Annotated in this window: 207 protein-coding genes, 6 tRNA genes, 2 pseudogenes and 4 riboswitches (1 of these 219 cut by a window edge); of the genes and pseudogenes, 138 read left to right on the top strand and 77 right to left on the bottom strand. The window is 63.8% G+C overall.

All coding sequences use genetic code 11. The features are described 5' to 3' along the window. From ACH2A7_RS01305 to ACH2A7_RS01275, 7 genes are all read right to left on the bottom strand, one after another. On the bottom strand, positions 1 to 1,311 hold the 5' portion of the coding sequence (locus ACH2A7_RS01305; protein WP_394959273.1) for an AraC family transcriptional regulator. Its footprint begins 9 nt before the window's first position; only the first 1,311 of its 1,320 coding nucleotides appear in the window; the start codon lies at positions 1,309 to 1,311; the stop codon falls past the left edge of the window. 117 nt (positions 1,312 to 1,428) lie between these two features. Further along, on the bottom strand, positions 1,429 to 2,895 hold the full coding sequence (locus ACH2A7_RS01300; RefSeq protein ID WP_394959271.1) for a YfcC family protein: 1,467 nt from the start codon (positions 2,893 to 2,895) through the stop codon (positions 1,429 to 1,431). A gap of 46 nt (positions 2,896 to 2,941) precedes the next feature. Further along, positions 2,942 to 3,880, bottom strand: a complete 939-nt coding sequence (gene arcC, locus ACH2A7_RS01295; protein WP_394959269.1) for a carbamate kinase — start codon at positions 3,878 to 3,880, stop codon at positions 2,942 to 2,944. A 4-nt stretch (positions 3,881 to 3,884) separates the two neighbouring features. Then, positions 3,885 to 4,877 carry an ornithine carbamoyltransferase gene (gene argF / locus ACH2A7_RS01290; protein ID WP_394959267.1) on the bottom strand — a complete coding sequence of 331 codons (993 nt, stop codon included), beginning with the start codon at positions 4,875 to 4,877 and terminating at the stop codon, positions 3,885 to 3,887. Positions 4,878 to 4,935: 58 nt separating this feature from the next. After that, the gene (locus ACH2A7_RS01285; RefSeq protein ID WP_394959265.1) at positions 4,936 to 6,165 is read right to left on the bottom strand and encodes an arginine deiminase; all 1,230 of its coding nucleotides are present in this window, start codon (positions 6,163 to 6,165) and stop codon (positions 4,936 to 4,938) included. Between the two features lie 611 nt (positions 6,166 to 6,776). Then, positions 6,777 to 8,159: an MATE family efflux transporter gene (locus ACH2A7_RS01280; RefSeq protein ID WP_394959263.1), complete on the bottom strand. Its 1,383-nt coding sequence runs from the start codon at positions 8,157 to 8,159 to the stop codon at positions 6,777 to 6,779. 169 nt (positions 8,160 to 8,328) lie between these two features. After that, on the bottom strand, positions 8,329 to 8,991 hold the full coding sequence (locus ACH2A7_RS01275) for a Crp/Fnr family transcriptional regulator (protein WP_394959261.1): 663 nt from the start codon (positions 8,989 to 8,991) through the stop codon (positions 8,329 to 8,331). Between the two features lie 86 nt (positions 8,992 to 9,077). Here ACH2A7_RS01275 and ACH2A7_RS01270 point away from each other — a divergent pair, with 86 nt between their 5' ends. Next, a complete protein-coding gene (locus ACH2A7_RS01270) occupies positions 9,078 to 9,770 on the top strand; it encodes an ATP-binding protein (protein WP_394959259.1) in 693 nt (230 codons plus the stop codon). Positions 9,771 to 9,808: 38 nt separating this feature from the next. Next, positions 9,809 to 10,135 carry a cupin domain-containing protein gene (locus ACH2A7_RS01265; protein WP_394959257.1) on the top strand — a complete coding sequence of 109 codons (327 nt, stop codon included), beginning with the start codon at positions 9,809 to 9,811 and terminating at the stop codon, positions 10,133 to 10,135. 154 nt (positions 10,136 to 10,289) lie between these two features. Here ACH2A7_RS01265 and ACH2A7_RS01260 read toward each other — a convergent pair whose 3' ends face one another. After that, entirely contained in the window at positions 10,290 to 11,171 is an 882-nt protein-coding gene (locus ACH2A7_RS01260) for a LysR family transcriptional regulator (protein WP_394959255.1), read from the bottom strand. A gap of 146 nt (positions 11,172 to 11,317) precedes the next feature. On the opposite strand from ACH2A7_RS01260, the gene ACH2A7_RS01255 reads away from it, so the two are divergent. The 6 genes from ACH2A7_RS01255 to ACH2A7_RS01230 all read left to right on the top strand — a co-directional run bounded on the left by ACH2A7_RS01255 (position 11,318) and on the right by ACH2A7_RS01230 (position 15,302). Then, the gene (locus ACH2A7_RS01255) at positions 11,318 to 11,599 is read left to right on the top strand and encodes a hypothetical protein (RefSeq protein WP_394959254.1); all 282 of its coding nucleotides are present in this window, start codon (positions 11,318 to 11,320) and stop codon (positions 11,597 to 11,599) included. A 2-nt stretch (positions 11,600 to 11,601) separates the two neighbouring features. Further along, positions 11,602 to 12,768, top strand: a complete 1,167-nt coding sequence (locus ACH2A7_RS01250; RefSeq protein WP_394959252.1) for an iron-containing alcohol dehydrogenase — start codon at positions 11,602 to 11,604, stop codon at positions 12,766 to 12,768. Positions 12,769 to 12,784: 16 nt separating this feature from the next. After that, complete coding sequence (locus ACH2A7_RS01245) at positions 12,785 to 13,537, top strand: carboxymuconolactone decarboxylase family protein (RefSeq protein ID WP_394959250.1); 753 nt, start codon at positions 12,785 to 12,787, stop codon at positions 13,535 to 13,537. A 14-nt stretch (positions 13,538 to 13,551) separates the two neighbouring features. Next, complete coding sequence (locus tag ACH2A7_RS01240; protein WP_394959248.1) at positions 13,552 to 14,094, top strand: flavodoxin family protein; 543 nt, start codon at positions 13,552 to 13,554, stop codon at positions 14,092 to 14,094. A gap of 32 nt (positions 14,095 to 14,126) precedes the next feature. Beyond that, on the top strand, positions 14,127 to 14,720 hold the full coding sequence (locus tag ACH2A7_RS01235; RefSeq protein ID WP_394959246.1) for a cyclophilin-like fold protein: 594 nt from the start codon (positions 14,127 to 14,129) through the stop codon (positions 14,718 to 14,720). Positions 14,721 to 14,822: 102 nt separating this feature from the next. After that, positions 14,823 to 15,302: a TspO/MBR family protein gene (locus ACH2A7_RS01230; RefSeq protein WP_394959244.1), complete on the top strand. Its 480-nt coding sequence runs from the start codon at positions 14,823 to 14,825 to the stop codon at positions 15,300 to 15,302. Positions 15,303 to 15,338: 36 nt separating this feature from the next. Here ACH2A7_RS01230 and ACH2A7_RS01225 read toward each other — a convergent pair whose 3' ends face one another. The 9 genes from ACH2A7_RS01225 to ACH2A7_RS01185 all read right to left on the bottom strand — a co-directional run bounded on the left by ACH2A7_RS01225 (position 15,339) and on the right by ACH2A7_RS01185 (position 22,380). Then, positions 15,339 to 15,869, bottom strand: a complete 531-nt coding sequence (locus ACH2A7_RS01225) for a cob(I)yrinic acid a,c-diamide adenosyltransferase (RefSeq protein ID WP_394959242.1) — start codon at positions 15,867 to 15,869, stop codon at positions 15,339 to 15,341. Positions 15,870 to 16,059: 190 nt separating this feature from the next. Further along, the gene (locus tag ACH2A7_RS01220; RefSeq protein WP_394959240.1) at positions 16,060 to 17,142 is read right to left on the bottom strand and encodes a two-component system response regulator; all 1,083 of its coding nucleotides are present in this window, start codon (positions 17,140 to 17,142) and stop codon (positions 16,060 to 16,062) included. Between the two features lie 171 nt (positions 17,143 to 17,313). After that, the gene (gene csrA, locus ACH2A7_RS01215; protein WP_394959238.1) at positions 17,314 to 17,583 is read right to left on the bottom strand and encodes a carbon storage regulator CsrA; all 270 of its coding nucleotides are present in this window, start codon (positions 17,581 to 17,583) and stop codon (positions 17,314 to 17,316) included. Then, positions 17,584 to 18,030: a flagellar assembly protein FliW gene (gene fliW / locus ACH2A7_RS01210; RefSeq protein WP_394959236.1), complete on the bottom strand. Its 447-nt coding sequence runs from the start codon at positions 18,028 to 18,030 to the stop codon at positions 17,584 to 17,586. It lies immediately after the preceding gene. Positions 18,031 to 18,061: 31 nt separating this feature from the next. Continuing rightward, positions 18,062 to 18,667 (bottom strand): DUF6470 family protein, encoded by a 606-nt coding sequence (locus ACH2A7_RS01205; protein WP_394959234.1) that lies wholly within the window; start codon positions 18,665 to 18,667, stop codon positions 18,062 to 18,064. Between the two features lie 57 nt (positions 18,668 to 18,724). Further along, on the bottom strand, positions 18,725 to 19,840 hold the full coding sequence (locus ACH2A7_RS01200) for a hypothetical protein (protein WP_394959232.1): 1,116 nt from the start codon (positions 19,838 to 19,840) through the stop codon (positions 18,725 to 18,727). 35 nt (positions 19,841 to 19,875) lie between these two features. Continuing rightward, a complete protein-coding gene (locus tag ACH2A7_RS01195; RefSeq protein WP_394959230.1) occupies positions 19,876 to 21,609 on the bottom strand; it encodes a flagellar hook-associated protein FlgK in 1,734 nt (577 codons plus the stop codon). A 12-nt stretch (positions 21,610 to 21,621) separates the two neighbouring features. After that, positions 21,622 to 22,065, bottom strand: a complete 444-nt coding sequence (flgN, locus tag ACH2A7_RS01190; RefSeq protein ID WP_394959228.1) for a flagellar export chaperone FlgN — start codon at positions 22,063 to 22,065, stop codon at positions 21,622 to 21,624. Between the two features lie 6 nt (positions 22,066 to 22,071). Beyond that, positions 22,072 to 22,380 (bottom strand): flagellar biosynthesis anti-sigma factor FlgM, encoded by a 309-nt coding sequence (locus tag ACH2A7_RS01185; protein ID WP_394959226.1) that lies wholly within the window; start codon positions 22,378 to 22,380, stop codon positions 22,072 to 22,074. A 277-nt stretch (positions 22,381 to 22,657) separates the two neighbouring features. Between ACH2A7_RS01185 and ACH2A7_RS01180 the strand changes: the two genes are divergently transcribed. After that, entirely contained in the window at positions 22,658 to 23,062 is a 405-nt protein-coding gene (locus tag ACH2A7_RS01180; RefSeq protein ID WP_394959224.1) for a bacteriohemerythrin, read from the top strand. 75 nt (positions 23,063 to 23,137) lie between these two features. Here the strand turns inward: ACH2A7_RS01180 and ACH2A7_RS01175 are convergent, their stop codons facing one another. From ACH2A7_RS01175 to fliD, 8 genes are all read right to left on the bottom strand, one after another. After that, positions 23,138 to 25,147 carry a methyl-accepting chemotaxis protein gene (locus ACH2A7_RS01175; protein WP_394959223.1) on the bottom strand — a complete coding sequence of 670 codons (2,010 nt, stop codon included), beginning with the start codon at positions 25,145 to 25,147 and terminating at the stop codon, positions 23,138 to 23,140. A gap of 122 nt (positions 25,148 to 25,269) precedes the next feature. Beyond that, the gene (locus ACH2A7_RS01170) at positions 25,270 to 25,986 is read right to left on the bottom strand and encodes a hypothetical protein (RefSeq protein ID WP_394959221.1); all 717 of its coding nucleotides are present in this window, start codon (positions 25,984 to 25,986) and stop codon (positions 25,270 to 25,272) included. Beyond that, on the bottom strand, positions 25,983 to 28,166 hold the full coding sequence (locus ACH2A7_RS01165; RefSeq protein ID WP_394959219.1) for a cell division protein FtsA: 2,184 nt from the start codon (positions 28,164 to 28,166) through the stop codon (positions 25,983 to 25,985). The genes ACH2A7_RS01170 and ACH2A7_RS01165 overlap by 4 nt, the downstream gene beginning before the upstream one ends. Positions 28,167 to 28,220: 54 nt before the next feature. Next, the gene (locus ACH2A7_RS01160; protein ID WP_394959217.1) at positions 28,221 to 30,011 is read right to left on the bottom strand and encodes a methyl-accepting chemotaxis protein; all 1,791 of its coding nucleotides are present in this window, start codon (positions 30,009 to 30,011) and stop codon (positions 28,221 to 28,223) included. A gap of 57 nt (positions 30,012 to 30,068) precedes the next feature. Continuing rightward, a complete protein-coding gene (locus ACH2A7_RS01155) occupies positions 30,069 to 30,812 on the bottom strand; it encodes a cell division ATP-binding protein FtsE (protein WP_394959215.1) in 744 nt (247 codons plus the stop codon). A 78-nt stretch (positions 30,813 to 30,890) separates the two neighbouring features. Further along, positions 30,891 to 31,298, bottom strand: coding sequence for a hypothetical protein (locus ACH2A7_RS01150; RefSeq protein WP_394959213.1), 408 nt, complete (start codon positions 31,296 to 31,298; stop codon positions 30,891 to 30,893). 12 nt (positions 31,299 to 31,310) lie between these two features. Continuing rightward, positions 31,311 to 31,685, bottom strand: coding sequence for a flagellar export chaperone FliS (gene fliS / locus ACH2A7_RS01145; protein ID WP_394959211.1), 375 nt, complete (start codon positions 31,683 to 31,685; stop codon positions 31,311 to 31,313). A 28-nt stretch (positions 31,686 to 31,713) separates the two neighbouring features. Beyond that, a complete protein-coding gene (fliD, locus tag ACH2A7_RS01140; RefSeq protein ID WP_394959210.1) occupies positions 31,714 to 34,254 on the bottom strand; it encodes a flagellar filament capping protein FliD in 2,541 nt (846 codons plus the stop codon). Between the two features lie 257 nt (positions 34,255 to 34,511). Between fliD and ACH2A7_RS01135 the strand changes: the two genes are divergently transcribed. From ACH2A7_RS01135 to ACH2A7_RS01115, 5 genes are all read left to right on the top strand, one after another. After that, the gene (locus ACH2A7_RS01135; protein WP_394959208.1) at positions 34,512 to 35,303 is read left to right on the top strand and encodes a ParA family protein; all 792 of its coding nucleotides are present in this window, start codon (positions 34,512 to 34,514) and stop codon (positions 35,301 to 35,303) included. Then, positions 35,303 to 36,481: a late competence development ComFB family protein gene (locus tag ACH2A7_RS01130; protein WP_394959206.1), complete on the top strand. Its 1,179-nt coding sequence runs from the start codon at positions 35,303 to 35,305 to the stop codon at positions 36,479 to 36,481. Before ACH2A7_RS01135 ends, ACH2A7_RS01130 begins: the two co-directional genes overlap by 1 nt. A 256-nt stretch (positions 36,482 to 36,737) precedes the next feature. After that, positions 36,738 to 38,228 carry a flagellin gene (locus ACH2A7_RS01125; RefSeq protein WP_394959204.1) on the top strand — a complete coding sequence of 497 codons (1,491 nt, stop codon included), beginning with the start codon at positions 36,738 to 36,740 and terminating at the stop codon, positions 38,226 to 38,228. 186 nt (positions 38,229 to 38,414) lie between these two features. Then, positions 38,415 to 41,489, top strand: a complete 3,075-nt coding sequence (locus tag ACH2A7_RS01120; RefSeq protein ID WP_394959202.1) for an FkbM family methyltransferase — start codon at positions 38,415 to 38,417, stop codon at positions 41,487 to 41,489. Next, positions 41,486 to 42,820: a class I SAM-dependent methyltransferase gene (locus ACH2A7_RS01115; RefSeq protein ID WP_394959200.1), complete on the top strand. Its 1,335-nt coding sequence runs from the start codon at positions 41,486 to 41,488 to the stop codon at positions 42,818 to 42,820. Before ACH2A7_RS01120 ends, ACH2A7_RS01115 begins: the two co-directional genes overlap by 4 nt. 53 nt (positions 42,821 to 42,873) lie before the next feature. On the opposite strand, the gene cheB is transcribed toward ACH2A7_RS01115, so the two are convergent. Genes cheB through ACH2A7_RS01095 form a run of 4 tightly spaced genes read right to left on the bottom strand, consistent with a single transcriptional unit; the run spans position 42,874 to position 47,502 of the window. Continuing rightward, a complete protein-coding gene (gene cheB / locus ACH2A7_RS01110) occupies positions 42,874 to 43,974 on the bottom strand; it encodes a chemotaxis-specific protein-glutamate methyltransferase CheB (RefSeq protein WP_394959198.1) in 1,101 nt (366 codons plus the stop codon). Continuing rightward, positions 43,974 to 44,840: a CheR family methyltransferase gene (locus ACH2A7_RS01105; protein ID WP_394959196.1), complete on the bottom strand. Its 867-nt coding sequence runs from the start codon at positions 44,838 to 44,840 to the stop codon at positions 43,974 to 43,976. Before ACH2A7_RS01105 ends, cheB begins: the two co-directional genes overlap by 1 nt. 14 nt (positions 44,841 to 44,854) lie before the next feature. Then, positions 44,855 to 45,343 (bottom strand): chemotaxis protein CheW, encoded by a 489-nt coding sequence (locus ACH2A7_RS01100; RefSeq protein ID WP_394959194.1) that lies wholly within the window; start codon positions 45,341 to 45,343, stop codon positions 44,855 to 44,857. Positions 45,344 to 45,357: 14 nt separating this feature from the next. Further along, complete coding sequence (locus ACH2A7_RS01095) at positions 45,358 to 47,502, bottom strand: chemotaxis protein CheW (RefSeq protein WP_394959192.1); 2,145 nt, start codon at positions 47,500 to 47,502, stop codon at positions 45,358 to 45,360. 153 nt (positions 47,503 to 47,655) lie between these two features. On the opposite strand from ACH2A7_RS01095, the gene ACH2A7_RS01090 reads away from it, so the two are divergent. The 38 genes from ACH2A7_RS01090 to ACH2A7_RS00905 all read left to right on the top strand — a co-directional run bounded on the left by ACH2A7_RS01090 (position 47,656) and on the right by ACH2A7_RS00905 (position 86,211). Then, the gene (locus ACH2A7_RS01090) at positions 47,656 to 49,092 is read left to right on the top strand and encodes a hypothetical protein (protein ID WP_394959190.1); all 1,437 of its coding nucleotides are present in this window, start codon (positions 47,656 to 47,658) and stop codon (positions 49,090 to 49,092) included. Further along, positions 49,079 to 49,393, top strand: a complete 315-nt coding sequence (locus ACH2A7_RS01085; RefSeq protein WP_394959188.1) for an EscU/YscU/HrcU family type III secretion system export apparatus switch protein — start codon at positions 49,079 to 49,081, stop codon at positions 49,391 to 49,393. Before ACH2A7_RS01090 ends, ACH2A7_RS01085 begins: the two co-directional genes overlap by 14 nt. A gap of 18 nt (positions 49,394 to 49,411) precedes the next feature. Then, positions 49,412 to 49,987, top strand: a complete 576-nt coding sequence (locus ACH2A7_RS01080) for a PilZ domain-containing protein (RefSeq protein ID WP_394959186.1) — start codon at positions 49,412 to 49,414, stop codon at positions 49,985 to 49,987. Between the two features lie 471 nt (positions 49,988 to 50,458). Continuing rightward, complete coding sequence (gene flgB, locus ACH2A7_RS01075; RefSeq protein ID WP_394959184.1) at positions 50,459 to 50,842, top strand: flagellar basal body rod protein FlgB; 384 nt, start codon at positions 50,459 to 50,461, stop codon at positions 50,840 to 50,842. Between the two features lie 13 nt (positions 50,843 to 50,855). Further along, positions 50,856 to 51,299: a flagellar basal body rod protein FlgC gene (gene flgC / locus ACH2A7_RS01070; RefSeq protein WP_394959182.1), complete on the top strand. Its 444-nt coding sequence runs from the start codon at positions 50,856 to 50,858 to the stop codon at positions 51,297 to 51,299. Between the two features lie 41 nt (positions 51,300 to 51,340). After that, a complete protein-coding gene (locus ACH2A7_RS01065; protein WP_394959180.1) occupies positions 51,341 to 51,658 on the top strand; it encodes a flagellar hook-basal body complex protein FliE in 318 nt (105 codons plus the stop codon). Between the two features lie 33 nt (positions 51,659 to 51,691). Then, positions 51,692 to 53,278, top strand: a complete 1,587-nt coding sequence (locus tag ACH2A7_RS01060; RefSeq protein ID WP_394959178.1) for a flagellar M-ring protein FliF C-terminal domain-containing protein — start codon at positions 51,692 to 51,694, stop codon at positions 53,276 to 53,278. Beyond that, positions 53,275 to 54,339 carry a flagellar motor switch protein FliG gene (fliG, locus tag ACH2A7_RS01055; RefSeq protein WP_394959176.1) on the top strand — a complete coding sequence of 355 codons (1,065 nt, stop codon included), beginning with the start codon at positions 53,275 to 53,277 and terminating at the stop codon, positions 54,337 to 54,339. The genes ACH2A7_RS01060 and fliG overlap by 4 nt, the downstream gene beginning before the upstream one ends. Then, complete coding sequence (locus ACH2A7_RS01050) at positions 54,332 to 55,159, top strand: FliH/SctL family protein (protein ID WP_394959174.1); 828 nt, start codon at positions 54,332 to 54,334, stop codon at positions 55,157 to 55,159. The genes fliG and ACH2A7_RS01050 overlap by 8 nt, the downstream gene beginning before the upstream one ends. A 15-nt stretch (positions 55,160 to 55,174) precedes the next feature. Next, a complete protein-coding gene (locus ACH2A7_RS01045; protein WP_394959172.1) occupies positions 55,175 to 56,476 on the top strand; it encodes a FliI/YscN family ATPase in 1,302 nt (433 codons plus the stop codon). A 15-nt stretch (positions 56,477 to 56,491) separates the two neighbouring features. Further along, a complete protein-coding gene (gene fliJ / locus ACH2A7_RS01040; RefSeq protein ID WP_394959170.1) occupies positions 56,492 to 56,941 on the top strand; it encodes a flagellar export protein FliJ in 450 nt (149 codons plus the stop codon). Between the two features lie 34 nt (positions 56,942 to 56,975). After that, positions 56,976 to 58,112, top strand: coding sequence for a flagellar hook-length control protein FliK (locus ACH2A7_RS01035; RefSeq protein ID WP_394959168.1), 1,137 nt, complete (start codon positions 56,976 to 56,978; stop codon positions 58,110 to 58,112). Positions 58,113 to 58,136: 24 nt separating this feature from the next. Beyond that, positions 58,137 to 58,859, top strand: coding sequence for a flagellar hook capping FlgD N-terminal domain-containing protein (locus ACH2A7_RS01030; protein ID WP_394959166.1), 723 nt, complete (start codon positions 58,137 to 58,139; stop codon positions 58,857 to 58,859). A gap of 30 nt (positions 58,860 to 58,889) precedes the next feature. Beyond that, positions 58,890 to 59,273, top strand: a complete 384-nt coding sequence (locus ACH2A7_RS01025) for a TIGR02530 family flagellar biosynthesis protein (protein ID WP_394959164.1) — start codon at positions 58,890 to 58,892, stop codon at positions 59,271 to 59,273. Positions 59,274 to 59,366: 93 nt separating this feature from the next. Next, entirely contained in the window at positions 59,367 to 60,428 is a 1,062-nt protein-coding gene (locus ACH2A7_RS01020) for a flagellar hook-basal body complex protein (protein WP_394959162.1), read from the top strand. A gap of 77 nt (positions 60,429 to 60,505) precedes the next feature. Continuing rightward, positions 60,506 to 60,721: a flagellar FlbD family protein gene (locus ACH2A7_RS01015; protein WP_394959160.1), complete on the top strand. Its 216-nt coding sequence runs from the start codon at positions 60,506 to 60,508 to the stop codon at positions 60,719 to 60,721. A gap of 50 nt (positions 60,722 to 60,771) precedes the next feature. After that, the gene (locus tag ACH2A7_RS01010; RefSeq protein ID WP_394959158.1) at positions 60,772 to 61,638 is read left to right on the top strand and encodes a motility protein A; all 867 of its coding nucleotides are present in this window, start codon (positions 60,772 to 60,774) and stop codon (positions 61,636 to 61,638) included. Between the two features lie 31 nt (positions 61,639 to 61,669). Then, on the top strand, positions 61,670 to 62,509 hold the full coding sequence (locus ACH2A7_RS01005) for a flagellar motor protein MotB (protein ID WP_394959156.1): 840 nt from the start codon (positions 61,670 to 61,672) through the stop codon (positions 62,507 to 62,509). 2 nt (positions 62,510 to 62,511) lie between these two features. Continuing rightward, positions 62,512 to 63,522 (top strand): flagellar motor switch protein FliM, encoded by a 1,011-nt coding sequence (locus ACH2A7_RS01000; protein WP_394959154.1) that lies wholly within the window; start codon positions 62,512 to 62,514, stop codon positions 63,520 to 63,522. Between the two features lie 5 nt (positions 63,523 to 63,527). Then, on the top strand, positions 63,528 to 64,727 hold the full coding sequence (fliY, locus tag ACH2A7_RS00995; protein WP_394959152.1) for a flagellar motor switch phosphatase FliY: 1,200 nt from the start codon (positions 63,528 to 63,530) through the stop codon (positions 64,725 to 64,727). 63 nt (positions 64,728 to 64,790) lie between these two features. Continuing rightward, on the top strand, positions 64,791 to 65,156 hold the full coding sequence (locus ACH2A7_RS00990; RefSeq protein WP_394959150.1) for a response regulator: 366 nt from the start codon (positions 64,791 to 64,793) through the stop codon (positions 65,154 to 65,156). 5 nt (positions 65,157 to 65,161) lie between these two features. After that, entirely contained in the window at positions 65,162 to 65,521 is a 360-nt protein-coding gene (gene fliO / locus ACH2A7_RS00985) for a flagellar biosynthetic protein FliO (RefSeq protein ID WP_394959148.1), read from the top strand. Between the two features lie 22 nt (positions 65,522 to 65,543). Beyond that, on the top strand, positions 65,544 to 66,197 hold the full coding sequence (fliP, locus tag ACH2A7_RS00980) for a flagellar type III secretion system pore protein FliP (RefSeq protein WP_394959316.1): 654 nt from the start codon (positions 65,544 to 65,546) through the stop codon (positions 66,195 to 66,197). A 22-nt stretch (positions 66,198 to 66,219) separates the two neighbouring features. Continuing rightward, a complete protein-coding gene (locus ACH2A7_RS00975) occupies positions 66,220 to 66,465 on the top strand; it encodes a flagellar biosynthetic protein FliQ (RefSeq protein ID WP_394959146.1) in 246 nt (81 codons plus the stop codon). A gap of 10 nt (positions 66,466 to 66,475) precedes the next feature. After that, positions 66,476 to 67,246 (top strand): flagellar biosynthetic protein FliR, encoded by a 771-nt coding sequence (locus ACH2A7_RS00970; protein ID WP_394959144.1) that lies wholly within the window; start codon positions 66,476 to 66,478, stop codon positions 67,244 to 67,246. A 20-nt stretch (positions 67,247 to 67,266) separates the two neighbouring features. Then, on the top strand, positions 67,267 to 68,340 hold the full coding sequence (gene flhB / locus ACH2A7_RS00965; protein WP_394959142.1) for a flagellar biosynthesis protein FlhB: 1,074 nt from the start codon (positions 67,267 to 67,269) through the stop codon (positions 68,338 to 68,340). Between the two features lie 25 nt (positions 68,341 to 68,365). After that, on the top strand, positions 68,366 to 70,453 hold the full coding sequence (flhA, locus tag ACH2A7_RS00960; RefSeq protein WP_394959140.1) for a flagellar biosynthesis protein FlhA: 2,088 nt from the start codon (positions 68,366 to 68,368) through the stop codon (positions 70,451 to 70,453). An 18-nt stretch (positions 70,454 to 70,471) separates the two neighbouring features. Next, positions 70,472 to 71,296, top strand: coding sequence for a sigma-70 family RNA polymerase sigma factor (locus ACH2A7_RS00955; RefSeq protein WP_394959138.1), 825 nt, complete (start codon positions 70,472 to 70,474; stop codon positions 71,294 to 71,296). A gap of 24 nt (positions 71,297 to 71,320) precedes the next feature. After that, a complete protein-coding gene (locus ACH2A7_RS00950; RefSeq protein WP_394959136.1) occupies positions 71,321 to 72,076 on the top strand; it encodes a flagellar hook-basal body protein in 756 nt (251 codons plus the stop codon). An 18-nt stretch (positions 72,077 to 72,094) separates the two neighbouring features. Next, entirely contained in the window at positions 72,095 to 72,811 is a 717-nt protein-coding gene (locus ACH2A7_RS00945; RefSeq protein ID WP_394959133.1) for a flagellar hook-basal body protein, read from the top strand. A gap of 15 nt (positions 72,812 to 72,826) precedes the next feature. Beyond that, positions 72,827 to 73,456 (top strand): chemotaxis protein CheC, encoded by a 630-nt coding sequence (locus ACH2A7_RS00940; RefSeq protein WP_394959131.1) that lies wholly within the window; start codon positions 72,827 to 72,829, stop codon positions 73,454 to 73,456. Between the two features lie 25 nt (positions 73,457 to 73,481). Next, on the top strand, positions 73,482 to 73,931 hold the full coding sequence (locus tag ACH2A7_RS00935) for a chemotaxis protein CheD (protein WP_394959129.1): 450 nt from the start codon (positions 73,482 to 73,484) through the stop codon (positions 73,929 to 73,931). A gap of 38 nt (positions 73,932 to 73,969) precedes the next feature. Continuing rightward, positions 73,970 to 74,917: a chemotaxis protein gene (locus ACH2A7_RS00930; RefSeq protein ID WP_394959127.1), complete on the top strand. Its 948-nt coding sequence runs from the start codon at positions 73,970 to 73,972 to the stop codon at positions 74,915 to 74,917. Further along, positions 74,914 to 76,233: an EAL and HDOD domain-containing protein gene (locus tag ACH2A7_RS00925; protein ID WP_394959124.1), complete on the top strand. Its 1,320-nt coding sequence runs from the start codon at positions 74,914 to 74,916 to the stop codon at positions 76,231 to 76,233. The genes ACH2A7_RS00930 and ACH2A7_RS00925 overlap by 4 nt, the downstream gene beginning before the upstream one ends. 162 nt (positions 76,234 to 76,395) lie before the next feature. Next, a complete protein-coding gene (locus ACH2A7_RS00920; protein ID WP_394959314.1) occupies positions 76,396 to 80,637 on the top strand; it encodes an EAL domain-containing protein in 4,242 nt (1,413 codons plus the stop codon). Positions 80,638 to 80,766: 129 nt separating this feature from the next. Continuing rightward, positions 80,767 to 83,847, top strand: a complete 3,081-nt coding sequence (locus ACH2A7_RS00915) for a GGDEF and EAL domain-containing protein (RefSeq protein ID WP_394959122.1) — start codon at positions 80,767 to 80,769, stop codon at positions 83,845 to 83,847. Positions 83,848 to 84,086: 239 nt separating this feature from the next. Beyond that, positions 84,087 to 85,352, top strand: a complete 1,266-nt coding sequence (locus tag ACH2A7_RS00910) for an amidohydrolase family protein (protein ID WP_394959120.1) — start codon at positions 84,087 to 84,089, stop codon at positions 85,350 to 85,352. A 190-nt stretch (positions 85,353 to 85,542) separates the two neighbouring features. Next, positions 85,543 to 86,211, top strand: a complete 669-nt coding sequence (locus tag ACH2A7_RS00905; RefSeq protein ID WP_394959118.1) for a lysoplasmalogenase family protein — start codon at positions 85,543 to 85,545, stop codon at positions 86,209 to 86,211. A 98-nt stretch (positions 86,212 to 86,309) separates the two neighbouring features. Here ACH2A7_RS00905 and ACH2A7_RS00900 read toward each other — a convergent pair whose 3' ends face one another. Further along, a complete protein-coding gene (locus tag ACH2A7_RS00900; protein WP_394959116.1) occupies positions 86,310 to 86,918 on the bottom strand; it encodes a DUF6553 family protein in 609 nt (202 codons plus the stop codon). Positions 86,919 to 87,204: 286 nt separating this feature from the next. Between ACH2A7_RS00900 and ACH2A7_RS00895 the strand changes: the two genes are divergently transcribed. The 12 genes and pseudogenes from ACH2A7_RS00895 (at position 87,205) to ACH2A7_RS00840 (ending at position 100,663) form a co-directional block, all read left to right on the top strand. Further along, positions 87,205 to 88,938: an ABC transporter ATP-binding protein/permease gene (locus tag ACH2A7_RS00895; protein ID WP_394959114.1), complete on the top strand. Its 1,734-nt coding sequence runs from the start codon at positions 87,205 to 87,207 to the stop codon at positions 88,936 to 88,938. After that, on the top strand, positions 88,935 to 90,596 hold the full coding sequence (locus ACH2A7_RS00890) for an amino acid ABC transporter ATP-binding/permease protein (protein WP_394959112.1): 1,662 nt from the start codon (positions 88,935 to 88,937) through the stop codon (positions 90,594 to 90,596). Before ACH2A7_RS00895 ends, ACH2A7_RS00890 begins: the two co-directional genes overlap by 4 nt. Beyond that, a pseudogene (locus ACH2A7_RS00885) lies at positions 90,596 to 90,906 on the top strand (nitrous oxide-stimulated promoter family protein); the annotation flags it as partial. The gene ACH2A7_RS00890 and the pseudogene ACH2A7_RS00885, both read left to right, overlap by 1 nt. A 23-nt stretch (positions 90,907 to 90,929) precedes the next feature. Continuing rightward, positions 90,930 to 91,322: a DUF454 family protein gene (locus ACH2A7_RS00880; RefSeq protein WP_394959110.1), complete on the top strand. Its 393-nt coding sequence runs from the start codon at positions 90,930 to 90,932 to the stop codon at positions 91,320 to 91,322. Between the two features lie 71 nt (positions 91,323 to 91,393). After that, a complete protein-coding gene (locus ACH2A7_RS00875) occupies positions 91,394 to 92,326 on the top strand; it encodes a type I phosphomannose isomerase catalytic subunit (protein WP_394959108.1) in 933 nt (310 codons plus the stop codon). A 427-nt stretch (positions 92,327 to 92,753) separates the two neighbouring features. Continuing rightward, entirely contained in the window at positions 92,754 to 93,656 is a 903-nt protein-coding gene (locus ACH2A7_RS00870) for a sugar phosphate isomerase/epimerase family protein (protein WP_394959106.1), read from the top strand. 40 nt (positions 93,657 to 93,696) lie between these two features. Further along, the gene (locus ACH2A7_RS00865) at positions 93,697 to 94,647 is read left to right on the top strand and encodes an ROK family protein (RefSeq protein ID WP_394959105.1); all 951 of its coding nucleotides are present in this window, start codon (positions 93,697 to 93,699) and stop codon (positions 94,645 to 94,647) included. Positions 94,648 to 94,728: 81 nt separating this feature from the next. Beyond that, positions 94,729 to 95,733: a Gfo/Idh/MocA family protein gene (locus ACH2A7_RS00860; RefSeq protein WP_394959312.1), complete on the top strand. Its 1,005-nt coding sequence runs from the start codon at positions 94,729 to 94,731 to the stop codon at positions 95,731 to 95,733. Continuing rightward, the gene (locus ACH2A7_RS00855; RefSeq protein ID WP_394959103.1) at positions 95,730 to 96,491 is read left to right on the top strand and encodes a DeoR/GlpR family DNA-binding transcription regulator; all 762 of its coding nucleotides are present in this window, start codon (positions 95,730 to 95,732) and stop codon (positions 96,489 to 96,491) included. Before ACH2A7_RS00860 ends, ACH2A7_RS00855 begins: the two co-directional genes overlap by 4 nt. A 186-nt stretch (positions 96,492 to 96,677) precedes the next feature. Then, positions 96,678 to 97,436, top strand: coding sequence for an N-acetylmannosamine-6-phosphate 2-epimerase (locus tag ACH2A7_RS00850; RefSeq protein ID WP_394959101.1), 759 nt, complete (start codon positions 96,678 to 96,680; stop codon positions 97,434 to 97,436). Between the two features lie 28 nt (positions 97,437 to 97,464). Continuing rightward, a complete protein-coding gene (locus ACH2A7_RS00845; protein WP_394959099.1) occupies positions 97,465 to 99,744 on the top strand; it encodes a pyruvate formate lyase family protein in 2,280 nt (759 codons plus the stop codon). Between the two features lie 10 nt (positions 99,745 to 99,754). Continuing rightward, on the top strand, positions 99,755 to 100,663 hold the full coding sequence (locus ACH2A7_RS00840; protein WP_394959096.1) for a glycyl-radical enzyme activating protein: 909 nt from the start codon (positions 99,755 to 99,757) through the stop codon (positions 100,661 to 100,663). Positions 100,664 to 100,729: 66 nt separating this feature from the next. Here the strand turns inward: ACH2A7_RS00840 and deoC are convergent, their stop codons facing one another. Further along, positions 100,730 to 101,473, bottom strand: coding sequence for a deoxyribose-phosphate aldolase (gene deoC / locus ACH2A7_RS00835; protein WP_394959094.1), 744 nt, complete (start codon positions 101,471 to 101,473; stop codon positions 100,730 to 100,732). A 187-nt stretch (positions 101,474 to 101,660) separates the two neighbouring features. Between deoC and ACH2A7_RS00830 the strand changes: the two genes are divergently transcribed. The 6 genes and pseudogenes from ACH2A7_RS00830 to ACH2A7_RS00805 all read left to right on the top strand — a co-directional run bounded on the left by ACH2A7_RS00830 (position 101,661) and on the right by ACH2A7_RS00805 (position 105,546). Then, positions 101,661 to 102,530 (top strand): MurR/RpiR family transcriptional regulator, encoded by an 870-nt coding sequence (locus ACH2A7_RS00830; RefSeq protein WP_394959092.1) that lies wholly within the window; start codon positions 101,661 to 101,663, stop codon positions 102,528 to 102,530. Beyond that, complete coding sequence (locus ACH2A7_RS00825; RefSeq protein ID WP_394959090.1) at positions 102,527 to 103,327, top strand: YdcF family protein; 801 nt, start codon at positions 102,527 to 102,529, stop codon at positions 103,325 to 103,327. The genes ACH2A7_RS00830 and ACH2A7_RS00825 overlap by 4 nt, the downstream gene beginning before the upstream one ends. 65 nt (positions 103,328 to 103,392) lie before the next feature. Beyond that, positions 103,393 to 103,719: an ArsR/SmtB family transcription factor gene (locus ACH2A7_RS00820; protein ID WP_394959088.1), complete on the top strand. Its 327-nt coding sequence runs from the start codon at positions 103,393 to 103,395 to the stop codon at positions 103,717 to 103,719. 104 nt (positions 103,720 to 103,823) lie between these two features. Then, a pseudogene (locus tag ACH2A7_RS00815) lies at positions 103,824 to 104,785 on the top strand (permease). Positions 104,786 to 104,803: 18 nt separating this feature from the next. Then, positions 104,804 to 105,133, top strand: coding sequence for a thioredoxin family protein (locus ACH2A7_RS00810; protein WP_394959086.1), 330 nt, complete (start codon positions 104,804 to 104,806; stop codon positions 105,131 to 105,133). Then, the gene (locus tag ACH2A7_RS00805; protein WP_394959084.1) at positions 105,130 to 105,546 is read left to right on the top strand and encodes an arsenate reductase ArsC; all 417 of its coding nucleotides are present in this window, start codon (positions 105,130 to 105,132) and stop codon (positions 105,544 to 105,546) included. Before ACH2A7_RS00810 ends, ACH2A7_RS00805 begins: the two co-directional genes overlap by 4 nt. Before the next feature lie 131 nt (positions 105,547 to 105,677). Here ACH2A7_RS00805 and ACH2A7_RS00800 read toward each other — a convergent pair whose 3' ends face one another. From ACH2A7_RS00800 to ACH2A7_RS00775, 6 genes are all read right to left on the bottom strand, one after another. Further along, on the bottom strand, positions 105,678 to 106,667 hold the full coding sequence (locus ACH2A7_RS00800) for a Gfo/Idh/MocA family protein (RefSeq protein ID WP_394959310.1): 990 nt from the start codon (positions 106,665 to 106,667) through the stop codon (positions 105,678 to 105,680). Between the two features lie 106 nt (positions 106,668 to 106,773). Next, a complete protein-coding gene (locus ACH2A7_RS00795) occupies positions 106,774 to 107,589 on the bottom strand; it encodes a sugar phosphate isomerase/epimerase family protein (protein ID WP_394959082.1) in 816 nt (271 codons plus the stop codon). Between the two features lie 46 nt (positions 107,590 to 107,635). Beyond that, on the bottom strand, positions 107,636 to 108,829 hold the full coding sequence (locus ACH2A7_RS00790) for an ROK family transcriptional regulator (protein ID WP_394959080.1): 1,194 nt from the start codon (positions 108,827 to 108,829) through the stop codon (positions 107,636 to 107,638). A gap of 220 nt (positions 108,830 to 109,049) precedes the next feature. Then, entirely contained in the window at positions 109,050 to 110,039 is a 990-nt protein-coding gene (locus ACH2A7_RS00785; RefSeq protein ID WP_394959078.1) for a PLP-dependent cysteine synthase family protein, read from the bottom strand. Positions 110,040 to 110,412: 373 nt separating this feature from the next. Next, positions 110,413 to 115,227 (bottom strand): hypothetical protein, encoded by a 4,815-nt coding sequence (locus ACH2A7_RS00780; protein ID WP_394959076.1) that lies wholly within the window; start codon positions 115,225 to 115,227, stop codon positions 110,413 to 110,415. Positions 115,228 to 115,264: 37 nt separating this feature from the next. Beyond that, on the bottom strand, positions 115,265 to 117,019 hold the full coding sequence (locus ACH2A7_RS00775; protein WP_394959074.1) for a M56 family metallopeptidase: 1,755 nt from the start codon (positions 117,017 to 117,019) through the stop codon (positions 115,265 to 115,267). A gap of 267 nt (positions 117,020 to 117,286) precedes the next feature. On the opposite strand from ACH2A7_RS00775, the gene ACH2A7_RS00770 reads away from it, so the two are divergent. Beyond that, positions 117,287 to 118,678 (top strand): WG repeat-containing protein, encoded by a 1,392-nt coding sequence (locus ACH2A7_RS00770; RefSeq protein ID WP_394959072.1) that lies wholly within the window; start codon positions 117,287 to 117,289, stop codon positions 118,676 to 118,678. A 44-nt stretch (positions 118,679 to 118,722) separates the two neighbouring features. On the opposite strand, the gene ACH2A7_RS00765 is transcribed toward ACH2A7_RS00770, so the two are convergent. From ACH2A7_RS00765 to ACH2A7_RS00725, 9 genes are all read right to left on the bottom strand, one after another. After that, positions 118,723 to 120,300, bottom strand: a complete 1,578-nt coding sequence (locus tag ACH2A7_RS00765; protein WP_394959071.1) for a phosphatidylserine/phosphatidylglycerophosphate/cardiolipin synthase family protein — start codon at positions 120,298 to 120,300, stop codon at positions 118,723 to 118,725. A gap of 38 nt (positions 120,301 to 120,338) precedes the next feature. After that, positions 120,339 to 122,684: an alpha-galactosidase gene (locus tag ACH2A7_RS00760; protein WP_394959069.1), complete on the bottom strand. Its 2,346-nt coding sequence runs from the start codon at positions 122,682 to 122,684 to the stop codon at positions 120,339 to 120,341. Continuing rightward, a complete protein-coding gene (locus ACH2A7_RS00755; protein ID WP_394959067.1) occupies positions 122,681 to 124,033 on the bottom strand; it encodes a glycoside-pentoside-hexuronide (GPH):cation symporter in 1,353 nt (450 codons plus the stop codon). The genes ACH2A7_RS00760 and ACH2A7_RS00755 overlap by 4 nt, the downstream gene beginning before the upstream one ends. Continuing rightward, entirely contained in the window at positions 124,030 to 126,408 is a 2,379-nt protein-coding gene (locus tag ACH2A7_RS00750) for a glycoside hydrolase family 2 TIM barrel-domain containing protein (RefSeq protein WP_394959065.1), read from the bottom strand. The genes ACH2A7_RS00755 and ACH2A7_RS00750 overlap by 4 nt, the downstream gene beginning before the upstream one ends. Continuing rightward, entirely contained in the window at positions 126,405 to 126,983 is a 579-nt protein-coding gene (locus ACH2A7_RS00745; protein WP_394959063.1) for a TetR/AcrR family transcriptional regulator, read from the bottom strand. Before ACH2A7_RS00745 ends, ACH2A7_RS00750 begins: the two co-directional genes overlap by 4 nt. Positions 126,984 to 127,191: 208 nt before the next feature. Continuing rightward, positions 127,192 to 128,313, bottom strand: a complete 1,122-nt coding sequence (locus ACH2A7_RS00740) for an ROK family protein (RefSeq protein WP_394959061.1) — start codon at positions 128,311 to 128,313, stop codon at positions 127,192 to 127,194. A gap of 120 nt (positions 128,314 to 128,433) precedes the next feature. Next, the gene (locus ACH2A7_RS00735; protein WP_394959059.1) at positions 128,434 to 129,804 is read right to left on the bottom strand and encodes an SLC13 family permease; all 1,371 of its coding nucleotides are present in this window, start codon (positions 129,802 to 129,804) and stop codon (positions 128,434 to 128,436) included. A gap of 22 nt (positions 129,805 to 129,826) precedes the next feature. Beyond that, complete coding sequence (locus ACH2A7_RS00730; RefSeq protein ID WP_394959057.1) at positions 129,827 to 130,621, bottom strand: TSUP family transporter; 795 nt, start codon at positions 130,619 to 130,621, stop codon at positions 129,827 to 129,829. A 30-nt stretch (positions 130,622 to 130,651) separates the two neighbouring features. After that, positions 130,652 to 131,452, bottom strand: a complete 801-nt coding sequence (locus ACH2A7_RS00725; RefSeq protein ID WP_394959055.1) for an SDR family oxidoreductase — start codon at positions 131,450 to 131,452, stop codon at positions 130,652 to 130,654. A 215-nt stretch (positions 131,453 to 131,667) separates the two neighbouring features. Continuing rightward, positions 131,668 to 131,740, top strand: a riboswitch (Fluoride riboswitch). Positions 131,741 to 131,792: 52 nt separating this feature from the next. Between ACH2A7_RS00725 and ACH2A7_RS00720 the strand changes: the two genes are divergently transcribed. From ACH2A7_RS00720 to ACH2A7_RS00685, 8 genes are all read left to right on the top strand, one after another. Next, positions 131,793 to 132,998: a cation:proton antiporter gene (locus ACH2A7_RS00720; protein ID WP_394959053.1), complete on the top strand. Its 1,206-nt coding sequence runs from the start codon at positions 131,793 to 131,795 to the stop codon at positions 132,996 to 132,998. 231 nt (positions 132,999 to 133,229) lie between these two features. After that, positions 133,230 to 135,068: a glutamine--fructose-6-phosphate transaminase (isomerizing) gene (gene glmS / locus ACH2A7_RS00715; RefSeq protein ID WP_394959051.1), complete on the top strand. Its 1,839-nt coding sequence runs from the start codon at positions 133,230 to 133,232 to the stop codon at positions 135,066 to 135,068. Between the two features lie 228 nt (positions 135,069 to 135,296). Further along, positions 135,297 to 136,154 (top strand): DUF3737 family protein, encoded by an 858-nt coding sequence (locus ACH2A7_RS00710; protein ID WP_394959049.1) that lies wholly within the window; start codon positions 135,297 to 135,299, stop codon positions 136,152 to 136,154. Between the two features lie 6 nt (positions 136,155 to 136,160). After that, positions 136,161 to 136,727, top strand: coding sequence for an acyltransferase family protein (locus ACH2A7_RS00705; protein ID WP_394959309.1), 567 nt, complete (start codon positions 136,161 to 136,163; stop codon positions 136,725 to 136,727). 193 nt (positions 136,728 to 136,920) lie between these two features. Beyond that, the gene (locus tag ACH2A7_RS00700; RefSeq protein WP_394959047.1) at positions 136,921 to 137,685 is read left to right on the top strand and encodes an MBL fold metallo-hydrolase; all 765 of its coding nucleotides are present in this window, start codon (positions 136,921 to 136,923) and stop codon (positions 137,683 to 137,685) included. 29 nt (positions 137,686 to 137,714) lie between these two features. Further along, positions 137,715 to 139,181: a UbiD family decarboxylase gene (locus tag ACH2A7_RS00695; protein WP_394959045.1), complete on the top strand. Its 1,467-nt coding sequence runs from the start codon at positions 137,715 to 137,717 to the stop codon at positions 139,179 to 139,181. 4 nt (positions 139,182 to 139,185) lie between these two features. Then, on the top strand, positions 139,186 to 139,755 hold the full coding sequence (locus ACH2A7_RS00690) for a UbiX family flavin prenyltransferase (protein ID WP_394959043.1): 570 nt from the start codon (positions 139,186 to 139,188) through the stop codon (positions 139,753 to 139,755). After that, positions 139,740 to 140,126 (top strand): hypothetical protein, encoded by a 387-nt coding sequence (locus tag ACH2A7_RS00685; RefSeq protein ID WP_394959041.1) that lies wholly within the window; start codon positions 139,740 to 139,742, stop codon positions 140,124 to 140,126. Before ACH2A7_RS00690 ends, ACH2A7_RS00685 begins: the two co-directional genes overlap by 16 nt. 47 nt (positions 140,127 to 140,173) lie before the next feature. Here the strand turns inward: ACH2A7_RS00685 and ACH2A7_RS00680 are convergent, their stop codons facing one another. After that, positions 140,174 to 140,860 carry a TIGR00266 family protein gene (locus ACH2A7_RS00680; protein WP_394959040.1) on the bottom strand — a complete coding sequence of 229 codons (687 nt, stop codon included), beginning with the start codon at positions 140,858 to 140,860 and terminating at the stop codon, positions 140,174 to 140,176. A gap of 110 nt (positions 140,861 to 140,970) precedes the next feature. Further along, the gene (locus tag ACH2A7_RS00675) at positions 140,971 to 141,228 is read right to left on the bottom strand and encodes a permease of phosphate ABC transporter (RefSeq protein WP_394959038.1); all 258 of its coding nucleotides are present in this window, start codon (positions 141,226 to 141,228) and stop codon (positions 140,971 to 140,973) included. A gap of 106 nt (positions 141,229 to 141,334) precedes the next feature. On the opposite strand from ACH2A7_RS00675, the gene ACH2A7_RS00670 reads away from it, so the two are divergent. After that, a complete protein-coding gene (locus ACH2A7_RS00670; protein WP_394959036.1) occupies positions 141,335 to 142,069 on the top strand; it encodes a TraX family protein in 735 nt (244 codons plus the stop codon). Positions 142,070 to 142,093: 24 nt separating this feature from the next. After that, a complete protein-coding gene (locus ACH2A7_RS00665) occupies positions 142,094 to 142,516 on the top strand; it encodes a DUF2871 family protein (protein ID WP_394959307.1) in 423 nt (140 codons plus the stop codon). Positions 142,517 to 142,669: 153 nt separating this feature from the next. Here the strand turns inward: ACH2A7_RS00665 and ACH2A7_RS00660 are convergent. Next, a tRNA-Leu gene (locus ACH2A7_RS00660) sits at positions 142,670 to 142,756 on the bottom strand. Between the two features lie 101 nt (positions 142,757 to 142,857). Next, positions 142,858 to 143,238, bottom strand: a complete 381-nt coding sequence (locus ACH2A7_RS00655) for a metal-dependent transcriptional regulator (protein WP_394959034.1) — start codon at positions 143,236 to 143,238, stop codon at positions 142,858 to 142,860. 359 nt (positions 143,239 to 143,597) lie between these two features. On the opposite strand from ACH2A7_RS00655, the gene galE reads away from it, so the two are divergent. The 4 genes from galE to ACH2A7_RS00635 all read left to right on the top strand — a co-directional run bounded on the left by galE (position 143,598) and on the right by ACH2A7_RS00635 (position 147,749). Continuing rightward, positions 143,598 to 144,617, top strand: coding sequence for a UDP-glucose 4-epimerase GalE (galE, locus tag ACH2A7_RS00650; protein ID WP_394959032.1), 1,020 nt, complete (start codon positions 143,598 to 143,600; stop codon positions 144,615 to 144,617). 62 nt (positions 144,618 to 144,679) lie between these two features. Next, entirely contained in the window at positions 144,680 to 145,603 is a 924-nt protein-coding gene (locus ACH2A7_RS00645; protein WP_394959030.1) for an NDP-sugar synthase, read from the top strand. A gap of 95 nt (positions 145,604 to 145,698) precedes the next feature. Next, positions 145,699 to 146,358 (top strand): pentapeptide repeat-containing protein, encoded by a 660-nt coding sequence (locus ACH2A7_RS00640; protein WP_394959028.1) that lies wholly within the window; start codon positions 145,699 to 145,701, stop codon positions 146,356 to 146,358. Positions 146,359 to 146,387: 29 nt separating this feature from the next. Further along, positions 146,388 to 147,749, top strand: a complete 1,362-nt coding sequence (locus tag ACH2A7_RS00635; protein ID WP_394959026.1) for an MATE family efflux transporter — start codon at positions 146,388 to 146,390, stop codon at positions 147,747 to 147,749. Between the two features lie 37 nt (positions 147,750 to 147,786). Here ACH2A7_RS00635 and ACH2A7_RS00630 read toward each other — a convergent pair whose 3' ends face one another. The 5 genes from ACH2A7_RS00630 to ACH2A7_RS00610 form a co-directional block, all read right to left on the bottom strand. Then, positions 147,787 to 148,968, bottom strand: coding sequence for an MFS transporter (locus tag ACH2A7_RS00630; protein WP_394959024.1), 1,182 nt, complete (start codon positions 148,966 to 148,968; stop codon positions 147,787 to 147,789). Next, positions 148,958 to 149,533 (bottom strand): helix-turn-helix domain-containing protein, encoded by a 576-nt coding sequence (locus tag ACH2A7_RS00625; RefSeq protein WP_394959022.1) that lies wholly within the window; start codon positions 149,531 to 149,533, stop codon positions 148,958 to 148,960. The genes ACH2A7_RS00630 and ACH2A7_RS00625 overlap by 11 nt, the downstream gene beginning before the upstream one ends. A gap of 147 nt (positions 149,534 to 149,680) precedes the next feature. Then, positions 149,681 to 149,755 (bottom strand) — tRNA-Gln (locus tag ACH2A7_RS00620). A gap of 44 nt (positions 149,756 to 149,799) precedes the next feature. Next, positions 149,800 to 149,876, bottom strand: a tRNA-His gene (locus ACH2A7_RS00615). 8 nt (positions 149,877 to 149,884) lie between these two features. Continuing rightward, positions 149,885 to 149,961: transfer RNA gene (locus ACH2A7_RS00610), tRNA-Arg, on the bottom strand. Positions 149,962 to 150,163: 202 nt separating this feature from the next. Here ACH2A7_RS00610 and ACH2A7_RS00605 point away from each other — a divergent pair. After that, positions 150,164 to 150,697, top strand: a complete 534-nt coding sequence (locus tag ACH2A7_RS00605; RefSeq protein WP_394959020.1) for an inorganic diphosphatase — start codon at positions 150,164 to 150,166, stop codon at positions 150,695 to 150,697. Between the two features lie 136 nt (positions 150,698 to 150,833). On the opposite strand, the gene ACH2A7_RS00600 is transcribed toward ACH2A7_RS00605, so the two are convergent. After that, a tRNA-Gly gene (locus tag ACH2A7_RS00600) sits at positions 150,834 to 150,907 on the bottom strand. Positions 150,908 to 151,034: 127 nt separating this feature from the next. On the opposite strand from ACH2A7_RS00600, the gene ACH2A7_RS00595 reads away from it, so the two are divergent. The 5 genes from ACH2A7_RS00595 to ACH2A7_RS00575 all read left to right on the top strand — a co-directional run bounded on the left by ACH2A7_RS00595 (position 151,035) and on the right by ACH2A7_RS00575 (position 155,244). Further along, positions 151,035 to 151,211 carry a hypothetical protein gene (locus tag ACH2A7_RS00595; RefSeq protein WP_394959018.1) on the top strand — a complete coding sequence of 59 codons (177 nt, stop codon included), beginning with the start codon at positions 151,035 to 151,037 and terminating at the stop codon, positions 151,209 to 151,211. A gap of 17 nt (positions 151,212 to 151,228) precedes the next feature. Next, positions 151,229 to 151,720, top strand: a complete 492-nt coding sequence (locus ACH2A7_RS00590; RefSeq protein ID WP_394959017.1) for a DUF2284 domain-containing protein — start codon at positions 151,229 to 151,231, stop codon at positions 151,718 to 151,720. 91 nt (positions 151,721 to 151,811) lie between these two features. Further along, the gene (locus ACH2A7_RS00585) at positions 151,812 to 154,085 is read left to right on the top strand and encodes a hydratase (protein WP_394959015.1); all 2,274 of its coding nucleotides are present in this window, start codon (positions 151,812 to 151,814) and stop codon (positions 154,083 to 154,085) included. Positions 154,086 to 154,108: 23 nt separating this feature from the next. Beyond that, positions 154,109 to 154,960, top strand: coding sequence for a PHP domain-containing protein (locus tag ACH2A7_RS00580; RefSeq protein WP_394959013.1), 852 nt, complete (start codon positions 154,109 to 154,111; stop codon positions 154,958 to 154,960). A 17-nt stretch (positions 154,961 to 154,977) separates the two neighbouring features. Then, positions 154,978 to 155,244, top strand: coding sequence for a TIGR03905 family TSCPD domain-containing protein (locus tag ACH2A7_RS00575; protein ID WP_394959011.1), 267 nt, complete (start codon positions 154,978 to 154,980; stop codon positions 155,242 to 155,244). Between the two features lie 75 nt (positions 155,245 to 155,319). Here ACH2A7_RS00575 and ACH2A7_RS00570 read toward each other — a convergent pair whose 3' ends face one another. The 3 genes from ACH2A7_RS00570 to ACH2A7_RS00560 are packed head-to-tail and all read right to left on the bottom strand — an operon-like array spanning position 155,320 to position 158,593. Then, positions 155,320 to 156,681, bottom strand: a complete 1,362-nt coding sequence (locus tag ACH2A7_RS00570; RefSeq protein WP_394959009.1) for an MATE family efflux transporter — start codon at positions 156,679 to 156,681, stop codon at positions 155,320 to 155,322. Positions 156,682 to 156,705: 24 nt separating this feature from the next. Next, positions 156,706 to 157,680: an ATP-binding protein gene (locus ACH2A7_RS00565; protein WP_394959007.1), complete on the bottom strand. Its 975-nt coding sequence runs from the start codon at positions 157,678 to 157,680 to the stop codon at positions 156,706 to 156,708. A gap of 4 nt (positions 157,681 to 157,684) precedes the next feature. After that, positions 157,685 to 158,593 carry a DnaD domain protein gene (locus ACH2A7_RS00560; protein WP_394959005.1) on the bottom strand — a complete coding sequence of 303 codons (909 nt, stop codon included), beginning with the start codon at positions 158,591 to 158,593 and terminating at the stop codon, positions 157,685 to 157,687. 194 nt (positions 158,594 to 158,787) lie between these two features. On the opposite strand from ACH2A7_RS00560, the gene ACH2A7_RS00555 reads away from it, so the two are divergent. The 4 genes from ACH2A7_RS00555 (at position 158,788) to ACH2A7_RS00540 (ending at position 162,940) form a co-directional block, all read left to right on the top strand. Further along, positions 158,788 to 159,639 carry a DegV family protein gene (locus ACH2A7_RS00555; RefSeq protein ID WP_394959003.1) on the top strand — a complete coding sequence of 284 codons (852 nt, stop codon included), beginning with the start codon at positions 158,788 to 158,790 and terminating at the stop codon, positions 159,637 to 159,639. 346 nt (positions 159,640 to 159,985) lie between these two features. Next, a complete protein-coding gene (gene scfA, locus ACH2A7_RS00550) occupies positions 159,986 to 160,132 on the top strand; it encodes a six-cysteine ranthipeptide SCIFF (protein ID WP_177521411.1) in 147 nt (48 codons plus the stop codon). 106 nt (positions 160,133 to 160,238) lie between these two features. Next, positions 160,239 to 161,618, top strand: coding sequence for a thioether cross-link-forming SCIFF peptide maturase (gene scfB / locus ACH2A7_RS00545; protein ID WP_394959000.1), 1,380 nt, complete (start codon positions 160,239 to 160,241; stop codon positions 161,616 to 161,618). Continuing rightward, positions 161,615 to 162,940: an amino acid decarboxylase gene (locus tag ACH2A7_RS00540; protein ID WP_394958999.1), complete on the top strand. Its 1,326-nt coding sequence runs from the start codon at positions 161,615 to 161,617 to the stop codon at positions 162,938 to 162,940. The genes scfB and ACH2A7_RS00540 overlap by 4 nt, the downstream gene beginning before the upstream one ends. Before the next feature lie 65 nt (positions 162,941 to 163,005). Here the strand turns inward: ACH2A7_RS00540 and ACH2A7_RS00535 are convergent, their stop codons facing one another. The 3 genes from ACH2A7_RS00535 to ACH2A7_RS00525 are packed head-to-tail and all read right to left on the bottom strand — an operon-like array spanning position 163,006 to position 164,673. Continuing rightward, positions 163,006 to 163,524, bottom strand: a complete 519-nt coding sequence (locus ACH2A7_RS00535) for a hypothetical protein (RefSeq protein WP_394958997.1) — start codon at positions 163,522 to 163,524, stop codon at positions 163,006 to 163,008. A gap of 13 nt (positions 163,525 to 163,537) precedes the next feature. Continuing rightward, positions 163,538 to 164,101: a chromate transporter gene (locus ACH2A7_RS00530; protein ID WP_394958995.1), complete on the bottom strand. Its 564-nt coding sequence runs from the start codon at positions 164,099 to 164,101 to the stop codon at positions 163,538 to 163,540. Then, positions 164,098 to 164,673, bottom strand: coding sequence for a chromate transporter (locus tag ACH2A7_RS00525; protein WP_394958993.1), 576 nt, complete (start codon positions 164,671 to 164,673; stop codon positions 164,098 to 164,100). Before ACH2A7_RS00525 ends, ACH2A7_RS00530 begins: the two co-directional genes overlap by 4 nt. A 103-nt stretch (positions 164,674 to 164,776) precedes the next feature. On the opposite strand from ACH2A7_RS00525, the gene ACH2A7_RS00520 reads away from it, so the two are divergent. From ACH2A7_RS00520 to ACH2A7_RS00505, 4 genes are all read left to right on the top strand, one after another. Next, complete coding sequence (locus tag ACH2A7_RS00520) at positions 164,777 to 165,691, top strand: LysR family transcriptional regulator (RefSeq protein WP_394958991.1); 915 nt, start codon at positions 164,777 to 164,779, stop codon at positions 165,689 to 165,691. 76 nt (positions 165,692 to 165,767) lie between these two features. Further along, positions 165,768 to 166,145, top strand: coding sequence for a BlaI/MecI/CopY family transcriptional regulator (locus ACH2A7_RS00515; RefSeq protein WP_394958989.1), 378 nt, complete (start codon positions 165,768 to 165,770; stop codon positions 166,143 to 166,145). Continuing rightward, complete coding sequence (locus tag ACH2A7_RS00510; protein WP_394958987.1) at positions 166,142 to 167,962, top strand: M56 family metallopeptidase; 1,821 nt, start codon at positions 166,142 to 166,144, stop codon at positions 167,960 to 167,962. Before ACH2A7_RS00515 ends, ACH2A7_RS00510 begins: the two co-directional genes overlap by 4 nt. Before the next feature lie 316 nt (positions 167,963 to 168,278). Then, positions 168,279 to 170,114, top strand: coding sequence for an alpha/beta hydrolase family protein (locus tag ACH2A7_RS00505; RefSeq protein WP_394958985.1), 1,836 nt, complete (start codon positions 168,279 to 168,281; stop codon positions 170,112 to 170,114). 98 nt (positions 170,115 to 170,212) lie between these two features. Here the strand turns inward: ACH2A7_RS00505 and mgtA are convergent, their stop codons facing one another. Both mgtA and ACH2A7_RS00495 read right to left on the bottom strand, forming a co-directional pair. Next, positions 170,213 to 172,915, bottom strand: a complete 2,703-nt coding sequence (gene mgtA / locus ACH2A7_RS00500) for a magnesium-translocating P-type ATPase (protein WP_394958983.1) — start codon at positions 172,913 to 172,915, stop codon at positions 170,213 to 170,215. 467 nt (positions 172,916 to 173,382) lie between these two features. After that, a riboswitch (M-box (ykoK) riboswitch) is annotated at positions 173,383 to 173,541 on the bottom strand. 193 nt (positions 173,542 to 173,734) lie between these two features. Then, the gene (locus ACH2A7_RS00495; RefSeq protein ID WP_394958981.1) at positions 173,735 to 174,163 is read right to left on the bottom strand and encodes a sigma-70 family RNA polymerase sigma factor; all 429 of its coding nucleotides are present in this window, start codon (positions 174,161 to 174,163) and stop codon (positions 173,735 to 173,737) included. Between the two features lie 354 nt (positions 174,164 to 174,517). On the opposite strand from ACH2A7_RS00495, the gene ACH2A7_RS00490 reads away from it, so the two are divergent. Beyond that, positions 174,518 to 175,243 carry a Type 1 glutamine amidotransferase-like domain-containing protein gene (locus tag ACH2A7_RS00490; protein ID WP_394958979.1) on the top strand — a complete coding sequence of 242 codons (726 nt, stop codon included), beginning with the start codon at positions 174,518 to 174,520 and terminating at the stop codon, positions 175,241 to 175,243. A gap of 123 nt (positions 175,244 to 175,366) precedes the next feature. Here the strand turns inward: ACH2A7_RS00490 and ACH2A7_RS00485 are convergent, their stop codons facing one another. From ACH2A7_RS00485 to ACH2A7_RS00450, 8 genes are all read right to left on the bottom strand, one after another. After that, entirely contained in the window at positions 175,367 to 176,452 is a 1,086-nt protein-coding gene (locus ACH2A7_RS00485; protein ID WP_394958977.1) for an MFS transporter, read from the bottom strand. Positions 176,453 to 176,713: 261 nt separating this feature from the next. Continuing rightward, positions 176,714 to 177,634, bottom strand: coding sequence for a sensor histidine kinase (locus tag ACH2A7_RS00480; protein ID WP_394958975.1), 921 nt, complete (start codon positions 177,632 to 177,634; stop codon positions 176,714 to 176,716). 9 nt (positions 177,635 to 177,643) lie between these two features. Then, entirely contained in the window at positions 177,644 to 178,477 is an 834-nt protein-coding gene (locus ACH2A7_RS00475; protein ID WP_394958973.1) for an ABC transporter permease subunit, read from the bottom strand. Further along, complete coding sequence (locus ACH2A7_RS00470) at positions 178,470 to 179,384, bottom strand: ABC transporter ATP-binding protein (RefSeq protein ID WP_394958971.1); 915 nt, start codon at positions 179,382 to 179,384, stop codon at positions 178,470 to 178,472. The genes ACH2A7_RS00475 and ACH2A7_RS00470 overlap by 8 nt, the downstream gene beginning before the upstream one ends. An 83-nt stretch (positions 179,385 to 179,467) precedes the next feature. After that, positions 179,468 to 180,133: a response regulator transcription factor gene (locus ACH2A7_RS00465; protein ID WP_394958969.1), complete on the bottom strand. Its 666-nt coding sequence runs from the start codon at positions 180,131 to 180,133 to the stop codon at positions 179,468 to 179,470. Between the two features lie 95 nt (positions 180,134 to 180,228). Then, complete coding sequence (locus ACH2A7_RS00460; RefSeq protein ID WP_394958967.1) at positions 180,229 to 180,738, bottom strand: helix-turn-helix domain-containing protein; 510 nt, start codon at positions 180,736 to 180,738, stop codon at positions 180,229 to 180,231. A 228-nt stretch (positions 180,739 to 180,966) separates the two neighbouring features. Next, positions 180,967 to 182,508: a glutamine-hydrolyzing GMP synthase gene (gene guaA / locus ACH2A7_RS00455; RefSeq protein ID WP_394958965.1), complete on the bottom strand. Its 1,542-nt coding sequence runs from the start codon at positions 182,506 to 182,508 to the stop codon at positions 180,967 to 180,969. Between the two features lie 150 nt (positions 182,509 to 182,658). After that, positions 182,659 to 183,735 carry a mechanosensitive ion channel family protein gene (locus ACH2A7_RS00450; protein ID WP_394958963.1) on the bottom strand — a complete coding sequence of 359 codons (1,077 nt, stop codon included), beginning with the start codon at positions 183,733 to 183,735 and terminating at the stop codon, positions 182,659 to 182,661. A gap of 181 nt (positions 183,736 to 183,916) precedes the next feature. Then, positions 183,917 to 184,036: riboswitch (FMN riboswitch) on the top strand. A gap of 155 nt (positions 184,037 to 184,191) precedes the next feature. On the opposite strand from ACH2A7_RS00450, the gene ACH2A7_RS00445 reads away from it, so the two are divergent. Together ACH2A7_RS00445 and metK are read left to right on the top strand one after the other, a co-directional pair. Continuing rightward, on the top strand, positions 184,192 to 184,803 hold the full coding sequence (locus ACH2A7_RS00445; RefSeq protein ID WP_394958962.1) for an ECF transporter S component: 612 nt from the start codon (positions 184,192 to 184,194) through the stop codon (positions 184,801 to 184,803). 57 nt (positions 184,804 to 184,860) lie between these two features. After that, positions 184,861 to 184,957: riboswitch (SAM riboswitch) on the top strand. Positions 184,958 to 185,054: 97 nt separating this feature from the next. Then, complete coding sequence (gene metK / locus ACH2A7_RS00440) at positions 185,055 to 186,200, top strand: methionine adenosyltransferase (protein ID WP_394958960.1); 1,146 nt, start codon at positions 185,055 to 185,057, stop codon at positions 186,198 to 186,200. Positions 186,201 to 186,306: 106 nt separating this feature from the next. Here metK and rpmB read toward each other — a convergent pair whose 3' ends face one another. Beyond that, entirely contained in the window at positions 186,307 to 186,495 is a 189-nt protein-coding gene (gene rpmB / locus ACH2A7_RS00435; RefSeq protein WP_177521756.1) for a 50S ribosomal protein L28, read from the bottom strand. A gap of 215 nt (positions 186,496 to 186,710) precedes the next feature. On the opposite strand from rpmB, the gene ACH2A7_RS00430 reads away from it, so the two are divergent. The 29 genes from ACH2A7_RS00430 (at position 186,711) to ACH2A7_RS00290 (ending at position 215,608) form a co-directional block, all read left to right on the top strand. Beyond that, complete coding sequence (locus ACH2A7_RS00430) at positions 186,711 to 187,385, top strand: site-2 protease family protein (RefSeq protein WP_394958958.1); 675 nt, start codon at positions 186,711 to 186,713, stop codon at positions 187,383 to 187,385. Between the two features lie 21 nt (positions 187,386 to 187,406). Continuing rightward, positions 187,407 to 188,123 (top strand): segregation and condensation protein A, encoded by a 717-nt coding sequence (locus ACH2A7_RS00425; protein WP_394958956.1) that lies wholly within the window; start codon positions 187,407 to 187,409, stop codon positions 188,121 to 188,123. Positions 188,124 to 188,126: 3 nt separating this feature from the next. Continuing rightward, entirely contained in the window at positions 188,127 to 188,717 is a 591-nt protein-coding gene (gene scpB, locus ACH2A7_RS00420) for an SMC-Scp complex subunit ScpB (RefSeq protein ID WP_394958954.1), read from the top strand. Further along, complete coding sequence (locus ACH2A7_RS00415; RefSeq protein WP_394958953.1) at positions 188,718 to 189,509, top strand: DUF2953 domain-containing protein; 792 nt, start codon at positions 188,718 to 188,720, stop codon at positions 189,507 to 189,509. Positions 189,510 to 189,549: 40 nt separating this feature from the next. Continuing rightward, on the top strand, positions 189,550 to 189,951 hold the full coding sequence (gene ytfJ / locus ACH2A7_RS00410; protein WP_394958951.1) for a GerW family sporulation protein: 402 nt from the start codon (positions 189,550 to 189,552) through the stop codon (positions 189,949 to 189,951). 106 nt (positions 189,952 to 190,057) lie between these two features. Beyond that, a complete protein-coding gene (locus ACH2A7_RS00405) occupies positions 190,058 to 190,912 on the top strand; it encodes a pseudouridine synthase (protein WP_394958949.1) in 855 nt (284 codons plus the stop codon). A 154-nt stretch (positions 190,913 to 191,066) separates the two neighbouring features. Then, positions 191,067 to 192,395: a carboxyl transferase domain-containing protein gene (locus ACH2A7_RS00400; protein ID WP_394958947.1), complete on the top strand. Its 1,329-nt coding sequence runs from the start codon at positions 191,067 to 191,069 to the stop codon at positions 192,393 to 192,395. Positions 192,396 to 192,439: 44 nt separating this feature from the next. Then, entirely contained in the window at positions 192,440 to 192,805 is a 366-nt protein-coding gene (locus ACH2A7_RS00395; RefSeq protein ID WP_394958945.1) for a biotin/lipoyl-containing protein, read from the top strand. Positions 192,806 to 192,824: 19 nt separating this feature from the next. Next, positions 192,825 to 194,225 (top strand): oxaloacetate decarboxylase subunit alpha, encoded by a 1,401-nt coding sequence (locus tag ACH2A7_RS00390; protein ID WP_394958943.1) that lies wholly within the window; start codon positions 192,825 to 192,827, stop codon positions 194,223 to 194,225. Between the two features lie 238 nt (positions 194,226 to 194,463). Next, positions 194,464 to 195,342: a YicC/YloC family endoribonuclease gene (locus tag ACH2A7_RS00385; RefSeq protein ID WP_394958941.1), complete on the top strand. Its 879-nt coding sequence runs from the start codon at positions 194,464 to 194,466 to the stop codon at positions 195,340 to 195,342. 19 nt (positions 195,343 to 195,361) lie between these two features. Continuing rightward, positions 195,362 to 195,631: an extracellular matrix/biofilm regulator RemA gene (remA, locus tag ACH2A7_RS00380; RefSeq protein WP_394958939.1), complete on the top strand. Its 270-nt coding sequence runs from the start codon at positions 195,362 to 195,364 to the stop codon at positions 195,629 to 195,631. Beyond that, positions 195,624 to 196,190 (top strand): guanylate kinase, encoded by a 567-nt coding sequence (gene gmk / locus ACH2A7_RS00375; protein ID WP_394958937.1) that lies wholly within the window; start codon positions 195,624 to 195,626, stop codon positions 196,188 to 196,190. The genes remA and gmk overlap by 8 nt, the downstream gene beginning before the upstream one ends. Positions 196,191 to 196,208: 18 nt before the next feature. After that, positions 196,209 to 198,467, top strand: coding sequence for a primosomal protein N' (priA, locus tag ACH2A7_RS00370; protein WP_394958935.1), 2,259 nt, complete (start codon positions 196,209 to 196,211; stop codon positions 198,465 to 198,467). 34 nt (positions 198,468 to 198,501) lie between these two features. Continuing rightward, entirely contained in the window at positions 198,502 to 199,026 is a 525-nt protein-coding gene (gene def, locus ACH2A7_RS00365) for a peptide deformylase (RefSeq protein WP_394958933.1), read from the top strand. Then, positions 199,026 to 199,940, top strand: a complete 915-nt coding sequence (gene fmt / locus ACH2A7_RS00360; protein ID WP_394958931.1) for a methionyl-tRNA formyltransferase — start codon at positions 199,026 to 199,028, stop codon at positions 199,938 to 199,940. Before def ends, fmt begins: the two co-directional genes overlap by 1 nt. A 17-nt stretch (positions 199,941 to 199,957) precedes the next feature. Next, positions 199,958 to 201,262, top strand: a complete 1,305-nt coding sequence (rsmB, locus tag ACH2A7_RS00355; RefSeq protein WP_394958929.1) for a 16S rRNA (cytosine(967)-C(5))-methyltransferase RsmB — start codon at positions 199,958 to 199,960, stop codon at positions 201,260 to 201,262. 38 nt (positions 201,263 to 201,300) lie between these two features. Next, a complete protein-coding gene (gene rlmN / locus ACH2A7_RS00350) occupies positions 201,301 to 202,344 on the top strand; it encodes a 23S rRNA (adenine(2503)-C(2))-methyltransferase RlmN (RefSeq protein ID WP_394958927.1) in 1,044 nt (347 codons plus the stop codon). Then, positions 202,341 to 203,081 carry a Stp1/IreP family PP2C-type Ser/Thr phosphatase gene (locus tag ACH2A7_RS00345; RefSeq protein ID WP_394958925.1) on the top strand — a complete coding sequence of 247 codons (741 nt, stop codon included), beginning with the start codon at positions 202,341 to 202,343 and terminating at the stop codon, positions 203,079 to 203,081. Before rlmN ends, ACH2A7_RS00345 begins: the two co-directional genes overlap by 4 nt. Before the next feature lies 1 nt (position 203,082). Further along, on the top strand, positions 203,083 to 205,038 hold the full coding sequence (gene pknB, locus ACH2A7_RS00340) for a Stk1 family PASTA domain-containing Ser/Thr kinase (RefSeq protein ID WP_394958923.1): 1,956 nt from the start codon (positions 203,083 to 203,085) through the stop codon (positions 205,036 to 205,038). Between the two features lie 28 nt (positions 205,039 to 205,066). Continuing rightward, entirely contained in the window at positions 205,067 to 205,942 is an 876-nt protein-coding gene (gene rsgA, locus ACH2A7_RS00335; RefSeq protein ID WP_394958921.1) for a ribosome small subunit-dependent GTPase A, read from the top strand. Positions 205,943 to 206,002: 60 nt separating this feature from the next. Further along, positions 206,003 to 206,623, top strand: a complete 621-nt coding sequence (locus ACH2A7_RS00330) for a thiamine diphosphokinase (protein ID WP_394958919.1) — start codon at positions 206,003 to 206,005, stop codon at positions 206,621 to 206,623. Positions 206,624 to 206,722: 99 nt separating this feature from the next. Next, a complete protein-coding gene (gene spoVM / locus ACH2A7_RS00325; protein ID WP_394959305.1) occupies positions 206,723 to 206,803 on the top strand; it encodes a stage V sporulation protein SpoVM in 81 nt (26 codons plus the stop codon). A gap of 135 nt (positions 206,804 to 206,938) precedes the next feature. Beyond that, positions 206,939 to 208,459: an SPOCS domain-containing protein gene (locus ACH2A7_RS00320; protein ID WP_394958917.1), complete on the top strand. Its 1,521-nt coding sequence runs from the start codon at positions 206,939 to 206,941 to the stop codon at positions 208,457 to 208,459. A 14-nt stretch (positions 208,460 to 208,473) separates the two neighbouring features. Beyond that, complete coding sequence (gene spoIVA, locus ACH2A7_RS00315) at positions 208,474 to 209,949, top strand: stage IV sporulation protein A (protein WP_394958915.1); 1,476 nt, start codon at positions 208,474 to 208,476, stop codon at positions 209,947 to 209,949. Positions 209,950 to 210,090: 141 nt separating this feature from the next. Continuing rightward, the gene (locus ACH2A7_RS00310; RefSeq protein ID WP_394958913.1) at positions 210,091 to 210,594 is read left to right on the top strand and encodes an AraC family transcriptional regulator; all 504 of its coding nucleotides are present in this window, start codon (positions 210,091 to 210,093) and stop codon (positions 210,592 to 210,594) included. Positions 210,595 to 210,706: 112 nt separating this feature from the next. Then, on the top strand, positions 210,707 to 212,587 hold the full coding sequence (locus ACH2A7_RS00305) for an FAD-dependent oxidoreductase (protein WP_394958911.1): 1,881 nt from the start codon (positions 210,707 to 210,709) through the stop codon (positions 212,585 to 212,587). Then, on the top strand, positions 212,544 to 212,819 hold the full coding sequence (locus ACH2A7_RS00300) for a hypothetical protein (protein WP_394958909.1): 276 nt from the start codon (positions 212,544 to 212,546) through the stop codon (positions 212,817 to 212,819). Before ACH2A7_RS00305 ends, ACH2A7_RS00300 begins: the two co-directional genes overlap by 44 nt. Before the next feature lie 289 nt (positions 212,820 to 213,108). Next, positions 213,109 to 214,995, top strand: a complete 1,887-nt coding sequence (locus ACH2A7_RS00295; protein ID WP_394958907.1) for a polysaccharide biosynthesis protein — start codon at positions 213,109 to 213,111, stop codon at positions 214,993 to 214,995. Between the two features lie 4 nt (positions 214,996 to 214,999). Continuing rightward, positions 215,000 to 215,608: a sugar transferase gene (locus tag ACH2A7_RS00290; RefSeq protein WP_394958906.1), complete on the top strand. Its 609-nt coding sequence runs from the start codon at positions 215,000 to 215,002 to the stop codon at positions 215,606 to 215,608. An 81-nt stretch (positions 215,609 to 215,689) separates the two neighbouring features. On the opposite strand, the gene ACH2A7_RS00285 is transcribed toward ACH2A7_RS00290, so the two are convergent. Both ACH2A7_RS00285 and ACH2A7_RS00280 read right to left on the bottom strand, forming a co-directional pair. Beyond that, complete coding sequence (locus tag ACH2A7_RS00285; RefSeq protein WP_394958904.1) at positions 215,690 to 216,262, bottom strand: DUF4364 family protein; 573 nt, start codon at positions 216,260 to 216,262, stop codon at positions 215,690 to 215,692. 57 nt (positions 216,263 to 216,319) lie between these two features. Continuing rightward, positions 216,320 to 217,237: a S1 RNA-binding domain-containing protein gene (locus ACH2A7_RS00280; RefSeq protein WP_394958902.1), complete on the bottom strand. Its 918-nt coding sequence runs from the start codon at positions 217,235 to 217,237 to the stop codon at positions 216,320 to 216,322. Positions 217,238 to 217,426: 189 nt separating this feature from the next. Between ACH2A7_RS00280 and ACH2A7_RS00275 the strand changes: the two genes are divergently transcribed. The 7 genes from ACH2A7_RS00275 to ACH2A7_RS00245 all read left to right on the top strand — a co-directional run bounded on the left by ACH2A7_RS00275 (position 217,427) and on the right by ACH2A7_RS00245 (position 222,536). Next, on the top strand, positions 217,427 to 217,615 hold the full coding sequence (locus tag ACH2A7_RS00275; RefSeq protein ID WP_394958900.1) for a DUF951 domain-containing protein: 189 nt from the start codon (positions 217,427 to 217,429) through the stop codon (positions 217,613 to 217,615). Positions 217,616 to 217,663: 48 nt separating this feature from the next. Next, positions 217,664 to 218,752: a peptide chain release factor 1 gene (prfA, locus tag ACH2A7_RS00270; protein ID WP_394958898.1), complete on the top strand. Its 1,089-nt coding sequence runs from the start codon at positions 217,664 to 217,666 to the stop codon at positions 218,750 to 218,752. Continuing rightward, the gene (locus ACH2A7_RS00265; RefSeq protein WP_394958896.1) at positions 218,749 to 219,768 is read left to right on the top strand and encodes an L-threonylcarbamoyladenylate synthase; all 1,020 of its coding nucleotides are present in this window, start codon (positions 218,749 to 218,751) and stop codon (positions 219,766 to 219,768) included. Before prfA ends, ACH2A7_RS00265 begins: the two co-directional genes overlap by 4 nt. Then, the gene (coaE, locus tag ACH2A7_RS00260; protein WP_394958894.1) at positions 219,765 to 220,364 is read left to right on the top strand and encodes a dephospho-CoA kinase; all 600 of its coding nucleotides are present in this window, start codon (positions 219,765 to 219,767) and stop codon (positions 220,362 to 220,364) included. The genes ACH2A7_RS00265 and coaE overlap by 4 nt, the downstream gene beginning before the upstream one ends. Continuing rightward, positions 220,365 to 220,943, top strand: a complete 579-nt coding sequence (locus ACH2A7_RS00255) for a lytic transglycosylase domain-containing protein (protein ID WP_394958892.1) — start codon at positions 220,365 to 220,367, stop codon at positions 220,941 to 220,943. 18 nt (positions 220,944 to 220,961) lie between these two features. Beyond that, positions 220,962 to 222,368: an aminopeptidase gene (locus ACH2A7_RS00250; protein ID WP_394958890.1), complete on the top strand. Its 1,407-nt coding sequence runs from the start codon at positions 220,962 to 220,964 to the stop codon at positions 222,366 to 222,368. A 92-nt stretch (positions 222,369 to 222,460) separates the two neighbouring features. After that, positions 222,461 to 222,536, top strand: a tRNA-Ala gene (locus ACH2A7_RS00245). Between the two features lie 219 nt (positions 222,537 to 222,755). Here ACH2A7_RS00245 and ACH2A7_RS00240 read toward each other — a convergent pair. Then, complete coding sequence (locus ACH2A7_RS00240; RefSeq protein ID WP_394958888.1) at positions 222,756 to 224,045, bottom strand: sensor histidine kinase; 1,290 nt, start codon at positions 224,043 to 224,045, stop codon at positions 222,756 to 222,758. Beyond that, positions 224,042 to 224,779 (bottom strand): LytR/AlgR family response regulator transcription factor, encoded by a 738-nt coding sequence (locus ACH2A7_RS00235; RefSeq protein ID WP_394958886.1) that lies wholly within the window; start codon positions 224,777 to 224,779, stop codon positions 224,042 to 224,044. The genes ACH2A7_RS00240 and ACH2A7_RS00235 overlap by 4 nt, the downstream gene beginning before the upstream one ends. Positions 224,780 to 224,982: the final 203 nt, after the last annotated feature.

Below are 224,982 nucleotides of genomic sequence, written 5' to 3'. Positions count from 1 at the left end.
GGGAGGGGTTTTCTTGCCGCCGCTCCGGCGGGCACCCTTGGATATCTTGCTCGTTTCGCTTCCGTCTGCCTTTTGAAGGGTGATGCGGTTGCGAAAATCCGAGGGGGTCATGCCCTTGAATTTGAAGAAATTGATGTTGAAGGTCTTGATGTTGTTATAGCCCACTTCAAAGGCAACGTCGATCACATAATAGTCGGTGGAAGCGAGCAGTTCGCAGGCGCGATTGATCCGCACAAAGTTCAGCAGCGCCTCAAAGTTCATGTTTGCGTAATACAGCATCAGGCGGTTCATCTCGGCCACCGAGATCCCAAAGTTGGATGCCACCTGGCTGGCGCTCAATTTTTCCAGCGAATAGTTTCTGTAGATGTAGTCGCTGATGGAAAACGCGACGCTTTTATTGGTGCGATTGAATTTTGTGGTGGATTTTCCGTAGATCTGACGGAACTTGATGGGGGTGACGCCAACCTTGGCGTTGAAATGCTTGGACAGATGTGAGGCGTCCACAAAGCCGGTGAGCGCGGCGATCTCGTCCAGTGTCAGGTCGGTGTATACGAGGAAATCCGACACCTTTTCAATGCGGATGCTGGTGAGCAGCTTGGTGAAGGTGGTGCCGGTGATCTCGGTGATCTTTTTGGAGAGGGTGGATTCCGAAATGAAGAACGCGCCGGCCACGCTGCTGAGCGAGAGTTTGTCGGTGGCGTGGGCGTAGATGTAGCCGAGAATGGAATTTTCCAGGGAAATATCCTTTTCATAGTCCTTTTCGCCGCGCACCGCCATCACATAGCGCCGGTAAAGGATCATCAGTTCCACCAGCTTGTTGGTGACATACAACTGGGAAAGAGGACGGTTGGGCGGGGTGATGTGGGAGGACTCCACTCCCAGTTCCGCCCGCAGCTGTTCGGCCAGAAGGTCGATGTAGTCCGCCTGCACCGAATCCAGATAGACCACCGGGTCCATGGCAAGGAACTGGAGCAGTTCCGAACTGTCCTCCTCCATGCCCGGCACGCCTTTCAGCATGGAATTGACATACTGGTAATCGTAGACGATCCGGATCAGCTGGATCGGGACGGACACCTCGGTGATCTCGGTGATGCTCCAGGGGGTGATGGCAATGAGCATGTTGGGCTTGATATCGTACCGCACGCCGCCGATCTCGATGACGCCCTGACCCTTTTTGATGTACAAAAAGCGCGCCGCCTGATGGATCAGGGGCTTGGTGGCTTCCTGAATGGCCTCGTAGTCGAAGGAGCAGATCGTCACGGGATCGTAAGCGTCCGAGAGGGACTCCTGCAGGGTTATCAGTCTGTTCAAAGTGCATCACCTGACCTTTTTCAATTTTCCTGGAAGGACAGGAAAGACCGGTCGTATCCTGTGATACGACCGGTTTTCCTATGGAAGAAAAATGCTGTTTCTTTGTTCAGCGCATGGTCAGCTCAGGATGAGCATAGCCACGGTGAGGACAACGCCCGCGATGACGGCGATGACAGCGAGCAGTTTCGCAGCCCATTTCACCCAGGTCTCGTAGGGGATGCGGGCCAGGGCCAGACCGCCCATGATGAACCCGCAGGTGGGGGTGAACAGGTTGACAAAGCCGTTGGCGGCAACGTTGATCATGATGGAAGTCTCCACGGACCAGCCCAGACCCGCCACGATGGGAGAAACGATGGGGGCGGACAGGCTCGCCAGGCCGGAGGAGGAAGGAACCAGGAAGCTCAGGCCGATGTGGAGCAGGTAATCCAGCAGACCGAAGATGGGGGCGGGCAGGCCGGAGGCGGACAGCGCGGTAACGGAGGCCTCCACCAGCCAGGTGCCCAGGCCGGTGCTGTTCATGATAACGGTGGTGGCACGGGCAAGGGCGATGACCAGGTTGACCGAGATCATGTCCGCGAAGCCGGCCACGACGCAGGGCATCAGCTTGCTCTTGTCGTCCAGGCCCACCAGGCCGATGATAATGCCCATGAGCAGGAACCAGGTGGCGGCGTCGTCGAACCACCAGTCACCAAAGGAGTTGCCGGTCAGCACGCGGGAGAAGCCCAGCGCGTTGTAGATGCCTTCGTTCAGAGAGCCCCAGGGGATGAAGCCCAGGATCATGATCACAAACGACAGGCCGAAGAGCACCAGCACGATCTTCTGGCGGCCGGTCAGCTTCACGCTGTCGCTGATCTCGGTGGAACCGCCATAAGCTTTTTTGCACTCGTCCAGCTGATCGGCGGTGAGGATGGAGCCTTTGCCCTCCTTCACCATCTTGGCATAACGGGTAACAAAGATAACAGAAACAAGGTAAGTAACCAGCCAGAGGATAAGGGCTTCCACATAGACGATGCCCATGTTCACTTCTGTGTTCATGGCTTTCATTGCGTCGCTAGCAGCGGCAACAGCAGCGCCGGTGGCGAAGGGGTTGATGGTGGAGCCCAGAACACCGGAGCCGGCGCCCAGCAGGACCGTGGCGGCACCGACCAGCGGGTCGAAACCGGCGGCCATCATCGTTGCGGCCAGCAGGATGTAGAAACCAACGGTCTCCTCACCCATGCCGTATGTAGTACCGCCGACAGAGAACAGGAACATCAGGATCCAGACCAGCGCCAACTCTTTGCCGTGGAGTTTCTTCACCAGCACATGAATGCCGGTCTCCAGGGCGCCGGTGGCGTTCAGAATGGACAGGAATGCGCCAAGGCAGAACACGAACCCGATCACGTCGCCGGCGTTGTGCCAGCCGTTGATGGGGGCCATCAGGATATCGTTGAGGGTAGCGCCGGTAACGGCGGCCAGCTCACCGGTCTCTGCGTCGGTGTAGGTCTGACCACTGGTGACCCAGGTGGCGATCGACACCAGCAGCAGCACTGCGATCAGAATCGCAAACGTGCTGAGCGAACGGCGTTTTTTCTTGTTGCCCATACTCTATTTCTCCTCTTTTCATCAAGCGATTTTGGTGTCGGAGCGATTACGGTTGGATGACGGTACCGGTCTTTCCTTCCAGAGCCTCCGCGGCCCGGGTGAGGGAAGTGATGAGGGCGACGCCTCCGTTGGTATTCCCCTTGACAAAATCCATGCAGGACTGCACTTTAGGCAGCATGCTGCCGGGAGCAAACTGACCCTGCCCAATGTACTCTTCGGCCTCGGCCAGCGTCATGGAGGGAAGTTCTTTTTGATCGGGCTTGTTGAAATTGATGCACACGCGGTCCACAGCGGTGAGGATGATCAGCTCGTCGGCCTTCACGTCCCGCGCCAGCAGCGCGCTGGCACGGTCCTTGTCGATGACTGCCGCCACGCCCTCCAGGCCCTCGTCGGTCTCCACCACGGGGATGCCGCCGCCGCCGACGGTGATGACGATCACGCCGGCCGAGACGAGCTGCTCCACGATGTCCAGCTCAACGATGCGCTGGGGGATGGGGGAGGGGACCACCCGGCGGTAACCCCGCCCGGCGTCCTCCACGAAGATGAATCCCTTTTCCGCGGCGATGGCGTCCGCTTCCTCTTTGGAGTAGAAGCTGCCAACGGGCTTGGTGGGCTTGGCAAAGCCGGGGTCGGCTTTGTCCACCACCACCTGCGTCACCACGGTGGCGCAGGCTTTGCGGATGCCGCGCGCCTTCAGCTCGGCCTGGATGGCCTGCTGCAGGTGATAGCCGATGTACCCCTGGGTCATGGCTCCGCACTCGGGGAAGGGCATATACGGGGTATTGCCTCCCTTGTTCGCGGAGAACTCCATGGCCAGGTTGATCATGCCCACCTGGGGGCCGTTGCCATGACCGATGATCACATCATAGCCCTTTTCCACCAGGTCGACAATGGGTTTGGCAGTCTCTTTTACCAGTTTGAGCTGCTCTTCGGGGGTGTTTCCCAGGGCGTTGCCCCCCAGCGCCACGACGATTCTCTTTCCCATGGGCTTACTTCAGAGTCGCGTACATCACAGCCTTGATGGTGTGCATACGGTTCTCTGCCTCGTCGAACTGGCGGGCCTGCTTGCCCAGGAACACATCGTCGGTGACCTCCATGGCGGGCAGACCGAACTTCTGATAGATGTCCTCGCCGATGGTGGTCTCGCGGTCGTGGAAGGAGGGCAGGCAGTGCAGGAAGATGGCGGTGGGCTTGGCCATGGCCATGACTTCCTTGTTCACCTGATAGGGACGCAGCAGCTTGATGCGCTCGGCCCAGATGTCGTCGGGCTCGCCCATGGAGACCCAGATGTCGGTGTAGAGGATGTCGCAGTTCTCGGCGCCCTTCTTCACGTCGTCGGTGAACTCCAGCACGGCGCCGGTCTCGGCGGCAACGGCCTGGCACTTGGCGACCAGTTCGGGAGAGGGCATCAGGTCCTTCGGACCGCAGGCGCAGAAGTGCATGCCCAGCTTGGCGCTGACCACCATCAGAGAGTTGGCCACGTTGTTGCGGGCGTCACCGAAGAAGGTGAGCTTGCGGCCGCGCAGATCGCCGAACTCCTCGCGGGCGGTCATGATGTCGGCCAGCATCTGGGTGGGATGGAACATATCGGTCAGGCCGTTCCACACGGGCACGCCGGAGTAACGGGCCAGATCCTCCACCACGGACTGCTTGAAGCCGCGGTACTCGATGCCGTCGTACATACGGCCCAGCACCTTGGCGGTGTCCGCCAGGGACTCCTTCTTGCCCATCTGGGAAGAGCCGGGATCCAGGAAGGTGACACCCATGCCCAGATCGCGGGCGCCCACTTCGAAGGCGCAGCGGGTGCGGGTGGAAGTCTTCTCGAAGAGCAGAACGACCTGCTTGCCGGTCAGCCATTTGTGCTCCACACCGTTGTTCTTCATCCGCTTGAACTCAGCGGACAGGTCCAGCAGATAGTTGATCTCTTCGGGGGTGAAATCAAGCAAAGTCAGAAAACTCCGACCTCTAATATTTACGCCCATTGATAAATCCTCCTTGAACTTCTTGAATATGGTTTTATGTTGTGCAACTGACCGGCGCTTATTCCGCGCGGATCAGAGGCATGGACATACAACGGGGGCCGCCGCGTCCGCGGGACAGCTCGGCGGAAGGCATCTCCAGCACATTGATGCCGTTTTCACGCAGGATGGCGTTGGTCACATCGTTGCGCTGGTAGACCACGATCTTGCCCGGGGCGATGCACAGGGTGTTGGAACCGTCGTTCCACTGCTCGCGGGCCGCAGCGATCAGGTCGTCGCCGCCGCAGTAGATCAGGTGGGCTTTGCCCACATGAGTGTACTTCTCGAGAATGGTCTCCAGGTCGGAATCCACCCGTTTGATCTGCAGATCGGAGGGATCGTCGGCGCCCGGGGTGATCTCGTAGACGGTCAGGGGGCCCAGGATGGCGGGATGCACGGTGTACTTATCCACGTCGATCTGGGTGAACACGGTATCCAGATGCATGAACGCACGGCAGGCCGGAATGTCGAAGGCCAGAACGGTGCGGATCTTGGCATTGGGATCGGTGAACAGGTTGCGGGCCACGATCTCGATGGCGTCGGGGCTGGTGCGCTGGGAAATGCCGATGGCCAGGGTGTCCTCGGTCAGGTTCAGCACGTCGCCGCCCTCGATGTTGGCGTGGAAGTCGCGGTCGTAGTAGCGGGTGATCAGGCCCTCAAAATCAGGATGATATTTGAAGATGTAATCGGCATAGATGGTCTCGCGGCAGCGGGTGGGGAAGCGCATCTTGTGCAGCGTCACGCCGGTGCCCACGGAGGCGAAGGGATCGCGGGTGAAGTAGAGGTTGGGCATGGGATCGACGATCAGCTCATCGGCGGGGGCGATCAGGTCCTGCAGTGAGTAAGCGGAAGCGCCGCCCATCTCCTTCAGGGTGATGCCTTCCATGGTCTTTTCCACCAGGGCCTTGCCCTTGAAGTTGGTGACCAGGTAGTCATACAGTTTATCCTGCCAGCGCTTCGTCTTGATGTTGCCCTCGTACAGCCACTGGTACAGGAAGGGCTCCACCAGTTCGGGGTGCAGGTTGAGCACATCGGTCATCAGGTCTTCCAGATAGACCACTTCGGTGCCGTTGTCACGCAGGATCTGGGCGAACGCGTCGTGCTCCTGCTGGGCCACCTTCAGGAAGGGGATATCGTCGAACAGCAGTTCGGGAAGACGATCGGGGGTCAGATGCAGCAATTCCTTGCCAGGACGATGAAGAAGAACCTTTTTCAGAGGGTTGATCTCGCTGCGTACACAAATACCTTTCATGACGCCTCCTATAAATTGTACATAAAATTTTTGTTTTTGGATGTCACCCGCGCGCGTGAGTGGAACAGATCCATGAAGCACCTTTATAATAGCGCTTTTGGCAGGGTGGGATTGGACTTTTATAATAACACAGATTGTACGATTTTGCCAACTTTTATAGCCGATGAAAGAAAAAATTATTATACTTTACCAAAAGAAAGTGCATAAAATGCAGAATATGATGAATAAAGACGAACGGCGGGCACCAGTACAAACCAAATGCGGGAGTTGTCTGTTAAATAATATACATATTTTCGCCGGACAGACCGGCCCGGGCGGAGCGTTTGCGGAAAGAAGAAAGGGAGAAAGCGGTGGCCTTTTTCACGGGAACGCCCGCGCCCGGATGGTAGGTTTCTGAGCGAACACGTTACCAAAACGTATTGGCCGGGTGGGGGCGCGGCATATCGCGGTTTGTTGCGGGGGCGGACGCAAACAGAGGACGCAAAAGAAGGCGGCAGCGGGCGCCGCAGCGCGGATGGGGCCCTTTACCGCCGGATGCGCCAGGCGGGTACCGACGCGGCAATGCAAGAGCCCCCGCGCCGGGACACGGGTCTCAGCGCGGGGGCGTCGTTTTATGCAAGCTGTCGGACGTACCGGGCGGAGCGGCGGAACCGCCGGTACACATAGAGCGACAGCAGGACCGTGAGGCTGTCCGCGACCGCCTGGGCCCAGACCAGGCCGAACATCCCCACCAGGGCGTTCAGCAGGAACAGCATGGGAATGTTCAGCACCAGCCACCGGGTCACGCCCAAAAACAGGGCGATCCGTCCCTGGCCGAATGCCTGGAACAGGTACACGGTGAAGAAACTCGTGAACATGAGCGGGGTGGCCAGCACCCGGATGCGCAAAAACTGGGAAGCAAGCTCAACGGTTTGGGCGTCGGCAATGAAAAGATGGGCGAACTGCACGGCAAACAATTCGTACAAAAGGATGCTGACAGCCGCCACCAGCAGCCCGGTGCGGCGGGCAAGGCGAACGGTGTCTTCCATGCGCTGCCGGTTGCGGGCGGTGTAGTTGTAGGCCACCAGCGGCATCATGCCCTGGCAGATCCCGATGCCCACGTTCAGCGGGAACCGCTCCACCTTGAGCACGATGCCCACGGCGGCCAGCGCCAGGTCGCTGTACCCCACCATCAGCTTGTCGATGAACACATAGTCCAGATCGAACAGGAAGGAGGTGATGGCCGAGGGCACGCCCACGCCGAAGACCGAGACGATGCTTTGCCAGCGCGGGAAGCCGACGGCAGGGGAGAAGGTGATGACGGCGCCCCGGCCCATCCGAAGGAGCACGCCCGCAAAGTAGAGAAAGGCCACACAGTTGGAAAGGCAGGTGGCCAGGCCCGCGCCCAGCACCTGCTGGCCGTTGGGCAGCAGCACGAACATGAACAGCGGATCCAGGGCGATGTTCAGCACGCCTCCCAGAATGATGCCGGCGCTGGCCTGGTGGGACAGGCCGATGCTGCGGATCAGGTTGGACAGCACGTTGGAGAGCACAGTGGGGATGCCTCCCGCCACAATGACGCACAGGGCGTACTGGCGGGCGTAGGCGTAGGTGTTTTCCCCCGCGCCCAGCAGACTCAGAACGGGCTCCATAAAGACGGCGACCCCCACCGCGAACAGCGCCGCGATGGCAAGGCCCAGGTACAGCGAGAAGGCGCTCACCCGGCGGGCTTCCTCCGTCTCGGCCTGGCCCAGCAGCCGGGAGATCAGCGAGCCGCCGCCGATGCCCGCAAGGCCGGCCAGACACAGGGTGATGTTGAACACCGGCAGGATCAGCGAGGTGCCCGCCACCATATAGGGGTTGTTGGTCTGCCCCACAAAGAAGGTGTCCGCCATGTTGTAGATCAGCACGATCAACTGGCTGGCCACCGCGGGAAGGACCATTTTTGTCAGCGCGGAAGGGATGGGAAGATTCTGGAAGATGTCCTCCCGGGAAGAGGTTGCCTTTGACTGCATAGTAAACACCTGATGCTCCGGGGCCGGCGTCTTTGTGCGCGAAAGGCGTCGAGACCTGTATTTTTTGACCTTTAGTTTTTTATAATAGCACAGAAACGCAAATTTTGCCATTGCGGCCCGGCATACCGCCGCAGCCGCTCCGGAACAGCACCGCTCCCTCAGGCGCGCCTCACCCCTCCGGACTCTGCGCCCGGTGCAGGCAAAAGCGGTTCTTGCGAAAGGTCAAAATGCCCTCCCGCTGCATCCGGCCCAGCTCTTTGGACAGGGCGCTGCGCTCCACGTTCAGATAGTCCGCCAGCTGCTGCCGGTCAAAGGGAATGGAAAATTCGGTGGAGCCCCGCCGCACTGCCTCCGTGGACAGGTAGGTCATCACCCTGCCCCGCACCCCTTTGGTGGAGAGGCAGAACACCCGGGCGGACCAGGCAAGGTTTTTTTGGGCAAAAAGCAGCGTCAGGTTGCAAAGCAGCTTGGGATACCAGGACTTTTGCCGGTTGGCCTCGCCCAGCAGCGTGCTCAGCCGCAGAAAAAGCACCCGGCTGGGCTGCACGGCGGTGACGTCCACCATCATGGGCACGCCGCACAGGGCGTAGGTCTCGGCGAACACATGCCCCGCGGGGATGCTGTGCAGGATGACCCGGTTGCCCCACAGGTCAAGGTTTTCCACATGCACTTCGCCCGAGAGCAGGATGCCGAACTCGCCGGTCAGGTCTCCGGCGCGGAAGAGTACCGCCCCCTTCTCATAGTCCGCGGTGCGCAGGCACCCGCCGGCCAGCATGTCCCCGTATTCGCCGTCCGCGATGCCGCGGAACAGCGGCAGGGAAGAGAACTCCATAAAAATTCCTCATTTCGTGGTCAAAACAACATACTTTTGCTTGGAATTGTACTATACTCAAGGCACAAACACAAGGAGGATGAACGATGATCCGCAAAATCATTCAGATAGACCAGGAAAAATGCAACGGCTGCGGCGCCTGCGCGGCGGCCTGCCACGAGGGCGCCATCGGCATGGTGGACGGCAAGGCCCGCCTGCTGCGGGACGACTACTGCGACGGCCTGGGCGACTGCCTGCCCGCCTGCCCCACCGGCGCCATCACCTTTGTGGAGCGGGAGGCTGCCGCCTACGACGAGGCGGCGGTGAAAGCCAACCAGGCGGCGAAGGGCCGGCCGGTCCACGCCGGCTGCCCCGGCCAGCAGGCGCGGCAGCTGTGCCAGCAGCCCGCCGCCCCCGCCGCCCCTGTGGCCGCCGCGTCCCAGCTGGGCCAGTGGCCCTGCCAGATCAAGCTGGTGCCGGTCAACGCCCCCTATTTTGACGGGGCCAAGCTGCTGATCGCGGCCGACTGCACCGCCTTTGCCTACGCGAACCTGCACCAGGAGTTCATGCGGGGCAAGATCACCCTCATCGGCTGCCCCAAGCTGGACGGCGTGGATTACAGCGAAAAGCTGACGGCCATCCTGGCGAACAACGACATCCAAAGCGTGACCATCGTGCGCATGGAGGTGCCCTGCTGCGGCGGGCTGGAACTGGCGGCGAAGAAGGCGCTGCAGGCCAGCGGAAAGTTCATTCCCTGGCAGGTGACCACCATCTCGGTGGACGGCCGCATCCTGGACTGACGGCCGGGAACAAGCGAGACCGGAGATGTTTTGTACAGATGAAAATGAAGAATATCAGCATGGCTGAAGTATTGGTGCTGAAGGATCAGATCGCCTGCCAGGAGGGCCAGGTGGTGAGCAAAACGCTGGCACAGAACAGCGCGGTGAGCATCACCCTGTTCGCCTTCGCCAAGGCTGAGGAGATCAGCACCCACGAATCCGGCGGGGACGCCTTCGTCACCTGCCTGGAGGGGGTAGGCCGCATCACCATCGACGGTCGGGAGTACCGGCTGCGGGAAGGGGAGTCCATCGTGATGCCCGCGGGCCATCCCCATGCCGTCTACGGTGAGGAGGCGTTCAAGATGCTGCTGGTGGTCGTATTCTGAAAAAGGGCGGGCGGAGCAGGGAAGAGAAACGCCGGGCCGCAACACGGCCGGCCTGCGCGAGCCCCGCGCCGCACGCCTCACAAAAAGGGAGCCCGATGCCTTTCGGCATCGGGCTCCCTTTTTGCAGGTCAGGCATCGGCCCGGCGGGCCCGGGTCATACGTCACCGCCCTCCCGCAGCAGCTGCAGATACCGCTCCGCCGCGGGGGAAAAGACCTGGTACTTTTTCCAGACGATGTGCATCCCTGCCTCCCGCCGGGGTTCCAGCGGCCGGAAACAGAGCGCGCCATCCCCCGCTACGTTGATGATCCGGTCCAGGCACAGGGCGTAGCCCATGCCGTCCTCCACCATCAGAGAGCCGTTGAAGGCCAGGGTGTAGGTGCCCGCGATGTTCAGCTGCTCCACCCCGATGCCGAACCATTCAGGCAGCAGGGGCCCCTTGAGGACCTGCCGGGAGACCAGCAGGGGCGCGTGGATCAGATCCTCGGGCCGGACGGCCGTTTTTTCGGCCAGGGGGCTGTCCCGCCGCATCAGCACGCCCCACACGTCCCGGTAGGGCACCGGCAGCGCGTTGTACTTGGCGCGATCCACATGGTCGAACACCAGCCCGAAGTCGATGAGGCCCTTGTCCAGCAGTTCGCAGACCTCCATCCCGTCGCCGCTGATGATCTGAAAGCGCACCTCGGGCCAGCGGTGGCGCAGCTCCTGGGCCGCCCGGGTGAGAAAGTGCACCCCCACCGTCTCGCCGGCGCCCACGCTCACCTCGCCGGTGAGCAGGCCGTCCCCCAGCGAGACCTCACGCTCGGCCTTTTCCACCAGCTCCAGGATCTCCTCCGCCCGCTTGCGCAGCAGCATCCCCTCGCCGGTCAGCGAGACGCTGCGGCTGCCCCGCACCAACAGCGTCTGGCCCAGTTCCTCCTCCAATTCCCGGATCTGGCGGGAGAGGGTGGGCTGGGTGATGTGCAGGGCGTTGGCCGCGTTGGTGATGCTGCCCTCCCGGGCCACGGTGAGAAAGTAGCGCAGCAGCCGCAGTTCCATATCGATGAACCTCCCCTTTCTTTTCTCCATTATACCCCCGCAAATGGATGCCTGCAAGGCATGCTTTGGAATACAATATGGGTATTTGCTATTTCACATCCGGCGCGTTACACTGAAAACAGACAAAGCGGAGGAGGCGGGCAGGAATGGAGCGGCGATCCCGGCTGAGCAAGGAAACAAACGGCGTGGCCGTGTGTCACGAGGCCCTGGACCGGGACGAGATGGCCCGGGCGCTGCGGGACGCGGGCTGCACCGAGAAAGAGGCGGCGGCGCTGCTGGCCTGCGGTGGGGAGCCCCGCCGGCTGCTGGAACTTCTGGCGCGGCACCGGGCGGCGCTGCTGGACGAGGTGCACAAAAGCGAGAAGAAGATCGACTGTCTGGACTATCTGGTCTATCACATCAAACACAACAAACAACGGGAGGAATGAACATGCTGGGAAACTTTACCTACTGCAACCCCACGCGGCTGCACTTCGGCGAGCAGGCGCTGGATCAGCTGGCCGGCGAACTGGCGGGCTTCGGCAGCCGTGTGCTGCTGGCCTACGGCGGCGGTTCCATCAAGAAAAGCGGCCTCTACGGGCAGGTCACGGCCATCCTGAAGGCCTGCGGCAAGGAGGTCTTTGAGGTGCCGGGGGTCATGCCCAACCCCACGGTGGACAAACTCTACGAGGGCTGCCGTGTGGCCCGGCAAAACGATGTGGACCTGATCCTGGCGGTGGGCGGCGGCTCGGTGTGCGACTATGCCAAGGCAGTGTCTGTCTCCGCCTGGTGCGACGAGGATCCCTGGGATAAATACTACCTGCGCATGGAGGAGGTGTCCAACCGCATCATCCCGGTGGGCTGCGTGCTCACCATGGTGGGCACTGGCTCCGAGATGAACGGGGGCTCGGTCATCACCCACCCCGGCCAGAAGCGCAAGATCGGCCATGTGTTCGGCAGCAACGTGATGCCCCGGTTCTCCATCCTGAACCCGGCCCTCACCTTCACGGTGCCCATGAAGCAGATGGTGGCCGGCATCTACGACGCCTTCAACCACATCTGTGAGCAGTATTTCTCCGGCGAGGACGACAACACCACCGACTACATTGCCGAGGGGCTGATGCGCTCGCTGGTGGTCAGTTCCCGGGTGGCGGTGCGCCAGCCGGACAACTACGAGGCCCGCAGCAACATCATGTGGGCAGCCACCTGGGCGCTGAACACTCTGCTGGCCATGGGCAAATCCACCGACTGGGAGGTGCACATGATCGGCCAGTCCATCGGCGCGTTCACCAACGCGACCCACGGCATGACCCTCTCCGCCGTGTCGCTGGCCTATTACCGCTTCATTATGGCGGACGGGCTGCCCAAGTTCGGCCGCTTTGCCGTCAATGTCTGGGGCGTGGACCCGGCGGGCAAGAGCGCGAAGGAACTGGCGGAGGCGGGCCTGGAGGCGATGGAGCACTGGATGGAGGAACTGGGCGTGGCCCGGAACATCCGGGAACTGGGGGTCACTGAGGAGATGCTGGAGGGCATTGCCGACGGCACCTTCCTTTTGACCGGCGGCTACCGCACCCTGACCCGGGACGATGTGCTGAACATCCTGAAGGCGAGCATGTGAAAGGGAGGAAGCAGCAATGGCAGTGAAACAGACGGCAGGCCGGGATTCTCTGGGACAGTTCGCTCCGGAGTTTGCCCGTCTCAACGACGATGTGCTGTTCGGCGAGGTGTGGAGCAGGGAAGAGGCGCTCGGCCTGCGGGACCGCTCCCTGGTCACGGTGGTGGCGCTGATGGCGCAGGGGCTGGTGGACGAATCCTTCCGTTACCACCTGACCACCGCGAAACACAACGGCATCACCCGGGGGGAGATCGCCGAGATCCTCACCCACGCGGCCTTCTACGCCGGCTGGCCGAAGGCGTGGGCAGCCTTCCGCATGGCGAAGGACGTCTGGGCCGACGGGGAGGGCGGCGACGGAAAAGCCCGCCACCAGAGGGAGATGGTGTTTCCCATCGGCGCGCCCAACGACGCCTACGCCCAATACTTTGTGGGCCAAAGTTACCTGGCGCCCCTCTCCACCAGCCAGGTGGGGGCCTATAACGTGACCTTTGAGCCGGGCTGCCGCAACAACTGGCACATCCACCACGCGAAGAGCGGCGGCGGCCAGGTGCTGCTCTGCCTGGCTGGCCGGGGCTGGTACCAGGAGGAGGGCAAGGCGGCCCGGGAACTGCGCCCCGGCGACGTGGTGAACATCCCCGCGGGGGTGAAACACTGGCATGGCGCCGCGGCGGACAGCTGGTTCTCCCATCTGGCGCTGGAGGTGCCCGGCGAGGAGACCCGGAACGAGTGGTGCGAGCCGGTGAGCGAGGCGCAGTATCGGGCGCTGGGATAAAAGGAGGAAAGGCCATGAGCAAACGGGTACTTGTCATCTCCACCAGCCTGCGGCCCGGCTCCAATCCCGAGCTGCTGGCGCGGCAGTTCGCCCAGGGGGCGCAGGAGGCGGGGCACACGGTGGAAATGATCTCGCTGGCGGGCAGAGACATCCGCTTCTGCAAGGGCTGCCTTGCCTGCCAGACCACCGGCCGCTGCGTCATCCGCGATGACGCGGACACCATCGTGCAGGAAAAGATGCTCCATGCCGATGTGCTGGCCTTCGCCACCCCCATCTACTACTATGGGATGAGCGGCCAGATGAAGACCCTGCTGGACCGGGCGAACCCGCTCTATTCCGCCGACTATGCCTTTCGGCAGGTATGGCTGCTGGCCTGTGCCGCCGAGGAGGGGGACGAGGTCTGGCAGCGGGCCGCCGCGGGCCTGGGCGGCTGGATCGAGTGCTTTCCCAAGGCCAGGCTGGCCGGGGTCATTTTTGGCGGCGGCGTCACCGGGCCGGGCGAAGTGCAAAGCGGCGCGGCCATGCGGCAAGCCCTGGACGCGGGGCGGTCGCTGTGAGCCGGGCAGGATGGCCGGGGCGGCTGCGGCGTGTGCTCCCGGCGCTGGCATTGACGCTGTTTCTGGCAGGATGCGGCGGGGGCGACCCGCCGCCGGCGCTGCCGGACTCCGCGCCCGACCAGACGGCCGCACCCTTTGTGTCAGATTCGCTGCCGCCGAAGGATGCCGACGGGGCGCAGCCGGAGGGCGGAGGATCGGGCAGCCGGAAAGACGCCCCGCAGGGCACCGATGAACCGGGCGCGGCCGGGTCCGCCGCCCCGCAGGAGGAGGAATCAGCAGTGTTGTACATCCAGATCGGGGACAAAACGTTCACCGCGGCGCTGGAACAAAACCCTTCCGCCCGGGCGCTGGCGGCGCTGCTGGAGGAGGGTCCCGTTACCATTGAGGCGGAAAACTTCGGCGGCTTTGAAAAGGTGGGCGCGCTGCCCCAGGCGCTGCCCCGCAGCGATGTGCAGACCACCGCGCAGCCCGGCGACGTGATGCTCTATCAGGGGGATTCCATCGTGCTGTTCTATGGCAGCAACAGCTGGGCTTACACAAAGCTGGGCCGTATCACCGACACCGCAGGGCTGGAAGAAGCCCTCTCCGGTGACGAGACATCCCTGACCCTCTCGCTGGAGCCCTGAGGGACGCGGCGCACACGGGCGGATCACCGCGCACGGCTTCCCCCAAGACTGCCGCGCATAGCCGCCGCCTCGGCTGCATACCCTACAAGGGGGGAATGCAGCATGAAACAATCATTTCCATGGAAGACCTACGCCGGCTGGATCCTTCTGGCCGAGGCGGTGGGCGGCCTTTCCGGCTGGCTGACGCGGGAGGGGGCGCGGCGATACAGCGAAAGCGTTGCCCAGCCGCCCCTCTCGCCGCCACCCATCGTCTTTCCCGTTGTCTGGGGCATTCTGTTCGCGCTGATGGGGGTCAGCGCGGCGCGCATCTGGCTGGCGCCTGCCTCCCATGACCGGCGGCTGGGCCTAGGGCTGTTTTTCGGGCAGCTGGGCTTCAACTTTCTTTGGAGCATCATCTTCTTTAATCTCCAGTGGTTCGGGTTCGCCCTGTTGTGGCTGATCGTGCTGTGGGCGCTCATCGCGGCCATGGTGCTGGTTTTCTGTCGGACGGATGTGGCGGCGGCAGGTCTGCAGCTGCCCTATCTTCTGTGGGTGGCCTTCGCGGGGTATCTCAACGCCGGGGTTTGGCTGCTCAATATGTAAAAAAGGATGGACCCGGCCGGGTCCATCCTTTTTTGCTCACATCTCGATGCCGGTGCGGGCGGGCAGCCCGCTCTGAAAGTAGTGCCGTACCTCGCCCATCTCGGTGACCAGATCCGCCCGCTGGCACACGGCTTCGGCGGCCCAGCGCCCGGTGAACACCAGTTCGGTGCGCTCCGGGCGCTCGTTCATCAGCCGCAGCAGGTCGTTGGTGGTCAGCAGGCCCAGATGCTCCGCCACCAGGATCTCGTCCAGCACCACCAGGTCGTACCGGCCGCTGCGCAGCGCCGCCCGGGCCTTCTCGTAACCTGCCCGTGCGCAGGCGGCGTCCCGCTCGCGGTCCGGGCCGGAGAGCTCCTCGCCGCTGCCGTATTGTTCCGCCGTGACGGCGTGGCTCAAAAACTCCTTCAGTGCCCGCGCCTCGCTGGTCGAGCCATGCTTCATGAACTGGCCGAAGTAACTCTCCATTCCCGCGCCGGCGGCCCGCAGCATCAGCCCCAGCGCCGCGGTGGTCTTGCCCTTGCCGTTGCCGGTATACACCTGCACCTTGCCCACAGAAAGCTTGTTCATAACGCTCCTCCTTGCCGGGGATGGTTTTCCCGGCTGTTTTGCACAGCGCCGCCCAAAAAAAAGCGGGCCGCCCGGTCACGGAGGGCCGGGAAACCCGCGCGTTCGCCCCGTGCCGGCGGTCAGGGCAGACGCCGAACAGGGCTATCGTATCACAGAGATGCAGAAAAATCAATCGGATCGGCCCGTCGGCTCACAGCAGACGCTGTTCCGGCAGGCAGGCGGCCAACTCGTCCCGGGCGGCCTGGGCGGCCTGGTACATGTCAGAGGAGATGAAGCGGCCCACATCCGAGGCCAGCGCCCGGAGCGTGCGGTCCAGCCGGTCGGGGTACCCATGGAAATAGTTCATGTACCCCATGCAGCGGGTGGCGGTGCGCACCAGCTGCGCGCTCAGGGGCAGCGGGCCGGGAAGCGCTTCTGTGGGATAGCCGGTCCCATCGTAATTTTTGTGATGCAGATAGGTGATCTCGGCGGCGTAGCGGGCCAGCGGCTGTCCGCTGCTGGGCCCGGTGGTGAACAGGGCGTGGCCCAGGGTGATGTGGCGGAAGTAGATCTCCTGCCCCGCGCCGCCCTGATCCTGCCCCTGTTCGATCACACTGTCGGGGATCCCCAGCAGGCCCACGTCGCAATAGGTGGCGGCCCGGCCGATCAGGCGGGCGTCCTCCTCGGTGAGCCCGCAGCCCGGGTCTGTTTTCCGCAGGCCGTTGGCAAAGGCCTCGGTGATGCGGCTGAGCACATGGTACTTGTCGGAGGCCAGGCCGGGCCGGGCCTGGAAAAACAATTCCAGCAACCGGTCCCAGTAGTCCTCCGTGAGGGGCAGGCCCGCCGGGTCCGGCGTGTCGGAATCTGCCTCCGGCCGGCCGTCCGCGTCGTCCAGGATCGTGGTGCCGGAGGGCCAGGTGCGCCGTACCGCGGCGCAGACCCGCTCCTGCAGGGTCAGCGGATCCACCGGCTTCACCAGAAAATCGGTGGCGCCCTTGGCCACCGCGGTCAGCACGTTCTCCTCCTTTGCGTCGGAGGTGACCAGAATCACCGGAAGTTCCGCCGTTTCCTGGTTGGCCTGCAGCTGCTGCAGCACCTGGAAGCCCGCGCCCCGGCGCCCCAGGCAGATGTCCAACAGCACCACACAGACACTCTTGGGATCGCGATGGATGCGGGCGAGAGCGGGGCGCGCCTCCTCAAAGCACTCCACATGGAACAGTTGCTTGAAGATTGCGCGCATGACAGTCAGGTCCAAAGGCGATTCGTCGATCACCAGCAAAGTATCTCGGGCCATGGGGGTCCTCCTTTTGGGAAAATGAATCGTTGAAACGGCGGGAACCGTCCGGTGGGGCGATGATCGCCAGGGAAATGGGGCCGGCGGGAGGGCACGGCCCAACGCTGCTCAAAGGCGGCCCGGACGAAAAACGCCACGGCAGCAAAGCGCACAAACGCCGGAACCCCTGTTTCAGGGCTCCGGCATCTGTTTTTCCGCAAGCGGGGCGGTGTGCTCCGCCAGGACCGATTCCAGCTCGGCCACCAGCAGGGCGGGCGCCGTGTCCGCCGCGTTCTGGTTGATACTTGCTGCCTTTTGCAACTCACTGCGCAGGATCAGCACATCTTTCGGCGCGCTGACGCCGATGTTCACCTGGCCGCTCGACTCCACAGAAAGGATCGTGATGCTGATCTCATCCCCGATCATCAGTGACTCACCGGCTTTTCGACTGAGGACCAGCAATCACTCCACCTCCCCGTTGGAAAATTCGTCCAAACGATGACGCATATGATAGGCGTCGGTGTCCAGAATGACCTGAACGGCGCGATGGAGATCGGGGTTGACCACCACGGGGCAGCGCAGATTGACCGTGCTCTCGCCCACGGGTTCACGGGCCACGCACATCACATAATAGCACAGTTCATGGCTTTGGGAGACACCCATCAACTTGAGCTCTTCAGGGGAGAGCACCGGCGCGTAGTCCGGCTTCAGAGAGAAGGGGTTCATCAGGATGAACGCGGGCGAAGGGCCGGCAACGCTTTGCAGGCAAAGCATATTCCCATTGCTGCCGGAGAAGGGGAGGAGCAGAAAACGCTTTTCCGCCTCAAACCCGAACAGACCGTTGGGAAACTCCAGCACGTCCGCCTCGTTGTAATCAATGCGTCCAAAATATTTTGTGTCCAGCTGCAAAGCGGTTCCTCCTCTTGTGGGTGCGCCGGGATCAGGCGTTCACGTCCACAGGCTCATAATCGGGGTCAGAGGAAGGCGGCACATAAAGAGGCCCGCCAACGTATTTGATGATCACGTCGGGGCGCTGCGTCATGGTGAACTCGATGTCGCCGGGCACAAAGGTGAAACTCATCTTTTCCATGCGCCAGTCGAAATTCAGTTTGTCCATCTCGTAGCGGATGCTCATCTCGCCGCCGTCCCAGCTGATGTCGGGGCTGGCGCCGGGCAGGAAGTTGATGTTCAGATTGGTCATCTGCCCGAGGTTCTGCTGTTTGGCCAGTTGGGGGATAACGTCCTGATCAATGCGCGCTTCCATCATCATACGGCCCTCCCGTGCAAGAACGGCGGTGGCCTGGTAGGCGCCTTCCACGCCGGCCTGCGCCTGCTGGCGCATTACAGTGGCGGTGGTGGGCATCACGGAATTGCGGGCCTCGAAGGTGTCGATGTTCACGCGGATGGGCTGGCTGCGGATGCTCAGGCCGCCCTTGTCGCGGGAGATCTCCATCTGAGCGGTCCCTCGGGCATATTCCAGACGTGCCGGGGTGATCTTCATTTCGATCTCGATGGGGACCGTTTTGATCTCAATAAGAGGATACATGACACCGAAAACTCCTTTCATGCGCAATGCGCGGATTCATCGGTCCCGGACCCCTGCTTAATTCAGGTAATCCATCAGGGACTGGGGTACTACATTGGCGCCGACCTGCAGGGCGGCGTTGAAGCTGGTCTGCATCGCGACAAGAGCCAGGATGGCTTCCGTCTGGTCCACCTTCTCGATGCTCACCAGCTCGTTGTTGAGGGCGGAGAGGGAGCTTTCCAGCTGCGATTTGTTGGTCTCCAGATACTTCGACTGGGTGTCCAGCACAACGTGCTGCGCGCTCAGCTCCTCCTGCGCGGCGTTGAACTTGTCCAGCAGCCGCTCGGCATCCGCCTGATTGCCGGCAGGGCCCCACTCCATCGTATCCTCGTTGAAGCCCTTGAAGATCTCGGACAGGCGCACCATGATGGAGACGATGTTGGTGGGATCGCCGTCCGCGTCCACGCCGTAGCCGCCGATCAGATCGGTGCCGGAGATGGCGGCGTCAAAGGCGGTGGAGTCCAGCACCTGACCGTTCCCGTCCAGCGTGAAACCGATGCCGATGTCCACATACAGATGCTCGTCGGACCATTTCTGCAGCATTTCGGCGTTGGTGTAGTTGCCGGTAGCGGGAGGGTCTTTGGGAACGGGCTTGCCGTTTTCGTCCTTGTACTCCTGCTTCAGCGTGTTCGGGTCGTCGATGCGCACGCCCCGGTAGGTGACATAGGTCTTGTCGCCCTCGGTCTCCAGCGCGAAGGGCGGGTTCTGGGTGTCCGCGCCGTTGAACAAAAACTGGTTGTCATAGCGGCCGTTCAGGCTCTGGATCATCGCCTCCGCGCCGGAATAGATGATGTCGCCCTGGGTGTTCGCCGTGCTCAGGTTGGTCTTGTTCAGCGCCTTCAGGATGGGCGCCTTGGCCAGGTCGTTGGTCAGTTTGTCGATCATGTCGTCGGCCACGTCCCAGGCGGTAGAGAACTTGTTCAGCACGGTGGTGTTGTTGGCGTACTGGGCGTTGGTGGCGTTGAGGGAACTGTGGATCTTGAACGCCCGGGTGGCCGCGGCGGGGTCGGCCGCGTAGGAGTCGAAGTTGCGGCCGGTCATCATGGTGTTCATGGCCGCATACAGCTGGTTGGTGGTCTTCAGAAGGTTTTTCTGATAGGTATACAGGGTGGAATTGGTCGTTACGCGCATCATAGTTCAATCACCTCGAAAAAAGCGGGAGCGCAGCGTTAAACGGTCCCGTTGATCAGAGAGTCCAAAGCTTCTTCCATCACGGTCAGCAGGCGGCAGGCGGCGGTGTAAGCCTTCTGATAGGTCATCAGGCTGGTCGCCTCGTCGTTCAGGTCCACACCCATGACGCCCTCCCGGTCCACGTAAATGTCGTTCGCGGTGATGGTGTAGTTGTTGAGCACGGAATCCGTGGCCATCTGGTCCTTCGCCAGGGTGGACTGGATCTTCAGGAGCATATCCTCAAAGGTGCCCTGATAGGGGTCGCCCTGCGCGTCGCCCACGATGTCCTTGGGGTTAAACGACTGCTTTTCATCGAAAAGAGCAAGGAACTTCGCCAGATTGGACACATCGCCGCTGGCCGCGTGGGCATCGGCGGTGGCCTGGATGGAGATCGTCTCGTTCAGCCAGCCCTGCGACACCGAGATGTTGGAGGCGTTGATGGTGATCGTGTTGCCGCCAACGGTCTGTTGGTCGTCATTGGTGTTGCTGCTGATGCTGAACAGGTTGCCCGCGCCGTCAAGGCCGGTCTGGTTCAGCGCGTTCATCTGGGTGGCAAACTCAAAGGCCAGCGAATCCAGCATCTTCTGGTAGTAGGGGATGCCCCGCTTCGACGCGGCGTCGGGATCCATCGCGGCATCCGCCGCGCTGGAGAAATCGCCCTCCTCGGTGAGCAGTTCCCGAATGGACTGGAGCGAGCCATACAGGTCGGTGTCGCCGATGTTCGCGCCCATGTCACCCACAAGCTGCTTCTGCCCGAGGGGATCGGTGAGCGGACCCAGCGTCAGCAGGTAGTTGTCGTTGGGCGCTTTCTGCGCGTCGGCGGCGTTGAGGGTGGGATCGCCGTTGACGTCCAGATAGGGCTCGTTGCCCGGGCCCGCAGACAGCGTCGGGTCATAGGCGGGGTTGCGGGCCAGGATCTCCGTGTCCTGGTTGAACTGGGCGGCATACTCGCCGTCCACCAGCGTGTTCTTGTCGCCGGTGGCCAGGCGGATGGTGAGCTTTTCGATCTCGGTGCCGGTGCCGATGGGCTCCATGGAATAAGTCACGTCCACCTTTACGTACTGGCTCAACTCGTCCAGAAGGCGGTTGCGCTCGTCCCGCAGTTCCAGGCCCGGATCGCCCCGGATATCGGAATTGCGGATGGAGACGTTCAGATCCCGGATGTTGCTCAGCAGGCTGTTGACGTAATCTACCTGCTGGTTGAACTTGTCCTCGTAGGTGGTTTTCAGGCCCGCGAGCTTCTCCGCAGAGGAATGGAAGAAGGTGGTCAGCGCCTCGGCGGAGGAGCGGATCAGGGGATCATAGGTGCCCACACCGCCGGTGATGGCATTGCTGATGAGGTCGCGCAGGTCGTTCAGCTGGCTGAGGATCACGCCGTCGTCCTGCTCCAGATCGCCCTTGCCCACTTCGTCCAGAATGGTGGCCAGATCGTTCAGGCCCGCCAGTTTGGTGTTGGCGGAGCCCACATCCGAAGTGGCTTTGCGGTAGGAGATATCCAGGCCCAGATCGCGTATCTGGTCAACGCCCGCGATCACGGCGCCCTGGCCGATCCGGGGGTTATAGATGGAGGCATACCGGTCGTTCACCGAGGGGATCAGGCTGACCTGATTCAACCGCTGGCGGGTATAGCCGGGGGTGTTGATGTTGGTGATATTGTTGCCGGTCACGTCCAGACCCTTCTGGGCGGCGTAGATGCCGAGACGAACCGTGGTAAAAGATCCAAATGTGCCCATGTCATGCTCCTCTCAAACTCGAAGATCGGTTTGCGCCGAGCGGGCGGCGGATGTATCCTGCCGCTTTTCCTGGCGACGATCCAGCTCCTGTTGGATGTGACGCAGATCGGATTCCATCAAGGTGCGGGCAGCGTTTTGCGCGCTGGCGAGCACCTGGTAACTGCGGAGCACGTCCTGTGTGATCTCACTGGCCTGCCGGCGGAATTCGGCGGGGCAGTGATCCGGCAACTCCCGCAGGGAAGCATCCGGCAACCCCAGCTGTGATAGCAGATCGGCCCGCTTGTGCTCGCGGCCGCGCAGATCCAGCGCCGCCGCCTGTTCCTCTTTGATGCACTGATCCAACGCGTCAAAATCAGCCGTTTGGATGGCGGTGAGTTTGCGCTGCTCCAGCGCCGTCAACGAATCCAGGCATTTTTGCAGATCGGCCAGGAAGGAAAGATATTTCTGAAACTCCATAGGCAATCAGCCGCCCTCCTTCATCAAAAGCATCCGGGCGGCGATCTCCCGGGGGTTCGGCTGGTAGGTCCCGTCGCTCACCTGCTGGCGCAGATGCTCCAGATCCTGCGCGCTCACCCGGGAGCGGATCTCCTGGGACATGTGCCCCACCGCCTGTTTCACCCGTTTTTCCGTTGCGTCCAGGCAGGAGGAAAACTGAAACTGATCGTATCGCTGACCCTGACTAACAGTGGCGGAAGTGTCGGGTTTTCTGCTGTAAGAGGCAATGCCGCCCACGGTGCACCCAGTGCCGGCGCCGATTCGCAGTATTGACATCGAAAGCCCTCCCTCTCATTGTATTTGCAGCGTCCGCGCACCACCTGTGCGCGGACGCGCCAAGATTCCTTTCAATCTATATATCGGCCTGAAACGCAGGAAAAATAAGTGGTTGGCGCAAAAACTGAAAAAAGTGCTTGACAATTTTTTTTCGATGGATTATGTTTTTCGTTTTTTGGCCGATATAAGAAATAGAGGAGAATCGTTCCTGTTACCAATTACAATGTGCCGGGGCGCGTCAACACGACCGGCCGGATACGAAAGGGGAAAATAGTTCATGCATTACGAAGTGACTCCCGACCTGGTTACCGGCAATAACCTGATCGACTCGGAACATCGTCAGCTGTTCGCCGCGGTGAACGATCTGATGGATGCCTGCTCTCGCGGCGAGGGCCGCGCCAAGATTGAAAACACCGTGCGGTTTTTGATCGATTATGTGGCCAAGCATTTCCGGGATGAGGAGGATCTGCAGGTGCGCAGCAAGTACCCTGCTTATCCCACCCACAAGGTTTTCCACGACGGATATCGCCGTCAGCTGAGCGATACCGCCCGGGAACTGCTGCAGCAGGGCCCCACGGTGAAGGCGCTGGGCGACCTGAACCGGGTGGTGGGCGTGCTTGTTTCCCACATCCGCACCGAGGATAAGCGCCTGGCAAAGCATGTGAAGGAGCAGGGCAAGTAATCCGTTCATACATAAAAAAGCCAAAAGCCGCCGGCCAGTTTCCTGGCCGGCGGCTTCTTTATGTACGATGAAAGATCAGTTGCCGGAAGGATCCGCACTCACATCGGGGTCGGCATCCTGCCGCAGGGTGAAGCGGCCCACCTGCTCTTTGAGCAGTTGAGACTGGCCGGACAACTCCTCGCTGGCGGCAGCGGATTCCTCCGCGGTGGCCGAGTTGGTCTGCACGACAGAAGAGATCTGGTCGGTGCCTTCGGTGACCTGATGGATGGATTCGGTTTCGCTGACGATGTTTTCCGCCACCTTGTTCATCAGGCCCACGGCTTCCTTGGCGAGTTCCACGGTCTTGTCCAGCGCTTTGCTCACCTCGTCGGTCAGCTGGCTGCCGCGGGTCACATTGTTCATGGAGCGCTCGATCATTTCCTTGGTCTGCTTGGCGGCCTGGTCAGACTTGGAGGCGAGGCTGCGCACCTCGTCCGCCACAACGGCGAAGCCCTTGCCGGCGCTGCCGGCCCGCGCGGCCTCGACTGCGGCGTTCAACGCGAGGATGTTGGTCTGGAAGGCAATGTTTTCGATGGCCTCGATGATCTGGCCGATCTCCTGATGTCCCTTCAGGATGTCCGTCATGGCGGCTTTCAACTCGCCCATCTTCTCGTTGCTGGCAACGACCTGACCGCCGGCCAGGTTGGATTTATCCTGCGCCTGCTTGGCGGCCTCGGCGTTCTCGGCGGCGGAGGTGTTGATATCGTTGATGGTGGCGGAAAGCTCCTGCACCGCGCTGGCCTGCTCGGTAGCGCCCTGGGCCAGGGCCTGCGCGCCGGAAGACACCTGCTCGGAACCGGCGGAGACCTGCTCGGCGGCGGTGTAGATCTGGCTCATGGTGTCGCTCAGCTGGGTGGCCAGGCTGCGCAGGATGACCAGCAGCTGGGACATATCGCCCACATACAGGTCGTGGTGCTGCGAGCGTACGTTCAGGTTGCCGTTGGACATTTCGCCCAGCAGGTAACCGATATCCTCCACCAGGCCGCGCAGCACCCGGACGATCTCGCCGGTGGCCTCGGAGAGCATGCCGATCTCATCCTTGCGGCGGAACTCGGGAATGGGAGAGGACAGGTCGCCCGCCTGCAGCTGCTGGATGCGCTGCACACAAGCGCTGATGGGCTTGCCGATGCTGCCCGAGATCTGCATCGCCAGGAAGACGGTGACGATGATCATCACCACCACCAGGGCAACGATGACCGCGATGTTGCGGTAGGTGGAGGCCATAAAGTCGGAAGTGTTGGCGCTCACACCCACGCTCCAGCCGTCGGTGCCGGACACCGGGCCATAGGCGAGGTACTTGGAGACGCCGCCAATGGTGTAGGTGCCGAAACCGGTCTCACCCTGGCGCATGGCCGCATGCAGGGCGGCAAGGGCGGAAAGGCTGGAATCCGTCTGGGCCTCCTGCTCGATGTTCTGATTGCCAACGGTGTCCATGGTCACATCGGCAATGGTGTTGCCATCCTTGTCCAGCATATAGGCGCCGCTGTTCTCGCTGACCTTGATGGTCGCCATGATGTCATTGAGGAAGGTCTCCTTGGGCACCATGTACACCACACCGGCGATCTGGCCGCCGGGGATGCCGTCCTGCCACAGGGGCGCGGCGACCATGAGGGAGAGTTCACCGGTGATCTTGCTCACGGTGGGCGTGGAGATCCAGGTGTTGCCCTGAATGGCCTGCTGGAAGTATTCCCGGTCGGAATAATTGTTGCCGTCGAACAGGCTGAGACCCGTGGTGGTGAGCACATTGCCGCGCACCATACCATACTCGTCGACCCACTGGTCCAGAATGGCCTGCTTCTGCTCCACCGTGGTCTCCGGGGCAGTCAGGGTGGGCACCATGCCCAGCGCCTCGACCGAGTTGGTGTATGACTGGATCTGATAGGACACATGCTGTGAAGCCTCAGATGCCAGCGCGAGCATACTCTGCTGCAGCGTGGTCTGGCTGCTGAAATAGCTCATGGCGATGCCGGCGCCGCCGCAGATGACGGCCGCCGCCGCGGTCATGGCCAGAAAACAGACCAGGATCTTCTGTCGAATGCTTTTCATGGTTACAAGACTCCCTCCAGGTATTGAGATAGAGTTTACACAGCATCTATTAATTCTTATCGACATTTTTTCACAAAAGAAAAGAGGAAGCGCGGGAAATAATGAAATTTTTTTAAACAATTTTACCCCAGGGGGGACGCCTCGCCCGTTGTGCGGTCCAGCAGGTATACCTGCTGGTCGGGCAGGGTGAGAAGGTAGCTGTGCTGGATCTGGTGGGTCTGGGCGAGATAGACATTCACACACAGGCAGGGCCGGTCGTCCAGCATTACTATGCCGTCCTGCGGGATGACATTGTAATCATCCATGCTGCCCGTGAGGCCAAGATAGGCGGGAGACAGGCTTTTTACATAGGCTACTGCCTCTTCCAGGGTGACCGTGTCGGGCTGCGGCCAGGAGAGATCGGCAGTCTGCACCAGGGAAGGGGTGACCGAACAGGAGGACTCCTCCCACTGGATGCTCAGCACGAACGTCTGTGCAGGGTCGGTGGCGCTGCGGATCGCCGCGGCCTGACCGGACGCGGCGGTAAAATCCGCGGTGCCGCCCGTCTGTGCATCGGCGCCGATCTGGCACTCATAGTCCGTCTCCAGGGCCTCGGTATATGCCTGGGCGGTGCCGGCGCCGTCGGAAAGGCCCGAATAAACATAGGTGATGGTCTCGCCGTCCTCGCCCACCGACTGCTGGAACTGGAACCCTTCGTCCAGCGTGACCAGCGCGTTCAGGGAGGGAAGGCTGTCTTCACCCACAACATAAACCTGCGGCGGTTCCTGCTTTTCAGAACCGCCGCAGGCCGTCAGCAGCGCTGCCAACAGCAGCGCTGCCGCTTTTGTCATACGTTTCATGGAACGTTCACCTCGTCCTCATATCCAATACTGATTTGGTCGCCCTCCTGAAGGACCTGCTGGAAGAGGCAGTCGGAACCGTTCACCTGCAGGGCCACCGGGCCCCGCGCGTTCTTGAAATCAATTCCGGAAAGTTCCAGAAGATCCATCACATAGTGGGGGGTCCCATCTTTTTTGGGGGGGAGAGTCACATCGCGGCCGTTCAGCCGCACCTTGCAGGGGCGGCCGGCCGGAACGGCAGGCAGCGGCTCAGCCGCCTCCGGCGCCGTGGCATGCCCGGCGGCGCGGCCATCCGACTCAGCGGTGGCCGCGGGCGATCCGGCCCCGGGGAGCCCGTGCGCTTCTGCCGTCACGGCGGCGGATGTGCCCACGTCTGCGGGGGCGGCAGCCTCCGCAGAGGCTGCCGCCGTGCCCGGTTCCACAGGCGCGGCAGCCGGCGCGGGTGCGCTTGCCGGGGAAAGAACACCGGCTTCATCCCTCTCGGGGTGCGGACCGGCCCCGGCAGTTTCCGTCGCCTGGCCCGCCAGATCGGCAGGGGAGGCGTCTGTGGCCGCAGCAGGGCGGTCGCCTGACGCGAGCGCCGTGCCGAGGGTCACCACGAACGCGCCGGAAGGCACGGGCGCGTCGGGCGAGGGCCGCTCGCCGTTGATGGTGAGGCGATCGACCTTCAGGCGGCGGGCCAGCTGTTCCGCGGTGAAGCGGCAGTCCTCGCCGGCCTGCGCCGGGGTAAATTCCACCACATCGCCCGGATGGACGATGGCGGAGGGCTGCGCCTCCGCGCCGTTGATGACCAGACGGGCGGGCAGGGCGGGCTGCCCGTAAAAGACGGTGCGCCGCCCGTCCACCTGGATCACCAGCGGTCTGCCGATCCGCCCCAGCAGGTCAAAATAGGTATACCCGTTCATCATCAGCAGATCCATGGCGGAGAGGTCCCCGCTGCGGAAGAGTTTGGCAGGCGCGCCGTTGAGGGTGACGCGGCAGCTGTCGCTGACCAGGCCCAGCCCCGCCGAGACAGCAATGCCCAGCGGGGTGGTGTATTCCGGGTCGTCCAGATCGATGACGTCGGAGCAGGAGGTGGTTTTGAAATGTCCGCCGGCCACTGCCACCCGCTTGGGGTCCATGTCCAGGGCGGACGCCACCGCGGCCTGCAGGCCGGCAAGTTTGCTGCCGCCGCCGGCCAGAAACAGGGCGGAGGGAGCCGCGCCGTTGAGGTCGAGCACATGCTGGGCGATCTCCCGTGCCAGCAGTTCTATGGCCGGGCCCAGCGCCGCCTGCACCTGGGAGAGGGAGCAGGTCTGCTCCTGGCCCAGGATGTCGGTGAAAGTGATTTTTTCGGCCTGCGATAACTGCGCCTTGATGGATTCGGCGGAGTTGTAGTCCACCAGGTATTCCCGCATCAAAGCTTCGGTGATCTCGTCGCCGGCAACGGTGGCCATGGTGTAGCCCACCACGCTGCCATCGCGGCAAACAGCGATATCAGAGGTGCCCGCCCCGATGTCCACAAGGCAGAGGTTCAGCAGGCGCAGGTCGGCCGGAATGGCCGCGTTCAGCGCGGCGATGGGCTCCAGTGTCAGGCTGGCCACCTCCAGGCCCGCCCGGCGCATTACCGCATAGAGGCTGTCGATCACGCCGCCGGGCAGAAAGGTGGCTACCACCTGGGCCTCGATGACGCGGCCGGTATGCCCCAGAAGGCTGGTCAAAGGGTATCCGTCCAGCCGATACTGGGTGGCGGTATACCCCACCAGAAGAAGCTGCTGGCCGTTTTCCTCATCGGTGTGGATGGAGCGTTCCGCCTCGGCCACGGCGGCGGCTTCCAGCTGCGCAACGGTGGCCTCGGTCACCACTTCCGGGGCAGGCAGTTCCCGGGTGCCGCAGCCCTGCGCGGTGCGCAGGGCACGGCCGGCGGCGGCCACACAGGCCCGTTCCAGCCGGCAGCCCGCGTCCTGTTCCAATCGGTCGGTCACAGTCCGCACCGCGGCAGCCACCTGGGCGATATCCTCGATCTGGCCGTCCATCATCACCCGGTGGGCGTGAAGAAGTTTCTCCATGGCCAGAATGCGGACGCGTCCGTCTTCCCGGCGGCCGAGCATGCCGATGACGCTTCTCGTGCCGATGTCCAGGGCATAGATCAGATCCTGTCCTTGGCGGGGAAGGGGGGAGGTCGCAGTCGGTTCAGGCATCGCGCCGACAACTCCTTTCGTGAAATGCGGGGCACATCCCCGGACTTATGGAGATCAATACTTGCTGAAGCGGCTCTCCTCCGCCGCAGGCTGCTCAGCGGCCGGGGCAGCGGTGAAATGGCTGGCGGCCGGCTGAGTGGCGGCGGGCTGGCTGGCGGGTTCCGGCTCAAGGGAGTACCCGGAAGCGCCCCGCAGCTGGAAGCGCTGGACCATCTGCTTCATCATGACCGCCTGGGAGGAGAGCTCCTCGCTGGCGGCGGCGGACTCCTCGCTGGTGGCGGAGTTGGTCTGCACCACAGAGGAGATCTGGTCCACACCGGTGGTCAGCTGATCGATGGCCTCGGCCTCGCTGATGGTGCTCTCGGCCAGCTTCTCCATGTAGTCGATGGCAACGCCGGCGTACTCCACGGTCTTCTGCATGTTGACATCCACGTCCTCCGCCAGTTCGCCGCCGTGCTCCACGGCGGTCATGGAGGACTCGATCAGCTTCTTGGTCTGCTTGGCGGCGTGGTCAGACTTGGAGGCCAGGTTGCGCACCTCGTCCGCCACCACGGCGAAGCCCTTGCCGGCGCTGCCGGCGCGGGCGGCCTCAACGGCGGCGTTCAGCGCCAGGATGTTGGTCTGGAAGGCGATGTTCTCGATGGTCTCGATGATCTTGCCGATGTCCTTCTGGCCGGTGAGGATCTCGCCCATGGCCCGGCGCATCTCCTGCATACGCTCGTTGCTGATGCGCACCTGCTCGGCGGCCTGGTCGGCGCGCTCCTTGGCGGTCTGGGCGGTCTTGCGGTTCTCCTTGGCGGCGTTGTCCAGGTCGTTGATGGTGGCGGACAGCTCCTCCACGGCGCTGGCCTGCTCGGTGGAGCCCTGGGCCAGGGCCTGCGAGCCGCTGGACACCTGGTCGGCGCCGGCGGCCACCTGATCGGCGGCCTGCAGGATGCTGCTCATGGTGTCGTTCAGCTGGTCCAGCAGATAGTCGATGTTCTCCTTGATGGGGGCCAGCTCGCCGGGATACTGCTGGGTGACTTCGCAGGACAGATCGCCGTCGGCCAGCCGCTTGGTGATGCTGACGATGTCCTCAATGGCGTTGTGCAGGGTCTGCTGAGAGCTGCGCACCGCGTTGCAGATGCCGCCGATCTCGTCCTTGGACTCATAGTCCAGCTCGTAGGACAGATCGCCCTGGCTGAACGCCACGACGGCCGCTTCCGCTTTGCGCAGGGGCACCACGATGGAACGCACGGTGTACAGGTTCAGGCTGATGCCCACCACAATGCTCACCGCCACCAGCACGCACAGAATGATCATGTCGCGGGTGGTGCGGCTCTGCAGGCCGGACACCAGAGTGGCGGTATCAGCGTTCAGCTGGTCGATCAGGCTCTGGCCGGTGGTCACCGCCTGGTTCAGCTTGGGCGTGCACTGGTTCTGGATCAGCTGGCTGGCACGGGCGGTGTCGCCGGTCTGAAGCGCGGAGGAGATGTCGCCAAAGGAGGACTCCCAGTCCTGCACGGCCTGCACATACTGGCCGGCCAGACCGTCGCTGCCGGTGTACAGGCTCTGAATGGTCTCCAGGTTCGTGTCGAGGGCGGTCATGGTCGTCTCGATCTCATTCACGGTGGAAGAATTGTAGCCGAACAGGGCCATATCCCGCAGCTGGCGGGCGATGGAGTTGACGTTCATCTCGCTCTCCAGAACGGCCTCGGTGATGGTGACCTGTTCGTTGAGAATGCCGTTAAACTGGCTGCGGGTGGAAAGGATGGTGCTGATGGACACAACGATCATCACCAGCGACAGCAGCAGGGTGATTCCCACCGACAAAAGAATTTTGGTGGCAACACGCTTGTTCTTCATAAGTATTTCCTCCTGATATTCAGTGAATGTGTTTGTCCGGCCAAGGGTCCTGTGCGGTCATATGAACCTGTTGGGATCCGGGGCAAGAGCAGGCCCCACATCGCCGTAGCGTCCCTTTTGCACGTCGCCGCGAATGGTGCCGTCCACCAAAGTGATGACCCGGCGCCGCATGAGATTGACGAACTTTTTTGCGTGGGAGGCCATGATGATGGTAATGCCGTGGCGGTTCAACTCGGACAAAAATAGAAACATATCCCAGACGGTGTCGTCGTCCAGATTGGCGGTGAGTTCGTCCAGGACAAGAATCTCCGGATTGTTGATGATGGCCCGGGCCAGTTCCACCCGGCGGCATTCGCCGGTGGAAAGCTCCACCGGATACCGCCCGGCCACGTCGCCGAGACCAACCATACTCAAAGATTTTCGCACCCGATCGGCGGGGGGCTGATGGGTCCGTTTCTGGCCGAGCAAAGCGGCCAGGGTGAGATTCTCCTCAATGGTCCGCTTGCGGGCCAGCGAGGGGAACTGGGGCACATAGCCGAAACACAGCCGCCGGCGGACCCACTGACGGCGGGCCATCCGGGTGACGTTGATGTCGTTGAGAAAAACATTGCCCGTTGTGGGCTGTATCTGACAGGCGATCAGATCCAGCAGGGTGCTTTTTCCCGCGCCGCTGCTGCCTGTCACAAAAACGAACTCCCCCCGTTCGATGGTGAGATCCACCGACCGGACCGCATGAACGACCTGGCGCTCATGCTCCTGGGGGAAGTCCTTGCCGACTGATTCTAAACGTATCTGGGGCATATATCACTCCTCCGGGCTGCGGGGCCGAAACCGGCCGCGCCCGGTGATTGGACGCCGACGGACTGCGGTGTTGCCGTGTCAATCGTCCTTGCCGGCGTAAAACGAAGCGGAACCGCCGAACCGGCGGCTGACGGACTGGTCGGCCCGACAAATCTTCTCCAGCAGGTTCCGGTTGGTGTTTACCTGTTTGAGCAGGGCCTGCACCTTGTCCGGCGGCTCATCGCCCGGCTTGCCGGTCAGCAGCAGCCGCAGACGTGCGCCGTCCTGCGCGGGAAGTTCCGCACAGTGACGGCGCAACGCAGCTTTATAGCCGAGCATCCGGTCGATCTCCTCCTGCCGCATGGAGAGGAACAGACGCACCGACACCTGATCCTGACGGCTCACCGCATCGGCCAGCTGGCTGGTCAGATCGTCAAGTTCGATCAGGCTGGTGTGCATCTGGCGCTCCACCGCGCAGGCAAAAGACAAGGTCTGTTCACTCAGCATACCGTGCTCCCATCATCGTTCCGTGGCGTTTTTTTCGGCGGTGCGGAAACTTTCGCGCAGTTCACAGGCCATGCGCTTGACCCGCTCCAGTTCCGTTTTGTTCCGCCCGCTCTTTACCCGGCTGAGTTCGTAGCAGAAATATTCATACAGCCGCGTGAGCTGGGCGCTGATGGGGTACTGCCGGTCCAGGGTGTCGTCCAGATAATGAACCACGTCCACCGAGCGGTCCACCGCGCTTTCGAAAACGGTGTAGTCCTCTTTGTCAAGGGCCAGTTCCGCCTGGGTCAGCCGTTTGACCAGCTCATCGTAAACCAGCAGCAGCAGTTCGCCGGGGGTCATGGTGCTCAGCGCGTCTTCCCGGTAGTGCTGATAGCCTCGCATATCCATGGGATGTGCTCCTTTCCGGCCGGCGCGATCAGCCGCCCAGCAGGCCGGACAGCGCCGAACTCTGGGAATTCATCTGGTTGATCAGCAGTTCCAGCTGGGTAAATTTGTTGGTGTAGTAATCCACCTGGTTGGACATCTTGTCCTGCCATTTGGTGATCTCCTCTTCCACGTCCTTCATCTGGTCCAGGATGGTGTTGTCCAGCGCGGCGGTGGGGGAGTACTTGGAACCGGCCTTCTCGATCAGGATGCCCTTCACGTCGCCGGTGGTGGAGGCATACCGGTCGGTGATGGACTTGATGGAGGCCATCAGGCCGTCGGTGGCGGCGCCGTTCTCCTTGGACTTGGTGAAAGCCTGCTGCACCTTGTCCGGGTCGCTCTCCAGCGCCTCGCGCAGGGTCTGCTCGTTCAGGGTGATGGTGGTCAGGCCGTCGGAATAGGCGGTCTCGATGCCGATGGAGCGCAGGGTCACGCCGTCCGCGCCGCTGGAGGTGATGGCGTTGCGAAGATCATTATACAGCGAAGACAGGTCGCTGTCCATAAAGAGGATGCCGGTCTTGGCCTTCTCTTCGTAGTTTTCGATGGCGGAATCGGTCATGTCCGACTTGTCGTCATCGGTGAGCGGCTCGTACTTCGAACCGTCGGACTTCTGCAGCGGCATGTCGGAGTAGGCGCTCTTCACCGCCTTGATGACCTCGTTCAGGTCGTTCACCATCTTCTTGACGGCCTCCACGATGGTGTCCGCGTCGGTCTTGCTGGTGAAGGTCACGCTCTGGTCGGCGCCAAGATCCTTGACGGTGTCAACGGTGGTCTTCTCGTTGAAGGTGCCGTTCACGGTAACGCTCATGCCGTCCAGATCGAAGGTGTTGGAGGCGCGGGTGAACTCCTTGGTCTGCCCGTTGATGGTGGCGATGAAAGTGGCGTCCGTGCCCTGGGTATAGTTCGCCCCGCTGGGATCCGGCTTGCCGAACAGTTTCTCGCCCAGGCCGACGCCGCCGCCCTCGGGGGTGCCGATATCCACCCGCCCGCCGGAGCCGGTGTCCTTGGCGGTGAAGACGAACTGGCCGGTGGTCTTGGAGTAACTCACGTTCACGCCGGCCTCGGTGTTGGCGTTGATGTTGTTGATGATGGTGTTCAGCTCGGTGTCGCGGGTGTAGGTGCCGATCTTCACGTCGTTGATCACCAGGTCGAAGCCCTGCAGCCGCTGGCCGTCCTGGCCCAGGCGGTAGCCGTCCTTGTCCACGGCGTTGCCTTCCGCGTCCACATACTTGCCGGGCACCACATTGCCGTTGGCGTCCTTCTTCTGGGAGACCTTGCCCACGGCCATCAGGTCATAGCCGCCCGCCAGTTCGTCGAACTTGATGCCCAGCTCGCCCAGGGTCTTGGTGGTGTCCAGATAGGAAGTGATGCCCCCGCTGATGCCCAGCGCCTCACCCACGCCGTCATCGGCGCTGGTGACGGCCAGGTTGGAGCCGTCCGCCACGGCGAAGGTCAGCTTGCCCTCCCCGTCAAAGTCGGTGGTGACCTTGTCCTTGCCGAAGGCCTTGTCCAGTTCGGCCTGCAGGGCGTCGCGGAACGCCTTGTTGGTCTCGTTGGGGTCGGCGTTGGTGGTGATCTTGGGCAGTTCGATGGTCTTGCTCTTGCCGTCCAGCGAGACGGTGATGCTCTTGCCGGCGAGGTAATCCGCCATGTGGACGTCTTCCACAAACGTGGTGCCCTGGAAACTGAAGGTGCCGGAGCCGCTGTCCACCACGCTGTCCAGATTGGAGATCATATCCTTCAGGCTGCCGGTGGCGCCCGCGATGGACACAGTGTTGCCGCCGCCGCTCTTATCGTAGAACGACACGCGGTTGCCCACGCTGTCCACGCTCACGCCGATCAGGCTGCCGGCGTCCACCATGGAGCCGCTGCTGGTGGAGATCTGCTGGTTGTTCAGCTTCTCCTCGATGGCGGCCTGCAGTTTGGCGGTGTCCAGCTGGCCGTTCTCGTCGGCAAAGCGCTCGGTGTCGGAGAAGTCGATGGTCACCTGGCGGTCGCCGTAGTTGATGGTCAGCGAGCCGGCCAGCTTGCTCAGCTGGAAGTCGCCGTTCAGATCCACCTTGCTGTTGCCGGTCACGTTGTAGCCGTCGGTGCTGTTGGGGTTGAGGTTGTTGCCGGAGACGGTGTAGCGGGTGGCGGTGGCCAGCTGCTTCACGGCGTTCAGCACCACAGTGCTGTTGGTCTTGCCGGAGGCGGACACCAGCGCGGCGTAGGCGCCGTTGGCGGTGGTTTTGACCGCGTTGTTGAAGAAGCTGGAACTCAGCAGGTTGGTATCGGAATAGACATAGGAGGCGTAGTTCCGGTCAAACTCCACCAGTTTGTCAGAAATGCTCTGGATGGCCTCCTGCTGCCACTGCAATTTTGTGTTTTTCTGCTGGAGCGACTGGATCTTCTGCTGGTAGCTCTGCACCACGCCGGAGATCAGCTGCTCGGTGTCCAGGCCGCTGGCCAGACCGGAAATGATGTTATAGGTGCGATTTCCGTAAATGCTGGACGAAGAGCTGGAGCCGCTCAGACTGTTGATGGATGCCATGGATAATACACTCCCTTCTGTATCTTAAAGAGAAACGGGGCCGGGCGCACAGGCCGCGGGCCGCGGCTTATTGACAAGGCCGAACCTTTTGAGTAAAATGACCTCGAAACAATAGACTAATGAAAAGAAACCGATGTTCTCTCAGTATCTATATCGTCCGCCGCAAGGGAAGATTTAAGTGTTTTTTGTAATTTTTTTGCGGCGTGCAGCAAGAGAGCCGCCCCCGGCAGGGCGGACAGTGAAAGGAAGGGGTAAAAATGGCGGCTTCGGTGATCGCCATCACCAATCAGAAAGGCGGCGTGGGCAAAACGACGACGGCGGCCGCGCTGCTGGCCAGCCTGCACCGGCGGGGCGCGCGGGTGCTGGGCGTCGACCTGGACCCCCAGGGCAGCCTGGGGTTCAGCCTGGGGCTGGACATCGAGCGATGCCTGACGGTGTACGAGGTGTTCCGGGGCGAGGTGGAGCCGCAGCAGGCCATCGCCCACACCGATTCCGGCGACATCCTGCCCTCCAACATCCTGCTGTCGGGCGCGGAGCTGGAGTTCAACCGCCCCGGGCGGGAGTTCCTGCTGAAGACCGCCCTGTCCAAGGTGGAACAGAACTATGACTATATCATCATCGACACGCCCCCGGCCCTGAACCTGCTCACGGTGAACGCCTATGTGGCGGCCCACAGCCTCATCATCCCCATGGCGCCGGAGGTGCTCAGCCTGCTGGGGGTGTCGCAGATCAAGGAGACCATCGAGGGCGTGCGGGAGTATTACAACCCCGGCCTGCGGGTGCTGGGCATCCTGCTCAACCGCTTCAGCGCCCGGTTCAACCTGAACCGGGAGGTGCTGGAAATGGCCTCCCAGATCGCCGCCCAGCTGGACACGGTGGTGTTTGAGACCAAGATCCGCACCAGCGTCACGGCGGCGGAAGCGCCCGCCCACGGGCAGAGCGTGGTGGACTATGCCCCGTCCTCCAACCCCGCGCGGGACTTTGAGGCCCTTTGCGACCAGGTGGCGGGCGCCCGCTTCCCCCGCAGCGGGAAAGGAGGCGCGCGCTGATGTCTGGCAAAAACAAGAAGGGCGGCCGCAGCAGCAAGACCGACCATGTGCTGAGCCTGCTGGGCGGCGCCGCGCCCGCGACCCGGGAGGAGGCTCCCGGCGCCTTGAAGCCGGCTCCCGGCACACCGCCGGCCGGCGAGGCGAAGCAGCCGGCCGACAACGCAGCGCAGCCGGCGGCCGACACGCAGGCTCCCGAACCGGCAAAGCAGCCCGCCCGGCGGGAGGGGGAGCACCTGATCGCGCCCATCCTGCAGGTGGAGAAGAACAACAGCGACGCGCTGTCCCGCACCATTCGGGACGCGCTGGCCGACTCGCTGGCTGAGAGCCTGGGGGAGGCAGCCCCGGCCCCCGCGCCGGCGGAAGCACCCGCCCCGGAGGAGGCAGCCCCGGCCCCCGCGCCGGCGGAAGCACCCGCCCCGGAGGAGGCAGCCCCGGCCCCCGCGCCGGCGGAAGCACCCGCCCCGGAGGAGGCGGCCCCGGCCCCCGCGTCGGCGGAAGAGCCCGTCCCGGAGGAGGTAGCCCCGGCCGCTGTGCCGGCGGAAGAACCCGCCCCGGAGGAGGCGGCCCCGGCCGCCGCGCCGGCGGAAGAGACCGCCCCGGAGGAGACGGCCCCGGCCCCTGCGCCGGCGGAAGAGCCGGCCCCCGAGACGGAGGAGCCGGCCCCTCGACCGGCGGCGGAAACGCCTGCCGCGCAGGAGGCTGCGCCGGCCCCCGGACCGGCGGAGGAAGAGCCCGCCCCGGAGCCTGTAACCTATGAGGCCGCGCCAGAAGAACCGGCCCCCACGCCGAAGCCTGCGGCGGAAGAGCCGGCCCCTGAGACGGAGGAGCCGGCCCCCACACCGAAGCCTGCGGCCGATGAGCCGGCCCCCGAAACGCCCTTCGCCCCCCGCGAGACCCGCCTGCCGGACGGCTCCGTCTGCCTGAACCTGATGGAACTGCTGGTGGACGAGCGGCTGGAGCGGTATGTGCGGATGTTCGGGCTTTGCACCTGCCCCCGCTGCATGGCGGACGCCCGCGCCCTGGCGCTCACCCGGCTGCCGGCCAAGTATGTGGTGCTCTCCGGCTCCGCGGCCACACCCATGACCAGCCTCTACCGGGCAAAGTATGAATCCATGGTGGTGGCGCAGGTCATCCAGGCGTGCAAAACGGTGATGGAATCGCCCCGGCACACGCTGTGAGCCCTTTTGAAAAACCTCCCTTCCCCCCGCTTTGGGGCGGAAGGGAATTTTTTTGAAATTTTTTTTGGGCGAGGGCTTAACTTTTGCCCCCAACGGGCCGACATATGCAGTGAAGGGATTCGGAGCCGCGGCTTTGGTCCCTCACCCAGGCGCCCGGATGTTCCCGTAAAGGCCTGCGGGGGCAAAAGGGCCGGAAAAACGGCAGTGGGAAGGAACCCGCTGTCAGCGAACCATTTTTCAAGGAGGAAAAATTGTTATGCGTATTCAGAATAACATCATGGCGATGAACGCCTACCGCAACTACACCAACAACACTTCCGCGCTGTCCAAGAACCTGGAGAAGCTGTCTTCCGGTTATAAGATCAACCGCGCCGGCGACGACGCTGCCGGCCTGGCCATCAGCGAGAAGATGCGTGCGCAGATCACCGGCCTGGAAGGCGCTCAGAAGAACGCGAAGGACGGCATCTCCCTGGTGCAGACCGCTGAGGGCGCTCTGACCGAAGTGCACGACATGCTGAACCGTATGTACTCCCTGGCTGAGCAGTCCGCCAACGGCACCTACGAGAACGAGACCGACCGTGCCCAGCTGCAGAAGGAAGTCAGCAACCTGAAGGACGAGATCGACCGTATCGCCAAGAGCTCCAACTTCAACGGCATCAAGCTGCTGGACGGCTCTCTGGCTGAGACCAAGGTGGACATCACTACCGCCAGCCTCAATGGCAGTAACACCATCAACACGGTCAATGCTTCCAAAACCACCAGCACCGTCACGATTGGCGCAGGCAATGATGGCACGGAACAGGAGCTGACCGTGGAGTACACCGACGCCAACGGCAAGCTGCAGACCACCACGGTGACCTACACTGCCAGCACCACTGCTGCCGATAACGCGGCTGCCATGAAGGATGCCCTGCTGAAAGACAGCGCTCTGAGCGGTCTGTTCAACATCACCACCAATGGCACCACCCTGCAGTTTGAGGCGAAGGAGGCCGGCGACAGCGGCATCAAGATCACCGGCATCACCGCGGATGATGCCGCCACCGCCATTACCGCCGGTAGCCTCGCGGTCAACGACGGCGCCAGCGCCTATCAGTCCGTTGCGGCGGGCATCGCTACGGGTGGCACGAATCAGGACCTGGAGGCCGGCGACTACATCACCATCAACGGCACCACCTATGAGTTCGTGGCAAAAGCGGACGATGAAACCACCAACAAGAACGCCGTGAAGGTGGTTCTCGGCTCCACCGATTCCAACACCGTCGCCAACCTGAACAAGCTGCTGAAGGAAGAGGGCATCGAGGCCACTATCAATGGCACCGCCATTGACTTTAAGTCCATCCAGGACGGCGCCGGCCTGAGCCTGCAGATCGGTGACACCGGCGAGGACTTCAACCAGCTGACCGTTTCCATCAAGGACTGCCACACCGCCGCGATGGGCATCGCCGATCTGGACATCGGCACCCAGGCGGGCGCCAAGGCCGCTCTGGCGACCATCGAGAACGCCATCAACTACATCTCCGACGTCCGCGGCGGTCTGGGCGCTACCCAGAACCGTCTGGACCACACCATCAACAACCTGTCCGTGATGCAGGAGAACATCCAGGATGCCGAGTCCTCCATCCGCGACACCGACATCGCCGAGGAAATGATGTCCTACACCAAGAACAACATCCTCATCCAGTCCGCTCAGGCCATGCTGGCCCAGGCCAACCAGGTGCCGCAGGGCGTGCTGCAGCTGATGCAGTAAGCTCTTTGCACCGCGGGAGGAAGTTCGTTCTTCTCCATCGGCAAAGAGGGGGCGCGCCCGTTGGGGCGCGCCCCTTTTTTTGTCGGCCCGGCGCGGTGCTTCAGCCTGTTTCCAGCGCTGGAGCCCCGCGCCGGGCCGACAAACCCATCCCGCCCGCACCGGGCGCACGAAAGGAATGATCTTGTTATGAGCCAGCCGATCCTGTCCATCGGCATCATCTTTAAAAACGACATCCGCTGCATCGAGCGGTGTTTAAGTTCCCTTGCGCCGCTGCGCAAGGCCCTGCCCTGCCAACTGGTGATGGCGGACACCGGCTCCGCCGACGGCAGCCGGGCAGTGGCGGAAAAGTACGCCGACGTGCTGTTCGATTTTCCCTGGGTGAACGACTTTGCCGCCGCCCGCAATGCCGTGCTGGACCGGTGCACCGGCGACTGGTGTCTCACGGTGGACACCGACGAGTGGCTGGACCCGGACATCGGGGAACTGGAGTCTTTTCTCAAGAGCGCCGAGCGGGAAAAGTTCGAAGTGGGCAGCCTGATCCAGCGAAATTATTACGACAAGCAGCTGCGCGATTATGGGGACTTCTTCGCCATGCGGCTGGCGCAACGGCGCGGCGGCCAATTGCGCTATACGGGGGCCATTCATGAGGTGTTCTCCTTTCCGTATGAGGCGCGCCCACAGCACATCGTGCTCTCCCGAACGATCCTTCATCACGACGGGTATGCGGAAATGACTCCTGGATATATGCGGGACAAACACCGGCGCAACATGGCGCTGCTGCGGAATGAACTGAAACGGACGCCGCAGGACCTGCGCATATTGGGCTACTGCATGGATTCCGCCGAAACGCCGGAAGAAAAGCTGGACTACGCCCGGCAGGCCTATACCATTCTGCGCGGCGCGCAGGGAGCGCCGCAGGTGGACCGCATCCTTGCCTACCAGAAGTGCATGAGGGTCTTTTACAACAACAAGAAGTTTGACCGTGTGCGGGAATGCTACAACACCTGGAAGGCGTACAGCCCGGAATCGGCCCTGCTGCGGCTGGACGGCGAGACCCTGGCGGCCGCGGCGGCTTACTATCAGGACGATTACCAGGCAACGATGGAGCACCTGGAAAACCGCCGGCAGGCGCTGGAGGAAATGGAAAGCCGCGCCGATCTGCGGCGGAGCGACCGGCTCTATGCCCAGTATGACACCACCGACCGGCGCTGGCGCAGCGATTTGCAGGCGGTCGCGTTCCACGCCCTTTGCGTTTTGCAGCGCTACGGCGAGGCGGATGAACTGCTTCGGGAGGCAAAACCCGGGGAACTGCGGACAAAGGACCGGGGCTTTGTGGTGATGGAACTGCTCAAACACCCGGAGCAGCTGCCGTCGGGGGCTGTTTTCCTGCGCCGCTGCTGGGAATTTTACCAGGATGAGGCGGCCTGGCAAGAAGCCGGCGAGGATTTCGACCGCCTGCAGGTGTTTGGAGATTTCATCTCGATGCTGCTGAACTATCTGGACCGCACCGGTCCGGAGGGTTGGGCCCTGCTGGCGGGCATGGGGGACACCGCCCCCGGCCGCAGCGCCCGCATTGTGCAGAGCAACGACGCTGAAACCATCGCCGGGGAGTGGGCACAGGTCACCGATTGGCGGCAGATGTTCCCCCAGGCCTACCTGCACACCCTGGAACTGCGGCTGCCCCTGCCGGAGAGCTTTTATCAGCAGAATGCCGAGCAACTGGCGGCGCTGGCGGCGGAACTGGGAAAACGGGTGCTGCTGCCCCGCGCGGCGCTGGACTGGCTCTCCCACATCGACCCGCCCGCCACCCCGGGCCAGCTTGCCTGGCAGCTGGACCTGGCCACCGTCGCCCTGCGCGCCCCCGGCTGGAACAAGGACGTGCCGGTGGGGCAGGGCCTCTGCGAACAGTACGCCGTCCTCTCTGCCACCTGGCTGGACAATGTCTACAACCCGGAACTGCTCAACGCCGGGGACATCGCTGTGCTGCCGGGGATGCACCGTTTTGCCTGGCAGCTGCGGCAGGCGCTGGCCGCATGGGAAAAGGGCGATGAACTGGGTTATGTCCGCGGCCTGGGCGCCGCGCTGGACGCCGCCCCCGCCATGAAGGAGACGGTGGATTTTCTGCTGGAGCACAAACCCAAAACCGCCGCCCAGCGCCAGCTGGAAGAATTGGCCGAACAGGTGAAGGCGATCCTGTCCCGCTATGCGCCGGACGACCCGGCGGTGGCGGCGCTCAAGGCGAGCCCCGCATATCAGAAAGTGGCCCCGCTGCTGAAGGAAGCGGTTGCCGCGGCGGCGCCACAGGAAACGACGCCGGTCTCGCCCAAACCCCTGGAGGAGGCGCTGGCCGGCACCCGGCAGGAGATCGCCGCCTCGGCCTTGAAAAGTCTCGGCCGCTGGGGCGCGGATGCCCAAAAAGTGCGGTTGGACTACTGGAAAAAGTTCCCGCTGTGGGGCAAGAACGAAGGGGAAGTGACGGCGAACCTCTCCGCCGCCCTTTCGGAACACGGACAGGACTTCCGCTGGCTGTTCGGCCGCCTGGGGGACGAGCAGTCCCGCCGGGTGCTCACCGCGGTGGTGCGCAACTGGCGATACTATGAGATGGAGCCGCTGGAGCGGGTGGCCGACAACGAAAACGACGATTACTTCGACCGGGCCCTCCTGCACTGCGATGAAAACGAGGTGGTGGCCGATCTGGGCGCTTATGTGGGCGATACCTTCCTCTCCTATGTGAAAAATTACGGCAGTATGGCCTACCGCCGCTATTACTGCTATGAGATCACGAAGGAGAGTTTTGATGTCCTGCGCAGGGTCACGGCGGCCTACCCCCGGGTGGTGCTGCGCCGCAAAGGGGCGGGGGCCGCGCCGGGCGTCATGAAGATGGAGACCGGGGCGGATGCTTCCGCCAACGGCCTCGCCGAAAACACGGGCGCGGCCGGGGCCGATACGGTGGACATCGTGCCGCTGGATCAGGACATCACCGAGCCCCTCACCCTCATCAAGATGGATATCGAAGGGATGGAGCAGGCGGCGCTGCAAGGCTGCGCGGGGCACATCCGGCAGGAGCGGCCCAAGCTGGCTCTCTCGGTCTACCACAATTTTGAGGACATCTGGAAGCTGCCCCGCATGATCGACGAGATGGCCCCGGGGTACCGCTTTTACCTGCGCTACCATGGAGGAGATGCATGGCCCAGCGAGATCACCCTGCTGGCTCTGCCCCCGGAAGAAAATAGCGCGGAAAACGAAGGAGGAGCACGATGACTGACAACCGTGACAAATTGCTGCAGACCATCCCGCGGCTGTTCTCGCTCTGCGCCACCATCCGGGAGGCGGCGGCCCACGGGGCGGCCCGGCCCGCGTCGGCCGACGCCATGAAGGAGGATGCGGCGGCGGGCATCCGGGCGGTGGAGGAGGCGGCGCGGCAGCTTTGCCCCAACGAGCCGCCCGCCCCGGCGGCGCTGGATGAACTTGCGGGGGCGCAGGGGGAACAGATAGGCGACTTTGTCAGCGCCTGGTTCTCCGACGTCATGGGGCCGTTTCTGCTGCGGCAGTTCCAGACAGCCCTGCGCAGAGAATGGAGTCTCTCGCAACCGGACGCCCAAAGCATCGCCCACTGGGTGCTGCGGGAACTGCCCGCCCTGCCCGCCACCAAAAAGGACCTGCTGCTGGAGATCGGGATGCACTGTGCCGACAGCGCCCCGGAATTTGCCTGGAATTTGATGATGCAGGTGGCGGGCTCCCTCACGCCGGAGGAGCAAAAGAAAAAGTTTCCTCACTGGGTTGGTGAACCCTATCAGGAAGGGCGCCATCCGCAGACTGAGCTGAAGCGCTGCCCCATCTGCGGCGGCGAAGGGGCCCCTTATCTGGCCGCCTTCTCCGGGCGCATGGACGATTTCGACACCCTGTTCCAGCCCGCGAAGCTGTGGATGCGCTGCGAAAAATGCGGCAACCTCTACACCCGCTGGTTCCCCACGGAGTTTCTCAAGCTGGGCGCCGCACCCAGGGTGCTGGCGCCCGTGCCGGGCCATGTAGTGGTTCGGGAGGTGGACGGTCGTGCCTTGCGCATCTGGAGCGACATCCTCAACAAGATACGGGCGCACACCGCCGGCCGTTCGCTGCTGGAGGTGGGCGTGGGGCAGGGGCACCTGATCGCGGTGGCGCAGGAGATGGGCTACGACGTCACGGCGGTGGAGCTGCTGGAGCAAGAGGCGCAGACCACCGCTGACCTGCTGCAGCTGCCGGTGATCTGCGGCGACTTCCTCCATCTGGAAGAAGACCGTCAGGTGGACATCATCACCATGGGGGATGTGCTGGAGCATCTGCAGCGCCCGGCGGAGGGGCTGAAAAAGGCAGCCGCCCTGCTGAAAGACGGCGGCGTGCTTTGGCTGTCCACCCCCAATTTTGAAAGCAGCTTCACCCGCATGATGAAAACCTTCGACCCCATGTGGTGCGAGCCCTATCACATTACCTATTTCTCCCGTGCGGGGCTTTTGCCGCTGCTGGAGCAGGCGGGCTTTGAACTGCTGGAATACTCGGTGAGCAACCGCTACAACGGGTCCATGGAACTGCTTTTGCGCAAAAAAGAGCAATGAAAAACGCGGGGGCGTTTCCCAAATGGGAAACGCCCCCGCGTTTGCTCGTTTGTTTATTTGCCGGTGCGCAGGTGCTGCATCAGCACCGAGGCGATGTTGTCGCAGGAGGCCTGCACCATCACCGCGCCGATCTCCTGCGCCACGCCGGGCATCCCGTACACCACGCAGGAATCCTTGTCCTGCCCGATGGTGTAGGCGCCGGCCTTGCGCATCTCCAGCAGGCCGGAGGCGCCGTCGCGGCCCATGCCGGTCATGATAATGCCCACCATGGGGCACTTCACCTGGGCGGCCATGGAGGTGAACAGCGCGTCCACCGACGGGCGGTGCCCGCTGACCTTTTCGCCCGGCTGGCAGGCCAGGGTGTAGCGGCTGCCCATGCGCACCACCCGCGCCTGAAGGTCCGCCGGGGCCACCAGGGCAAGGCCGCGATGGATCTCGTCGCCGTTCACGGCCTCCCGCACCTCCATCGCGCACAGCTTGTCAAGGCGCTGGGCGTACATCTTGGTGAATCCCGGCGGCATGTGCTGCACGATCACCATGCCGGGGATATCCGCCGGCAGCCGCTTGAGCACCTCCAGCGTGGCCTCGGTGCCGCCGGTGGAAGCGCCCAGCCCGATGATGGTGTGGTCCAGGTCCATGGCGCAGCCGCCGCCCAGCGCGGCGGGCGACGTCAAAGGCGCGGCGGGCGCGGCCGAAGCTGGCGCGCCGGCGGAGGGGGCCGCCGCGGCAGGCGCGGCGGCGGGTTTGCGGCGCACCACCTTTGCGCAGGACGCCACCACGATCTTTTGTGAAAGCGAGCGGAAGAAGGAATCCTTGCTCTCGGTGCCGTCGGGCTTGCGCACAAAGTCCACCGCGCCGGCGGCCAGCGCGTCAAACACGCGCAGGTTCAAACTGGACACCAAAATCACCGGCAGGGGATGCTCCGGCAGCAGCTTGGCCAGAAAATCGATGCCGCTCACACCGGGCATCTCCACATCCAGCGTCATCACGTCCGGTTGCAGGCGTTGGATCTTGGCCGTGGCGTCCAGCGCGTTGATGGCATATCCCACCACCTCGATGTTGGGGTACGCTTCCAGACCTTTGATGAGAAAAGTGCGGGCCACGGCGGAATCGTCCACCACCAGCACCCGTATCTTCTTTTGGTTTGGCATCATCAGGGTTTCTTCACTCCTTGCATTGCATGGGACGAGGCGTTTACCTTGCGGTAAATGGCCGGCGACACCATCCGGAACAGGGGCGTCTGCCCCAGCGATTCCGAATGGCTGATAAACAGATAGCCGCCCGGGGTAAGGGCGTCGTAAAAACGCCGCACCAGCGCGTCCCGGGTGCTTTGGTCAAAATAGATCATCACATTCCGGCAGAAGATCACGTCGAATTTCAGCCGGAATTTAATGGGGTCCATCAGGTTGAAGGTGCGGAAAATAACATTGTCACGGATGGCCGGCGCCACGGTGTACTGGCCCGGGCGATCCTGGCTGGGCACAAAATAGCGGTGCAGCCATTCAGAGGGCATATCCGCGGGCGGCTGATAGACCGCCGCCTTGGCCTTGGCCATTGCCTGCTGCGAAATGTCGGTGGCAAGGATGCGGGTGTCCCACTGGGGGGCCTGGGGACCAAAAAATTCCTTCAGGTAGATGGACAGGGTATAGGGCTCCTCGCCGCTGGAACAGCCGGCGCTCCAGATGGCCAGCACCTTGTCGCGCTGATGGCGCTGTGCCAGTTCGGGCAGGATCGTCTTCTGAAAGTAGGTGAAGTGATCCTTTTCCCGCAGGAAATAAGTATAATTCGTGGTCAGCTTGTTGAGCACCAGTTCCAGATCCTGCGGATCCTTCTCCTTGAACAGCTTTTCCAGAAAGGTGCGGAAGTCCGTGTATCCCTGCACCTTCAGCGACTGGGAGAGCCGGCTGGTAATAAGCTGGCGCTTTTTGCTCAGGTCGATCCCGTAATTCTTGTGAATAAACTGGACCAGACGCTGAAAATCGGCATCCGTGATGGTCAGGTCGTGTAACAGCATCGCCATGGCAACCTGCCTCCTTAGGTGTGCTCCAGAAGACGCGCACAATCAAAGGCGAGCATGGTCTGCCCGTCCTCCAGCGAGTACATCCCGCACACCAGTTCCCGGGAACTGCGGGGGGGAACAGGCAGCAGGGCGGAGGTGTCGATGTCCACCATCTTCTGCACCTGATCCACCAGGATGCCCACCTCGGAATCATTTTCCTGCAGGATCATCATGCAGTTGCTCGCACAGTCCTGATGGGACAGCAGCTGATGGATGTCCACAATGGGAATGATCTGCCCGCGCAGGTTGATGATGCCGCGCACATAGTCGGGCACCAGGGGCAGGCGGGTGACGGTGTGGCCGGTGATGATCTCCACCACCGCCTCCGCAGGCACGCCGAACAGCAGCCCGTCGGACAAAAACAGCAGATATTTTTCGGTCTTGGCCGCGTTCGCGGCCTCAGGGGACTGATCGTCGGCCTCGGAGGCCTGATCGGTCTGGAACAAAACGTCCTCTTGCGTCATGGTTCTTCTCTCCTTTACTGGGCGTAGGTGTACAGGTTGGACACATCCAGGATGATGCTGATGTTGCCGTCGCCCAGAATGGTGCATCCGGCGATGCCGCTGGATTTGACATTGAAGCGATTCAGGTAGCCCGGCAGGGGCTTCACCACCACCTGCTGCTCGCCCAGCAGTTCATCCACAAACAGGCAGTAGGACTTTTCGCCCGCCTCCAGCCAGATCAGGATGCCGTCGGCCACGCTGGTCACGCCGCCGTCGATCTGATACAGATCCCCCATCCGGATGACCGGGTAGAAATTGCCCATGCATTTGAACATCTCGCCGCCGGAAGCGTCGCGGATCAGGTCGTTTTCGGAGATCTTGAAGGACTGACGGATGTTCAGAATGGGGATGGTGAAGATGGAGCCGCCCACCGACACCTCCATGCCGTCCATAATGGCCATGGTCAGGGGGATCTTCAGGGTGGTGGTCATGCCCTGGCCCGGCTCACTGGTGATGTACACCGTGCCGCCCACGTCCTCCACATTCCGCTTCACCACGTCCATGCCCACGCCGCGGCCGGAGAACTCGGTCACCTCCGTGTTGGTGGAAAAGCCCGGCGCCATAAGGAAGTTCAGGATGTCCTTGTGGGAGTACTCCACATCAGGCTGGGCCAGCCCGTTGCGGATGGCCTTGTTCAGCACCGCGTCGTAGTTGACGCCCTGGCCGTCGTCCTTGATCTCGATGATCACCTCGCTGCCGGTGTGCCGCGCGGAGAGCACGATGGTGCCCACCGGGTCTTTCCCGGCGTCGATGCGCTGCTGCACGTCCTCCTCGATGCCGTGATCCATGGAGTTGCGCACGATGTGCATGATGGGGTCGCCGATGCTGTCCACAATGGTCTTGTCCACCTCGGTGTCCTCGCCCTCCAGCACCAGCCGCGCCTGCTTGTTCAGCTTCTTGCACATGTCGCGCACGATCCGGTGCATCTTCTGGAAGGTGCCGGACACGGGCACCATCCGCAGCGACATGGAGACGTCCTGCAACTCGTCGGTGAGCTTGCGCAGCTGCCGGGCCGACTTGGTGAAGGTGTCCAGCTTGAGGCCCTTCAGGTCCGGCGAGGCGGTGACCATCGACTCGGTGATCACGATCTCGCCCACCACGGCCGCCAGCTGATCCAGCTTGCTCAGGTTCACGCTGATGAGGCTCTCCTTGTGGTGCTGCTGGGGCGCGGGCTCCGCCTTGGAAGCGGCGCTCGGCGCGGCCTTCTTCTCGGCTTTTGGAGCCGCCGGCGCGGCCGGGGCGTCAGCTTTCGGCGCGGCCGCGGGTGCGGCCGCCGGGGCCGAGGCGGCCGGCGCTGCCTCGGCGGCGGGCCGGTCGATCGCCTGGTAGGACCGCACGGAGCCGGAGGAGGTCACGGCGTGGATGGCGTTGTCGCGCTGGGCCTGCTCGCGGAAGAAGATCAGAAAACCGGACTCGATGATCTGATCCGCGGTGGAGGGATTGGACTCCACGCCCTGCGGCTCGTAGGTGAAATCCTCCTCGCTGCAGATCTCTTTCACCGAGTTCACCAGCATGAGCGCGCGCAGGTTTTCCATGCCGCAGCCCTCGTCAAAAAAGACCTGCAGGCCGTAAGGGAACCCGCTGGGGCCGCCCGCCGGGGCGGCGGCCGCCGGCTGCGCCGCGGGCTGCTGGGCCGGGGCGGCGTCGGCTTTCGGGGCGGCCGCATCACCCGCAGCGGGGGCGGCGGGCGCCTGTTCCGGCTGGCCGCCCGAACGAATTTGGTCGATCAGTCTATTAACTTTTTGCAGCAGGGTGTCGATATCTTCAGTGAGCGGTTGCTCATTTTCGATGTGTTCCAATTCCCCGCGGAAAAAGTCGATGGTCTGGAACAAAAGGTCAAACAATTCCGGGCGCAGGCTCTCGGGCACCCCATCCATGGACTTGTCACGGATGATGGAGAACAGGTCTTCCGCCCGGTGAGCAATCGTCATCAGCGAGTTGTACTCCATCATGGCCGAAGAGCCCTTGATCGTGTGCATGATCCGGAAAATGGTGTTGACGTCGTCCTCCGAGAAGCTGTCCTGCTGTTCAGCAGCCAGAACGATACTGTCCAGCTGTTCCAGCAGAGAATTGGTCTCGTACAAAAAGGCATCCAGAATGCTTTCGTTGCCGGTACTCATGAAAAACGGCACGCTCCTTCCTTGGCGTTGGACTTTCCTATAAATGATTATCGACCGCGAAATTTGAAAAATTAAGAGCAACAGTTAAAATATCCGGGCGCCCGGGCCGGCCTTGTGCCGGCGGCCGCGGCGCAACGAGAGGTGGAGCAAGCAATGGCAGATCTTTTAGGCGCGACGAATCGCGTCCCGGGTTACGACGGTGTGAACAACAACCGCCCGCAGCCCGCCCCGGCGCGGCCCAGCGACCCGCAGGTGCAAAACGTGCCGGACCCTGCCCGGGTCACCCGGGCCGACGGGCGCACCGAGCAGCAGGACGCGGGCAACGCCCTCCAGTCGGACGTGCTGCGGTATGATTCCAACCTGCAAACCTTCCTGGAACAGCTTCGGCAGATGCCGGAACTGGCACAGGTCATGGAAAAGGCGCTGCTTCAGCTGCGGGGAGTGGTCTCCACGCCCGGCCTGCAGCAGGGCGTGGCGAAGGAACTGGCGGAATTTCTGCAGATGCTGCAGCTGGACGCGGACGGCTTTCGCCAGATGTTCATGGAGCAGGTGCAGGCGGGCAACCGGTTTTCAGGGGCCCTGTTCTCGCTGCTGCGTCAGACCTACCATGTGCTCAACGGCGAGCAGGCGCGGGTGGCCGTGCTGGAATTCGCAAAGCGCTACATCGACTATTCCGCCACGGGCCACATCGGGAAAAGCATGCTGAGCCTTCTGAAACAGATGCCCGGCTATCTGCCCCAGAGCTGGCGCGGCCGCCTGGAGGAGATGACGGCGCGGCTGGAAAACGGCCTGGCCGCCGGCGCCCGGGCTGAAAACCTCGCCCTGCTCCAGCAGGAGATCATTCCCTATCTGGGCAATTATGTGGAGCGCTCCCACGATCTCGGCGCGCTGCGGGCGCTGCTGAACCTTCTGGTGCTCAGCACCGCCCGCTATGAGAACGGCGCCGAGGGGCCGCTGCTGCTGGCGTTCCGCCAGCTGGGAAGCTTTGGCGGGCTGCTGGGCGGGCTGAACAACCTGGACGACGCCGCGGTGCTGAAACTGCTGCGGGAAAACGATTTTGCCCGCGCGGCGGACAGCGCCTTTGCCCAGGGGTTCGCAAAGGCCGCGGATCAGGCGCTGCGCGGCACCTTCGGGCCGGACGCGCGGGATTCCTTTGCCCAGGTCATCCACTCGCTGCTCATCAACGAAAGCGTGTATATGCCGCTGAATCACATGTTCTTTCCGGTGGAATGGAACGGCAAGATGATGTACTCCGAGCTGTGGGTGGACCCCGACGCCGAGGACGAGAACTCCGGCAAGGAAAGCCCCGGCGACAAAATCCAATTCCTGTTCAAACTGGATCTGGAGTCCCTGGGCTTTCTGGAGATCACCCTGGCCGCCCGGGGCGAACAGGTGGATCTGCACATCTATGGGCCGGACGGCGTGAGCGCAAACAACGAGATCATCGCGGGGGATATGGAGAAGATCCTGGCCCGCCATCAACTCAAGGGAAACAGCATCCAGGTCACAAAGCTGGAAACGCCGCTGTCGCTGACGCAGGTGTTTCCAAATCTGTTTGAAGGGAAGCGGGGCGTCAATGTCAAAGTCTGAAACACCCGCCGCCAAGCCCGCGGGGCGGGCCGCGGCGCTGCAATACCGCCCGCAGGACGGCGCGCCGGTGATCGTGGCCTCGGGAATGGGGCATATCGCCGAAAAGATCGTGGAGGTGGCGCAGGACAGCGGCGTACCGGTCTATGAGGACACCTCCCTCGCCACGGTGCTCACCCAGATGGAACTGGGCCGGGAGATCCCGGAGGAACTGTATCAGGCGGTGGTGGACATCTACCTGTATTTTCTGAATTTTGATCCTGCGGACCCGGAAAAGTTCCGCCGGGAAAACAAGACCGAGTGATGCACAGGAGCATGGAGTATGGCAGACAAATATCTTATCCTTGACAGCCACGGCAACGCCGTGGCCCACGGCGTTTCGGATTACCGCCCGCAGGGCGGCGAGTGGCGCATGGCCATCGACGACGGCGACGTGGAGGAGATCGCGAAGCACACCGTCATCTGTCTGGTGGGCGATTCCGACGCCGTGCCCGCCATGGAGGCGAAGATCGTCCGGCGCGAAGGCAACATGGTGGTGCTGACGCCCTTGCGGCCGCTGAACCAGTCGGTGCGGAAAAACCTGCGTATTCTGACGAGCTTTTCCAGCTTCATCTACCCGCGCACCGGGCAGTGGAAGGGCCGGGAACCCATCATCAGCCGGGATCTGAGCTGCGGCGGCCTTGCGTTCCTGTGCCGCCGTGAACTGCAGGTGGGGGAGAGGGTGCAGGTGGTCATTCCGATCACCAGCCAGCCCCTGCTGCTGGATATGGAGATCCTGCGCTGTTCCAAAGGGCAGGAAGGCGGATATCTGTATGCCGCCCAGTTCCTCGATATGCTTCGGGAAGAGGAGAGCATGGTGCGGGAGGCTGTGTTCAGCCTGCAATTGCGCAACAACTGAACTTGCCGGTGAATGTTCCCGGCAACCGTACAGACCGGCCTGTCCGACGGGGTGAACCGTCGGGCGGGCCGGCCTGTCTTGCGCTCTGCGGGCATCCGGCGGGTTTTGGGGGATCTCCCGCAAAGTGCAATATATATAAATAAGGTATAAAAAAATTCCATTGATTCCCGCGCGCAACTACATCTATTTAATAACGAAAACCGCCCAGGAGTAAAAATGCACAAGACGCTGGGCGTTTGTGAAATAAATTTCACGGAAAAAAACACAAAATGTGAAATTGCCAAGAAGAGTACGGCATATTTTATGGACGTACTTGCAAAGTGGTGCGCTTTGCGATACAATAATGGAGTTAAAAAGGAGTCGAATTTCGCCGGATAATCCGGGCGGCAAGCGGCTTTCGGGAATCCCGGGAAAGCTGGCCGCCGGGAATGTGCGGCGAACCCATACAAGATGAAGAAGGTGTGCCGGAAAATGGATTTTTTATCAAGCAATGCGTCGCTGATGCTTCAGCGCTCTATGGATTATCTGTGGACCAAACAAAGCTGCATTCTGGATAACATTGCGAACGTGGAAACGCCCGGTTACAAAACCAAGTATGCCACGTTCGAGGAGTCGCTGCAGCAGGCCATCCAGGCGGCTGACCGCAAAAACGGAACGTCCCGCGGGATGCGCGCGGCCATCGAAAACGCGAATCTTTCGGTGCAGGAGGCGCAGGAGAGCACCCGTCTGGACGACAACGGCGTGAACGTGACGGAGCAGATGGTGGAACTCTCCCGCAACGGGTATCAGATGCAGTATGTACTGGACGCCATCAACAGCGATTTCTCGCTGCTTCGCTCGGCCATCAAGGGATAAGGAGGGGTAGGAAATGGCTTTTTTGAATTCCATGAGCGTGGTCGGGTCCGGACTTACCGCCCAGCAGCTTCGGCTGGACGTCATTTCCGAAAACATCACCAACCAGAACACCACCCGCACCGAGGCGGGCGGCCCTTACCGGCGCAAAGTCGTCACGCTCCAGTCGCAGGACGACCTGACCCCCTTCCAGCAGGCGCTGGTGCGCGCCCGCGGCGGCCGCACCGACAAGGGCGGCGTGGCCGTGACAGCCATTGAGGAAGACCCCTCCGATTTCAAGCTGGTCTACGATCCCACCAACCCGGACGCCAACGCCCAGGGGTATGTGGAGATGCCCAACGTGGATCTGGTCAAGGAGATCGCCGACGCCATGGCGGCCTCCCAGGCATATTCGGCAAATGTCACCGCGTTCAACGTTCTCAAGCAGGTGGCGGCCAAGGGGCTGGACATCGGCAAGTGATCAGCCGGGCACAGACGGTATAGAAAAGAGGAAACAGGCAAATGACGAACCTTCAATCCATCACCCCCATCCAGGCGCTGCAGTCGTCCCGCAATGTGGCGGACACAATGGCGGGCATCAGCGCGGCGGGCGGACAGCCCTCCATGTTTTCCCAGATCTTTGAGTCCATGGTGAACAACGTAAAGGAAACCGAAGCGGCCAAGAACGAAGCGTATTACGCCCTCGCCACCGGCCAGCTGGACAACCCTGCCGAAGCAACCATCGCCGCTACGCAGGCGTCCCTCGCCTCCGATCTGCTGATCCAGATGAGGAACCGTGCGCTGGATGCCTATAGTGAATTGATGCGTATCAGTCTGTAATCAACGCAGGCTGATTTGTTTTGGGAGGAGAACATGGCAGACAAAGCAAAAAAGACTGCCGAGGCGGTCTTGCAGCGGTGGAAATCCCTCTCCCGCAAGGTCAAGACCCTGATTGGGTGCGGCGCGCTGGCCATCCTCGCGGCGGTGGTGATCGTGGCGGTCGTGCTGAACAATCAACCTTATGCCACCCTGTTTACCGGGCTGAGCCAGACCGATCTGTCCGCGATCTCGACCTATTTTTCCGAAAACGGGATCACCGACTACAAAGTGGAGGACAACACCATCCTGGTGCCGCAGGCGCAGGAGGCGTCCCTGAAGGCGCAGGTGCTGGTGGCGGGATACCCCTCTTCCGGCTATGGATACGATACATATCTGGACAACGTGGGGAGCCTGACCACGGAGTCCGAGCGCAATCAGCTGACCCTTTACGGCCTGCAGGACCGCCTTGCGGCGGTCATCCGCAATTTTGAAGGCGTGAAGGACGCCGTGGTCTTTCTCACCCCCGGCGAGGACCACACCTATGTGCTGGACAGCAGCAACGTGGTGGACGCCACCGCGGCGGTGCAGGTGACCATGCAGGACGGCAAGATGCTGGACGAAAAGCAGGTGGGCGCCATCCGCAACCTGGTGAGCCGCTGCCTCGCGGGGCTCAACGTGGAAAATGTGGACATCTCCGACACCTACGGCAACACCTATTCCAGCACCGGGAACATCACCGACCTGCGGGACGCGTCCGCCTTGAAGCTGTCGCTGGAAGAGCAGTGCAACAACAACATCCGCACCCGCGTCATGCAGGCGCTGATCCCGCTCTACGGCGCGGACAACGTGCAGGTGAGCGTGAACACCGTGGTGGATGTGGACCGCACTTATACCGACTCCACCGATTATTCGCTGGAGGACTGGGCCCAGGGCAAGGACGACGGGATCATCGGCTCCCAGATCTGGGACGATGAGATCGTCCGGGACGACGGCACCAACACCGGCGGCGTGGCGGGCACCACCACCAACGCGGATGTGAACACCTATGTGGAGGACCAGATCCAGCCGGATGGCACCGAGTCGATGTATTCCTCTTCCGGCCAGACCGACCGCCTGGTGGACACCACCAAGGAGCAGGTGGAGCATGTGGCCGGCTACATCAGCGATGTGATGGTATCGGTCACCATCAATTCCAACGTGGCCGGCGGCGCCAACGTGCAGGATCTGTACGACCATGTGGCCCGGGCGGCGGGGATCTCCAAGACCGACCAGGCCGACAAGATCTCCATTCTTGTCTCGCCCTTCTATCAGGACAGCACGCCGGTCATCGCCACACCGGAGGGCATGGAGCCCTGGATGTTCTACGCGGTCCTGATCGGCGGCGGGGTGCTGCTCTTGTTCCTGCTGATCCTGGTGCTGGTGCTTCGCCACCGTGCGAAAAAGGAGCGCCAGCTGGAGCAGGAGCCTGTGGCCGCGGCTGTGCCTGAGCAGGAGACCCCCGAACAGCCGGATATCCTGGAGATGCAGACCGAGAAGAGCATGGAGTTGAGAAAGGACGTCCGCCAGTTCGCGCAGGACAATCCGGAGATCGCGGCTCAGATGGTCAAAAATTGGCTGCGGGAGGGTGATCACACAACATGAAAGAGACACCAGCGCCCCCGGCGCAGGCAGCGGTCGCCCAGCCGAAGGCGTCCAAGCCCAAGAAAGAATTGACCCGGCAGCAGAAAGCGGCTGCGGTCATCATCTCCCTCGGCACGGAAAAGGCCTCCCAGCTGTATCAGTACATGGACCCGGAAGACGTGGAGCAGATCACCCTGGAGGTGGCCAAGCTCGGCTATGTGGACGCGGCCACCACCGAGGATGTGCTCAACGAGTATTACCAGATGTGCATGACCAACAAGGCCGTGACAGAGGGCGGGCTGGAATATGCCCGGGCCGTGCTGGAACGGGCGTTCGGCGCACAGACGGCGGACATGTTGCTGGACAAAGTGACCAAGTCGCTGAAGCAGCGGGAGTTCTCCTTCCTGAACAAGGCCGACGAAAAATCCCTCTATGCGGCCCTCCAGCATGAGCGGCCCCAGACCATCGCCCTGGTGCTCTCCTATGTGGACCCGGAGAAATCGGCGGCGGTGATCGACGAGCTGGACCCGGAACGCCAGGTGAAGGTGGTGGAGAGCATCGCCAATATGGAGAGCGCCTCGCCCGCCGCGGTGAAGATCATCGAGGCGGAGATGGAAAAGCAGTTCTCCAGCATCATGACCACCAACAACGTGAAGGTGGGCGGCGTGGATTATGTGGCCGATGTGATGAACAATCTGGACCGCGCCAGCGAGAAGAGCATCTTCGACCGCCTGTCCACCCACAACGCCGAGCTGGCCGACGAGATCCGCAAGCGGATGTTTGTCTTCGAGGACATCGTCACCATGGACGACCGGTCGGTCCAGCGCTTCGTGCGCGACTGCGACCCCAAGGACCTGGTGCTTGCCCTCAAGGGCGCCAACGAAGAGGTGGCCAACAAGATCTTCAGCAATGTTTCCACCCGTATGGCCCAGAGCATCCGGGACGATCTGGAAGTCACTGTCAACGTCCGCATCCGCGACGTGGAGGCGGCGCAGCAGCGCATCGTGGGCGTGATCCGGGACCTGGAGGAGAAGAACGAACTGATCATCCTCAAGGGCGGAAAGGACGATATCATTGCCTAATATCTTTAAAAACTTCCTGCGGCCGCAGGTGGACACCTACGCCTTCCCGCCGGCCGATGAGATCCAGGTGGAGGAGGAGCCCGCCTCCCCTCCGCCCCAGGAGGCGCCGCCCGAAGACGAGCAGCCCGCGGCCAAGGAACAGCCGGACGGTGAAACGTCCGATTCCGACCCGGGCCAGGGTGCGGCGGCGATGTTCTCCTACGCAAGGGTGCAGGCCGACGCCATTGTTGCGGAGGCCCGCCGCCAGAGCGAGGAGATCCTGGAAGAAGCCCGCCGGCAGGCCCGGCTGGAAGCCGAGGAGATCCAGGAGGACGCCCGTCAGCAGGGTTTCCGCCAGGGCTACGAGGACGGCCAGCGCAAGGCGCAGGTGGAGGGCCAGGCCCGGCTGGAGGAACAGATGCAGCAGCAGGCCGTTCAGGTCAAAGACTTTCTGGAGCAGGCGACCCAGGCCCGGGAGGACCTGCTCGCCAGCACGCAGGATGAACTGTGCGACCTGAGCATCGCGGTGGCGGAAAAGGTGATCCACGTCAGCCTGAAAAGCAGCCGCGAGGTGATCCTGCGCATGGTGCAGATGGCCACCGAACGGCTGCGCCGGCGGGACTGGGTGCGCATCTACATCGGCGGCTGCGACAGCCGGGAGCTGGCGCAGATCACCCCCAAGCTGATGGCATCGCTGGGCGGGCTGTCCGACAACATCAAGCTGATCCCGATGGCGAACGACGAGTCCGGCACCTGCATCATCGAGATGCCGGACGAGATCATCGACGCCAGCGCATCCACGCAGCTGGGCAATCTGAAAGACATTCTTCACGGCAGCTGAGAGGAGGCGAAGGCCTTGTTCGAAGAGATGATCCAGCGGGTGCGGCAGGCGCAGACCGTCAGCTACACCGGCAAGATCGAGAACATCGTGGGGATGTCGATCGAGGCCTCCGGCGGCCGGGCGGCGGTGGGGGATATCTGCCGCATCTACAACGGCGACTCCGGCGGTCAGGTGATGGCTGAGGTGGTCGGTTTCAAAAACGACCGGATGCTTCTCATGCCCTATTCCGATATGAGCGGCATCTCGGCGGGCAACTTCGTGCGCAACACCGGCCGGCGGCTGAGCCTGGAGATGGGCCCCTTTCTCAAGGGGCGGGTGATCAACGCCCTGGGCCAGCCCATCGACGGCAAAGGCCCCTTCAAGGGCGGCACCCCCTTCTGTGTGGACGGCAGTGCCTACATCAACCCCATGGCCCGCCCCCCCATCCGGGAGCGGCTGGAGTTCGGGGTCAAGGCCATCGACGGGATGCTCACCGTGGGCAAAGGGCAGAGGATCGGCATCTTCGCCGGTTCCGGTGTGGGCAAGAGCACCCTGATGGGCATGATCGCAAAACATGTGAAGGCGGACATCAACGTCATCGCGCTGGTGGGCGAACGCGGGCGCGAGGTCCTGGAATTCATGGAGAAGGACCTGGGCCCGGAGGGCATGAGCCGGTCGGTGCTGGTGGTGGCCACCTCCGACCAGCCGGCCATGCTGCGCAAGCGATGCCCGTCGGTGGCTACCGGCGTGGCCGAGTACTTCCGGGATCAGGGCCTGGACGTGCTGCTGATGATGGACTCCCTGACCCGATTCGCCATGGCCCAGCGTGAGATCGGCCTGGCGGTGGGGGAACCCCCGGTGGCCCGCGGCTACACGCCCTCCATCTACTCCGAGCTGCCCAAGCTGCTGGAGCGCAGCGGAAACTTCCAGCGCGGCTCCATCACCGGTGTGTACACCGTGCTGGTGGAGGGCGACGACACCAACGAGCCCATCGCGGACACCGTCCGCGGCATCCTGGACGGCCACATCGTGCTCTCCCGGCGGCTGGCCAACAGCAACCACTTCCCGGCCATCGACGTGAGCGCCAGCATTTCCCGTCTGATGACCGACATCGTCTCGCCGGAGCACCGGCAGCTGGCCGCCCGCATCCGGGACATCATGGGCGTCTACGAGAAAAACTCGGATCTGGTGTCCATCGGCGCCTACAAAGCGGGCACCAATCCCAAGCTGGACTACGCCCTGAGCAAGATCGACGGCATCGACCAGTTCCTGATGCAGGGGGTGAACGAAGGGTTCACCTACGAGCAGGACCTGGAGATGATGAGGGCGCTGCTGTAAAGGAGCAAAAGGACCGTGAAAAAGTTTCAGTTCTCTCTGGACGGCGTGTTGGGGTACCGTCAGCAGGTGCTGGAAGGTCGCCAGAACGAGTACGCCAAAGCCCTGGCGCAGGTGCGGGAGCAGCAGGACCGGGTGGACGACGCCACGGCCCGCTACCGGCAGCTGAACCGGCGGTTCCGCGAGGAGGCCGCCCGCGGCATCACCGCGGCTGACGCGATGGGGTTTGAAAACGGGCTGCGGGCCCTGGAAGCGGAGATCGCCCGGGAGACCCGCCTGCTGGAGGAATACCAGCAGGCAGCGGAGGAAAAACGGGCGCAGGTGCTTCAGGCTCACATGGACGCCACGATCCTGGAACGACTGAAGGAAAAGCAGAAGGACGCATACCAGAAAGAAGTGCAAAAGAGCGACGAGCGGTTCATAGACGATCTGGTCTCCGCCACACGGGCGGTGAAAAGCGATCCGTGAACCCTTGCGATACACTGAAAGGAGGTGAAACAAGATGCAAATGAACGATATGGTGTTGCAGATGGCCCTGATGAGCGCGTTGCAGCAGATGCAGGCTTCCGCGGTGCCCGGGCAGACCACCGATGCTTCCTCGCAGAAGACCAACTTCAAAGACCTGCTGGAGCAGCGACGGAACGACCTGACCACCGGATCGGACCGGCAGGACGTGGAAACGTCGCAGCCGGACCGGAACGAGACGGCGGAGCAGCCGCAGAACGGCAAGGAACCCGCCGCGACCGATGCGGAGCTCACGGCGCTGGCAGCCGGGCAGATGCTGATGGCAAACTGCTTTGTTCCGATGGAGCAGTTCGCCGCGGTGCAGCCGGAAGGCCTCGCTGAGACGGCGCCGGTCGAGATGCTCACGGCGGAGGGCGGCACCCTGCAGGCGGACGCCGCGCAGCTGCTGGGCGTTTCGACGCAGAGCGATGCGCAGCCTGTGCAGGCGGTGTTTACGGAGACCGTCTCCGGCGGAGAAGCGCAGACCACGCTGCCGCAGCAGGCGGCGGAGGCCGTGGCCCCCGCGGGCGACCAGGCCAACACAGCGCAGGACCTGGCGCAGCAGCTGACGCAGTCCGATCCCCGGCAGGAGAAAAACCAGCCGACGGAGGACGCCGCGGTGCAGAGCTGGCACACGCCGCTGTTCCGCGACGTGGAAGCGACCCCCGTGCGGGTGGGCGACGCCCCGGTGGACATGACGGCCCCGGCGCAGGATGTGGAAAACACCCTGGGCAGCGCGCTCAAGGGCGCGGTGGAACAGGGCGATCAGTTCCTGGAGATCCGCCTCAGCCCGGCCAACCTCGGCAACGTGGTGGCGGAATTCACCCGCAGCCCGGAAGGCGCGCTCCATGTGGTGCTCCGCGCTGAAACGGAGCAGGCCGCGAAGCTGCTCAGCAGCCATGCCTCGGCCCTGAGCCTGATGCTGCAGGACAGCAGCCACAGCGAAGTGCGGGTGGAAGTGCCGCAGCCGCAGCAGGAGCAGACCCCCTGGCAGCAGCCGGATCAAAACGGCGGCCAGCAGCAGCAACAGCAGCAACAGCAGCAGCGTCAGCAGAACGCGCCCCGTCGCGAGACGGAATCCTTCCTCCATCAGCTCCGGCTCGGGCTGGTGCAGATGGAAACGCAGGCCGTGTAAACGGCACAGGCAGGAGATGATAACATGGCAATCAATTCTACGTTCTTCCCGCTGGAAACCCTCGCGGCGAACAACACCTACGCCGCGGCGAAGTCGTCCAGCACCCCCACCGTGGAGGAGCTGCAAAGCTGGGGTTACACCGTCACCGACCCGGACGACGCGTTCGGCCTCGACTTCACGGATTTCCTTCAGCTGATGGTCCAGCAGCTGCAGAACCAGACCATCGACAGCGCAGCCGACACGTCGGATATGCTCAACCAGATGGTGCAGATGTCTGTGGTGCAGATGATGAGCAAGGTGCAGACCGGCCTGGACAACCTGACCGCCGCGAGCACGATGACCTACGCGGCCTCCCTGGTGGGCAAGACCGTCACCGTGGGCGTCTACAACAGCGAGGGCAAGATCGAGGAGATCGTTGGCACCGTGGATGGCACCGGCACCTATCAGAACACGCCGGTCATCTTTATCAACGGCGAGATGTACCCCCTGAGCAGCATCATGGCTGTGGGCCGGCTGCCGGAGGTCCCGGACGCCGGTGACGGCGGCGAGACCGGCGAGGGCGGCGACAACGTCGAGGGCGGCGACAACGTCGAAGGCGGCGAGAATGTCGGCGGCGGTGAAAATGTCGGCGGCGGCGAGAACGTCGGCGGCGGCGAGAACGTCGAGGGCGGAACGACCACCGAGGGCGGAACGACCACCGAAAACGGTGAAAGCGCTGCCGGCGGAGAAAACGGCACGCAGGTCTGATCCATCGAAACGTGTGAAGGAGGTATTCCCATGGTTGGACCGATCCAGACAGCGGGTCCGGGAAGGATCTCCGGGCAGACCGAAGCACGCAGAGCGCAGAACCCGCAGGAAAGCGGTTTTGGCGCCGTGTTCCAGCAGGAGTTGGAACGCGCGCAAACGCGGCAGGTCGCATTCTCCAAGCACGCGCTCAGCCGCGCGGAGGAGAGAGGGATCGAAGTGACCCCCACGCTGCTGGAAAAGTTGGGAGACTCGGTGGAACGGGCACAGGCCAAAGGCGCGACCAACATCCTCGCGCTGGATCAGAGCCTGGCGTTCATCGTGAACGTGCCGAACGGCCGGGTCATCACCGCTTTGTCCGAAGCGGAGATGAAGGACAGCATTTTTACAAACATTGACGGCGCCGTGTTCCTGTAAATTACAGAGGGCAGGACCGAAAGGAGGCTCTGGGGGCCGTGTGACTGACGGCTTCCCGGCGGCGCGCATATTCGGAAAGGAAGCAAAACTACTATGTCTATGACTGGCGCTATGAGCTCGGCGATCGCCGGCTTGAAAACGCATATGCAGGCGTTGAACGTCGTTGGCAACAACATCGCGAACGTGAATACTTACGGCTACAAGGCCCAGCGGATCACCTTTAAGGAGAGCATGTACAACACCCTCAGCTCCGGTTCCGCGGGCACGAACACCATGGGCAGCACCAACCCCCAGCAGATCGGTTACGGCTGCACCGTGGGCACCATCGACCTGGACATGACCTCCGGCGACCTGAGCGCCACCGGCCGTGATCTGGACTGTGCCATCAAGGGCGACGGGTTTTTCCTGGTGGGTCAGAAGGGCCTCAACATCAACAGCGCCGACGCGGTGAAGGGCCTCACCCTCACCCGCGTGGGCGACTTTGACTTCCGCGACGGCTACCTCGTCGACGGCCAGGGCAATGTGGTCTACGGCTTTTTGACCAGTGCGGTGGATCCCGCGGTGGGCGGCGCAGCCGGCACCACCATTGGCGGCACCAGCACCGCTCTGGTGCCCATCCATCTGCCCATGCGGGACGCTACCACCAACTCCGCAGTGTATGTGGGCGTCAACGGCCAGGGCGAGAACGTGGAGCCTGCCGCGAATGCGGTGAACGGCTACATCAACTACACCAACCTGTCCATCGACTCCAACGGCAAGATCGTCTGCACCAACGACGACACCGGTGAGGAGGTCGTGGTGGGCTACATCGCCCTCGGTTCGGTGGAGAACCCCAGCGGCGTGCTGCACACCGACGGCCCCTACTACACCGCGGGCGCCGCGGCGGGCTCCATCACCGTGAGCACCCCCAACAGCGCTGTGACCGGCTACCTCAACAACGGCAAGATCATGGCGGGCGCTGTGCCCGACCCGAACACCATGCTGCTGGCCAAGAGCGGCACCCGCCTCATGACCTCCTTCCTGGAGGGCTCCGGCACCGATCTTGCCACCGAGTTTTCCAACATGATCGTGTATCAGCGCGGCTACCAGGCCAACACCCGTATCGTTACCGTGACCGACACCATGCTGGAGGAATTGGTCAACATGAAGCGCTAAGGCGCTCCTGAACAGGGCTTAGCCGCCTGAGGCCGCGCCTCAGGCGGCGGCACTGCCCGGAGAAAGTGAGGGGTTTTGTGATCGAACTTCGGAAGATGAACAACGAGCGCTTTCTGGTGAATCACAATCAGATCGAGTGCATCGAGCTGATTCCCGAGTGCAAGATTGTGATGATGAACCACGACTACTATCTTGTGCAGGACACCGTGGAAGAGATCATCCAGAAGATCGCTGAGTACAATGCCAAGGTTCAGGACATCCACCGGGAGATCGCGGTGACCGACCGGCGCTGACCAGGCGCCGGCACGGCAGGATGTGTAGATAGACAGAAGGGATCGACGGTATGAACGTTGTATATTTGTTCGGTATTGTTTTAGCTGCTGCATTCACCATCTTCGGCATTATGATCAGCATCGGCATCAACCCCGGCCAGACGCCCATGTTCGATTTCAGTTTCACGCCGGCAAGCGTGTGGAACTTTGTGGACGTTTCCAGTGTCCTCATCGTGCTGGGCGGTACGCTGGCCGTGGTGATCGCCTGTTATCCGAAGCTGGCCAGGTCCATCCCCAGCCACATCAAGATCATGCTCCGCGCCAAGGCCTTTGATCCGTCGGCCTATGTGGAGCAGCTGGTGGAACTGGCCCAGATCGCGCGAAAGAACGGTCTGCTGGCCCTGGAGGAAAAGGCCAACGATCAGCCGGACCCCTTCTTCAAACAGGCGATCATGCTCATTGTGGATGCCAACGACCCCGACCGGGTGCGCAGCATCCTGGAGAACGACATCGAACAGACCTCCGCCCGCCATCAGGAGGTCGTGGCCATGTACGAGCGGGGATCCAACGCCGCGCCCGCCTTTGGTATGATCGGTACCCTGATCGGCCTGATCAACATGCTCAAAGGCCTGGATGGCGCGGACATGGAATCGCTGGGCCCCAACATGTCGGTGGCACTGGTCACCACCTTCTACGGCTCGTTTTTGGCCCATGTGATCTTCAACCCCATCGCGGCGAACCTCACCGCCCGGGATGAGGAGGAGGTGCTCTGCCGTCAGATCGTGGTGGAGGGCATCATGGCCATCCAGTCGGGCGAAAACCCCAAGTTCCTGCGCGAACGGCTCATGACCTTCATGAACCAGCGCCAGCGGGACATGCAGGGCGAGGCGGAAGGGCAGCCGGCCGAGGGCAAGGGAAAACGGCGCAAACGCAAATAACAATGCGCGCACGGAGAGGGGAGGTTAGGAGATGAAAAGAAAAAGCGGCGGAAGCGGCGGCGCGAACTGGATGGATACATACGGTGATATGGTGACCCTGCTGCTGTGCTTTTTTGTAATGCTCTATTCCATGTCCACCATGGACAAGGAAAAGTGGATCGCCCTGGTGCAGTCCTTCAATCCCAGCGCGGTGACGGAGGAAGTGTCCGGCGGTCTCGGTTCCGAGAACTCCGACGCAGAGGCGCTGACCCAGGCCCAGGTGGATGCCGACATCGAGGATCTGTATCAGTCGATGAAAAACTACATCGAGCAGGAGCAGCTCAGCACGCAGGTCAGCATCACCAAAGGCGGCGGCTATGTGTTCGTCTCCTTCGACAACACGGTGTTTTTCGACGGCGACAGCTACATCCTGCGGGATGACGGCAAGGTGGTGCTGGATCAGGTGGCGAAATCCATCGCCGATGTGAGCGGGTCGATCGATGAGATCCGGGTGCTGGGCCACACGGCGCAGGATGACCCGGTTTCGCCCAACAACCCGCGGAACGACCGGTTCCTGGCCACCAACCGCGCGGCGGTGGTGACGGTGTACCTTCAGGAGAAAAACATCATCGATCCCTCCCGGCTGGTGAGCGTGGGATACGGACAATGGCGGCCCGTGGCGGACAACGCCACACCGGAGGGGCGCGCCCAGAACCGGCGGGTGGAACTGCTGGTGACGGGACTAAATATGGAGAACGGCATCGGGGATGACATAGCCCAGTACTACACCATGCGTTCCGGCCAGGGCAGCGTCCTGACCGAGCCGCAGGTGACCGACGGAACAACCGGCGGGCAGGCTCAGGCGCAAACCGGTTCCGACCAGGAGGAATAACCATGGCGGAAGTGTTGTCACAAAGCCAGATCGACGCACTGCTCAGCGCGGCGCGCAGCGGCGAGATGAACCTGAACCGGTCCGACCAGGATTCGGAAAAGAAATACAGGAAATACGATTTTTACAGCCCGCGGAAGTTCACCAAGGACCGGCTGAAGATGATCAGCGGCATCTTCGAGAACTACACCCGCATCATCAACTCACGGCTCAACGGCCTGCTGCACACCACCAGTGAGATCTCGGTGGAGTCGGTGGAGGAACAGCGGTACTACGAGTTTTCCAACGCCCTGTCCGACGGCGACGTGCTGACATTGGCGGACGTGGAGATCCAGGGCAAGCGGGAGAGCGAAGAGGCCCCCGTGCTGATCCACCTGAGCACAGGCATGGCGCTGAACATGATGGACCGGCTGATGGGCGGCCAGGGCGACGCCACTTCCAAGGCGCCCGCCGGATACGGGTTCACCCCGCTGGAACTGAAACTCTACGAGACCATCGTGAAGGATCTGATCGCCACGCTGGGCGGCAGTTGGGAAAACTACATCGACCTGAATTTCGTGTTTCGCAGAGTTGAGTCAAACCCCACCCTTGTACAGCTGATCGGCCTGGACGAGACAGTGGTCATCATCGGCATCAGCATCAAGTTCCCAAATGCGTCCGGGCGGATGAACATCTGCCTGCCGGGAATGATGCTTACCAATATCTTCGCGCGCATTGCCGCCATGAATCAGGTGGGCCGCGGCGAAGGGGAGAAAAATTCCAAAGAGATCATGGACATCCTGCGGGATTCGCAGTTGGAGATCACGGCGGAATTGGGACGCACCCAGTTGAAGCTGTGGGACATCTACTATTTGAACGTGGGCGACGTGATCGACTTGGGACGCTCCACCAAGACCCCCGTGGATCTGTACATCGGCGGGCAGCCTTGGTTCAGCGGAAAGCTGGGCACCCAGGGAGGCAATATGGCGGTTAAGATTTGGGACACCTATCACGTCCAGACAAGAGAGGAGAAGTGAGGAGCATGGCTCAGAACATCTTTAATTCGATGGAGCTGGACGCCATCGGCGAAATCATGAATATCAGCCTGGGGTCCTCGGCGACCGCGGTGTCCAATATGCTGGATCACCGGGTGGACATCACCACCCCCTCCATCAGCGTGGTGAAGGCCAGCGAGTTCAGCATCGGCGATCTGGAACCTGCCATCGGCATCGAGATCCGCTATGTTTCCGGCCTGAAGGGCAGCAACATCATGTTGCTGAAGAAAAGCGACATCAAGATGATCGTGGACATCCTCATGGGCAGCGAAACGCCGGATGAGGAGTTCGAACTCAACGACCTGACGGTCAGCGCGGTGTGCGAGGTCATGAATCAGATGATGGGCGCGGCCTCCACCGCCCTGTCGGACTTCCTGGGATACCCGGTGAACATCTCCACCCCCCAGTCCTTTGAACTGAACGATATGGATCGGTTCAAAAAGGAGCATTTCGGCAGCGATGACGAAACGCTGGTCGTGGTCCGCTTCATGCTGAGCATCGAGAACATGCTCAAGAGCGAATTCGTCAACGTCATGTCGGTGGACCTGGCCCGCGAACTGCTGGCCGGTTTCGAGATGAACTTCGGCGTGATGCCCTCCGACGACAGCGCCTCCGCCCCGAAGTCCGCTCCGGCCCCGCAGGCTACTCCCGCGCCGGCCCCGCAGCCGGCCCCGGCTCCCCAGCCCGCGCCGGAAGCCGCTTCCTCCAACCGGGTGATGAGCCAGGAGGAGATCGAGCGGATGCTCAGCGGCATGAACGGCGGCCAGGCCCAGCCGGCGCCGGTGCAGCAGGCCCCGGTGCAGCAGGCTCCGGTGCAGCAGGTGCCGGTGCAGCAGCCGGTCTGGCAGACGCCGGAACCGAAACGGATCAACGCCACGCCGGTCACGCTTCCGGCGCTGGACGTGGAGAACCGGATCGGCAAGGAGCAGGCCGACAACCTGGAGCTGATCATGTCTGTGCCGCTGGAGATCTCGGTGGAGATCGGCCGCACGCGCCGGAAGGTGGAGGATATCCTCGCCTTCTCCAAGGGATCGCTGGTGGTGCTGGACAAACTGGCCGGCGACCAGGTGGATCTGTTCGTCAACGGGCTGTGTGTGGCCAAGGGCGATGTGGTCGTCATCGACGACAACTTCGGCATCCGCATTACCGAGGTGCTCAAGCACAGCGAGCTTTTGAACCTGACCTGACCTGTGCACGAATTTTCGGCACGGGATACAACAAAACAGTAAAAACAGTAAAGGGTGAAAATCATGGCTAAGATTTTGATTGTGGACGACGCGGCTTTTATGAGAAAGGTGATCCGGGACACTCTGACCAAAGAGGGCTACACCGACATCTACGAGGCTGTGGACGGGCAGGACGCGGTGGAAAAATACTTTGAGATCAAACCCGACCTGGTCCTGATGGACATCACGATGCCCAACATGGACGGTCTGGAAGCGCTCAAGGCCATCCGCGCCAAGGACAGCAACGCCAACGTGGTGATGTGCTCCGCCATGGGCCAGGAGGCCATGGTGGTGGAAGCCGTGCAGGCGGGCACCAAAGACTTCGTGGTGAAGCCCTTCAAGAGCGACCGTCTGCTGAAGACCGTCACCTCCATCGTGGGCGCGCCCTGACCGGGATGCACTGGGAGGTCATTCTTTCCCTGCTCTGGGCCTTGTTCGTGACCTGCCTGATCCTGGTGCTGGCGTACTTCGCCACCCGTTTCCTGGCAGGGCGCATGGCCGCGGGAGGCCTGGCCGGAGGCCGGCGTCTCAAGGTGCTGGAACAAACCGCCGTGGGCAAGGATCAAAAACTGCTGCTGGTGCGCCTGGATGACCGGGTGTACTTCCTGGCGGTCACGCCCGGCGGCGCCACCGTTCTGCGTGAGCTGACGGAGGAGGAAAACGCCGCGTGGCAGGCCAGCCGGCCATCGCCTTCGGCAGAGCCGGGCAGCTTCGCCCAGGCGCTGCGCCGGGTGCTGGAGCAGCGCAAAAAGTAAGGGGGGACAGGATACGGACGCACTGATCAATGTAAACGGCGAAAATGTCCAGACCCTCCAGATCCTGTTCATGACGACCATGGTGACGCTGTTGCCCTCCATGGTGGTCATGATGACATCCTTCACACGATACGTCATCTCCTTTTCCTTCCTGCGCTCGGCCATAGGCCTGCAGCAGAACCCGCCCAACATGGTGCTGGTGGGCATGGCGCTGTTTTTGACCCTGTTTACCATGTCGCCCACCATCAGCGAGATCCAGACCACCGCCTATGAACCGTACATGGCGGAGGAGATCACCCAGGACGAGTTTTTCGCCCGGGCCCAGATCCCTCTGAAGGAGTTTATGGCGCGCAACACCGAGGCCAGTTCGCTGGATATGTTCTGCCAGCTGGCCGGGGAGCAGCCGCCGGAAGACGCGCAGGGGGTGGAGGATCTGGCGCTGACCACGCTGGTGCCGGCGTTCATGACGTCGGAACTGAAGCGGGCCTTCCTGATCGGGTTTTATCTTTACATCCCCTTTTTGCTGATCGACGTGGTGGTCTCCTCGGCGCTGATGTCCATGGGCATGATCATGCTGCCGCCGTCCATGATCTCCATGCCGTTCAAACTTCTCCTGTTCATCACTTTGGATGGCTGGCAGCTGCTGTTCTCCACGCTGGTGCAGGGGTTCAATTAGAAAGCAAAGGAGGGAGACGCGGATGCAGCCTGTGGATATCCTGCGGGAAGGTGTTGGTGTGGCGCTGAAACTCGGCGCGCCCATGCTGATCCTGAGCATGCTTGTGGGCATTTTGGTGGCCATTTTCCAGGCGGTGACGCAGATCCACGAACAGTCCCTCTCCTTTATCCTGAAACTGATCGTGGTGGTCCTGATCCTGCTGGTGGGCGGCGGCTGGATGCTGGAAGTTCTCCAGGATTATTCCCGCTATCTGTTCACACTGATGTGAGGGTGCGGGGATGGACTGGTCGCAACTGTATCTTTACACGCTGATTTTTATGCGCACCAGCGGCTTTGTGCTGCTGAATCCGCTGTTGGGCCGGACCAGCCTGCCCAACCTGGTGCGGGCGGGCGTGGCCATGGTCCTCTCGATCTTTTTGTTCGGGGTGGTCGACCAGGCGCCCGCCGTGCCCGCGAATGTGCTGGAGTTCATGCTCCGGCTGCTGCTGGAACTGGGCGTGGGCTTTGTGCTCGGCTTTGTGATGCAGCTGTTTTTCATGGTCATCGAGGTGGGCGGCGAGGTCATCGACGGCCAGATGGGCCTGACCATGGCCCAGGTCTACGACTCCAGCAGCCAGGTGAACATGACGGTCACGGCCGCGCTGCTCAACGTGCTCATGGTCCTGACCTTTTTCGCGGAGAACGGCCATTACACCATGCTGCGCATCTTCCTGTCCTCCCAGCAGGTTGTGCCCTATGGCCAGGTGATGCTGGGGCAGCAGGCCGCTTCAGGCGTGACTGAGGTGTTCCTCTCCTGCATGATGCTGGCCGTCAAGCTATCGCTGCCGATCCTGGCGGCGGAACTGCTGGGCGAACTGGGCATGGGCATCCTGATGAAAGCCATCCCCCAGATCAACGCCTTTGTGATCAACATCGAGTTGAAGGTCATCATCGGCCTGGTCCTGTTCTTTTTGTTTCTCACTCCCATCAGCGAATTTTTGCTGGGCGTTGAGTCGGAGATGCTCAGGACCATGAGCCGTGTCCTGACGATGACCGTCGCTCCGGGATAGCCGGCAGGAGGTGAGGCAGGGTGGCTGACGGACAGAAGACTGAAAAAGCAACACCGAAACGCCGGGAAGACGAGCGAAAAAAAGGCAACATCTTCTTCAGCAACGACGCGGTGTCGGTGGCAGTGCTGTTGTCCGGCCTGGTCACGCTGTTCCTTCTGGCGGCAAACGCCGGCACAAGCATCCAGCGCTTTCTGCGCCGGTGCATCGGGCTGGCGCTGAGCCAGCAGACGCTGCCCACGCAGGGCGACCTGCAGGAACTGCAGATCCAATTCCTCAAGGCCTTTGCGCTGGCGGTGGGCCCCCTGCTGGCGATCACGGTGGTGGCGGGCATCGCGGCCACCTTCTTCCAGACGAAAATGCTGGTTTCGGGCGAGTCGCTGCGGCCCAAATTCAGCCGGATGAACCCTTTGCAGGGGCTCAAGCGGCTGCTCTCGGTGCGCAGCCTGGTGGAGGCGCTGAAAGGTACCCTGAAGATCGGCGTGCTCCTGTACATCATCTATCACTTTCTGGCAGGCGTGATAAACGCCTTTTCCAAATATCTCTTCACCGATATCGGCACCGCCTGCGCTCATCTTCTGGACCTGGGGTTTCAGATGTCCATGCAGATCGCAGTGGCGTTCGTGGTGCTGGCCGGCGCGGATATCTTTTACCAGTGGTGGGACTATGAGCGCCAGATCCGGATGTCCAAGCAGGAGATCAAGGAAGAGTACAAGCAGATGGAGGGCGATCCCCAGGTCAAAAGCAAGATCAAGGAGATCCAGCGCAAGATCGCCCAGTCGCGCATGATGCAAAAGGTGCCTCAGGCGGATGTGGTCATCCGAAACCCCACCCACTTCGCCGTGGCCCTGCGCTACAAGCCGGACCGGGACGCCGCGCCGGTGGTGCTGGCCAAGGGGCAGGATCATCTGGCGCTGCGCATCGTGCAGCTGGCGGAGGAAAACGGCGTGGCCGTGGTGGAGAATGTGCCCCTGGCCCGCGCGCTGTACGCCACCGCCGAACTGGACCGGGAGATCCCGCCGGAACTGTACGGCGCCGTGGCCGAGGTGCTGGTATACATCTACCGTATGAACGAGGGCGCCGCCGGCGGCAGTTAAGAGAAAGCGAGCAGCAAGGTACGTTATGAAGCGAATTTTCGACAATGCCATATCCCTGATGGTAGTGGTCATCGTTCTGTTTCTGGTGATCCCGCTGTCGGCGCCCGTGCTGGACGTGTTGATCGTGGTCAACATCTCCCTGTCCATCATGATCCTGATGATCACGATGAGCATCTCGGAGGCGCTGGAGTTTTCCATCTTTCCCTCACTGCTGTTGGTGACAACGCTGTTCCGACTGGGATTGAACGTGTCCTCCACCCGCCTGATCCTGCGGGACGGCGGCCAGGCGGGCGTGGTCATCAGCGCGTTCGGCCAGCTCATCACCCAGGGCAACATCGTCATCGGCGTGCTGATCTTCCTCATCATCGTGCTGGTGCAGTTCATCGTTATCACCAAAGGCGCCGAGCGCGTGTCGGAGGTGGCCGCCCGCTTCACCCTGGACGCCATGCCCGGCAAACAGATGGCCATCGACGCGGATCTGAGTTCCGGCCTGATCGATGAAAAAGAGGCGCGGCTGCGCCGCTACAAGATCCAGAAGGAGGCGGACTTCTACGGCGCCATGGACGGCGCCACCAAGATCGTCAAGGGCGACGCCATCATGTCGCTGATCATCACCGCCATCAACTTTGTGGCCGGCCTCATCATCGGCGTGGTCCAGGGCGGCGGCGACATCCAGACGGTGCTGAACGTCTACTCCATCGCCACCATCGGCGACGGCCTGGTCTCCCAGCTGCCCGCGCTGATGATCTCCACCGCCACCGGCATGATCGTCACCCGCTCGGTGTCCGACGGCAGCCTGAACACCGACGTCATCAGCCAGTTCAGGGCGCAGCCCCGGGCCATCCTGGCCACCGGCGTGATCCTGCTGCTGCTGGCGTTGTTCCCCGGCACCCCCACGCTGCCCCTTCTGCTGGTGGGCGTGGGCCTGGCCGCCGGCGGTCTGTACGGGGAGCGGTCGCTGGAGAAGGAAAGGGCACAGCAGCCCGCGCCGGAGGCGCCCGCGGAACCCGCGCCGGAATCCCCGGCCGCGGGCGAGGCGGAGTATTTCAAGGACATCAACAACGTTTACTCGCTGCTCACGGTGGAGCCCATCGAGATGGAATTCGGCTACAGCCTGATCCCCCTGGTGGACGAAGCCAGCGGCGGCAAACTCATCAGCCGCATCGTCATCTTCCGCCGCCAGTACGCGCAGGATATGGGCTTTGTGATCCCGTCCATCCGCCTGCACGACGGCGCGGGGCTGGGCACCAACCAGTACATCATCCGCATCCGCGGTGAGGAGGTGGCCCGGGGCGAGGTGCTGGTGGATTACTACCTGGCCCTGGAGCCGGCAAACCCCACCAGCCAGATCGACGGCATCGAGGCCATCGAGCCGGCCTATGGCATCCCCTCCCGGTGGATCCTGCCGGAGAACAAGGAGATGGCGGAGATCTACGGCTACACCGTGATCACGCCGCTCACCGTGATGCTCACCCACCTGTCCGAGACCATCAAGAAGCACGCCTACGAACTGCTGGGCCGCACCGAGGTCATGCAGCTGGTGGAGCATCTGAAAAAGACCGACCCGGACCTGGTGGCGGACGCCATCCCCAACATTATCACCTACGCGGGGCTGGAAAAGGTGCTGCGGAATCTGCTCAAGGAGGGGATCCCCATCCGGGACCTGGGCCTGATCCTGGAGGCGATCGTGGACGCCGGGCCCAATATCCGGGACATCGACCTCATCACCGAGCAGGTGCGCGCCCGGCTGAGCCGCACCATCAGCCGCCGCTTCTGCGAGAACGGGCAGCTGCGGGTGGTGACGCTGGACGCCGAGGTGGAGAAGAAGATCCTGGCGGCGCTCACCAAGAGCGATCAGGGCGTTTACCTGGCGCTGGGGCCGGACGTGATGCAGCAGGTCATGACCCAGCTGGGCGAGCTGCGCAAGAAGTTCCAGGAACTGTCCCAGACGCCGGTGGTGCTCACAAGCCAGGTCATCCGGATCTATCTGAGCCGGCTGATCGCCCAGTTCTATCCGGACATCTATGTGCTGTCCTTCAACGAGATCACCAGCAACATCCAGATCCAGGCGATCGGGAACATCACCCTGCAGCCCCAGACGGCGCAGGTATAAAAAGGAGGCGGGAGACCCATGGAAGAGACCCGGACGGCAACGGCTGTGCGCGACGGTTCACCGTCTCCCGCCGACCGCGAACAGGCGGAAAAGCTGGACGACCGCCAGCTGCTTTTGTTGTACCGCCAGACGGGCGACCAGGAACTGAAATGGATGCTGGCCATGCGCTATACGCCTCTGGTGCGGCGCATCGCGCTGCGGGCAAGCGGCCTGTACAGCAGTTTCGCCCAGCTGGACGACATCATCCAGGAAGGCCTTTTGGTGCTGCTCAACGCGGTGGATAAGTTCGACCCGGACAAGAACGTGAAGTTCGAGACCTTTGTCTCCGCCCGGCTGCGGGGCATGATCGTCGACCTGGCCCGCCGGCAGGACTGGCTGCCCCGGCAGGTGCGGCAGAAATCGGTGCGGCTGAACCGGGCAATCGACGAGCTGGCGATCCAGCTGGGGCGGATGCCCAGGAGCGATGAGGTGGCCCAGCACCTCGGCCTCACCCGGGAACAGTACGACGCGCTGCTCTCCGAGACGGCGGTGTCCAGCCTGGTCTCCTTCGAGGCTGTGCTGGACAGCTGCGGCAACGGGAGCGAGAAATTCCTGCCGCCCGGGGAGCAGCAGAGCAGCACCGAGGAGGAGTTCCAGGAGCGGGAACTCCATCAGGTGCTGGAACAGGGCATCGCCTCCCTGCGGGACAATGAAAAAATGGTCCTGTCGCTCTATTATGAAAAGGAACTGAACATGAAGGAGATCGCGCAGGTGCTGGGGGTCAGCGCCGCCCGTGTCTCTCAGATCCACAGCCGGGCGCTGCAGCGCCTGCGGGTCTACATGAAACAGTATGTGCAGGCATGATACGCCGGAAAGAAGGAATGGGTTATGACCAAGGGATTTTATCAGTTGACTTCCGGGATGCTGTCCCAGGGCAGGCGGCTGGACGTGGTGAGCAACAACATGACCAATCTGAGCACCGCCGGCTACAAGGCCGAGACCTACACCGACCGCACCTTTGAGGAGGTGCTCATCAGCCGGGTGGGCAACAAGGACAAGAGCGGCGCCACCGTGATCGGCGGCGAGAGTTACATCCTCGCCCCGGATCAGCTGTATGTGAACTACACCCAGGGCTCCATGAAGGAGACCGGCCTGGCGCTGGACTTTGCCATCCTGGGCGACGGGTTCTTTGCCATCCAGACCGACAACGGCGTGGAATACACCCGGTCGGGCAGCTTCTGCCTGGACAACGCGGGCCGGCTGTACCTGGAAGGGCACGGGCTGGTGCTGGGGGCCAACGGCCAGCCCATCACCCTCGCCACCGACCAGATCCAGGTGGACGGCAGCGGCAACATCTACACCCAGGACGGCGCCTTTCAGGGGCAGCTGGGTGTTTACACCTTTGCGGACAACGCCCAGCTGGAGAAGGGCACCAGCGGCCTGTTCCTGGCCGGCGGCCAGGCGGCGCAGGTGCAGGCGCAGCCCCGGGTGGCCTGGAAGTATGTGGAGGAGTCCAACGTGGACATGATCCAGGAGATGAGCCGGATGCTCACCGCGCAGCGGGCGCTGCAGAGCGGGGCACAGGTCCTCAAGCTGTACGATGCCCTTTTGACCAAGGCCACCACCGAAGTGGGCCGGATGTAACGGAAAGGAGCGGGAAAGATGCTGCAGGGATTTTACAGTGCCGTCACCGGCGCGCAGCAGCAGATGCTGCGCATGGATGTGCAGGCCAACAACATTTCCAATGTGAACACCAACGGGTACAAGGCCCAGGTGCCCGCGTTCCAGTCTCTGATGTACGGGATGCTGGGCGGCATCGACGGCGAACAGCTGCCCCGGGGCAGCGGCGCCTACCTGTCCGCCACCGGCACCAACCAGGCCGTCGGCTCCTACCGTCAGACGAACCGCACGCTGGACTACGCCATCGTGGGCGAGGGCTATTTCGCGCTGTATGAGCCGAGCACCGGGGAAGTGACCTACACCCGGGACGGCGCCTTCACCATGGCGGCCTTCCAGACGCAGAACGGCCCGGTGTACTATCTTTCCGACGGCGAGGGCCGTCAGGTGCTGGACGCCAACCGGCAGCCCATCCCGGTGACAGACCCCAATGCCAAACTGCCGGTGGGCGTGTTCACCATCCAGTATCAGGACGGCCTGCTGCGCACCGACAGCAGCCGATTTGCGGCGGGCGCCAAGAACGGCACCGTCACCGCCGTCAACAGCCAGGTGGAACAGGGGCTGCTGGAGGAATCCAACGTGGACCTGGCCACCGAACTGACCCAGGTGATCGAGGCGCAGCGCTCCTACAGCTATGTGCTGAAAATGGTGCAAACGGCCGACGAGGTGGAGAGCACTGTCATCGGCCTCACCAACGGATGAATCGAGGAATAAGCTATGAAACCTGTGAAAAAGTATGAGGATCTGAATGGCCTGGAACTGGACACCATTCGGGAGATCGGCAGCATCGGCACCGGAAACGCGGCCACCGCCCTTTCCAGCATGCTGGGCTGCCCGGTCCGCATCCAGATGCCGGAAGTGAGGATCATGGGCTACAACGAGGCGATCGACTGGATCGGCGGGCCCGAGATCATCACCGCGGGCGTGCTGGTGCACATGTCCGGCGAGGTCAACGGGATCATGCTCTCGGTGCAGCAGATGGAATTTGTCAATCTGGTGCTGGAAAAGATGGTGGGGCACACCGTGGAAAGCTACGAGCAGCTGTCGGAACTGGACCGCTCGGCACTGGTGGAGGTGGGCAACATCATGATCTCCACCTTTATCAACGCCCTGTCCGGCCTGGCGGACATCACCACCCACCTGACGGTGCCCGCCTTCGCGGTGGATATGCAGGGCGCCATCCTGACGGTGCCCATGGTGGAATTCGGCGGGCAGTCAGACTACATCATGACCATCGGCGCGGACTTCATCTGCGACGGCAAGGCGGTGCCCTGCCGGCTGCTGCTCTCGCCGGATATCCTTTCACTGAACTTTTTGCTGAAGAAATTGGGTGTGCTGGATGGATAACAAGCTGATTGTAGGGATCGCGGACATGAAGATGGCCCGACAGGACGGAATGCTCATCACCTATGCGCTGGGCTCCTGCATCGGGATCTGTCTGTACGATCCGCTGATCCAGCTGGCGGCGCTGGTCCACATCATGCTTCCGCTGAACATGGAGGCGGGCCGCAAGACGCCGCTGAAATACGCGGACACCGGCATCTGTGAAACGCTGCGCCAGATGGAGCTGCACGGCGGGGCCAAATCCCGGATCGTGGCCAAGATCGCCGGCGGGGCGCGGATGTTCGATGTGGCCGGCGCGGGCAATCTGGGAAACATCGGCCAGCGGAACATAGAGAGCACCCACATGATCCTTCGGCGGGAGGGCATCCGCCTGCTGCGGGAGGATGTGGGGGGCACGGTGGCCCGGACGTTGTTGTTTGACGCGGCCACCGGCCAGGCGTGTGTGCGCAGCTACGGAAAACCGGAGCTGATTTTTTAAAGGTTTGATTCACTAATTGCAGAAAGCGGGGATACGGCATGGCGCAAGAAGGAAGAAGCGGGATCTTGCTGGAGACTGGCACCAACGAGATCGAGATCATGGAGTTCACCATCGACGGGAACCTCTACGGGATCAATGTGGCCAAGGTACGCGAGATCATGATGTCGGCGGAAGTGAAACCGATGCCGCACACACACCCGGCGGTGGAGGGCATCTTCAAGCCCCGGGACACCGTCATCACCGTTGTGGACCTGCCCAAGTACCTCACCGGCAAGGAACACCCCCACCAGGAAAAAGACCTGTTCATCGTGACCAACTTCAACCAGATGCACGTGGCCTTCCGGGTGGACAGCGTGGTGGGCATCAGCCGTATCTCCTGGACCGACATCCAAAAGCCGGACAGCACCATCTCCGGCGGCGAGGACGGGGTGGCCACCGGCATCGCCCAGTGCGGCGACGACCTGGTGAGCATCCTGGACTTTGAGCGGATCGTGGCGGAGATCGCCCCCGAGACCAGCATCCAGATCAGCGAGGTGGAGGCGATGGGCAAACGCCAGCGCAACACCAGCCCGGTGTGGGTGGCGGAGGACTCGGTGCTGCTCACCCGCATGATCCGCGAGTCGCTGGAAAAAGCGGGCTACACCAACCTGCGCACCTTCCCCAACGGCGCCGAGCTGTGGGACGCTCTGGAAAAGTGCGCCGAGGAGGGGAACGTGGACGATCAGGTGGCCATCATCATCACCGATCTGGAGATGCCTCAGATGGACGGCCATCGCCTGACCAAACTCATCAAGAGCAGCAAGGAGTTCAAGCAGATCCCCGTGGTGATCTTCTCCTCGCTGATCACCGAGGAGATGCGCCGCAAGGGGCGTGAAGTGGGCGCCGACGAGCAGCTGAGCAAACCGGAGATCGCTCACCTCATTGGCATTCTGGACGAACTGCTGAGCCGCAGTCGGGCAAAACGGAAAGGGGGAGCGGACCAATGAGCAGCAAATACATCGTGCGCGTGCCCATCAAGGACCGGGACAATCACATCATCGGATATGAGATCCAGTATTACGGGGAGAACCACGCCTTCGGCGGGGAGGAGAGCACGTCCAACGACTTCGCGGCGGCGGACACCATCTACAACTTCCTGACCCTCAACACCGACAAGCTGCTGCGGGGCACGCTGAACTTCATGACCTTCACCACCACCCTGCTGATGAAGAAATCCCCCCGCCTGTTCGACAAGAACGAGCTGGTCATCCAGATCGACGACAGCGTCATCATTCACCCGCTGGCCATGCACATGATCCAGCAGTACGCCCGGGAGGGCTACAAGATCGCGGTCAACGAGTTCCAGTTCGCGCCGCGCTACCTGGCCATGCTGGACAGCATCGACTACATCAAGCTGAACTTCCAGACCATGCAGGAACTGACGCTGAAGAACATCATCGAGATCGCCCACAGCATGAATAAGCAGTGCATCGCCGTGGGCATCGACAACGAGCAGCTCTACCAGCAGGCGCTCAAACTCAAGGTGGACGCCCTGGAAGGCACCGTCGTGGCCGAAAAGATGACCCAGAAGACCCACAACAGCGGGTATCTGCAGAGCAACTTCTTCCGGCTGATGGTGGCGGTCATCAAAGATGAACCGGACATCGACGAGATCGAGCGCATCATCTCGGTGGATGCCACCCTCACCTACGGCCTTTTGCGCATCGCCAACTCCCGTTATTTCTCCCTGCGCAGCAAAGTGACCACCGTGCGGCAGGCCATCATGACCATCGGCCTGAACGAGCTCAAGCAGTGGGTCTACCTGCTCAGCGCCAGCAACGCGGAGAACCAGATGGACGAGGGCGCCGAAGAGTTCCTGCGCCTGTCGCTGATGCGGGCCAACTTTTGCAGCAGCCTGATGAACTACGCCAAGGATATGCCCATCACCAAGTCGGACGCTTATCTGATGGGGATGTTCTCCACCCTCAATTACCTCATCGACGCGCCGCTGGAGGAGATCCTGCAGCCGATTCCCGTCTGCCAGGAAGTGAAGGACGCCCTGCTGCACCACACCGGCCGCTGCGGCATGCTCTACGACCTGGCCCTGTGCTACGAGCGGGCGGACTGGACGCAGATCGACAGCCTCGCGGAGGAACTGCACATTCAGACCAACCTGCTTACCAGCCTGTACTTCAGCTGCATGGAGGATGTGAACCGCATCTGGGATGAGATCACCCAGGCGTCCGCCAGCCGGAAAGAGGCAGCGAAGGAAGCGGAAGCGGCCAAGGAGACTGAATCAGCCAAGGAGACCCCGGCGCAATGAGCAAACCGGGGTGCCCCGCCTGAAACGCAAAGAAACGAATGGGGGTCTGCCCTGCCGGCGTTTTCGCCGTGGGCAGGCCCCTCGTGCGCATTGCGGGGAAAACCAGCCAAAGTCGAAGCCAGAAAGGGGCAGAGGGCATTGGAGCCGGAAAACAAAAAAGTGATGCGTGAACAGCTGGAAGTGCTGAACCTTCTGGGCGACAGCGGCAACGATTATCTGTTCCTGTGGGACCTTGCATCCGGGCGCGTGTATTTTGCCGGGAACATCTGGCAGCGGTACGACCTGCCCAAAAACGAAGACGGCGGGTGCACCATGGACGACTGGTACAGGATCGTCTATAAAAACGACCTGCCCGCGCTGCGCCGGGAACTCAAGCTTGTCCGCCAGGGCAAGGCTGCCCGGTACAACAACGAATACCGTCTGGTGGACCGGGAGGGCAACCGCGTCTGGGTGAACTGCCGGGGCAGATGCCAGCTGGATGAACAGGGAAAACCGATCGCCCTGATCGGCCGTGTGTCCGACACGGCGCTGGAGCGGATGGTGGATCAGCTGACCGGCGCGTTCAATGCCACCCGGCTGACCGAAGACATGGACCGCATCCTTGCGTCGGAGATCCCCTGTTACCTGCTTCTCATGGGGGTGGACAATCTCAAGCACATCAACCTGCACTATGGGCGGGACTACGGCAGCCGCATCCTCTGCATGATCGCCGACACGCTGGAAGAACTTGTGGGGGTGGGCCTGCGCATCTACCGGGTCAACGGCGACTGTTTCGCGGCCAATCTGCCGGTGGAGGATCAGGCCGTGGTGGAGGACATCTATCGGAAACTTTGCGCGCGCATGGCGGAGTACTGCACCCTGTCCGCCGGCGTGGTGCCCTACACCGGCCATCAGAATGTGGACAGCAGCGTTCTGTACCAGTATGCCGAGGAAACGCTGGACAAGGCCAAGCGGATGGGCAAAAACACCCTCGCGGTCTTCTCCCAGAAAGATTATGAGGAGAAACTCTCCACGGTGGAACTGCAGGAGGAACTGCGCCGAAGCGTGCAGGAGGGCTTTTCCGGCTTTTCCGTGTACTATCAGCCCCAGATCCGCACCGACACCTATGAGCTGTTCGGCATGGAAGCGCTGCTGCGCTACCGGTCGCCCGCGCGGGGGCCGCTGAGCCCGGTGGAGTTCATCCCGGTCCTGGAACAGACGGGCCTGATCTGCCAGGTGGGGCTGTGGACGCTGAAAACGGCGATGGAGCAGTGCAGGATCTGGCGGAAAAACGTCGGGGAACTGCACGTCAGCGTCAACGTGTCCTATGTGCAGCTGAGCCAGGAGAACATTGAGGAGCAGGTGCTGGAACTTTTGTCAGACAGCGGCCTGCCGGGCGACGCGCTGACGCTGGAAGTCACCGAGAGCATGCAGCTGCAGGATTATTCCCGCTTCAACCGGCTGTTTTACCGCTGGAAACAGGCGGGCATCGAGATCTCGGTGGACGACTTCGGCACCGGCTATTCCAGCCTGGGATATCTGAAGAACCTGAACATCGACGAGATCAAGATCGACCGCTGCTTTGTGCGCGGCATCCAGTACAGCGCCTATAACTATCGCCTGCTCAGCAACATGCTGGAACTGGCCCGCTCCTCCCAGATCCGGGTGTGCTGTGAAGGGGTGGAGACCAGGGAAGAACTGGCCGCGCTGGAAGAATTGGGCCCGGACATCCTGCAGGGCTACCTGTTTGACAAGCCCCTTTCCGCAGCGGACTTTGCGCGAAACTACATCGAAGAGGGCACCGAGACATACAAAAGCAGCGCCGCCGTGCGCGAGGGGCTTCGGCAGGTGAAGTGGAGCGAGGAGCAGCTGCCCCGGGAGTTCCACGCCACCGCCGAGACAATGGACAACATTATGGGCGCGCTGGACGAGATCGTCTATGTCAGCGACCCCAAGACCTATGAATTGTATTATCTCAACCCGGCGGGCCGGCAGCTGACCGGCGTGTTTGATTACAACGGCCAGAAGTGCTACAAGGTGCTGCAGGGAAAGGACGATCCCTGTGAGTTCTGCACCAACAGCCTGCTGAACCGGGACCGCTTTTACTTCTGGGAGCTGGAGAACAAAAAGCTGAAACGGCATTTCCTGCTGAAGGATAAGCTGATCCCCTGGCAGGGCAAGCTGGCCCGCCTGGAACTGGCGGTGGACATCACCGAACGGGAAGTGCTCAGCCGGTCGGTGCGGGAAAAGCTGGATTTCGCGGAAAATGTGCTGGCCTGTGCCAAGGTGCTGGCGCAGGAGCCGGACATGAACCGGGCCACAAGGCAGATGCTGGCCTCGGTGGCGGAATTCTACCAGTCCGACCGGGCATACCTCTTTGAGCCCATCTCCATTTCCGAGGGACTGTGGAGCAACACCTGCGAGTGGTGCCGCGAGGGCGTTGCCCCGGAGCAGGCCAACCAGCAAAGGGTGCCCGCCATGGGCATGCAGCGCTGGATGGACCTCTTTGAAAAGGATACCTCGGTCATCGTTCCCAACGTGGAGGAACTGCGGGATGCGGATCCGAGCGAGTACAAGCGTCTGCACAGCCAGGGGGTCAGCCGGCTCATCGCCACCCCCATCCACAGCGAGGGGAAACTGGTGGGTTTCCTGGGGGTGGACAACCCCCGCCACTGTGTGCGGGACGATTCCATGATCCGCACCCTGTCGCTGTTCGTGGTGGATCGTTTCAGCAAAAACGAGACGGAGGAACGCCTGGGCGAATTGCTGGATCTCCACTACCGGGACGTCCTGAAGGACACCAACGTGGGGCTCTGGTTCATCCGGATGGATCCCAACGCCAACCGCCGGGAGATGTTCGCGGATGAGACCATGCGCCGCGTGCTGGGGATCGAGGGCGCCCTGTCGCCCCAAAAGTGCTACGAACACTGGTACAGCCGTGTCCACGAGAGCTACCGCGCGTACGTCAACCAGGCGGTTGAACAGATGCTCTATTCCGACCGGCCGGTGGAACTGGAATATCCCTGGCAACATCCCACCCGGGGCGAAGTGGTGGTGCGCTGCACCGGCATCCGCACAGCGGACACCGACCACATGATCTGCCTGGAGGGATACCATCGCATCGTCTCCGATATAGAGCGCCCGCAGTTTTTGCCTTCCCCCGCCAAGAGCGAGGTGTTCGAGTTCTGCGAGCGCAAAAAGGCGGCCTTTTTCCACACCGACAGAACTCTGCTGGCGGGGGAGGAAAAACACGAGGAAAACTTCCCGGAATGCTGGTTGCGGGAGAAGATCGTGCACCCCCATTTCGCCGAAAAATTCGCGGCCCTTTTCCGGAACGTGCCCCAAAACAAGGATGTGGACGGCATGGAACTGCTGATGCGCACCAAGCAGGGCACCTACGAGTGGTTCCAGCTTTCCACCCGCCACATGGGCGAGGAAGAACCGTACAGCGACACCATTCTCGTGCTGCTGGACACCGCGAACCGGGAGCGGGTGTTGCAGCTGGAAAATATGCGGATCCGTGAATTCTATCAGGCGAGCCTGAGCGAGGCCATCGCCTACGCGGAGGTGGATCTGGAGAGCGACACCCTGAAATCCGCGGGTGGATTGTGGGCCGGCTACGAACAGAAGTTCAGCGGCAGCGGAAAGAGCCTTTTGCGCTTCATGGAGGAGGCGGCCGCCAGCGATGTGCGCATCGGCCGGAACATGAAGAACCTGGAGAAGGCGGACAGCTGGAAGGCCCTGCTTGCCGGTGACGCCGTTACCCGGCGTTTTCGCTACCAGCGCCGGATCGATGGCGAGTGGCGCTGGACGGAACTGGTGGCGCACAGCTTTCGGGAGCAATGCACCGAAACCTCCTACGCGCTGTTGTACCTCAAGGACATCGACGCCCAGGTCCGCAAGGAGCAGGCGCAGAAGGAAGCGGCCAACCGCGACCCGCTGACGGGCGTTTTGAACCGGAATGCCTTTGAGTCCGCCGTGCGGGAGTACATGGAAGCCCCGGAGAGCCAGCGGCGGGGCGCGATGATCCTGCTGGACATCGACAACTTCAAAAATGTCAATGACCGGCTGGGCCACCCGGAAGGCGACAACGTCCTGCGGTATGTTACCAAGCTGCTCACCGCGACCTTCCGCCAGCAGGATGTGATCGGGCGTCTGGGCGGCGACGAATTTGTGGTGTTTGTGCAGGGCGCCATCACCCGGGAGATCCTGGATCAGCGCATGGAGCGCTTTAACGCGGCGCTGGGGGCGTATCCCAAAACGCCCATCAGCTGCAGCGCGGGGATCCTGTTTGTGCGCAGCGAAGGATTTTCCTACACCCGGGCCGTTCTCCTGTCGGACAAGGCCCTGTACGACAGCAAACAAAAGGGCAAACACCGGCACACCTACGCCGATCCCAACGGGACCGGCAGCCGGCAGGGATGAGCCCGCAGCCGGCCGGCGCTTCAGACGGCAGGGGGCCTGCGGCGCGCGGCTCCAGGCGAAGCCGCGCGCGTTAAGCGTCCGGCCCCCAATTGTGATCACACATCCTTATCGAAAGGGAGGCACAAAGCGGTGGAGAAAAACGAAACCGGGATCGGCCATTTGGTGAGCTTTTTCGAGGACCTGGATGAGATGGTCTATATCTCCGACCGGGAGACCAACGAACTGCTCTACATGAACCGGCATCTGCGCAATTCCCTGGGATACGGCAGCGGAGAGGAATACAAAGGGAAAAAATGCTATGAGGTGCTGCAGGGCGGCAAGGCCCCCTGTGTGTTCTGTACCAATCAATCGCTGCAAGAGGGAAAATTCCTTTCCTGGACCCACAAAAATCCGGTGCTCAACAAACGGTATCTCATCAAGGATACCTTTATGACCAGCGGCGAAAGACAATATCGGATCGAGATCGCCATCGACGTGGATTCCGAGGTCGTCTGCAATACGCCCTATTACTACGCCCGCAGCGAGACCATCCTCAACGAGTGCCTGCAGCGCGTCTTTTCCACCACAGACCCGGAGGAAGGGTTGGAAAAGGTGCTGGAATACCTGGGGGAGACCTTCCGGTGCGACCGGGTCTATGTGTTTGAACTCCGCGAAGACGACCAGATGGACAACACCTACGAGTGGTGCGCGCAGGATGTGATGCCGCAAAAGGACATCCTGCAAAGGATGCCCACCGCCGATTTCGACTGGTGGATCCGGCTTTTCAAGCTGAACAAGGTTTTGCTGATCGAAGACCTGGAGAAGATATGCGCCCAGTACCCGGTGGCCTACGCCATCCTCAAGCCCCAGAACATCTCTGCGCTGGCGGCAGGGCCGGTGAGCTCGGAGGGAAAGGTCGTGGGCTTTTTGGGGATGGACAACCCCAGCCGGGATATGATGACCCTGCTGCCCGCCCTCCTGAACGTGATCGGCTGCTTTGTGGCGGCGCTGCTGCGGCAGAGAGACCTGCTGAACCGGCTGAACGTGCTCAGCTTTCACGACCCTCTCACCGGGGTGTACAACCGCAACGCCCTGTCAGAGCACAGCGTCCGCTGCCAAAATCAGCTCAGCGCCGGCGTGATCTACTGCGACATCACCGGGCTCAAGCAGACCAACGATTCCCGGGGGCACAACGCGGGGGACCAGCTGATCCGCCATTGCAGCGACCTGCTGCGGGACACGCTGGAAACCCCCTGGATCTACCGCTCGGGCGGCGATGAGTTCGTGGCGGTGTTCTGTGACTGCGACGAGGAGACCTTCCGCCGGAATGTGAGCGCCCTGCACGAACGCATCCGGAAAGATGAGTGCCATATTGCGGTGGGGTATGCGTGGTCGGACCGGAAACCCTTCAGTCTGGACGCGCTCATCTCCCAGGCCGACCGGGTCATGTACCAGGACAAGCGGGAGTACTACGCCGCCAACAACCTTGTTCCCGGGGTGGACCGCAGGCGGCCCGGCGGAATGGAACTGCGGGAAGAGGAACAGAACAGTCGTCTGGGACATTTCCTGCGGGAGACATACCACGACGTTGTGTTCATGTTCGACTCGGTCTCCCGCCAGAATACCATGACCTATTTCTATTTTGGGGATACCCAGCGGGATTTGTATTATATTTCCGACAACATGCGGGATGAGTTCGGCTTTTCCGGCAATGTGGTCTCCGGCCTGCTGGACGAGTGGTCCAAGCGGATCAGCCTTCCTCAGCATCGGCAGCTGCACCGGAAAAAGATGCAGGAGCTGATGACCCGCAAGGAAATGGTGTACGACCTGCGCTACCAGGTGAAAAACGCGGCGGGGGAGAACATCTGGGTGCGCTGCTACGCCATGCTCAAGTGGAATGCCGACAAGACAAAGCCGCTGTTCTTCTCCGGCAGGATCACCCGCCAGGATGACGCCTTCGTGGTGGATCCGGTCACAAATTTCCCCCGGGCTTCCGCCATGCCCGCCCCCGATCCGCACCAGGCGACGAAATGTCTTGCCATCGGGTTCTGCCTGAACAGCGTCAGCGCGCTGAACAGTACGCGCGGGCGAAATTACAGCGACCGCATGATCCGCAGCATTGCCGACGAACTGACCGCAAAACTGTCGGATAAAATGTCTTTTTATCGTCTGGAGGGGCTGCGGTTCATCGGCCTGACAGAGGAAAACTGCTCCGGGGAAAAGGAGGAACTGGTGGGGTATATCCGCGCCATCGTGGACAATGAATACCGCGCCAGAGGGCTTTCCGTTCATCATCCCTGTTCCTTCGCACTGATGGAATACCCCCAGCCGAGCCTCTCCTTCACCGATTTCCTGGAAAATATGGTGTCCCTCATCAAGGTGGCCAAGCGCGATTCCCGGCAGACGTACATCGAGGATTCCATCACAAACATTGAAAAGATCCGGCAGATCTCCAACATGAAACTGACGCTGAGTTACGATGTGCTGCAGGAGATGGAGAATTTCCGCATTGTGGTGCAGCCTGTGGTGAGGGCGGCAAGCGGATCGGTGGTGGGCGGCGAGGTGCTGCTGCGGTGGATCTTTGAGGGCGAGGACGTCCCTCCAAGCACCTTTATCCCCATGCTGGAGAACGAGCACCTGATCCAGATCGCCGGACGCTGGGTGTTCGAACAGGCGGTGCGCACCTGCATGCGGCTGGTGGCCTGTGTCCCGGATTTTTACCTCACCTTCAACGTGAGCCTGTACCAGCTTTCCGACAGCCAGTTCACCGATTTCATGCGAAGGACGCTGGAGAAATACCATCTGGACGGTTCCCACCTGATCGCGGAAATGACCGAGAGCTTCATGGACGAACAGCCGGAAAAGCTGCGTCGCTTTGTGGAGGACTGCAAATCCATGGGCGTGCAGATCGCGCTGGACGATTTCGGTAGCGGCTACTCCTCCCTGCGGATGCTTCTGCAATATCCCTCCAACATGATCAAGCTGGACCGGTCGCTGCTGGCGGAGATGACCGAATCCGAGGACAAGATGAACTTCATCTCCAGCATCGTGTACGCCTGCCACCGGTTTGGCAAAAAGGTGTGCATGGAAGGGGTGGAGACCCATGTGCAGAACGATCTCATCAAGGAGGCCGGCTGCGACATGATCCAGGGGTATTTTTACTATCACCCCATGGAAGTGGAAGACCTGTACCGGCTGGTGTCCTCCGGGGAATCTCCCGTGCAGGATTGACCGCACAGCCCTGGCGCGGTGTGCTCACCGCCCGGAACAAACCGATATGACCCCGGCGGCCCCCCTGGCGCGGAAAGACCAATGCACCAGGGGGGCCGCCGTGTCCGGAGGGCGATGGGGGCAGGCAGGTGTTTCCAGCGGCCGCCCCCTTGTGCGGACCGCATTATTTTTGTACAATGGTCTGCGGCGCGCCCCGCGCCCGGCGGAACGGCGCGCTCATCAAACGCAAGGAGAACAAGATGGAACTGACCTTTGCCCTGCGGGGCAACATCCTTTATACACCTGCCTGCGGCCGGCTGGAACTGCGGCCGCAGCAATACCTGGTCTGTGAGAAGGGGCTCGTGGCGGGCATTTTTACAGAATTGCCCGAACGATTCCGGGGCATTCCCCTGCACGACCATGGCGATCGGCTCATCCTGCCCGGCCTGGTGGATCTGCACGTCCATGCCAGCCAGTACGCCTACCGGGGTCTGGGGATGGACATGGAACTGCTGGACTGGCTGGAACAAAACGCCTTTCCGGAGGAGGCGCGCTTTGCCGGCATGGACTATGCGGATGCCGCCTACCGGGTCTTTGCCGAGGAACTCACCCGCAGCGCCACCACCCGGGCCTGCGTTTTTGCCACGGTGCACCGGCCCGCCACCCTGCGGCTGATGGAACTGCTGGAAAAGGCCGGCCTGCGGGGGTTCGTGGGCAAGCTGAACATGGACTCCAACTGCCCGGACTATCTGCGGGAAACAACAGAGGGCTCACTGGCCGAGACCCGCCGCTGGCTGGAGGAGAGCGCCGGATTTTCCGGCGTGCGCCCGGCCATCACCCCCCGCTTCATTCCCAGCTGCTCCCAGCGGCTGATGGACGGCCTGGGGCAGCTGCGGCGGGAATACGGCGCCGCGATGCAGTCCCACCTGTCGGAGAACCTGTCCGAGATCGCCTGGGTCCGGCAGCTGCGCCCCGCAGCCCCTTTCTATGGCGCGGCGTATGCGCAGCCGGGGCTGTTCGGCGGCGAATGCCCCACCGTGATGGCCCATTGCATCTGGAGCGGCGAGGAGGAGCGGGCGCTGATGAAGGAGCGGGGCGTGTTCCTCGCCCACTGTCCCCAGTCCAACATGAACGTGTCCTCCGGCATTGCCCCCGTACGCGCCTGGCTGCGGGAAGGGCAGAAGGCGGGCCTGGGCAGCGATGTGGCCGGCGGCGCCCATCTGTCCATCTTCCGCGCCATGACCGACGCCATCCAGTGTTCCAAACTGCGCTGGCGCCTGGTGGACGACAGCCTGCCCGCCCTCACCCTGCCGGAAGCGCTCTATCTCGCCACCAAGGGCGGCGGGGCCTTCTTCGGCAAGGTGGGCAGCTTTGAGCCCGGCTATGAATTTGACGCGATCGTCATGGACGACGCCGGCCTGCCCACCACCCGGCAGTGCACCCTGGCCGAGCGGCTGGAGCGGGTGGTGTGGCTCTCCGACGGGCTGCCTCTGGCGAAATATGTGGCGGGACGCCGGCTCTTCTGAAGCCCCGGGCGCTGTCTTGCGGCCCACCGGCGGGGGCGGGAAGGGGGCGCGGTCGACGACCCGCCGGCAGCGTACAAGATTTTCACGCCCCTTTCGGCAGACAAGGCCCGCGCTTTGTGGTATCCTTGAAGGGACCGAAACAACCGCTCCCGCCCATGCCGGCGGGGCGGGCCGATAAAGGAGAACGCCCATGAACATCGCCCTCATCCTGGGAATGCTGCTGGTCTACACCGCCGCCCAGTGCCTGCTCATCCGAAAAGCCTGTTCGCCGAAAAAAAGTTATCTGGCGGAAAAGATCCTGTGCAGCCTGCTCTTTGTGGCGGTGGCCGCCGTTTCGGCGCGGGTGGGCAGCCGGCCGGAGGCGTTCGTGCATCTTGCGCCGGCCTTCGGCTGCTGTGTCGTGGGCGATGTGCTGCTGGCGATCTACAACCGGCGCCGCCGCCTGCCCTGGTTCGTGGCCGGAGGAGTGTGCTTTCTGGCAGGGCACGGGCTGTTCGTCTGGGGCCTGTGCCGCCTGCAGCCCGTGAGCTGGCCGGTGCCGGTCGCGGCGGTGGCCGGGGCGCTGGGCGTGCTGGCGCTGAGCCGGCTGCCCGGGATGCGCTTTGGCCGCCTGCTGCCCATGGCGGCGATCTATGCGTCCTTCGTGTCCGCCTTTCTGGGCAAGGGGTTCCAGCTGGCCCTGGGCCTGGGCCAGCCCTGGTGCTTTTTGGTGCTGGCGGGCGCGGCGCTGTTCTGGGTGTCGGACCTGCTGATTTTGTTTTTGTATTTCTACCGCACCTCCCATCCGGCGGTCCACGCCGCCAACCTGGCCACTTATTATTACGGGATGTTCCTGCTGGGGCTGAGCCTCGGCTTTTGACCGGCGGCCCGGAGGGCCGCAAAGCCACGGGCCCGCAAAAAGCGGCGCTTACGGCGGGTTGAGCCGCCGGAAGCGCCGCTTTTTATGCAAAGAAAAATTTACCCTTCAGCCTGCCCGCAGCGGGCAAAGGCGTCTTCCAGCGCCGCGCCGCCCTCCGGAAACGCCAGTTCAAAGGCTTCCCGGGCGGCGGGGGCCAGGGGCGCGAACTCCGCTTCAAGGCCCGCCCACCGGGGCACAAGGATCGTTACCTCAGCCACTTCCCGGGCGACCTTTTCGAGGAGCTGATCGCTGTTCATGCGCACCAGCCCCATCAGCAGGGTGCCGTAGCTGCCCCGGGCGCAGGTGCTCAGGTACAGCCGCACGGCGTGCACCAGTTCCCGGTGCAGCAGTGCCTGCGCGTCTCCGCCGCCCTCCGGCCGCAGCAGCGGGGCCAGCCGCCCCAGTTCCCGGGCGGCGGCCCGCGCTCGATGGGGGCCTGCCTTGCGCCAGTGGTCCAGGGTCAGCCAAAGGGCAATGTACCGGTCCGCCGGGGGCGCGTTCCGCCGGGGGCGCGTGTAGCGCCTTTCCCACAAAAGGCGCCGCAGTTCGTTCTCCGCCGTGTCCCCCTCGCCGGCGGCCAGGGCCTCTTCCAGCAGCTGCCGGCGGGTTTCGGGGTTAAACTCTTCATAATACCGCTCGGGCCAGGCGGTGCGGGTCTGTGTCGTCATGGCAAATCCTCCCCGCGGCGCGGGCTGCTTTTGGCCGCCCGCACAGCCGCGTTTCTCTGCATAAAGTATCCCATGCGGCGCAAAGAATGTCAATTGCCGGAAAAACCCCAAAAGACACCGTGCCCGCCCAGCCGTGCTTCCTTTGCTGCGCGCTGCCAGTATTTTCCCTTGACAAGGCGAGGGGAAATGTGCTATCCTGTATTGCGGTTAGTGAAAGCTAACTTTTTTTTCGACAGAGAGTTAGATATGACTAACAGTGCGCCGCGCGGCGCAGGGGGAGAGGAATATGATCGACAGACGGCTGATCGGCATGGTCGGCGAGAGCAAAAAATACATTGCGGCGGGGGTGGCCTTCCAGTGGGTGTCACTGGCGGCGAACATCCTGCTCACCGGGGCAGTCTGCCGCCTGCTGGCGGCCCTCTGGATGAAAACGGCCACGGCCGCCGACCTGCTGGCGCTGGGCTTGCTGGCCGCCGCGGTGCTGGCGGTGCGTTTCGGCTGCACGTTGGCCGCCGCGAACATGAGTTGGCGCGCCAGCAAAGCGGCCAAGGCAACATTGCGCCGGCGCATCTACGAAAAGCTGCTGCGGCTGGGCACGGCGGGCCGTGGGCAGCTGCGCACCAGCGAGGCGGTACAGGTGGCGGTGGAAGGGGTGGACCAGCTGGAGGTCTACTTCGGCCAGTATCTGCCCCAGTTTTTCTACGCCATGCTGGCGCCGCTGACCCTCTTCGCGGTGCTGGCCCCGGTGGATGCGGTGAGCGCGGCGGTGCTGCTGGTGTGCGTGCCGCTGATCCCGGTATCCATCGCGACGGTCCAGACCTGGGCCAAAAAGCTGCTGGGCCGTTACTGGGGGCAGTACACCGCTCTGGGCGACACCTTTCTGGAGAATCTGCAGGGGCTCACCACCCTGAAAATTTACGGCGCGGACGCGCAAAAGCACGCCGAGATGAACCGGCAGGCGGAACAGTTCCGCCGCATCACCATGAAGGTGCTCACCATGCAGCTGAACTCCATCACGATCATGGACCTGATCGCCTACGGCGGTGCGGCGGCGGGCATGGCCCTGGCGGTGGGCCGCTTTGCCGCGGGCAGGGTGAGCCTGGCGGGGGCGCTGTTCATCATCCTGCTGGCGGCGGAGTTCTTTTTGCCCATGCGGCTGCTGGGCAGTTTTTTCCATGTGGCCATGAACGGCATGGCCGCGGCCAAGCGCATCTTCCGCCTGCTGGACCTGCCGGAGCCCCGGGCGGGCGGCGCGGCCGCCCCCGCCGACTGCACCCTCCGGCTGCGGGATGTGGACTTTGCCTATGAGCCGGATCGGCCGGTGCTGCAAAACGTCTCCATGACCTTTCCCGCCGGCGGCTTCTGCGCGGTGGTGGGCGAGTCGGGCTGCGGCAAGTCCACCGTGGCCGCGCTGCTCACCGGCCGCCGCCCTGCCGACGGGGGCGACGTCACGCTGGGCGGGCAGCCCCTCGCGGACATCGACGAGGCCGGTCTGGCGCGCAGCATCACCTACATCTCCCACAACAGCTACCTGTTCAAAGGCACCGTGGCGGAAAACCTGCGCATGGCCCGGCCCGACGCGCCGGACGATGCCCTGTGGCAGGCGCTGGAGCAGGTGAATCTGGCGGACTTTGTGCGCGGTGAGGGCGGGCTGGACGCCCCGGTGGCGGAGAAGGGGGCAAACCTCTCCGGCGGCCAGTGCCAGCGCCTCGCGCTGGCCCGGGCCCTTCTGCACGACAGCCCCGTCTACATCTTTGACGAGGCCACCTCCAACATCGACGTGGAGAGCGAGAATGACATCATGGCCCGCATCACCGCGCTGGCAAAGACCAAAACGGTCATTCTCATTTCTCACCGGCTGGCCAACGTGGTCGGGGCCGACCGGCTCTTTGTGATGGAGGGCGGCCGGGTGGCGGAAGAGGGCAGCCACGAAAAATTGCTGGAACAGGGCGGGGTCTACGCCCGCCTGTGGAACGCCCAGCAGGAACTGGAACACTACGGCAGGGAGGACGCGGTATGAAAAAACAGAGAAGCGGCCTGGCCGTCATGGCCCGGCTCATCGGCCTGGTAAGGCCCCTGACGGGGTATATGCTGCTGGCCGTCCTGATGGGGCTGGCGGGCCATCTGTGCGCCTCCTTCATCACCATCTTCGGGGCGTTCGGCCTGGTGCGGGCGCTGGGGCTGGGAGGCCCGCTGCCTCTGCCCGCCCTCTTTGCCGGCGCGGCGGGCATGGCCCTGGCCCGGGGCCTGCTGCGCTACGGCGAGCAGGCGTGCAACCACTTCATTGCCTTCAAGCTGCTGGCCCTGCTGCGGGACAAGGTGTTCGCCGCCCTGCGCCGCCTGGCCCCCGCCAGGCTGGACGGGCGGGACAAGGGCGACCTGATCGCGGTCATCACCAGCGACATCGAGCTGCTGGAGGTGTTTTATGCCCACACCATCTCCCCGGCGGCCATCGCGCTGCTGTTCTCGGCCGGCATGGCGGCGTTCATCGGCGCGGTGCACCCGTTGCTGGGAGCCATCGCCCTGGCCGCCTACCTCACGGTGGGGCTGCTGGTTCCGCTGGCCACCAGCAGGGCCGCCGGCGGCGCGGGCGCGGACTTCCGCCGCCGGTCGGGGGAGCTCTCCGCCTTCGTGCTGGACAGCCTGCGGGGCCTGCCCGAGATCCTGCAGTACGGCGCGGGCGGCCGACGCCTGGCGGAGATGGAGCGCCGCACCGGGGAACTGGCGGCCCACGAGGGCCGGATGAAGCGCACGGCGGCGCTGAACGCCGCTGTCATCAACACCCTCATCCTTGCCTTCGATCTGGCGATGCTCTTCGCGGCGGCGCTGCTGTGCATGGCAGGCCGGCTGGATTTTGCCGGCGGGGCGGTGGCCACCGTGGCGCTGATGAGTTCCTTCGGCCCGGCGGTGGCGCTGGCGAACCTGGGCGCGGGGCTGCAAAACACCTTTGCCGCCGGCAACCGGGTGCTGGACATCCTGGAGGAGACCCCCGTCACCGCCGAGGTGGAGGGCCGCCCCGCCACCGCCTTCTCCGGCGCGCGGGTGGAGGATGTGACCTTCCGCTACGGCGACGAGGCGGTGCTGGACGGCCTTTCCCTGGAAGTGCCCGAAAACAGCGTCGTGGGCATCGCGGGCCGCAGCGGCAGCGGCAAGTCCACCCTGCTCAAGCTGCTGATGCGCTTCTGGCAGGCGCAGCAGGGGAGGGTGGAGATCTCCGGCCGGCCCATCGACGGGGTGAACACCGCCGACCTGCGGGCCATGGAGGCCTACGTCACCCAGGAGACCCACCTCTTCCGGGATTCCATCCGTGCCAACCTGCGGCTGGCAAAGCCCGACGCCACCGACGCCGAGATCGAGGACGCCTGCAAAAAGGCCTCGGTGCATGAATTTATCCAAAGCCTGCCCCAAGGCTACGATACCCCGGTGGGCGAGCTGGGGGAGACCCTCTCCGGCGGCGAGCGGCAGCGGCTGGGGCTGGCCCGGGCCTTTCTGCACGGCGCGCCCTTCCTTTTGCTGGACGAGCCCACCAGCAATCTGGACAGCCTGAACGAGGCGGTGATCCTGCGGGCGCTGGGGCGGGAGAGCGGGGACAGAACGGTGGTGCTGGTGAGCCACCGGCGCAGCACCCTGCGCATCGCCGACCGGGTGGTGAGCGTGGAGCATGGGAGGTTGAGCTGATGAACACCGCGAGCAAACGGCAGCGGGAAAAGCGGGTGGTGGAGGCGATGATCGCCCTCTACTGCCGTAAAAAGCACGGCGACCGGGGCGGCCTTTGCCCCGACTGCGCGGCCCTGCTGGAGTACGCCCGCCAGCGCAGCGAGGCCTGCCCCTTCATGGAGACCAAGACCTTCTGCTCCAACTGCAAGGTCCACTGCTACCGCCCGGAGATGCGGCAGAAGATACGGGATGTCATGCGGTTTTCGGGCCCCGGATGCTGCTGGTCCACCCGGTGCTGGCGGTGCGGCACCTCATCGAGAGCCGCAAAGAGAAAAAACGACAGGAGTGCATGGGATGAAACTGAAAAAAGCGATGTATCTGTGCCTGGGCTTTCTGGGCCTTGGACTGGGGGCGGTGGGGGCGGTGCTGCCCCTGCTGCCCGCCTTCCCGTTCCTTTTGCTGGCCGCTTTCGGCTTTGGCAAAAGCAGCGAAAGGCTAAACGCCTGGTTCAAAAATACCCGCCTTTACCGGGAGAACCTGGCCGACTATGTGGCGGGCAAGGGCATGACCCGCAAGACCAAGATCCGGGTGATGGTCACGGTGACCGCTTTGATGGCGGTGGGCTTTGCCATGATGCACGCCGTGCTCGCAGGCCGCATCGTGCTGGGCGGCGTGTGGGTGTTCCACATCCTCTACTTCACCTTCGGGGTGCGCACCATCCCCGCAGGGGAGGCCGCCCGGGATTGATTTCCCGCGGCAGTGTGTTACAATAGGGGCAGAAACTCGCCGGCCGCAGCGCCGGAAAAGGAGCGATGTCCATGCCCATTCTCAAGCTGATGCCCGCCTGCAAGGATTACCTGTGGGGCGGCAGCAAACTGCGGGAGGAATACAACATCCGATCCGACCTGGAGCCGCTGGCGGAGGCGTGGGTGCTCTCCTGCCACAAGGACGGCCCCAGCACGGTGGCCAACGGCCCCGACGCGGGCCTGACCCTGCCCGCCTACATCGAAAAGCACGGCAAAGAGGTGCTGGGCGCCAACTGCGCCCGGTTTGAGGAGTTTCCCATCCTGACCAAGTTCATCGACGCCAAGGGGGATCTGTCCATCCAGGTACACCCGGACAACGCCTATGCCCTGGCCCACGAGGGGCAGTTCGGCAAGACCGAGATGTGGTATGTGCTGGAGGCGGAGCCGGGCGCCTTTCTCTACTACGGTTTCAAGCACCCCATCACCAAAGAGGAGTACAAAGCACGCATCGAGAACAACACCCTGACCGAGGTGCTCAACGCCGCTCCGGTGCACCGGGGGGATGTGTTCTTCATCCCGGCGGGCACCCTGCACGCCATCTGCAAGGGCATTGTGATCGCCGAGATCCAGCAGAATTCCAACGTCACCTATCGGGTGTATGATTACGGCCGCCTGGGCGCGGACGGCAAGCCCCGGCAGCTGCATGTGGAGCAGGCGCTGGAGGTGACCCGGTGCGTCCCGCCAAGTCCCCAGGATTTCGGCGGCCATCTGGCGGCCTGCGAGTATTTCACGGCGGACCTGGCCCGGGGCGGCGCCGAAGGCATGTGCGATGAAAGTTCTTTCACCAGCCTGCTCATCACCGACGGCGCGGGCGCGCTCGCCTGCGGCGGCGAGGAACTGGCAGTGCGCAAGGGCGACAGCCTCTTTCTGCCCGCCGGCAGCGGCGAATGGAAGCTTACCGGCGCCATTTCGGCACTGGTGTGCCGGGTGCCGCCCCGGCATTGAGCCAGGTCTGGGCAAAATTTCAACATCCCACACGAAAGCCCCGCGAGATTTTCGCGGGGCTTTCGAATGTTTATACAGAAATTTCACAAAGAGACGGGATGTTGCACAAAAGATTTTTAACACTCTTGTGTTTTGATACAAAGTTGCCCGCAATGCGTTGACGTAGGATTTTGATATTGTATAATTGGTAACAAGGAATTAGTAAAGTCACTGGATAAACTGTTCAGATTGCCCTTTGCCGGCTGCGGAACCATAATCCGAGCGACCTTCCATTGCAACATTGCAAAAATTTTTTTCCACGCAGGTGCGCTCATGGCTTTCGCCCGGGTTATGTACCTGCCTGTTTTTATGGGGGCGAAGTCCGGGGCAAAAGGGGAAAAATGTATGCAGCGGGCGCAAAGCCCCCATCAGAAAGGAGGAAACGGACATGATCCCTGTTGGCATTTTCACCGGCTATTACCCCTGCACCATCGACGAGACCATCCGCCGCATCAAAGAACAGGGCTTCTCCTGTGTGCAGCTGGACGTCTCCTTCAAGGACTGCGACGCCACCAAGGGCGAGTTGACCGACGAGAAGGCAAAGGAGATCCGGGACAAATTCCGCGCGGCAAACCTGCCGGTGGTGGCCCTCTCCGCCTATACCAACTTCGTGCACCCCGACCCGGAGAAGCGGGCGGCCAACATCGCCTACTTCAAGGAGATGATCCGCTTTGCCCGCAAGCTGGGCTGCGGCTATGTGGCCAGTGAGACCGGCACCTACAATCCCGAGAGCGACTGGGTCTGGCACGACAAGAACGCCACCGAGGAGGCCTATCAGGAGGCGCTGGCCATCATCAAGGACTTGGTGGCCTGCGCCGAGGAGAACGGCGTGACCTTCATCGTGGAGAACTACATCAACAACGTCATCGGCAGCGTGGAACAGGTGGAGCGGCTGATGAAGGACGTGAACAGCCCCAATCTGGCGCTGATCTGCGACCCCACCAACTATTTCACCGGCGCCAACATCGGCAACATGGACGCCGAGCTGGAAAAGGTCTTTGACCGGCTGGCGCCCTATATGCGCATCGCCCACGCCAAGGACTGCAAGCTGGCCGAGGATGTGTCGGAAAAGCACGCGGATATCGACGCCGACGAGTCCCACTCCTTCCGCGGCTCCGGCGATGTGGAACTGCCCGCGGCCGGCCTGGGTTCCCTGAACTACGACCTGTATGTGCGGCTGCTGGCCAAGCACCATCCCAATATGCCGCTGATCATCGAGCACCTGGACGAGGGCGGTATCCCCCGCGCCAAGGAGTTCGTGGACGGTGTGCTGAAAAACGCGGGCGTATAAACGCCGCGGCGATCCATTCTAACGAGAGGCAGGAACACCCATGAAGTATTACCTCGGCATCGACCTCGGCGGCACCAACATCGCCACCGGCATCATCGACGAGAACTATCAGTTCGTGGCCCGGCACAGCGTGCCCACCAAGGGCACACGCCCCTTTGAGGTGGTGGTGCGGGACATCGCCGCCGCCGCCCGGGCGGTGCTGGAAAAGGCGGGCCTGACCGAGAAGGACATCGACTATGTGGGCATGGGCGCCCCCAGCACCATCGAGCCGGGCACCCAGCGCATCGTGTTCGCCAACAACCTTGGCTGGAAGAAGGCGGATCTGGTGGGCGAGTTTCAAAAGCACTGGGACATCCCGGTGCACATTGCCAACGACGCCGATTGCGCCGCCCTGGCGGAGTCCATCGCGGGTTCCGCAAAGGACTACGACAATGTGCTGATGCTGACCCTCGGCACCGGCGTGGGCGGCAGCTTCGTGATGAACAAAAAGATCTATCTGGGCGGCAACGGCTACGGCTGCGAGCCGGGGCACTCCATCCTTGTGTACAACGGCGTGCGGTGCACCTGCGGCCGGCGGGGCTGCCTGGAGGCCTATGCGTCGGTGACGGCGCTCATCCGCGAGACCATCGAGATGATGGCCGCCTGCCCCACCAGCCTGATGTGCGAACTTTGTGGCGGCAACATGAGCCGGGTGAACGGGCGCACCGCCTTTGACGCGGCAAAACAGGGCGACGAGGCCGCTCTGGAGGTGGTGCACAACTATGTGGAATACCTCTCCGCCGGCATCGGCAGCCTGGTCACGGCCTTCCGTCCCTCCGTGGTGATCCTGGGGGGAGGTTTGAGCAACGAGGGCGAATATCTTCTCGGGCCGGTGCGCCGCCGCGTGAGCGAGACGGTGTATGCCTCGGACCTGATGGACCCGCCCGCCATTCTCAAGGCAACTCTGGGGAACGACGCGGGGATCATCGGTGCCGCGCTGCTCGGCGCATAAAACCGATCGGAACTTTGGCGAAGGCCCCCACACAGATCTGTGGGGGCCTTTTGCGCAAAAGGGAGGGAGCGTGCATTGAAGGTGCGTTTTGGCATCATAGGCAGCAATTTTATCGTGGACTGGTTCCGCGCGGCAGCGGCCCTGTGCCCCGACTGCGAACTGGCGGCGGTGTATTCCCGCACGCAGGAGCGTGCGCAGAAACTGGCGCGGGAGTGGGGCGTGCCCCACGCCCATCACACACTGGAGAGCCTGGCCGCCGACGACACGGTGGACGCGGTGTACATCGCCAGCCCCAACGTCTGCCACGCCGACCAGGCCATCCGCATGATGCGCGCGGGCAAACATGTGCTCTGTGAAAAACCCATGGCCATCGACGCCGGCCAGCTGGCCCGGATGGAACAGGCCGCGCGGGAGAACGGCGTGGTGCTGCTGGAGGCCATGCGCAGCGCCCACGGCCCCATGGTGCCGGCTCTGCGCCGCGTCATGGAAAGGATCGGGCCCATCCGCACGGCGAGCTTCTCCTATTGCCAGTATTCCTCCCGGTATGACAAATGGAAGGCGGGCGTGGTGGAGAACGCCTTTGACCCGGCCATGGGCGGCGGTGCCCTCACCGACCTGGGGGTATACTGCGTGCACATGATGCTCATGCTGCTGGGCAAGCCCCGCTCCCTGACCGCCCACGCCTCGTTTTTGCCCGGTTCCATTGACGTGATGGGCGATCTTGCGGCCCGCTATCCCGGCTTTAGCGCCGGCCTTGTTTACAGCAAGATCCACGAGAGCCACTGTCCCTGTGAGGTGGCCGGCGAGCAGGGCACCCTTCAGTTCGGCCCGGTGGGCGCGCCCTGCTGGGCCCGCTGGAAGAAGCGGGGAGAGGAATGGCAAACGATAGAACTTGCCATTTACAAGGAAGACATGTATTATGAAATAGAAGATTTCATTGCTATGGTGCGGGGCGAACTGGACCCGGCCCCCTGGCGTGAATGGTCCCTGGCCGCGGCGCAGGTTCTGGATGCCGCCCGGCGGCAGACGGGGATCGATTACCGGCCGCACACCCCGCAGCCGGAAGAAACGAGGGATTTTGTATGATCGCATCGGAACGCAGCTTGTACATCCTGCGGGCGATCCATGAGCGAGGCGTGATCAATCTCAAGGAGGTGGCGGTGGAACTGGGCACTTCGGAGGCCACCATCCGCCGCGACCTGGAAAAACTGGAGCGGGCGGGCAAACTCACCCGGGTGCAGGGCGGCGCCACCAGCAACGGGGGCGGCGAGGAGACCGCGGACATGGGCGAGTTGGCCATGCGCAGTAAAATGCAGATCAACCATGCCGAAAAACTGGCCGTGGCCGCCGAGGCGGCCAAAAATGTGCAGGACGGCGACACCGTCTTTCTGGACTGCGGCACCTCCATCGCGCCACTGGGCGCCATCCTGCTGCGGCGCAAGGTGCGCATCGTCACATACAGCACCCTGCTGCTGAGCCAGGTGAAGATGCCCAAAGCCGAGCTGGTGATGCTGGGCGGGGTGTACGACCCCCATCACAGCATTTTCACCGGCACCATGGCCGAGCAGATGCTGCGCAGCTTTCGCTTCGAGCACGCCTTCATCGGGTGCTATGGGGTGTCGCTGGCCGAGGGCAAGTGCTACGACCTGGATATGGCCAGCACCAACATCAAGCTGATCGGCGCGGAAAACGCCGTGCACCGCTATCTGCTGCTGGACGACTCCAAGCTGGAAAAGCGGGGCTTTTACGGCTTCGCGGACCTCACCGCCTTCGATCACGTCTACTGCACCCGCCCGGCGGTGCCGGCGGAACTTCCGGAGAATTTTGTGCTCGTTCAAAAATGAACAAAAATGTTCAGTTTTGAAAAAACAAGTATTGAAAATGCAAACCGCTTGCGCTATAATGTGTATGAAAACACAGCGCGGCGGTTTGCATTTTTTTGCATCCGCGCGCAGGGCACAAACCTTATCACGGTGTGCCGCGGCCGGAACGGCGGCTTTCCGCCCGGGTGGTGGGGAAAGGAAGGAATCATGAAAACGCAGGACCCCAAAAAGCGCGCGATCCTTGAGAGCTTCAAAAACGGCCTGATCGTCTCCTGTCAGGTCCAGTGGGACGACCCCATCTACACCGACGACATGGTGGTGAAGATGGCCGAGGCGGCCCGCTGGGCGGGCGCGGTGGGCATCCGCGCCAACTCGCCGGAGCAGATCCGCGCCATCAAGGCGGCGGTGGACCTGCCCATGATCGGCCTGTACAAGATCTGGCACGACGACACCGACGTGTTCATCACCCCCACCCTGGAGGCGGCCCGGCAGGTGTGGGAGGTCGGCGCCGAGATCATCGCGCTGGACTGCACCGACCAGATCACCCACGAAGGCCGCCCCGCCTGGGAGCTGCTGCCGGTGGTGAAGAAGGAGATCCCCGAGGCGATCCTCTTCGCGGACGTCTCCAACTACAACGAGGCCAAGCGCGCCGTGGAACTGGGGGCGGACATCGTGGGCCCCACCCTTTACGGCTACACCAAGGAGACCGCCTCCATCGAGTATCCGGACCTGCGGGAGTTCGCCCGGATGTGCCGGGACATGGGCGACGAGGCCTACTTCGTGATGGAGGGGCATATCTACACGCCCGAGGACGCCATCAAATGCCTCTACCTGGGGGCGCACACCGTGGTGGTGGGCAGCGCCATCACCCGCCCGCACCTCACTGCCAAGCGCTTTGTGGACCTGATGAGCGGCTACCAGAGCAACTGGCGTGACGCGGAAAAGAGCAAGCACAACAAAAAGTGAGCACATACAAGCAAAAGAGGGGACCGATATGGCAAAATTCAATGTGGACGGCATTCAAAATGTGGAAGTCAGCAAAAAGCTGCCTCCCCAGATGTCTCCCAGCGAGCAGCTGGCGCTCATGCAGCGGTACACCGACACCCATCGGGCCTGTGAGGGTCTGAGCAAGGAGGAGCGGGAGGTGCGCTGCCTGCGGGTGTTGTATCCCGCGCTGCTGCGCCGGATGGAGCCGGGCGATCTGTTCCTGGGCCGGCTGGACTTTTTGCCCATCGGCTTCGGCTGCGTGACCTCCCTGGGCGGCGTGGGCCACTACTGCGTGTTCGGCAAGCTGAAAGCCATGCGGGAGATCCTGCCCACCGAAGCGGAAAAGCAGCAGCTGGACGGGCTGTATCAGTACTGGCTGGACCACGACTGCAAGACCATCTACTGCAACGAGGTGCTGATCGACGATGTGATCGGCCGCTTCATCGACTGTGAAACGCCGCTCATCGCCACGGCGCGGCTGTCCGGCATGATGCTGGACTACGAGGCCCTGCTCAGCGGCGGGGTGGACGGCCTGCGCTCGCGCGTCGACCAGGGCGCGGCGGCCAACGGCGAAAACGAGTTCTACAAGGCGTCCCGGCAGGCGCTGGACCTGTTCTGCACCTGCGCGGAGCATCTGCGCGGCGAGGCGCTGGAGACGGCCAAAACCGCCGACGGCCCCCGCGCCGCCCAGCTGAAGGCCATGGCCGGCGTGCTGGCGAACATCCAGCACGGCGCGCCGAAAACCTTCCCGGAGGCGCTGCAGCTGTTCTGGCTGTACGCGCTGATGGCGGGGGTCATCAACTACGGCCGCCTGGACGACCTGCTGGGGCCCTACCTTGCGGCGGACCTGGAAGCGGGCCGCCTCACCGAGGACGAGGCCTACGAGTACGTCAAGTGCCTGTGGCGGATGATCGAAAACCGCCGCACCACTGTCAACGGGCGGATCATCGTGGGCGGCTACGGCCGCAAGCACCCCCGCGAGGCGGACGTGTTCCTGCGGCTTGCCATGCGGGCGGCCACCGAACTGCGCTATGTGGAGCCCCAGTTCACCCTGCGGGTCACAAAGGATATGCCGGAGGAGATCTGGGACGCCGCCCTGGAGGCGCTGGGCCGCGGGGCCACCTATCCCACCCTGTACAACGACGACGTGAACGTGCCCGCGGTGGCCTACGCCATGCGGGTGGACGAGAAGACGGCGGAGCAGTATGTGCCCTTCGGCTGCGGCGAGTACGTCATCGCCGGCCAGAGCACCGGCACCCCCAACACCTGCATCAACCTGCTCAAGCTGCTGGAGATCGCCCTCAACGGGGGCATCGACCCCATGGACGGCAAGGACAAGAGCGACGGCGTGGCGCTGGCCCCGGCGGGCGAACTGCATACCTTTGAGGACTTGTGGGCGCAGTACACCCGCCTGCTGGATCACTACCTGGACCTCTCCGTCCACGCCCAGGTCCATTCCTACGAGGTCATGCGCCGCCAGGTGAGTTTTCTGTTCACCAGCCTGCTGATGGACGACTGCATCGCCCGGGGCAAGGCCGTGCTGGACGGCGGCGTGCGCTATCTGGGCGGCACCAACGAGACCTACGGCAACATCAACACCTCCGACGCACTGTGGGCCATCAAGGACCTGGTCTACGACCGCAAGAAGTACACCCTGCCGCAGCTGGTGGCCGCCGCCAACGCGGACTTTGCCGGCGCGGAGGACATCCGCACCGCCCTGTGGAAGTGCGACAAGTACGGCAACGACCTGGACACCGCCGACGGCATGGCCGACCGGCTGTATCAGTTCGTGGCAAACGGCGTGCGGGACCGGGGCATCGCCGCCGGGATGCAGTATTACCTCATCGTCATCAGCAACAACCAGCTGAACACCGAGTGGGGCCGGCGCACCGCCGCCTCGCTGGACGGGCGGCACGCGGGCCAGTACATGAACCCGGCCAACAACCCCCAGGGCGGCGCCAACACCCACGGCCCCACCGCCATGCTCAACTCGCTGGCCAAGTTCGACGCCCGGCTGCACGGCGCGTCGGTGCAGAACATCAAGTTCGCCACCCCCTTCTTCCGGGAGAACCGGGAGAAGATCAAGGCCCTGTTCAAGACCTACTTTGCCCGGGGCGGCTGTCACCTGATGGTCACGGTCATCGACCACGGCGTGCTGGAGGACGCGGTGGCCCACCCGGAGCGCTACCCCGACCTGATCGTGCGGGTCAGCGGTTTCTCGGCGGTGTTCGTCAACCTGGAGCCGGACATCCAGCAGGAGCTGATGAGCCGGGTGATGTATGAATGAGGGGCTCGCCATGATAAACACTCTCCGGGTGATGGATGTGGAGCGGTTCGCCACCAAGGACGGCCCCGGCATCCGCACCACCGTATTTTTAAAGGGGTGCCCGCTCCACTGTCCCTGGTGCGCGAATCCCGAATCCCAGAGCGCGTCGACCCAGCTTTTGTGGTTTGAGGCCAAATGCACCGCCTGCGGCGCCTGTGTGGCGGCCTGCGGGCAGGGCGCCCGCACCGGCGGGCCGGGGCAGAAGCCCTTGCTGGACCGGGCGAAGTGCCTGCGGTGCGGCGCCTGCGTGGAGGCCTGTCCCTCGGGGGCGCTGCAGCTTTCCGGTGCCGACCGCACCCCTGCTTCCCTGCTGGAGGAGGTGCTGCGGGACGCCGATTACTACGCGGCCTCCGGCGGCGGCGTCACCGTCTCCGGCGGCGAGCCGCTGACCCAGCCGGAGGCGCTGGCGGAATTTTTGTCCCTGTGCAAGGAACACGGCCTGCACACCGCCGTCGAGACCTGCGGGGCCTTTGCGCCCGCCGCGCTGGAGCGGTGCGCGCCCTGGCTGGACCTGTTCCTCTTCGACGTCAAGAGCGCCGACGCCCGCCGCCTGGCTGAGGTGACCGGCGCCGACCTTGCGGCCGTCACCGCGAACCTTCGGCGCGCCGGGGCGCTGGGCCGGGAGGTGGTGGCCCGCGTGCCGGTGATTCCCGGCTTCAACCACGACGAGGCGAGCATGAGGGCGATCTTCGCCCTGGCCCGCGACTGCGGGGTGGGGCGGCTGGACCTGCTGCCCTATCACACGCTGGGCAAAAACAAGTACGCCGCGCTGGGCCGGGCCTATGCCCTGGGGGATACGCCCATGCTCACCAGGGCCGAGGTGCAGCCCTGGCAGCAGCTGGCTGCCTCCCTGGGGCTGGACGCCCGGGTGGGCGGCTGAAAAACAAAACAAAGGCCGCCGCATCGGTTTGCCGATGCGGCGGCCTCTTTTACTGGGAAACCACGGTCACGCCTTGCCCTCGCGCATGGCCTTCGCCTCGGCGGGGGTGCAGTTCAGCACCACAGGGGTGGAACGGTAGCCGATGCCCATGCGGTCGATGCCCATGTCGATGAGCTCCAGGAAATGCTCGCGGGTGCGGATGCAGCCGGAGCCCTTGATCTTGCAGCGGCCCTGGGCGGCGTCCATCATGGCCTGGATCACCTCGCAGGTGGCGCCCTCGTTCTTGCCGCCGGTGAAGAAGCCGGTGCTGGTCTTCACGAAGTCGGCTCCCGCGGCGATGGCCACCTCGGTGGCCTTCTTCACCTCGTCCAGGGTCAGCGCGTCGGTCTCGAAGATCACCTTCACCGCCGTGCCGTACTTGTGGCACACGTCGCACACCGCCTTGATGTCGGCCTCCACATCGGCCCATCTGCCGCTGCGGATCCAGCCGAAGTTGGCCACGATGTCCAGCTCAAAGATCTTGCCGGTCTTGCAGTACTCCTCCGCCTGCAGCACCTTGGAGGCGGTGGTGGAAAGGCCGAAGGGGAAGTCGCACACCACGCAGATTTTGGTGTCGGTGCCCTCGCACATCTCGATGGCGATGGGCAGGGAGGCCGGGTTGATGCAGACGGTGCGGCAGCCGAAGTCGATGCCCTCCTGGATGTACTTGCGGATGTCCTCCTGGGTGAATTCCGGCTTCAGAACGGACTGGTCGATGTAGGCGGCCAGCTCGGCCACGGTCATGTCGGCGGCTTTCTTTGCAGGTTTCATGTTCGCGTTCATGTGCGGGGTGGATTGGCCTTCCAGGGGCGGGGCCGCACATCTCCTTTCACTGGTTCCAGCATAGCACAAGTGCACTACATTGTCAATGTAAATATGTAGTTTTACTACAAATCTCTTGCGGCCCGCTGGCGGGCAGGGTATAATATAAGGCAGAAACAGCAGGGGAGGGCGCGTCATGCAGGAGAGCGTCGGCAGGATCAAAAAGAACTACGCGCAGCTGCGCGCCTCGGAGCGCAAGGTGGCGGACTGGGTGCTGCGTTTCCCGAACAGGGTGCCGGAGATGACCATGGCCCAGCTGGCCGCGGCAGCGGGGGTCAGTGAGCCCACCGTGGCCCGCTTCGCGGAGGCGGCGGGCTTTGCCGGCTTCAGCGCGTTGAAGCTGGCCCTGGCCCGGGATGCGTCGCACCTGAGGCCGGACCGGCTGCTGGACGTGCACGTTCAGCCGGGGGACCGGCTGGACACCGTGCCGGGCAAGATGGTGTCGCTGGCGCTCAAAGCGCTGGAGGACACCCGCCGCACGCTGGACACCCGCAGCTACGAAAAGGCGGTGCGGGCGTTGGCGGCGGCCCGCCTCATCGACATCTACGGCGTGGGCAACTCCGCCGCCGTGGCGCAGGACATGGTGGTCAAACTGCTGCGCATCGGCCTTGCCTGCCGCGCCTATCCGGACAGCCACCTCCAGCAGATCTGCGCCTCGGCCCTGGGGGCGGGGGACGTGGCGGTGGGCATCTCCCACTCCGGCGCCACGCGGGACACGGTGGACGCCCTGGCCATCGCCCGCGCCAGAGGCGCCGCCACCATCGCCATCACCAACTTCCGGGGGGCGGAGATTCTGCGCCACGCGGACATCGCCCTGCTCACCGGCGACGTGGAGACGGCCTTCTACACCGAGACCATGTTCTCCCGTATCTCCCAGCTGGTCATCGTGGACAGCCTGTATATGGGCGTCATGCTGCAGGACTTCGACCGCTTCTCCGACACGCTGGAGGGGGTCAACCGGATGGTCAGCCGCAAGGTCTACCGGGAGGAGGAGAACGCGCCGTGAACGATCTGACCCGGGACGCCCGGGACTTCAACACCCTGGCGGACTTTCTGGCCCGGCGGGACGTGCCCCGGCTGGACGCCGCCACGCTGCAACAGGCGCTGGGCGCTCCCCGGGCGGACATGGTGCTGCTGTTCGGCGGCAGCCTGCCCGAGGGCTGCCGGCTGGCCGGGCGGCTGTGGCAGCAGGGCCTCGCCCGGCGGGTGATGACCATCGGCGGGGTGGGGCACACCACCGCCGCCTTCCTGGAGCGGTTCGAGAGCGCGCTGCCCGCCGGCCACAGTGCCACCGAGGGGGAGTGCATGAAGGAATACCTGCAAAGCGCCTTTTCCATCCCCGACGCGGACGTGCTGGTGGAGCGCGCCTCCGCCAACTGCGGCGAGAACGTGCGCTTTGCCCTGCGCATTTTGCAGGAGAAAAACGCCCTGCCCGCCACGGCCATTGTGCTCCACGATTCCACCCTGCAGCGGCGGATCGGCGCCACGCTGGACCGCTGGTGGCCGAAAGACGCCACCCGCTTTGTCCACTTCGCCGCCTATCGGGCAAGGCTGGAAGCGGGGGAGAGCGGCCTGGCCTTTGCGCCCAACCGCATCTGGGGCCTGTGGCAGCCGGAGCACTACATGAGCCTTCTCCTCAGCGAGATCCCCCGCCTGCGGGATGACGAACAGGGCTACGGCCCCCGGGGCCGGGGCTTCATCGCCCATGTTGACCTGCCGGCGGAGGTGGAGGCCGCCTGGCAGCGGCTGTCGGCGCGCTACGCCCGCCTGCTGCGTCCCCAGCCGCCCCGCACACCCTGTTGACAAACCCGCCGGCAGGGTGTATACTGTGGTCAATGCATCAAATATTTTTGATATGAGGTGAGGGGATGGAGGATTACCGGCAGGAAGCCAAGGTCTTTCGCGCTTTGTGCGACGAGAAGCGGCTGGCCATCCTGGCGCAGCTGCGAGGCGGGGAAAAGTGCGCCTGTGTGCTGCAGGAGCCGCTGGACCTGACCCAGTCGGGGCTGTCTTATCACATGAAGATCCTCTGCGAATCCGGCCTTGTGCAGAGCCGGCAGGAGGGCAAATGGACCCACTACCGCCTGAGCGAAGCGGGGCGGCGGCGGGCGCTGGAGCTGCTGGAGCGGCTCACCGCGCCCGACGACGCCCCCCAAAGCGGCGGGTGTACCTGCAAAAAAACGCCGTCGGTGTGACGGCGCTTTTTTGCCGACGAAACATCAAAAATATTTGATGTAACAACAGGAAAGCAGGTGTTGATTTGAATTTGTGGCAGTGGTTCCAGCAGCAGGTGCTGGGGATGCAGTGGCTGAACGAGGTCGTCGGCGCGGGACTGGGCGCCCTGGGGGTGGACACGGCGGGCCGTGTGGGGGCGAGCGTGCAGTTCTTTTTGTACGACACCATCAAGATCACGGTGCTGCTGTGCGTGCTGATCTTCGGCATTTCTTATATCCAGAGTTATTTCCCGCCGGAGCGCTCCAAGCGCATCCTGGGGCGGTTCCGGGGCCTTTGGGCAACGTGGCGGCGGCGCTGCTGGGCACGGTGACGCCCTTCTGCTCCTGCTCGTCCATCCCGCTGTTCATGGGCTTTACCGGGGCGGGGCTGCCGGTGGGGGTCACCTTCTCCTTCCTCATCTCCTCGCCCATGGTGGGTCTGGGCAGCCTGGTGCTGCTGACCAGCGTTTTTGGCGCGCGGGTGGCGGTGCTCTATGTGGCGCTGGGACTGGTGGTGGCCGTGGCCGGCGGCGCCCTCATTCAAAAATTGGGCATGGAGCGGTATGTGGAGCCGTTCATCCTGGCGGCGGGCGGCGTGGACGTCTCGCTGCCGGACCTGACAGTGCGGGACCGGCTGGCCTACGCCCGCGCCCAGATGACCGACACGCTGAAAAAGGTGTTCCCCTACATCCTGCTGGGCGTGGGCGTGGGGGCGGTCATCCACAACTGGATCCCCTCCGGATGGGTGCAGACGCTGCTGGGTGGCCGCAATCCCTTCGGGGTGCTGCTGGCGGTGCTGGTGGGCGTGCCCATGTACGCCGACATCTTCGGCACCATCCCGGTGGCGGAGGCGCTGCTGGCAAAGGGCGCGCAGCTGGGCACGGTGCTGGCGTTCATGATGGCGGTCACCACCCTGTCGCTGCCCTCCCTCATCATGCTGCGCAAGGCGGTGCGCCCGCCGCTGCTGGCGCTGTTCGTGGCGGTCTGCGTGGCGGGCATCACGGTCGTGGGCTATCTGTTCAACGGCATCGGCGCATTTTTACTGTAAAAAAAGGAGGAACGGACGATGGGACTGTTTGGTAAGAAAAAGGAAGAAAAGGCAGCCTGCGGGTGCGGCTGCAGCGGCGGCTGTGCCGCACAGGACACCAGCCGCGGCATCTTCGTGCTGGGGGGCGGTTGCGCAAAGTGCAACGCGCTGGAGGCGTCGGTGCGCGCCGCGCTGGCGGAACTGGGCCGGCAAGACTCGGTGGGCCATGTGACGGATTTTGCCCAGATCGCGGCGCTGGGGGTAATGAGCATCCCGGCCCTGCTGGTGGACGGAAGGGTGCTGTGCAGCGGGCGGGTGCTGAGCAAGGACGAGGCGAAGGCGCTGCTGGCCGCGGAGAAAAAGGCATGAGCACAAAACCGAAGGTGGCCTTTGTCTGTGTGCACAACGCCTGCCGCAGCCAGATCGCCGAGGCGCTGGGCCGCCGCCTGGCGGCGGACGTGTTCGAGAGCTTTTCCGCCGGCACCCAGGCGAGGCCGCGCATCAACGCCGACGCGGTGCGGCTGATGAAGCAGCGGTACGGGATCGATATGGAGGCGACCCAGCGCAGCAAGACGCTGGAGGCGCTGCCGCCGGTGGACGTGGTGGTGACCATGGGCTGCAATGTGCAGTGCCCGGCGCTGCCCTGCGCTTTCCGGGAGGACTGGGGCCTGGAGGACCCCACCGGCCGGGGCGACGAAGCCTTTCACGCGGTGATCGACGCCATCGAGGCCCGCGTGCTGGACCTGCGCCGGCGGCTGCGCCAGGGGGAGATACAGCGATAAAAAGGACCGGCGCGTTCGGCCCGCGGCAGGCGGGTGAACGCGCCGGTTTTTTGTACAGCACAGCCCCCGGCCCGTGGGCCGGGGGCTGTGGGATAAACAGGGAAAAGAACACAGGCGCCGCAAAAGAACGCTCAGAGTTCGACCGTCCGTCCGCTTTCCAGCGAGGTGCGGATCGCCAGGATGACCGACAGCACATGCCGGATATCCTGCGGCGTGATGGAGGTGATGGGTGTACCCGCCTCCATGTGGCCGATGAAGTCCTCCAGTTCTCGCTGGTAGGCGTCGTAGGGGTCGATGTCCAGCAGTTCGGGAGCATCGCCGCCGTACAGCCAGGTCTCCCGCACGGCGGAGGCCACATCCTCCAGGTTCGCGCCGGCGCGCATCCGGTAGCTCACGGCCTTCGCGTCGCCCACCACGTTCAGTTCCATGGTGAAGGGGAACCCCTTGGGCATCTCAATGATCCCCTCGGCGGTGGCCTGCACGCCGTTTTCAAAGGTGAGGGAACTGGCCACATGGTTCCAGCAGCCCACATCGTTTTTTTGGCCCACGGCGTACACCTGTTTCACCTTGCCGAACAGAAAGCAAAGGTAATCCACATCGTGCAGATGCAGATCGAACAGGCCGCCGCCGCTGTTCTCGGGGCGGCGGTACCACTCGCTCCACTGGGGATGCACCGACAGGCGGCTGGCCCGGGCATACTTCACAGTACCCAGCTCACCGGCGTCGTACAGTTCCTTGGCCTTGACATACTCCGGCCAAAAGCGCACCGCCTGCCCCACGGCGAACTGCACCCCCGCCTCAAAGACGGTGGCCAGCATCCGGTCCAGCGACTCCATGGAGAGGGTCACCGGCTTTTCACAGATCACATGCTTTTTGTTCCGCGCGGCCAGCAGCACATACTGCTCGTGGAGAAAGGTGGGCAGGCAGATATCCACCACATCCACCGGGGCGCCGGCCAGCATGGCCTCGCCGTCGGCGTACCAGGGGCAGCCGGCCGCTTCGGCCAGGGCACGCCCGGCCGCCTCGCCCAGATCGCACACCGCGGTGACCTTGACGTTCTTCATTGCCTGATAGGCGGCCAGGTGGGTCTTGCCCATGAACCCGGCGCCTACGATCGCCACATTAACCAAGACGGATCCTCCTCTTCGTCGTTTGCTTTGCCCGCCCCGCAAAGAGCGGGAAGAATGCCCTTGCCGCCCGCCGGCGGCAAGGGCGGGAAAAACGCTGTTACAGCACGAACCCGTGGGCCTTCAGGTAGTCGGCGGAATCCCGCACGGCGGCGTTGATCTCGTCCAGATCCTTGGGTCCCGCCTGGGTGAACTCGATCTCCACGCTGAAGGGCGCGTTGTTGTGGGCGGCCTCCAGTTTGGCGAAGATGGTGGGAAAATCCACATACCCCTTGCCCAGGGCGGGGAAGTCCCAGGCGTTGCGGGCGCCCGCCTTGTCCTTCAGATGCAGGTAGGCGATGTCGCCCATGCAGGTGTCCACATCGTCGGCGGCATCCACATTCCCATAGAACACGCAGTTGGCGGTGTCGTAGTTGATCTTCACCCGGTCGCTGCCCACCAGGTCCACGATCTCCTTCATGATGGTGCCGGTGGCGTGCTCGCCGTGCAGTTCCAGCACCAGGGTCAGACCGTATTCCTCCAGCTTGGGCACAAGCCCCCGGATGTTTTGGGCCAGCAGTTCGTTGCCCGCTTTGGCATTGTCCGCCAGATGGGCCTCGCCGATGGAGGAGACGATGTAATCACACCCGAAGAAACGGGCCAGCCGCATATTCATCACAAAGTCCGGCAGGCGGGCGGCGTCCATCAGGTTGCAGTGGCCGCTCATGGCGAAGGGGATGAGATCCAGTTCCTTCAGCTTGTCCTGTACCGCGCACAGTGTGGCGAAACTCTGGTCGGGGAACACATGCTCCGTCCAGCCCTTTGTGGCCGTCAGTTCCACATAGTGAAAGCCCGCCGCGGCGATGCCCTCCAGCGCAGCGGCAATGGGGTAGCCGTGGTAGCAGTTGGAGTTGACCGCAATGATCCGTTTGTCCATGATCTGAACCGCCTTTCATCTGCATTTTGCGGCGCCGCCGCGCTGTTCAGCGCAAAAACAGCCGCCGCTGTGTGTTGCCGGAAAAATCGTAATGGGTGTCGATGTAGTATTGGGCCGCGCCGGTGAGTTCGGCGTCCAGACCCAGCCGGGAGTACTCCACCCGCACCTGGCGCACGAATTCGGGAAAGCCCATAGAGGCCAGCGCGCGGCGGATTTCATCCAAAAAAAGGGGACCGAGGTTGACGCCGGTGCCGCCCACCACCACCAGCGAGGGATTGAACAGGGCGATAAGGTTGGAGATCCCATAGGCCAGATCCCGCCCCAGATCGCCGATCAGCGCCCGGGCGTTCTCGTCGCCCGCGTCGGCCATGGCCGCCACGTCGCCGAACAGCAGCCGGGGGCCGTTCACGCCGGACACGTCCAATCCGCGCTCGGCCGCCCGCCGGCCCAAGGCGTTCTCGCCCACCAGGCACTCCAGACAGCCGCGGTTGCCGCAGTCGCACACCGGGCCGTTCCGGTCGATGGAATAGTGTCCGAACTGGGTGGCCATCGCCCCCGCGCCCCGCAGCATTTTGCCGTCGGCGAAAAGGCAGGCGCCCACTCCTTTGGACACATTCACATAGGCAAAAAAACGGTCTTTTACCGGGGTGAAGGTGCGCTCGGCATAGGCAAAACAGGCGGTGTCGTTCAAAAAACACACCGGATACCGGGCAAGCGCCTCGCTCAGCCGCTCAATCACCGGGTCGCCGGGATCCACGCCGATGACGGTGGAATAAATGCTCCGCTGCTCCTCGTTCACAATGCCGGGGATGATGATGCACACCCCCATCACCCGCGCGCCGCCCGCAGCGGGCAGCAGCCGCCGGAAGAAGGCATCCGCCACCCGGTCTGTTCCGTCCGACTGCTCGTTCAGCGGCAGCCGGTCCCGAAAGGCGACCCGCCCGTCGGACGAGACCAGCGCCAGATCCAGCCGGGCGCGCCGCCAGCTGATCACCGCCACCACGTTGGAATCGCCGTCCACCTGCAGGGCGTTGGGCCGCCGGCCCTGATGCGCCCGGGCCTCTGTGCCGCAATCCACCACATAACCGCCGCGGATCAGTTCGTCCACAAGGCTGGAGACGGTGGTTTTGCTCAGGTTCGTGATCCCGGCAAGCCGGGCGCGGGAGATATTGGCGTTGTTGTTGATGAGGTGATAGATCTTGCACAGGTTTTCGGTGCGGATCATTTGCTGCGTGATCAAACCGATCTCCGCCTCTCTTTGTGGAATGGATCGAAGCCTGAAAAATTTGTTCGGCCACTTTACTAATTCAATGGTAATTTTAACATACTCCCCAAAGAACTACAAGGTCTGGTGGAAATCTTTGGCAGTTTTGTCGTGCAGATGTATCCCCGCATTGTGAAAATGGACAAGAAAAGCCGCTCCGATCGCCAAATAACCACCGGAGCGGCGAAAAGACAGCTCAAACCGCCCGGGAGATCAAGGGCGCGGCATCCGCGCGCTGCCAGCCCAGCAGTTCCACACGGGAGGAGAGGAAGAGATCCTGTGCCGGTGCGGGAGCGGCCAGCGCGGTGGTAAGGTACTTTTTGTTGTCGTCGGCAAAGACGGTGGCCACCGGCCCGTGGCCCTGCTGCGCAAGGCGGATGGCGCCCAGCAGGTTTGCCCCCGAGGAGATGCCCACACCGAGACCCAGCTCCTTCGCCAGGCGGGCGGCCATGAGCACCGCGTCGTCGTCGTTCATCACCACCACCGTGTCGATGAGCCGCCGGTCCACGATGGAGGGGATGAAATCGTCGCCGATGCCCTCGATCTTGTGGGGTCCGGTGACGGAGCCGCCGCTCAGCAGCGGGGCGGCGGAGGGCTCCAGCGCGGCGATGAAGGCGCCCCGGGGCTTGAGGCGGCGGGCCACCCCCATCAGGGTGCCGCCGGTGCCCACCCCGGCCAGAAAGGCCCCCACGTCGGGCAGCGCGGCCAGGATCTCGGCGCCGGTGGTGTGGTAGTGGGCCAGCACGTTCTCCACATTGTCAAACTGCAAAGGCCGGAACGCCCCCAGCTGCGCGGCGGCGTCCTGCGCCTGGCGCAGCGCGCCCTGGAAGCCGCCCTCGGCGTCGCTCACCAGGTGCAGCTGCGCGCCGTACATCTCCAGCAGCTGCCGCCGTTCGCGGCTCATGCGGTCGGGCATGAAGATGTGCACCGGGTGGCCGGTGAGCGCGCCCAGCGCGGCAAAGGCGATGCCGGTGTTGCCGCTGGTCACCTCCACAATGGGCTGACCCGGCGCCAGCGTGCCCGCCTCCTCGGCCCGGGCGATGATGCGGGCGGCCACCCGGTCCTTGATACTGCCGGAGAGGTTGAAACTCTCCAGTTTTGCGTACACGGCGCCGGGGCGGCCGTCCAGCCGGTAGTCGATGCGGATGAGCGGGGTGTTTCCGGAAAGAGATTCATAGGATTTCATGGCAATTCTCCTTTTGTTTTTGTTTGATGGAAGAGTCCCTGGGGGGGGATGGGTGACGCGGGCAAACAAAAAAGGCTGTGTGCCTGCGCACACAGCCTTGCAAAAGGGTCCTGCCAAAAGCGGCGAAGCAACGATGCATCGCCCTGCTTTTCACAACGGGCCGCGGTTGAAGGAGGCAGCAGACAGCACCAGCAGGGCCGTCTGCCCGCCGCGCCTTCAAGCCCGGTGGCCCAAAGCGCGAAAGCAGCCGTCCCTCAACAGCGACAACAACAGATGTTCTCCTTGATGGAAAGCAGATAAACAAGACTCATAAAAATCACCTTTCCGATACTATACCATTGTCAAACCGCGTTGTCAAGGGCGGTTCGGTTTATTACCGCCCGCGCCGGCGAAACACCGACCGCAGCAGTACGCCGGCGGCGGCCAGTACGGCGGCGCCGGCAAGGCACCACAGCAGCGGCCCGGCCCCAAAGAAGCCGGAGGACACGGCGGCAGCGGGAGTCTCCGACGGGGCGGGCGCCGGCTCCGGGGTGGCGGCGGGGGCGGGAGAGGCAGCCGCCGGCTCCTCCGCCACCAGGAAGTACACCGAACAGTGATCCAGCGGCAGCGAGACCGTGCCGTCGGAAGCCACATCCACGGTGGCGATGCGCTGGGCGTCGTCCTCCTCCGGCAGCCAGTACAGGCCGCAGGTCATGCCAGCAAACTCCGCCGCGCTCAGTTTGAGTTCCAGCCGGGCGGGGCCGGGCAGCTGGCCGGAAAAGCCGGTGTCCAGCCCGAACCAGGGCTGGCCGGCCGCCGTCTGCTCAATGCGGGCGGCCTGGCTGTCCGCCACCGCCAGCGTCACCGAGGCGTCAAACACGCCGCCGGGCAGCTCGGTGAAGAGAAGATCGTCCGCCGCAAACACCCAGGCGTACCCGTCGCCCTGCAGCCGCAGGGAGGTGCCGGGGCGCTGGAGCAGCAGCGAGAAAGCCGTCTGGCTCACGTCAGAACGGACGGTCACGTCCAGCGTCACATCCCGGGGCTGGGCCTTGAAGGCGTCCATCACCTTCTGGGCGCTGTAGAGCTGGCTCTGGGCGGGCGCGGAGTTTGCGCCCGGCACGGCAGAGGGCAGGGGAGAAGCTGTGGGCGCCGCGGTGGGCGCGGGCGATGCCTCCGGGCCGGCGGTGGGGGCCGGGGTGGGGCTGACGCTCACGGCCGTCAGCGTGCCGCTGGTGATGATGTACTCCGAGCAGTGATCCACGGTGATGACATAGCAGCCGGTGGCGGCGTCATAGCGCACCTCCACCACTTCCGCGGGCACGATGGTCCCGTCCGGCTTTACCCAGTAAAGATACAGCTCGTCCACGCCGCCCGCGGGCAGCTCGGTGGCCTTGATGGACAGGGTGGCCCGGCCGGGCAGTGCGCCGTTGTGGCTCAGGTTCACCTCCTGTACCACCTTGACCTGCTCGCTTTCGGGCAGAGCGTCCACCGCCTGCTGTGCTTTGTCCGAGAGGGTGTCGCTCACATTCAGGTCGGTGTCGATGGAGGGATCGGTCACCCGGGCGAATTCCCAGGTGGCGATGGGACGCGCCTCGACGTCCACGATGGGGAAGCTGGCGGCAAGGCCCGCCGCCTGGATGGCGGCGAAGCCCGCGGCGTTCACCAGCAGGCTGCCATCACCGCTCTCGCTCTTTTCCAGCGGCAGCAGCAGCGCGCCGCCGGTGGTCTGGGCGGTGGCCGCGTCCACGCTCAAGGCCGTGCGGGCCGCATCCACATAGTAGGGAGAGGTGTAGACCGTCACCGGTTTGTCCAGCGCGGCCGTGCCGGTGCTGTTGTGCACCGCGTATTTCAGGATGGAATTGCCGTCCCAGTGGTTCTGGGGCAGATCCAGCGTGAAGGAGGCGGGCCCCAGCACCGGGGTGCGGATGTCCACATCCAGCCCGTTGCCAATGAAGCTGCAAAAGCGGATGCTTAAGGAAAAATCGTTGTTCCACTGGGGCGAAGCGATTACCGCGATCTTGTTGCCGCTAAGGGTGACGTTCCGCAGCGGCCCGCCCATCGCGCCCACGTCGCAGCCGATGATGGCGCCGCCGTTGACGGTGCCGCCGGCCACACCGGTGGTGCAGTTTCGCACGGCGCAGCTCCGGATGTTCAGCGGATAGCTCGTCCCGCCGGTGTATTCGCCGGGCGCGATGCCGCCCCGCTTGCCGCCGCCGTCCACCGCGATGTTTTCCAGCGCCATCTCCGCAGAGGCGGCGCTGACGGTGAGGATATAACCGCCCTCGGCTCCCGGCTTCCCGGTAAAGGTCGCGGGGTCATTGGCGTCGGCGCTGCGCAGGATGACGTTCTTGCCCTGGATGTTCAGGTCCATGGGGTATTCGCCCGGCGCCAGCAGCACCACCGTGGGCTGGGGGGAGAGGCCGAGCCCGTCCAGCACGCTTTCCAGCGTGTCGGGGCTGGCGTTCACCGTCTCAAACCCGCCGGACTCGCTGACTTCGAAGGTCAGGCCGATGGTCACCGTTTCGGGATTGTAATAGGTGGTGCTGGCCCCGAAGGGGTCGTTAAGGCTGGGGATGTACAACTCCACCGTGGCGGTGATGTCGCAGCTGCCGGCCTTGCCGCCGGGCACAAGACGGATGCCGAAGCATTTGCCCTCGGGGTTCGTGTAGCCGTTGCCGTCCATCACCGGGTCCTTTTCGGTGGTGGAGCCGATCTGCCCCGCGATCTTCAAAATATCCTCGTCGGAACTGGCGAAGGTGACGCTTTTGACCAGCTCGGTGGCAAAGCTGGAATGGCGCACAAGACCGGTGTCCATCCCGTTTTCCTTGCCGATGTACTGGGAGCTGAACAGGTACAGCTCAAAGCTGTCCGCCGTGGTGCGGCTGGTGGAAACAGAGGACGACAGGGCCGCCAGATCTTCGGTGAAGCCGATGGTCTCATTGTAGGGTCGCCACATGGAGTCCGTGCCGTTGGAGTAGTAGGTGGCGGAGGAGCCAAAGGCGGCGAAGCGGATGACCATGCTGGCGCTGCCCTTTTCCGTCTGCACGGTGATGGTGGCGTCCCCCGGCACCTGACGGCCGGTGTAGTCCAGCCGGAAGGCGGACAGGCCCGCCTCCCAGATGATACTTACATTGCCGGCGGCGGGGCCGCTGACCTGGGGCGCGGCGGTGAGTACCAGCGGGCCGCTTTGGTTGCCCACCTGGTAGACCGCGCCCCGCTGGGCGACGTCGGACGCGGTGCGCTGGATGACCTCCTGACCGCCCAGAATGGTGGGCCCGTCCCCCGCAGGGGTGAAGGAAAGCCGCTCAAAACCGCTGATCTTCACCGGAATGCTCGCCAGCGCCCCGCCGCCGGCCCTGAGGGAGAGCGTGCGTTCTTCACTCTGCTGTTGCACCGGCCGGATGACCCAGGCCCAGACGGTCTGCCAGGACGAGGCGGCGTCTTCACGGTAGGGGATGGCCATGGCCTCGATGCGGTCGGAGGCGGCGCCCTCCAGCGTCAGGCCGAAGGCTTCCAGTTCCGCCCGGCTGGCGGCAGGCTTGCCGTCTTTTAAGGGCACCACCGCGTATTGTTCCAGCAGGCTGTTTAGGGAAAGGGGCTGGTAGGGATTGAATTCCGTCCGGGTGAAGCCAGCCTGCTGGAGGTTGGAGCCGGAGGGCCAGGGCAGCAGGCTGCCCTGGGCCAGCACCCAGGCGGAGTTGTCCACCTTGATACCCAGGTATGCCCAGATCCCGTCCAACTGCACACAAATCCGGTAGGGATCCGCCTTCACGTCCGCGGCGGTGAGGTCGTACACCAGCCGCAGGCTCGCGCCGTCCTCGCCCTGTTCCAGCTTTAGGCCGTCGCTCAGGGTGGAGTTTTTCTGAATGGACTGGAACAGCTCCTCGCTGATGGCCAGCGGCGTGTCGGCGGCGGTGGGGTTCAGGGTGTCGTAGAGCCGCAGTTCCACGCTGCCGCTCTGCCCCACCCGCAGGTCAAGCTGCTCGGGATCGGAGATCTTTCCGTTCTCCACGACGGCCCAGCACAGATCACGGCTGAAGGGGGCGGGGGTGTAGCGCAGGGGAATGGAATCCTCGAGCCCGTCTGTCTTGCGGGTAAAGGCCAGCGTGCCGTCCACGGCTTCACCCTGCGAAGGGTCGGCGCCGGGCTTTGCGCTGAAGTTCAGCACGCCTTTTTCCACAGAATCCAGGGTGAACAGTTTGGCCAGACCGCCCTCCAGGCGGAAGTTTTCGCCCAGCCAGTCCAGCCGGGCTGTGAGGCCGTTGGCGTAGTCAGACAGGCTCACGCGCACCGAGGCGGTAAAGGTGTCCTCGCCGGTGCGCTCGATCCAGGCGGGAAACTCAGAGGTGTAGCTGTCGTGCGAAAGGGTCCAGCTGTAGGCGATGTGCGCACGCAGAGTTTCGCCGGTGGCCTTCACCGTGGCCAGTACGTCCACCCCGAAATCGGGGGCCAGGGCCGCGAAGTAGTCCTGCAGCGGGCCGTAGCCGGCGTCGGTGGAGGTGGTGCTGAAAAAGAACTGGGCGTAGGCGCCCCAGTCGCCGCCGGCATAGCGGTAGAAGGCGTCCGCGGGCACCGGCTCGTCGGTGCCGGGCTTCACCAGCGTGAACTCTGCCTCGTCAAACAGCAGGGGGTGATTCGTGTCGCCCCGGCAGAGGGTCAGGTGGAGTGCAGAGGCAGCCCCTTCCAGCGTCTCGCCGTCACGCAGCTGCGTGCCCTCCAGCGAGGAAGCCGAGTCGCTTGCCACCAGCAGCAGTTCGCCCCCGGCGGCCAGGGCTTCGGGGGCAGAGGCGTCCGCTGCCCCGCTGTTCGCGGGCGCGGCGGGCTGTACAGGGGCGGCGCTGTCCTCCGCCGCCTTGTTGTCCGCCTGTGCGGGGGCAGTGGGGTCTTCCGAAACTTCACCATCCGCGGGCGCGGCGGGCTGCCCGGGGGTGGTGCCGCTTTCCGGCGCGCTGCCCTCCGACTCACCGGCGGGTTTTGCGGATGCAGCGGCGTCTCCTCGAGCTTCACCATCCGCGGGCGCGACGACCTGCACAGGGGCAGTGTCGCTTTCCGGCGCTTCGTCCTCGGCCGAAGCCGCTTCGGACACGGCCAGCGTGCCGTCACCCGCCGCCCACACCGGGGCCGCGGGGGCAAGAGCCGTGAACAGCAGGCTCAAACACAGGGCGCCGGCGGCAGCACGCCGTAGCGCCCCGAAAAACGGGATCTTCATCAAACAAGTCCTCCTTGGTCGTTGTGCGGCCGGCCGGTCAGCCGGCGCGCTGCAGTCTGCACTCCATCCGACGCAGCGGATAGAGACACAGGGGGTCGTCGTAGCACTCCACCACCACACGCATCTCGCCGCCGCCGGTATCCTCCAGCTCGGTGACGCGCATGGCCGAGGCGGAGGCCTCGGTATAAAAATAGGTGCCACTGGCTGCGTCATACACGGCGGGGTCGCGGCAGGAAAAGCCCTCCAGCGAGAAATACTCCCGGGCCAGTTCTTCCATGCGTTTGGGGGAGAAGGGCCCGCTTTCGCCCTTGTCTTCGATGGCGCTGGCCATGCACACCCGGGCCACCGTCACCGGCGAGAGACTGTCCGCCACAAAGTCCGGCTGTTCCAGGTTGGCGCACAGCCGCAATGCAAGGCGGGCGGCCTCACTGTCGGTGTCGGCCAGGCGGATGCCCTCGTACTTCTGCCGGGTCATCAGACAGTCCACCAGAGGCTGCTCCCGGTAGCCGGTCTGGCTCATGTGCGCCACCAGTGTGCCCTGCCCCGGCTCGTAAAGCCCCGCGCCGTCGGCCACGGCCACATTCAGATACAGCTCGGCGCTCTGTTCGCTGTTGAAGAAAAGGCGCATATCCTCCACCTGCATTTCCAGGTCGGAAAGGCCGGCGTACAGCGGTTCGAAGTAATCGCCATCCATGCTGGCCTGCTCTGTCAGCAGCGGCACATCGCCGGCCTCCAGCGCCTGCTGCAGGCGGTAGGCCGTCTGGCGAAAGCGCTCTTTCTGCGCCTCGCTCACAAAGGGAGAGGACACCGGCAGATAGGTGTTGTCGGCGATCACAGGGTTGGTGGCGGTGCACAGGAACACTGCCACCACCGCCGCCGAAAGGAGTGCCCCTGCCCAGCGGGGCAGCCGCTTCCAGGCGAGGATGCGCCGCACCCGTGCCGTTACGTCCCGCTCGCCGAAGGCTGCGTAGGCCGCCAGGCCGAAGCGGTGCCGCCCGGCCCAGTCCACCAGCGCCTGGGCGTAGTCCAGCTGCTCGGCGCTGCCCACTATCGCCAGCACCGTTTCGTCGCAGGCCCGCTCGATGTCCTGGGCCATCCGGTCCCGCGCCAGCCACACCACCGGATTGAACCAGTGCAGTGCCAGCGCCAGATTGGACACCTGGAGAATAAGGTAGTCCCGGCGGCGGACGTGCACCAACTCATGCAGCAGGATGTAGCGCCGCTGGGCTTCCTGCCCTTCCAAAATCACCGGCAGCAGCACCTTCGGGCGAAGCAGGCCAAACACCATGGGGCCGCTCACCGCCCGGGTGTACACCACCGCCACGGGCCGGTGCAGCCCTGCCTGGGTAAAGCAGGGGACAAGCGCCGCCGGGGGCAGGGGGCGGGCGGTGCGCAGCGCCGCGGCCAGCCGCAGATACTGCACGGCGAAAAGCAGCACCAGCACCGCCACGCCGGCAAGCCACAGGGAGCAGCCTGCCCGAAGCAAAACGCCGGTCATTGTGGACGAGGTGTCGGGGGCAAGGGGCTGGGGGACGAGATCTGCGTCCAGGTACACCACCGACAGCAGCGCCCCGCCGGGACGGGCCATCTTCTGATGGAACAGGTTGAACACGCTGAACACGCTGGGCAGGCTGTAGGGCACCAGCAGCCGGAACAAAAAGGGCAGCCACAGCAGATACTGATACACCGCCGGCAGCATCCGGCCCAGCGCCCGCCGCAGCAGCATGACGATGCCAAACAGGATCACCCCGGCGATGCTCATATTCAGGATGGAGACAAACAGTTCAGTCATAGTAACGTCCAGAACCCACCACAGGGCTCGCCTTTCGCCGAATACCATACTTCGGTCGCTGATGATGCGTTTTAAAAGAAATTTTATCAGGATAAAACAAAAATGCCATTTAGAGTGTATCGGTTTTTGCGGCATTCGTCAACCCTTTTAAAAAATTTATCGAAATAAAATATTCCTTGACATCGCTGCCGGGCGGTGGTATAGTGTGCTTGATTTTATCATGATAAAACGAAATACCAAACTCACATAGAACAGGAGCATATCACAATGAAACAAAAAAATCCTCTCGTTCTGCGCGCCGTCGGGGCCGGCCTGGCCTGCGCGCTGCTGGCCGGCTGCGGCGGCGAGAAGCTGGCGCCCTCCAGCACCGCCGCGGTCAGTGTCTCCCAGGCGGCCTCCGCCAGCGAGGTCGCTGCCGAGGAGCGGCACACCGGCCCGCTGACCACCGACACGGCGGCACAGGGGGCGCTGACCCTGACAGAGAATTCCTACCCCCTGACCTCCTTCGACCACTTCGGCGCCTTCGTGAACGGCTACGCATTTGTGGTGCTGGGGGATGAGGTGGGCTATCTCAGCGAGGCGAGCGGCGAAGTCACCGGGGTGTACACCATCCCCGAGGACGACATCTTCACCATTGACCTGAACGATCTGCCCGCCCGCTACGACCCAAACGCCGAGTTCCCCGGCACCCGGCGGGCGGAGTTTGCCTGGATTACCGAGCACTTCGCCTGCTCGGAGAGCGGCGTTGTGCCCTATTATGAAGATGGCCTTTGGGGCTATTGCGACCTGGAGGGCAACGTGCTGGTGCAGCCCATCTATAACCAGGTGTCGCCCTTCGGCAAGGTGGCCATGGGCCGCCGCTACGAGGAGATGGCGCCGGCCGCCAGCGCAGCGAACAGCACGGGCCTGAACCAGAGCAACACCGCCGGCAACACCCGCCAGACCGTTTACGACATCATCGGCGCCGACGGCAGCGTGCTGGCCTCCACCCCCAACGGCTGGGTCGACCCGGATCTCGGCTATTACATGGTGGACAACGAGGTGTTCGGCAAGGATTCGGCCACCCTTTACAACGCGGACGGCACCGTGGTGCTGGCGGATGTGCCCTTCGGTGTGGGCAACTCGCCCAGCCCCAGCTGCAGCTGCTGGCAGGACGGCGTCATCCTGGACGGCGTGGCCTATGACCGCACCGGTGCGGTGATCGGTGACGGCAGCGGCAAAGAGGTGCAGGGCATCGGCTTTGGCGGCCTGCTGCTCTTCCACGACGATGCGGGCTACGGCGTGCTCTACCCCGACGGCACCGAGGCGGTACCCACCAGCCTGAGCGGTATCAACGGCATGGCGGAGGACGGCAGCGCCTTTGCCCGGCAGAAGGACACCGGCGCGATCCGCCGCTACGACGCCCAGCTCAACGAGCTGCCCGCCGTGCCGCTGGCCCGGGCCGGTGTGGGCGAAAGCTATGCGGATGAGGAGCAGAACGCCATCGTCACCCCTGTCACCCTGTACGACCAGGACGGCCGGGAGATCACCACCCTGAAATCCACCATGACCGGCACCCCGGCCTACACTCTGACCACTGTTCTGGAGGAGGGCGACTGGCTCTACTTCTTCCCGGACAATGCCACCGCGCAGGCCTATCAGCTCACCCTGGCACAGTAAACGAAAAAACGCCCGACGGAACACTCCGTCGGGCGTTTTTTTCATCACATCAGCGGCGCGATTACCTTCAGCAGCGGCCCCAGCAGCCGCAGGCGCCGGGCGTTGTGCCAGATGGTGTCCTTCTCCACCCGGCGGCACTTCGCCTGGGTGGCGGCAAAGTCCGCCTCGATGTCCGCCACACAGTCCACGCCGTACATCCAGGCGGCGCACTCGAAGTGGTGGTAGAGGCTGCGGTAGTCCAGATTGATGGTGCCCACCACCGCCTCCCGGTCGTCGGCCACGAACACCTTGGCGTGGACAAAGCCGGGGGTGTACTCGAAAATTTTCACCCCCGCGTCCAGCAGGGCGGGATAGTGGGTCTTGGCCAGGGCGTAGGGGGCGGCCTTGTCCGGCACGCCGGGCAGGATGATGCGCACGTCCACTCCCCGCCGGGCGGCAAACTCCAGGGCGTTCTGGAGTTCGCCGTCCAGGATCAGGTAGGGGGTCATGATGTGCACATACCGGGTGGCCCGGTTGAGGATGTCCATGTATACCTCTTCGCCCACCTTGTCCTCGTCCAGCGGGCAGTCGCCAAAGGGCATCACGAAGCCCGCGGCGCGCACCGGCGGCACCGGCGCGGCGCAGAACTCGCCGAACTGCGGCGGCTGCTCGGTCACGTTCCACATCTGCAAAAACAGCAGGGTGAAGCTGCGGGCCGCCTCGCCCTTGAGCATCACGGCGGTGTCCTTCCAGTGGCCGTATTTTTCAATGTGGTTGATGTACTCGTCCGCCAGGTTTACCCCGCCGGTGAAGGCGGTGTGGCCGTCGATCACCAGGATCTTGCGGTGGTCCCGGTAGTTGTAGTGGGTGGACACCAGCGGTACCACCGGCGCGAAGGCCTTGCAGCGGATGCCCAGCTTTTCCAGCCGGCGGGGATAGTCGTGGGGCAGGGTGGAGAACTCGCAGGTGCCGTCGTACATCACCCGCACGTCCACTCCCGCTTTGGCCTTGCGGGCCAGGATCTCCAGGATGCGGCCCCACATCAGCCCCTCATCGATGATGAAATATTCCAGAAAGATGAACTGTTCCGCCTGCTCCAGTTCCGCCAGCAGCCGCTCCCACTTGTCCTGCCCCAGGGAAAAGTAGGTCACGGCGGTGTTCTGATACACCGGGTGGCAGCCGGACTGCCCCACATAGCGCGCCAGCCCCGCCGCGCCGGGATTCTCCGCCTCCAGGGCGGCAAGGGCCCCGGGCTGCGGGGGCAGGGCGTCGCGGGTGAGGCGGATCATCTCGGCCACCCGCTCCTTTTCCGCCCGGTGGCCGAGATCGCTGCGCACCAGCCAGAACAGCACCGCCCCCGCCACCGGCGCACCCATGATGATGACCAGCCAGGTGAGCTTGGCGGTGGCGTCCATGCGGGTGTTCAGAAGATACACTACCATGACGACGGAAAAGAGCAGCGCGCCGCCGAGGAAGTGGGGCAGCAGCTGCACGAACCAGCGAAAGGCGCCCAGCAAAAGCAGCGCCTCCAGCACCAGCAGCAGAAGGAACAGCCCCAACCGGCTGAACAGCGCGCGCACCAGGCCCTTTTGCCCCTTTTTGAGCAGATGCAGGCCGCTTTCCTTCAGGTCGTTCGGGGTCATGGCGCGCACTCCTTTGCCGGCGTTCTCCCTCCACTATATCATACCGGGGCGGGCGCGGCAACTTCACCTGCCTTGAGCATCCAGATGCGGGCGGAAAAATCCGGCATGGGGCGCACGCCCTCGGTGTAGCCGGTGCCGCAAAAGCGCTGGGGCGGCCGCAGCCCGGCGTGCATCAACAGGCTGCCGGCGGCGGCAAACTCCAGCTGCTCGCAGGGCAGCTGATACACCTCGCCCGCCAGATGCACCAGCATCCCGTCCGCCTTCAGCTTCACCGGCAGCACATGGCCCAGAAGGGTGCGAAAGGCATCCAGCTCCACGCTCTGCGGCCGCAGGCTCACCTGATAGACAAGGCTCTCGTCCAGCCCGGCAAGGCGCAGGGGCGCAAGGGGCGCGTTGGGGCGCACAAGGCCGGTCATCTCCAGCACCGCCGCCTCGCGCCGGTCCTCCGACACCACCATCCAGGCGCCGCCCCGGTCTGCCTCGGGGGCGGCCAGGCAGTAAAACCGGCCGCGCTGGAACAGGTCGCGGTGGGCCTTGTAAAATTCGATCTGGGCCTTCACGCTCTTTTCCTGGGCGGGGTTCAGGGCGGTCAGGTCCATCTCGTAGCCCAAAAGTCCGAAGGCCGCCACGTCAAAGCGGCTGTCCAGCGGGGTGAAGCGCAGGGTCTGGTGGTTGGGCGCGGCGCTCACATGGCAGCCCATCACCCCCTGGGGATAGCCCAGGCTCGCCCAGGTCTGGATCTTGCACCGTTCCCAGGCGTCGGTGTCGTCGCTGAGCCATATCTGGGGCATGTAGTAAAGAATGCCCAGGTCAAACCGGTTGCCGCCGCTGGCGCAACCCTCAAAGAGCACGTCCGGGTGGGCGGCGGTCACCGCCTCCAGCACCTGATAGAGGCCCAGCGTCCAGGCGTGGGCAAAGCGGCCCTGTTCGTCCAGCGCAGGGCTGAACCGGTCGGTGTGGTGGCGGTTCATGTCCCATTTCACATACCGGATGGGGGCGTTGTCCAGCAGCGTGTTCAGCTGTTCGACGAGGTAGTCCCGCACCTCGGCCCGGCAGAGATCCAGCACCAGCTGGTGACGGCTGCGGCTGGGGGCCACGCCGGGGGAGGCCACCGCCCAGTCCGGGTGGGCCTCGTAGAGGGCGCTGTCCTCGCTGACCATCTCCGGCTCCACCCAGAGGCCAAAGGCAAGGCCCTTTTCCGCGAGGTCCTCCGCCAGGCCTCCAAGGCCCCGGGGCAGCTTTTTCGGGTTGGGGTCAAAATCGCCCAGGCCCTTGGTATCGTCGGTGCGGCGGCCAAACCAGCCGTCGTCCAGCACAAACAGCTCTGCCCCGAGACCCGCGGCCTTGGCCGCCAGCGCCCGCAGCTTGCGGGGGGTGAAATCGAAGTAGGTGGCTTCCCAATTGTTCACCAGCACCGGCCGGGGCGCGTCCTTCCAGGCGGGTGGCAGGATGTGCCCGCGCACAAAGCGGTGCATGTTGTGCCGCAGGCCGTTGCGTCCCTCGGCGCTGAAGGAGAGCGCCGCCTGGGGGGTGACGAAGCTCTCGCCGTCCGCCAGCGTCCAGCAAAAGCCCTCCGGCTGGATGCCCGCCATCACCCGGGTGAAGCCGTAGCTGTCCGCCTCCACGCTGGCGGCGTGGCTGCCGGAATAGAGCAGGTTGAAACCGTAGATCTCCCCGGCGTGCTCATTCGTGTCGGGCGCGCTCAGGGCAAAGAAGGGGTTGCAGTAGTGGCCGGAGGCGCCGGACACGCTGCCGAATTCGGTCACCCCCCGCCGCACCGGGGCGGTGCAGGGCTCGAACTCCCGGGCCCAGGCCCCGGTGAGGGTGGTGAGCACAAGGTCCTGCCGGGGCAGGTCCAGCTGGTAACTCATGGCTCGGCGCAGGGTCACCGGCCCGCCGGTGCGGTTGGTCAATTTGATTTGCCGCACGATCACGTCGCAATCTTCCAGCGGAATGTAAAAAAGTTCCGCCGCCATGCCCTCGCCGCTCTCAAAGCGCAGCGAAAGGCACTGGCCCGCCGCCCGGGCGGCCGGCATGCCGGGAGTCTCGGGCGGGGCGGGCAGCACCTCGCCGCCCGCAAAGCGCAAGTCGCACACCGGGCTGCCGTTTGCCAGCGTCAGGGCCAGCGCGCCCCGGCGGAAATCCCCCTTTTCGGTGGGGGAGACCTCCAGCCCCAGGTGCAGCAGCGAGAGCGCCGGGTCAAAGCCCTCGTCGTAGATGACGTCGGTGCCGTAGGCCACCGCCAGGGGCTGCCGCAGCGCTTCGGCCGAGGGCTCGATCCTGCGGCCGTAGTGCAGCTGCTCCGCCAGCGGGCCCCGGGGCGCGATGTACAGGCCGGTGCGTTCGGTCTCCACACAAAAGACCCCGTCCTTTTGAAAAATCATCCCTTGCTCCCTTCTCTCTGACGCAGCGCCTCGCTGATGCGGGCGTTCTCCGCCTCGGTGAGGCGGTATTTTTTCATAAAGTAGACGATGGAGAACACAAGGCCCGCCACCGGCAGCGCCACCATCAAAAGGCGCAGCCCCACCAGGGTGCTCTCCGCCTGCACAGGGGCGGTGTCGTCCAGGCCGATGAGATCCAGCCCCACGCCGGCGATGAGCACGCTCACCGCGCTGGCCAGCTTGACCACAAAGGTCTGCATGCTGAACACCACGCTCTCGTTGCGCCGGCCGGTCTTGTATTCGCCGTAGTCCACCGTGTCCGCCAGGAAGACGGTGGTGAGCACGGTGGCAAGGCCGAAGCCGATGTAGATGACAAAGGCGGTGGCGGCCAGCGGGGCCACGGCCCGCACGCCGGCCATGGCCATGGCGAAGAGGGCCAGATACCCGGCGATGGTCACCCCCAGCGCCCCGGCCAGGATCTGCTTGCTGTCCCAGCGCCGGCGCAGCAGCGGCAGGCTGGCCATGCTCAGCACCTGGCCCACGCCGCCCACGGTGCCGAACAGGCTGAACAGGTCGCTGTTGCCGATGTCGTACTTGAAGAAGTAGACCCCCAGCTGGGTGGTGAGGTAGAGGGAGGCGTTGAAGACGATGATGCCCACCACCACCACCATGGCCTGATCGTTGTGGACGAGGGCGGAGAACATCTCCCGCACCGTGGCGGTCTTTTGCCGCTCGGCGGGCTTTTCCCGCACCAGCGCCACACACACCAGCTCGGCGATGACGAACAGCACCGCGACCCCGGCGGCGAAGAGGGAAAAACCCTGCCGCTCGCCGGTGCCCAGCCGCACCACCAGCAGCATGGTGAGGATGGTGGGCACCGCGTAGCCCACGGCGGCGCAGCTGCGCCCGATCACCGACAGGTTCTCCCGCTCCTTGCCGGGGGCGGTGATGGCGGGGATCATGCTCCAGAAGGGGATGTCCATCAGGGTGTAGGTCACGCCCCACAGCACATAGGCCGCCGAGGCGTACACCAGCATGGCGGTGCCGGTGAGGGAGGCAGGCATGGCGAACATGCCGTAGAGGATGAGGGCGTTGGTCACCGTGCCGGTGACGATCCAGGGCCGGAACTTGCCGAAGGGGGTGCTGGTCTTTTCCACCACCACGCCCATCAGCGGGTCGTTGAAGGCGTCGAACACCCGGGCGGCCATCATCATCACACCGGTGAAGGTGCCGCTGATGCCCAGGATGTCATTGTAATAATAGAGAATAAAGCCGGAGACAAGGGCGTATACCATGTCCTTGCCCACCGCGCCGAGACCAAAGCCCAGTGATTGCCTTGCCGTTGTTTTCATATCCGTTCCTCCTCTCGTTTTTCCACCCGGAAGAAAAGGCGCACGGGCTGCGCGCCCTCCGTTTCGATGGTCAGCCGGCCCTCGCCGGCCTCGCCCCGGGTGCGCAGATAGCACCCGGCCATCCCGCCGGCAAGGGGCACCGCCGACGGGCCGATCAGTTCCACCGCACCCTCGGCACGCAGGGTCAGGCTGCGGCTGCAATAGACGCGCGGCGCCCCGAACTCGTCCACCGCCCGGATGCGGACGGTGGCCATGTCCCAGCTGGGGCCGTCGGTGAGGGTGTCGGTGTCCGCATTCACTTCCAGCGCCAGCGTGTCGCCGGGGCAGCGCACTGCGCTGGCCACCACCCGGCCGTCCTTCACGGCGTCAAAGCGCCAGCGCACCACCTGGCCGCCCCAGCCGGCCACATAATTTCCATAAAGGCGCAGGCCATCCTCCCGGGAAAAGCCTTTGCACAGCATCAGATAGGCCGCCTTCACCAGCACCGGCAGGGGCAGGGCGCTGCCGCAGCGGGCGGAGGCCAGCAGCACCTGACGCACCATGGCGGCGGTGCGGCGGCTCATGCCCTCCTGGCTCTGCAAAAGGGGGCTCACCGTGTCGTCGATGAGCACCGGCGGATGGGCGAGGCCGTGGTACTCCGCCGCGGGGAAGAAGCTGCCCGCCGGCAGGTCGTTGCGGTAGACGTCCACCCGGTCGGCGTTGGTGAACACCGCCACCGTGCCCAGCGCCCCGGCGGGGTGCTCGCCGATGTCCATCCCGCTGCTCACCTCCAGCACCGGTGCGTCCCGGCGCTGGCTGGCGTACACCGCCGCGGCGAGTTTCGGGTTGCGGAACATATCCATCACCCCGTGGTAACAGACGCGGTCGCCGCTGCCGAAGTCCCGGTGGGTGTTGTAGTCGAACATGCACCAGCCGAAGCTGCCGGCAATGCCCTCGCCTTTGGCCGCGTCGCTCAGCACCCGGGCGTGGCGCAGCGCGTGTTCCAGCCGTTTGTCCTCGCAGTCGAAGGCCTTGGTGGGGAACATATGCCCGTTGTATTCGCTGATGAGGTAGCCCTTGTCCTTTTCCCTCGTGATGCTGCCGCGGGCGGCGCAGCCCCGGTTGTCCCCGTGGTGGGAGAAGTCGTTGTAGGTATACACATCCTCCAAAAGGTGACTGTGGGCGAAGTTGCGCACCCCGCCGGTGGGGCGGGTGGGGTCCAGCCGGTGAGCGATCTCGTTGGTGCGGCGGTAAAATTCGTCGTCGTCCGCGCTCTCGTTGATGCGCACCCCCCACAGGAAGATCGACGGATGGTTGCGCCCTTGCAGCACCATCTCCCGGGTGTTTTCCAGCGCCTGGGCCTTCCAGGCGTCGCCCCCGATGTGCTGCCAGCCGGGGATCTCGGTGAACACCACGAGGCCGATCTCGTCGCACCGGTCGAGGAAGTGGCGGCTCTGGGGATAGTGGCTGGTGCGCACCGCGTTGCAGCCCAGCTCGAACTTCAGGATGTCCGCGTCCAGCCGCTGAGCCCGGGCGGGAGCGGCGTAGCCCATATAGGGCCAGCTCTGGTGCCGGTCCAGTCCCCGCAGCAGCACCCGCCTGCCGTTGAGATAAAAACCTTCCGGCCGGAACTCCACCCGGCGGAATCCAAAGCGCACATTGTACTCATCCGCGACGGCGCCCTCCCGCAGCAGAGTTGCCCGCAAAGTGTAAAGGTTCGGGTGCTCGCAGTCCCACAGGGCGGGGCGCTCCACCTGCAGAAGGACCTCGCCCGTGTCGGCGTCCCCCTCCCAGCGGGCCAGTTCTTCGCCGCTCTCGCCGCACACCGCAAGGCGCAGCGAGTGGCCGGCAGCGTTTTCGCAGCGGGGCAGGCAGCGCAGGCTGCCGTCCATATCCGCCCGCACGCAGAGATCGTCGATGAAAGCGGGCCCGCCCACCTCCAGATACACCTCCCGGTAGAGCCCCCCGTAGGTCAGGTAGTCGATCACATTGCCGAAGGGGGGCACGTCCAGCGTCTCCCGGCTGTCCAGCTCCACCGTCAGGTTGTTGGGCTCCCCCCAGCGCAGGTGGTCGGTCAGTTCCGCGGTGAAAGCGGTGTAACCGCAGCCGTGCTGCGCCAGCAGCGCCCCATTGAGATATACCTTCGCGAAGTGGGCCGCGCCCTCAAACACCGCCCGCACCCGCTTGCCCCGCCATTCCTCCGGCGGAGTGAAAAAACGCAGGTAGCCGCTCACCGTCTGATACATCTGCTCGCTGAACTCGTTGAAGGGCAGCATCGTCACCGTGTGGGGCAGCCGCACCGCCGCAAGGCCCTCTTCCGGCGCTTCCAGCGCGGCCAGCCGCGGCTCGTAGTGGGGCGTGAAATACCAGCCGTCGTTCCAGGGAATGTGCTTCATGGCTTTTCCTCCCTTTGCACCAAAATGCCGTTCATCAACAGATCCATCATCCCGTCCAGGGCCTGTACATAGTCCAGCCCCTCCCGCTCCAATGCGTCGGTGGCCAGAAAATGCTCGATGGCTCCCTCCACCACCGCCCGAAGAAGGCCCGGCTCAAAGGGGCGCAGCACCCCCTCGTCCATGCCGCGGCGCAGCAGTTCCAGCGTGGGTTCCCAGCCCGATTCCAGCCGCTGGCGGATGCGGCGATATACCGCGGGATACTTTTCCTCCACTCCGCGCAGGCGAGCCCAGTCCAGCGTCTGGTAGGAGTCGGGCAGCACCACCACCAGCCGCCGCACCTTGGCCGCCAGGTCCAGGTCCGCCCGGGCCAGCACATCCGCTTCGCTGGCCTTCACTTCGTCAAACATGGCGTCCACCGTGGCCAGCAGCAGCGCCTCCTTGCTGTCGAACAGCACATACAGCGTCTTTTTGCTCATGCCCAGCCGCGCCGCCAGCTGGCTCATGGTGAAATCCAGCCCCTGCTCGCTGCACAGCGCGATAGCCTCGCGGATGCACTTTTCCCGCGCCTTGTCCATAGCGCCCTCCTTGGAAACCAGAAATTTAAAATGGGTTTCCTTCAACGCTATCTTACACCGCCGGGCGGCGCAAAACAACGGGGCGGGGACGGATTCTCCCCTTTGCATAACTGGAAGGGGAGGTTTTTGGTATTCCCGACGGAATGCAGAAAGGCGGGGCGGCCTCACAAGAGGCCGCCCCGCCCGGTATGGCAAAGCAAGCGTTCGTTCAGTCCTCGTCGGCCGCAGCCTGGCCGGAAAAAACGTACTGGTGGATCACGTCCTGGGCGGCGCTCAGAATGGCGCTGTCATCGCAGGTGTCCACCTGCAGGTAGCCGGTGGCGTTGTCGTTGGGATTGAAGGCGGAGGCCTTCCGCTGCAGTCCGCCCAGAAAGGGGGTCAGCCGGGAGCCCACCGGCCCGCCCAGCACGATGGCGCAATCCACCACAAGATACAGGTTGTTCAGGGCCTGGGCCAGGATATCGGTGTACTGCTCCCAGCGCACCACCGCCGCCGGTTCGCCGGCCTCCAGCGCGGCAAAAAAGCGATCCAGGCTGCCGTAGGGCCCTTCGGAGAGCTGATCGGCGGAACAGTAGGCCCCCAGGCATCCCCGTTTGCCGCAGTTGTGCAGCCGGCCGCCGGGCACCATGCAAAAGTGGTTGATCTCCATGCAAAGGCTGTGATCGCCCCAGTATACCCCCCGCTGGAAGGCTGTGGCGGCGGCCAGTACCTCGCCGATCCACACATAGGTCAGCGAATCCTTCTCCGGCACCTGCTGCAGGTTGGCAAAGAGCGCCGCGGCGGCGATCTGACGCAGGGTGCAGGGATAGGGGATGGCGCGGGTGATGCGCTCCTGCTGCCAGCGGTCGATGTTCAGGATATAAGCGTGGATCAGCGGCGGGACGTCCTTGGTCACGATCGCGGTGATGGCGGTCCCCACGCCCAGCACCCGATCCCGGGGGATATAGTGGGCTTCCAGCAGTTCCTCAATGGTGCCGGCCAGAAAACCGGGCAGCGCTTCCTGATCGGTAAAGTCAAACGAGCGGGTGAAGCGGTCCAGCACATGCTGGCGAAAATCCATCAAAAGAAACTTCACGCTGTCTTTGCGGACTTCCAGCCCCACGCTGTAGCGGCAGGCGGGGTTCGGATAGATCAGGTTGGACCGCCGCCCGGTGCGGCGGCTCTTCTCTTCGGTGATCTCCACGATCAGCCCCTGCTCGGCCAGCAGCTTCAGATGGGTGCCGATGGTGGGAAGGCTCATGTCCAGCTGCAGCGCCAGTTCCTGCCGGGTAACGCCCTTTTCCATATTCCGGTAAATGTGCTGGAAGATCAGATTTGCGGTTTGGCGCACCAAGGCACCTCCTTTTTGAAAAATGTTTTGTAAAAGTATCTGCTATTATTTAATCTATCATTGTTTTGCCCTAAAAGCAAGCGCCGGCGGCCCGTTCCGGGCGCGCCGGCGCAAAATGGTTCAGACAAGACCGATGAACCGCCACCAGGCCATCATCACCGTGCAGATGAACAGGATCTGCATGGGGATCTTGAGGGCGTACAGCTTTGCAAAATCCCGGATGCCGAACATGGCGAAGGAGAAGTACACGAGATATGCCATGTTTTCGTAGGGAAGCACCACCGCGTCGCTGGTGTACTGGAAGACGAACAGGCCCAGCAGCACATTGTAGCCCAGCGAGCGGTAGAGGCTGCCCAGCACGCTGCTGAAGGCGGAAAAATAGCCCAGCGGCGTGAGCAGGAAATTCATCAGCAGGCCGAACGCGTAGGTCAGCAGAACAGTGGTGAGGAGGTTGGTCCCCTCGAACAGCGGCAGCAGATAGGTCTCGGCAATGCTGTCCAGCTTGACGTAACCCGCCACGCTGCCCACGGCCACAAAGGCCGTGATCAGAAACACCATGCCGAAGTTCACGTTTTTCAGCGTGTCCTTGCCGGCCACCCGCAGCCCCGGCAAAAAGAACAGCCAGGGACAGACGATGAAGGGCAGGGCGGTGTCCAGCCCGGTCCACTGGGCGGTGAGCAGCAGCGCCAGGATCAGCCCGATCACCGCCAGGCATTTTTTCTCGCCGGAGCTCACCGGCCCCAGCCGGGCATACTGGGCACGGAACTCTTCCTTCGCGTCGATCTGCGGCGCCTTGATGAGAAAACGCAGCATGAACCACAGGTAGAAGGTGATAAACAGGAAGCCCGGCCACAGCGACCACAGCGCCTGCACCCAGCCCAGGGTCACCGGGTCCTCCGGGGTGGAGGCGCCGGCGGTGAGCACCCCGATGAAGCCGGGGTAGGGGATAACGCCGTTTGCGGAAATGGTACCCATGGCGGCCGCCAGCATCACGCCCGCCGCCGCGGTGCCGGGTTTCAGTTTCAGGGTGCGGCACACGCCGTAGGCCAGCGGCGCGAACACATACTGCACACAGCAGGAGGTGAACAGGCTGCACAGAAAACCGGAGAACAGCAGCGCAAAGCAGACGCCCCGGTAACTGGCGCCCGAGCGGATGATGGCGAACAGGGCGATGCGCCGCAGCAGGCCGGACTCCTCCAGGATCACCGTCAGCAGCAGTGTGCCCAGGGTGATCCAGGGCAGGGTGCCCGCCCAGCCGCTGTACACCACGCTGGCGGGGGCCACTCCGCACAGCCAGTAAGCCAGGGGCAGCAGCACGCCGATGACCATGTTGTCCAGCAGGCTGAAAGCGCAGCACAGGATGCCCGCCACCGTGACCAGCAGGTATTTCTTCACTCCCAGGGTGAAGACCGCGCCGGTGGGCAACAGGGCCAGCGCCACGCAGGCCAGCAGGGTGATCAGCCATGGTTTATAATTGCTTTTTGCGGCCATGCGATCGACCTCCCGATCCGCCTTACAGGGCAAGCAGCGCGCGGATGAACATGTTGCCGCCCACGATCAGCAGCAGCACATACACGATCTTCAGGAACAGGTCCTTGTTGAGGTGCTTCATCAGCTTCATGCCCGCGAACACGCCCAGGATGGAAAGCGGCAGCGTGACCACGATGCAGCTGAGCAGCCGCGGGGTGTACAGACCGCCGATGATCTGCTGGGGGATCACCAGGATGGAGTTCATGATGACCCACACCCACACCATCGTGTTGCGGAATTTCTCCTTGTCCTCGATGGAGTTCAGTGCGTAGACGGTGATCAGCGGGCCGCCCACGGAGTAGGCGCCGTTCACCAGGCCGCCGATCACCAGGCAGGCGTACTGAAAGACCTTGTTGGCCACGCTGTTGGAGAGGCCTTCGTCCACCGTGCGGCCCTGGCGGCGCAGCAGCGCGTCCTTGATGAAGATCTTATAGATGTTGATGCAGGCGATCAGGGTCACCGCAAAGCCGATGACGATCTGGGTGACCACCGAGGGCACCTTGTAGCCCCAGTAGGCGCCCACGGCCTCAAAGGGCCCGCACACCACGATGACCTTCACCAGGTCCTTCCAGGACACCTTCTTGAAACAGGGGATGGCCATGCCGATGAGCAGGATATGGGAGATCAGCGTGCCGTAGGGGCCGCCGGTCTGGGTGCCCAGCAGGGCGGTGATGAAGGGCGCGCCCAGCACGGTGGCGCCGAAGCCGGTGATGCCCTGCACCACCTGGCAAAGCATCTCCACGATGGCGACCCAGATAAATGCAACTTCAAAAACCATTGTTCTCACACCTCACATTTTTGCCTGTGGTTACCACACCTGGTAGCCGCCGTCGATGATGATGTCGATGCCGGTGGTAAAGGTGGAAGCGTCCGACAGCAGGTAGACCACCGCGCCCGCCAGCTCATGCGGCGCGCCCACGCGGTGCATGGGGGTGTTGTTCAGGGTGTCCTGCTGGATGCTGGGATCGCTCAGCTGCACAAAATTCTTCACATGGCTCATGCCGTGCTCCAAAAATCCGGGGGAGACGCTGTTGCAGCGCACGTTGGAGGCGCCGAACTCGCCGGCCACGGCACGGGTCATGTGCAGCACGGCCGCCTTGGAGGTGCAGTAGCCGGACATGGTGCGCGGCGGCTTGTTGATGATGGTGCCGCCGAAGGAGGCGATGTTCACGATGGAGCCGAACTTCTGCTGGCACATGATGGCGCCGAAATGCTTGCACATCACAAAGGTGCCGGTCACATTGATCTGCATCAGGCGGTTGTAGTCTTCAGCGGTGTAGTCCTCCACCTTGCCGTGGATGTTGATGCCCGCCGAGTTGATGAGGCCGTCCACCTTGCCGAAGTCCGCCTTGATGGCTTCGGCCACCGATTTGACGTCCTCCTCGCTGGAGTTGTCGGCGGTGTAGCACTTCACCTGTACCCCGTAGTCCTTGTGGATGCGCTCGGCCAGTGCCTCCAGCTTCTCCTCGGTGCCCTTCATGTCGATGGCGGCGATGTCCGCGCCGGACTGGGCGCACGCCTCGATGAAATTCTGGCACAGATACCCGGTGGCGCCGGTGGCAGCGACCACTTTGCCCTTCAGGGAAAACAGTTCCGCGACGTTTACCATACAAAAACGCTCCTTTAAAAAATAAGTTTTACAAAACTGTTTTACAAAACTTATTGTAGCAACTTGCCGCAGATTGTCAAACGATTGACAATCTCTTTTTGAAAAACATCGTTAAGATCAAAAAATAACAATGATAAATGGATTTTTGGGTAAAACCACGAAAAGTGGCAAAAAGGAATTGCCCGCATTTACAATTGGCCCGCCAAGGCATATAATTCTGGCCAGGGAATGAAGTTCTCCCTTGGGAAACCTAAACCGCTTTTTAAAGCTGATGACTTCTGTGATCGAACCGGTCGCGGCAGCTGTCGGCTTTTTTTGCGGCCAAAAGGGAGGAAAACACATGTTGACAAGTCTCGGATTCGTATTTCTGGCGGGCCTGGCCGCGGCGGCCCTCTGCCAGCGGCTGCGCCTGCCCCGCATCATCGGCATGCTGGCGGTGGGCGTGCTGCTGGGGCCCTCGGCGCTGAATGTGCTGGATGGCTCCATCCTTTCCCTCAGCGCCGAACTGTGGCAGATGGCCCTCATCATCATTCTGCTCAAGGCGGGCCTTTCGCTGGACCTGGCGGATCTGAAACGGGTGGGGCGGCCGGCGGTGCTGATGAGTTTTCTGCCGGCCAGCTTTGAGATCGCGGGCTATCTGCTGCTGGCGCCGGTGCTGCTGGGCCTTTCGCGAGCGGAGGCCGCGGTGCTGGGGGCTGTGATGGCGGCGGTGTCGCCGGCGGTGGTGGTGCCCCGGATGGTGCGGCTGATGGAAGAGGGCTGGGGCACCGACCGGGGCATCCCGCAGATGGTGATGGCCGGCGCCTCCTGCGACGACATCTTTGTGATCGTGCTCTTCTCCACCTTCCTGGGCATGGCCCAGGGCCAGGGGGCGGATCTGGCGGCGTTCGGCTCCATCCCGGTGTCCATCCTGTGCGGCGTGGCGCTGGGGGCGGCAGCGGGCTGGGGCCTCAGCGCCTTTTTTGAAACAGCCTATGCCCACGCCCATCTGGTGCGCAACAGCGTGAAGGTGATCGTGGTGCTGGGGGTGTCCTTTCTGCTGATGGCGGCGGAGGACCGGCTGGAGGGCAGGCTGCCCCTCTCCGGGCTGCTGGCGGTGGTGAGCATGGCCTGTGTCCTCAAGCTGCGCTGCGCGCCGGGGGTGGCGGCCCGTCTGAGCCAGAAGTTCGGCAAGCTGTGGCTGGCGGCGGAGGTGCTCCTCTTCGTGCTGGTGGGCGCGGCGGTGGATGTGCGCTACACTCTGGGCGCGGGCCTTGGCGCGGTGGCCATGATCGCCCTGGCGCTGGTATTCCGGGCGGTGGGGGTGGCCCTCTGCCTCGCGGGCACTTCTCTCTCGGTCAGGGAGCGGCTGTTCTGCGTCATCGCCTACCTGCCCAAGGCCACCGTGCAGGCGGCCATCGGCTCGGTGCCGCTGGCGGCGGGCCTTGGCTGCGGGCAGCTGGTGCTGTCGGTGGCGGTCACGGGCATTCTGCTCACCGCGTCGCTGGGCGCGCTGGGCATGGACCTCACCTATAAAAAATTGCTGCGCGGCCCGTCGGCCCGATAAAGCCGCCCCGAATGGCCCAAAAACAGGACGCACAAACCGTTCCCGCCGCCCTTTGTACGAAAATGGGATTGCAATCGCCGGAGAATATGTTATACTTATATCCGTGTTTTTTGCACAAAAGGACTTTTCTCACGGGAAGAGCCCACACTGCATGAAATGGAAAAGAGAGAAAAACCGCAGCCGGACAGGGGCGGTTTTCACGAAAAACGCGGAAACAGGAGGCGAAGACCAATGTGCGGTATCGTAGGATATACGGGCTCCAGGCAGGCGGCGCCCATTCTTTTGGAGGGGCTTTCGAAACTGGAGTACCGGGGCTATGACTCGGCGGGGGTGGCCACGCGGGACGGCGACGCCCCGGTGCAGCTGGTGAAGGCAAAGGGGCGCCTGAAGGTGCTGTCGGAAAAGATCAACGGCGGGCTCACCCTGCCGGGCACCTGCGGCATCGGCCACACCCGGTGGGCCACCCACGGCGAGCCCAGCGAGACCAACGCCCACCCCCATTGCAGCGACGACATGAACGTGGTGGCGGTGCACAACGGCATCATTGAGAACTACCAGCAGCTCAGGGAAAAGCTGACCAAAAAGGGCTACCGCTTCTATTCTTCCACCGACACCGAGGTGGCGGTGAAGCTGATCGACTACTATTATAAGAAGTACGAAGGCACCCCGGTGGACGCCATCAATCATGCCATGGTGCGCATCCGCGGTTCCTATGCGCTGGCGGTGATGTTCAAGGACTACCCCGGCCAGATCTACGTTGCCCGGAAGGACAGCCCCATGATCATCGGCGTGGGGGAGGGGGAGACCTTTTTGGCCTCCGACGCGCCGGCCATCCTGAAGTTCACCCGCAGCGTCTACTACATCGGCAACATGGAGATCGGCCGGCTGGACAAGGACGGCGTCACCTTTTACAATCTGGACGGCGACGAGATCGAAAAGCCCCTCACCACGATCAAGTGGGATTCGGAGGCGGCCGAGAAGTCCGGCTACGAATTTTTCATGATGAAGGAGATCCACGAGCAGCCCAAGGCGCTGGCGGACACCCTTCACGCCTTTGCGGGCGAGGGCGCGCCGGATCTCTCCTCCGTGGGCCTGTCCGACGAGGATCTGCGGGCGGTGCGCCATGTGTGCATCGTGGCCTGCGGTTCCGCCTGGCATGTGGGGGTCACCGCCCAGTATGTATTCGAGCAGCTGGCCCGCGTGCCGGTGCGGGTGGAACTGGCCTCGGAGTTCCGCTATCGTCGCCCCCTGCTGGAGGAGGGCACTTTGGTGATCGTCATCAGCCAGTCGGGCGAGACGGCGGACAGCCTTGCCGCCCTGCGGGAAGCAAAGCAGCTGGGAGCCCGCACCCTGGGCATCGTGAACGTGGTGGGCTCCTCCATTGCCCGCGAGGCGGACAACGTGATGTACACCCTGGCCGGGCCGGAGATCGCCGTGGCCACCACCAAGGCCTACAGCGCGCAGCTGATGGCCGTGTATATCCTGGCCATCCGGTTTGCCCTGGCAAAGGGGCAGATCGACGAGGCCCGCTGTGCCCAGCTGATGCAGGAACTGGAAACACTGCCCGGCAAGATCGAAAAGATCCTGGAGGACAAGGAGCGGCTGCAGTGGTTCGCCTCCAAGCAGGTGGCCATGCGGGACTGCTTTTTCATCGGCCGGGGCATCGACTACGCCATCAGCCTGGAGGGCAGCCTCAAACTCAAGGAGATCAGCTATATCCACTCGGAGGCCTACGCCGCCGGCGAACTCAAGCACGGCACCATCAGCCTCATCGAGGAGGGCACGCTGGTGGTGGGACTGCTCACCCAGGGCGAACTGTACGAAAAGACGGTGAGCAACCTGGTGGAGTGCAAGAGCCGGGGCGCGTATCTGATGGGGCTCACCTGCTACGGGAATTACAGCATCGAGGACACCGCCGACTTCGCGGTGTATGTGCCCCGCACCGACCCGCTGTTCACCGCTTCGCTGGCGGTGGTGCCGCTGCAGCTGCTGAGTTATTATGTGGCGGTGGGCAAGGGCCTGGACGTGGATAAACCCCGCAACCTGGCCAAGAGCGTCACGGTGGAGTGAACCGCCGCGGAAAGATGGTTTTTCGGGCAGGGCGCGGCAGAATTGCCGCGCCCTGCCTTTGTTTGAAAACATTCATGCGGGGGGCGTTTCTGCGCCTTTCCATGCCTGTTGCCTATGGCGGAGCATAAAATATAAGCATTTGTGCTTTCCCTAAAAGGGGCGTATACTGAAAACGAAGAAAATGGCGGGAAACGACCCGCAAAGAGAAGCAGACATGGAGAGAACGGTATGAAGATCATCGAGAACGAGACGTTTGATGAGGAGCGCGCGCTGTACGGCGTGCGAAACGTGAAGGTGGAGCGCTGCCGCTTTGACGGCCCGGCGGACGGGGAGAGCGCCTTTAAGGAATGCGCGAACATTGCCGCGGAGAACAGCTTTTTCAATCTGCGCTATCCCTTTTGGCACGACCGGGGCCTCACGGTGACAAACTGTGAACTCACGGTGAACTGCCGCGCCGCCCTGTGGTACTCCCGCCGCATCCGGCTGGAACACACCCTTCTGCACGGCATCAAGGCCCTGCGGGAGTGCGCCGATGTGGAGCTGCGCGGCTGCGACATCCGCTCGCCGGAGTTCGGCTGGAGCACGAAAAAGATCACCATGGAGGACTGCACCGCCGAAAGCGAGTATTTCATGATGCGCGCCTCCGGGCTGCGTTTTCGCAATGTGACCTTCACCGGGAAATATTCCTTCCAGTACATCCGGGACGCGGTGCTGGAAAACTGCCGCCTTTCCACCAAAGATGCCTTCTGGCACGCCCGCGACGTGATGGTGAAAAACAGCGTGGTGGAAGGGGAGTATCTGGGCTGGTACAGCCGGAACCTCACCTTTGAGAACTGTGTGATCCGGGGCACCCAGCCCCTGTGCTACTGCAAGGGCCTGCGGCTGATCAACTGCCGCATGGAACACACCGACCTGGCTTTCGAAAAGAGCGAGGTGCAGGCCACCGTCACCACCCCCATCGACAGCGTCAAAAACCCGAAGGCGGGCCGCATCGAAGCCCCCGCTGTGGGCGAAGTCATCCGGGACGACCCCGCATCCAGGGGCGAGGTCGTCTGCGGCGGCCATCCCGCCGGCCGCTGCGCCTGAGTACAGATAAAAAAAGAGCCGCCGGGGCGCTCCTGTTGGAGCGCCCCGGCGGCTCTTTTGCGAACTGCCATGCTGGGCTTTAACAACGGCCTGCTTTATGTTATGCTTGGTATGATGGGCGGCTGCATGATCTACTACCTGGTGCAGAAGGTCTCCGCTCACACCTTCACCGCCGGCGGCAAGGCTCTGCTGACCCTGGTGAACATCGTGTGCAGCATCCTGCTCCTGTGGTACACCATCTACCAGCCCACCTACTTCAACCTGGACCGCTGGACCGTGTCCCTGCTCTGCATCGTGATCATCACCCTGTCCCTGATGAACAAGGACGGCCTGACCGCTGTGCTGAACAACGACGTCACCAGCAAGCTGTTCGCCTATCTGGGCAGCATCTCCCTGTACATGTACATGCTGCACTACCCGGTGGCCATCCTGGTGCTGCGGGTGATGGGCAAGAACACCGAGGCCACCACCTACTCCTTCTGGACTGTGTTCGTTCCCACCGTTGTCATCACCATGGTGCTGAGCGTCATCACCAAGATCGCGATGGAAAAGACCATCCTGAAAAAGAAATAAATTTCTCTTCTTCCTCCATATTTAAGGTTGCCGTGCATGGACGGAAATCGGGAAGCAGCACGTTCTGCTTCCCGATTTCCGGCTGTCCGGCACAATTCTTTGCCTGCATCACAAACGCCCCGGCGGGGAGGGTCTTATGGAACAGTTCAGCATACAGCGTCTTTCTCCGCAACTCGTGCGCATCGGAGGGCTGATGCACGAATTCATGTACCTGGTGGAAGGCGGCGAGCGCGTCGCCCTGATCGACACAGGGGGCGGGTTCGGCAGCCTGCGCCAGGTGGTGCGGAGCCTCACCGGCAAGCCGCTGGTGGTGCTGCTCACCCATGGCCATGTGGATCATGCCATGGGGGCGGGGGAGTTTGAGGACGTGTGGATGGACCCGCGGGACATCCCGGTCTTTTGCCAGCACGCCCGGCAGGCTTTCCGCATCGAGGCGCTGCACGGGGCGCGGCCCCGGCTGGAACAGGACCCGCCCATGATCCCGTGCGCCGACCCCAGGCGCTTTCATCCTCTGCGGGACGGGGCCGGTTTTGACCTGGGTGGGGTGCATCTGGACGTGTTTGAGTGCCCCGGCCATACCCCCGGCTCCATGGTGGTGCTGCTGCGGGAACTCCGCACCCTGGCGGTGGGGGACGCCTGCAGCAGCTTCACCTTCCTGGGCGGGCCGGAAAGCCTTTCCGTGGCGGCTTACCGGGAGAACCTCCTGCGGCTGCGCAGCCGGCTGGAAGGCCGGTTCGACACCGTGCTGGACGCCCACGGCACCGGCCGTCTGCCGGCGGATATCATCGACGAGGTGATCGGCGTCTGCGACGACGTGCTCGCCGGCCGCACCGACGACGTGCCCTGTGCCTTCGCGGGGCACAAGGGTGTGCTGGCAAAGGCCCGCCGCCCCCACAGTTTGCTGCGGCAGGACGGCGGATGCGGGAATGTGTTTTACTGCAAAAACAGGATCGTATAAATTCTGCAACAAGAAAGGACGGTTCAGAGATGAACAACAAAGTGACCGATCTGCGCATCGCGCTGGCGCTGCTGGGCTCCCTGCCCGGCCAGCTCATCGAGACCGACGTGGAGGTGGACCCCATGGCCGAACTGGCCGGCGTCTACCGCCATGTGGGCGCGGGCGGAACGGTGATGCGCCCCACCAAAGAGGGCCCCGCCATGATCTTCAACAACGTGAAGGGGCATCCCGGCGCCAAGGTGGCCATCGGCCTGCTGGCCAGCCGCAAACGGGTGGCGGCCCTGCTGGATTGCGATGCCCGTGAACTGGGCAAAAAGATGTACCAGAGCGTTGCCAACCCCGTGCCGCCGGTGCTGGCGGAGGGCCCTGCCCCCTGTCAGGAGGTGGTGCACAGGGCCACCGACCCGGATTTTGACCTGTTCAAGCTGGTGCCCGCGCCCACCAACACCCCGGACGACGCCGGCCCCTACATCACCCTGGGCATGTGCTACGCCACCCATCCGGACACCGGCCGCAGCGATGTGACCATCCACCGGCTGTGCATCCAGGGCAGGGACGAACTGTCCATCTTCTTCACCCCCGGCGCGCGCCACATCGGCGCCATGGCCGAGCGGGCGGAGCAGCTGGGGCAGCGGCTGCCCATCTCCATCAGCATCGGCGTGGACCCCGCCATCGAGATCGGCTCCTGCTTCGAGGCGCCCACCACCCCCCTGGGTTACGATGAGCTGGCGGTGGCCGGCGCGCTGCGGGGCGAGCCGGTGCAGCTGTGCAAGTGCCTGACCGTGAACGAGAAGGCCATCGCCAACGCCGAGTATGTCATCGAGGGCGAGGTGGTGCCCGGCGTGCGGGTGCAGGAGGACCAGAACAGCCATTCCGGCTTTGCCATGCCCGAGTTCCCCGGCTACACCGGCCCCGCCTCCAAAGACTGCTGGCTCATCAAGGTCACCGCGGTGACCACCCGCAAAGACCCCATCATGCAGACCTGCATCGGCCCCAGCGAGGAGCATGTGTCGATGGCGGGCATCCCCACCGAGGCCTCCATCTGGGGCATGGTGGACAAGGCCATGCCCGGACGCCTGCAGAATGTCTACTGCGCCTCCGCCGGCGGCGGCAAATACATGGCGGTTCTGCAGTTCAAAAAACTTTCCCCCAGCGACGAGGGCCGCCAGCGCCAGGCGGCGCTGCTGGCTTTCTCCGCCTTTAGCGAACTCAAGCACATCTTCCTGGTGGACGAGGATGTGGACTGCTTCGACATGAACGATGTGCTCTGGGCCATGAACACCCGCTTCCAGGGCGACGCCGACATCATCACCATTCCCGGGGTGCGCTGTCATCCGCTGGACCCATCCAACGATCCGGCCTGCTCGCCCTCCATCCGGGACCACGGCATCGCCTGCAAGACCATCTTCGACTGCACCGTGCCCTACGATCAGAAGGCCCGGTTCGTCCGCGCCCGCTTCATGGACGTGGATCCCGCCCATTGGGTAAAGGAGTGACAATATGGATCGTGACGCCATCGTGGTGGGCGCCTCCGGCGCCAGCGGCATGCCGCTGCTCATTCAGTGCCTGAAGCTGATCCGTGCCGCCGGCCGGTCGGCCGTGCTCATTATGAGCGACAGCGCCGCCCTGACGCTGCGCCAGGAGACGGGCTTGGCCCCCGAACAGCTTGCCCCGCTGGTGGACGCGGTCTATCGGCCGGGGGAGATCGGCGCGCCCCCCGCCAGCGGTTCCTGGCCGGCGGCGGGCATGCTGGTGGTGCCCTGCAGCATGAAGACGGCGGCGGGCATCTGCGCCGGCTATGCCGACAACCTGCTGCTGCGCGCCGCGGACGTGACCATCAAGGAGCACCGCCCGCTGGTGCTGGCCGCCCGGGAGACCCCCATGAGCGCCATCCACCTGCGCAACCTGCACGAACTGGCCCTGCTGCCCACGGTGCGCATCATCCCGCCCATGCTCACCTTCTACCATAAACCGGAGACCATTGACGAGATGGTCTATCACATCGCCGCCAAGCTGGTGGAGCCCTTCGGCGTGGAGGCAAAGGAGTACCGCAGATGGCAGGGAATGTGAGGAAGATCCTTCGGCAAAAACAGCTTGCCTGCGGCGCGCTCTGCGCCGAGGCCGCCGTGCTGGACGGCAGCTGCCACATCCTTTTGTATGGCGGGCAGTCGCCCCACATCGGCTGCACGGTGCTGGCCGAGCCCAGGCCCTCCCTGCTGGGGGATGGCAGCGTCAGCGCCACCGCCTCGGTGCTGAACGTCTGCGGCCACAAGGACGAGGCCATCTGCCGCCTCATAGCGGAGACGGTGGCGAGCCGCACCGGCCGGGTCACCGTCTGCACCGGCGGCTTCCATCTGGACGGCATCACACCGGAACAGATCGGCGAGGTGAGCGCCGCCGCCCGCGCGCTGGCCGGGGAACTGGCCGAAGCGGCGGATTGAACAAAAAAGGAGCCGTTCCCCATGGGGAACGGCTCCTTTTTGCGTGTTCAGTTGTTACCGGAAGAGGGGAAGAAAGGCCGCAGCACCGCGGCCACGCTGCTGATGGGCATGGTCTGCAGCCAGATGTGCCCCGGCCCGGTGACCACGGTGTTGAACAGCCCCTCGCCCCCGAAAAAGGCGTTTTTCACGCCTTGCACCGTGACGATGTCCATGGTACAGGTGGCGTCCATGGCGGCGATGTAGCCGGTGTCCACCACCAGCGACTGGCCGGCGGCCAGTTCATACTCCATCACATATCCGTCGAACTCGGCGAACGCGATGCCATGGCCCGAGAGTTTCTGCATGATGAAACCCTCGCCGCCGAAGAAGCCGGAACCGATCTTTTTCTGGAAAAAGACCGACAGTTCCACCCCCGCCTCGCTGGCCAAAAAACCGCTCTTCTGCACCACAAGTTCGCGCCCCGGGCCGATCTCGAAGGCCCGGATGCTGCCGGGAAAGCTGGAGGCAAAGGCGATCAGGCCCGGCCCTCCCTCGGCGGTGTAACGGTTCTGGAACAGCGCCTCGCCCGCCAGCAGCCGGCCAAAGGCCTTGCCCAGGCCTCCGCCGGTGGTGGTCTCCATCCTCATGTTGGGGGTCATCCAACTCATGCTGCCCCGCTCGGTGATCATCGTCTCGCCCGCGGCCAGCTGGCAGGTCACCACCGGCAGCGGTTCGCCCGCGATCTGGTATTGCATCCTCCATGCCTCCTTTGTGAAATTTGATAAAGGTGCCATCTTCACTATAAAGGCAGCGCCCGGCCTCCGTCAAGGGGGCCGGACGCACAAGCATCGGGTCGGTTTGTTGTCTATTCTGCCGAATCGTGCCCGGCGTCAGGCAGAACGTCCTCCCACCAGGGCGCGGCGTTCAGAAGGCTTGCCATCAGCGGGACCCAGGTGAGCAGGAACACCATGCCGCTCACCGCCCGTGCTCGGCTCCGGGCACAGCGGGGCAGCGCCAGTCCCAGCAGCACGCCCAGCGCCAGCATACAGAATTTCAGCAGCGCAACGTTCTTCCAATCCCATTGGCGGATGCAGTCGTCCGCCCAGTCGAACAGTTTTTTCATGTTGGGTCTCCTTTCTGTGACTTGCAGGCGTATGGTATACTTTTATCATACGCCGCGCTGCCCGTCGGGGCAAGACCTGCCGGTGAAAAAAGGGGAGGTGCGCCGTGTGAGGAAATGCCCGGAGATCAGTTCCTTCGGCCTGCACCTGCTGGCGATGGGGCTGATGCTGTGCGACCACATCGGTCTGGCCTTTGCACCCCAGGCGCTGTGGATGCGCTGCGTGGGGCGGCTTGCCTTTCCCATCTTCGCCTTTCTCGCGGCGGAGGGCTTTCGCCGCACCCGCAGCCGCGCCGGCTATGCCCGCCGTCTGGCGCTGGGCGCGCTGCTTAGCGAGATCCCCTATGACCTGCTGGTGTTCGGCCGGCCTTTCCACTGGTCGGGGCAGAACGTGCTGTGGACCCTTCTCATCGCCCTGGGCTGCATGGAACTGCTGGAGCGGGCGCGGGCGGCGGCAAGCAGGGAACGCAGGGCGGCGCTGGCCGGCGTGGCGCTGCTGGGCGGATACCTGGCGGGAGAGGTGTTCCGGACGGACTACTTCGGCCCCGGCGTGTGGATGGTGCTGGTGTTTTACCTGTTTTCCGGCGGGGGCCGGCAGCGGCTGGGGCAGCTGGCGGGCCTTGTGCTGGTGAACGCTCTGCTGCCCGCGGGGCCGGCGCTGATGCTGACGGCGGAGCCCGTGGCCGTGGTGCTGCCCATCCAGCATTTCGCGGTGCTGGCGCTGGGGCTGCTGTGGCTCTACCGGGGACGACAGGGCCTGCACGGCCGGTGGACACGGCTGCTCTGTTACGGTTTCTACCCGGTGCACCTGCTGGTGCTGGCGGCACTGCGCACCCTTTTTTGAAAGAACAAGGAGGAGATACTTATGATGAAACGTTTTGCAAATGCTGCGCTGACCTACGCCCTGCTGGCGATGGCCGGCGGTGTGTTCTATCGGGAGTTCACTAAATTCAGCGGTTTTTCCGGCCGCACCGCCCTGGCGGTGGTGCATGCCCACTACCTGCTGCTGGGCACGGTGTTCTTCCTGCTGCTGCTTTTGCTGGAAAAGAACTTTGGCTTTGCCGGCCCAAAGACCGGCCGGGTGCTGGTGGTCTACCACGTCGGCCTGAACCTCACGGTGTTGATGCTGGCGGCGCGGGGCGTGGTGCAGATCAGAGGCATCGCCCTCAGCGCGGCTGCCGGCGGCGCGCTCTCCGGCATCGCCGGGATCGGTCATATCCTGCTGGGGGTGGGATTGGTGCTGGTGCTGCTGCAGGTTCGCCGGGCGGTGGCCGCCGCAGTCCATCCCTGACGGGGGAATAAAAAGGCCCGCGGATCTCTGCGCCGCGGGCCTTTTTTCAGAATGGATCCCGGAGGCGGAAGGCCGGACAGGGCAGGCAAGCGCCGAGAACGGCCGCCGGGAAAAAGCAAAGACCCCGCAAAGCATCTGCTTTACGGGGTCTGCTGGTGCGGATGAAGGGACTTGAACCCATATGGAGTTGCCCCCACTAGAACCTGAATCTAGCGCGTCTGCCAATTCCGCCACATCCGCATCTATGTAAACGCGGCGCATGGCCGCGAATACGCGGTTCCCGCGCAGGGCGCTTGGCCCGTGCGGAACGATAGCTATTCTACCACAGCGGCGTGTGGTTGTCAACCATCTTTTTCAAACTTTTTTTGCGCGTGTTCCACAAGCTTCGCGAAAGTCTGTTCGCTCAGGTCGTGCTCCACCCGGCAGGCGTCCCGGGCGGCCACCTCCGGGTCCACGCCCAGCCGCACAAAAAATTCGGTCAGCAGCCGGTGCCGCTGGTATACCCGCCGGGCAATGGCCAGCCCCGCGTCGGTCAGAGCCAGCCCGCCGTCCGCGTCCATCTGCACATAGCCGTTTTCCCGCAGCTTTTTCATGGCCACGCTCACGCTTGCCTTGGTGAAGGCAAGTTCGTTGGCCACGTCTACCGAGCGCACATAGCCCTTGCGCTCCTTCAGCATCAGGATGGCTTCGAGGTAATCCTCCGAGGATTCATGGACCTGCATCGTTCAGACCTCCGTTCCGGCGCGGCCGCTCATCTTTGATTTATATAACGGTATCACATTTGCCGCGCTTTGGCAAGGACCGGGCAGCGAACACAGGGAATGTCCCGCCCGCTCGCTGCGGCAACTCGGAGATCCGGCAGGGCGATTTGCAGCCCCCGCTGTTTCTTTTGCATTTTCAAGCGGAAGGGCTTTTCTTCCACCGGCGGGGGTGCTACAATGCAGTTGGCGGGGTGAGCAGGCGGAAAAGCGCCCGGTTCCCGGAACACGGGCCTGCGCACGGGCTGGTTTCTCTTGCTTTTCCCCCGGGCATAGGGTATATTTAAAATATAAAAAATCCCGGAAGGGAAAGGAGCAGCAGAATGAGCATTTTAGTGTGCGGCGGCGCGGGATACATCGGCAGTCATACCTGCGTGGAACTTCTGGCGGCGGGCTATGATATCGTTGTGGCCGACAACTACTACAATTCCTGCCCGGAGGCTGTGCGGCGGGTCAAGGAGATCTCCGGCAAGGACTTCCGTTTCGAGGAGATCGACCTGACCGACGCGGAAAAGGTGGAGCAGCTGTTTGCGAAGAACCCGGACATCGACTCGGTGATCCAGTTCGCCGCCTACAAGGCGGTGGGGGAGAGCGTGAGCAAACCCATCGAATATTATACCAACAACCTGACCACCACCCTCACCGTGCTGGCCGCCATGCGCCGCCACGGTGTGAACAACCTGGTGTTCTCCTCCTCGGCCACCGTCTACGGCGACCCGGAAAAGGTGCCCATCGACGAGACCTGCCGCGTGGGCGGCACCACCAACCCCTACGGCACCAGCAAGCTGATGAACGAGCGGATCCTCACCGACTGCTGCAAGGCCTATCCGGAGATGAACGTGGCACTGCTGCGCTATTTCAATCCCATCGGCGCTCACAAGAGCGGCCTGATCGGCGAGGACCCCAACGGCATCCCCAACAACCTGGTGCCCTACATCGCCAAGGTGGCGGTGGGCGTGCTGGAAAAGGTGCATGTGTTCGGCAACGACTATCCCACCCCGGACGGCACCGGCGTGCGGGATTACATTCATGTGGTGGACCTGGCCCGGGGCCATGTGGCGGCCATCAAAAAGCTGGAGCAGAAGCCCGGCCTGTTCATCTGCAACCTGGGCACCGGCAAGGGCTACAGCGTGCTGGAGGTCATCAAAGCGTATGAAAAGGCCTGCGGCAAGACGCTGCCCTATGTGATCGATCCCCGCCGCCCCGGCGACATCGCCACCGTTTATGCCGATCCTGCCAAGGCGAAGAACGAATTGGGCTGGGTGGCACAGTACGGCATCGAGGAGATGTGCGCCGACAGCTGGAAGTGGCAGAGCATGAACCCCAACGGCTACAAGGGCTGAGCAAAACAATGACACGCAAGTCCGCTGTGTCGGACGCGAATAAGGAAGGGAGACGCAAAACGATGCACAAGAAACCTATCTTAGTGGTACTGGCTGCCGGCATGGGCAGCCGCTACGGCGGCCTCAAGCAGATCGACCCGGTGGGCCCCAGCGGCGAGGTCATCATGGACTACTCGCTCTACGACGCCAAGCGCGCCGGCTTCGAGACCGTGGTGTTCATCATCAAGCACGAGATCGAGGCGGCCTTCAAGGAGACCGTGGGCCAGCGCGCCGAGAAGTTCATGGAGGTGCGCTATGCCTATCAGCAGCTGGAGGACCTGCCCGCCGGCTGCACCCTGCCCGAGGGCCGCGAGAAACCCCTGGGCACCGGCCATGCCATCCTGGCGGCCCGGGACGTGCTGGACGCTCCCTTCGCGGTGATCAACGCCGACGATTACTACGGCCCCTCCGCCTTCAAGACCATCTACGACTACCTGGCCGGCGACGAGTGCGGCGTGGGCAGGTACGGCATGGTGGCCTATCGGCTGGACAGCACCGTCACCGAGCACGGCACCGTGGCCCGCGGCCTGTGCCAGGTCAGCGAGAGCGGCCATCTGATCAACATCGTGGAGCGCACCAAGATCGGCACCTACGAGGGCGGCATCCACTTCACCGAGGACGACGGCGCCACCTGGACCGATGTGCCGGTGGACACCCCCGTCTCCATGAACCTGTGGGGCTTTGATCCCAGCTTCGTGGGCGAACTCAAGACCCGTTTCGTGCCCTTCATGCAGGGACTGAGCAGCGCCCCCAACCCCCTGAAGGCCGAGTTCCTGCTGCCCACTGTGGTGGGCCAGATGCTCGCCGAGGGCAGCGCCGAGGTGACCGTGCTGCACAGCGCGGACAAGTGGTACGGCGTGACCTACCGGGAGGACAAGCCCGGCGTTGTGGCCGCCCTGGCGCAGAAGGTGGCCGAAGGGCTGTATCCCACCCCGCTGTGGAAGTGATCCTGCCCGGCAGACAGACGAATCGGGAACGGCCGGCATCGCCGGCCGTTCCCTTTGCCTGTCTGCCGGGCAAAAAAGAAAAGGGGCGAAACACAATGCGTGCCAAAGCATTGCTGCCGCCGGCGTTGCCGGAACCGCTGGAAAGGGCGGAGCGGGGCGAAGAGTTGATCGCCATGTCCGCCGCGCGGCAGGAACCGGTTTCCCGCTGGCGTTTTTCCGGGCTGGACCTGTGCGGCGAACAATTGCGGGAGATGCGCTTTGAACAGTGCGTGTTCGAGGGCTGCCGCTTCACCGGTGCGGACCTGCGGGCGGCCAGTTTTGCGGATGTGGAATTTAAAAACTGCGAGTTTTCCGCGGTGCAGGCCGCCGAGGTCTATTTCCTGCGCTGCCGGCTGCGGGGGGTCAAGGCACTGGCGGCCTCGCTGCCCGACAGCCGCCTGGCCCATGTGGAACTGACGGAGTGCAGCTTTGCGGAGGCGAACTTCACCGGCGCCAGCCTGGAACAGGTGCGCATCGAGGGATGCGATCTCTCCGCCGCCAGCCTGGCCGAGTGGCGGCACAAGGGCCTTGTGGTGGCCCGGGACCGGTTTTTTCGCACCAGCTTTTTTAAAACGCCGCTGGCCGGGCTGGATTTTACCGACAGCGAACTGGAGGGCGTGGTGGTGAGCGATACCGCCGCGGAACTCAAAGGCGCGACGGTGAACGTGCGGCAGGCGGCGGAACTGGCCCGCCTGCTGGGCGTGACGGTGCGCTGAACACAGAGACAGGACAAAGAGGGGGAACCATGGCAAGACAAGTGGATCTTTTGCAGGGGAACATCCTGCGCTCGCTCACCGTGCTGGCGCTGCCCATCATGGGCAGCCAGCTGGTGCAGATGGCCTACAACCTGACCGACATGATCTGGATCGGCCGGGTGGGCGCGGAGGCGGTGGCCGCCGTGGGCGCGGCGGGGATGTTCATGTGGCTGTCCAACGGGATGGCGGTGCTGCCCCGCATGGGCGGCCAGGTGAAGGTGGCCCAGAGCATCGGCGCGGGGAACATCGAGGCGGCCGGCCGCTACGCTGCGGCGGCGCTGCAGATGGGATGCGTCATGTCGCTGGTCTACACCCTGGCCATGCTGGCGGGCGCGGGGCCGCTGATCGGCTTTTTCCGCCTGAACAGCGCCCAGGTGGAGGCCCAGGCGCGGGCTTACCTCATCATCGTGGGCTTCGGGATGTTCTTTTCCTTCATCAGCCAGGTGCTGGTGGCGCTCATCAACGCCACGGGCAACAGCCGCACCCCCTTCTTCGCCATGGCGGTGGGGCTGGGGGCCAACATCGTGCTGGACCCGGTGCTGATCTTCGGCGTGGGGCCCTTCCCCCGGTGGGGCGTGGCGGGCGCCGCGGTGGCCACGGTGACCGCTCAGGGCATCGTGTTTGCGATCCTGGCCCGCTATGCCGCCCAGGACGACACGCTGTTCGCCCACGTCCACCTGCGGCGGCCCGCCGCCCGGGAGGAACTGGCGGCGCTGGCCCGGGTCAGCGGCCCCGCCACCGCCATGAACATCCTGTTCCCGCTGATCGGCATGGTGATCGCCCGGCTGGTGGCCGGCTGGGGCGACGCGGCGGTGGCGGTGCAGAAGGTGGGCAGCCAGATCGAGTCGATCAGCTGGATGACCGCCGACGGCTTTGCCGCCGCGGTGAACAGCTTCATCGCCCAGAACTGCGGCGCGGGCAACCTGCGCCGGGCCCGGCAGGGGTTCGGCGTCGCCTTCGCCCTGATGACCGTCTGGGGCATTCTGTGCAGCGCGCTGCTGATCTTCGGCGCCGCGCCCATCTTCCGGTTCTTTATCCCCGAGGCGGACGTGCTGCCCATGGGGGTGGACTATCTGGTCATCCTGGGCTATTCCGAGCTGTTCATGTGCTGGGAGATCCTGGTGGGCGGTGCCTACGCAGGCTTCGGCAACACCATGCCCTCCAGCGTGGTGAGCATCCTGTTCACCGGCCTGCGCATCCCCGCCGCCATTGCCCTCAGCGCCACGGCGCTGGGCCTCTCCGGCGTGTGGTGGAGCATCTCTGTCTCCAGCATCTTCAAGGGCGTGATCCTCACCCTCATCTTCCTGGCCTTCCTGGCGCGGCTTCAGCGCAAACAGACGGACCGGCCATAAAAACAGGAGCCCCGGGCCGTGCGGCCCGGGGCTCCTTTCAATGTTTCGGCAAGGGCGGGGTTTTTCTGCCACGCCATGCGCTCACGGCAAGGCAAACCAGCATCACCGCCGCCACCGCGCCGCCCGCTGCCAGCCACACCTGGGGGATGGTGCCCAGCGCCGCCCCGGCGCTCAGCAGGGGAGAGGCAGCCAGCCCGCCCAGCTGCATCGCCAGCGAGCAGGCCGAGAGCAGGGTGGCCCGCTGCTTGGGCGGCGCGGCGCGGTTCAGCAGGGTGCTGGTGAGACAGTCCGTTCCGCCGAGAATGGCGTAGAAGGCAAAATACGCCGCGACAAACAGCACCGGCGTGCCGGCGGCCGCCATGCCGGCCAGCCCGGCTCCCGTGAGGCCGGTGAAAGCCAGCAGTCTGCGCAGGGTGGGCCGGCCGAGGCGGGCCGCCAGCAAAGACCCCGCCGCTGTGGCGTAGTAGCCCCCTGCGCTGAGAAAGCCCAACGCCCAGCCGGCGGCCCCGCTGTGCAGCAGCTGGGTGAACCGGGGCTGGTAAAACACTTCCACCGCGAACACCGGCGGCGCCGCGGCCGCGCACAGCAGCACCAGCGCCCGCACCGTCCCGCTGCCCCGCAGGGTGGCGGTCAGAAGGGCCACGGGATTTGCCGTTTCGCGCGCTACCGGGTGTTCGGTGAGCCCGGCGCCCAGGGCCAGCAGGGCCAGCACCACCGCGGCTTTCAGCGCGATAGCCGCCCACAGCCGGCCGGTCAGCGAATACACGCCGCCCCCTGCCAGGCAGCCCGCTGCCAGCCCGATGCTGGTGAGGGCGCTGATGCGGGCGGTGCAGCGGGGCAGCGCCTCCTCGCCGTGCTTCAAAAGGAATTCCTCCACCACCAGCGCGTCCAGACTGCCGGAGGAAAAGGCCCGGGCCAGCCCCAGAAACACCATCGCCGCCAGCATCGCCGGCAGGCCCCGCCCCAGGGCAAGCAGACCCAGACTGGGCAGCAGAAAAACACAGGAGAGCAAAAAGCAGTTTTTGCGCCCCCAGCGGTCTGCCGCCATGCCGCTGGGGATCTCAAAGACCACCGTCGTGGCCGAGTACAGCCCCACCGTCAGCGGTACCGCGGCCATGCCGATGCCGCTGCCCAGCAGCAGCAAGGTCAGCAGCGGCGAGAGCAGTCCGGTGGCAAAACTGTTCAGAAAGAGCAGTACGCCGTGCCGTTTATCCCACATCGACGGGCACCTCCGCGGCGTTGTAAGCCATCAGAACATATTCATAGGCCTGGGCGCCGGGGCGCGGGGTCTCACGGTCGGCCAAAAACTCCATGATCCGGCGTTCCAGTTCCACCGCCTCCTCCCGGGTGAGGTAGGCCACGCCGCTGTGCATGTCGCCCAGGCCCATCACGTCCTCTTCGGTCAGGCCTTTCTTCTTCGCCAGCCGCTTCACCCCCTGCACCCCGGCCAGCACCTGCTCCACCGTGCGCTGTAAAAACATCGCCTGGGCCGCGTCGTCGCCGCCGGGGGCCAGCAGCCCCAGCCGCACCGCCACGTTCAGTGAGCGGTAGTAGCGGGCGGTGATGCCCCGGATCTTTTCGGTGTGATCCAGCGCCACCACCCCCAGTTCCACCAGTTTTTTGATGTGGAAGGTCACCGACGAGGCGGAGATGCCCATCTTGTCCGCCAGCTCCTTTGGCGTCATGGGCCGGCCGGCCAGCTGCAACAGGCGCAGGATGTCCTGCCTTGCCGGGTTCATGAAGGCGTTCTGTTTTTCCCTTGTGTTCAAATCAATGGTTTCCATCCCGATCCCTCCGTCCACGTTACATGTTGTGTAACAATTATATCATTACATGATGTGTAATGTCAAGGGGCAAAGTATCGCCTGCCCGGGAAAGGGGAGAGGGATAACAAAACGCCGCCGGCACGGAATATTCCGTGCCGGCGGCGTTGGTTGGGTTGGCGGGATTCGAACCCACGGATGCGGGAGTCAAAGTCCCGTGCCTTACCGCTTGGCGACAACCCATTATAGAAAAAAGCGAACTCTTTCGAATTCGCTTTCTGTTCATGTGGGGTGGCTAGTGGGACTCGAACCCACGGCCTCCAGAGCCACAATCTGGCGCGCTAGCCAACTGCGCCATAGCCACCACATAATTGGTGCGCCCGGAGGGACTCGAACCCCCGGCCCACTGCTTAGAAGGCAGTTGCTCTATCCACCTGAGCTACGGGCGCCTGAAAGTTCAGGTCTCTGCGAAACGCTGCTTGAATATCATACTATGAGAAATGGCAAAAGTCAAGCCTTTGAAAAAAGTTTTTCCGGTTTCCCTCTGGCCTTGCCGCGGGGAATATGCTATACTGATACCAAACCATCGGCTGCGTTGCCGCGTCCACCGGGGATGGCGTGCCGCGCGGCCCGGAAAGGAAGATTTATCGAATGTCAAATATCTGGCATGATATGAACCCGGCCCGCATCACCGCCGAAGATTTTGTGGCGGTGATCGAGATCGAGAAAGGCTCCAAGAAAAAATACGAACTGGACAAGGAGACCGGCCTCATCATCCTGGACCGCATCCTCTACACCTCCACCCACTATCCTGCCAACTACGGCCTGATCCCCCGCACCCTTTCGGACGACGGCGACCCGCTGGACGTGCTGGTGCTGTGCAGCGAGGTGCTGCAGCCCATGAGCCTGGTGCGCTGCTATCCCATCGGCGTGTTCACCATGCTGGACGGCGGCAAGCTGGATGAAAAGATCATCGCCATCCCCTTCAGCGATCCCACTTACAACTCCTACCACGACATCAGCGAACTGCCCAGCCATCTGTTTAGCGAGATGCGCCACTTCTTCCAGGTGTACAAGAATCTGGAGGGCAAGGAGACGGTGGTCAACGAGGAGCAGGGCCGGGAAGCCGCCCTGGAGATCATCGACAAGTGCCGCGAGGCGTACATCGAGCACTACTGCAAATGAGTGCGCCCGCATCAGGCTGCACACGCCTGGATGCCGCATGGAAAAAGGAAGGCCGCCGCTCCCCAACGAGCGGCGGCCTTCCTTCGCAAAAACGGAACAGGGGGCCCGGCCAAACGGCCGGGCCCCCTGCGCAGAATGGAGCGGGGTACGGGAGTCGAACCCGCCTGTTCGGCTTGGGAAGCCGACGCACTACCGATGTACTAACCCCGCAGGTGAATACTTACTTATTATACCCGCCGCGGGGCAAAATGTCAATCGCTTTTTCTGGAAGGAGGATGCTTGCGCCGGGGCGAAAAAGCCAATATACTATAGAAAAAAGAAAAAGGCGGGAAAAGGGATGAAAGATCTGCTGAACGCAGTCAGGATCGTATTGGGGGTCGTCTGTGTGGCGGGGGCGTTCCTCATCGCCGCTTTCGCCGGCGGTGGTGCCGGCGGTGGTGCCGGCGGGCAGACCGCCCCGCCCGCCTTTGACGGCACGGCGCCCTCCACTGCCGGCGAAGGGCCGCAGACATGATCTTCAAGGAGAACGATATGGAAAAATACCTCGCGCTTTTGCGGCAAAGCGGCGCCGACCTGGCCCGGGTCATCGACCCGAAAACCGTGGCCACCGCGCCCTGGGTGGCCTTCAAGTGCCAGTACGGCTGCCCCTATTACGGCAAAAATCTGTGCTGCCCGCCCCGCACGCCCGCCTGGCGGGAGACACAGGCCATGCTGGATTGCTTTGACACTGCCATCCTGTTCCGCTGCCACGATATCACGGCGGCAAGCCCGCTGGCCCTGGAGGCGGTGCGCCGGCTCTTCCGGGACGGCTACTACAAAGCCACCGCCCTGGGCAGCGGGCCCTGCCTGCTGTGCGAGGCGTGCGACCCGGCGGGCTGCCGCCATCCGGGGCAGGCGGTGCCCTCCATGGAGGCCTGCGGCATCGACGTGTTCGCCACCGCCCGAGCCAACGGCATGGCGGTGGCGACGCTCGCCGACGAGACCCAGCAGCAGAACTGCTTCGGGCTGGTGCTGGTGGAGTGAAGCGCTTTGAAAACGCGACAATGTATGATATAATACTCAGATAGCGACAGAAAATGGCTGCCCGGAGCCCCGGGCAAGAAGGAGGAATTCCATGGTCACCTGCTCCAAAACCGCGATGTATTACGCCCGTGGGCAATGGGTCCCCGCCGACGAGAACGCCCCCGCCGCCCTGGACGCACTGGGCTTTGACGAGGCCGCCCGCGCGGCGGCAAAGAAGGGCACAATCGCCTGGGGCATTCTCCAGGCCCACAACCACAGCGGCGATGAGGCTGCGCTGAAGCTGAAATTCGACGCCATGGCCAGCCACGATATCACCTTTGTGGGCATCGTGCAGACGGCCCGCGCCTCGGGCCTCACCAAATTCCCCATGCCCTATGTGCTCACCAACTGCCACAACAGCCTGTGCGCGGTGGGCGGCACCATCAACGAGGACGACCACCTCTTCGGCCTGTCCGCCGCCAAAAAGTACGGCGGCATCTATGTGCCGCCCCACCTGGCGGTCATCCACCAGTACATGCGGGAGATGTACGCCGGCTGCGGCAAAATGATCCTCGGATCGGACAGCCACACCCGCTACGGGGCTCTCGGCACCATGGCCATCGGCGAGGGCGGCGGCGAGCTGGCAAAGCAGCTGCTGGGCCGCACCTACGACGTGGCCTGCCCCGGCGTGGTGGCGGTGCACCTCACCGGCGCGCCGGTGCCCGGCGTGGGCCCCCAGGACGTAGCCCTGGCCATCATCGGCGCGGTATTCAAAAACGGTTATGTGAAGAACAAGGTCATGGAGTTCGTGGGCCCGGGCGTCGCCAGCCTGCCGCTGGAATACCGCAGCGGCATCGATGTGATGACCACCGAGACCACCTGCCTGTCCAGCATCTGGGTCACCGACGAGACCACCCGGCAGTACCTGGCCGTCCACGGCAGGGAAGGGGACTACAAGCCCCTGGCCCCGGCGGACCTCGCTTACTACGACGGCGTGGTGGAGGTGGCGCTGGACAAAGTCCGGCCCATGATCGCCCTGCCCATGCACCCCTCCAACGTCTACACCATCGAGGAGCTGAACGCGAACCTCGCCGATATCCTCCACAAGACCGAGGAGGACTGCGCGGCGCTGGTGGGCGGCAAGGTGAAGCTGGACCTGGTGAGCAAGATCGAGAACGGCCGCCTGCGGGTGGACCAGGGCGTCATCGCGGGCTGTGCCGGCGGCACCTACTCCAACATCTGCGAGGCCGCCCAAATTCTGGAGGGCCACACCGGCGGCAACGGGGAGTACGCCCTGAGCGTCTATCCCTCCAGCCAGCCCACCATGATGGCCCTGATGAAGAACGGGGCCCTGGCCAGCCTGATGGCCGGCGGCGCCACCGTGCGCACCGCCTTCTGCGGCCCCTGCTTCGGCGCGGGGGACGTGCCCGCCAACGGGTCGCTCTCCATCCGCCACACCACCCGCAACTTCCCCAGCCGGGAGGGTTCCAAGCCCGGCAGCGGCCAGATCGCCGGCGTGGCCCTGATGGACGCCCGCTCCATCGCCGCCACCACCCGCATGGGCGGCATCCTCACCCCCGCCACCGACATCGACTACCAGCCCCATATCCCGGAGTACCAGTTTGACGACTCCAGCTACAAGAGCCGGGTCTACAACGGCTGGGGCAAGGGCGACTACGACAGCCTGCTGCGCCTGGGGCCCAACATCAAGGACTGGCCCGCCATCCAGCCCCTCGCCGACAACCTGCTGCTCAAGGTCACCAGCTATATCACTGACCCGGTGACCACCACCGACGAGCTCATCCCCAGCGGCGAGACCAGCAGCTACCGCTCCAACCCCCTGGGCCTGGCGGAGTTCACCCTGAGCCGCAAGGACCCGGGCTATGTGGGCCGCGCCAAGGCGGTGCAGGCCGAGGAGGCCGACCGCGCCGCGGGCAAGGGCAGCGACGCCCTGCTGGCGCGGGTGCGGGCCGTGCCCGGCTGCGAAGCGCTCACCTGGAAGGATCTGGCCATCGCCAGCACCATCTACGCGGTGAAGCCGGGCGACGGCTCCGCCCGTGAGCAGGCCGCCAGCTGCCAGCGGGTGCTGGGCGCTGGAGCCAACATCGCGGTGGAGTACGCCACCAAGCGCTACCGCTCCAACCTCATCAACTGGGGAATGCTGCCCTTCCAGCTGGAAGGCCCCACCCCCTTTGGCCTGGGCGATTATATCCTGGTGCCCGGCGCGCGGGCGCTGCTGGAGCAGAACAAGCTGGAGAGCATCCCGGCGTATGTGCTGGGGGAGAAGGGCCCCACGGCCTTTACCCTCGCCATCGCCCCCCTCACGGCGGACGAGCGGCAGATCCTGCTGGACGGCTGCCTCATCAACTACTACAAGCACGGCTGACCCCCAAAAGGAAGGTGAACCCCATGGCCGGCGATCTGCACACCCATACCACCTGGTCCGACGGGGCGCTGCCGGCCCGCGTCCTGCCCCGGCTGGCCGCCCGGGCGGGCCTGTCCTGGCTGGCCATTTCCGACCACGACACCCTGCATTCGGTGGAGTATGCCTATGACGAACCTGTGGCGGAGGGGGTAAACCTCATCCCCACCACCGAACTCACCGCTTTCGACTACCGCCGGGGGCGGCAGGCGCACATCTTGTGCTACTGGCCCGACCGGAACAGCCCTGAACTGGCGGCCCATTGCAACACGATGGCTGCCCGGCGCAACGCCGCTTACATCCAAAGCGCCAAAGAACTGGAAGAGATTTACCCCCAGTTCAGGCTGGAGGATGCCCGGCGCATGGCGGACGCGGGGGGCGGCGTGATCTTCAAAAGCACTTTGATGCGGGTGCTCTACGAGTACGGCCTGGCGGACGGCATCTACCAGCAGGACTACAAGGCCCTCTTCGGCGCCAGGGGCGGCAAAGTGCTCCACAACCCGGAATACGAGCCGGTGGACAAGGTGCTGGCGGTCATCAAAGCCGCACGGGGGGTGGCGGTGTTCGCCCACCCCAGCGTCTACAACAGCATGGAATTGGTGGAAGAACTGGCCGCCGCCGGCCGCATCGACGGGGTGGAGATCGAGCATCCCCGCAACACCCCCGAGGACAAGGAAACGCTGCGCCGCATGGCGGAGCATTACGGCCTCGTCACCACCGGCGGCACCGATTTTCACGGCCTCCACGCCGGCAAGCCCCGGCCCCTGGGCCTCTGCCGCAGCACCGACGAGGAGATCGGGCGGCTGAACGAACTGGCAAACGCAAAGAAAAAACAATGAGAGAAGGAACGTAAAATATGATCACCCATACCCGGAAGAACAGCGGGACCTGCTCCCGCAGCACCACCGTCACCCTGAACGACGACGGCACCATCCAGAAGATCGAGGTGACGGGCGGCTGCAACGGCAACCTGAAGGGCGTGAGCAGCCTGCTGGTGGGCATGGACGCCACCGACGCCATCCGCCGCATGAAGGGCACCACCTGCGGCCCCCGCTCCACCTCCTGCCCGGACCAGATCGCCCAGGCGCTGCAGGAGACGCTGGACCTGCAAAAGCGCAGCTGAACCGTTTTTTTAAAGAAAAGCCGCCCTCTTCCCGAAAGTTCTCCGGGAAGAGGGCGGCTTTTGCGTCGAAAGAGTTTATTTGAACTCAATGGTCTCCAGCCGCAAGATCTTGTTTTTATAGGTGCGGTGGAAGAAGAAGGTGGCCAGCGCCAGCGAGCAGACCTCGGAGATGCAGAAGCTGAACCACACCGCGTCCAGATTTCCGGTGAGGCTGAGCAGCCAGGCCACCGGCAGCAGCAGGACCAGCTGGCGGAAGGCGCTCATCAGCAGGCTCAGAAAGCCCTCGCCCACGGCCTGAAACAGGCTGCTGAACACAATGTCCACCCCGGCCACCAGGAAGCTGAGGCTGATGATGCGCAGGGCCGGCCGGCCGATGCGGCCAAGGTCGCCCCCCTCGCTGAACAGGGCCAGCAGCTGCCCGGGGAACAGCTGGAACAGAAGGGTACCCAGGGCCATCACACAGCACATGGCCACCGCGCACACCTTGATGGCCGCGAGGATGCGCTCCTTGCGGCGGGCGCCGTAGTTGTAGCCCACAATGGGCACCAGCGCGTTGGTCAGCCCGAAGCCGGGCATGAACACGAAGCTTTGCAGCTTGAAGTAGACCCCCAGCACCGACACCGCCGTCTCGGAAAAGCCGATCAGGATCTTGTTCATGCCGAAGTTCATCACACTGCTGATGCTCTGCATGATGATGCTGGGCAGGCCCACGTCATAGATGCCGATCACGGTGGGCCGGTCGAACCGGAATTTTTTCCAGTGCAGGCGCACCTCGTTGTTGAATTTCAGGTTCAGCAAAAAGCACACCACACAGCCGCAGGTCTGGCCGATCACGGTGGCCACCGCCGCGCCCAGCACCCCCAGTTTCGGAGCGCCCAGCAGGCCGAAGATGAGGATGGGGTCCAGAACGATGTTGGTGATGGCGCCCGACAGCTGGCTGATCATCTGGAACACCGTGCGCCCCGTCACCTGGATCAGCCGCTCCAGGCAGATCTGGAAGAACATGCCCAGGCTGAACACCAGGCACACCCGCAGGTAGGCCGCGCCGTCGGTGGCGATGGCGGGATTGGTGGTGAAAAAGCTGAAGAACAGCTCCGAGCCCACAAGGCCGAAGACCGCGAACACCAGCCAGCTGACGAACATCAGCAGCATCCCGTTGTGGGCCACCTTGTCCGCCGCCTCCCGGTTGCCCTCGCCCAGCCGGCGGCTCAAAAGGGCATTCACGCCCACGCTGGTGCCCACCGCCACGGCGATGGTCAGCATCTGCACCGGGTAGGCAAAACTCACCGCGGCCAGCGCCGCGTCGGACAGCCGCGCCACAAAAATGCTGTCCACAATGTTGTACAGCGCCTGTACCAGCATGCTGATCATGATGGGGAAGGCCATCCCCAGCAGCAGGGGCGCCACGGGCTTTGTGCCCATGATGTTCTCTTTCATTCCTCGCGATACGTCCTTTACTGTTTATTCCATGCTTTTCAGCTTGCGGATGTCCTGCCCCACAAACAGCACCGGCTCGCAGCTGCCCCCCAGGCGGCTGGCGATCTTCTCGGTGTAGCGGGCTTCAAAGGCCTTGCCGTCCACGATGTTGGTGGTGTAAACGGTGGGCCGCTTTTCCAGCAGACGGGTGTTCAGCAGGTTGTAAAAGCAGCTGAGCACATAGGCGCTCACATACTCGGTGCCAAGATCGTCCAGCACCAGCAGGTCCGCCTCCAGCACTGCCTCCAGCAGCGGGCAGTCGTCCGCAAAACGGTCCCGTTCCAGCTGGCCAAAGAGGCTTTGGGCGCTGATGTACACCACGTCGTAGCCCTTTTCCAGCACCGTCTGGGCAATGGCCAGCGCCGCGTGGGTCTTGCCCAGGCCCGCGTTGCCGCACAGCAGCAGGCTGGTGCTCTTCATGTCAAAACTCTCGGCGTAATCCCGCAGGGCGGCCAGCGTCTCGCGCATCTCTTCCCGGATGCTCACCCCGGTGGCCGCATCCGGTTCGTCCGGATAGTAGCGCAGTTCCATCGACCCAAAATCGCACAGGGAAAGGGGCGATTCCTTCGCGATCTCCTCCCGGCGCAGCTGCCGGGCCCGGCGGCCGACGCACTGGCACATCCGCCCGTTCACCGTGCCGGTGTCCTTGCAAAGGGGGCATTCAAACGCCGGCTCCAGACTCGTTGGCCCGTAGCCGTGATCGGCCAGCAGCGTTTCCAGCTGCTTTTGCGCGTCGGCGCGCGCCGCGCGCGCCGCGTCCCGGGCGGCCTCGTCCGCCCCCAGGGCCGACAGCTGCACCAGCTTCAGTCCCAGGGTGCGCACCTTGTCCTCCAGCGGTACCAGTTCGGGAATGGCCGCCGCCGCGGCCTGTCGCCGCTGTGCCGCCAGGGTCATGGCCCGCTGGCGGGCGCTGGCCGTCTGCCGCTTTGCCTCGTTGAACAGTTCCGTCTTTGTGCGCATGGGTCTAATCCTCCCGTTTCAGCCGCAGCGGGCGGTTCTGCGCCCGGCGCAAAATGTCGTTGCCGCTGGGGGAAGCCCGGTCCACCCGGATGTTGCTGCCCTCCAGCCCGCCGGCGCCCCGGGTGTCCGCCAGGGTGCGCCAGCCCTTTCCGTGCCAGCTTTTCAAAATGCCGTTGACATACTTCGCGTCCTTGCCGGCCCCCGCGTGCAGCACCGCTTCCGCCACCATGGCGTCGTCGTAGCGGTATTCCTCGTACCAGCGGCGCACGCAGTTCTTCTCGGCCATGGTCAGGTCCTCGGCGGGCACGCCCAGCAGTTCGGCCACGGTGCGCTCGTGTCGCGCCCGGTCGGCCAGCAGCTGCAGGTGCCGCTCGGCGTCCTCGCCGGTCACCACGCCCTCCTGGGCCCAGCGGTCCAGTTCCCGCTCCAGCTGCGCCACCGAGTGCCGGCCCCGGCCGGCGTTGTAGGCCGCGCACAGCAGGATGACCTCGGCGGGGATGCTCTCATTCACATACAGCGACACCACCCGCTGAATGTCCTTTTGCCCCAGCGCCTTGCCCAGACAGGTCTGGGCTTCGGCGGCCAGCATGGACACGGTGGGGTCCCGCAGCGCCGCCAGCCGCAGCTGGTCGGCGGTGAGGGGCGGCGCCTTCGCGGCGGGGGGCGGCGCCACGGACGCACCCTGTTCCTTTTCCAGCAGGCCCACGCCGTGCCAGAATTCCAGCGCGCTCTGGGCCGAGGCCACCGTCTTGAGTTTCAGATCATGGGCGATGGTCTTGGGATCGGTGCAATGGGTGGCGACGATGTACAAAGCCACCCGCACAGGGTCGCCGCCGGCCCGGTCCAGATGGCGGAACACCAGCTGGGGCACAGCGACGGTGTCGCCGGTGGTATCGTTGAGACGGTAGGTCATGCCGGGAATGCTCCTTCGCTTTCAGCGCATAAAATTTCACATTAACTATACCATAAAACAGGGGGATGTTCCAGAGCTTTTTGACCGCCCGGTTTGACAAACGGTCCCCCGTCTGATAGCATATATGATAAAGTGAGAAAGCGCCGGCAGGAAGCCGGCGGGTACACAGCAACAGCAGGGTAAGGTGCAGGATCATGAAGATCGCGATCGTGACGGACAGCAACAGCGGCATCTTCGAGCGGCAAGCCCGCAAGATGGGGGTGTATGTGATTCCGATGCCCTTTTCGGTGAACGGTGAATGGCTGTACGAGGGCATACAACTCACCGCGCCGGATTTTTACAAAGCGCAGGCCGCGGGCGCCGAGATCACCACCAGCATGCCCAGCCCGGCGGATGTGACCGGCCTGTGGGAAAAACTGCTGGCCGATCATGACGAACTTGTCTACATCCCCATGACCAGCGGCCTGAGCGGCTCCTGCGCGACAGCCGCCGCCCTGGCCCAGGACTACGACGGCCGGGTGCAGGTGGTGGACAACAAGCGCATCTCCCTGACCCAGCTGCAGTCGGTGCTGGACGCCAAGCGCCTGGTGAAACGGGGCCTCACCGCCGCCCAGGTGAAGGCCCAGCTGGAGCAGCACGCGCTGGACGCCAGCATCTACATCACCTGCAGCGACCTGAAATACCTGAAAAAGGGCGGGCGCATCACCCCGGCGGCCGCCGCCATCGGCACGGTGCTGAACATCAAGCCGGTGCTGCAGATCCAGGGGGAGAAGATCGACGCCTACGCCAAGGTGCGGGGGATGCATCAGGCGGTGGAAAAGATGCTGGACGCCATCTGCAACGACATCACCGGCCGCTTCAACGGCATGAACCTCCATGTGGGCACTGCCTACAGCGGCGATCCGGAGCTGGGCAAAAAGTGGCAGAAGTACGTTCAGAGCCGGTTGCCCCGCTGCCGGGTACACTCGGCGCCGCTGTCGTTGAGCATCGCCTGCCACACCGGCCCCGGCGCGGTGGGCATCGGCTGCTTTTATTACGAGAAATAAAACGGGAGGCCCGGGGCGGGCCTCCTTTTTTGCCCCGCAATGCAAGCGCTCACGGCCTCGCCGCAAAAGGAGGTGTGACGCGCCCGGGTCGCGGCGGCGGAACCCCGGCACCGCGACCCGGGGGATTTCTTTCGGATGGAGATGGGAACGGCGGACGGACCTCCTTTTGCGCTTTCAGAATAAAACCGCCGTGAGCCGCTGCCGACCGCCGTTTTGCCGCCGCGCCGGCGGCCGCCTTTTCTTGACAATCCGCCGCCTTCATGCTATACTTTGCCCGTATCGATTGTGTGCTTTGGCCGCCGCGCGGCCCGGCAGCAAAATATGCTGAACAACTGGAGATGTCGTTATGGAAAGAATCAAGACCATCGAGACCCGGAACCTCTGCGAGAGCGCCAAGAACGGCGGCTGCGGCGAGTGCCAGACTTCCTGCCAGTCCGCCTGCAAGACCTCCTGCGGTGTTGCGAACCAGAAGTGCGAGAACGCTGACAAGTAAACTTCCAAACTTCCAGGAAAGCCGCCGACCAAAGCCGGGATGCTGTGAAAAACGGCGCCCCGGCTCAAAAGGGCGGCTTTTTTGTGTTTAAATTTCGGAGGAAACAATGATCCATCAATACCAGCTCAACGGCTACAACATCGTGCTGGATACCTGTTCCGGCGCCATTCATGTGGTGGACGAGGTAGCCTATGACCTCATCGCCGGCTGCAAAAATGAGCCGGAAGAGGCGCTCATCCGCCGCGTGTATGACAAATACAAAGACAGGGAGGGTGTCACCGAGGCCGAGGTGCGCCAGTGCCTTTCGGACATCAAGGGCCTGGAGGCGGCGGGCAAGCTGTTCAGTCCCGACACCTTTGCGGACCTGGCCGGCGAGTTCAAGGGCAAGCGGGAGAACGTCATCAAGGCCATGTGCCTGCATGTGGCCCACACCTGCAACCTCAACTGCTCCTATTGCTTTGCCAGCCAGGGCAAGTACCACGGCGAGCGGGCGCTGATGAGCCTGGAAGTGGGCAAGCGCGCGCTGGACTTCCTCATCGAGAACTCCGGCTCCCGGCACAACCTGGAGGTGGATTTCTTCGGCGGCGAGCCGCTGATGAACTGGGAGGTGGTCAAGCAGCTGGTGGCCTACGCCCGCCAGCGGGAGACCGAGTGCGGCAAACACTTCCGCTTCACCCTCACCACCAACGGCATGCTCATCGACGACGACGTGATCGACTTCTCCAACCGGGAGATGAACAACGTGGTGCTGAGCCTGGACGGCCGCAAGGAGATCCACGACCGCCTGCGGGTGGACTACGCCGGCAACGGCAGCTACGACCGCATCGTACCCAAGTTCCAGGAGTTTGTGCGCCGCCGGGGCGACAAAGAGTATTACATGCGGGGCACCTTCACCCACGCGAACCCCGACTTCACCAAAGACGTGTTCCACATGGCAGATCTGGGCTTCGACCGGCTGAGCATGGAGCCGGTGGTCTGCGCGCCGGACGACCCCGCCGCCCTCACCGACGAGGACATCCGGATCGTGCTGAAGGAGTACGAGAAGCTGGCCCTTGAAATGATCAAACGGAAAAAAGAGGACCGGCCCTTCGTGTTCTACCACTACATGCTGGACCTCACCGGCGGCCCCTGCATCTACAAGCGACTGTCCGGCTGCGGCAGCGGCACCGAGTATGTGGCGGTCACCCCCTGGGGTGATCTGTACCCCTGCCATCAGTTCGTGGGCGAGGAGGCCTATAAGCTGGGGGACATCTGGCAGGGCGTGACCAACGAGGCGGTGCGCGGCGAGTTCCGCAGCTGCAACGCCTATTCCCGCCCCGAGTGCCGGGACTGCTGGGCCCGCCTCTACTGCTCCGGCGGCTGCGCCGCCAACGCCTACCACGCCACCGGCAGCATCGGCGGCGTGTACAAGCAGGGGTGCGAGCTGTTCAAAAAGCGCATCGAATGCGCCATCATGCTCCAGATCGCCCTGGGCGAACTGGGATGAAAACGCCCCTTTGTGACTTTGTTGCCGCCTACGAACAAAGCGGCGCCGCCCGGCTGCACATGCCCGGCCACAAGGGCCGGGGCCCTCTGGGCTGCGAAGGGCGGGACATCACGGAAATCGCGGGAGCGGACAGTCTCTATGAGGCGGGCGGCGTCATCGCAAAGAGCGAGCGCAGCGCCGCCGCCCTCTTCGGCGCAAGGGCCACCTTTTACTCCGCCGGCGGTTCCAGTCAGTGTGTGGGAGCCATGCTGTGTCTCGCGCTGCAACAGAGCGACAGCCGGGTGGTGCTGGCCGCCCGCAACGCCCACAAATCCTTCCTGCACGCGGCGGCCCTGCTGGACGCCGATGTGCGCTGGCTCTGGCCGGAGCCCTATTCGCTGCTGCACTGCCCGGTGACGCCCGCGGCGCTGGAGGCGGCGCTGGCCGCCCTGCCCGAGGTGCCGGCGGCGGTGTATATCACCAGCCCGGACTATCTGGGCAACCTGCAGCCGGTGGCGCGGCTGGCCGAGGTCTGCCATGCCCGGGGCGTGCCCCTGCTGGTGGACAACGCCCACGGGGCCTACCTCCACTTTCTTCCCGTCCCCGCGCATCCCCTGGACGAAGGGGCGGACCTCTGCTGTGACTCCGCCCACAAGACCCTGCCGGTGCTCACCGGCGGGGCCTACCTCCACCTGGGCCGCGGCGTTCTGGATGTGGAGGCGGGCCAGGCGCGGGCCGCGCTGGCTCTGTTCGGTTCCACCAGCCCGTCCTATCTCATATTGCAGTCGCTGGATGCCTGCAACCGGTATCTGGCCGACGAGGCAAAGCCCCGGCTGGCCGCCTGCGTCAAGGCGGTGGAAGCGCTCAAGGCCGACCTTGAGGCCCAGGGCTGGGCGGTGGCGGAGAGCGAGCCTCTCAAAGTGACCATCCACGCCTCAAAGCGAGGTTGGCGGGGAGACGCGCTGGCCGACGTTTTGCGCCGGGGCGGGGTGGAGTGTGAATATGCCGACCCGGATGACCTGGTGCTGATGGTCAGCCCCCAGAACACCCCCGGAGAACTGGACAGGGTGCGCGCCCTTCTGGCCCGCGCGGGGCGGGGGAGCGATGCGCCCCGGACGCCGCCCCGGATGGCTCGCCCCCGGCAGGCGATGCCCATCCGGGCCGCGCTGCTGGCCCCCGCCGAAGAAGTGCCGGTAGAGGCGGCGGTGGGCCGCGTCTGCGCCGCCCCCACGGTGGGCTGCCCCCCGGCGGTGCCGGTGGTGGTGAGCGGCGAGGTGATCGGGGCGGACGCCGCCGATGTCTTCCGCTATTACGGCATCGAAAAAGTGCGCGTGGTGCGCTGAATCGCAAGAAAAACGCCCCCGCCGGCGAAAAAGCCGGCGGGGGCGCTCTTTTGTGGCTCACACGGTCAGAAACTCATTTTCCCGCTCAAGATACCGACTGAACACATACAGCCCGCACACCAGCCCGCGGACATGGTGGCGGGGGCGTCGATGTCCCAGCCGCCGGTCACGCCCCGGTGAACGATACGCGCCACCACCGCGCCGGCGGCGTTTTGCAGAACGTAGTTCTGGGTGTTCTGCATGATCAGGGTGTACAGCGCGCTGCCCAGCGCCAGCATGGCCCGGTCGGCCCGGGGCAGGCGGCAGAGGGGCCAGCCGTCCGCCGCGGGGTCAAAGTCCGGGTTGTAGGCGGGGCTCGCCTCGATGCGGCTGCCGTCGGCGGCGGTCAGGTCGTATTTGTGGCAGACGACCTCGCCGCTGTGCCCGGCGGGTGCGTCCAGCAGCCGGATCCTGCTGGTGTACAGCGGCGCGCCGTCCGCTGTGGTGATCTCCTTCTCCGGGCCGCACACGCTGCCGTGGATTTTCACCAGCGGCGCGCCGTCCGCCCCGCCGTACAAGATGCCGGATAAAAGCCTGTACTTCACTGTCGGTTCCCCCTTACACGATGGAATAGAGCACCACGCCCGCCACGCCGGAGGCCATCATGATCCAGATGGGATTGACGCTCTTGCGGCGCAGCACCAGAAAACCCGCCACGAAAATGGCCGCGGCCACAGTGTCCAGCCCCAGCGGGCCCACGCTCAACTCCCGCCCGCCGAACAGCGCCAGCAGCAGCAGCGAGAGCCCCGCGCTGGCGATCATGGCCACCACGGCGGGGCGCAGCCCCTGCAAAACGCCCTGCACCGCCGCCAGCCTGGAAAAATGATAGTAGACAAAGGCCAGCGTCAGCACAATGACGCAGGAGGGCAGCACGCACCCGGCGGTGGCCACGATGGCGCCGGGCAGCCCCGCCACCCGGATGCCCACAAAGGTGGCCGAGTTGATGGCGATGGGGCCGGGGGTCATCTCGGCGATGGTCATGATGTCGGCGAACTGGTTCATGGTCAGCCAGGCGTGCTGGTCCACCACCTGCTGCTGGATCAGCGGCATGGCGGCGTAACCGCCGCCGATGCTGAACAATCCGATCTGGAAAAAACTCCAGAAAAGCTGGGCAAAGATCATGATGCCGCCCCCTTTGCACTGCGCTGCCGGCGCACAAGATCCAGCACGCCAAAGGCGGCGCACACCAGGATAATTATGATGATGTTCACGTTCAAAAAGCGGTTGGCCACAAAAGCGCCCGCCAGGATGGCCGCCGGCAGCACCCGCTTCTGGCGGAAAATGTCCTTCGCCAGCCGCAGCACCACATCCAGGATCACCGCGGCCACCCCGGCCAGCATGCCGCACATGGCCATGTTCACGAACACATTGTCCCGGAAGGCGGCGTAGAACAGCGAGATCACCGAGATGATGATCAGCGGCGGCGTCACGGTGCCCACCACCGTCAGCAGCGCCCCCGGCACCCCCGCCACCCGGTAGCCCACCAGAATGGAGATGTTCACCGCGATGGCCCCCGGCGAGGACTGGGCGATGGCCGCCAGGTCCAGCATTTCCTCCTCCCCGATCCAGCCCAGCTGCTCCACGAACTTTTTGCGGATCAGCGGGATGATGACGAAGCCGCCCCCGAAGGTGAAGGCGCTGAGCTGAAAGGTGGACAGAAACAAAACAACGTATTTCTTCAGTTTCTCTTGCAAGCGTATCCCTCCTTCGCATCCCAGTATACGCCTTGCAATGAGATATGAAAAATACTATAATTAAATATAAATAATAACTAAAATAATATAAGGGGCGAGGGGCATGACCATCCGGCACATCAACATCTTTCTCGCGGTGTGCGAGGCGGGGCAGAACACCACCAAGGCCGCGGAGCGGCTGCACATGAGCCAGCCGGCGGTGAGCCTGGCCATTCACGAGCTGGAGGAGTATTATGGGGTGGCGCTGTTTGACCGCATCGGCCGGCGGCTGTGCATCACCGAGGCGGGCAAGCGCTTTTGGGAGTATGCCAGCCACATCTCCTCCATGTTTGACGATATGGAAAAGACCCTGCGGGACTGGGGGCACCTGGGGGTGCTGCGGGTGGGCGCCAGCATCACGGTGGGAGCCCGCTTCCTGCCGGGCTACGTCAAGACCTTCCTCTCGCTGCACCCGGGGCTGGAGATCCGGGCGCAGGTGGCCTCCACCGAGGTGCTGGCCGGCAAGATCATGGCCAATGAACTGGACTTCGCGCTGGTGGAGGGCGTGCCCCGGCACCCGTCGCTGGTGAGCGAGGATTATATGGAGGATCATCTGGCGGTGATCTGTCCGGCGGGCGGGCCCTTCCGTCAGGGGGAGACCATTTCGGTGGAGCAGTTCCGCGCCCAGCGGTTCCTGTTGCGGGAGAGGGGCAGCGGCACCCGGGAGGAGTTCGACCGGGTCACCGAGCAAGCCGGCTTTTCGGTGGCGCCCGCCTGGGAGGCCATGTCCACCACCGCGCTGGTGAACGCGGTGATCGAGGGGCTGGGCATCTCGGTGCTGCCCCAGCGGCTCATCGTGGGCGCGGTGGAGCGGGGGCTGGCGGTCTCGGTGAAGGTGGAAGGGCTGGACTTCTGCCGCCAGTTCCGCATCGTTTATCACAAGGATAAATTCCTGCCCGCCGTGGCAAAGGAATTTCTGGATCTTTGCCGCAATTTCGAGCAGAACTATCCGCTGCCCCGCTACAACGGCCTGTACTGAAAAAGGGGTTGACAAACTTGCTCTACAAATATAGAATAAAATAGAACTACATTTGTAGAGTAAAGGAGGCATCCCGATGGAAAAGACTCCCCGCCGCCTGCCGGACGCGGAGCTGGAGGTGATGCAGGCGGTTTGGGCCTGCGAACCCCCGGTGGCCCGTGCCGACATCGACGAAAAGCTGAAGGACACGCACCCCATGGCGCTCACCACCCTGCTCACGGTGCTCACGCGCCTTTCGGAAAAGGGCTTTGTGCGCATCGAAAAGGCGGGCCGCAGCGCCCGGTACATCCCGCTGGTGAGCCGGCAGGAATATCTGGCCCAGCAGAGCCGCCGCTTTCTGGACAAACTCTGCGGCGGCAGCCTGCCCGCCTTTGCCGCCGCTTTGTGCGACAGCGGCCTCAGCCGGGAGGAACTGGCCCAGCTGCGCCGCCTGCTGGAGAGGGATGAGTTATGAGCGGCCAGGTGTTTTTCCGCCTGCTCTTCTCCGCCGTGATGGGCGGCGTTTTCTGGGCGGCGGTGTATTTTTACAAGGACAGGGAGGGAAGGGAAAACACAGCGGGCCGCCGCCAGCGCTACCTGCCCTTTATCTCGGGCATCATCCTGCCGGTGTTTCTGCTGCTCACCGCCGCGGTGCTGCTGGCGGTGCGGGTGGAGGGCACCCAGTATTCCATGATGGCGCTGCTTTTCAGCCTGTTCTTGCACATCAGCGTCTATTACCTGGTGCTGCTGGCGCTGCTGCCGGTGCTGCGCCGCCACTTCAGCGCCATGGCCTGCGCGGCGCTGTGGCTCATCCCGAATTACCTCTATCTTTTTCAGCAGAACTATCTGGAACTGCCCGCCCCGGCCCTCACCGTGCGCCTGCCCATGGGCGCGGCGGCGGTGCTGCTGGCGGTGTGGGGCGGCGGCGCGGCGGTGGTGATGATTTACAAGATCGCCGCCCACCTGCGCTTTCGGCGGCAGGTGCTGGCTCCGGCCCATCCGGAACAGGACCCGGAGGTGCTGCGTGTCTGGGACGCCGAGGTGTCGGCCGCCCGGTTCCAGAAGCCCAGGTTCCGTCTGGTGCGCTCGCCGGCTGTGGGCTCGCCCCTCTCCATCGGCCTCTTTGAGCGCACCACCCGGGTGGTGCTGCCCGAGCGGGCGTATACGCCGGAGGAACTGGCCCTCATCTTCCGCCATGAACTTGTGCACATCGGCCGGCAGGACGCCTGGTCCAAATTCTTCCTCACCTTTTGCGCCGCGGTGTGCTGGTTCAACCCCCTGATGTGGCTGGCCATGGGCAAGAGCGCCGACGATCTGGAACTTTCCTGCGACGAGGCGGTGCTGCAAAACGAGGATGACGCCCACCGCCGGCGGTATGCCGACCTGCTGCTCACCGCGGCGGGGGACGGGCGGGGCTTTACCACCTGCCTGTCCGCGGGGGCAAGGTCGATGCGTTACCGGCTGAAAAACGTGGTGAAACCGGTGAAAAAGTTCTCCGGCGGGGCTCTGGTGGGGGTGGCTTTCTTTCTGCTCAGCATGACCAGCGGCTATGTGACCCTGGCCTTTGCGACGGACGACGGCGGCGCGCTGCTCTTTGACGGGCAGGACCCGGCCGCCTGTGCCATCTCCAGCGCCCGCGACTGGGTGAGCGAGGGGCAGGAGGAGCTGCAATGCCTGGACGAAGGGGGCTTTGCCGCCTTTCTGGCCGGCCTGCCTCTGGACCGGCTTGCCGGCAACTACTCCTTCACCGGCGGCGACCGGGAGATAAGCGTTATCTGGGATACGCCCAAGGGCGCCCTTTCCACCCTGTTCTATGAAAAGGCTGTCAAGGTGGTGCCCCTCTACGGAGAGCGCATGGAGGCGTCCTGGTACGCCGTGCCCGGCGGGATGGACTGGGCGAAGTTCGATTCCTTCTTCGAGCCGCAGCCCGCGCTTTATCTGGTTTTTGAGGATGAAAACGGCCAGCGGTTCGCGGACATCAACGCCAGCCTCTGGAAGCTGGAACAGGGCGGCGTGGTGCTGACCGACCGCACCGGCACACCGGAGGATCCAAGCGGTGTTTTCGGCTATGAGGAAGCGCGGCGGGTGCGCCTCGCGTTTTCACTGCCGGTCCGTGCGTATTCCGTCACGGCGGAGCCGGAAGGGGGCGTTTCGCAAGCCGTCCTGCCGGAGCAGGGCGATGTGCTGCCCCTGGCGGACGCGCCGGCCCTCTACCGCATCCGGGCGGTGCTGGCGGGAAGCCTGGGGGACTATCAGGCGGAATTCCGTTTTACCGTGGACCAGGCGGGATGAGAAAACGAACAGGGCCCCGGCCATCGGCCGGGGCCTTTCCGCTGCCCGCCGGGCGTTTGCTTGTTAAAATATATACTTTTATGGGGAATGTTGACAAATTACTGTAAATTAATTACAATGAATATAAATTAAATGCATGTGAATGATTTACGACCGGAAAGCATATGCATTAAAAAGCAAAAGCGCGAGAGAACGGAGAAGAGCGCGGCAGTCCAAAGGGGGGACTGCTGCGCTCTTTTTTCAGAAGGGAGGGACGCGGAACCGACGGACCGAAAGGCCCCCAAGCCCACAAACAACGAAGAGGAGGAACCTGAAAATGCTTTCAACGGACAAGACAAAACGCGCCAAGATTTTTGTGTGCATCGCCATTGTTCTGATGCTGATCAGCATGATCGGCGCGTCGCTGATCCAGACGTCGGGCGGGCGCGTAAAGGTGGACGAGGTAAATTGGGTGGACACCGACGGCATCCGCAAGACCGCGTTGCTGCTGGTGCCGGAGAACGCCACTGTGGAGACCCCCGCCCCCGCCATCGTCACCAGCCACGGCTTTTTGAACAACAAGGAAATGCAGGACCTGAACTATGTGGAACTGGCCCGCCGCGGGTATGTGGTGCTTGCCATCGACATGGCCAGCCACGGTGATTCCCAGATCGCGGCCGGCGTGGCCAACATGATGCCCAGCGTCTGGCAGGGCGTGCTGTTTTTGGCGGACATCGGCTATGTGGACACCGCCCGCATCGGTGTGACCGGCCATTCCTTCGGCGGCTTCAGCAGCAACTTTGCCGTGACCATGGACAACGCCGCGGGCACGAACCTCATCTCCGCGGTGCTGGTCAACAGCATGGATCCCACCTATGACAGCGACAGCGACGGCGTGTTCGACAACGTCTACGGCGGCCGCGATGTGGGCGTGGTGGCCGGCGAATACGACGAGTTCGGCTTTACCATCCTGGATGAAAACGGCGTCAAGCAGCCCAAGCCGGACTATATCCACAGCGCCGAGGCCCAGTCCTTCCTGTATTACGGCACCGACCGGGGCGAGCAGCCCGAGCGGGAGGCCAACACGGTTTACACGCAGGAAGTGGACGGCCAGGAGGCCATGCGTGTCATCTACACCAGCAACATCATCCATCCCTGGTCCCATTTCTCCGCCCGCTCCACCACCTCCACCATCGAATTCTTTGAGCAGGCGCTGGGCGCGCCCAATCCCATCCCCGCCACCAACCAGATCTGGCAGTGGAAGACCGTGTTCAATGTGGTGGGCATCGTGGGCTTTGTGATGTTTGCCATCAACTGCGCCATTGCCCTGCTGGCCACCCCCTTCTTCCAGTCGGTGAGCAGCCTCGGCGCGGAACAGACCCTCTCCGCCCCCGCCTTCAAGGGCAAAAAGTGGTGGTTCTGGGTCAGCCTGGTCATCAGCGCGGTGGTCGGCTCGGTCATTTACCTGCCCATCATGCTGGCGACCAAATCCGCCACCTATGAGCGCACCTTCCTGAACCAGGCGGCGGTGCGCGGCGTGAGCACCTGGGCCATGGCCTGCGGTGTGGTGACCCTGGTGCTGCTGCTGGCGACCAAGGCCATCAACAAGGACGCCTGGGCCGACTGCGCGGCAAAGGTGCGCATCACCCCCGTCCGCCTGCTCAAGACCGTTCTGCTGGCCATCACCGTGGTGGCGGCCAGCTATGCCTGGGTCTTCATCGCCGACTACTTCTTCCATGTGGACTTCCGCATCTGGGTGCTGGCGATCAAGCGGTTCAATCCGGTGTACCTGTTCATCGCCATCCCCTTCATGATCATGGGCAGCGTGTTCTATATCATGAGCTCCATCTCGGTCAACTGCTTCAATTACTGCAAGATCGGCGGCAAGGAGTGGGTCAACACCCTGATCCTGGCCCTGTTCACCGGCGCGCCGGCGTTCATCCTCACGCTGATGCAGTACATTTATTTCTACCAGACCGGTTATCTGCTGTTCGCGGTGGGCGAATCCGCCCTGTTTGTGGTGTGGCTGTTCCCCCTGGTGGCGATCCTGCCCATCTCGGTGCTGGTCTCCCGCAAGATCTACAAGGCGTGCGGCAATCCCTACCTGGCGGGCGTCATCAACGCGGTGATCGTCGCGCTGATCAGCAGCGCCAACACCTGCACCTTCTATTGATGCATCCCCGGAAAAACTGAAACAAAGGGCGGCCCCGCCGGCTGAAAAGCCAGCGGGGCCGCTTGTTGCAGCCGTGCAGAGCGCGGGCAAAAGGGACATTACAGCAGTTCGCCCCACCGCCGCACATACAGGCGCTTCGCAGCCGTGACCAGCGCCATGTAGCCCAGAATGAGCGCCGCCAGGAAGGCGAAATACACGGGGGGCAGGGCGGTCAGTTCCAGTGCGGACCCCAGCGGGGTGAAGGGGATGGCGGTGACGAGGGCGATGCCCGCGAAGGTGAGCAGCGTCACCGGGGCGGAAGCCCGGCTTTGCACAAAGGGCAGCTTGGGGGTGCGCAGCGTGTGGATGACAAGGGTCTGGCTCCACATGGACTCAACGAACCAGCCGGTCTGGAACACCGACACATACAGCGCCCGGGCGGCGGGGTCCGCCAGCCTGCCGTACAGCGCCCCGCCGGTGAACAGCGGGCAGATGACGAAGTAGAGCAGCAGGTAGGTGGCGATGTCGAACACCGAGCTGGTGGGCCCCAGCCACAGCATGAAGCGGCTGATGCCGGCGGCGCTCCACCGGCGGGGCTGTTTCAAAAACTCCGGGTCCACATTGTCCCAGGACATTGCGGTGCAGGAGATATCATAGATCAGGTTCAGCAGGATGAGATGGATGGATTCCATGGGCAGGAAGGGGAGAAAGGCGCTGGCCGCCAGCACCGAGAACATATTGCCGAAGTTGGAGGAGGCGGTCATCTTGATGTATTTGATCATGTTGGCGTAGGTCCTGCGTCCCTCCAGAACGCCCTCTTTGAGCACCAGCAGGTCTTTTTCCAGCAGCACCACCGAGGCGGTCTCCCGGGCCACGTCCACGGCGGTGTCCACCGAGATGCCCACGTCGGCGGCCCGCATGGCCGCCGCGTCGTTGATGCCGTCGCCCATGTAGCCGACGCTGTGGCCCGCCTCGCGCAGAAGGCGCACCACCCGCGCTTTCTGCGCGGGGGACAGCTTGGCGAACACCGAGACCTCCCGCGCCCGGGCGGTCAGGGCCGCGTCGTCCAGCCCGTCCAACTCCTCGCCCAGCAGGATGCGGTCGGCGTCCAGCCCCACCTGCCGGCAGATGGCGCAGGTGACCTTTTCGTTGTCGCCGGTCAGCACCTTCACCGCCACGCCGTACTCCCGCAGCGCCGCGATGGCGGCGGCAGCCGTGGTTTTGGGCGGGTCCAGAAAGGCGAGGAAGCCGATGAGCACCATCTCCGCCTCGTCTGCCGCCGAGAAGTGATCCACCGGGGCCGGGCCGGTCTTGTGAGCCACCGCGATCACCCGCATCCCCCGGGCGTTCAGCTCGTCCGAGCGGGCCAGCACCCGCCGCCGCACCTCGTCGGTCAGCGGCAGCACCCGGCCGCCGCACTCGGCAAAGGCGCAGCAGGCGAGCATCTCCTCCACCGCGCCCTTGGTCACAAGCTGGGTTTTGCCCGTCTCGTCCTGCACCACCACGCTCATCCGCCGCCGTTCAAAGTCGAAGGGGATCTCGTCCACCTTGACGTAGCGGCGGGTGAGGTCCCCGGCGCCCAGCTCCTGCTGACGGCGGATCACCGCCGCGTCGATCAGGTTTTTCAGCCCCGTCTGGAACCAGCTGTTCAGAAAGGCGTGGCGCAGCACCCGGTCGTCCTCCTCGCCGTCCACGTTCAGGTGGTACTCCAGCACCACCCTGTCCTGGGTGAGGGTGCCGGTCTTGTCGGTGCAGAGAATGTCCATCGAGCCGAGGTTCTGAATGGAGTTCAGATTCTTTACGATCACCCGGCGACGGCTCATGGCCATCGCGCCCTTGGCAAGGGAGGTGGTCACGATCATGGGCAGCATCTCGGGGGTGAGGCCCACAGCCACCGAAATGGCGAAAAGGGCCGCCTGCATCCAGTCCCCCTTGGTGAAGCCGTTGACGAACAGCACCACCGGCACCATCACCAGCATAAAGCGGATCAACACCCAGGAGACGGCGCTGACCCCCTTCTCAAAGGTGGTCTTGGGGGGCTTTGCGTCCACCTGCCGCGCCAGCACGCCCAGCATGGTGTCGCCGCCCACCGCCAGCACCACCCCGGTGGCGGTGCCGCTGATGACGTTGCTGCCCAGAAAGGCCAGGTTCGGCGTCCCGGTCAGCGAGTCCCGTGCAGAGGCGGGGCCGCCGGTCTTTTCCACCGGTTCGCTCTCGCCCGTCAGGGCCGACTGGCTGATGAACAGGTCCTTCGCCGTGAGGATGCGCAGGTCGGCGGGGATCATGTCCCCGGCGCACAGATGCACAACGTCGCCCACCACGACCTCCTCCAGCGGGATCTCCCCGCGGCGGCAGTCCCGCTCCACGCAGGTGGTGGTGTGCAGCATCCCGCTCAGCCGCGCGGCCACGTTGCCGCTGCGGGTCTCCTGGATGAAGCGCAGTGCCCCCGAGATGAGCACCATCACGGTGATGATAAGCACGGTGACGTAATTTTTGTCCCCGGGGGCGGCAAAGACGACCTCGGTGAACACCGAGATAAGGGCCAATGCCAGCAGTACCGCGGTGAACGGGTTGACAAAGGCCAGAAGCAGGCGCTTCGGGGCGGACGCCTTTTTGCCGCTGGTGAAGACGTTCGTCCCGTGCTCCTCGCGGGCGCGGCGCACCGCGGCCTCGTCCAGCCCGCCCGCCGCCGTGCCCAGGCTTTCCAGCAGGGCCTGGCTGTCCAGGGCGGCGGCGTTCAGCAGCCGCTTGCGGATGGCCTGGTCCTTTGCGCTGTCCGCCCGCGGCGCGGGGGCGCGATTCGTATTAAACAGTTTTTTCATGGCTTTGTACCTCCTGACGATTCGATGGGGCGTGCGATCGGAAGGGTACAGTGCGCGGGAGAATACAGCCCTCAGCCCCGCTCGCCACGCAGTTGGGCACGGCGAGCGTGAAACGATCCGATCGGGCCTTCGGGGGAACGGCTGCATCCCGCGCCGGTACTGCTTCCCGTGTCCATTTGTGTTCACCTCACTTTATTTTGAACGTTCGCGGAACGCCCGGATGGGCGCGCTGCCTGCAAAAAGGCAAAAAAAGGCCACCGCCCGCGGAAAAATCCCCCGCGAAAGCGATGGCCACCTAAAACCGGCGCAAAAAGCCGACGCTACAGGCGCGCACGGCCGCAGCGATTCGGAGACCACCGCCAGGAAACGGTGCTGTGACATTGACTGTATTCCATGGCGTGCCCTCCTCCTTTCGCTGCAAACAAAAACTCCCGTATCTCCGGCAGGACATACGGGAGCGGTCTAACGCTGCAGATCCGTGTGAGCTTTGACTTTGCGGGGCGGTGAAGCTGTGTTAGAATGCGCCTTGCGTTCGACGCACCCTGTTCAAACCAACTCACAGTGTCTCCACTGTTTCGCGGCAACAGCCCATATCCCAGCAGGAGCCTTACCTACCGAACAGCACCCAAGATACCACCGCCGGGCGAATTTGTCAACCCCCGGCCACACGGTTTTTCGCTGAGGCAAACCGGCGCGGGCGCGCCATAAGGCCGGCCGCGCCGCCGATTTTCACGGAAACAAAAAAATACCAGCCGCCGCCTCCAAAAGGGCGTTGCGTTTGCGGGCGGGGTGTGATAGGGTAGAACTGATAGGACGGATTCAGCGCCGCTTCAGGTGGGCCAGCCGCCTCGCCAGTTTCCGCAGGCCGCTGTGGACGCTTTTGCAGACGGTGCCGGGCTGTATCTGCTCCCGGACGGCGATCTGCGCCGGCTTCTGTTCCAGAAAGTAGCGGGCGTAGACCCGACGCCGCTGCGGCCCGCTCAGTGAGCGCAGCGCGGCAAAGACGTCTCGCCGCAGCAGTTTTTCCTCAAAGACCGCCTCGGGCGTTTCGGGCCGGAAAAGGATATCGTTTTCGATGCCGTTGCCGTAATCCAGGGAATAGTGAGCCTTGTAGCGGTATTTTCGCCGCTGCCACGCCGCCTCGGCGCGCTCAAACGCCGAAATCGCCTCAAAGACCGCCTCGGTGACCTCGACGTACTCATCCGTGTGGTACAGCGAAGGATAAAGCTTTCGCAGATTGACTTCCATGAAAAACCTCCCGATGCTCCATCGTATGTGTGCGGGCAGGGCGTCGGGAAGGGGGAGAGCGGCAGCGGAAAAAAGGACCATCGGCCCCGCCGGGGCGGCCGGCGGAGAATGAGGACGCCGACGGAGCGGCCGGCGTCACCCCTGCGCCCTTTTGGCTTTTTGGGGCCGCCGCGCGGGGCAGGGGAGAAACACGGGTGATCTCATGGACGCGCTCCTTTCCTGGGGCCGGGGAAATGCCGCCGATGAACTCAGTGTATCGCGGCCGCGGGCAAAACGCAAGGCGCGATCCTGCCGGCGCGGCGGAAAGATGTGTCATATTGAAAAGGCCAAAAGCCTTCAAGGAGGTACAGCCGGATGAAATGCTTTCTCACCGGGAATTTCACCATCGCGAACACCAACGAACTGAATCCGGAAAACGGCCTTGCGGAGCGGCTGCGGGCGGCCCTCCCGGCAGAGTGCGCCGCCGTCTACGTCTGCTCCGCGCCGGATGATCCTTCCCGCACCGACCGGTATGCGCGGCTGGCGAAAAAAAGCTTTGAGGCGGCAGGCTTTGTCTTCCGCGGTTTTACCGTGCTGGACCGGCGCAACCAGGCCGACACGGCGGCCCTGGTGCGGCAGGCCGACCTGCTGGTCTTCGCCGGCGGCCATGTGCCCACCCAGAACCGCTTTTTCCGCGAGATCGGCCTGCGGCAGGCGCTGGCCGGCTTTCAAGGAGTAATACTGGGCGTGAGCGCCGGCTCCATGAACTGTTCCGGGCTCGTGTACGCGCCGCCCGAACTGAAAGGGGAGGCCCTGGACCCCGCCTATCCCAAATATTACGAGGGCCTGGGCCTTACCGACACCATGCTCATCCCCCATTACCAGATCCTCAAGACCGACGTGGTGGACGGGCTGCGCCTGATGGAGGACATCGTCTATCCGGACAGCGCCGGCAAAACGTTCTATGCCATCGTGGACGGCAGCTATCTCTATCTTGACACCGACGCCCGCCGCCAGGAGATCTGCGGCGAGGCCTTTGTCATCGAGAACGGAGCGCTGACCCCTCTTTCCGCCGCGGGCGGGGTCGTGCCCCTGACGTGAGAGCGGGCGTGCCCTTCCCGATACGAACGAAAAAGAGCCATCCGGAGAGGATGGCTCTTTTTTGTTCCGCAAGGTGACCCGGAAAAAAACCGCGCCGCCGGGGCCCGGGCGCGTTGCGGCTTGTCACAGCGCGCCAAAGGCGGCCCCCATCAGGGGGGCTGCCGCCAGCATCACCAGCGAGAAGACCAGGGAGGAGACCGACACAAGCGTCGCCCGCTGGCCCGAGGGGATCATCCCGTTCAGCGCCACATCGGTGCGCACCGCCAGCAGGTCGTCCAGCATGCCGGCCAAAAATCCCCCCGCGAACACCACAGGCAGCCAGCCGGAGGCCGCCAGCAGCGTCCCGGCCAGCACGCCGCCGGCGCACAGCAGCGCCAGCTGACGATAGCGCAGCCGCCCGAAAAACCGGGCGGCCTGCGCGCCCAGCGTGCCGCTGAGCCCCAACAGAAAAAGCGCCGGCCCCAGCCAGGCACCGGGCAGGCCCAGGGCGGGCAGCCGCGCCTGCAGCAGAAAGAGCAGCATGGTGGCTACGGCCCCCACCGCGGCGTCGCACAGCATCAGCCGCAGGGCACGGGGGCTGTGCAAAAGAAAGTCCGCGCTTTGGCGCACCGCCCCGCCGATGCGCCGGGCGGTGCTGCCGGCGTCGGTTTCCCGCACCGGCTCCCGCAGGCAAAGGGCCGGCCACAGGCCCAGCAGCGCCAGGGCCAGGTCCAGGCTGTAGGCCGCCCGCGGCCCCAGCCAAAGGGCAAAGCCGGCGCACAGGGTGGCCAGCGCCGTGCCTGCCCGCCAGAGCGTCGCGTCGTTCGCGGCGTACCGCTCATATTCGTCTTCCCGGCCGCACTGCTGCAGGCTTTCGTACGCCAGCGCCTCCCGGGAGCCGGAGGCAAAGTTGTAGCCCAGGGCGCTCAGCGCCATGGCGGCACATACGCCGGCCATCGAGCGGGAGAGCAGCATGGCGGCGCTGGCCGCCGCGAACATGCATTGGCTGGCGATCATCGAGCGCTTTCGCCCGAACACGTCGGCAAGGACCCCCGAGGGCAGCTCGAACAAAAAGCTGGTGAGGTGGAACACCCCTTCCGCCAACCCGATCTGGGCCAGCGAAAAGCCCCTTGCGGCCAGCAGCGCCACCCAGGACGCCCCGGCGATCTGCAGGCTGCTGACGGCGGTAAGGGCGTACAGCCTGCGCAGTTGTCGTTTGATCTCAGACATAAAAAAATCTCCTTTTCTCACAATCATCTGCAAGCAAAAGGAGATAGTACACAAATTTTTGAGGGCACAAAACCGCCTTACAAGGCGGACCCGGCCTTAAAAAAGGGCGCACTATCTCCGTAAAAGGCGAAAATGCAGCCTTTTTCCAGTGGGATCTTGCTGAATTTCCAGAACATCGCGCGCCCTCCTTTCAAATGATTTTTAAAAAGTATACCACACCCCGCCGTCCCGGGTCAAGGGCAGCGGGGGTGGCTCCACGATTCAGCGGCCGTCTGCCGGCGCGGCGGGAAGCTTCGCCGGCGAAAAATCCGCCAGAACCTTCAAACAGCCCCCGGTGTATTCCGCCGTGAGCGTGCCGCCCATCTCCTCGGTCAGCTGCCGGGCGATGGCAAGCCCCAGCCCGGTGGAAGAGCGCCCCGTATCCACCGTGTAATACCGGTCGAACAGCTTGCCCGCGGCCACCGCGTTCAGGCCGGGGGCGCGGTTGACAAAGGCGATACGACCCGCCTCGTCCAGGGAAACGCGCAGATCGCCGGCGCTGTATTTCAGCGCGTTGGACAGAATGTTCTCCAGGACCCGGCCGAGCGCCGCGCTGTCCAGCAAAAAGCGCTCCTTCGGGTCCGCCAGCGTCAGTGCGGGCTCAATGCCCCTTTGGGCAAACGCGCCGTAGAAAGCCAGCAGCGAATCTTCCAGCGCCCGGCGCAGGTCCACCGGACAAAGGTCCGGTTTGTGCTCCGAAGCCGCCAGGGAATAGCGGAACAACTCCTCGGTCAGGGCCTTCATCGCCGCGGCCCGGTTCTCGATCTGGTCCAGATAGCGGCGGGCATCCGGCGGGAGCGCCTGCAGCTTCGTCAGTTCCAGGTACCCGCAGATGGCGGTGAGGGGGGTGCGCAGATCGTGGGAGATGTTGGTCACGGCCTCCTTCAGCTGCCGGTCGCCGTTCTGATAGCGCTGGCGTTCGCTGCGCAGCAGGCGTAGCTGACCGTTCAGGGCCGTGGCCAGACGCCGCATGTACCGGTCGCGGCCGGAAAGGTCGATGAGGGTGTTGGTGTCGGCCGCCAGCCGGTCCTGCAGGGCCTGGGCGATCTGCCGCGCGTCTGCGCGCATCCGATGGATCTTCAGGCAGAGCAGGAGAATGACGAACAGCAACCCCCCGACGGCGACCAGTGGCAAACACTCCATAAAAATCCCTCACCGAATCTCTTTTTTCTCAAAAAACCGCACGCCCGCCCACAGGAACAGGGCGGTGAACAGCGCCGACAAGCCAAGTTGTCGCCAGGGCGCGGTGATCTGCGCGCCGTGCATCAGCAGGGCCTGCCCGGTGGGCAGGAATTCCAGTGCGAGGGTGCAGAGCATCCTCGCCGGTCCGGCGAGATACATCGGGTTGGGCGCGGGGTCCACCTCCCGGAACGCGCCGTCGGCATACATCACCCCGCCGGTCAGTTCCGGCTCGCTGAGCCGGTCGTAGAGGGCGCCGGCGGCCAGTACCAGAACCAGCCAGAGCGCCAGGGAAAACACCACCGTCACCGCCTTGTTGCCAAAGAACAGGTTGACCAGGGCGAACAGGGCCGTGAAGGCGGCGGTGAAGCCGGCAGCCACCAGCAGATACATCCAGAACTCGCCCGCGCCCATGGAAAAGGGCCCGATCCACAAAAGGCCCGGCAGGCTGCCCAGCACCCAGGCGCACACAAAGGCAAGGCAGGCGCCCAGGCAGGTGAGATAGTTTGCCAGATAGACCCCGGCGCGGCTGTGCCCTACGATCAGTTTGTTGCGCACCGCGCCGTCGGCGAACTCCGCGCTCAGAAACAGGCAGAGGAAGGCGGCGAACAGCGCTCCCAGCAGGGTGGACGGCCCGAAGAAGCAATCGTCCAGTGTGCGCACAAAGCCGGACTGGACCATCTGCCGCACCGAGAGGGAACTGCTCCAGATGGACAGCACGGAGCCGAGAAACACGCCTCCCAGCGCCAGCCAGAAGCCCCGGCCTGTGCGCAGACGCATCCAGTTTGCCCAAAGCAGCTTACTCATGGCGCTCACCTCCCACCAGGTTCAAAAAGTAACTCTCCAGGCTTTCGTCCTGTTCCTGCACCTTCTCAAGTTCACAGCCCGCCTCGTGCAGGGCCAGGGCGAGCCGGGTGATGTTCGGGCTGCCAAAGACGTCGGCCTGTGTGCTGCTGAGGATCTTGTACTCCATGCCCTCCCGCTCCAGGAGCAGGGCAAGGGCCTGCACATCCGACACCGTTACCCGCAGGCGTTTGCGCCCGGCGCGCTCAAACGCAGCCGCGCTGATCTCCCGCACCATGCGGCCGCCGTCGATGAACCCGTAGAAGGTGGCCAGACGGGCCAGTTCGTCCAGAATGTGACTGGAGATCAGTACCGTGATCTGGTGCTCCCGGTTCAGCTTGAGGATCAGTTCCCGCACGTCGATGATGCCCTGGGGATCCAGGCCGTTGGTGGGCTCGTCCAGCACCAGCAGGTCGGGCGAACCGCACAGCGCCAGGGCAATGCCCAGGCGCTGCCGCATCCCCAGAGAAAAGTGCCGCACCTTTTTCCGGCCGGTGCCCTCCAGGCCCGTCAACCGCAGCAGGGCGGGGATGTTTTCATCGTCCGGCAGGCCCAGCACCCGGTTCTGCAGCGCGAGGTTCTGCCGCGCGGTCATTCCGGGGTAGAGGGCGGGCGTCTCCACCAGCGCGCCCATCCGTCTGCGGGCGCGGGCGAAACCGGGTTCGCCCCAGCCGGCCCCGTACAGGGAGAAACTGCCGGCGGTGGGCTGCTGCAGGCCGCAGAGAATGCGGATGAGGGTGGTCTTTCCCGCGCCGTTTTTGCCCACCAGCCCGTAGATGGAGCCCTTGGGAACGCGCAGGGAAAGGCCGTCCAGCGCTTTCGCGTGCCGGTATTCCTTGCAAAGGCCGTTTGCCTGTAAGATATAGTCCATATACAGGATACCTCCTTTTGTTGATGGCTCCATCTTACAGCGCGGCCGTCAAGAGAGCGGTAAAGAAAAGGGTAAAGATTTCGTCAAGGTTCCGCGTCCAGCCGAAAGCCGATGCCCCATACCGCCTGGATGGACGCCCGGCCGCCCGCCTGCCGCAGTTTCTTGCGCAGGTTGCTGATGTGCTGCTTGAGGGAGGCGTCGGTGCAGTCCGGCGTATCCTGACCGATGCTGTCCAGAATGGACGTCCTGGACACCGCCCGGCCGGGGCTGCCCAGCAGCAGCTTCAGGATGGCGAACTCCGTCCGGGTGAGGTGGACGGGCCGTCCCTCCACCGTCACCTCGCGGGAGACGGTGTCCAGCCGGACGCCGCCGGCCTCCAGCGCCGGCCCGGCGGGCAGAGCGGTGCGCCGCAGCTGTACCTGGATGCGGGCCAGCAGTTCCCGCAGTTCAAAGGGCTTGGTGATGTAGTCCGCCGCGCCGCTCTGCAGAAGGCCCACCTTGTCGTCCACGCCGGCCTTGGCGCTCACCACGATCACCGGGACGCCCTGCATCCGGGGCAAAAGTTCCTCGCCCGAAAGGCCGGGCAGCATCAGATCCAGCAGGATCAGATCGGGCCTGCTTTGGGCCAGCAGATACACCGCCTCGGTGCCGGAATAGGCCCGCTGCACCCGGTATCCCTCTTTTTGCAGCACTTCCTGCAGCAGATCGCCTATGGGCTGATCGTCCTCGATGATGGCAATGGTCTTCATGGCGGCGCTCCTTTTTGGCAGATGGATTTGTTCACCCGATCATCATACCACAAAAGGCAACCGGCTGACCATCGGTCAGCCGGTCCGGAACAATTTTACAGTTTTCCGCGTGTCAAAACGGCCCCGACGCCCGCGCCCACAAGAACGATGGGGGCCAGCCGGATGAACAGCCATTCAAAGGCGTGAAACACCGTGCCGGCAACAGCGGTCTCGGGGTCGCCGAAGTCCCAGCCGAGATAGGGGCTGTTCAGGGCGAACAAAACGGCCAAAACGGCCACAACGGCCCCGCAGACCAGAACAAACAGCCAGTGAAGCAGCTGGCGCGCGGCGGCCTTTCTCTGCGCCAGCTGCAGATTGATGACCTCCAGCTTCTCGCAAATCGTTTTCAGGTCGCCTGGCTTCGAGGGGGCGAGCGTTTCTCCCAGCAAGGTGCTCACAGGGGTTTCCAGCGCCTGCGACAGGGCGATCAGCAGGTCGGAATCCGGGACGGACAGCCCCTGTTCCCATTTGGAAACGGTCTGCCGTACCACGTTCAGCTTGACGGCGAGTTCCTCCTGGGACAGCCCTTTTGCCTTTCGGATGGTTTTGATATTTTCACTTAACATTCGGGGTGGCCTCCTTTTGTTTGTTGCCATCATTGTACAAGACGCCTCCCCGTTGCCGCAAGCAACGGGGAGTAACACGCAAAGGCGCGGCGGCCAGCGGCACTTTTTTGCCGGAACGCAGCCGCATGTCCGACCGGCATTTCACTGTTCAAAAAAGACCCTGGAGGCCGTGGCCTCCAGGGTCTGCTGCGCAGTTTTCTCCGTATGGTCGGGGAAACAGCGGTTCGTTCATTCGAATTCCACCGTTGCGGGGGGCTTGCCGGTGCAGTCGTAGAGCACCCGGTTCACATGGGGCACCTCGTTTACGATGCGGCTTGTGGCCTTGGCCAGTACCTCCCAGGGCAGGGCGGCGGCCTCGGCGGTCATGAAGTCGGCGGTGTTCACCGCCCGCAGGGCGATGGCGTAGTCATAGGTGCGCTCGTCGCCCATCACGCCCACGCTGCGCATGTTGGTCAGCGCCGCGAAGTACTGGCCCAGCGTCTTGTGGGCCCCGGCGGCCTCCACCTCCTCGCGGTAGATGGCGTCCGCCTCCTGCACGATCTTCACCTTTTCCGGCGTCACCGCGCCGATGATGCGGATGGCCAGCCCCGGGCCGGGGAAGGGCTGCCGGGCCACCAGATACTCCGGGATGCCCAGCTCCCGCCCGGCCTGGCGCACCTCGTCCTTGAACAGGTCCCGCAGGGGCTCCACGATCTCCTTGAAATCCACATGGTCGGGCAGACCGCCCACATTGTGATGGCTCTTGATGACGGCGCTCTCGCCGCCGAGGCCGCTCTCCACCACGTCGGGGTAGATGGTGCCCTGCACCAGGAAGTCCACCGTGCCGATCTTTTTGGCCTCTTCCTCAAACACGCGGATGAACTCCTCGCCGATGATCTTGCGCTTTTTCTCCGGTTCTTCCACGCCCTCCAGCTTGTCGTAGAACCGCTGCTGGGCGTTCACCCGGATGAAGTTCAGGTCGTAGGGACCTTCGGGGCCGAACACCGCCGCCACCTGGTCGCCCTCGTCCTTGCGCAGCAGGCCGTGGTCCACAAAGACGCAGGTGAGCTGTTTGCCCACCGCCTTGGCCAGCAGCACCGCCGCCACCGACGAGTCCACCCCGCCGGACAGCGCGCACAGCACCTTACCGCCGCCGATCTTGGCCCGCAGGGCGGCCACTGTGTCCTCCACGAAGGAATCCATCTTCCAGTCGCTGCCGCAGCCGCAGACCTTGTGCACAAAGTTCGAGAGCATCAGCGTGCCCTGCTGGGTGTGCAGCACCTCCGGGTGGAACTGCACCAGGTACAGCCCCCGGCTCACGTCCTCGGCGGCGGCCACCGGGCAGTTGGCGGTGTGGGCCGAGACGACAAAGCCCGGCGCGGGGGCCTCGATGTAGTCGTTGTGGCTCATCCAGCAGATGGTGCGGGTGCTCACTCCCTCAAACAGCTTGGAGCCGGTGCTCACCATCACCTCGGTCTTGCCGTACTCCCGTTCCGGCGCGCGGCTCACCTTGCCGCCCAGCACATGAGTCATCAGCTGGGCGCCGTAGCAGATGCCCAGCACCGGGATGCCCATCTCAAACAGTTCCTTGCCGATGGTGGGGGAGTCCGGCAGGTAGACGCTGTTGGGCCCGCCGGTGAGGATGATGCCCGCGGGCTTTTTCTCGCGGATGGCCTCAAGGGCCTTTTTGTAGGATACGATCTCGGAATACACGCAGCTTTCGCGCACGCGGCGGGCGATCAGCTGGTTGTACTGACCGCCGAAGTCCACCACTAAGATGGTCTGCGCCATGGATTGCCCCTCCTTTGATTGTGAATCTGGGTAAAGAAATTCAGCTTATTATAGCACAGTCCGACAAGGGTGAAAAGCGCTGCGCCGCATTTTTTTGCCGGCGGGGCAAAAAAATCCCCGGCCGCAGGGCCGGGGCAGGGGAAAGATGGCTCACTTTTCCCGGTAAACGCTCACGCTGGGGAAGGCGAACTGGCAGCCGGCCTGCTCCATCAGGCCCATCAGGTCAAGATCGACCTGTTCCTGAATGGCCAGAAAATCCGCCAGCGCGCCGGTCTTGGCGTAGTACTGCACCAGGATGTTCAGGCTGGAGTCGCCAAAGCCGGTGAACCGCACCCGCACGCTGTCCGGCCAAATATCCTCCCGGGCGGCGAGCATGGCCCGGATGGATTCCATCAGTGCCTCCAGCTGGGCGCGGGTGGCGTCGTAGGTCACCCCCAGGGTGAACTTCGCCAGCCGCTTGTGGATGCGGCTGTAATTGGTGAGGGCGTCGTTGATGAGGATGCTGTTGGGCACGATCAGCTGGGCGTTGTCGATGGTGCGGATGCGGGTGGAGCGGAAAGCGATGTCCTCCACCTCGCCCTCGCCGGCGCTGGTGCTGATCCAGTCGCCGATGGAAAAGGGCTTTTCAAAGATCACCATCACGCCGCCCAAAAAGTTGGTGGCGTAGTCCTTGGCGGCAAGGCTCAGGGTCAGGCTCACGATGCCCAGGCTGGTGATGAGGCTGGCCACCGGCGCGCCCAGTTCCTCCAGCACCATCAGTACCGCGAACACCAGCACCACGCCCTTCAGCAGCCGGTTGATGAAACTGGTCACGGTCTGATCCAGTTCCAGGGCCAGCCCGCCCTGCACCCGCTGCACCATCAGCGGGCCGATGTCGCTGGAACCCACCAGGCCCCAGGCCAGCAGGGAGATCAGGTCGATGTTCAGCAGCTTGCCCAGCCAGGGGCGCAGCCAGGCGCTGTACGCGGGCGGCAGGGGCAGTGCCAGCAGGGCGAAGTAGAGGCCCACCGACCACACCAGCACCGGCAGGGGCTTGGAAAACCCGCGCACAAAGATGAACAGGACTTTTTTGGTGCGCCGTTCGGCCTTGCTCACCAGCCAGGGCGCGACTTTGTAGCGCACCAGCCGGCTGACAAGGTAGCAGGCGATGAAAAGCGCGGCGCAGACAGCCAGCTGCACCAGCGCGCCGGGATTCTCGGCATAATAGGTCGTAAATACACCCAGCATACTCAACATCCTTTTCGGTTGGAATGGAGGAAAATCGAGCATATTATACCACGCTCCCCGGGGATTTGGCAAAGCCGGCGGGCGCCCATCCGCGCCTCATACAAAAAAATATGCGTTCAGCACAGAAAATTTGCCTTGCCCTCTTGCAAAACGACGAAGCCGCGCTATAATGAGGGTAGAAAGTCTGTTTCAGGGCGGGGTGCGATTCCCCACCGGCGGTACAGCCCGCGACCACCCGCAAGGGTGCTGACCCGGTGAGATTCCGGGGCCGACGGTATAGTCCGGATGAGAGAAACGGAAGCTGCCCCGTATCTGCTTGCGTTCGCCCTGCTGGCCGTGTGCCGGCGGGGCGTTTTGTTTTGCGGCAAGGGGCAGGCTCTCCCGGTTCAAACTGTTGCCGGCTTTCGAAAAAAATTTTTTGAAAAGGCCGGCATTGCCGGCCGGGAGGGAACTGTTATGGAAACCAAGGCAAACGTTCGTCCGATCCGCCTGCGGGCCCTGGTGGTCACCGCCATGCTCAGCGCCGTGGGCTGCGTGCTCATGATGTTCGACTTTCCGCTGCCCATGCTCATCCCCAGCTTTGTGAAGATGGACGTCTCCGAACTGCCGGCGCTGCTGGCCGCCTTCAGCCTGGGGCCGGTCTCCGGCGTGGTGGTGTGCCTGATAAAGAATATCCTGGCCGCCATCTTCCACGGCTCCACCCTGGGCATCGGCGAGGTGTGCAACTTTTTGATGGGCGCTGTGTTCACCGGGGTGGCCGGCTTTATCTATAAATACAACAAGACCCGCAAAATGGCGGTCATTGCCGCCCTGGTCGGCGCTGTGGCCATGGCCGTGGCCAGCGTGCCCATCAACTTCTTCTTCAGCTACCCGGTCTACGCGGCGGCCTTTGGCGGTATGGACGCCATCATCGCCGCCTACCAGGCCATCAACCCCAACGTGGGCAGCCTGCTGGGCTGCCTGATCATCTTCAACATGCCCTTCACCCTGGCCAAGGGCCTGCTGGACGCGCTGCTGTGCTTTTTGGTCTACAAGCCCCTCAGCCCCATCCTGCACGGCCGCCGCTGAAAACGGCTTGACAGCCTTCGCCGGGTGTGATACACTTGGCCTTGCAAATTGAATAGCAACTTATCAAGAGCGGCGGAGGGAACAGGCCCTGTGAAGCCCGGCAACCTGCAAGTGTGTAAGGTGCCAAATCCTGCGGGAAACCGAAAGATAAGCGTCTTCAGCGCTCAAGCGGCTTTCGGCCCCTTGGGCGTTTTTGTTTCCGACGGGTTGCTTTCCAATGAAGCAAAAAACAAAAAAGGAGTGCAATCCCAATGGCAAAACGTTTCTTCACCTCTGAATCCGTCACCGAGGGCCATCCCGACAAGATCTGCGACCAGATCAGCGACGCGGTGCTGGACGCCATCCTCGCCGAGGACCCCGGCGCCCGGGTGGCCTGCGAGACCACCTGCTCCACCGGCCTTGTGCATGTGATGGGGGAGATCACCACCAGCTGCTATGTGGACATCCAGTCCATCGCCCGGCAGGTGATCCGGGACATCGGCTACACCCGCGCCAAATACGGCTTTGACGCCGATACCTGTGCCGTGCTCACCAACATCGACGAACAGAGCCCGGACATCGCCCTTGGCACCAACGACACCGTGGGCGGCGCGGGGGACCAGGGCATGATGTTCGGCTTCGCCTGCGACGAGACGCCGGAGCTCATGCCCCTGCCCATCAGCCTGGCGCACAAGCTGGCCCGGCGGCTGGCCGAGGTGCGCAAGAGCGGCCTTTTGCCCTACCTGCGGCCGGACGGCAAGAGCCAGGTCACGGTGGAGTACGACGGCGACACCCCCGTGCGGGTGGACGCGGTGGTCATCTCCAGCCAGCACAGCCCCGATGTGGAGATGGACACCCTGCGCAAGGACGTGATGGAACAGGTGATCGCCCCTGTCATCCCCGCCGGCCTGCTGGACGAGGATACCAAGTATTTCATCAACCCCACCGGGCGCTTTGTGGTGGGCGGCCCCCAGGGCGATTCCGGCCTCACCGGCCGCAAGATCATCGTGGACACCTACGGCGGCTACGCCCGCCACGGCGGCGGCGCCTTCAGCGGCAAGGACCCCAGCAAGGTGGACCGCAGCGCCGCCTACGCCGCCCGCTGGGTGGCCAAAAATGTTGTGGCGGCCGGCCTTGCCCGCCGCTGTGAGGTGGAACTGGCCTACGCCATCGGCGTGGCCGAGCCGGTGAGTATTCTGGTGGACACTCAGGGCACCGGCATGGTGAGCGACGACGCGCTGGTGGAGGCGGTGAAGAAGGTGTTCGACCTGCGCCCGGCGGCCATCATCAAAACGCTGGACCTGCGCCGGCCCATCTACCGCCAGACCGCCGCCTACGGCCATATGGGCCGGGAGGACCTGGACCTGCCCTGGGAGAAGTGCGACCGGGTGGAGGCCCTCAAGGCCGCGCTGGCCTGAACCGGAACGAAAAGCAGCCCGGAGCCGCTCGGCTCCGGGCTGCTTTTTTGCCGCGGACAAAACAAAAGGCCGGTCTTCGGAAAGACCGGCCGGTTTTGCTGCTTTATCAGATCGCGCGGGTGACCTTGCCCGAGCGCAGGCAACGGGTGCAGGCGTAGATGTACTTGGGAGAACCGTCTACGATAGCCTTAACACGCTTCACGTTGGGCTTCCAGGTCCGGTTGGAACGACGATGGGAATGGGACACCTGGATACCGAAGGAAACGCCCTTGCCACAACAATCACACTTTGCCATTTGCTGCACCTCCTCGTATTTAAGTTGCCAGAATATAATACCAGACCCGGCGGCAAAATGCAAGCATTTTTTAAAAATATCTGGCCAAAGAATCGGAAAATACGCGTTTCGCCTTGTGCCGCGCCGCCAAACAAAGTATAATAAATCCAAATGCGCCGCGTTTTCCTGCCTGATGGGCCGCGCGGCGGACCAGAATGGAAAGGCGGACTTGTGTTATGGGCCTGATCGACAAACGAACGCTGCTGGTGTGGCTGCTGCGGGCGCTGGTGATGCTGGTGGCCATCCCGGTGCACGAGGCGGCCCATGCCCTTGTCAGCGCGAAGCTGGGGGACACCACCGCCAAGGACATGGGGCGGCTCACCCTCAACCCTCTGGCCCACTTCGACCCGCTGGGCGCTTTGTGCATGATCTTCACCGGCATCGGCTGGGCAAAGCCGGTGCCCACCTATGCCTCCCGGTTCAAAAACCCCAAGGCGGGCATGGCCCTCACGGCGGCGGCGGGCCCGCTGGCCAATCTGGTGGTGGCCTTTGTGGCGGTGCTGCTCTATAAAATATTGTATTACACCCTGCCCGCCGGCGCGGCGGTCAACTTTGTGCTGCTGTTTCTGGAGTACATGGCCAGCATCAACACCATGCTGGCGGTGTTCAACCTGCTGCCCGTGCCCCCCTTCGACGGCAGCCGCATCGTCACGGTGTTTTTGCCCCAGCGCACCTATTTCAGGCTGATGCAATACGAGCGCTATATCTTCATCGCCGTGTTTTTGCTGCTGTTTCTGGGCTTTCTGGACGGGCCGCTCTACCTGCTCAACAACTTTGTGTGGGATGGGCTGATGTGGGCTACCTCCTTCGTGGACAGGGCGGTGTTCGCCCTGGCGGGCGTGAGCGTGTGACGGTTCGGAGAGAGGAGCGCAATGGAGAGTCTTACCTTTAAGCTGGAGGAGTTCGAGGGCCCGCTGGACCTTCTGCTCTATCTGGTGGGCAAAAACAAGATGGATCTGCACGAGATCGCCATTCTCGATCTGATCGATCAGTACACCGCCGTGATCAACACCCTCACCGAGCACCGCCTGGACGTGGCCAGCGAGTTCATCGAGATGGCGGCGCGGCTGGTGCAGATGAAGAGTTACCTGCTGCTGCCCCGCAGCGAGGAGGCCGAGCGCCTCAAACAGGAACTCACCGGCCAGCTGATCGAATACAGCGCCTGCAAGGAGATCGCCGGCCGGATGGGCGCCATGGCCGCCGCCACCTTCACGGCGGTGCGAAACCCCATGGAGGTGGAGCAGGACAACACCTATACCCTGCGCCACGACGCCTCGCTGCTGCAGCAGGCATGGTTCGGCCTGATGGGCCGCAGCCGCCGCCGCGCCGCCCCCAGCGCCGAGCGCTTCGAGCCGCTGGTGGCCGCCCCCTTCGTGTCGGTGGCCAGCCGGGTGGTGCATGTGCTGCGGGGCCTGGTCACCGGAAAGGTGAGCCGGCTGCGCAGCCTGTTCTCGCCCGGGGGCAGCCGCAGCGAGACGGTGGCCACCTTCCTGGCCGTGCTGGAATTGGTGCGCGCCGGGCGCATCACCATTGCCGACGACGAGACCCTCGCCGTGCGGCGGGGCAAAACCACCCACCGGGAGGAATGACGGATGGAACTGAAAGAATGCATGGGCGCGGTGGAGGCGATGCTCTTCGCCCACGCCGAGCCGGTGAGCGCCGGGCGGCTGGCGCAGGCGCTGGACATGGACGAGGACACGGTGGAGCGGGTGCTGTGGGCGCTGCAGGACGAGTATGACCGTCCGGCCCGGGGCCTGCGGCTGCTCCATCTGGAGGACAAATGGCAGCTGGCCACCAAGAACGAATGGGCCGGGCCGGTGAAAAAAATTCTGGACACCCGCCGCAACACTCCCCTGAGCCAGGCGGCGCTGGAAGTGCTGGCCATCATCGCCTACAACCAGCCGGTCTCTCGCGGGTTCGTGGAGCAGGTGCGCGGGGTGGACTCCTCCTCCACCGTGGCAAAGCTGCTGGAAAAGGGCCTCATCGAGGAGGCGGGCCGGCTGGACCTGCCGGGCCACCCCGTCAGCTTTGCCACCACCGACACATTTCTGCGCACCTTCGGGCTGGAGAGCCTGGCCCAGCTGCCGCCGCTGCACGACGACGAGCTGCCGCTGGAACAGCTGGCCGCCACCGGCGAACTGCCCGAGGATACCCAGCCGCCCCGGGAGGGGGCCGACGGTTAAATGGCCGCCCTGTGGCTGATCGTCCGCATCCTTTTGTGGGTGCTGGCGATCCTGCTGGGGCTGGTGGTGCTGGCGCTCTTTGTGCCCGTCACCGCCGAACTGCAGGCGGACGAAAAGGGCTTCGCCGCCTGGCTGCGGGTGCTCTTTGTGCGGGTGAGGCTCTACCCCCGCCCGCCGAAAAAGGAGAACAAACCCCGGCGCGAAAAGCGGAAAAAGGCAAAGAGCGCCCCGGCGCAAAAGGCGGAGCCGCCGGCCCCGGAAAAAGCGCAGGGGCAGCCCCCCGAAAACGGCCCGCAGCCTGCCAGCGCGGCGCCGGATAAAGGAGAGGTCGGCGCCAAAGGGGAAAGCGCCGCCGGCGCCCCGGCACGGAAAAAGTCCGCACCGGAACGGCCGAAGCGGACTGCCGGCGGGTCCGGCGCGTCCCTGGCCGACCGGCTGCCGAAGGATATGGACCGGATCGCGGCGCTGGTGTCCACGGCGGGCGGCGCGGTGCGCCGGCTGTTGGCCGGGCTCACCGTCCACGGCATCAAAGCCTTCCTGCCGGTGCACCGGGACGACGCGGCCGGCACCGCCCTGGCGGTGGGCGGCGTCTGGGCCGCCGTAGGGGCAAGCCTGGGCGTTTTGCAGAACTTCCTCCGCATCCGTCCCGGTGAGATCACCGTGCAGCCGGATTACACCGGCGAAGAACAGAGAAAAGCAAGTTTCTCTTGTAAAATCACCGGGTATTTGTTTATAATGGTATTAGTGGGAATTTGGGCGTTCCGGCGCCTGAAGGAACAGAAGATCCTGTGACGGAAACGAGACAGGGGCCCCGCCCCGGAAGGAGATCCACATGGCAGAACGGCAGCTGGAAGGCTTGATGAGCGTTACCCTGGAAAAGATCAAGGAGATGACCGGCTCCAATACCATCATCGGCGAGCCCATCCGGGTGGACGGCGCCACCATCCTGCCGGTGTCCAAGGTCACCTTCGGATTTGCCGGCGGCGGCTCCGACTTTGGCGCAAAGACCACCAAGGAACTGTTCGGCGGCGGCACCGGCGCCGGCGTGTCGGTCACGCCGGTGGCCTTTCTCATCGTCAAGGACGGCAACGTGCGCACCGTGCAGCTGGCGGATCCCTCCAGCACGGTGGACCGGGCGCTGAACATGCTGCCCGAACTGGTGGACAAACTCAGCGGGATGCTGGGCAAAAAGGAGAGCGCCGAGCCTGCCGGCCCGGCCGAACCGCAGGAATAATACAAAGCCGGGGGGTGGCTGGAACAGGGGATGCGCCGCGGGGCGCGGCGCGGTTCCGGCTGCTCCCTTTGCACATCGCAACCGACAGGAAAGGGAAGCACGACAAATGGCATTGGAACGCATACAGAAAGTCATGGCCGAACAGGGGCTGTGCAGCCGGCGCGCCGCCGAACAGATCATCCTGGAAGGGCGGGTCAAGGTCAACGGGCATCCGGCGCGCCTGGGCGACAAGATGGACGTGAACCGCGACAGCCTGATGATCGACGGCGAGCGCATCCGGCTGGTGAAAAAGCAGGAATACCATTACCTGATGCTCCACAAGCCCCGGGGCTTCGTCACTACCACCAGTGACGAGCGGGGCCGCAAGACGGTGATGGATCTGCTGGCGGACTACCCGGTGCGGGTGTTCCCAGTGGGCCGGCTGGACAAGGACAGCGAGGGCCTCTTGCTGCTCACCAACGACGGTGATTTCGCCAACCTGATGATGCATCCCTCCCACGGGGTGAGCAAACTCTACCGGGTCACGGTGCACCCCCGGGCGGACGAGAGCCAGGTGGTCGCCCTGAGCGAGGGCGTCACGCTGGAGGACGGCACCGTCACCCAGCCCGCCGTGGTGAACGTGGTGGTGGACGAGCCCGGCCGCACCGTGCTGGAGATGACCATCAAGGAGGGCAAGAACCGCCAGATCCGCCGCATGTGCGAGGCGGTGGGCCTGGAGGTGGCGCGGCTGCGCCGCAGCGCCATGGGCGCGGTGAAGCTGGGGATGCTCCAGCCGGGGCAGTACCGGGAACTGACCAAGAGCGAGGTGGCCGCCCTGCGGGCCGCCGCCCAGAAGGGCAAGGCCCGGGCCCGCACCCAGGCCAGCCAGGAGGCCGCCGCCCGGCGGCAGGCCCGCGCGGCGGGCAAGGCGCCGGCCCGGAGAGCCTCTCCCCGCCGGCAGCGCCCGGAGCGGGGCGAATGAGTTTGTCCCATCTGCCAATTTTGTTGTACTATGCAGGTGAGTGGGAAAAAGATGTTGTTATCCTTTTATCAAAGCAGTATAATAAAGACAATTTGGAAAGAAAAAACGAAGGCGGTACACGCTTTTTCGTGGCAATGAAACAGGAGGGTTAACTATGGCGAAAGAAAAGCTGGGCACGGGCGAGATTTTGTCAACGTTCTTTGACGATGGCGTTTACACCCCGCTGCTGGCATCCGGCGCGGTGGAGGCGGCCCACGGCTGTGCCGGCGGCCAGCCGGTGTACGCGGTGTGCCAGAACGGCGGCGCGCTCACCGTGAAGGATGTGGAAAAGCAGATCAAGGTCCTGGAGATGGCGGCCCTCACCGGCAACCCGGTGGTCACCTTCTACGATTCGGTGGGCGCGAAGCTGGAAGAGGGCCTGGATGTGCTGACCGCAGCTTCCCGGCTGAATGCCGCCATCGCGAAGGTGTCCGGCGTGGTGCCCCAGGTGGCTGTGGTGGTGGGCGTTTGCGGCGCCAGCGCCGCCCTGGCCGCCGCCAGCGCCGATGTGTGCATCATGGCCGAGGGGGCCGAGCTGTTCTTCACCGCCCCCTTCACCAGCGCCGCCCACGGCGATAAACTGGCCGGCGCGGGCAGCGCCGAATTCGCCGCCAAGGCGGGCGTGGCTGCTCTCACCGCCAAGACGGCCGCCGAGGCCGTGGCTCTGGCCGCCCGCATCGTCACCCTGCTGCCCGGCAACAACCTGGCGGGCCCCTCGGTGTTCGAGTTCGAGGCCCCGGCGGAACTGCCGGACCTGGTCAAATACGACGCCGCCCAGATCGTGAAGTCCCTGGTGGACGAGGGCAGTGCCATCGAGTTGTTCAGCGCCTTCGGCGGCAACGTCTACACCGCCCTGGCCACCGTGGGCGGCAACGCCGTGGGCGTGGTGGCCACCCAGCCCGCGGAACTGTGCCGCGCCTGCGTGGACAAGGCCGCCCGCCTGGTGCGTCTGTGCGACGCCTTCAGCATCCCGGTGGTGACGGTGGTCAACAGCGAGGGCTTCGTGCCCAGCGCCAGCGAGGATCAGGCCGGCGGCCTCCGCGCCGCCGCCCGGCTGGCCGGTACATACGCCGACGCCACCACCGCCAGGGTGGCCCTGCTGATGGGCAAGGCGGTGGGTCCCGTCTACACCGCCCTGGCCAATGCGGACCTGCGGCTGGCCGTCACCGGCTGCACCGTCTCCGCGCTGGAGCCCCTGGCCGCCACCCGGGTGCTCTTCAAGGACAAGCTGGAGCAGACCGACAATCTGTCTGCGGCCACCTCCGCCACCGCCGTGCAGTATGCGGCGCAGCACTGCAGCGCCGCGGCCGCCGTGGCCGCCGGCGCCGCCGATCTGCAGGTGGATGCCGCCGGCGCCCGCGCCGCGCTGGTGAACGCGCTGGACATCCTGGCCAGCAAGCGCGCCCAGCGGCTGCCCAAGAAGCACGGCAACATGGCTCTTTGATAAAAACGATAGGTCATATCGATTGATTAGGAGGAACACGGACTATGAAACACTACACCATCACCGTCAACGGCACCCCGTACAATGTGACTGTTGAGGAGAGCGCCCCCGGCGCCGCGCCCGCCCCTGTGGCGGCCCCCGCCCCCAAGGCGGCTCCCGCTGCCGCCCCCGCCCCCAAGGCCGCCCCGGCCGCCGGCGCGGTGGCTGTGAACGCCCCCATGCCCGGCACCATTCTGGAGGTCAAGACCGCTCCCGGCACCGCGGTGAAGGCGGGCGACGTGCTGGTGATCCTGGAGGCCATGAAGATGGAAAACGAGATCGTGGCCCCGCAGGACGGCACCGTTGCTTCGGTGAACGTGAAGAAGGGCGACAGCGTGAACTCCGGCGACGTGCTGGCCACGCTGAACTGAGAAACGGGAGGTGTTCGAGATGGCAAAACCCGTAAAGATTACTGAAGTGGTGCTGCGCGACGCCCACCAGTCGCTGCTTGCCACCCGCATGACCATGGACGAGATGCGGCCGATCCTGCCCGCCATGGATGAGGTGGGCTATTACTCGGTGGAGTGCTGGGGCGGCGCCACCTTCGACGCCTGCATCCGCTTTCTGGATGAGGACCCCTGGGAGCGGCTGCGCATCCTGCGCAAGGAGATGCCCCATTCCAAGCTGCAGATGCTCTTCCGCGGCCAGAACATGCTGGGCTACCGCCACTACGCCGACGACGCGGTGGAGTACTTCGTGCAGAAGTCGGTGGCCAACGGCATCGACATCCTGCGTATCTTCGACGCGCTGAACGATCCCCGCAACCTGGAGACCGCCATCAAGGCGGCCATCAAGGAGAAGGCCCATGTGCAGGGCTGCATCAGCTACACCCTGAGCCCGGTGCACAACAACGAGTATTTTGCCAACTACGCCAAGACCCTGGAGGAGATGGGCGCCCACAGCATCTGCATCAAGGATATGGCGGGCCTGCTGACCCCCTATGCCACCTACGAGCTGGTGAAGGCGCTGAAGGAGACCGTCTCCATCCCGGTGGACATCCACAGCCACTACACCTCCGGCCTTGCCTCCATGTCCATCCTGAAGGGCATCGAGGCCGGCGCGGACATCGTGGACACCGCCATGAGCCCGCTGGCGCTGGGCACCAGCCATATGCCCACCGAGAGCCTGGTGGCCGCCCTGAAGGGCACCGAGTATGACACCGGCCTCGACCTGAAGAAGCTGAACGTGGTGCGCGCCCACTTCGCAAAGCTGCGGGAAAAGTACATCGCCAACGGCCAGATCAGCCCCAAGGTGCTGGGCGTGGACGCCAACACCCTGCTGTACCAGGTGCCCGGCGGCATGCTCTCCAACCTGCTCAAGCAGCTGAAGGACGCCGGCAAGGAGGACCAGCTGGAGGCGGTGCTGGAGGAGATCCCCCGCGTGCGGGAGGACTCCGGCTATCCGCCGCTGGTCACCCCCACCAGCCAGATCGTGGGCACCCAGGCGGTGTTCAATGTCATCCTGGGCGAGCGCTACAAGATGGTCACCAAGGAGTTCAAGGGCCTGGTCCACGGCGACTACGGCCGCACCCCCGCGCCCATCAGCCCCGAGTTCACCAAGAAGATCCTGGGCGACGAACAGCCCATCACCTGCCGTCCGGCAGACCTGCTGGAGCCGGAGGTGGAAAAGATGAAGGCCGAGGCCGCCAAGTACGCCATCCAGGAGGAGGACGTGCTCACCTACGCCATGTTCCCCCAGGTGGCCCCCAAGTTCTTCGAAAAGCGTGCCGAGAAGGCCGCCGGCGTGGACGGCGACCATGTGGACTACGCCTCCAAGAGCCATCCGGTGTGATTTTTACCCTCTGCATCCTCCCGCCCGCTGGGCGGGAGGATATTTTTGTTCCACCCTGCCAATGCTGAAAAACAGGGGAACGCGCGGTTCACGGCGGGCAGAAATTGGAAGCAAAACCTTGAAAAGAGAGGCCAAAAAGAGTAAGATAGCAATATGTATATTTTAAATGGGGGACCCGGCCCTCGCCAAGAAAATATACAACGAATCACCCGACAAAACGTGAAAGAGGTGGGTTTGAATGGCCCTGAGCATGACCGGCTACGGCCGCGCCGAGGCGCTGGTGAACGGCCGTGACATCACGGTGGAAATCAAAAGCGTCAATTCCCGCTATTTTGAGTATTCCGCCCGCATCCCCCGCAGCTGCGCCTATATGGACGACAAGCTGAAAAAGCGCCTGAGCGCCGCCGTCAGCCGGGGCAAGGTGGAACTGAGCCTCCAGATGCAGACGGTGAGCGCGCCGGACGTGACGGTGCAGGTGAATATGCCGCTGGCAAAAAGCTACGCCGCGGCGCTGGATGCCATCCGCGCCGAGACGGGCGTGCCGGGCGATGTGACCGCCGGCCTGCTGGCCCGGTTCCCCGACGTGCTGGCCGTGCGCCATGCCAATGTGGACGAGGAGGCCCTGTGGCAGGATGTGGCCGGCGTGTGCGACGCCGCGCTCCACAACTTCATCGCCATGCGGGCGGTGGAGGGCGAAAAACTGAAGGCGGACGTGCTGGGCCGCCTTGCCGTCATTGAGAAGACAGTGGGCAAAATCGAGGAGGGCAGCGCGCAGCGGGTGGAGGCATATACCCAAAAACTCTACGCCCGCCTCCAGACCATCCTGCAGGACCAGAACATCGACCAGGGGCGCATCCTCACCGAGGCGGCCATTTTTGCCGACAAGACCGCCGTGGACGAGGAGACGGTGCGCCTGCGCAGCCACATCGCCCAGTACCGGGAGATCCTGGAGACCGACGGCCCGGTGGGCCGCAAGCTGGATTTCCTCACCCAGGAGCTCAACCGGGAGACCAACACCATCGGCTCCAAGTGCCAGGACCTTGCCATCACCCGCATGGTGGTGGACACCAAGGCCGAGATCGAGAAGATCCGCGAACAGATCCAGAACATCGAGTGACGAAAGGGGAGGGGAAGGTATGAAACTCATCAACATCGGCTTCGGCAACATGGTCAACGCCAGCCGCCTGATCGCCATCGTCAGCCCCGAGAGCGCCCCCATCAAGCGCATCGTGCAGGAGGCCCGGGACAAGGGCGCCCTGATCGACGCCACCTACGGCCGGCGCACCCGCGCGGTCATCATCATGGATTCCGACCACGTCATCCTCTCGGCGGTGCAGCCCGAGACGGTGGCCAACCGCCTGACGGTGGAAGACGTGGAGGACGACGAGGAGATGGACAATGAATAACGAACAGTATCTGGTGGTGGTGTCCGGGCCTTCCGGCTCCGGCAAGGACACGGTGGTCTCCCGGCTGATGCAGCAGCACCCGGAGATCGAAATTTCCGTCTCCGCCACCACCCGCGACAAGCGCCCCGGCGAGCAGGAGGGGGTCAACTACTACTACCTCACCGTGCCCGCCTTTGAAAAGAAGATCGCCGACGGCGAGATCCTGGAGTACACCCAGTACTGCGGCAACTACTACGGCACCCCGAAATCCGAGGTGGACAAGCGCATTGCCGCCCACACCACCGTCATCCTGGTGATCGAGGTGGTGGGCGCCACCAACATCAAGCGCCTCTACCCCGGGGCCACCACCATCTTCATCCAGCCCCCCAGCTACGCCGAGCTGGAGGAGCGGCTGCGCCACCGCGGCACCGAGAGCGAGCAGGCCATCCAGAGCCGCCTTGCCCGGGCGGTGGAGGAGATGGGCTACGCCTCGGATTACGACGAGGTGGTGGTCAACGACGACGTGGACCGCTGCGCCGACGAGGTCTACCGGCTCATTCAGGAGCATCAGCATACATAAATAAGAAAAAGGGGGAACGTGGCTTTGTTGCAGACCGTTCAAGTGGCAGTCAGCGGGGCCACCTTCCACTTTGACAAGCTTTATACCTATCTGCTGCCGCCCCGGCTGGACGGGGCGGTGTTCGTGGGCAGCATGGTGCTGGTGCCCTTCGGAAAGGGCAACAAGCCCCGCACCGGCGTGGTGCTGGCCCTGGGAGAAGTGGAGGAGGCCGGCCGCTGCAAGGAACTGTTCGACGCCGCCCCCGAGGAGGCCCGCCTCACCGACGAACTGCTGGGCCTCGTTCATTTTTTGAAGGAGCGCACCTTCTGCACCTGGTACGAGGCGGTGCGGGCCATCATCCCCTACGGGGCCCAGTACCGCCCGGCGAGCACCGAGAACGGCCCCCGGCTGCAAAAGCAGCTGCAGCGCCACACAGAACCCTTGTATGAACTGGCCGGGCCGCTGCCCGAAAAGCCCAAACCCACCGAAAAGCAGAAGGCGGCGGCCGCGGCGCTGGAAAACGGCCCGCTGCCCGCCTCCGCGCTGGCGGAGATGGGCCTCTCCCGCGCGGTGCTGGATAACCTCTGCGAAAAGGGCGTGCTGCGCAAAGGCCAGGTGGACAAGACCGTGGACCTCTACGCCGGCATCCCCCGCTCGGAGGAGCCGGTGGTGCTCAGCGAGGACCAGCAGAAGGTCTTTGCGGGCCTGGCGGCGCAGATGGAGAGCGGCAGGGCTTCGGCGGCGCTGCTTTACGGCGTCACCGCCAGCGGCAAGACGCTGGTGTTTTTAAAACTCATCCAGCGCTGCCTGGAACTGGGGCGCACCGCCCTGGTCCTGGTGCCGGAGATCAGCCTCACCCCCCAGATGATCCGCCGCCTCAAGGCCAGCTTCGGCGAGCGGGTGGCGGTGCAGCACTCCGCCCTCAGCCACACCGAGCGCCTGTTGCAGTGGCGGATGATCCAGACCGGCGGGGCCGACATCGTGGTGGGCACCCGCAGCGCGGTGTTCGCGCCGCTGACGAACCTGGGCCTTGTCGTGGTGGACGAGGAGCAGGAGCACACCTACCAGTCGGAGAGCGCCCCCCGCTTTGACGCGCGGCAGGTGGCCAAGCGCCGCGCGGCCGACCATAACGCGCTGGTGCTCTTCGCCAGCGCCACCCCCAGTGTGGAGAGTTACCAGGCCGCGCTGGAAGGGCGCTACACCCTTTATAAACTCAAAAAACGCTATGCCAGCCAGCCGCTGCCCACCGTGGAACTGGTGGACATGCGCGCCGAACTGGCGGCGGGCAACCCCGCCAGCATCAGCGCGCCGCTGGCCGGGCACATCCGCGAAACGCTGGCGGCAAAGCGGCAGACCATCCTGCTGCTCAACCGCCGGGGTTACCGCACGGTGGGCATGTGCACCCAGTGCGGCAAGGCGGTGAAGTGCGGCAGCTGCAGCGTGCCCATGGTCTACCACAAGGCCGAGCACAAGCTGCTGTGCCACTACTGCGGCCACACCATCTCCCCGGTGCCCACGGTGTGCCCCGCGTGCGGCGGCAAGCTGCGCTACACCGGCTTCGGCACACAGCGGGTGGAGGAGGAACTGGCCGAATTGTTCCCCGAGGCGCGGGTGCTGCGCATGGACCAGGACTCCACCGGCCAGAAGAACGCCCACGACCGGATGCTGGCCCGTTTCGCCGCCGGCGACTACGATATCATGCTGGGCACACAGATGGTGGCCAAGGGCCTGGATTTTGAAAAGGTCACCCTGGTGGGGGTGCTGGGGGTGGACAGCCTGCTCTTCTCCCAGGGCTTTCGGGCTTATGAGAACGTGTTCAGCCTGGTCACCCAGGTGATCGGCCGGGGCGGCCGGGCCAGCGAGCCGGGCCATGCGGTCATTCAGACGGTGGACCCCCAGAACCCGGTGCTGAACCTGGCGGCCTCCCAGAACTACGAGGCCTTTTTCGCCCAGGAGATCGCCTTCCGGAAAATGTGCCTCTACCCGCCTTTCTGCGCGGTGTGCATCGCCGCCTTCAGCGGCGAAAAGGACGGCGAGACCCTGGCCGCCGCCGCCCGCTTCGGCGCGCTGCTCACCGACCGGGCAAAGCAGCAGCCGAAGATGCCGCTGCGCCTTTTGGGCCCCGCGCCCATGAACGTGGTCCTCATCAAGGACCGCTACCGCTACAAACTCACCATCAAATGCCGCAACGACAAAGCCTTCCGGGCGCTGCTGGCGGACGTGATGCAGGATTATGCCGCCGCGGGGCTGCCCGCGAAGGCGGCCGTGACGCTGGATTTCAATTCCGACGGGGATTAAACCGCCCCGCCGCAACAAAAAGGAGCAACGAACTATGGCACTTCGCACCATCGTACAGGACGGCGACCCCATTCTGAAAAAGGTCTGCCGCCCGGTCACAAGCTTTGACGGACGTCTCGCCACCCTGCTGGACGACATGAAGGAGACCCTGCTGGACGCCGGCGGCCTGGGCCTCGCCGGGCCTCAGGTGGGGGTCATGCGGCGGCTGTTCATCGCGCTGGATGAGCGGGACCTGCCGGAGGACGGCACCGTGCCCGAGGGCTACGAGCCCAAATTCATCGAGTGCGTCAACCCGGAGATCATCGAGCAGTCGGAGGACACGGTCACCCTCTACGAGGGGTGCCTGTCCTTCCCGGGGCACAACGGGGCCATCGCCCGCCCCCGCAAGGTGAAGATCCGCGCCCAGGACCGCCACGGCGACACCTTTGAGATGGAGGCCGAGGAGATGCTGGCCCGGTGCTTCTGCCACGAGACCAACCACCTGGACGGCATCACCATCATGGACCTGGCCGATCATTTCTATGAAGACGACTACCCCGACGAGGCGGAGGAAGACTGATGCGCATTCTCTTTATGGGCACGCCGGACATCGCGGCGGCCAGCCTCGCGGCCATTCTGGAGGCGGGGCACCAGGTCTGCGGCGTGTTCACCCGGCAGGATAAGCCGGTGGGCCGCAAGCAGGTGCTCACCGCACCGCCGGTGAAGGTGCTGGCTGAGAGCAAAGGCATCCCCGTCTACCAGCCCCGCACCCTGCGGGACGAGGCGGTGCAGGCGGATATCCGCGCCCTTGCCCCCGAGCTGATTGTGGTGGTGGCCTACGGGCGCATCCTGCCCCCCGAGGTGCTGGAGGTGCCGCCCCTGGGTTGCATCAACCTGCATGTGTCGCTGCTGCCCAAATACCGGGGCGCGGCGCCGGTGCAGTGGGCGGTGATCAACGGCGACGCCGAGACCGGCGTCTCCATCATGTATCTGGACGAGGGCCTGGACACCGGCGACATCCTCACCGTCGCCCCGGTGGCCATCGGCCCCGAGGAGACCAGCGGCGAGCTGTTCCAGCGCATCACCGCCCAGGGCGCGAAGACGCTGGTGGACACCATCGCCGCCATCGGGCGGGGCGAAGTGACCCGCACCCCCCAGGACCACAGCAAAGCCACCCAGGCGCCGCCTCTCACCAAGGAGATGGCCCGCTTTGACTTCACCCGCCCGGCCGCGGAGCTTCACAACCTGGTGCGGGGCATGAACCCCTGGCCCGTCGCCTTCTTTGAGGAGGAGGGCAAGAAGATAAAAGTCCTCCAAAGCCGGGTGGCCGCGGGCAGCGGCGCGCCGGGCCGGGTGCTGACCCTTTCGCCTTTGACCGTCGCCTGCGGCGAGGGCGCGCTGGAACTCACCGAAGTGGTGCCGGAGGGCAAAAAGCCCATGGCCGGGTCGGCCTGGGCGGCCGGCCGCCGCCTCAAGCCCGGCGATACCCTGTAAGACAAGGAGCATTGACCATGGACAACGCCCGCCGCACGGCGGCCCTCGCCCTCGTGAAACAGGAGCAGAACGGCTATTCCAACCTGGTGCTGGCCGCCGCGCTGGAACGGCAGGCCCTTTCGCCCCAGGACAAGGCCTTTGTGAGCGCCTTGTTCTACGGCGTCACCGAGAGGCTGCTCACCCTGGACTGGGCGCTGGGCCGGTGCTTTGCAAAGCCCCTGCAAAAGCTGGACGCCCCGGTGCGCGCGGTGCTGCGCTGCGGCCTCTACGAGGCAAAGTATATGCGCACCCCGGTGCCGGCGGCGGTGAACGCGGCGGTGGACCTCTGCCGCCAGCTGAAAAAGGCCAGCGCGGCGGGCCTTGTGAACGCGGTGCTGCGCCGGGCCGTGGGGCTGGACGCCGACCGCGCCCATTTTGCCCGCCGGGCAGAGGAGCTGTCGGTGCGCTACTCGGTGGGTCTGCCCATCGTGGAGTTGCTTTTGGAGCAGTACCCGGACAAGGCCGAGCGGATGCTGGCCTCCTTCTTTGAAAAGCCGCCGGTCACCCTGCGGTGCAACACCCTGCGCACAACGCCGGAAGAACTGTGCGCAAAGCTGGAGCAAGAGGGCGTCAAAGCCCGGCCGCTGGCGCTGCCCGGCGCGGTGGAGGCGGAATTTTCCGGCAGCCCCGCCGCCACCCGCGCCTTTGCCGACGGGCTTTACCATGTGCAGGGCCTGGCCAGCCAGACGGCGGCCCTCTGCCTGGAGGCGCGGCCCGGCGAGACGGTGCTGGACCTCTGCGCCGCCCCCGGCGGCAAAACGCTGCTGCTGGCCCAGCAGATGGGGGACAGAGGCCGCCTTCTCAGCTTTGACGCGGCGAAAAACCGGCTGTCCCTCATCGAAACGGCGGCGCGCCGGTGCGGCCTTTCCTGCGTCACGGTGGGGCAGGGGGACGCCTCGGTCTATGATCCGGCGCTGGCCGGAGCCGACCGGGTGCTCTGCGATGTGCCCTGTTCCGGCCTTGGCATCATCGCCAAGAAGCCGGACATCCGCTATAAATCCCTGGAGGGAGCAGAAGACCTGCACGCCCTCCAGTTGAAAATTCTCACCAACGCCGCCCGTTATGTAAAGGAAGGCGGGCGCCTGGTCTACTCCACCTGCACGATGGACGAGAGGGAAAACCAGCAGGCGGTGCGCGCCTTTTTGGAACACGCGCCAAAGTTCCGCCTCGCGCCGCCGCCGGTGGTGCTGGAGGGCGCGCTGGTGCGGGATAACATGCAGACCATGCTGCCCGGCTATGCCGGTTCCGACGGCTTTTTTGTCGCGGTGCTGGACCGGGCCTGACCACCCGGGTATGGAAACGAACGAGGGTTTGTGATACAATGAGCAAGAACTGTATATCCTCCTATACGCCCGAGGGGCTGGCGGCGCTGATGAAGGAACTGGGGCAGCCCGCCTTCCGGGCAAAACAGATCTTTCACTGGCTGCACCAGAAGCTGGTCACGGATTTCTCCGCCATGACCGACCAGCCCAAGGCCCTGCTGGCAAAGCTGGAAGAGGGATACTATATCGCCGCCCCCGCCATCGCGCGGCGGCAGCAGTCCAAGGACGGCACGGTGAAGTATCTGTTCGCTTTGGCGGACGGCAACTGCATCGAGACGGTCATCATGCGCTATCACTACGGCGTCACCGCCTGCGTGTCCACCCAGGTGGGCTGCCGGATGGGCTGCCGCTTCTGCGCCTCCACCCAGGCGGGCCGGGTGCGGAATCTGGAGGCGGGGGAGATCGCGGCCCAGATCTACACCGCCCAGAAGGACATCGGCGAGCGCATCAGCCACATCGTGCTCATGGGCATCGGCGAGCCGCTGGACAACTTCGACAACGTGATGGATTTTCTCACCATCATTTCCTGCCCCGACGGGGTGAACATCGGCATGCGCAACATCAGCCTGTCCACCTGCGGCATCGTGCCCATGATCGACAGGCTGGCGGAGAAAAAATTGCAGCTCACCCTCTCCATCTCGCTCCACGCACCCAACGATGAGATGCGCAGCAAGATGATGCCGGTGAACGACGCCTACCCGGTGGCCCAGCTCATCGCCGCCTGCCGGCGCTACCAGCAGACCACCGGCCGGCGGGTGAGTTTTGAATATTCCATGGTGCGGGGCGTCAACGACAGCCCCGCCACCGCGCGGGAACTGGCTTCGCTCATCCGGGGCATGGGGGCCCATGTGAACCTCATCCCCATCAACCCGGTGGACGGCAGCCCCTATTCCGCCACCGACGCCGAAAATGTCAAGCGCTTTCAGGCGCTGCTCACCGAACTCGGGGTGAACGCCACCGTTCGCCGCCGGCTGGGCAGCGACATCAGCGCCGCCTGCGGCCAGCTGCGCCGGGAAGAGGCGGCAAAGGAGGGAAGGGTATGAAACTGGCGGGCAAGACCGACAAGGGCGGCTACCGCGCCGAAAATCAGGACAACTACCGCGCCGCGCGCCTTCCCGACGACACGGTGTGGGCCGTGGTGTGCGACGGCATGGGCGGCGCGGCCGCAGGGCGGCTTGCCAGCCAGGTGGCCACCGACGCCCTGGAGGACTGCTTCGCCGAGGGCCTGGCAGACCTGCCCGAGGGCGGCGAACAGGCACTGTTGGCCCGGTGCATCGCCCAGGCCAACCGGGCGGTGTACGATGAATCGCTGAAGGACCCCGCCAACCGGGGCATGGGCACCACCGCCGTCTGCGTGCTGGTGCGCCAGGGCACGGTGCATGTGGCCCATGTGGGCGACTCACGGGCCTATCTGTGCCGTCCGGGGGAACTGGTGCAGCTCACGGTGGATCACACCATGGTGCAGCAGATGGTGGAGAGCGGCCAGCTCACCAGCCAGCAGGCCGCCTGCCATCCCCACAAGAACCTCATCACCAAGGCCTTGGGCGTGGAGCCCCAGGTGGAAGGGGACTACACCAGCGCCCCGGTCAAACAGGGCGACGTGCTGCTGCTGTGTTCCGACGGCCTGTCCGGGGCGGTGCCGGCGGAGCAGTTGCAGGACATCCTGGAGCACACCCCCTTCTTCATCACCCCCCGCAAGCTGGTGGAGCGGGCCCTGGCCGACGGCAGCCAGGACAACGTCACCGCCCTGCTGGTCGGGGTGGAACCCACGGAGGACTGAAATGGACGAACTGATCGGCAAAAAACTGGAAGGCCGCTACCTGCTGGAAAGCCTGGTGGGCGTGGGCGGCATGGCCAACGTCTATAAGGGAAAAGACCTGAAGACCGATACCGTGGTGGCGGTGAAGATCCTGCGGGAGGAGTTCAGCCAGAACACCGAACTGGTGCGCCGGTTCAAGAACGAATCCAAGGCCATCTCCATCCTGGATCACCCCAACATCGTCAAGGTGTACGACGTGTCGGTCACCGACCGGCTCCAGTTCATCGTGATGGAATACATCGACGGCATCACCCTGAAGGAGTATATGAACCGCCGGGGCGGGCCCCTCACCTGGAAAGAGGTGGTCCACTTCTGCCAGCAGATCCTGGACGCGCTGGACCACGCCCACCAGAAGGGGGTCGTCCACCGGGACATCAAACCCCAGAACATCATGCTGCTGGCGGACGGCCGGGTCAAGATCATGGACTTCGGCATCGCCCGCTTCTCCCGGGCGGAGTACCAGGACACCAGCGAAAAGGCCATCGGCTCGGTGCACTACATCAGCCCCGAGCAGGCCAAGGGCGACGTCACCGACGCCAAAGCGGACATCTACTCCATGGGCGTGATGATGTACGAGATGCTCTCGGGCAAGTTGCCCTTTGAGTCGAACAGCGCGGTGTCCGTGGCCATCAAGCAGATCGCCGACACCGCCGTGCCCCTGGGCGAGGTGGCGCCGGATGTGCCCAAAGCCCTGCAGGACATCACCGCCCGGGCCATGGCGAAGGACCCGGCGCGGCGCTACCCCAGCGCCCGGGCCATGCTCAACGACCTGGAGGAGTTCAAAAAGAACCCCAGCATCCGGTTCGAGTACGAATATCTCACAGAGGATTCGCCAGAGAGGTATATAGACAAGGTGGTTAAACAGACAAATCCCGGCCCGTCGGGCCGCAGGGCTCCCGCCCGGGGGGGCCGCAAACCGGCAGGTGCTCCCGCCAACAAGGACAGCCGGCAGCCGGCCAAACCCCGCCGCAAGCGCAGGGTGGGGGTGCTGCCCATCCTGGCCGGCATGGCCACGGCCTTTGCTTTGGGCAGCGCGATCCTGTGCACCCTCATCTTCGCCAACTCCACCAACCCGCTGTTCAGCAGCAAGGAGGACGTGGAACTGCCCGATTTCACCGGCATGCAGTGGGAGACGGTGAAGGCGGAGTATTCCGGCCAGCTGACTCTGGTGGCCGAACAGGAGTACAGCGATAAATATGAGGCGGGGGTCATCTACTACCAGTCGCCCCGCGGGCCCCGCACCGTCAAGGAGGGCCAGAAGGTCACCGTCAAGGTGAGCCTGGGCACCCTGTATGTGAACGTGCCCGACGTGAGCCAGTGGAAGATCGCCGACGCGGAGCAGGAGCTGAAGGACCTGGGCCTGCAGGTGCGCCGGATGATCGTGGAGGATGACACCCTGGCCGAGGGCACCGTCATCCGCACCGAGCCCGCGGCGGGCGAGAGCATCGCCAGCGGCGAGACGGTGTCGGTGTATGTGAGCCAGAAGAAGATCGACACCGAGACCACCGTGCCGCCGGTGAAGGGCATCTCCCTGGAGGACGCCCAGAAGGCCCTGACCAACAACAACCTGGTGGTCGGCGTTGTCACCGAGGCTTACAGCAGCGACTACGCGGCGGGCGTGGTCATCGACTCCGCCCCGGTGGAGGGCGCCACCGTCAAGGTGTACTCCCAGGTGGGGCTGGTGGTCTCCATGGGTCCCGAACCCACGCCGGAGCCCACGCCGGAACCCACGCCGGAGCCCACCCCCGTTCCCACGCCCTCTCCGGTACCCACTCCGGTCCTGCCCACTCCGGCACCCGCCACTCCGGTGCCGCCCACCGCGGTGCCGCCCACTGCCGTGCCGCCGGCCACCACGCCGGACAACGGGGCCGCTGCCGGCGGCGCCCAGAACGGCCAGCCGGCAGCCGGCACCACCTGATCATCCGCAGAAAACGAAGAGGAGTTTTATGCCTGAGGGATATATCACAAAGGGCATCGGCGGCTTTTACTATGTAAACGCCGAGGACCGCGTGCTGGAATGCAAAGCAAAGGGCATCTTCCGCAAAAAGAACATCACCCCCGTGGCGGGGGACAAGGTCACGGTGGAGGAGGAGGCCGGCAGCTGGGTCATCGCCGACATCCTGCCCCGCAAAAATGTCTTTGTGCGCCCGCCCATCGCCAACCTGGACGTGCTGTTCATCGTGGCCAGCACCACCCAGCCCACCCCCAGCACCCTGGTGCTGGACAAACTCTCCGCCATCGCGGTGGACAAGGGCGTGCAGCCGGTGCTGGTCATCACCAAGAGCGATTTGGCGGGTGCAGAAAAGCTGAAAAACGCCTACGCCCTCTCCGGCCTGCCGGTGATCGTGGCCGACCATGTGTCCGGCGAGGGCCTTGGCGAGATCCGGGGCTGGATCGAGGGGCGGCTGTGCGCCTTCTGCGGCAACTCCGGCGTGGGCAAGAGCACCCTGCTCAACGCCCTGCTGCCCGCCCTCACCCGCCAGACCGGAGCCATCAGCCAGAAGCTGGGCCGGGGCCGGCACACCACCCGGGAGGTGGAGATCTTCGAGGCCTTCGGGGGCCTGGTGGCCGACACCCCCGGCTTTGCCAGCCTGGACACCGGCCGCGCCTGCTATATCCCCAAGGAGAACCTGCAATACGCCTTCCCGGAGTTTGAACCCTACATCCCCCGGTGCCGCTTCACCGGCTGCTCCCACCGCAGCGAGGCGGGCTGCGCCGTGCGCGCGGCGGTGGAGGCGGGCCAGATCGGCCCCACCCGCTACGAGAGTTATCTTGCCATGTACGACGAGGTGAAGGACATCAAGGACTGGGAAGTGCGCTGAGCATTGCACCCAAAAGGCCGGGCCCCGCCCCGGCCTTTTTTCATCCAAAGGAGGGCGGCCATGTCACGCTGTGTCATCATTGGAGCCGGGCCGGTGGAGCCGGAACAGAAAACCCTGTTTTTGCCCGGCGATTATATCATCGCCTGCGACGCGGGCTATCAAAACGCCCGGGCGCTGGGGGTCACACCCGATCTGATCGTGGGGGATTTTGACTCCGCCCCCCGCCCGCAGGGAAAAAATCTTGTGGTGCTGCCCGCGGAGAAGGACGACACCGACACCCACTACGCCGCCCGGCTGGCGGCGGAAAAGGGGTTTGGAGAGGCCCTCATCCTGGGGGTGCTGGGCGGCGCGCGGCTGGACCACAGCCTCGCCGCCATCGCCGCCGGTCTCTGGCTGGCAAAGCAGGGCGCGGAGGTGACCATCGCCGGGCGGGGAGCGGTGCTGCGCTATGTGCTGCCCGGCCGGCCGGCGCGGGTGGAGCACGATGCGGCGGCCTATTTTTCCCTTTTCCCGCTGGAGGGCGCGGTCGAAGGGGTGTGCATCACCGGGGCAAAATACCCCCTGCAAAACGCCCGCCTGGTGCCGGACGCTACGCTGGGCGCCAGCAACGAGACGCTGCCAGGCGGCGCCGAGGTGCGGCTGCAAACGGGCAGCCTGCTGCTGGTGCGCGCGCCAAAATGAGCCTTTTGAGGGAAAAAACACGCCCTGTGCACATTTTCCGCCCCCACAGGATATAATGGCGTATCCACACAAAAGTGCCATTGAAAAGGGGGATGCGCCATGCAGGTGGTCGTGGTCAAAAGTCCGAAGTGTCTTGCGGGGCTCTTGCGCGCCTTGTTCAAGATCAAAAAAGAGGGGTGAACGCCCCCGTCAGGGCAGCGCCCGCGCGCCGGTGAAAACCGGCGCGCGGGCGCTGCCTTGTTTGTCCCGTTTCGCGGCATATGCCCCCCGCGACGTGAATATACATGTGTCAGAACACGCGAAAGGGGCGAAACAATGGAACTCAAGGTGTTTAGAGATACCTTATCCACCATGGGCAGCCTGTGGGAGACCAAGGCCGAGCTGCCCATTGAAACGGAACTTCTCATCCCGGACTATCTGCCGCAGGTCTTCAAGATCGTCAAGTGTTTTGTCTATCCGGTCACCCTGCAAAAGCAGGTGGTACCCGGCCGCCTCACGGTGGAGGGCTATCTGCGCTGTGTGGTCTACTACCAGGCCGAGGAGGAGCAGAGCCTGTGCCAGATCGAGCAGAAGATCCCCTTCACCCGGGCGATGGACCTGCCGGAAGGGGAGCATCAGGGCTATTCGGTCATGGTCAGCGGCGAGGTGGAATATCTCAACTGCCGGGCGGTGAACCAGCGCCGGGTGGACGTGCGGGGCGCCTATGCCCTGGCGGCGCAGGTGTGCGCCCAGAGCGAGCAGGAGGTCATCACCGCCCTGGCGGACTGCGGCGCGGAGCAGAAACTCATACCCGTCAACGGGCTGCGCACGGTGGCGAACCTGGATAAGCTGCTCACCGCCGAGGAGGAGGTGCCTCTGTCCGGCCAGGTGCAGGCGGTGATCGACATTTCCGGCGTGGGCCAGGTGGACGAGGTCAAGGTCATCACCGGCAAGGCGGTGGTCAAGGGCCGCATCCAGGTGGCGCTGACCTACCGCAGCCAGCCGGGCTACCAGCTGGAAACGGTGGAACAGGCGGTGCCCTTCAACCAGATCATTGACCTGGACAGCGCCCCCGAGGACGCCACCGCCTTCGCGGAGGTGGAGATGATCGGCTGCACCCTCACCGCGGCGGCGGGGCAGGAGGGAGCCAGCACCCTCACCGTCACCGCCATGCTGCATCTGCGCATGGTGCGCCAGGTGGAGTGCTATGTGGTCAGCGACGCCTTCTCCACCCAGTACAGCGCCGACGTCACCTACAAGACCGTCACCGCCGAGCAGCTGGCCGAGACGCTGAACCGCACGGTGGAGGCCACCGCCTCCGGCACCCTGCCGGACGAGGGCGCCCGGCTGATCGGCTGCCTGGTCACGCTGCATCCCCTGGAGTGGGTGGCGGCGGAGGGCGGCGGCGTCAGCCTGGGAGGGCGTGCGTGCGCCCATGTGCTGTGCATGAATTCCCTGGGCGAGATCGACTGCTACGACAAAACCTTCGACTACCAGCTGCCCGACGTCTGGCCCGGCACCGCCGACCAGTACCGCGCCGAGTGCTGGCCGGTGGTGGTGGCGGCCCAGCCGGTGATCAGCGGCGGCGAGGTGACGGTGCGCGTCTCCGTCCGGGTGCGGGGCCTGGTGTTCCGCCGCACCAAGGAGACGGTGGTGGACACCATCGCCTGCGAAACCGCGCTGGAGAACCCCGAGCCGGACGTGGCCCTGCGCATCTGCTACGCCGCGGCGGGGGAGAACATCTTCGACATCGCCAAGCACTACCATGTGCCCCCGGCGGCCATGATGAAACTGAATCACCTGGAGGACCTGCAGCTGGCCGCGCCGGCCCGGCTGCTGGTGCCCATGACCGTTTGAAAGGAGGTCGGCGTATGGAAAGCAGCAACGTGTACAAGGACATCGCGGCCCGCACCGGCGGCGACATCTACATCGGCGTGGTGGGCCCGGTGCGCACCGGCAAGAGCACCTTTGTGAAGAAGTTCATGGAGGAACTCATCCTGCCCCGGCTCACCGTGCCCGCGGTCAAGACCCGCGCCCGGGACGAACTGCCCCAGTCGGCGGCGGGGCGCACCATCATGACCACCGAGCCCAAGTTCATCCCCGAAACGGCGGTGACGGTGGAACTGGAGGGCGGCGGCAGCTTCAACGCCCGCCTCATCGACTGCGTGGGCTACATGGTGGAGGGGGCCATGGGCCACGAGGAGAACGACAAGCCCCGCATGGTCAAGAGCCCCTGGTTTGAGGAGGAGGTGCCCTTCGATGTGGCCGCCGAAACGGGCACCCGCAAGGTCATCCGGGATCACTCTACCATCGGCCTCGTCATCACCACCGACGGCTCCATCAGCGATATCCCCCGGGAAAAGTACAAGGACGCCGAGCAGCGTGTCATCACGGAACTTTGCCAGATCCACAAGCCCTTTGTCATCCTGCTCAACTGCGTGGAGCCGGACAGCGCCTCCGCCCGCCAGCTGGCGCAGCAGATGGAGGAGGAGTATGGCCACACGGTGCTGCCGGTGAGCTGCGTGGACCTGGACGCGGCGGTCATCGACCGCATCCTGCAGAGTGTGCTCTACGAGTTCGATGTGAAGGAGATCGCCTTCGCCATGCCCCGGTGGATCACCATGCTGGAACCGGACCACTGGCTGCAGAGCGCGGTGTACACCGCAGCCCAGAACTACGCCGCCTCCATCAGCCAGATGAAGGATGTGGCCGAGGGGACCGCCGCGCTGCAGTGCGAGTATCTCAAGAGCGCCCGGGTGCGCAGCATGCAGCTGGCCACCGGCAAGGTCACCATGGAACTGGAACTGGAGCCGGACATCTTCTACCGGGTGTTGGGCGAGACCACCGGCCTGGAAATTTGCGACGAGGCCAGCCTGATGCCCTGCATTATCGGTCTTGCCAAGGCCAAGCGGGAGTACGAGAAGATCCGCAGCGCCATCGAGCAGGTGGAGGCCACCGGCTACGGCATCGTGATGCCCACCCTGAACGAACTGCACCTGGAGGAGCCGGAGATCGTGCGCCAGGGCGGGCGCTACGGCGTGCGCCTCAAGGCCAGCGCCCCCTCCATCCACCTGCTCAAGGCCACCATCCACACCGAAATCTCGCCCATCGTGGGCTCCGAGCGCCAGAGCGAGGAGCTGGTGATGAGCCTGCTGCAGGACTTCGAGCAGGACCCCATCAAGATCTGGGAGTCCAACATCTTCGGCAAGAGCCTGCACGAACTGGTGAACGAGGGGCTGCAGAACAAGCTGCTGCACATGCCCCAGGAGGCCCGCGCCCGCCTGCAGGAAACGCTGGAGCGGGTGATCAACGAGGGCTGCTCCGGCCTCATCTGCATCATCCTGTGAACGGCCTTGCCCGTCACGCCCGCTTCGCGACAAGCAGGAGGACCGCCCCCCGGGCGGCCCTCCTGCTTTGTCGTTCGCGGCGGGCCTTGCGTCCCGGGCGTCGTTGATGGTACAATCAGGGCGAAGGAAGGAGGCGAGAGGATGGAGAGCTTTTTCTGGGATTACCGCCTGAACGCGGAGTTCCCCTTTTCGGTGCTGGAATACACCGTGACCGACAGCCTTGACCGCGGCGCGCCCCGGCTGCACTGGCACAATTACTGTGAGCTGGGGGTGTGCACGGCGGGGTCGGGCGCCTTTTACTTTGAGGACCGCCGCTACGACTACCGCGCCGGCGACCTCTTCCTGGCCAACGACCTGGAGCGCCACGGCACGGCGCGCACCCCCGGCGAGGACACCCGCTTCCGGCATCTGTTCCGGCAGGAGATGCACATGAGTTTTCAGGAGTATGTGAGCAACCTGCGCTATCTGGAGGCCCGGCGGCTCATCGCCTCCACGGGGATGCCCATCGCCGCCGCGGTGCGGGAGGCCGGCTTTTCCAACCCCTATTATTTTTACAAAATGTTCCAGAAAACGGAGGGGATCACCCCCAGCGCCTGGCGCGCCACGCTCCGGGGCGCGCAGCAAGAACAGCCGGATCTGATATAAATGAAGTCGCTTTTGACATTTCCTGTCTTTTAGGGAAGATATACAATAAAAACAGAAGCTGTGCTCGTTTGCACATTTTTTTGTATATCTTGCAGGAAAAGGAGCGATCTTCATGCCGCACTATGAACATCTGTTTACGCCCATCCGGATCGGCAATATGACGGTGCCCAACCGCATCTGCCATGTGCCCACCGACGTCAGCTCCTCCAACGCCGACGGTTCGGTGAGCGAGCGGGATATCCATCATCACAGCGAGATCGCCAAGGGCGGCGCGGGCCTCATCATCGTGGGCGCCACCTCGCCGGACGGCAAGACCGGCCGCCCCACCGTGACCGGCCTCGTGGCGGACAGCGACACCTTCATCCCCGGCCTGGCCCGCCTTGCCGAGGGGATGCACAAGTACGGCGCGAAATGCGTGGTGCAGCTGCAGCATCCCGGCCGTCAGTGCGCCGTGCCCCGCTACAACACCATGTCCGCCACGGACATGGTGGTCAAGCTGCCCTGGAGCGCCGGCCACGAGATCGTCTATGAGAACGCCGAGGAGAAGGGCAAGCCCGTGCGCGCCATGACCACCGAGGAAGTGGTGGATATGGTGGACAAATTCTCCGAGGCCGCCTGGCGTGTCAAGCAGGCGGGGTTCGACGGCGTGGAGCTGCACGCCGCCCACGGATATCTGATCTCCCAGTTCATGTCCCCCTATCTCAACAAGCGCATCGACCGCTGGGGCGGCAGCTTTGAGAACCGGATGCGCTTCCCGCTGGCCATCATCTCCTCCATCCAGAAAAAGTGCGGCAAGGATTTCCCCATCCTGGTGCGCTATTCGGTGGACGAATGGGTGGAGGGCGGCCGCGAACTGGAGGAGAGCGTGCGCATGGCCGTGGAGTTCGAACAGGCCGGCGTGGCCGCGCTGGACCTGAGCCAGTGCATCCAGGAGAGCCCCGGCGCGGGCTTTGACCCCATGTACTATCCCGAGGGCTGGACGGTGTACGCCTCCCAGGCGGTGAAGAAGGCGGTCTCCATCCCGGTGATCAACAGCCACACCTTCCGCAACCCCGACTACTGCGATCAGCTGGTGGCCAACGGCGACACCGACATGATCGGCCTGGCCCGGCAGCTGCTGTGCGATCCCTACTGGCCGATGAAGGCCTATATGGGCAAGCCCGAGCAGATCCGCCGCTGCATCTCCTGCCTCACCGGCTGCTGGCAGGAGAGCATGATGGCAAAGAAGGAGATCGGCTGCGCCATCAACCCCGCCTGCGGGCATATGGAGTTCGACGACCTCCAGCCCGCCGCCACGCCCCTGAAGGTGGGCATCGTGGGCGGCGGCCCCGCCGGCATGGAGGCGGCCCGCATCGCCACCGTCCGCGGGCACAAGGTCACCCTGTTCGAGAAGACGGGTGAGCTGGGCGGCGCGATCCTGGGCTGCTGCATGGCCCCCGGCAAGGAGAAGATGAAGTGGTACGCCGACTGGATCCGCGGCCAGATCAAGGATCTGAATGTGGACGTCCGGCTGCACACCAGCCCCACCGTGGAGCAGCTGAAGGAGTTCGACGTGGTGCTCAACGCCACCGGCGCGGTGAGTTATGTGCCCGAGTGCATCGGCGCCGAGCGGGTGGTGCCCTTTGAGCAGGCCATCGCCTGCCCCAAGGTGAACTGTCCGTTCCATCCGGGCGACCGCAAGATGCGCCGGACCGGCGAAAAGGTGCTGGTCTGGGGGCGACCACTACGCCGCCGCCGACACCGCCGCCGCGCTGGCGGGCATGGGCAAGGACGTGACCATCGTCACCGACAAAAAGGAGTTCGGCGCCAGCGTGGAGGTCATCCATATGTATGTGCTGCGCAAGCGCTTTGCCCAGACGGACGCCGAGGCGCTGCACAGCGAGCCCTTCAAGTACCCCGTCAAGGTGTACGAGAACAGCACGGTGTACAGCGTCGAGGAGGGCAAGGTGGTGCTGATGGACAGAAACTTCCGGCGCACCGAACTTGCCATTGATGACGTCATCACCTGCAACACCCGGTCCAACACGGAGCTGTTCGACCAGCTGCGGGCGGCCGGTGTGCCGGTGGTGAACGCGGGCGACAGCAAGTCTCCCCGCAACCTGCATGCCGCGGTGATGGAGGGCGCCACCTTCGGCCTGAAGCTGGAGGAGAGCGTGCTCATGAACCCCAACCACAGCGTAGTGGACGATCTGCCCGCCGACGTGCGCGGCCAGCTCATGCGCTGAGCGGTTTGCCCGAGGAATAAGGCAGTGCGCTGAAGGAAAAAAACGGGATCCGGTCCGGCGGGAAAAGCCGGGCCGGGTCCCGTTTCTTCTGCCGCGCCCGCGCCCGGGAACGACGGTTTTCGCGCCCGCAAACGGGCAGACTATAAAATGTGGATTGATTCTGCGGCCCGGATGTTGTAAAATATAACAAAAGAGTAAAGAAAACTGTGTCCCGCGCGGCTGGGCGCGCCCGCTGTGCGACGCTTTTCCATCGGTCCCGCGGCAGGGGACAAATGCAAAAGAATTGGTGATGGTTTTGGGCAAAACCTTTTCCCGGCTGCTCAGCCGGTTCCGAAAACAAATACTGATCGCCTTCGACATACTGGTGCTCTCCCTGGCCTACATCGCGCCCTGGGTGCTCATCAACGGCCGGGCCGATTACCAGAGATACGCCAGCCTGCTTGTTGCCAGCTGGTTTTTGTTTGTCAGCTGTTTTGAGATCGTCTATGGCCTCATGGGGATGTACGACAGCCTCTGGCGCTATGCCGAGATCGTGGAGTTCTTCCGGCTGTGCGTGGCGTCGGTCATCGCGGTGGCGCTGTTTGTGGTGTCGTCGCTGTTCATTTTTAACGACACCCAGGTGCCGCGGTCGGTCTACTTCCTCAGCGCCCTGTTCGCGGTGGCGCTCACGCTGTACTCCCGCCTGACCTATCGAATGTACCGCAACGTCAAGCTGGGGCGGCAGGGCAAGCGGCAGGCGCGGCGCACCCTGCTCATCGGCGCGGGCGACGCCGCCAGCACCCTGCTGCACGAGCAGTACAAGGCTTCCAACCCCGAGATGAACATCATCTGCTGTGTGGACGACGCGCCCGAAAAGCAGGGCCGCTACATCATGGGCGTGCAGATCATGGGCACCACCGAGGACATCCCCGAACTGGTGGAGCGCTGCGAGATCGAGACCATCCTGCTGGCCATCCCCACCATGAGCGAGGAAAACCGCCGGCGGGTGCTTTCCATCTGCAACCGTACCAAGTGCAACGTGAAGATCCTGCCGGACATCGTCAAGATGATCACCGACGGCAAGGATCTTGCCAGCCGCATCCGCGACGTGAAGGTGGAGGACCTGCTGGGCCGGGACGAAGTCCAGCTGTCCAGCCTGATCACCCAGTTCGTAGGCGGCAAGCGGATCATGGTCACCGGCGGCGGCGGTTCCATCGGCTCGGAACTCTGCCGCCAGATCGCCAGCTGCAAGCCCGCGATGCTCATCATCGTGGACATCTACGAGAACAACGCCTACGCCATCCAGCAGGAGCTGCGCCGCAAATACGGCGACGGGCTGAAGCTGGAGGTGCTCATCGCTTCGGTGCGCGACTCCCGCAAGATGGACGCGCTGTTCAGCCGCCTGCGCCCGCAGGTGGTGTTCCACGCGGCGGCTCACAAGCATGTGCCCCTGATGGAGGACAGCCCCGAGGAAGCGGTGAAGAACAACGTGTTCGGCACCTACAACGTGGCGGTGTCCGCCGACAAGTACGGGGCCGAGCGGTTTGTGCTCATCTCCACCGACAAGGCGGTGAACCCCACCAACGTGATGGGCGCCACCAAGCGCCTGTGCGAGATGGTGGTGCAGGCCATGGCCCAGCGCAGCAAGACCAGCTTTGCCGCCGTGCGCTTCGGCAACGTGCTGGGCTCCAACGGGTCGGTCATCCCCCTGTTCAAGGACCAGATCGCCGCGGGCGGCCCGGTCACCGTCACCCACCCGGACATCGTGCGCTATTTCATGACCATCTCCGAGGCGGTGAGCCTGGTGCTGGAGGCCGGCGCCATGGCCAACGGCGGCGAGATCTTCGTGCTGGACATGGGCAAGCCCATGCGCATCCTGGACCTGGCGGAGAACCTCATCAAACTCTCCGGCTTCATCCCCTACAAGGACATCCAGATCGTGTTCACCGGCCTGCGCCCCGGCGAAAAACTCTACGAGGAGATGCTGATGGACGAGGAGGGCCTGCGCAAGACCGACAACCGCAAGATTTACATCGGCGCGCCGCTGAAGATGAACAACCAGACCTTCTTCGACCACCTGATGACCTTGAAGCAGATCGCCTACAGCAACAACAGCGAAAATCTGGTGCAGGCACTCACCGACATGGTGCCTACCTTCCGCCACCGGCGGGACGAGACCAGCATGGGGGAGGGCTGACACGGTGTACAAGCGATTCGGCAAACGCGCGCTGGACCTGGTGTGCAGCGGCCTGGCCATCGTCTGCCTCTCGCCGGTGCTGGCGGTCATCGCCCTGTGGGTCAAGGCATCCTCGCCGGGGCCGGTGCTCTTTACCCAAAAGAGGGTGGGCAGGGGCAAGACCTTTTTCCGCATCTATAAGTTCCGCACCATGCGCATCGACACCCCCCACGACATGCCCACCCACCTGCTGGAAAACCCCGACGCCTTCATCACCAGCGCGGGGCGTTTCCTGCGCCGCACCAGTCTGGACGAACTGCCCCAGATCTTCAACATTTTTCTGGGCCAGATGAGCGTGGTGGGGCCGCGGCCCGCGCTCTGGAACCAGGACGACCTGGTGGCCGAGCGGGACAAATACGGTGCCAACGACTGTGTGCCGGGCCTCACCGGCTACGCCCAGGTGCACGGACGGGACGAACTGCCCATCCCGGTAAAGGCCGAGCTGGACGGCTATTACGCAAAAAACCTCTCTTTCGGGCTGGATGTGAAGATCTTCTTTCGCACCATCGGCAGCGTGCTGCACCACGAGGGCGTGGTGGAGGGCAAGCAGCCCGATCAAGGGCAGGACCCCTGAATGAAACAAGCGGCGCCCATTGAGCAGACAATGCTCAATGGGCGCCGCTTTTTGTAGATTGGTGTCACCGCCGCCCGCAGGTCAGGGCTTTTCCTCCTCGCCCGGCGTGGCGAGGGAGCCCAGCACCAGGGCGTAGAGGTCGCTGCCGTGCTCGATGAAGGAATGTTTCGCCATCTCGGCGGTCATGGCGTCGGGCAGCAGCACCTCCAGCGCGAACAGCCGGCTGCCCATCTCGGAGATGGAGCAGCGCACCACATAGCCGTCGCCGGTCTTTTCCACCTCGGCCTTGTGCTGGGCCGCCTTGCGCGCCCACTGCTGGGCCCGCACCGCCGCCCGCACCGCCGCCTCCCGCACCGTGCGGGGCAAAAGGTCGATGCTGAGTTCGTCCGCCACCGCCAGGCCCTTGGGGGTGATGGACCAGCCGCCCGCCTCGTCCACGGTGGCAAGGCCGTTCTCCTCCAGGTCCGCCAGGCCCGCGCTCAGTTCAAAATAATTCACCAGCTGCTCGCCCAGCAGCGCCTGCTCGATCTCCGGGCGGGTGAGGGGCGCCATGGGGGAAACCGTCTTGATCAGATAGCACAGCAGGATGCGGACCTCGGTGTTCTCCGTCAGCCCGCCCGGCTTCACGCCGAAGGTAAAGGCACTTCCGGCCATCTTCTCACTTCCTTTTCGGGGTATTCCAGAAATCATTATAATGAAAAGTTTGCGCTTTTACAAGGCCGCCGCGGTAAAATCCGTCTCGATGCGCTTTTTGCTGCCCGGCGTGGAGTAGACCCAGTGTTCCAGCCGCCCTTCGGTGACAAAGTACCGGGGGGCGAAAAAGAGCGGGCCCGCCAGTTCCCGGTTCACGATCACCAGTTTGATCTTCATCTTGTCGGGCAGGATACTTTTGATGAACACGCTCACCGGCTGGCCCGGCCGCAGCCCTTCGCAGCGCTCCGCCAGCCCGGCAAGGTTGGGGGCCAGCTCGATGAACACGCCGTAGCTCTCCACGCTGCGCACCAGCCCCACCACCGTCTCGCCCGCCCGGAAGCGGTCGGCGTTCTCCTGCCAGGTGCCCAGCAGTTCCCGCAGCGTCAGCACCAGCCGGCCCTGCACATCCCGGCTTTTGACCGCGCAGGTCAGCGTCTGGCCCACCGCCACCCGGTCCGCCGGGCTCTGGATGCGGGACACCGACATACAGTCGATGGGCAGCAGGGCACTGATGCCGCAGCCCACATCGCAGAAGGCGCCGAAACTCTCCAGATGGGTCACCGCGCAGGGCAGAAGGTCGCCGGGCGCCAGGGCGTCCAGATAGTTTGCCCGGCACTCCTCCTGGGCCAGCCGGCGGGAGAGCAGATAGGCGCCGCCGGCCTCCCCGGGCAGGGCAAGGATGCGAAAGCAGGTGGGCCGCCCCACCCGCGTCAGCAGCGCCACATCCCGCACCGCGCCCTGGGCCACGCCGGCGGCGCACTCGTCGTGGGGCATCCGGGCGGGATGGCCCGCCAGCTCGAACACCAGCTGCCGGTCCCGGTCAAAGGCCAGCGCCGTGCTCTCCAGAATGCTGCCGGCGGCAAACGCCTCGGCCAGCTGAGCCTCGCTCAGCCGCCGCGCGTCCCGGCCCTTGCCCTCGGGGGTATATTCCACCATCGTTTCCATCCTCACTTTGTCTGGTTTTGTCCGCGCTGCGCCGCAAAACAGCCCGCGGCGCGCGTTTTTAAAAAATATATGCGGCCGGGGCGGGGGATATTTGCAAAAACGATGCAAAGGTATATAATATTAAATTGCACCCGCCTGCAAGCGGGCGGTGTAAAGAAAAACGCGAGGGAGGGGCAGCCAGTGGATGTGCGTGTGGGCGATCAGATCCTGACGAAGAAACCGCACCCCTGCGGCGCGGCCTGCTTTGACGTGCTGCGGGTGGGCATGGATTTCAAGATCCGCTGCACCGGCTGCGGGCGGGAGATCATGCTCCCCCGGGCCAAGATCGAGAAGAACATCAAAAAGATCCTGCGCCCCGGCGAGGCGTAGCGGGCCTGTTTCGCATCGGCAAAACGCGAAACAGGAAGGAGCAGATCCATGCTGGAACAGCTGCGCAGGGTGCGCCGCCGCTACGAAGAGGTGAACCTCTCGCTGCAGGATGCGGCCATCCTGGCCGACGGCGGGCGATATGCCGCGCTGATGAAGGAATACAAGCGCCTCACCCCGCTGATGGAGGCGCTGGACGAGTACGAGCGGGCGTGCAAGGCGTGCGCCGAGGCCCGCGGCCTGCTGGAGGAGGGGGGCCTGGAACCGGAGTTCCGGGAGATGGCCCAGGAGGAACTGGCCGAAAACCGCAAACGGCAGGAGGCGCTGGAGGAAAAGCTGCGCCTTCTGCTGCTGCCCCGGGACGAAAACGACGACCGGAATGTCATTCTGGAAATCCGCAGCGGGGCGGGCGGCGAGGAGGCCGCCCTCTTCGCCGCGAGCCTCTGGCGGATGTACAGCATGTACGCCGCCGCCCGGGGCTGGAAGTGCGAGGTGCTCAGCCTCAGCGAGACCGAACTGGGCGGCGTGAAGGAGATCAGCGTGTCGGTGCAGGGGGATGGCGCTTACAGCCGCCTCAAGTACGAGAGCGGCGTGCATCGGGTGCAGCGGGTGCCCGAGACCGAGACGCAGGGGCGCATCCACACCTCCACCGTCACGGTGGCGGTGATGCCCGAGGCCGATGAGGTGGATGTGCAGCTGGACCCGGCCGACCTGAAGATCGACACCTTCCGCTCCTCCGGCGCGGGCGGTCAGCATGTGAACAAGACCTCCAGCGCCATCCGGGTGACCCACCTGCCCACCGGCATGGTGGTGGAATGCCAGGATGAGCGCAGCCAGTACAAAAACAAGGACAAAGCCCTCAAGGTGCTGCGCAGCCGTCTGCTGGCCCAAAAGCAGCAGGCCCAAAAGGACGCCATCGACGCCGACCGGCGCAGTCAGGTGGGCACGGGCGACCGCTCGGAGCGCATCCGCACCTACAACTTTCCCCAGGGGCGCGTCACCAATCACCGCATCGGCCTGACCCTCTACAAGCTTGACAGTGTGATGAACGGCGCGCTGGATGAGGTGCTGGACGCCCTCATCACCGCCGACCAGACCCGGCGGCTGCAGGCCGCCCAGGAGAGGGACGAAACACCATGAAAACCATTCTGACACAGGCCGACGAGGCCTCGGTGAACAAGGCAGCCGACCTGCTGCGCGCGGGCGAGATCGTGGCCATCCCCACCGAAACGGTCTACGGCATCGCCGCCAGCGCCTATGACGGCGCGGCGGTCAAAAAGATCTTCGAGGCCAAGGGCCGCCCCCAGGATAACCCCCTCATCGTGCACATCGACCGGATGGAGATGCTGGAAGGGCTGGTGGCATCCGTGCCCGAGGGCGCAAGGGCGCTGGCCGAGGCCTTCTGGCCCGGCCCCCTCACCATCATCATGCCCCGGGGCCCCAAGGTGGCGGACGAGGTCTGCGCCGGGCTGGACACGGTGGCCATCCGGATGCCCAGTCACCCGGTGGCCCAGGCGGTCATTGCCGCCAGCGGCCTGCCCCTGGCGGCGCCCTCGGCCAACCGCTCCGGCGGGCCCAGCCCCACCATCGCCCAGGACGTGATGGCGGACATGGACGGCCGCCTGCCCCTCATCCTGGACGGCGGCGCCTGCGGCGTGGGGGTGGAGTCCACCGTCGTCACCCTGGCGGGGGACGAACCCACCCTGCTGCGGCCGGGCTTCGTCACCAAAGAGCAGCTGGAACAGGTGCTGGGCCGGGAGGTGGCGCTGGCGGGCGCGGTGCTCCACAAGCTGAAGGAAGGGGAGACCGCCCGCAGCCCCGGCATGAAATACAAGCACTACGCCCCCAAGGCCCATGTGACCATCCTGCGGGGCGGGTTTGAGGCTTACCGCGCCTATGTGAGCGCCCACGCCGGCCCCGGCGTCTGGGCCCTCTGCTTTGACGGCGAGGGCGAACGGCTGCCGGTCCCCTCGGTGTGCTACGGCGCGAAAGAGGACGACGCGGCCCAGGCCCGGGAACTGTTCAGCGCCCTGCGCCGCCTGGACGAGAAAGGCGCCCAAACCGTCTATGCCCGCTGCCCCTATGTGGACGGCGTGGGCCTGGCCGTCTACAACCGGCTGGTGCGGGCGGCGGCGTTTGAGGTGGTGGAGCTGTGAAGATCATCGGCATCACCGGCCGCTCGGGCAGCGGCAAGAGCGCGGTTTCGGCGCTCTACCGGCAGCTGGGCTACACCGTGGCGGACGCCGACCGGGTGGCCCGGCAGGTGCTGGAGCCCGGCTCGCCCTGCCTCGCAAAGCTGGCGGCGGCCTTTGGCCCTGATGCATTCACGGCCCAGGGAGCGGTGGACCGGCAGAAGCTGGCGGCCCGGGCCTTCCGGGACGAGACGTCCACGCAAACATTGATCGACATCACCCACCCGGAGATCGTTGCCCGCCTGCTGGCCGCCGCCGACGAGGCGAAGAGCAGGGGAGAGACCCTCTTCTTCGTGGACGGCGCGGTCATCGTGGGCGCGCCCTTTGAAAAATACTGCGACGCCATCTGGCTGGTGAGCGCGCCCTACGAACAGAGCGTGGCGCGCATCCGCAAGCGGGATGGCCTCACCCTGCGGCAGGCCCGCGCCCGGCTGGCGGCCCAGCTGCCCGTCCGCGCGCTGCGCAAGGTCGCGGCGCGGGAGATCCGCAACGACAAAGATCTGGAACATCTGCGCAGCCAGGCCGTAGCGGCGCTGGAACAGGAGAAAGGTGGTGCATGAGTGACCAGGAAGATCGCAAAGAGAATCGTGTGGCTGGCCGTGTTCGCGGCGGTCATTGTACTGGCCGTGTTGGGCCTGCGGGAGGGATTGCACCGGTTGGATCTGGTGCGCTACCCCCTGAAATATACCGATTATGTGGAGGCCGCCGCCGCTGAAAACGGGGTGGACCCTCTTCTGATCTACGCGGTGATCCGCACCGAGAGCGGTTTTGACCCCGCCGCCGAGTCCGGCGTGGGGGCCCGGGGCCTGATGCAGATCACCGAGGTCACCTTCGACTGGATCAAAAGCAAAATAGCCGCCGACGAGGACCTCACGTTTGACGATCTCTACGACCCGGCAGTGAACATCCGCTTCGGCGTTTACTATTTTTCCGCCTGCCTGGAGCGGTATCACGGAGACGTGTCCACCGCGGCGGCGGCTTATCACAGCGGGTGGGGCACGGTGGACGGGTTGCTGGAAAGCAGCGACTACACCGCCGACGGGCATATCCTGCACACCTTCCCTTATCAGCAAATGGGCCTGTATGTGACCAAGATCACCCGGGCCTATGAACGATATCAGGCCTTGTATGAGGACTGAAGAAAGCGAGGAGTTTTTATGAGCAAAGAAAAGACCGAAGGGCAAAAACTGGCGGAACAGCTGCTGTACAAAACGCCCCACGCGGCGAATGGCAATGAGGAACTGAACCAGGCGGCCGCGGAATTCTGCGAGGGCTACAAGACGTTTCTGGACAACGGAAAGACCGAGCGGGATGTGACCACCTATACGGTGAAACTGCTGGAGGAAAACGGCTACGTTCCCTTTGTGCCCGGCACCGCTTACGCGCCCGGCTCCAAGGTGTATGTGAACAACCGCGCCAAGAGCGTCATCGCCGCCACCGTGGGCCAAAAGCCCCTCACCGAGGGCGTGCACATGAACATCGCCCACACCGACGCGCCCCGGCTGGACATCAAGCCCAATCCGCTGTATGAGAACAGCGAACTGGCCCTGTTCAAGACCCATTATTACGGCGGCATCCGCAAGTATCAGTGGGTCGCTACCCCGCTGGCGCTGCACGGAGTGATCTGCAAGGCGGACGGCACCCGGGTGAACGTCTGCATCGGCGAGGAGGAGGGCGACCCCGTCTTCTGCATCACCGATCTGCTGCCCCATCTGAGCGCCGAGCAGAACGAGCGCAAGCTGTCCGAAGGCGTGAAGGGCGAGGAGCTGAACATCGTGGTGGGCAGCCTGCCCTACGCCGACGAAGAGGTGAAGGACCGGGTCAAGCTGCTGGCCATGAAGCTGCTGCACGACAAGTACGGCATCACCGAGAAGGACTTCATCAGCGCCGAACTGGAAGCCGTGCCCGCCTGCAAGGCCAAGGACGTGGGCTTTGACCGCGGGCTTATCGGCGCCTACGGCCACGACGACCGGGTGGACGCCTATCCCGCCCTGATCGCCGAGATGGAGACGGTGCTGCCTCCCTACACCACCGTCTGCGTGCTCACCGACAAGGAGGAGATCGGCTCCGAGGGCGTCACCGGCCTGAACAGCATGTATGTGTTCCATTTCATCCAGCAGCTGTGCGCGGGCCAGGGTGCGGACAGCATCCTTTGCTTCCAGCACTCCAAGTGCCTGTCGGCGGATGTGACCGCCGCCTACGACCCCACCTTCCCCTCCGCCTTTGAGGCGCAGAACAGCACCTATGTGGGCAAGGGTGTGGCCATCTCCAAGTACACCGGGTCCCGGGGCAAGGGCGGCTCCAACGACGCCTCTGCCGAGCTGATGAGCTACTTCACCCGCGTCTTTGACGCCGCCGGCGCCGCCTGGCAGATCGGCGAGCTGGGCAAGGTGGACCAGGGCGGCGGCGGCACCGTGGCCAAGTATGTGGCTTTCCATGACATTGACACCCTGGACGTGGGCGTGCCGGTGCTGAGCATGCATTCGCCCTTTGAACTCGTGGCCAAGATCGACGTGTACATGGCCTACAAGGCATTCAAGGCATTCAACGAGAGCGCCGAGTAACATAAAAAAGATCGCATTTTCTCAAAAAAGGGGTTGACATTCCTTTCCGGGCTTGTTATAATAGCAAAGCAGTCGCGAGACGGCAAGCCCGTGGGGGTGTAGCTCACTTGGGAGAGCGCTTGAATGGCATTCAAGAGGTAAGGGGTTCGATCCCCCTCATCTCCACCACAAAGAAGAGATCCGAACCGCAATGGTTCGGATCTCTTTTTGCATGCGCCCAAAACGCTGCCGGCCCGCAAAGCGGGTGAGGAGCGAATTTGCCGCTGCTGTTGGCGTTGCCTGTGCGGCGCTTGAAAAGGCCCCTGAAAACTTTCGTTTTCAGGGGCCTTTTTTGCCGGTGAAGCGCGTTTGATGACTTCGCAGAACCCGCCATTTGGCCCGCAACGGTCACGCCGTCGTTACAAGATAATGCGGAAGGAAAAAAGGCCGTCCCTGGCTTCGTACTGGCATACGGCACCGCTTTTCCGGCAAAAGGCGGAGATGGACTGCACCCCCCAGGCCATGCCCCTCCTCCCGGGCGAGCGGCAGGCCGGCGCTGTCAAAGGAGATGCTGCCGGCGTATGGATTGGATATCTCCAGCATGATGCTGGGGGTTCCGATCATCTTGCAGCAGATCCTGCGCCGCTGGCGGGGCAGCGCAAGATTGGCCTGGATGGCGTTTTCCAGCGCGTTGGCCAGAACGATGGCCAATTCTCCTTCATCCACCGGGAGGGCGTCGGGCAGGGAAACGTTTGCCTCCACCGTGATGTCTTGCTTTTCCGCCTGATGGAAGTAAGAAGAGAATACCGCGTCCAGCACCGGCGGGCGGCACCAGCGTGTCTCCTTGCGCTCATCCAGCCGCTTTTGCGCGGCGCTCAGGGAATCCAGGGCGGTGTCCCGGTCTCCCCGCAGCACCAACTCTTCCACGACCTGAAGCTGATGGCGCAGATCGTGACGCTGGATCCGGATGCTTTTCTCCACTTCTTTGACCTTCTGCAGTTTTTCTTTCAAAGCCGAAATCTGCATGGTCAGCAGGGTAACGCTCTGCCGTTCCATCTGCATCTTGTACTGCCCGGAAAGGCTTTTGAACACGGAGATGTATACAACCACCAGCGGGATGACCATGGCGTAGCCATACACCCGCTGCGGCGTATTGTCAAGATAACTGCCGGGCCATGAGGCAACGAAGATCAGGTAGCCGCAGAACACGCAGGGGATCAGGGTGAGCACGCCACAACGGGTGGGCATCACCTTGATCAGCATGCGGAAGGGCCTGCGCAGAAAGCGCCATTCCAGACAGATCGCCGCCCCGTAGAAGGCGATCATCAGCAGAATGTTCACAAGCGGCGAGAGACCGAAAAAATCTGTTATCAGGCGGATCACCGAGGCGGCCAGCACAGACAGCATGATCTGTGTGATATAGTTGAAAACCGCCTGCGCGGGGGTATCGTTGGCGGCCCAGTAGGTGAGCGCGATGGCGGGCACAGAAAAGGTGAAAAAGAACACGCGGAGTATCAGCAATTCCCCGCCAAGGCACAGCAGGGCCAGGCTGCAGCAGGCCACCCAGACGCTGTAGATCGTCACGATGCAAAGCAGTTTCTTGCGCCCAAAGCGGAATTCGGTCATGCTGGCCATCATTCCCACCGTCATGATCGTGATCAAAAGAATGCGAAAGACGAGAAAAGCAGAGTTCGTCATAGCGAATGCTCCTCCAGCCAGTAATTTCCCCAGGCCCGTTTAAACTCTGCCGCCGCCGTGCGCGGCAGCAGTATGGCCTGGCCGTTGTCCAGCAGGGCTGTCTGACCTTTTACCCCGGTCACATACTGAAAATTCAGAACGAAACTGGCCCCGCAAAGCCGAAAGCGGCGGTCGCACAGCAGGGGGGCGATCGCCTCCCGGAACGGCACCCGGATGGTCAGGGAGTCCACCGCGCCGTCGACACAGTAATAGCGCACACAGCGCCCCACCCGCTCCACATAGCGGATGCGCTCCAGCAGAAGACGCCGTGGTCCGTCCGCCGTGGTCACCACAACAGAACTGCTTTGCCGCCGGTTCAGCTTCTCCACCGCCTTGTCCAGCACCAAAAAGAGTTTTTCCTGCTCCACCGGCTTCAGCAGATAGAAAAAGGCCCGGATATCGTAGCTGTCCGCGGCAAAGTCGTTGGAACTGGTGAGATAAACGATCTCGCCGCCCTCGCCCAGCGCGCGCAGGCGGCGGCCGACGTCGATCCCGCTCATTGCCGGCATGAGGATGTCCAGCACATAGAGGTCAAAGCCGGAAACGCTCTGCACCCTTTCCAGGAGATCGGCGCCGCTTTGAAACATCGCGATCCGCCCGCTCACGCCGGGGCGGGCCCGCAGGTATGTATTCACCAGCGCCGCCGTTTGTCGGAGCTGAATTTCCTCATCGTCGCAAATGGCGATCTGCAGCATCGGGATCCTCCTTTTTCACACCCGGGAACAAATTTTGCGCATACAGCATCAAATTTTGAACAATTACTTCACAATTTCACGGCAATTTTTACAATGAAAATAGCATGAATCCAAAGGGCCGTCAAGTGCGAATTTTTACCTTCACCTCATCCGGTCACGCCGGAGAGGGGGCAACGGCCGAACATGCATAACACGCAGTGACG

Source organism: Candidatus Allofournierella merdavium (assembly GCF_944382735.1).
In the GTDB taxonomy this organism is placed as follows: domain Bacteria; phylum Bacillota; class Clostridia; order Oscillospirales; family Ruminococcaceae; genus Allofournierella_A; species Allofournierella_A merdavium.
The sequence above is the reverse complement of the archived record's forward strand: the minus strand, read 5'-3'. Positions and strand labels throughout refer to the sequence as shown.

What these genes read in the sequence shown, in the direction of transcription:
- ACH2A7_RS01300 (WP_394959271.1), bottom strand. Translation starts at nt 2,895, where the DNA reads ATGGGCAACAAGAAAAAACGCCGTTCGCTCAGCACGTTTGCGATTCTG.
- arcC (WP_394959269.1), bottom strand. Translation starts at nt 3,880, where the DNA reads ATGGGAAAGAGAATCGTCGTGGCGCTGGGGGGCAACGCCCTGGGAAAC.
- argF (WP_394959267.1), bottom strand. Translation starts at nt 4,877, where the DNA reads ATGGGCGTAAATATTAGAGGTCGGAGTTTTCTGACTTTGCTTGATTTC.
- ACH2A7_RS01285 (WP_394959265.1), bottom strand. Translation starts at nt 6,165, where the DNA reads ATGAAAGGTATTTGTGTACGCAGCGAGATCAACCCTCTGAAAAAGGTT.
- ACH2A7_RS01280 (WP_394959263.1), bottom strand. Translation starts at nt 8,159, where the DNA reads ATGCAGTCAAAGGCAACCTCTTCCCGGGAGGACATCTTCCAGAATCTT.
- ACH2A7_RS01275 (WP_394959261.1), bottom strand. Translation starts at nt 8,991, where the DNA reads ATGGAGTTCTCTTCCCTGCCGCTGTTCCGCGGCATCGCGGACGGCGAA.
- ACH2A7_RS01270 (WP_394959259.1), top strand. Translation starts at nt 9,078, where the DNA reads ATGATCCGCAAAATCATTCAGATAGACCAGGAAAAATGCAACGGCTGC.
- ACH2A7_RS01265 (WP_394959257.1), top strand. Translation starts at nt 9,809, where the DNA reads ATGAAAATGAAGAATATCAGCATGGCTGAAGTATTGGTGCTGAAGGAT.
- ACH2A7_RS01260 (WP_394959255.1), bottom strand. Translation starts at nt 11,171, where the DNA reads ATGGAACTGCGGCTGCTGCGCTACTTTCTCACCGTGGCCCGGGAGGGC.
- ACH2A7_RS01255 (WP_394959254.1), top strand. Translation starts at nt 11,318, where the DNA reads ATGGAGCGGCGATCCCGGCTGAGCAAGGAAACAAACGGCGTGGCCGTG.
- ACH2A7_RS01250 (WP_394959252.1), top strand. Translation starts at nt 11,602, where the DNA reads ATGCTGGGAAACTTTACCTACTGCAACCCCACGCGGCTGCACTTCGGC.
- ACH2A7_RS01245 (WP_394959250.1), top strand. Translation starts at nt 12,785, where the DNA reads ATGGCAGTGAAACAGACGGCAGGCCGGGATTCTCTGGGACAGTTCGCT.
- ACH2A7_RS01240 (WP_394959248.1), top strand. Translation starts at nt 13,552, where the DNA reads ATGAGCAAACGGGTACTTGTCATCTCCACCAGCCTGCGGCCCGGCTCC.
- ACH2A7_RS01230 (WP_394959244.1), top strand. Translation starts at nt 14,823, where the DNA reads ATGAAACAATCATTTCCATGGAAGACCTACGCCGGCTGGATCCTTCTG.
- ACH2A7_RS01225 (WP_394959242.1), bottom strand. Translation starts at nt 15,869, where the DNA reads ATGAACAAGCTTTCTGTGGGCAAGGTGCAGGTGTATACCGGCAACGGC.
- ACH2A7_RS01220 (WP_394959240.1), bottom strand. Translation starts at nt 17,142, where the DNA reads ATGGCCCGAGATACTTTGCTGGTGATCGACGAATCGCCTTTGGACCTG.
- ACH2A7_RS01205 (WP_394959234.1), bottom strand. Translation starts at nt 18,667, where the DNA reads ATGTATCCTCTTATTGAGATCAAAACGGTCCCCATCGAGATCGAAATG.
- ACH2A7_RS01200 (WP_394959232.1), bottom strand. Translation starts at nt 19,840, where the DNA reads ATGATGCGCGTAACGACCAATTCCACCCTGTATACCTATCAGAAAAAC.
- ACH2A7_RS01195 (WP_394959230.1), bottom strand. Translation starts at nt 21,609, where the DNA reads ATGGGCACATTTGGATCTTTTACCACGGTTCGTCTCGGCATCTACGCC.
- flgN (WP_394959228.1), bottom strand. Translation starts at nt 22,065, where the DNA reads ATGGAGTTTCAGAAATATCTTTCCTTCCTGGCCGATCTGCAAAAATGC.
- ACH2A7_RS01185 (WP_394959226.1), bottom strand. Translation starts at nt 22,380, where the DNA reads ATGTCAATACTGCGAATCGGCGCCGGCACTGGGTGCACCGTGGGCGGC.
- ACH2A7_RS01180 (WP_394959224.1), top strand. Translation starts at nt 22,658, where the DNA reads ATGCATTACGAAGTGACTCCCGACCTGGTTACCGGCAATAACCTGATC.
- ACH2A7_RS01175 (WP_394959223.1), bottom strand. Translation starts at nt 25,147, where the DNA reads ATGAAAAGCATTCGACAGAAGATCCTGGTCTGTTTTCTGGCCATGACC.
- ACH2A7_RS01170 (WP_394959221.1), bottom strand. Translation starts at nt 25,986, where the DNA reads ATGAAACGTATGACAAAAGCGGCAGCGCTGCTGTTGGCAGCGCTGCTG.
- ACH2A7_RS01165 (WP_394959219.1), bottom strand. Translation starts at nt 28,166, where the DNA reads ATGCCTGAACCGACTGCGACCTCCCCCCTTCCCCGCCAAGGACAGGAT.
- ACH2A7_RS01160 (WP_394959217.1), bottom strand. Translation starts at nt 30,011, where the DNA reads ATGAAGAACAAGCGTGTTGCCACCAAAATTCTTTTGTCGGTGGGAATC.
- ACH2A7_RS01155 (WP_394959215.1), bottom strand. Translation starts at nt 30,812, where the DNA reads ATGCCCCAGATACGTTTAGAATCAGTCGGCAAGGACTTCCCCCAGGAG.
- ACH2A7_RS01150 (WP_394959213.1), bottom strand. Translation starts at nt 31,298, where the DNA reads ATGCTGAGTGAACAGACCTTGTCTTTTGCCTGCGCGGTGGAGCGCCAG.
- fliS (WP_394959211.1), bottom strand. Translation starts at nt 31,685, where the DNA reads ATGGATATGCGAGGCTATCAGCACTACCGGGAAGACGCGCTGAGCACC.
- fliD (WP_394959210.1), bottom strand. Translation starts at nt 34,254, where the DNA reads ATGGCATCCATCAACAGTCTGAGCGGCTCCAGCTCTTCGTCCAGCATT.
- ACH2A7_RS01135 (WP_394959208.1), top strand. Translation starts at nt 34,512, where the DNA reads ATGGCGGCTTCGGTGATCGCCATCACCAATCAGAAAGGCGGCGTGGGC.
- ACH2A7_RS01130 (WP_394959206.1), top strand. Translation starts at nt 35,303, where the DNA reads ATGTCTGGCAAAAACAAGAAGGGCGGCCGCAGCAGCAAGACCGACCAT.
- ACH2A7_RS01125 (WP_394959204.1), top strand. Translation starts at nt 36,738, where the DNA reads ATGCGTATTCAGAATAACATCATGGCGATGAACGCCTACCGCAACTAC.
- ACH2A7_RS01120 (WP_394959202.1), top strand. Translation starts at nt 38,415, where the DNA reads ATGAGCCAGCCGATCCTGTCCATCGGCATCATCTTTAAAAACGACATC.
- ACH2A7_RS01115 (WP_394959200.1), top strand. Translation starts at nt 41,486, where the DNA reads ATGACTGACAACCGTGACAAATTGCTGCAGACCATCCCGCGGCTGTTC.
- cheB (WP_394959198.1), bottom strand. Translation starts at nt 43,974, where the DNA reads ATGATGCCAAACCAAAAGAAGATACGGGTGCTGGTGGTGGACGATTCC.
- ACH2A7_RS01105 (WP_394959196.1), bottom strand. Translation starts at nt 44,840, where the DNA reads ATGGCGATGCTGTTACACGACCTGACCATCACGGATGCCGATTTTCAG.
- ACH2A7_RS01100 (WP_394959194.1), bottom strand. Translation starts at nt 45,343, where the DNA reads ATGACGCAAGAGGACGTTTTGTTCCAGACCGATCAGGCCTCCGAGGCC.
- ACH2A7_RS01095 (WP_394959192.1), bottom strand. Translation starts at nt 47,502, where the DNA reads ATGAGTACCGGCAACGAAAGCATTCTGGATGCCTTTTTGTACGAGACC.
- ACH2A7_RS01090 (WP_394959190.1), top strand. Translation starts at nt 47,656, where the DNA reads ATGGCAGATCTTTTAGGCGCGACGAATCGCGTCCCGGGTTACGACGGT.
- ACH2A7_RS01085 (WP_394959188.1), top strand. Translation starts at nt 49,079, where the DNA reads ATGTCAAAGTCTGAAACACCCGCCGCCAAGCCCGCGGGGCGGGCCGCG.
- ACH2A7_RS01080 (WP_394959186.1), top strand. Translation starts at nt 49,412, where the DNA reads ATGGCAGACAAATATCTTATCCTTGACAGCCACGGCAACGCCGTGGCC.
- flgB (WP_394959184.1), top strand. Translation starts at nt 50,459, where the DNA reads ATGGATTTTTTATCAAGCAATGCGTCGCTGATGCTTCAGCGCTCTATG.
- flgC (WP_394959182.1), top strand. Translation starts at nt 50,856, where the DNA reads ATGGCTTTTTTGAATTCCATGAGCGTGGTCGGGTCCGGACTTACCGCC.
- ACH2A7_RS01065 (WP_394959180.1), top strand. Translation starts at nt 51,341, where the DNA reads ATGACGAACCTTCAATCCATCACCCCCATCCAGGCGCTGCAGTCGTCC.
- ACH2A7_RS01060 (WP_394959178.1), top strand. Translation starts at nt 51,692, where the DNA reads ATGGCAGACAAAGCAAAAAAGACTGCCGAGGCGGTCTTGCAGCGGTGG.
- fliG (WP_394959176.1), top strand. Translation starts at nt 53,275, where the DNA reads ATGAAAGAGACACCAGCGCCCCCGGCGCAGGCAGCGGTCGCCCAGCCG.
- ACH2A7_RS01035 (WP_394959168.1), top strand. Translation starts at nt 56,976, where the DNA reads ATGCAAATGAACGATATGGTGTTGCAGATGGCCCTGATGAGCGCGTTG.
- ACH2A7_RS01030 (WP_394959166.1), top strand. Translation starts at nt 58,137, where the DNA reads ATGGCAATCAATTCTACGTTCTTCCCGCTGGAAACCCTCGCGGCGAAC.
- ACH2A7_RS01025 (WP_394959164.1), top strand. Translation starts at nt 58,890, where the DNA reads ATGGTTGGACCGATCCAGACAGCGGGTCCGGGAAGGATCTCCGGGCAG.
- ACH2A7_RS01020 (WP_394959162.1), top strand. Translation starts at nt 59,367, where the DNA reads ATGTCTATGACTGGCGCTATGAGCTCGGCGATCGCCGGCTTGAAAACG.
- ACH2A7_RS01010 (WP_394959158.1), top strand. Translation starts at nt 60,772, where the DNA reads ATGAACGTTGTATATTTGTTCGGTATTGTTTTAGCTGCTGCATTCACC.
- ACH2A7_RS01005 (WP_394959156.1), top strand. Translation starts at nt 61,670, where the DNA reads ATGAAAAGAAAAAGCGGCGGAAGCGGCGGCGCGAACTGGATGGATACA.
- ACH2A7_RS01000 (WP_394959154.1), top strand. Translation starts at nt 62,512, where the DNA reads ATGGCGGAAGTGTTGTCACAAAGCCAGATCGACGCACTGCTCAGCGCG.
- fliY (WP_394959152.1), top strand. Translation starts at nt 63,528, where the DNA reads ATGGCTCAGAACATCTTTAATTCGATGGAGCTGGACGCCATCGGCGAA.
- ACH2A7_RS00990 (WP_394959150.1), top strand. Translation starts at nt 64,791, where the DNA reads ATGGCTAAGATTTTGATTGTGGACGACGCGGCTTTTATGAGAAAGGTG.
- fliO (WP_394959148.1), top strand. Translation starts at nt 65,162, where the DNA reads ATGCACTGGGAGGTCATTCTTTCCCTGCTCTGGGCCTTGTTCGTGACC.
- ACH2A7_RS00975 (WP_394959146.1), top strand. Translation starts at nt 66,220, where the DNA reads ATGCAGCCTGTGGATATCCTGCGGGAAGGTGTTGGTGTGGCGCTGAAA.
- ACH2A7_RS00970 (WP_394959144.1), top strand. Translation starts at nt 66,476, where the DNA reads ATGGACTGGTCGCAACTGTATCTTTACACGCTGATTTTTATGCGCACC.
- flhA (WP_394959140.1), top strand. Translation starts at nt 68,366, where the DNA reads ATGAAGCGAATTTTCGACAATGCCATATCCCTGATGGTAGTGGTCATC.
- ACH2A7_RS00955 (WP_394959138.1), top strand. Translation starts at nt 70,472, where the DNA reads ATGGAAGAGACCCGGACGGCAACGGCTGTGCGCGACGGTTCACCGTCT.
- ACH2A7_RS00950 (WP_394959136.1), top strand. Translation starts at nt 71,321, where the DNA reads ATGACCAAGGGATTTTATCAGTTGACTTCCGGGATGCTGTCCCAGGGC.
- ACH2A7_RS00945 (WP_394959133.1), top strand. Translation starts at nt 72,095, where the DNA reads ATGCTGCAGGGATTTTACAGTGCCGTCACCGGCGCGCAGCAGCAGATG.
- ACH2A7_RS00940 (WP_394959131.1), top strand. Translation starts at nt 72,827, where the DNA reads ATGAAACCTGTGAAAAAGTATGAGGATCTGAATGGCCTGGAACTGGAC.
- ACH2A7_RS00935 (WP_394959129.1), top strand. Translation starts at nt 73,482, where the DNA reads ATGAAGATGGCCCGACAGGACGGAATGCTCATCACCTATGCGCTGGGC.
- ACH2A7_RS00930 (WP_394959127.1), top strand. Translation starts at nt 73,970, where the DNA reads ATGGCGCAAGAAGGAAGAAGCGGGATCTTGCTGGAGACTGGCACCAAC.
- ACH2A7_RS00925 (WP_394959124.1), top strand. Translation starts at nt 74,914, where the DNA reads ATGAGCAGCAAATACATCGTGCGCGTGCCCATCAAGGACCGGGACAAT.
- ACH2A7_RS00920 (WP_394959314.1), top strand. Translation starts at nt 76,396, where the DNA reads ATGCGTGAACAGCTGGAAGTGCTGAACCTTCTGGGCGACAGCGGCAAC.
- ACH2A7_RS00910 (WP_394959120.1), top strand. Translation starts at nt 84,087, where the DNA reads ATGGAACTGACCTTTGCCCTGCGGGGCAACATCCTTTATACACCTGCC.
- ACH2A7_RS00905 (WP_394959118.1), top strand. Translation starts at nt 85,543, where the DNA reads ATGAACATCGCCCTCATCCTGGGAATGCTGCTGGTCTACACCGCCGCC.
- ACH2A7_RS00900 (WP_394959116.1), bottom strand. Translation starts at nt 86,918, where the DNA reads ATGACGACACAGACCCGCACCGCCTGGCCCGAGCGGTATTATGAAGAG.
- ACH2A7_RS00895 (WP_394959114.1), top strand. Translation starts at nt 87,205, where the DNA reads ATGATCGACAGACGGCTGATCGGCATGGTCGGCGAGAGCAAAAAATAC.
- ACH2A7_RS00890 (WP_394959112.1), top strand. Translation starts at nt 88,935, where the DNA reads ATGAAAAAACAGAGAAGCGGCCTGGCCGTCATGGCCCGGCTCATCGGC.
- ACH2A7_RS00880 (WP_394959110.1), top strand. Translation starts at nt 90,930, where the DNA reads ATGAAACTGAAAAAAGCGATGTATCTGTGCCTGGGCTTTCTGGGCCTT.
- ACH2A7_RS00875 (WP_394959108.1), top strand. Translation starts at nt 91,394, where the DNA reads ATGCCCATTCTCAAGCTGATGCCCGCCTGCAAGGATTACCTGTGGGGC.
- ACH2A7_RS00870 (WP_394959106.1), top strand. Translation starts at nt 92,754, where the DNA reads ATGATCCCTGTTGGCATTTTCACCGGCTATTACCCCTGCACCATCGAC.
- ACH2A7_RS00865 (WP_394959105.1), top strand. Translation starts at nt 93,697, where the DNA reads ATGAAGTATTACCTCGGCATCGACCTCGGCGGCACCAACATCGCCACC.
- ACH2A7_RS00855 (WP_394959103.1), top strand. Translation starts at nt 95,730, where the DNA reads ATGATCGCATCGGAACGCAGCTTGTACATCCTGCGGGCGATCCATGAG.
- ACH2A7_RS00850 (WP_394959101.1), top strand. Translation starts at nt 96,678, where the DNA reads ATGAAAACGCAGGACCCCAAAAAGCGCGCGATCCTTGAGAGCTTCAAA.
- ACH2A7_RS00845 (WP_394959099.1), top strand. Translation starts at nt 97,465, where the DNA reads ATGGCAAAATTCAATGTGGACGGCATTCAAAATGTGGAAGTCAGCAAA.
- ACH2A7_RS00840 (WP_394959096.1), top strand. Translation starts at nt 99,755, where the DNA reads ATGATAAACACTCTCCGGGTGATGGATGTGGAGCGGTTCGCCACCAAG.
- deoC (WP_394959094.1), bottom strand. Translation starts at nt 101,473, where the DNA reads ATGAAACCTGCAAAGAAAGCCGCCGACATGACCGTGGCCGAGCTGGCC.
- ACH2A7_RS00830 (WP_394959092.1), top strand. Translation starts at nt 101,661, where the DNA reads ATGCAGGAGAGCGTCGGCAGGATCAAAAAGAACTACGCGCAGCTGCGC.
- ACH2A7_RS00820 (WP_394959088.1), top strand. Translation starts at nt 103,393, where the DNA reads ATGGAGGATTACCGGCAGGAAGCCAAGGTCTTTCGCGCTTTGTGCGAC.
- ACH2A7_RS00810 (WP_394959086.1), top strand. Translation starts at nt 104,804, where the DNA reads ATGGGACTGTTTGGTAAGAAAAAGGAAGAAAAGGCAGCCTGCGGGTGC.
- ACH2A7_RS00805 (WP_394959084.1), top strand. Translation starts at nt 105,130, where the DNA reads ATGAGCACAAAACCGAAGGTGGCCTTTGTCTGTGTGCACAACGCCTGC.
- ACH2A7_RS00795 (WP_394959082.1), bottom strand. Translation starts at nt 107,589, where the DNA reads ATGGACAAACGGATCATTGCGGTCAACTCCAACTGCTACCACGGCTAC.
- ACH2A7_RS00785 (WP_394959078.1), bottom strand. Translation starts at nt 110,039, where the DNA reads ATGAAATCCTATGAATCTCTTTCCGGAAACACCCCGCTCATCCGCATC.
- ACH2A7_RS00780 (WP_394959076.1), bottom strand. Translation starts at nt 115,227, where the DNA reads ATGAAGATCCCGTTTTTCGGGGCGCTACGGCGTGCTGCCGCCGGCGCC.
- ACH2A7_RS00775 (WP_394959074.1), bottom strand. Translation starts at nt 117,019, where the DNA reads ATGACTGAACTGTTTGTCTCCATCCTGAATATGAGCATCGCCGGGGTG.
- ACH2A7_RS00770 (WP_394959072.1), top strand. Translation starts at nt 117,287, where the DNA reads ATGAAACAAAAAAATCCTCTCGTTCTGCGCGCCGTCGGGGCCGGCCTG.
- ACH2A7_RS00765 (WP_394959071.1), bottom strand. Translation starts at nt 120,300, where the DNA reads ATGACCCCGAACGACCTGAAGGAAAGCGGCCTGCATCTGCTCAAAAAG.
- ACH2A7_RS00760 (WP_394959069.1), bottom strand. Translation starts at nt 122,684, where the DNA reads ATGATTTTTCAAAAGGACGGGGTCTTTTGTGTGGAGACCGAACGCACC.
- ACH2A7_RS00755 (WP_394959067.1), bottom strand. Translation starts at nt 124,033, where the DNA reads ATGAAAACAACGGCAAGGCAATCACTGGGCTTTGGTCTCGGCGCGGTG.
- ACH2A7_RS00750 (WP_394959065.1), bottom strand. Translation starts at nt 126,408, where the DNA reads ATGAAGCACATTCCCTGGAACGACGGCTGGTATTTCACGCCCCACTAC.
- ACH2A7_RS00745 (WP_394959063.1), bottom strand. Translation starts at nt 126,983, where the DNA reads ATGGACAAGGCGCGGGAAAAGTGCATCCGCGAGGCTATCGCGCTGTGC.
- ACH2A7_RS00735 (WP_394959059.1), bottom strand. Translation starts at nt 129,804, where the DNA reads ATGGCCGCAAAAAGCAATTATAAACCATGGCTGATCACCCTGCTGGCC.
- ACH2A7_RS00730 (WP_394959057.1), bottom strand. Translation starts at nt 130,621, where the DNA reads ATGGTTTTTGAAGTTGCATTTATCTGGGTCGCCATCGTGGAGATGCTT.
- ACH2A7_RS00725 (WP_394959055.1), bottom strand. Translation starts at nt 131,452, where the DNA reads ATGGTAAACGTCGCGGAACTGTTTTCCCTGAAGGGCAAAGTGGTCGCT.
- ACH2A7_RS00720 (WP_394959053.1), top strand. Translation starts at nt 131,793, where the DNA reads ATGTTGACAAGTCTCGGATTCGTATTTCTGGCGGGCCTGGCCGCGGCG.
- glmS (WP_394959051.1), top strand. Translation starts at nt 133,230, where the DNA reads ATGTGCGGTATCGTAGGATATACGGGCTCCAGGCAGGCGGCGCCCATT.
- ACH2A7_RS00710 (WP_394959049.1), top strand. Translation starts at nt 135,297, where the DNA reads ATGAAGATCATCGAGAACGAGACGTTTGATGAGGAGCGCGCGCTGTAC.
- ACH2A7_RS00700 (WP_394959047.1), top strand. Translation starts at nt 136,921, where the DNA reads ATGCACGAATTCATGTACCTGGTGGAAGGCGGCGAGCGCGTCGCCCTG.
- ACH2A7_RS00695 (WP_394959045.1), top strand. Translation starts at nt 137,715, where the DNA reads ATGAACAACAAAGTGACCGATCTGCGCATCGCGCTGGCGCTGCTGGGC.
- ACH2A7_RS00690 (WP_394959043.1), top strand. Translation starts at nt 139,186, where the DNA reads ATGGATCGTGACGCCATCGTGGTGGGCGCCTCCGGCGCCAGCGGCATG.
- ACH2A7_RS00685 (WP_394959041.1), top strand. Translation starts at nt 139,740, where the DNA reads ATGGCAGGGAATGTGAGGAAGATCCTTCGGCAAAAACAGCTTGCCTGC.
- ACH2A7_RS00680 (WP_394959040.1), bottom strand. Translation starts at nt 140,860, where the DNA reads ATGCAATACCAGATCGCGGGCGAACCGCTGCCGGTGGTGACCTGCCAG.
- ACH2A7_RS00675 (WP_394959038.1), bottom strand. Translation starts at nt 141,228, where the DNA reads ATGAAAAAACTGTTCGACTGGGCGGACGACTGCATCCGCCAATGGGAT.
- ACH2A7_RS00665 (WP_394959307.1), top strand. Translation starts at nt 142,094, where the DNA reads ATGAAACGTTTTGCAAATGCTGCGCTGACCTACGCCCTGCTGGCGATG.
- ACH2A7_RS00655 (WP_394959034.1), bottom strand. Translation starts at nt 143,238, where the DNA reads ATGCAGGTCCATGAATCCTCGGAGGATTACCTCGAAGCCATCCTGATG.
- galE (WP_394959032.1), top strand. Translation starts at nt 143,598, where the DNA reads ATGAGCATTTTAGTGTGCGGCGGCGCGGGATACATCGGCAGTCATACC.
- ACH2A7_RS00645 (WP_394959030.1), top strand. Translation starts at nt 144,680, where the DNA reads ATGCACAAGAAACCTATCTTAGTGGTACTGGCTGCCGGCATGGGCAGC.
- ACH2A7_RS00640 (WP_394959028.1), top strand. Translation starts at nt 145,699, where the DNA reads ATGCGTGCCAAAGCATTGCTGCCGCCGGCGTTGCCGGAACCGCTGGAA.
- ACH2A7_RS00635 (WP_394959026.1), top strand. Translation starts at nt 146,388, where the DNA reads ATGGCAAGACAAGTGGATCTTTTGCAGGGGAACATCCTGCGCTCGCTC.
- ACH2A7_RS00630 (WP_394959024.1), bottom strand. Translation starts at nt 148,968, where the DNA reads ATGTGGGATAAACGGCACGGCGTACTGCTCTTTCTGAACAGTTTTGCC.
- ACH2A7_RS00625 (WP_394959022.1), bottom strand. Translation starts at nt 149,533, where the DNA reads ATGGAAACCATTGATTTGAACACAAGGGAAAAACAGAACGCCTTCATG.
- ACH2A7_RS00605 (WP_394959020.1), top strand. Translation starts at nt 150,164, where the DNA reads ATGTCAAATATCTGGCATGATATGAACCCGGCCCGCATCACCGCCGAA.
- ACH2A7_RS00595 (WP_394959018.1), top strand. Translation starts at nt 151,035, where the DNA reads ATGAAAGATCTGCTGAACGCAGTCAGGATCGTATTGGGGGTCGTCTGT.
- ACH2A7_RS00590 (WP_394959017.1), top strand. Translation starts at nt 151,229, where the DNA reads ATGGAAAAATACCTCGCGCTTTTGCGGCAAAGCGGCGCCGACCTGGCC.
- ACH2A7_RS00585 (WP_394959015.1), top strand. Translation starts at nt 151,812, where the DNA reads ATGGTCACCTGCTCCAAAACCGCGATGTATTACGCCCGTGGGCAATGG.
- ACH2A7_RS00580 (WP_394959013.1), top strand. Translation starts at nt 154,109, where the DNA reads ATGGCCGGCGATCTGCACACCCATACCACCTGGTCCGACGGGGCGCTG.
- ACH2A7_RS00575 (WP_394959011.1), top strand. Translation starts at nt 154,978, where the DNA reads ATGATCACCCATACCCGGAAGAACAGCGGGACCTGCTCCCGCAGCACC.
- ACH2A7_RS00570 (WP_394959009.1), bottom strand. Translation starts at nt 156,681, where the DNA reads ATGAAAGAGAACATCATGGGCACAAAGCCCGTGGCGCCCCTGCTGCTG.
- ACH2A7_RS00565 (WP_394959007.1), bottom strand. Translation starts at nt 157,680, where the DNA reads ATGCGCACAAAGACGGAACTGTTCAACGAGGCAAAGCGGCAGACGGCC.
- ACH2A7_RS00560 (WP_394959005.1), bottom strand. Translation starts at nt 158,593, where the DNA reads ATGACCTACCGTCTCAACGATACCACCGGCGACACCGTCGCTGTGCCC.
- ACH2A7_RS00555 (WP_394959003.1), top strand. Translation starts at nt 158,788, where the DNA reads ATGAAGATCGCGATCGTGACGGACAGCAACAGCGGCATCTTCGAGCGG.
- scfA (WP_177521411.1), top strand. Translation starts at nt 159,986, where the DNA reads ATGGAAAGAATCAAGACCATCGAGACCCGGAACCTCTGCGAGAGCGCC.
- scfB (WP_394959000.1), top strand. Translation starts at nt 160,239, where the DNA reads ATGATCCATCAATACCAGCTCAACGGCTACAACATCGTGCTGGATACC.
- ACH2A7_RS00540 (WP_394958999.1), top strand. Translation starts at nt 161,615, where the DNA reads ATGAAAACGCCCCTTTGTGACTTTGTTGCCGCCTACGAACAAAGCGGC.
- ACH2A7_RS00530 (WP_394958995.1), bottom strand. Translation starts at nt 164,101, where the DNA reads ATGATCTTTGCCCAGCTTTTCTGGAGTTTTTTCCAGATCGGATTGTTC.
- ACH2A7_RS00520 (WP_394958991.1), top strand. Translation starts at nt 164,777, where the DNA reads ATGACCATCCGGCACATCAACATCTTTCTCGCGGTGTGCGAGGCGGGG.
- ACH2A7_RS00515 (WP_394958989.1), top strand. Translation starts at nt 165,768, where the DNA reads ATGGAAAAGACTCCCCGCCGCCTGCCGGACGCGGAGCTGGAGGTGATG.
- ACH2A7_RS00510 (WP_394958987.1), top strand. Translation starts at nt 166,142, where the DNA reads ATGAGCGGCCAGGTGTTTTTCCGCCTGCTCTTCTCCGCCGTGATGGGC.
- ACH2A7_RS00505 (WP_394958985.1), top strand. Translation starts at nt 168,279, where the DNA reads ATGCTTTCAACGGACAAGACAAAACGCGCCAAGATTTTTGTGTGCATC.
- mgtA (WP_394958983.1), bottom strand. Translation starts at nt 172,915, where the DNA reads ATGAAAAAACTGTTTAATACGAATCGCGCCCCCGCGCCGCGGGCGGAC.
- ACH2A7_RS00495 (WP_394958981.1), bottom strand. Translation starts at nt 174,163, where the DNA reads ATGGAAGTCAATCTGCGAAAGCTTTATCCTTCGCTGTACCACACGGAT.
- ACH2A7_RS00490 (WP_394958979.1), top strand. Translation starts at nt 174,518, where the DNA reads ATGAAATGCTTTCTCACCGGGAATTTCACCATCGCGAACACCAACGAA.
- ACH2A7_RS00485 (WP_394958977.1), bottom strand. Translation starts at nt 176,452, where the DNA reads ATGTCTGAGATCAAACGACAACTGCGCAGGCTGTACGCCCTTACCGCC.
- ACH2A7_RS00480 (WP_394958975.1), bottom strand. Translation starts at nt 177,634, where the DNA reads ATGGAGTGTTTGCCACTGGTCGCCGTCGGGGGGTTGCTGTTCGTCATT.
- ACH2A7_RS00475 (WP_394958973.1), bottom strand. Translation starts at nt 178,477, where the DNA reads ATGAGTAAGCTGCTTTGGGCAAACTGGATGCGTCTGCGCACAGGCCGG.
- ACH2A7_RS00470 (WP_394958971.1), bottom strand. Translation starts at nt 179,384, where the DNA reads ATGGACTATATCTTACAGGCAAACGGCCTTTGCAAGGAATACCGGCAC.
- ACH2A7_RS00465 (WP_394958969.1), bottom strand. Translation starts at nt 180,133, where the DNA reads ATGAAGACCATTGCCATCATCGAGGACGATCAGCCCATAGGCGATCTG.
- ACH2A7_RS00460 (WP_394958967.1), bottom strand. Translation starts at nt 180,738, where the DNA reads ATGTTAAGTGAAAATATCAAAACCATCCGAAAGGCAAAAGGGCTGTCC.
- guaA (WP_394958965.1), bottom strand. Translation starts at nt 182,508, where the DNA reads ATGGCGCAGACCATCTTAGTGGTGGACTTCGGCGGTCAGTACAACCAG.
- ACH2A7_RS00450 (WP_394958963.1), bottom strand. Translation starts at nt 183,735, where the DNA reads ATGCTGGGTGTATTTACGACCTATTATGCCGAGAATCCCGGCGCGCTG.
- ACH2A7_RS00445 (WP_394958962.1), top strand. Translation starts at nt 184,192, where the DNA reads ATGGAAACCAAGGCAAACGTTCGTCCGATCCGCCTGCGGGCCCTGGTG.
- metK (WP_394958960.1), top strand. Translation starts at nt 185,055, where the DNA reads ATGGCAAAACGTTTCTTCACCTCTGAATCCGTCACCGAGGGCCATCCC.
- rpmB (WP_177521756.1), bottom strand. Translation starts at nt 186,495, where the DNA reads ATGGCAAAGTGTGATTGTTGTGGCAAGGGCGTTTCCTTCGGTATCCAG.
- ACH2A7_RS00430 (WP_394958958.1), top strand. Translation starts at nt 186,711, where the DNA reads ATGGGCCTGATCGACAAACGAACGCTGCTGGTGTGGCTGCTGCGGGCG.
- ACH2A7_RS00425 (WP_394958956.1), top strand. Translation starts at nt 187,407, where the DNA reads ATGGAGAGTCTTACCTTTAAGCTGGAGGAGTTCGAGGGCCCGCTGGAC.
- scpB (WP_394958954.1), top strand. Translation starts at nt 188,127, where the DNA reads ATGGAACTGAAAGAATGCATGGGCGCGGTGGAGGCGATGCTCTTCGCC.
- ACH2A7_RS00415 (WP_394958953.1), top strand. Translation starts at nt 188,718, where the DNA reads ATGGCCGCCCTGTGGCTGATCGTCCGCATCCTTTTGTGGGTGCTGGCG.
- ytfJ (WP_394958951.1), top strand. Translation starts at nt 189,550, where the DNA reads ATGGCAGAACGGCAGCTGGAAGGCTTGATGAGCGTTACCCTGGAAAAG.
- ACH2A7_RS00405 (WP_394958949.1), top strand. Translation starts at nt 190,058, where the DNA reads ATGGCATTGGAACGCATACAGAAAGTCATGGCCGAACAGGGGCTGTGC.
- ACH2A7_RS00400 (WP_394958947.1), top strand. Translation starts at nt 191,067, where the DNA reads ATGGCGAAAGAAAAGCTGGGCACGGGCGAGATTTTGTCAACGTTCTTT.
- ACH2A7_RS00395 (WP_394958945.1), top strand. Translation starts at nt 192,440, where the DNA reads ATGAAACACTACACCATCACCGTCAACGGCACCCCGTACAATGTGACT.
- ACH2A7_RS00390 (WP_394958943.1), top strand. Translation starts at nt 192,825, where the DNA reads ATGGCAAAACCCGTAAAGATTACTGAAGTGGTGCTGCGCGACGCCCAC.
- ACH2A7_RS00385 (WP_394958941.1), top strand. Translation starts at nt 194,464, where the DNA reads ATGGCCCTGAGCATGACCGGCTACGGCCGCGCCGAGGCGCTGGTGAAC.
- remA (WP_394958939.1), top strand. Translation starts at nt 195,362, where the DNA reads ATGAAACTCATCAACATCGGCTTCGGCAACATGGTCAACGCCAGCCGC.
- gmk (WP_394958937.1), top strand. Translation starts at nt 195,624, where the DNA reads ATGAATAACGAACAGTATCTGGTGGTGGTGTCCGGGCCTTCCGGCTCC.
- def (WP_394958933.1), top strand. Translation starts at nt 198,502, where the DNA reads ATGGCACTTCGCACCATCGTACAGGACGGCGACCCCATTCTGAAAAAG.
- fmt (WP_394958931.1), top strand. Translation starts at nt 199,026, where the DNA reads ATGCGCATTCTCTTTATGGGCACGCCGGACATCGCGGCGGCCAGCCTC.
- rsmB (WP_394958929.1), top strand. Translation starts at nt 199,958, where the DNA reads ATGGACAACGCCCGCCGCACGGCGGCCCTCGCCCTCGTGAAACAGGAG.
- rlmN (WP_394958927.1), top strand. Translation starts at nt 201,301, where the DNA reads ATGAGCAAGAACTGTATATCCTCCTATACGCCCGAGGGGCTGGCGGCG.
- ACH2A7_RS00345 (WP_394958925.1), top strand. Translation starts at nt 202,341, where the DNA reads ATGAAACTGGCGGGCAAGACCGACAAGGGCGGCTACCGCGCCGAAAAT.
- pknB (WP_394958923.1), top strand. Translation starts at nt 203,083, where the DNA reads ATGGACGAACTGATCGGCAAAAAACTGGAAGGCCGCTACCTGCTGGAA.
- rsgA (WP_394958921.1), top strand. Translation starts at nt 205,067, where the DNA reads ATGCCTGAGGGATATATCACAAAGGGCATCGGCGGCTTTTACTATGTA.
- ACH2A7_RS00330 (WP_394958919.1), top strand. Translation starts at nt 206,003, where the DNA reads ATGTCACGCTGTGTCATCATTGGAGCCGGGCCGGTGGAGCCGGAACAG.
- spoVM (WP_394959305.1), top strand. Translation starts at nt 206,723, where the DNA reads ATGCAGGTGGTCGTGGTCAAAAGTCCGAAGTGTCTTGCGGGGCTCTTG.
- ACH2A7_RS00320 (WP_394958917.1), top strand. Translation starts at nt 206,939, where the DNA reads ATGGAACTCAAGGTGTTTAGAGATACCTTATCCACCATGGGCAGCCTG.
- spoIVA (WP_394958915.1), top strand. Translation starts at nt 208,474, where the DNA reads ATGGAAAGCAGCAACGTGTACAAGGACATCGCGGCCCGCACCGGCGGC.
- ACH2A7_RS00310 (WP_394958913.1), top strand. Translation starts at nt 210,091, where the DNA reads ATGGAGAGCTTTTTCTGGGATTACCGCCTGAACGCGGAGTTCCCCTTT.
- ACH2A7_RS00305 (WP_394958911.1), top strand. Translation starts at nt 210,707, where the DNA reads ATGCCGCACTATGAACATCTGTTTACGCCCATCCGGATCGGCAATATG.
- ACH2A7_RS00295 (WP_394958907.1), top strand. Translation starts at nt 213,109, where the DNA reads ATGGTTTTGGGCAAAACCTTTTCCCGGCTGCTCAGCCGGTTCCGAAAA.
- ACH2A7_RS00285 (WP_394958904.1), bottom strand. Translation starts at nt 216,262, where the DNA reads ATGGCCGGAAGTGCCTTTACCTTCGGCGTGAAGCCGGGCGGGCTGACG.
- ACH2A7_RS00280 (WP_394958902.1), bottom strand. Translation starts at nt 217,237, where the DNA reads ATGGTGGAATATACCCCCGAGGGCAAGGGCCGGGACGCGCGGCGGCTG.
- prfA (WP_394958898.1), top strand. Translation starts at nt 217,664, where the DNA reads ATGCTGGAACAGCTGCGCAGGGTGCGCCGCCGCTACGAAGAGGTGAAC.
- ACH2A7_RS00265 (WP_394958896.1), top strand. Translation starts at nt 218,749, where the DNA reads ATGAAAACCATTCTGACACAGGCCGACGAGGCCTCGGTGAACAAGGCA.
- ACH2A7_RS00250 (WP_394958890.1), top strand. Translation starts at nt 220,962, where the DNA reads ATGAGCAAAGAAAAGACCGAAGGGCAAAAACTGGCGGAACAGCTGCTG.
- ACH2A7_RS00240 (WP_394958888.1), bottom strand. Translation starts at nt 224,045, where the DNA reads ATGACGAACTCTGCTTTTCTCGTCTTTCGCATTCTTTTGATCACGATC.
- ACH2A7_RS00235 (WP_394958886.1), bottom strand. Translation starts at nt 224,779, where the DNA reads ATGCTGCAGATCGCCATTTGCGACGATGAGGAAATTCAGCTCCGACAA.